The sequence below is a fragment of the Iodobacter sp. CM08 genome, assembly GCF_033446605.1.
Taxonomy (GTDB): domain Bacteria; phylum Pseudomonadota; class Gammaproteobacteria; order Burkholderiales; family Chitinibacteraceae; genus Iodobacter.
Window position 1 is genome coordinate 1 of sequence record NZ_JAWQUO010000001.1, and the last position, 202,568, is coordinate 202,568.

Below are 202,568 nucleotides of genomic sequence, written 5' to 3' on the forward strand. Positions count from 1 at the left end.
AAGTCGGCGCTTGGTGCTTGCATGCGCAAATTGGTTCACCTGTGCTTCGGCGTCCTGAAAACACAAAAAAAATATCAAGCTGAGTATCAAAATGCTTGACCGGCAAGACGGTATCTACAAATTCATTGCGACTTGCGGCCTTGCAAACACACCAAATAAGCCGGCATGAGGGATTTTGTGTGCTGTTGTACCTTGCTGACTAGGCGGCTCGGGGTGAGCAATGAGGTCTGCTTAACCCACTCCCAGCCTCTCTACCACCAGCCCCACAAAAAACACCAGCAGCAGTCCAAGCGAGCCGTAGAGTATCCATTTGATGCGGCGTAGCCAGGCTAGATTTTTGTCGCGTTGATATTTGAATGCGCAAAAGGCGATGCCAAGTACGGCCAGCACAAAGATCAGGCGTAGGACAATAAACATCAGATTCCTAAGGCCGGTAGATCGTGAAAGGAGCAGGGGACTTTGTCGCGCTCGTTAAAGCTAACAATTTCATAATTGCTATCGTCTTCTAACAGGGCGCGTAGTAGTTTGTTATTCATGGCGTGGCCGGATTTATAGCCTTCAAAGGCGGCGATCAGCGGGCGGCCTAGGATGTATAAATCACCGATTAAATCTAAGACTTTGTGGCGCACAAATTCGTCTTCAAAGCGCAGGCCGCCGTCGTTCAGTACGCGGTATTCGTCAATCACAATTGCGTTATCCATGCTGCCGCCACGGGCTAGGCCGTTCATGCGCAGGTATTCTACTTCGTGGATAAAGCCAAAGGTGCGGGCGCGGGCGATTTCGCTGACGTAATTGGTGTTAGCAAAATCAATCTTGATGGTTTGGGCGGATTTTTTAAAGGCGGGGTGAGCAAAGTCGATGGTCAGTGCCACTTTATAGCCTTCGTGGGGCAGTAGCCTTACCCATTTATCGCCTTCAATCACTTCAATCGCTTTCAGCACGCGCACAAATTGTTTGGCCGCGTGTTGATCCACGATGCCTGCTGATTGAAGTAGATAGATAAAAGGCGCTGCCGATCCATCCATGATCGGCATTTCCGGGGCGTCAACTTCAACAATTACGTTGTCGATGCCTAGCCCCGCAAATGCCGACATGATGTGCTCAATTGTTCCAACACGTACACCGTCTTTGACAAGCGTGGAGGAGAGCCGCGTGTCATTAACCAGCGCGGGCGTTACTCTGAATGGCGTCGACTCGGGCAAATCGACGCGTTGAAAGACGATCCCGCTATTGATCGGGGCCGGTTTTAAGACGAGGGTGACACGCTCGCCAGAGTGCAGGCCCACGCCAACGGCGCGGATTGTCGTTTTCAGAGTGCGTTGTTGGAACATATTGGTCTCGTTAATCGGCAGGCCGCAATCTTACCAGCACTGGGTTTGCGCTGGTTTTGATCTTTTCAATCGTGCCGATAGGCCTTTCCTTAAAATCCTTTGCCGTAGCTCACGGTATGACGAAAAAAACCATAGTCCACGAAAAACACGAAAGGCACAAAAATGGCTTTGGGGCTATTTATCCATTCTGGGCGATACAGCATGGCTTGCGTGCTTGTGTATTTCGTGGAAGATGCTTTATGAGCCGCTCCCATGCGCCATTAATCTGCTTGACGACGTAAAAACGCTGGAATATCCATATCAACATTTGATGTGCTGTTACGGCTAGTTGTAGCCACATCAGCATTGCCGCGTGCGCTGCGTGCGCTAGGGCGAAAGCCGGGTGGCAAATCGTATTCGCTCCAGTTTGGCTCGCCGCTTGAGTGGTTATCGGTGCCAGTTTTTAACTGCGGTGTTGGCACTACAGAAAGCTGTGGCTTGCTGGTGTTACCCATGCCGGTGGCGATAATCGTTACGCGAATTTGCTCGCCTAAGCTTTCGTCATAAACCACACCGTGTTTCACCATGGCGTCTTCTGCCACGTGTGATTGGATAATTTCACGGGCGCGGGTGATTTCACTTTTCTTCAGGCTGGCACGGCTGGCGCTGATGTTCAGCAGCACGCCACGCGCACCTTTAAAGTTGATGTTGTCCAGCAATGGGCAGCTGATGGCTTCTTCGGTGGCGCGGATAGAGCGGTTTTCGCCAGCAGCGAATGCCGAGCCCATCATCGCCATGCCTTTTTCTTGCATTACGGTTTTTACGTCGGCGAAGTCAACGTTGATTAGGCCTGGGTATTGAATGATTTCTACGATAGAGGCGACGGCATTGCGCAGCACATCGTCGGCAGCACGGAAGGCTTCGTCTACGGTTACGTCTTCGCCCAGCACTTCTTCTAACTTTTGGTTAGAAACAATAATCAGCGAATCCACATGACGGCTTAGCTCGTCGATGCCCGCTTGGGCCACTTTCTGGCGCGAGCCTTCGTCAAGACCAGGCTTGGTGACTACGCCAACGGTAAAGATGCCTTTTTCGCGGGCAATTTGTGCAATCACTGGGGACGCACCCGTACCTGTGCCACCACCCATACCTGCGGTGATAAACAGCAGATTGGCACCGCTGATGAGTTCGCCAATGCGCTCACGATCAATTTCAGCAGCTTCGCGGGCCACTTCAGGATCGCAGCCTGCACCAAAGCCAGTGGTGCCCAATTGCACGACATCGGTGGCTTTAGATAATTTAAGCACCTGTGCATCGGTGTTGGCAGCAATAAACTGCACCCCACTTAATGCGTGCTCAATCATATTGTTGATTGCGTTGCAGCCTGCGCCGCCTACACCAATCACTTTAATATTGACGTGATGTGCAACTTCTTGCACTTCGAAAGTTAAAGCCATGTTGCTCTCCTTGCGTTGCCCGATTTAAGCGGCTGTGGTGTTGACCAACAACCGCTGATACTTACCCGAATAGATCAGAATGTGTTTTGAAACCAAGACTTCATACGGCCAAAAATATCCCCCATGGAGCCATCTTTGCCCCGATGTACGGGGTTCTTTTGTAGTTGTTCGCGTGCGATCAGTAATAAACCCACCGCGGTGGAATAACGTGGGTTTTTCACCACTTCGGCTAGGCCGCCCACATACTTTGGCGTACCCATCCGTAGCGGCATATGGAAAATCTCTTCGCCTAGCTCCACCATGCCAGGCATCATGGCTGCCCCACCGGTAATGACGATGCCGCTGGATAGGCGGCCTTCAAAACCAGAGCGGCGTAGTTCTTGTTGAACCAAGCCATACAGCTCTTCAATTCGTGGCTCAATCACTTCAGCCAAGGTATGACGGCTCATTTGCCGCGCACCGCGCTCACCTACGCCCGGTACTTCTATCATTTGCGCTGGATCGCTCATATGGCGCAGCGCTACGCCATGTTGCAACTTGATGGTCTCGGCTTCAGACGTTGGGGTACGCAGCGCCATGGCGATATCGTTGGTGACTTGATCGCCAGCAATAGGGATGACGGCGGTATGGCGGATTGCACCACCAATAAAGATCGCCAAATCGGTGGTGCCGCCGCCAATATCAACCAAGCAAACGCCGAGGTCTTTTTCGTCCTCGGTGAGCACCGAGTAAGCGGAGGCCAAAGGCTGTAACACCACTTCTTCGATCTCTAAACCGCAGCGACGCACGCATTTGGTGATGTTTTGCACCGCACTAACCGCACCGCTGACGATATGCACGTTCACATGTAAGCGCACACCCGACATGCCTAGTGGTTCTTTAACGCCTTCTTGGCCGTCAATCATGTATTCCTGCGCCAAGATATGCAGCACTTGGTGATCGGTTGGGATATTCACCGCGCTAGCGGTTTCAATCACGCGGTCTACATCGGCACTGGTCACTTCTTTATCTTTAATCGCCACCATGCCATCAGAGTTAATACTCTTGATATGGCTGCCCGCGATGCCAGTAATCACCTCGCGGATCTTGCAATCGGCCATTAATTCGGCCTCACCCAGCGCGGATTGGATGGCGGCAACGGTTTTTTCAATGTCAACCACCACACCACGCTTAAGACCGCGTGAGGCAGCAGAGCCTAGGCCAACTACATTGAGTGCGCCGTCTTCCTTGATCTCGGCAACCACGGCCACCACTTTGGATGTGCCGATATCTAGCCCGACGATGAGGTTTTTGCTATCCCTGGTCATCTGACAACCTTTTTACGAATGCTTATTTCTTAAAAAACGGCGCTTTTAATAAGCTAATACCGCTGAATGTTTGGGGTGTTACTTAACAGCTTTGGTCGCTGTTCTGGCCTAGCTGCGTATCTCTTTGCATGTGCGCTGGTAAAGCCCGACGATGAGGTTTTTGCTATCCCTGGTCATCTGACAACCTTTTTACAAATGCTTATTTCTTAAAAAACGGCGCTTTTAATAAGCTGATGCCGCTGAATGTTTGGGGTGTTACTTTTCAACTGAATGCATTTTTTGTAGGGCGGGTGTAACCCGCCGTTTTGCCTTCATTGCTTCAATCCGGCGGGTTACACCCGCCCTACATAACAAGCTAATGCGCTAAAGCCGCATCTTTGGCATTTTCCGGCTTTGCTGCTGCTGGTTTGAAATCTGGTAAACGCACTGCAAAGCCATTTGGATAGCGTAAATCTACATATTCAAAAGGCTGTTTTAATCTGCCCAAGGAGTAAGGGTAAGCAGTTACAAAACGTGCAGTCCTTGCTACTGGCTCATCTCTGCCTACTTCAATGGTGAGCTGATGATCTAGCTCAAATCGCCATGCCCGCCTTGCCGATAGCCAAACATGAGTGGCTTTTTTACCCAGCGGCAACAGCGTTTTATGTAATTCTACAAAGCCATCAATCATGATTTTTTCTGTGCCATCTGGCCCTTCTAAAATCGGTAATTGATCATTTGAAGCTGCATCAAAGCGTTCGCCATAGCTATTTAGCAATCCAACTGAGCCCCAACGCGCCATCGCTTTGTGCTCTTCTATATTTACTTCTACTCGATCTGGCCAATGGCGGCGTACCGTTACTTGCCTTACCCAAGGCAGCTTTTCAAAAGCTACGCGGGTTTTATCTAGATCCAGAGTAAAAAATGTTCCTTTTAGCTCGTGTTTAATCACGTATTGCAATTGCTCACGGGTTACGTGAACTAAATCACCATCAACTTTGATTCGCTTAATCGGAAACAAAGGCGAATGCACAGTCAAAAACAGCAAAGCATAAAATAAAAGCAATAGAGCCAGAGCCGTCAGCAAATTGGCAAACCACATTAATAGCTGAGGTTTATCCCACATGGGCTAGCCTCATCGTAATGGCGTTTATTAATTGGCTGAAATGGTTAAATAAAATCAAGTTTCTTATTCCAGCGTGCTGTCTAATACTTGCAAAACTAAATCCTCATAGCTCAAACCCGCGTCTTTAGCCGCCATAGGAAATAAGCTATGGCTGGTCATACCCGGCGCGGTATTGGCTTCTAATAAATAGGGATTTCCTGCTTCGTCCATTAAAAAATCAATACGCGCCCAGCCGCTGCCGCCAAGTGCCCAAAAGGCTTTCTTGACGTAGCCAGCGATTTTTTCATTGAGTTCAGAGGACAAACCGGCAGGACAGCGATAAACCGTATCATTGCGGATATATTTGGCTTCGTAATCGTAGAATTCAGTAGCAGGCTCAATTTTTACAAACGACAGTACTTGGTCTCCCAGCACAGCTGCGGTGTATTCTCCCCCACCTATGAACTGTTCTGCAATCACAATCTTGTCATATTTGTAAGCTTCTGCAAACGCAGCGGCAAGATCTCCGGCATTTTTTACTTTACTCACGCCAATACTAGAGCCTTCGCAAGCAGGCTTTACAAATAATGGCAGACCTAGCTTGCGTTCAACCGCAGCAAAATCGCTTGCTGGAGTAAGAATTTCAAAGGCAGGAATAGGCAACCCTAGTGCTTGCCAAATCAGCTTGCTGCGCAGCTTATCCATACCCAGCGCTGAGGCCAATACACCACAGCCAGTATATGGCATGCCTATTACATCTAATGCACCTTGCAATGTGCCATCTTCACCAAATGGGCCGTGCAAAATTAGAAAAGCACGGTCAAATTTTTCTGTCGTTAAAGCGGTCAGCGGTTTTTCGGCTGGATCGAAAGCATACGCATCCACGCCGCGCGCCAGCAGAGCACCTAAAACACCTGCACCGCTCATTAAAGACACTTCACGCTCTGCTGAAGTGCCCCCCATTACCACGGCTACTTTTCCGTATTTATTCATTTTGCTTACTCAATCCAGCTGTTGTTTTTCGCATGGGCACAATGCCCACCCTACAAATTTCAAACCTAAATCTTGAACCACGGAGTTTCACGGAGAAAACCTGATAAAAATGAAGATGAAGCATTTTTTGCTTTTCTCCGTGGCCCTCCGTGTTCTCCTTTTTCTCCGTGGTTAAAGATCTGGTTTTTGTTATTTAAATTGCAGCCACCTTGCCTGGTACACCGCCTATCGTGCCTGCGCCCATGGTGATGATCACATCGCCGTCTTTGGCTGCGGCCATCATGGCTGCGGGCATTTCACTGATGTCTGCTACAAATTGGGGTTCTACTTTGCCAACAACACGGACGGCGCGGGCTAGGCTGCGGCTGTCTGCAGCTACAATCGGCGCTTCACCTGCGGCATACACTTCGGCCAGCAATAAGCCATCTACCGTGGATAACACTTGTACGAAATCTTCAAAGCAATCGCGGGTGCGGCTATAGCGGTGCGGCTGGAAAGCCAGCACTAAGCGCCGACCTGGAAACGCGCCTCGCGCAGCAGCAATGGTGGCTGCCATTTCAACTGGGTGGTGGCCGTAATCGTCTACTAAGGTAAAGCTGCCACCTGCTGCTAAGGCGATATCACCGTAACGCTGGAAGCGGCGACCAACACCTTCAAAGCCTGCCAGCGCCGATTGAATAGCGGTTTCATCTGCGCCCACTTCAATGCTGACTGCAATCGCGGCCAGTGCATTGAGCACATTGTGCATGCCGGGCATATTTAGTGTGATGGCAAGGCGGCGTGACTCGCCGTTTTCCCATACCGCATCAAACTGCATCTTGCCATCAAGGGCGACGATATTCTCGGCGCGCAGCATGGCATCTGAGCTAACGCCATAGCTGGTAATTGGGCTGGTGACCTGCGGCAAAATCTCGCGCACATAGGGGTCATCAATGCACAGTACGGCGCGGCCATAGAAGGGCAGGTGCTGCAAGAAGGTGATAAAGGCCTTCTTTAGATTATTAAAGTCATGGCCATAGGTATCCATATGGTCTTGGTCGATATTGGTGACCACCGAGATCACAGGGGTGAGCAGCAGGAAAGACGCATCGCTTTCATCGGCCTCGGCCACTAAAAAGTCGCCATGGCCTAAACGTGCATTGCTGCCTGCGGCGTGTAATTTACCGCCAATTACAAAAGTAGGATCTAACCCGGCGGCTTCTAAAATAGAGGCCGTTAGGCTGGTGGTGGTGGTTTTACCGTGGGTGCCTGCGATGGCGATGCCTTGTTTTAGGCGCATCAGCTCGGCCAGCATTTGCGCTCGTGGCACAACGGGGATCTTGCGGCTACGCGCTTCGATCACTTCAGGGTTATCGTCTTTTACCGCGCTAGAAATCACCACAACGTCGCTATTGGCAACGTATTCTGCGGAGTGGCCTAAATGGACTTGTGCGCCAGCAGCGGCCAAGCGTTGAGTGGTGGCATTGCTGCCAAGATCGCTACCACTGATCTCAAAACCAAGATTAAGCAGCACCTCAGCGATGCCGCTCATGCCGACTCCGCCTATGCCTACAAAATGGATACGTTTAACTTTATGTTTCATCATGATGTCACTTAGCTAATTCTTCTATTACAGCCACAACACTTAAGGTGGCATCCGGTTTGGCTAGTGTTCTAGCCTGTGTCGCAATGTTTAAGCAGCCTTCGCGGCTGGTCTGGCTAAGTAGTGCTGCAAAAGCGGCTGCATTAAATTGGGTTTGAGGCAATAAATGGCCCGCACCGTTTTCGCTTAAATAACGTGCATTGCCGGTTTGGTGATCGTCTACCGCATGTGGAAAAGGCACCAGTACCGAGGCTACGCCCATACAAGCCAGCTCGGCCACGGTGAGTGCTCCGGCACGGCACAAGACCAAATCGGCATCGCCATAGGCGTTGGCCATATCGCTAATAAAAGCCACACAATCGGCGCTAACGCCTGCTTTGGCATAATTGGCGCGCAACGCTTCAATATGCTTTTCGCCTGCTTGGTGAATCACCTGTGGGCGGCTGGCTTCGGGCAAGAGCGCCAATGCTTTGGGTACTTCTTCGTTAAACACTTGCGCGCCTAAGCTGCCACCAACCACGAGTAGCTTGAGCGGGCCAGTGCGACCAGCAAATCGTGCCGCTGGGGCGGGCATGGCTTGGATCTCATCCCTAACTGGGTTGCCAATGCAGCCATCAATGCTAGGAAAAGCGCTTGGAAAAGCAAACAGCACGCGGTTGGCTATTTTTGAAAGCACTTTATTGGTGAGCCCCGCCACGGAGTTTTGTTCATGTATGACCAGTGGCAGCCACAGTAGGCGCATGGCAATTCCACCAGCAAAGCCTGTAAAGCCACCAAATCCAATGGCGACATCGGGCCTGTGTTCAAAAATCGCTTTAAACGCGCCACATAGGGCTTTAAGCTGCACCCACGGTAGGCTTAGTTTTTTTAAGAGGCCTTTGCCGCGTACGCCATCAATTTTGAGCGTGATTAACTCAATGCCGTGTTCCGGCACGATGCGTGTTTCCATACGCCCAGCCGCGCCCAGCCAGATGATCTTCCAGCCGCGCTCTTTTAGCTCATTGGCTACCGCTAGGGCGGGGAAAATATGTCCGCCAGTGCCGCCTGCCATCACCATAAGGGTTCGTTTGCTCATGATCGATAGCCTCTAATCAGCTGACGGCTTTCATAATCAATGCGCATTAATACACCCAGTGCGATTAAATTAGCCACAATGCCCGAGCCACCGAAAGACAGCAGTGGCAGGGTGAGGCCCTTAGTGGGCATCAGTCCCATATTTACGCCAATATTGATAAATGCCTGTACACCCATCCAAATCCCTACGCCTTGCGCGGCTAGCGCTTGCCAGTGGCGCTCTAATTTGGCGGCTTGTACGCCGATCATAAAGGCGCGGAAAATCAAAAATGAAAACAGTAAAATCACCACGGCAACGCCCATAAAGCCAAACTCTTCGGCAATAATCGCCATCAAAAAGTCGGTATGTGCCTCGGGTAAGTAAGAGAGTTTTTCTACGCTGGCACCTAGCCCCACGCCGCTCCATTCGCCACGGCCAAACGCAATCAAGGAGTGACTCAGCTGATAGCCCTTGCCGTACGGGTCTTTCCACGGGTCTAAAAAGCCTAAAACACGCTGCATGCGGTAAGGCGAGCTTACTACCAAGCCCACAAAGGCCACGCCCAAAAAGATAAATAGGCCAGCAAATAGCTTCCAGTTAAAGCCACCTAAAAACAGTGCGCCCATGGCGATGGCGGTAATCACGGTAAACGCGCCAAAGTCTGGCTCTAGCAGTAATAAAGCCCCTACCACCACCATCACCATAAACATCGGTAACAGCACTTTGGTGACGCTTTCTAAAAATGAGCCATTCATATTGATGGCTTTACGCACGGTGTAATCGGCGGCGTAGAGCACAACAAATAGCTTCATCAGCTCGGATGGCTGCAAATTAATCACCACTAAAGAGAGCCAGCGGCGGCTACCGTTGACTTCTTTACCAATATGCGGAACCAGTACCAAAATCAGTAAGATGATGCCAAACATAAACAGCATCGGTGAGTATTGCTGCCAAGTTTTAGTTGAGATAGAAAACGAAATAAACGCCGCAGCAATGCCTATTGCCAAGAAAACCATATGGCGAATCAGGAAGTAATTCGAGCGAAAGCCCGTGTCTTTATCTACCTCGGCCATCGCAATCGATGAGGAATACACCATCACTAAACCAATGGTCAGCAGCAGGGTAATGCACCAGAACAGCGCCTGATCGTAGGCGCTCATACTGGGGCGTAGCCGCTTAATGGCTTGTGAGAATAACTGGCGCATCAGTCCCCCAAACCTTTAAAGAGGTAAAGAGGATTAGCAGGGATTTGATCCCTAAGAAGCATCGTTGGGCGTACCCGAATAGCGGTTTGTGAGAATAGTTGACGCATTAGCTTTCTAATCCTTTCACTGCAGCAATAAATACTTCCGCACGGTGATGATAGTTGCGGTACATATCTAAGCTGGCGCAAGCAGGGGATAGCAGGATTACGTCGCCATTTTCGGCAAAATTGCTGGCAAACTGCACCGCCATTTCCATGGTGGGTAATTGCAAGATGGGCAGTAGGTGTTCGTTATCGAAATCCACAAACTGCGATTGGGCTTCATTTAAGGCTTCGGCTAAAATGGACGCGTCACGGCCAATCAAAATGACGGCACGGCAGATGCGCTCGCAAGCGGCTTTCAGTGGGCGGAAATCTTGCCCCTTACCATCGCCACCGGCAATCAATACCACGGGGCGAGTCATGCCTTTAAGCGCTGCTTCTGTAGCGCCCACATTGGTGCCTTTGGAATCGTCGTAGTAGCTCACGCCGTTTATGGTGGCAACAAACTCCACGCGGTGGGCAAGGCCAGAAAATGATTTTAGTGCTACCAGCATCGGGGCCGTTGCTACGCCAATGGCACGGCATAGTGCGATGGCTGATAAGGCATTCACCGCGTTATGCAAGCCTGCCACGGGTAAATCAGCGGCCTTCATGAGTGCTTCATCGCCGTAGCTTAGAGTAAAGTCATCACCGCTTAAGCCATACTCGGCGGCTTTGGGTGCATCAGCGCCAAACCACACCACTTGGCGATCAGGAAGGCTCATATCACGGCAGAAGGCGTCTTCTCGGTTGAGTACCATTACACCTGTGCCCGCAAAAATACCGGCTTTGGTGGCGGCGTAATGCGCCAGATTTTTATAACGGTCTAAATGATCTTCGCTGATATTAAGCACCGCTGCAGCGTGTGCATTGAGCGAGCTGGTGGTTTCTAGCTGAAAACTGGAAAGCTCTAAAACAAATACATCGGCATTAGGATGCAGGCTTAGCGCATCCAGTACCGGTAGGCCAATATTGCCCGCCATCACGGTGTTTAAGCCCGCTGCGCTGCACATCGCACCCACCATGCTGGTGACGGTGGATTTACCATTTGAGCCGGTAATTGCAATGACTTTGGCTTTGGAGCTAGCAACGGCCTGAGCAAATAATTCCACATCGCCAATCGCTGGCACACCACGCGCTACAGCGGCTGCAATCGCGGGGGTTGCCAGCGGCACACCAGGGCTAACAATCAGAGTATCGGCATCGACAAAAGTAGCATCGCTGAACGCGCCAAGGCGTAGTTCGATCTGGCTATGGGCAGAATGCAATTGCTCTAGATTAGGCGGGGTGCTGCGGGTATCGCAGACGGTGACGCGCGCGCCTTGAGCTGCCAGCCACTTAGCAGCAGAAAACCCCGATTCGCCTAAACCTACAACGATGCAATGTTTGCCTTGGTAATTCATTTTTTTCTCAGTGAAATACTTAAAAACATTCGTAGGGTGGGCACGCTTTTGTGCCCACGCGGTAATGTTTGTACATCAAACGCGTGGGCATAAAGGCATGCCCACCCTACGCACCTCAACGCAGCTTCAGCGTGGCTAAACCTGCTAATACCAGCAGCATGGTGATAATCCAGAAGCGCACGACGACTTGCGTTTCTTTCCAGCCTTTTAATTCGTAATGGTGGTGGATCGGGGCCATTCTAAATACCCGTTTGCCGCGCAGCTTAAAGCTGGCCACTTGAATCATCACGGACAGCGCTTCCATTACAAATACGCCCCCCATAATCAGCAAAACGATTTCTTGGCGCACAATCACCGCCACAATACCAAGGCCAGCGCCCAAGGCTAGTGCGCCAACGTCACCCATAAATACTTCGGCTGGGTAGGCGTTAAACCATAAAAATCCTAAGCCCGCTCCAGCCATAGAGGCACAGAAAATGACCAGCTCACCCGCGCCGGGTACAAAGGGCACGCCTAGGTATTTGGAAAAAACCACATTGCCCGCTACATAGGCAAAGATGCAAAAGGCAAATGAGATCAGCACGGTTGGCATAATGGCTAAGCCATCTAAACCATCGGTTAAGTTCACCGCATTACTTGTGCCAACAATCACAAAGTAAGTCAAAATACAAAAGCCAACTGCGCCAAATGGGTAGAGGATTTGCTTGAAAAACGGCACAACAAACCCCGTATTGGCAGGCAGGCTACCACCGGCATGCACCAGAAACACTCCCGCACCAATGGCGATCAAGGATTGCCAAAATAATTTAGCTTTGGCTGACATCCCCTTAGGGTCTTTTAGGGCAATTTTGCGATAGTCATCTACAAAGCCAATGACGCCGGTGGCTAGCGTAACAATCAGTGCGAGCCAAACGTATTTATTGCGCAGATCACCCCACAGTAGGGTGGTAAGGCCAATCGCCAGTAAAATCAGCGTGCCGCCCATGGTGGGGGTGCCCGCTTTAATGAGATGGCTTTGTACGCCGTCAGTACGTACGACTTGGCCGACTTTTAAATCGGTGAGCTTTTGAATGACCCAAGGGCCCATCGTCCAAGAGATGCCAAGCGCCGTCATGGTCGCCAGCACCGCTCTTAGGGTGATGTAGTTAAAAACGTGAAAGGCGCGAACTGATTCGCCTAGCCATTGAGCTAACAGCAACAACATTTACATCTTCTCCAGATTATTTATTACCACGCCATCCACGACGCGTTCCATACGCATAAAGCGCGAGCCTTTCACCAAAATGGTGGTGCTGGGGGATAAATCTGCGCGAACAAAGCTGATTAATTCGGCAATATCGTTAAAGTGCTGGCCGTGAGTGCCAAAAGCTTGGCTAGCAAGCTGCATCAGTGTGCCGTGGGTATAGAGGCGGGCAATGCCTTTTTGCCGTGCATAAGCGCCTATCTCTTGATGGCGTTCGGCAATATCGCTGCCTAGCTCGCCCATATCGCCCAAAATCAGTAGGGTATCGCTGCCAAAACTGGCCAGCACATCAATCGCGGCGTGCATGGATTCTGGGTTGGCGTTGTAAGTATCGTCGAATACTTTTGCGCCATTAAAGGCGGTTTTTCTTTGTAAACGCCCCTTGGTGCCTTCGTAGCTGGCTAAGCCGCTGGCGATATCTTCAGCGCCTATGGCTAAAGCATGGCCGACGGCCGCCGCGCCTAAGGCGTTGAGCACATTGTGTAAGCCGGGTACTTGTAAATCGACTTGGGCCGAGTCATTGGGCGTGCAAAGGGTAAATTGTGCGCCGGTATGGTGGGCGCACAAATTACGCGCGTAGACATCGGCATTGGTGAGGCTAAAGCTAACTTGTGGATGCTCGGCGGCCAGCTCGCGCCATAGCGGAGCGTAATCGTCGTCGGCATTAATAATGGCGTAGCCACCGGCAACTAGGCCAGCAAAAATCTCGCCCTTGGCCTGAGCCACCCCCGCCACGCTGCCGAGCGCTTCTAAATGGCAACGGCCTGCATTGGTGATAATGGCGATGTCGGGCTTGGCGATATGGGTGAGGTAGCTGATTTCATCAAAATGATTCATGCCCATTTCGGCAACCACATAGCGATGGTTTGCTCGTGCCGCTAATAGAGTGAGCGGTAGGCCAATATGATTGTTTAGATTGCCACGTGTGGCGTGTACGGCGTCTTTGCCGCTGTGGTGGCCCAGCACGGCAGAGATCATTTCTTTGACCGTGGTTTTACCATTGCTGCCGGTTACGCCGATCACAATTTGACCTGTGCTCGCCTTTAAATGCGCTCGCCAGAAAGCGGCCAGTTGCCCAAGGGCTGCCAGTGTGTCTTCTACTAAAATATGTGGGCCAGCGATGGGCGTATCGACCAAGGCACAGACGGCCCCCGCCGCGATGGCCGTGGTTGCAAAGGCATTGCCATCAAAGCTTTCGCCGCGTAAGGCCACAAATAAATCACCCGCGCGAATATCACGGCTGTCGGTAGTGACGCGCGTAAACTGCGTGCCACTTTCAGCGTGTAAAGTGGCCTTAAGGGCCTGCGCGGTTTCTTGCAAAGACAACATTATTTTTTCTTCCTTGATAGGGCGCGGTTGGCAATCGCTACATCATCAAAGGGATGACGAATTCCTGCGATTTCTTGATAAGTTTCATGGCCCTTGCCTGCGATCAAAATCACGTCTTTAGCGGTGGCTACATCGATGGTATCCACGATGGCCGAAGAGCGATCCGAATCAATGATGTAATTGGCGTGGCCCGTGCCCGGTACGCCAGAAACGCCACGTACGATGTCTTGAATAATCGCTTGCGCAGTTTCGGTGCGCGGATTATCCGAAGTGATAATCACTGAATCAGCAAGGTGGCAAGCAATCTCGCCCATTAATGGGCGCTTGCCTTTATCTCTATCGCCGCCGCAACCAAAGATGCAATACAGGCGGCCATCTTCCTTCATGGATTCGCGTAGGGTGGAGAGGGCTTTTTCGAGTGCATCAGGGGTGTGGGCATAATCAACCACTACCAGTGGGCGCTCATCACCACCTAGCTTTTGCATGCGGCCAGCAGCGGGCTGAATTTGGCCAAGGATATTGGCTGCTTTAGCCAGTGGCACGTCAGCAGCTAGCAGTACCGATAGGCAGGCGAGTAAATTGCTGGCGTTAAAGCGGCCAAGCATTGGCGAGCTGATATTGCATAGGCCATAGGGCGTTGCAACTTCTAGCTCTAAGCCGCTTAGGCTTAAATTGATTTTGGTCGCGCGAATGCCGCCGTTTTCTAAGCCGTAAGTCAGCACGCGCGGCGCTTTGCAGGTGGAGGCTAATTCACGGCCAAACGCGTCATCGGTATTGATAACGGCTGTTTTTAAGCCTTCCCACTCAAATAACTTGGCTTTGGCCGCACCATAGCTGGCCATATCACCGTGGTAATCCAGATGATCGCGGGTTAGGTTGGTAAACACTGCAACATCAAAAGCAGTGCCATGCACGCGTGCCTGCACCAAGCCATGTGAAGAGACTTCCATAGCAATATGGCTAGCACCCTCATCTTGCAAACGGGCTAGCCAGCCTTGCAGGGTAACGGGGTCGAGCGTGGTGTGGCTGGAGCTGGTCAATTTATCAATAAAGCCATTGCCCAGCGTGCCGAGCATGGCCGCTTTATTGCCAAGCAGGTTAAAGGCTTGGGTCAGCCAGTGGGCAATCGAGGTTTTGCCATTCGTGCCGGTAATGCCAGTTACAAACATGGCTTGAGATGGATTACCCAGTAGGTGTGCAGCCACAATGCCTGCTTGCGCACGTAGATTTGCAATACCTAGGTTGGCTACTTTCCAATCGGAATTCCATTCAAAGCCATCGCTTTCCCATAATACGGCGGCGGCACCTGCGGCAATGGCGGCTTCGATAAAGCTGCGTCCATCGGCCTCTTCACCTTGGAAGGCTAAGAAAACATCGCCACTTTGCACCCTACGGCTATCTACCACGAGGCGTGCACCTGCTGCGATTGCATCAATCGCTGGAAGGTCGAGAGAAGGGAGGTTCCAACTCACAGCTTTCATGTTTCTTCCTTTAAATTAATGTAGGGGCACGGCACGCCGTGCCTATTTTTGTGCCCATCTGCCCGTTTATGTTTCTTCTCTTAGCTCTGGAGCATCCAGGCCAGGTAGTAAAATATTATTCATTGGTGCATCAGGTGGTACGCCCAAGATACGCAGGCTGCCTGCCATAATTTCTTGGAAAATGGGCGCTGAAACCCAGCCGCCGTAATATCGATTACCCACTGTGGATGGCTCATCTACCAAAACCGCCACAATCAGCCTCGGGTTGGATACCGGTGCAAAGCCAATAAACGATACTTCGTACTTTTCTCTTGAATACTGGCCATTCACAATCTTGCGTGCCGTACCCGTTTTACCGCCCACTCTAAAACCAACAATCTGTGCCTTGGTGGCCGTACCACCAGGCTGAGTCACGGCTTCCAACATGTTTTTAACTAAATCAGCGGTTTTGCTAGAAATCACCTGCTTACCTGGGCTAGGCGCGATCATCTTAGTAAAGGTGATCGGCTTCATCTCGCCGCTATTGGTAAATACGGTGTATCCCCGCGCCATTTGCATCAGGCTCACCGAAAGACCGTGCCCAAAAGACATCGTGGCTTGCTCAATTGGCCGCCATGTTTTCCAAGGCCTGACGCGCCCAAATGCTTCTCCTGGAAAACCACTATGGGTTGATGCACCAAAACCGTAGTTATTAAAGTAGGTCCATAAATCTTCACGCCCCATCATCAGGCCTACCTTGGCGGCTCCTACATTACTGGAGTGCTTTAAAATGCCTTCAGGATTGAGTGCCCCATAGTTGCGAGTGTCTTTAAATGTGTTAGGCCCAATAGTCATAGAGCCGGTTGTCATTACCACGCTATTTGGCTTAATCACACCCTGCTCTAAGCCCGCTGCAATAATAAAAGGCTTCATGGTTGAGCCAGGCTCGTAAGTATCGGTAACCACGCGATTGCGCTTCTTGCCTAAATCAACCCGTTCACGGCTATTGGGGTTGTAAGAGGGCAGATTAGCCAGCGCCAATACTTCCCCAGTTTTTGCATCCAGTACCACCGCTGCACCTGCAACTGCACTGGCGGCTTCAATGCCTTTTTTAAGCTCCCGATACGCCAGATATTGAATCTTGCGATCGATGGATAATTGCAATGTTTCGCCGTCTTTGGCGGGAACAATGGTTGATACGTCTTCGACGATATAACCACGCCGATCACGAATCACGGTGCGGCTGCCTGATTTACCTGCCAGCATCGCCTCACGGGTGAGCTCAAAACCTTCTTGCCCTTTGCCATCGATATCGGTGGTGCCCACAATTTGTGCCATCACATCGCCAGCTGGGTAGTAGCGGCGGTATTCGGTTTGCGTATAGACGCCTGGTACATTCAGTGCCATCACCGTTTTGGCGTCATTGGGTGACATATGCCGGATTAGCCACAGAAAATCAGGCTTAACGCTTTCACCTTTGGCATTTTTACGTGAATAACTTAGCTTTTTAGTAATGTCTTCAACGGGCAGTTGTAATGCGGCGGCCAGTTTTTTAATTTCACTTTTTGAAACAGGAACAGGGTCTTTCTCAGATTTAGGCTCCCAATCAGCCGCTCGCTCTTGGCCATCTGGCAAGAGTGTCATGCTGCGTGGGCTGGCCCAAATCGATTGCACTGGCGTAGAGATTGCGAGTGGCTCGCCATTTCTATCGGTAATCATTCCACGATTGGCTGCTTGCCTTAGGTTGCGCATATAACGTGCGTCACCTTGCTCTTGCAAAAAGCCTTCGTTCCAAGCTTGCAAATACAGGCCACGGCCTAGCAAAATTGCAAATAAGCTGAGCAAAAAGCCCACTACAAACCACACCCGCCAGCGTTCTAGTTTTGGCGGCTGCGCAAATCGTTGTTGGCGTGGCTGCGATGCCACACGTTTAGGTCGGGCTAATTTCATTCCGACACCGGTTTAGCAACGTGCTCGCCGTGCGGTAAAATCACTTGCGTGCGGTTAGGGCCTGGAACTTGCATATTTAATTTTTGTGTCGCTTCAGTTTCAATACGTGAATGCATGGCCCAAGTGCTTTGTTCAAGCTGCAATTGCCCCCATTCCACGTCTAATTTACGGCTTAATACCGCTTCTTTTTGTAGCTCGCCATAAAAGCGGCGGGCCTTGTGTTGGCTGGTAATGAGAGCCAAAGCGCACACAATTAAAATTGCGAGCAAAAAAAGGTTTAAACGGGTCACAGCGCAATATCCGTCCGCTCAGCCGTACGCAAAATAGCGCTGCGCGCGCGCGGGTTATCGCTGACTTCTTTGTCGCTGGCACGGATCGGCTTACCTATGATTTTGACCGGTGGCTCGGCAATATCGGCGGCACGCACGGGTAGGCGCGATGGCAGCTTGTCGCCTTGTGCTGCGTCTTGCAAAAAGCGTTTAACGATGCGGTCTTCCAATGAATGAAAAGCAATCACTGAGAAACGTCCGCCAGTATTGAGCAGCTGCAAGGCTTGCGGCAGGGTTAGCGCAAGCTCCTCAAGTTCGCGATTGATGTAAATCCGTATAGCTTGGAAGGTACGTGTCGCCGGGTTCTGACCCGGCTCGCGACTCTTGACGGCTGTTGCAACAATCTCGGAAAGTTGCCCAGTGGTGAGAATCTGTTTTCCCGCTCGACTTGCAACAATCGCTGCTGCAACCTGTTTAGCAAACCGCTCTTCGCCATAGTCTTTTACTACCTCTGCAATTTCTTTCTCATCGGCTAAGTTCAGCCATTCGGCCGCCGTAGTGCCACGCGTAGTGTCCATGCGCATATCGAGCGGTGCGTCAAAACGAAAACTAAAACCTCGGCTTGCATCATCTAACTGCGGTGATGACACGCCTAAATCCATCAGTACGCCGTCTACTGCATCAATCCCACGCAGGTTTAATTCTTTTTGTAGATTTACAAAGCCTTCGTGAACGATGGTAAAGCGCGGGTCTGTAATGGTTGCTGCCTCGGCAATCGCCATTAAATCTTTATCAAAAGCAATCAAACGGCCTTCAGGGCCCAGTTTGGATAAAATAAGGCGCGAATGGCCACCGCGACCAAAAGTGCAGTCAACGTAAGTGCCATTTGGCTTGATAGCCAGTGCGTGCACCGCTTCTTCTAATAAAACGGTGGTGTGGATAAGCGTCAAAGCACAAAGTCCTGCATAGGGGTGTTGAAAATCTGTTTGAGGCCATTTAAATAGCCATCTATCGCTATCTCATCAAAGAAGACCCTGATGTGAATAAGCGTCAAAACACAAAGTCCTGCATAGCGTTGCTGAGAGCCTTATGGCCTCTGATACATCTCTTTGTCAAAGCACAATGCCTTGCATTTGGTTCGCCAAATCGTCTGGATTGATCTCCATAACAGCCTGGATTTGGGCCGCCCAACGGGCTTCATCCCATAGCTCAAATTTATTACCCATGCCCACAAGGGCTACTTCCTTATCTAAGCCAGCCAATTGGCGTAAACGAGGGGGAATTAAAATGCGCCCAGCGCTATCCGGTTCAATCTCTTCGGCATGGCCAACGATAAAACGGCGAATAGGCATCTGAGCGCCAGAAAGACGATTAAGCTGGTCACGTACTGGTAACCAATCAGGTTCTGGGTAAAGCAGCAAGCAGCCGGATGGTTCGGCAGTAATCACCAAACGATTAGCGCAGTGTGTCCCGAGCACGTCACGATGCCTGGCAGGGATTGCCAATCGTCCTTTGCTATCGAGATTTACTGAGGCTACGCCGCCAAACATGTATATTTATCCGTTTTGTAAGGATTAAAACAACACTTTTACCCACTTTTACCCACTACTTCCCACTATAGAGTAAAAAAAAAGAGCGCACAAGCGCCCGTTTTTTAATTGTTCTTTTGATACAATCACTTAGCGATAAAATACCCGATGTGCATTTTTCACTTGTTTTATCTTTTATAAGCAAGAGTTAAAGTTAAATACTTAAAGTAAAGCTTTAACATTTATATGCAATAGTGTGTATTTTTCACGCAATAATAATCATTACGAGTTATGACAGAAAAATTATTAAATATCTGTTTGTTAGGCTTGCTGGTCTATGCGCTTTGGAAGCGGATTAGCCCGTCAATGCGCACAGAAATAGACCGCAGCATGCGAATTGCCGCCATTGTTTTACTACTTGGGGCTGCTATTGCCTTGTTTTTGCACATGTATTAAGCGGGCAATGCGGGGTGACTTTCGCTACATAGAGAGAGCATCGAGTATTATTTATGGGCATCACTGTCAGCCATGGTGCTTCTATCCGACTAAAAGATTTTAGGAGAACAGCATGCTCATTCGTCCTGCGGATCATATTTTAAGTTCTGAAATCACCCCTGAAGCGCTTTGGCTAAACCGCCGCCAACTGATGACCGGTGCGGCGGCCTTGGGCTTGGCGGCGGCTTTGCCAGCGCAAGCGGCGGGTGAGCTGGTTTATCGGGCTAGCCCTCTTTCGGTTAAAGACGATAAAAACAGCTTTGAGCAAATCACTCAATACAATAATTTCTATGAGTTTGGTACGGGTAAGGATGATCCCGCCCAAACTGCGGGCAAGCTAAAAACACGGCCATGGAATATCGTGATTGAAGGTGAGTGTGATAAGCCTCACACTTTTTCGATGGATGAGCTTTTAAAAGTAGCGCCGTTGGAAGAGCGAATTTACCGCTTGCGCTGTGTAGAGGGCTGGTCGATGGTGATTCCATGGGTGGGTTTCCCACTTTCGGAGTTACTTAAGAGGGTGAGCCCCACTTCTAAAGCTAAATATGTTGAGTTTATCTCGCTAGCGGATAAAGAGCAGATGCCAGGCGTGCAACGATCTGTGTTGGATTGGCCTTATACCGAAGGCTTGCGGATGGATGAAGCGATGCATCCATTAACCATTATGGCGGTGGGCTTATATGGCAAAGTATTGCCCAATCAAAATGGCGCGCCAATTCGCGTGGTGGTGCCGTGGAAATATGGCTTTAAAAGCGCTAAGTCCATTGTAAAAATCCGCTTGACTGAAAAACAACCACAAACCTCATGGAATAAAGCGGGGCCAAATGAATATGGCTTTTATTCCAATGTAAACCCAGAAGTAGACCACCCACGCTGGAGCCAAGCCACCGAGCGGCGAATTGGCGAATTCTTTAAACGCAAAACTTTAATGTTTAATGGCTACGGCGACCAAGTAGCGGGAATGTACAAGGGAATGGATTTGAAGAAGTTGTTTTGAAAGGTTAAAAATTTAAACCCAAATCTTGAACCACGGAGGAAAAGGAGAACACGGAGAGCCACGGAGAAGAACTGAAATGCAGTACAACCTCCTTTTCTGGTTTTCCTCCGTGTAACTCCGTGTCCTCTGTGATCTCTGTGGTTCAATATCTGGGTTTTATGTTTTATTCCAACATATGAAGGCATAAAAAAACGGAGCCGTTGGCTCCGTTTTTTTATGCTGGCAACAATGCCTGCTTCATTTTGCTGAGGGCTTTGGCCTCGATCTGGCGGATGCGCTCTGCTGAGACATTAAATTCTGCAGCTAAGTCATGCAGTGTTAAGGACGAGCCTTCGTCGGCCAGCCAGCGTGTTTCTACAATCCGGCGGCTGCGCTCGTCTAAGCTGGCCAGTGCCATTTGCAGGCCGCTTGTATGCAGCTTATCGGTAGCGCGGCGGGCGAGAGTGGCGTCTGGTGCGCTGTCGTGATCGGCAAGCCAATCAATGGGCGCGTAGCCTTCGTCATCGTTATCGTCCGAGATCAGCGAGATATCTTGGCCGCTCATCCGCGTTTCCATTTCTAGCACTTCTTCGCGTTTTACCCCTAAATCATCAGCGATTTTTTGCGCTTCTGAGGTAGTGAGTGCGGCAAAGCCTGGCTTCATGGAGCGCAGATTAAAGAATAATTTGCGTTGAGCCTTGGTGGTGGCAACCCGCACCAAGCGCCAGTTACGCAGCACATATTCGTGGATTTCAGCTTTAATCCAATGCACGGCAAAGGAAAACAAGCGTACGCCACGGCCTGGTTCAAAACGTTTTACGGCTTTCATTAAGCCGATATTGCCTTCCTGGATAAGATCTGCCTGTGGCAGGCCATAGCCAGAATAGCCGCGCGCAATCGATACTACGACCCGCAGGTGGGACATTACCAACTGCTTGGCTGCCTCCAGATCATTCTCCTGGCGAAAGCGCTCAGCAAGGCTAATTTCCTCTTCCTGTGAGAGCATAGGCACCGTATTTACACGCTGGATATAACTCTCGATGCTGTCGCCGCCAGATAGAACGGGAAGTGTAAGTGCAGCTGCCATGTTTAAATCTCTCCTTGCAAAAACACTCGTTGATTCTAGCACTCGTATCGTGAGAGTGCCAAAATATGACGAAGTTCATTTATTCAGTCAGTTGATTCAATCACATTATGGGGCGGTGAGGCACGGCAATTTTTCCTATCTGGACCATAGCGTAAATTAATAGCCCAGTGCTGTGCCTTGTATTTTTTTAGGTAAATTGCCGCAAATGTCGCCATACCGCAAGCCATGCTCCGATAAAAGTAAGCAGGGTGCATAGGCCACATACTATGACGACTGTACTAAAGTCTGGTGACAATAAGCTAAATTTTTGCCCATACGCGTTGGCTAAATCAAGCACGGCAGGGTTGAGGTGCGACAAAATACCCGCCACGATGGCGCAAGCAAACAAGCCGCCGAGTAAACCTTGCACCATGGCAAAGTAGATAAATGGTCGACGGATAAAGGCATCCGTTGCACCAATCAGCCGCGCAACCTCAATTTCTTCCTTGCGCGTCAAGATTTGCATACGAATGGCGTTGCCGGTAATCAGCGTCAGGGCCGTGGCCAGCAAAACCGCAATCACTTCAAATAGCGTTTGGCCTAAGGCGAGTAGCCTTTCTAAACGATGCGCCCACGCCGAATCAAGCTGAACTTCGTCCACGCCAGGCCGGCTTAGTAAGTCTTTTTGCAAGGCTTCTAGGTTAGCGGCTTGGCCCTCTTTGCTGCTTAAAATAAAAGCATCGGGGAGTGGGTTTTCGCTTAAGCCCGCTAATAAATTGGCGGCACCAGAGGATGCCTGCATTTCTTTGAGTGCTTCGTCCTTGGCGATAAACCGGCTGCTGGCGATGCGCGGGTCTTTTTTTAGCTGCTCGGCGAGCGTGCTCAGGTCTTCTTTAGTGGCGGAATCGCGCATAAAGATCGAAATTTGCGGCTCAATATGAATTTGGCTCACTACGCTAGAAACGCTGTTAATAAGCAGCCAAAGCGCTAAAGGCAACGCGGCGGTGATACCAATCACCAGCAGATTAAGCGCGCTTGAAAAAGGATGGCGAACTAATGCGCCTAAGGTGCGGGCCAGTGATTGGCCATGAAGTCTTAACCAGTGTTTCATATCGCCTCAGGCAGAAAATTGACCGTTTTTCAAACGTAAAATCCGGCGGCCATAATCTGCCATCAGGGTTTCATCGTGTGCGGAGATCACAATGGTGACACCCACTTGGTGAAAGGATTTAAACAGCTCCAAAATATCATGGGCGTAATCTCTATCCAAATTAGCGGTTGGCTCATCGGCCAGTAAAATGGCGGGGCGATGCACCACGGCACGGGCGATGCATAATCGCTGCTGCTCGCCGCCCGATAGCGAAACGGGATTGAGCTTTTCCTTGCCGGTGAGGCCTACTTTATCGAGCGCGGCCAAAACGCGGCGGCGGCCTTCTTTATGATTAAAGCCAATAATGTCGAGCGGCAGGCTGACGTTATCTAATACTGTGCGATCAAACAGGATTTTATGGTCTTGAAAAATCAGCCCTAAATGGCGGCGGATATAGGGCAGGGAGCTGCGGTTCATCTTCGCCATATTTTGGCCATTGACGTTCACCACGCCACCACTGGGCTTTTCTATTCCTGCAATCAGCTTTAATAGCGTCGATTTACCTGCACCGGAATGGCCAGCTAAAAACACCAGCTCGCCGCTTGGAATCTCAAAGCTTAAATTCTTTACGGCATCAAAGCCGCCAGGATAGCGTTTACTGACTTGCTGGAACTGGATCATAAGAGGCCCTATTTCTCTGTAACGGCACGGCATGCCTTTACATATGTTTGATATCTACCGCTTTTAGATGCTTCACCAGCACCTTGTTTTGGTACTGATTACCGCCAAACTCGAAATATGTTACACCATGCTGAACAAAACCTTGGTGTGCATAAAAGGTAATGGCGCGGGTATTGTTGCTATTTACGCTGAGCCAATAGGCCTGCTGATTGAGATTACGTTCTACATAGGCCAAGAGCTGCTTGCCTATGCCTTGGCCGGTAAAGGCTTCTTGGACATAAAAAGTTTTCAGCTCGGCGCTGGGCAAATCTGTATTGCTAGCGGCCAAATCAAGCATGGCGTAGGCGATAAGGTGGCCCTTATTCTCCGCAATCAGCAGGCGATACTGTGGATTGTTGATCCGTGCGGCGAATTTTTCGGTGGTAAATTCACTCAGCACATAGGCTGAAATATCATGCCGAACTCCATCCGTGGCATAGGTATGTAGCCAAACTTGGATCGCCAGCGCGGCTAAGTTTTGTGCATCAGCAAGGCTGGCGGTGCGAAAGGAGATGTGTTGATGCATCAAAACCGCCATTTGTAGGGGGCACGGCATGCCGTGCCCTATATCTGGGAGCCTCGAAAAACCCATCTGGTCTCATAATATTGCGTTGCGCTTTAAAAAAATCTCCTTACATATCAAACATATGCAGCGTCGGTTTTTTTAAAACGCGCCTTGTCTTATTTAGAAATATAGGTTTTTCGAGGCCCCCATCTATCTAATCAAACAGTGCGTCTACATAGTCTTTGGCAATAAATGGGCGTAGATCGTCAATGCTTTCGCCAACGCCAACAAAGCGCAGTGGAATAGGGCGTTGTTTGGCAATGGCGGCGATAATGCCGCCCTTGGCCGTGCCGTCTAGCTTGGTGAGGATTAAGCCAGTGAGGCCCAGCGCATCGTCAAAGGATTTCACTTGGCTAAGCGCGTTCTGGCCGTTATTAGCATCTAGTACCAGCATGATTTCATGCGGGCCAGTAGGATCGGCTTTTTGTACCACGCGTTTTACTTTTTTGATTTCTTCCATCAAATGCAGCTGTGTTGGCAGGCGGCCTGCGGTATCCACAATCACCACATCAATGCCGCGCGCCTTGGCGGCATTTACCGCATCAAAAGCCACCGCAGCAGAATCACCGCCATCTTGGGCAATCACCTGCACGCCATTACGCTCGCCCCAGACCACCAGCTGCTCACGCGCGGCAGCGCGGAAAGTATCGCCAGCGGCCAGTAATACGCTCAGGCCTTGGCCTTGGAAATACTTGGCTAACTTGCCGATGCTGGTGGTTTTACCTGCACCATTTACACCCGCTACCATCAAAATAAAGGGCTTATGGGTGCTAATATCCAGCGGCTTTTGTAGTGGGCTGATTAAATCGGTGAGGGAGCTTTGTAATGCGCCTTTCAGCTCACTACCATTTTTAAGCCCAGCAAGGCTTACACGGTTTCGTACATCATCTAATAAATGTTGTGTTGCATCGACACCCATATCGGCGGTGAGCAGCACTGATTCCAGCTCTTCATACAGATCTTCATCAATCTGGCCGCCACCAAATAGGCCCGCCAAGCTTTTGCCCAGACGATCACGGGTTTTAGCTAGGCCCGCTTTTAGGCGCTCAGACCAAGAAAGTTTGGCTTGTGGCTGAGCAGCCTCAATAATGGCCGCAGGAGCAGGAGCAGGAGCAGGAGCAGGAGCAGGAGCAGGAGCAGGAGCAGGAGCAGGAGCAGGAGCAGCAACAGCAACAGCAACAGCAACGGCTTCAGGCTCTACGCTCTGAAGGGGGGCTGTGGCGGGCTCTGCTATCGCTGTTTCAATGGCGATGGTTTCATGCTGCTGAATAGGGGCTGCAATGGGGGCGGGAAGCGAGTCAGTTACAACTTCCGCCGTTTGATTGATAGGTGCCGTGTCGATTTGAACAGGCTCTGCCACCAGTGGTGTTTCTGGTGTAACCGGTGCAACCGGCTTTTTTTTGCGAAAAAAACTGAACATGAGTTTGCGGGGATTCCGAAAGATGGCGGAAAATGCGGGCAGCCTGCCGAAAAAAGTCTGTTTTCTGCGAAAAACCACTCAGTGGCTTAGCGTATTAACAGGCTGCTGGGCTATTTAATTACAGATTGCTAGGATTTTAACATGGCCGCACAGTTCAAAAACCAGGTTCGTATTATTGGCGGTGACTATAAACGCCGTTTATTGAAGTTTCCTGACGCAGAAGGCCTACGCCCTACGCCGGATCGGGTGCGTGAAACGTTATTTAATTGGCTAGGCCAAGAGTGTACCAATCTGACTTGCTTAGATTTATTCTCTGGTAGCGGCGCACTGGGTTTTGAGGCCGCATCAAGGAATGCCAAGCGTGTAGTGATGGTAGAGCGGGATAAAAACGTGGCTGCTAGCCTAAAAGATAATCAAAATTTGCTTGGGGCTAGCAATATTGAGGTGATTTGGGGCGATGCGCTGCGCTTTTTAGATAGTACGGCGGAGCGGTTTGACGTGGTGTTTTTAGACCCACCCTTTGCATCAGATTTTTTAGCGCAAGTATTACCAAAACTCCCCCGAGTGCTCAATGCTGGCGCAGTGATCTACGCAGAAACTGCTAACTGGCCGGATAGAGAAGGCTGGGAGATCGTTAAAGAGGGCAAAGCTGGGCAGGTGAAATACGCCTTGTTGAAGCAAAGCTTAACGGTGTAAGCGGGTGAGATTCGTGGATTTTTTGCTAGCTAAATACTTAAATCTGCGGGTTTTACTCATGAGCAGCTTATAAGAAGCCATCCATAAAACAGCATCATTTAACGGCTGTTTTTCTCTGTGATCTAAGATCTGGCTTGCTTAATTTTAGCGAGCCAAGCTTAGGTGAGTTCTGATTTATTCAATTTCGTCATTCTTGTGTAGGCGGGAATCCAGTATTTACGCTGGATCGCCGATAAAACATTCGGGGATGACGATTTAATCAGCGTTCTCTTGGCTATTTTCACTTTGTTGTTTTATCAGCAGCTGAGTAAAAGCGTCGGCATTCATGGGGCGGTAGCAATAATAGCCTTGGATTAAATTGCAGCCTAATTTAGAAAGATATTCGGCTTGGGCTTGGGTTTCTACTCCCTCGGCAATAAGCTTTAATCCTAGATTACTAGCGATATCGATAATGGAGCGGACAATTGCTGCAGAATGCAAGTTGTCTGGTAGAGCCTGTACAAAAGATTGGTCTATTTTTAAATAATCAATGGGATAGTTTTGTAAATAAGCCAAATTGGAATAGCCGGTTCCAAAGTCGTCTAGGGCTAGGCTAAAGCCATTGCTATGCAATTGATTAAGTAAACCGGATTGCCCATTGCCCATTAATAAACTTTCTGTGAGTTCTAGCTCAACTAATTCGGCAGGTATTTTGTGATAAGTTAAAATGGCCGCAATTTCATCGGGTAACTGGGGTTTGAATTGTAAGGCGGATAAATTAACCGCCAGCCTGCCTAACGAAAGCCCCGCTTTTTTCCATTCAGCAATTTGGCTAATTGCCTCATTGAGTACCCAGCTCCCAATGGCAACAATCAAGCCTGTTTCTTCGGCAAAAGGGATAAAATTAGAAGGGGGAATCATACCTTTCTGTGGATGTTTCCAGCGAATTAAAGCCTCTGCGCCCATGATTTTTTTGCTAGGGAAGTCAACCTGTGGTTGAAAATAAAGCTCAAATTGATTTAAGTCTAGTGCGTGATGTAGCTCTGCTTCTAGTTTGATTTTATCTAAGGAGCTACGATTCATTTCTGTGGAATAAAATAAATAGTTTTGATTGTTTTGTTTGGCGCGATGCATGGCCACGGTGGCATTGTTGATCAGTGTTTCTGCATCATATCCATCATCTGGATAAATAGTAATGCCAATATGGCTAAGTAAAACAATTTCTTGATTCTTTAGATAAAATGGTGCGGCAGTAGATTGTAAAATTCTGCGGGCTACTAGAATAGCGTCTTCTCTTTGCTCTATTTCAAATAAGGCAATATAAAATTCATCGCCACTGAAGCGGGATACCACGTCCTCTTCACGCAGGGCAAGGCGGATGCGTTTTGCTAATTCAGCGAGTAAAACATCTGCTGAGGCGTGACCAAATGAATCATTAATATTTTTGAAGCCATTAATATTAAAGCATAATAATGAGCCATGTTTTTGTTTGCGTTTTGCCTCTGATAATGATTGGGCAAGTAAAGAAAATAGCATGGCACGGTTGGGTAGGCTGGTGAGCGTATCGTAATACGCCAGCTGATGGATTTTAGCTTCGGTTTGGCGTTTTTCTGTGTGGTCAGAAAACACCGCAAAGTAATGGCTGACGGTGCCATGATTTGTTTGTACTGCGCTAATGGTTAGCCATGCAGGGAAGGCTTCTCCATTGGCACGTTTATCCCATATTTCGCCTTCCCAATGCCCCATTGATTTAAGCGTGGATTCAATGGCTTTAGAGGTGTATTTATCTTTGCTATTTAAAAAGCTAGGCATTGTGCCTTGCACTTCTTGCATACTGCGGCCGGTAATTTTTAAATAAGCATTGTTTACACTCACAATAAGGCGATTATGATCGGTAATTACAATCGCTTCACGCGCATATTCAAAAATTCGGGTATAGAGCCGGCTGCGTTCTTCATTGGCCAGTTGGCTGCTGATATCACGTACATAAGCAATGAGCCGTGTGGGTAGGCCTACTTTATTGCGCACCAAGGTGAGGTGTAGATGCGCCCAGAAATTACTACCATCTTTTCGCCGCCGTTTGACATCCATTTCGGCATGACCATTGGCGATGACTTCATTAAAGCAGTCTTCTTCCCCTTGGCTTTCTACATCGGCATATAAAAGTAGAATATGTTTGCCTAAAACTTCATCTGCCAGATAGCCAAATAATAGCTCGGCACCACGATTCCAGCCGGTGATATAGCTTTCCAAATCCATGGTAATGATCGACGCTTCAAGCGCCGCATAGATGCCGGATTCGCTATCAAGCTCGTTATTCATGTGGCAGATGCCAATAGTTTTCTAACCCATTGGCAGGCGTTGATTTCAGATTGCATCCACGTACTTGATTGGGTATCGCTGAGCAAATTGCTGAGTGCTGCTTCATCACCGGCCTCCATTGCGGCAAGTGCTTTGATCGCATTACCAAGCGGCCCTTCCCCAGCCAGTAGGCCTGCACGCAGCTCGGGGCTGAGTGGGAGCGGGTCAAGAATCTCGTTTAAGGTTTGGCCAAATAGGCGATCGAGCAGGGAGAGCATGCCTGCCAGAAAGGCCACATCGGGTTTGATATTGGCTAGGGCGCTGCTACCCGCCCAGTTTTCTAGCCGTTTAGCACGCAGTGCGGCTAAAAGCAGCAGTGGGGGCGTGCCGCTGTCTGCGCCAAATTGCTCAGCGTAAAGTAAAAGCTGCAGCCAGCGCTGCAATTGCCGCCTACCTAAGATGGCGATGGCTTGGCGCAGGCTTTCTGCATGGGTGCTGCCGCCTACGGCTACAGAGTTAACCAATCTTAACAAGCTAAACACCAGCTGAGGTGCTTTGGCGATCACGGCCTCGATAGCGGGGGTATCGGCATCGCTGACAATTAATCCAAGTAGCTCTAATAAAACCGGCTTGCTGGGGTTTGGGCGACCATCGGGTTTTTGTGGCGCTAATAGCCAAGTGCCGGTTAACCAAACCTTAGGCGGGAGTTGGCTAGGCAGTGTTTGAATGCCTGCGATTAGCCCAGGGTCTTCGCTGGGGGCGGTGAGTAGCCTACGTGCTGTTTGGGGAAAAGGCAGAGCAAGCTCATTATTATTGAGCAATATCACAAAGGGATGCGGTTCGGCTAAATCAGCAGGAAACAAGCCATCGCAGCTTTCCCATAAGCAAGGTAGATTTGCTAGGATAGATTCAGCAAAAAGTGGGGCAAGGGTGGCCAGTTGGGCGGGCTCTGCATGCAGCCTTAGGGCAATCCACTCGCGATCAGTATTCCAAACGGGTTCAAGTAACATGATGAGCAGCGCAGCAAAATGACTCTTCACCCTAGCTCTGTCAGTAGCTATGGGCAAGGAGTCATTGCTTTGTCAGGCTATTAATGGGTTTGGGGGTAATTTAAGCCGCAGTTGGATAGACCTTTGCTTCTCTAGGAGTAAGAAAAACACTTTCCCCTGCCTGCCATTGTCCCTCTTGCTGACGCTCGCGGCTGATTTCTACTTCTACAATATCTGCATTAACGACGGCGACTTCCAGCCTTACCGTGGCCCCCAGTAAGCGCACATGGATGATTTTTCCTGTAATCGCGGATGGATTGGCCAGACGGGATAAATCAATTTCATGTGGGCGCACATAGACTGTCGCGGCGGAATGGGCGGCAGCGGGTGCTGCAAAACGTGCACCGCCTACTTCGGCCCAGCCCTCGTGAACGCGGCTATGGAATAAATTGACATCGCCTAAAAACTGGTAAACAAACGGTGATGCGGGGGTATCGTAGACCTGTTCTGGAGTGCCAATTTGCTCAATCTTGCCCTTGTTCATGACCACCACGCGATCGGCCACTTCCAGCGCTTCTTCCTGATCGTGCGTGACAAACACGCTGGTGATATGCATTTCATCGTGCAGGCGGCGTAACCAGCGGCGCAGCTCTTTTCTGACCTTGGTATCGAGCGCGCCAAAGGGCTCATCCAGCAGTAGCACTTTAGGCTCTACCGCCAGCGCACGGGCAAGGGCAATTCGCTGGCGTTGGCCACCGGATAATTGCGCCGGAAAGCGATCCGCTAGCCAATCCAGCTGCACCATATTAAGCAGAGCATGGACTTTTTCTTTGATCACCGCTTCAGTGGGGCGGGTCTTTTTGGGGCGAACCCGCAGGCCAAAGGCAACGTTTTCAAACACCGTCATATGCCGGAATAGCGCGTAGTGCTGGAAAACAAAGCCCACCTGCCGCTCCCTAACGTGGGTATCGGTGGCGTCGGTTCCATGAAACAAAATCTGTCCTTGGTCGGGCGTTTCTAAGCCGGCAATGACCCGCAGCAGCGTGGTTTTACCGCAACCCGAAGGCCCAAGCAGTGCCAGTAGCTCGCCCGATTGCACTTCTAAATTTAGATTATCCAGCGCAGTAAAAGCACCAAAGCGCTTGGCGATGTTTTTGACTTCGATACTCATATTGAATGCCTTTTGATATTGCGTAGCAAAACCCAAATCTTGAACCACAGAGGACGCGGAGTTCTACAGAGAAAAGCTAAGGGTCATCTGCATGACTTCCGACTTCCCGAGTTACTCCTCAACTGCATGTCGTCGATCCGCGGCGGCTTGTTGCTCACCTCGCCATTCCACATAGCTTTTAGCCGCAAGCGTGAGCAGAGCTAAGAGTGCCAAGATCGATGCGCAAGCGAATGCGCCGACGAAGTTGTATTCGTTGTAAAGAATTTCTACGTGCAGCGGCACGGTATTGGTCATGCCGCGAATATGGCCGGATACCACCGATACCGCACCAAACTCACCCATGGCACGGGCGTTGGCTAAAATCACACCGTAGAGCAATGCCCATTTGATCTTGGGTAGGGTGATGCGCCAAAACATTTGCCAGCTGGATGCGCCCAGCACAATGGCGGCTTGTTCTTCATCTGAGCCTTGAGCTTCCATCAGTGGGATCAGCTCACGGGCGACAAAGGGGAAGGTAACAAAAATGGTGGCCAACACAATGCCGGGTACGGCAAAAATAATGGTGTAATTATGCTCAATCAGCCACGGCCCCCACCAGCCCTGCGCCCCAAACATCAGCACATAAATCAGCCCCGCCACTACTGGGGAGACAGAAAACGGCAGATCAATTAGGGTGGTTAAAAAGCTTTTGCCTTTAAAATCAAATTTGGCAATTGCCCACGCCGCCGCCACGCCAAAGATCAGATTGGCGGGTAGCGAAATAGCCGCCACGATCAGGGTTAATTTAATGGCCGACACCGCATCTGGCTCAATTAGCGCGGCCAGATACAGCCGCCAGCCTTGCCGAAAAGCTTCAATAAATACCGATGCCAGCGGGATAAGTAAAAAAATCCCAATAAACAGCAGCGCAAGGCTAATCAGCACGCAGCGCACGGCACGGCTTTCTGTGGTGACGATAGAGCGTTGAATGGTTGAGGCCATTATTTAACTCTCCCTAAGCGCTTTGCCGTCCACCATTGCAGGCCATTAATCAGCAGTAGCATGGCAAAGGACACCACCAGCATCACTACGGCAATGGCGGTAGCGCCTAGATAATCGTATTGCTCTAGCTTGGAAATAATCATTAGCGGGGTGATTTCTGAAATAAAAGGCATATTGCCAGCGATAAAAATCACTGAACCGTATTCGCCAATTGCCCTAGCAAAGGCCAGTGCAAAGCCGGTTAATAGGGCCGGTAAGATGGTAGGGAAGATCACTTTGTAAAAAATCTGCCAGCGGCTTGCGCCTAAGCTACAGGCGGCTTCTTCTAGCTCGTGTTCTAAATCTTGCAGCACCGGCTGCACCGTGCGCACGACAAAGGGCAGGGTGACAAAGGTGAGCGCAATCACAATGCCGATGGGGGTGAAGGCAATCTTTAAGCCAAATGGCTCAAGGTACTGGCCGATCCAGCCATTGGGGGCATAAATGGTGGCCAGCGCAATCCCCGCCACGGCGGTAGGCAGAGCAAAGGGTAGATCGACCAAGGCATCCACAAAACGCTTACCAAAAAACTGGTAGCGAACCAACACCCATGCCACTAATAAGCCGGTGACAAGGTTAATCAGCGCCGCTAGAAAAGACGCGCCAAAAGTCAGCTTGTAGGAGGCAACAACGCGCGGCTCGCTGATAATCTGCCAGAAATGCGACCAGCTTAAGGCGCTGGTTTTGATCAAGAGGGCAGAGAGTGGCAATAGCACGATGATGGATAAATAAAACAGCGTGTAGCCAAGGCTTAAATTAAACCCTGGCAACACGCTTGGCTGTTTGAAGCGCATGGTGAATCCGATGGGGTGTTGTTAGTAGAGCTGTAGTAATGTTACCCAACATAAAACCTAAATCTCGAACCTCTTCGGTCCCAGAGAACACGGAGTTTCACGGAGAAAACCTTTTGTGTTTTTCTCCGTGGCCCTCCGTGTTCTCCTTTCCTCCGTGGTTAAAGGTTTGGGTTTTTGTGAGAGCGACAACTTCCACTGGCATGTACTTGATAGATAAGCGTCTACAGATCTTATTTTTGTCTGCTTGCTGTCAGCGCTTAGCGATGCTTGCTGCAATCTGGTCGTAAATTGCGCCGTCTTCAAAGTGGGTTTTTTGGGCTTTTTGCCAGCCGCCAAACTCTGCGATCGCAAACAATTTAATCGCAGGGAATTGCTTGGCGTATTTGGCGGCGATGGCTTTGTCTCTTGGGCGTAGATAGTTTTGCGCGGCAATTTCTTGGCCTGCTGGGCTCCACAGGTATTTCAGATATTCCTCGGCCTGCTTGCGGGTGCCTTTTTTATCCACCACTTTATCGACGATGGCGACCGGCGGCTCGGCTTCGATGGATACGCTGGGGTAAACCACTTCAAAATTGCCACGGCCAAATTCTTTGGCGATCATTTCGGCTTCGTTTTCAAAGGTGACTAGCACATCGCCAATCTGGCGCTGCATAAAGGTAGTCGTGGCCGCACGGCCGCCTGCATCTAGCACCGGCACATTTTTAAAGACACTGGCCACAAATTCACGCGCTTTTGCATCGTTGCCGCTAGGTAGCTTTGCCGCGTAGCCCCATGCCGCCAGATAGGTGTAGCGGCCATTGCCCGAGGTTTTAGGATTAGGCACGATCACGCCAACGCCCGCTTTAGTCAGGTCGTTCCAATCTTTAATGCCCTTAGGGTTGCCCTTACGAACGATCAATACCTGCAAGCTGGTAAAAGGGGCTGCATCGTCAGGCAGGCGTTTGGCCCAGTCGGCGGGGAGTAATTTAGCTTTGTCGGCGATGGCATCGATATCGTTATGCTGATTCATGGTGACCACATCGGCTTGTAAGCCATCGATCACTGAGCGCGCTTGCTTGCTAGAGCCGCCGTGCGACATCTGAATGGTGAGCTCTTCGCCTGATTTGGCTTTCCAGTATTTAGCAAAAGCGGGGTTGTAGTCCTTATAGAAATCACGCATTACATCGTAAGACACATTCAGTAAGGTGCTATCGGCAAAGGCTGGCAAGCTGGTACTGAGGGCAATGGCGGCGAGCAGAGACTTAAGACGCATGACGATTTCCTAGCGGTGTGTCAGATAGCGTCGATTTTTACCGGTTTTGTTAAGATGTACAAAGACTATTGAGTGTTATTTAAATAACTAAATGTGTTTGTTTAAATATCTGGGTTCCGCCAGAAAATAGCCTTGAAAGAAATCCGCACCGCTTTCTTTCGCGATGGCTAGTTGCGCGGCGCTTTCTATGCCTTCGATAACGACCTGACTATCCAGCCCATGCAGTATTTCAACGAGCTGGCTCAGTAATCGCTGCGCCTTACTATTGTTATCTGTGGCATGAATTAATACTTTATCCAGTTTTACAATATCTGGTGCTAAGGAAAGCAGGCGGCAGAGATTGGCATTTTTCTGGCCGTAATCATCAATCGCAATCCGGTAACCACGCTGGCGGTAGTTTTGTACCGCATGGGTCAGATCGGTTTCTTGCGCGTCAGGAATGGCGGATTCAAGGATTTCCAGAACTACATCGGCAGGTTTTAAGCCCTGATCCTGCAAAATGCGCTCAAACGCTTCGCCGTGTTGTTTTTCAACGGCAATCAGTAGTTCTGGATGAACGTTAAGAAACAGCGTTTTGTCTTTTTGCGGCCCAGCTAAGTGGTTCATTAAATGCAGGCTACGGCATAGGCGATCGAAAGCCACCAAGCATTCGCCTCGGGTGGCGCTTTTAAAAACATCGGCAGGCGGCATGGCTTTGCGGCGGATGCTGGCGCGCAGCAGGCCTTCTTCGCCAATGATGGTTTGAGCATCTGCTGCAAAAATGGGCTGAAACACGCTGGTCAGCTCCAGCCCCAGTGCCTTTACCACAATGCCGCGCTCCTGAGTGCAGGCAAACTGGGCACTGGGCCAATCGGCTAGGGTATCTTCGGGCACATGTAAAGTGCCGCTGGCATGGTGGATTGGGACTGGCATATGGGCTCTTTTAAGGGGACTGATGCGTGCTAGGTGTTTGTTAAAAAGTGACTCTTGCCAGTTTTGAATCATCGTAGGGCGGGTGCAACCCGCGTTTTTTCAGCATGACTCGCGGGTTGCACCCGCCCTACGAATGGCATATTGCTTAAGTTGATAGGATTGGGGTGAAACCCGCGTATTTGTTTAGCATTGCTCGTGGCTTGTGCCCCATATGCGCTAAGCAAATTTAAAAAGACCTTTTTAGTGCCTTCGGCACATTGATTTTGGAGCGGTTAGCCACCGCGGGGCCTTCCTTTCTTGCTTCGCCAAGAAACGAAGCCAAGCGACAACAGCAAAGCACGAAAGCACCTGCGCTGCGGACAATCGAGTCGGCGGCGGGCGGGATTGGCTCGCTGCCTCGCTTGTTCGGAGCTTGCGTGTTTCAAGGGGAGATTTAAGCCCCGTACCGTGAGCGTAGCCCTCCTTTTCTGTCTTTGTTTGCTACTAAAAACCAAACTGGTTAGCGCACATGGGGTGAATCCCGCCAGATCTATGTCTCAAAAGCTAATCTAATCAACTGAGGTTGATGCGACTTAAAACCTAATAAACGACTTAGTCCTAAATAGGTTTCCTCCGTGAAACTCCGCGTTCTCCGTGCCCTCCGTGTTTCAAGATGTGGGTTTTCTTGTGTTACATCTCTTACTTACTCGGCTGATAAATCTGGTCAAACGTACCGCCGTCGCTAAAGTGGGTTTTTTGCGCTTTGGCCCAGCCACCGAATACGTCATCGATATCAAACTGCGTGACTTTCGGGAACTGATGGGCGTATTTGGCCGCCGTGGCAGGGTCGATTGGGCGGTAGTAGTTTTGTGCGATGATTTCTTGGCCTTCTTTGGAATACAGATACTTCAGATATTCCTCGGCCACTTTGCGCGTGCCTTTTTTGTCGATCACTTTATCGACAACGGCGACTGGCGGCTCGGCCTTGATTGAGTAGCTTGGGGCGATGATTTCAAATTTATCTTTGCCGATTTCTTTAACCACTAGCTCGGCTTCGTTTTCCCATGCAATCAACACATCGCCAATGCCGCGCTGGGTAAAGGTGGTGGTGGCACCGCGTGCGCCGGTATCCAGTACGGGGACGTTTTTGAAGAGTTTTTGTACGTAATCGCGGGCTTTATCGTCTGAGCCGTAGGTTTTTTTGGCCCAGCCCCAAGCGGCTAGGTAGTTCCAACGCGCGCCGCCGCTGGTTTTTGGATTAGGAGTGATGACTTTAACGTCGGGCTTGATCAGATCGGCCCAGTCTTTAATCGCCTTGGGATTGCCTTTTTTAACCAAGAACACAATGGTCGAAGTGTAAGGCGAGGCATTGTCAGGTAGTTTTTTCTGCCAGTTGGCGTCAAGTAATTTGCCAGGCGTGGCCAGCTCGTCAATATCGTAAGCTAGAGCCAGCGTGACCACATCTGCTTGCAAGCCATCCAGCACTGAGCGGGCCTGCTTACCAGAGCCGCCGTGGGATTGGCGGATGGTGACATCATCGCCGGTTTTTTTCTTCCAATAGCTGCTAAAGGCTTTGTTGTAGTCTTGATAAAGCTCGCGGGTTGGATCGTAAGAAACATTAAGTAGCTCTACAGATGCCGCAAAGAGGCTGGTACTGGCAAGGCTAAGAATTAAGCTGGCGATAAGTTTCATATGTAAGCCCCTGTAATGAATGAGGCTAAGTTTAATCGCCAAGCGTATAGATTTAAAAAGAATTAATAATTGTTTTTATATTCCATATTTACGCATTTGCCAAGACGTGCACAAAGGCCTCACTACTCAGATAGCGTGGCTCACTTAAAAAATAACCCTGCATCATATCTGCGCCGCTGGCTTGGGCGAGGGCGAGTTGCTCGGCGCTATTGATGCCTTCAATCACCACCAAACTGCCGTTTTCATGTAGGCGCTCCACAAATTGGCAGAGCAGCTCTTGGGCCAGTGGCTCCTTGCTGATGGCGTTGATCACGATTCGATCCAGCTTAACAATCTCAGGGCTAAGCGTAAGTAGGCGGCTTAAATTGCTATTTAAAAAACCGTAATCATCGATTGCGATCCGGTAGCCACGCTCGCGATAGCTTTTAATTGCCTTGGCTAAACTAGCCGTTTGATCTGGCTGTACGGTGGATTCAAAGATCTCCAACACAATATCTGCAGGGCTTAGGCCTTGGTCTTGCAAAATTCGCTCGAAGGCATCGGCATGTTGCTCGCCTGTGGACATCAGTAATTCAGGATAAACATTTAGAAATAGCGTGCGTTTTGGGTAAGGGCCGGCAAGGTGATTCATTAAATGCAGACTACGGCAGAGGCGGTCAAATTCAACTAAGCAATCCCCGCCTTGCGCACTTTTAAATACTTCTGATGTGGCAAGCGCTTTACGGCGAACACTGGCGCGTAGCAATGCTTCTTCACCAATGATTTGTTGGCTTTGGGTGTCAAAAATGGAGAGAAAAGCGCTGGTTAATTCCAGCCCCAATGCTTTTACTACAATTCCCCTGTCCTTTGTATTGGCAAATTGTGCCATTGGCCAATCATTTAAGGTGTCTTGTGGGATATGCAAAATACCGTCACGGTGTTTTACTGAAATCAAAGGAGGCATTGTTTTCTCCATTTACAGCTGGTTAAAATAAGTTGAATCTAATATTGTAGGAATGTTTAATGTTTAATGTTTAATGTTTAATGTTTGTGTTTTATGGGGATTATGTAAGTAAATAAAATTTCTATTTTTTAATAAATAAATAACAATAATACTGTGTTGGTGCAGAGTAAATGTGGGCTCTTGCACGATTAGTGTGCTTTTAATATTTAAAGTTCAAAAGTAGTTAATGTTTTTTATGGTGTTGTTATGCTGTTTGATTGTTACCGGTAAAATAAATAGAGTGTTTTTTATTTAAAAATTAGTAATGTAAATTAAATAGTAAGCCGTAACTATTACGCTAAATTAATAGGTAATTATTTAATTGCGCATAAGCAATAATTGCTGGCGTAGTAAAGCAAAGGCATGACAAATAAATGCACGAGAGATGATTTAAAGAAGTGGCAGCGCTGCTCTCAGCCTGTCAACTTAAGCATTTGTAGTGTGGGTACATTTTTTGCCCACGCCGTGCCATCCGTGTGGGCAAAGTAAACTGCCTTGCCCCCTCTCTGCTATTGATTTCCATCCTTAAATTGTAAGGACTAGCAGGGAGAGGGCGGTATGGCAAATTATGCTAGGGTCTGTTGACGTTTCATTCACAATTGCGCTGAGCCGGAAAACGGCCAGGCACAAGGCATGCGACGAAGGCAATAACGGGTTATTGTCGAGGAGCATAACGCAGTGAATGGCCATTTTCCGGCTCAGCCCTTCGGGTTTAGCCCATTTTTGGGGCTGCACTGCGTTAAAAATCGCTCATGGTACTCGTACCATGTCGCAATTTTCTCCTTGTTCAGCCCCAAAACTGGGCCAAACGCAGCCGTGAATGAAACGTCAACAGACCCTAGGAGCTTAGTAAGCGCCCATAAAGTCGCGTTTACCAATTTCTACGCCGTTGTGGCGTAGTAGTGCGTAAGTGGTGGTGACATGGAAGAAAAACTGCGGCAAGCCATACGAGAGCAGATAGGTTTGGCCGTCGAGTTTTTTTTCTTTTGGCGTGCCAGGGCGCAGCACGATTTCAAGTGCTTCGCTACCGTCGATTTGAGCGGCGGTTAGGCCATCTAAGATCGCCAGTGTTTTGGCAATACGGGCTTGCAGCTCGGCAAAGCTTTGCTCGTTGTCATCATAAGCAGGAACTTCTACCCCTGCTAAGCGGGCAGGCACGCTTTTGGCAAAATCGCAGGCGATTTGTACTTGGCGCACCAGTGGAAACATATCAGGGAATAGGCGGGTCTGTAGCAAAACGGCAGGGTCGATTTTGCGAGCTGTCGCGTGGGCTTCAGCCTTGGCTAAAACATCGGATAGAGCGGTAAGTAATTGTTTAAAAACGGGGATGCTGGCGGTATACATGGAAATAGACATAATGTTCCTTGAGCAGTTTGGGCGGCAGGTCCGCAAGCCATGAGATGGGGGCTAACAGTGAATAGTCAATAGCCGTTTTACTCAGAGCACGCTGTGTTGCTGGCCGTGTACTTATTTTTAGCGTTTAAATTTCCTGATTATGTTTCTTGCTCAAGCAGCTCTGTGTAGATGGATTTCTTGAGTGCTTGGTTTTGAAATGTGAAGGGCGGGTGAAGCCCGTGAGCAATGCTGAATAAACACGCGGGTTTTACTCGCCCTACGATATTTATAATGAGATTGAGCAAGCGCTATAGTCAGGTTTGCCTAAGCCGCATGAGGCAAAAAAAGCGGCGTCACTGACGCCGCTGGGCTGGATTTGATAACTTTAAGAGGCTAGTTCAGTTCGGTTTCTAAACTCTTCTAGGGCCTGAGGATTAGCGAGTGCATCGGTGTTTTTGACTGGTCTGCCGTGCACCACATTTCTGACCGCCAGCTCTACAATCTTGCCGCTGATGGTGCGGGGAATATCGTTTACCTGCACAATTTTAGCGGGCACATGGCGCGGGGTGGTGTTGCTGCGGATGATTTGGCGGATGCTGTTTTGCAGTGCATCGCTAAGCTCAACGCCTTCACGCAGGCGCACAAACAGCACCACCCGCACATCGTTGTCCCAGTCTTGGCCGATGGCGATAGATTCTAGAATCTCTGGCAGTTTTTCTACCTGACGATAAATCTCTGCCGTGCCAATGCGTACGCCGCCGGGGTTAAGCACTGCATCCGAGCGGCCATGAATAATAATCCCGCCGTGGATTGTTTCTTCGGCGTAATCGCCCTGCGCCCACACGCCGAGGTATTGGCTAAAGTAAGCGGCTTTTAGCTTTTCACCATCGGGATCATTCCAGAAGCTGACTGGCATGGCAGTAAAGTGGCGGGTGCATACCAGCTCGCCCTTTTCGCCAATCACGGGCTGGCCTGCGTCATTCCATACCTCAACCGCCATGCCTAAGCCCTTGCATTGCAACTCGCCTATCCATACCGGTAGCACTGGGTTGCCAAGGGCAAAGCAAGAAATAATGTCGGTGCCACCTGAAATGGAAGATAAGCAGAGGTTTTGTTTTACATCACGGTAAACATATTCAAAGCTTTCGTGCGATAGCGGTGAGCCGGTAGAAAGAAGCGCTTTTAAGTGCTCTAAACGGTGCGTCTGTTTGGGCTTAGAGCCGGCTTTTTCTAGGGCCGCAAGGTATTTGGCGCTGGTGCCAAAGATGCTGATGTTTTCTTGATCGATTAAATTAATCAGCCGGTCGGCATTGGGGTGAAATGGTGAGCCATCAAACAGTACAATGCTTGCGCCAAGGGCTAGACCAGACATCATCCAGTTCCACATCATCCAGCCGCAGGTGGTGTAGTAGCACAGCGTATCTTTGTCGGTTAGGTCGGTATGTAGGCCTAGTTCTTTAAGGTGTTGTAGCAGCGTGCCACCCGTGCCGTGAACGATGCATTTGGGTACGCCGGTCGTGCCGCTGGAATACATGATGTAGAGCGGATGGGCAAAGGGCACTGGGGTGAATATTGGCTCGCCACCCGCTTGGTAAAAATCATCCCATAGTGTGATCTTGGCATGGCCTGCTTTAAAGTCTTTGGCCTCTGCATCAGGATTAGCGTAGGGAACAATAATCAACTGCTCGATAGAGGGTAGGCGAGCAATGATTTCTTTGATTTTGTCAGCAAGGCCGATGGTTTTACCCGCATAGCGATAAGCCGCACAGGCAATCAGCACTTTGGGTTCTATCTGACCAAAACGATCGCTTACGCCTTGCGTGCCAAAGTCTGGCGAGCAAGAAGACCAAGTTGCGCCAAGACTGGCCGCTGCGAGTGCGCCCACAATGGTTTGCCAAGTATTGGGCATAAAGGCGGCGATACGATCGCCAAAGCCAATACCGGCCTCGGCTAATGATTTTTGTAAGCCAGCCACATGTGCGGCTAGCTCGGCAAAGCTTAGCGCCTCGCGTGAGCCATCTTCAGCAATGGCAATCAGCGCTGGGTGATCATCTCTGCGGCGCAACAGATGTTCGGCAAAGTTAAGCTCGGTTTCTTTATACCAACTGGCGCTTGGCATGACGGAGTCTTCGCTAAGGACCTCGCTAGCTGTTTGGCTAAAATGCACTGCAAAGAAATCGACAACGCCTTGCCAAAAGGCTACCCGATGCGCCACGCTCCAAGCGTGCAGCTGGGCATAATCAGTCAAGTCTAAGTGGTGTGCTTGATTGATATGGTGGCGAAACGCATCCATCTGGGTAGCAGCAACCTGCTCAGGGGAGGGCGTCCAAAGCGCTTCTTGCATGTCGATTCCTTTAAATAAAACTGCGCCAAAGGCGCTACTTTTCCCCCTCTCCCATTTTGGGAGAGGGCTAGGGTGAGGGCTTTAACACACCACGCCAAAGGTGCTACTTTTCTAAAGTCTAAAGCTTGCACCACAGAGAACACCGCTTAGGGTGGGCACCTGCTAGAAATATGTACTGCTACACGTGGGCGCAAAATCGTGCTCTGCCTAAAGGGTTTTTAATAGGTATTTTGTGCGCTCGTTTTTGCCTTGCTGTTCTCTGCGTTTACAGACTTTAGGATTGAGGTGTTTCTGGGCAATCCACTTGGTTTTTTGGGTGAGCGTCGATAAATGCACCGTGTTGTTCGGCCAGCGCTTCTACCCGTAATATTTTAGGGTAGGCATCCAGCGGCACATTAAAGCGGCGGGCGGCGTAGAGCTGGGGGATAAGATAAGCATCCGCCACGCTGACTTGGCCAAAGCAATAGCCTACATCACCAATGAGCTGCTCCACCGCGGCCAAGCCTTGGCCTATCCATTCGCTAATCCAGGCATTAATGGCATCGTCGCTGCACTGATAATGCTGGCGCAAATAATTGAGTACGCTGACGTTATGCAAAGGATGAACATCACAAGCAATCAGCGCCGCCACGCTACGAATTTTGGCGCGAGTCAATAAACCATCTGTTTGCAAGGTGCTTGGCAGCAGTGGGGTTTCTGGGTAGCGCTCTTCTAAGTATTCGATAATCGCCGGTGATTGGATAATGGCTTCATTACCTTGATCCAGTAGCGCAGGCACACGGGCCTGTGGATTGATGGCTAGATAGTCGTGTTCTTTATGCGCGGCTTTAAGCAAATTTACCGGAATGGACGTGTAGGCAAGGCCCTTGAGCGCCAGCACAATCCGCACGCGATAGCTAGAGGTGGAGCGGTAATAGCCGTAGAGTTCCATGCTTAAGCCTTAATGTGATTTATTGTGGGCAACGGCGCTTTATCTTGCCCACGCTGCGATGGTGTTGTTGCAGTAAACCCAAACCTTGAACCACGGAGGAAAAGGAGAGCTTGGAGGATCACGGAGAAACCCTAGGGCTCAACAAAGTGAGTTCTTCTAGAATGGTTTTTCTGCCGTGAAACTTCGTGCTCTCTGCGTCCTCCGTGGTTCAAGACGTGGGTTTACTTGGCTTAGCTCTTCGCCGCTAAAATTACCCCACGGCATTCGCCGAAGCCGATGCTTGGGTGGCCGTCTTTTTTGCAGCGGGCAAGCATGATGATTTCGTCGCCATCGGCTAAAAAGCAGCGCTCTTCCCCTGAATCCAATTTGATGGCTTCTTTACCACCTTTGCTCATTTCCAGCAGGCTACCCAAGGCGTCGGAGCTTGGGCCGGAGAGCGTGCCGGTGCCGAGTAAATCACCAGCACGCAAGCTGCAGCCGTTGACGGTGTGGTGAGTAATCAGCTGCGCCACTGTCCAGTACATATTAAGCGTGTTGGATAGGCCTAGGCGATGCGGTGGTAGGCCTTGGGCTTTTTGCGCGCTAGTATGCAGTAGCACTTCTAGCTCGATATCAAAAGCGCCACTGGCCTGATCGGCAGCAGCATAAAGATAAGGTAGCGGCTGCGGGTCACCCTCTGGGCGGGCGGGCTGCGCTACGCGATAAGGCGCTAGCGCTTCAGTGGTGATGACCCAAGGCGACACGGTAGTGGCAAAGTTTTTAGCTAAGAATGGGCCTAGCGGTTGGTATTCCCAGGCTTGTAAATCGCGTGCCGACCAGTCGTTTAATAGGCAGAAACCGGCAATATGTTCTGGCGCGTTTTCAATGGCAATGGCCTCGCCTTGCGGGTTGCTACCTGCAATCCAAATACCCAACTCTAGCTCGTAATCTAGCCTTGCCGATGGCGTGAGCGCGGGCACGTCCTGCCCAGGTTTTAGCGTTTGCCCAAGTGGGCGGCGCACGGCGTAGCCACTTGGGTAGATGGTGGACGAGCGGCCGTGGTAGCCAATCGGCACATATTTGTAATTAGGCAGCAGGGGATTATCTGGGCGAAACAGTTTGCCCACGTTTACGGCATGGTGAATGCCGGTGTAAAAATCGGTGTAGTCGCCAATTTTGGCGGGCAGGTGCATGGTGCAATCTGCGGCTGGGCGTAGTAATGCTTCGCCTTGGGCTTGCAGGTTTTTGAGCTGTGGATAATCAGCATCCAGCAATTCTAATAAACGCTCACGCAGTGCCAGCCGTGCTGTGCTTGGCAAGGCAAAGAAGGCATTGAGCGATTTACCACTGGCGGCTTGGGCGGCGGTTTGGGCGGCACCAGTAAAGAGGCTGTTTTCTAATGCGGTTTGCAAATCAAAAATAACATCACCGATCGCAACGCCACCGCGTGGCGGCAGGCCTTGTGGACTAAAAATCCCGAACGGTAAGTTTTGTAGCGGAAAATCACGGTGCTCGTTGGCGGAAGTAACCCAGCTGCGGCGATATGTAGTGGATGTCATTGCGGGCTCCGTTGGGTTTAAAAGTGTGTCATAGAGCGCTAAACCTTGAACCACAGAGAGCACAGAGGCCACAGAGTTTCACACAGGAAAAACAAAGTTCAATTGTTTTAGACCCGTAGTTTGGGTCGCAAACTGCATGTGAGGGTGTACCTCGATAGCTACCCATTTCCCTCTGTGGTGCTCTGTGCTCTCTGTGTCCTCTGTGGTTTAGGACTTAGCGCTCGTCGCTTTATGCGCTTATTAAATCTGGTTTTTATTAAATGTTTTCGGCATGTCTGCCCAGCAATCGTCGTAGTTTGCTTGCAATTGGCTGCATTCCATTGCGTATTGGCTAGGGCGGATCACCGCATGGGTTTCAATCATAAAGGCCATCGTGCGCTCAATTTTTTGCGGTATTAATGTCGCTGTGCTGGCATTGATAAATGTTCTGGCATCCGGCCCATGCGCGCTCATCACATTGTGTAAAGAAGCGCCGCCCGGCACAAAGCCACCCGCTTTGGCGTCGTACTCGCCACGGATCAGCCCCATAAATTCATTCATAAGATTACGATGAAACCAAGGTGGACGGAAGGTGTTTTCAGCAACCATCCACCGTGGCGGGAAAATAACGAAGTCGGCATTGGCCTGGCCGGTAATGGCAGAGGGTGAGGTGAGCACGGTAAAGATCGATGGATCAGGGTGGTCGTAACTCACGGTGCCTATAGTGTTGAAGCGGCGTAGGTCATATTTATACGGCACGCTATTACCGTGCCAAGCCACTACATTTAGCGGTGAATGGCTGAGCTGGCAGGCCCAGAATTCACCTAAAAATTTTTGTACCAAAGTTGTAGGCTGATCGATATCTTCATAGGCGGCAACCGGCGCAAGAAAATCACGCGGATTGGCTAAGCCATTGCTACCAATCGGGCCAAGATCTGGAATACGCAGCGGCGAGCCGTGGTTTTCGCATAAATAACCGCTGGCGCTGCTGTCTAATAGCTCGACACGAAACTTCATGCCGCGTGGGATTACGGCAATTTCTTCGGGCTCTATTTCTAAGATGCCCAGCTCGGTTACTAATCGAATGCGGCCTTGTTGCGGCAGAAATAAAAATTCGCCATCGGCGCTAAAAAATACCCGCTGCATCGAAATATTGGCTTGATAAAGATGGATGGATACGCCTTCGGGCGAATCACTATTTGCCGCCATCGTGACTAGGCCATCAATAAAATCAGTGGGCGCATCTGGCCGTGGCAGCGGATCCCAACGGAGGCGATTGGGGGTAATGGCTGCCAATTTACTATTGGGGCGCTGGCGCTCTAGACGTTCAAATTTGCTATGCGCTGCGGATGGCAGAATGCGATACATCCAAGTGCGGCGCAGCTCTGCTCTTGGCATGGTGAATGCGCTGGTGGAAAACTGCTCTGGATATAAGCCATAAGGGGCTTTTTGCGGCGAGTTTTGGCCACTAGGTAAGGCGCCTGCTAATGCCTCGCTAGCAAATTCATTCCCAAACCCAGAAAGGTAAGACAAAGTACTTGTATCGTTTGGCATGGCGCTTCCTTTTTACGTAATGCGTAATTTATTTACGCAAAACATAATTTGATTTTAAATAGTCGTCAAGTTATAAACGCGTTTTATGACGTTTTTAAGTGACAAACAGCATGGCAATGGCAGATCGTAGGCAGAGCGTGGGTTCCGCCGAAGTGGCGGCACAGGTTTTAAAAGCGCTGGCTGATTTGGCCCCCAGCACCTCGCTCTCTCGCTTGGCTGAATATTTGGCTATGCCAGCCAGCAAAGTGCATCGCTACTTACAGGCTTTGATCGCCACTGGCTTTGCCGAACAGGATGCGGCCAGCAATCATTACGCGCTGGGGCATGAGGCGCTGCGGGTGGGTTTGATTGCGCTGGGCAAAATGGACGTGCTTAAAGTTGCCACGCCTTATCTACTGCAGCTGCGTGATCAGCTGAATGAAACGGTGTTTTTTGCGGTATGGGGAAATAAAGGCGCGACGGTGGTGCAGGTGGAGCAGGCGCTTAGATCCATCAGCCTGATTACCCAAGTAGGATCGGTATTGCCGCCGTTTAAATCAGCCACGGGGCTAGTGTTTAGTAGCCATCTGCCAGAGCAAGAGGTGCAGCTATTGCAGCAGGAGGCGGGCTTGGATAAAGCTGCGCTGCAGACGCTTAATTTGCAATTGGCAGAGATCCGCGCTCAGGGCTGGCATAGTATTCAAGGTTTATTGATTTCTGGCGTAGATGCCATCTCTGCCCCAGTATTTAATGCCCGTCAGCAGATTATTGCGGTAGTGACCGTGGTGGGCTCTGCATCGTCCGCCCTGCAGCCCGCAGCAGATAGCGATTTGGTACAAAGGCTGCTTCAAGCCACCCAAGCCATTAGCCGCAGAATGGGGGCTGTTTAAAAGTTAAACCTTAAACCTTAAACCTTAAACCCAGATTTTGAACTACGGAGAACACAGAGGACACGGAGTTTCACGGAGAAAAACATAGCTAAGTAAATGCATAGATTAGTTTTTATCTGAATTTAAGGTTTCCTTCGTGGTTCAAGATATGGGTTTTAAAGATTTTTTTAATAAATTTCAAACATAAATCGTTAAATCGCTTTTGATCTGGATATGGCAGGCTAGGCGGATGAGGGCAGGGGTGTCGGGGATAGTGAGTGGCGAGTCAGCTGCGAGCCCTGCGTGGCGGGCCATGACATTTCTTTCTTTGGCTCCTAGCGTCACCATCCCACCACTGCCTGCATGTTCTAAGCGTACCTTGCATGCCCCGCAAGTGCCTTGGCCGCAGCGCCAAGCTAACTGTAATTTTCCATCGCTTACCAATTCTCTGACAGAAGTGATCAGCATGCTATCAAGCTCGGTAGTCACTTCCAGACGGGTGGAATCCTGCGAATTGATAAAAGTTAGTTTGTACATGAGCGAGGAGCGAGCCTTAGTCCTAAGATGAAGTAATAACCTTCATTGTATCTGCAAGCCGCCATGATTAAAAAAATCCCTGTATCGGTATTAAAAATTGGCATGTATATCCATGACCTGAATGTGGACTGGATGGATCATCCTTTTTTGCGTAAGCAATTTGTAGTAAAAACAGATGAAGACTTACAAAAAATCATCATATCGGGGGCGCATGAAGTTTATATCGATACTGATCGTGGCCTAGATTACGCCCATGCGCCAACGGTGGATGAAGTGAATGCCAGCATTGAGGCGGAAATGGTTTTGGTGGCTACGGCACCCGCACCGGTGATTCAAGTTTCTAGTGCAGAAGAAATGTCCCGCGCTAAAAAAATCCATAAGCAGGCGCATTTATTGGTGCGCTCGGTTATGCAAGACGCAAGAATGGGTAAAGCCATTCAAATGGATGATGTAGAAGAAGTGGTTGAGGGGATTACTGATTCTATTTTAAGAAATAGCAGTGCTTTATTAGGTTTGTCGGGAATTAAAGATAAAGACGAATATACTTTTCTACATTCGGTCAGCGTATGTACGCTCATGGTGACGTTTACAAAAAGTATGAATTTTCCAGCTGAATTAATTCGGCAGGCGGGGATTGGCGGCTTATTGCACGATACAGGCAAAACCATGGTGCCCAATGAAATTTTAAATAAACCGGGGCGTTTAACAGAAGAAGAGTTTGAGGTGATGCGCTCGCACCCAATGGAAGGTTTTAAGATTTTGTCACAGGTGGATTCAATTGGGGATATTCCATTAGAAATTACCTTGCATCACCATGAGCGTATGGATGGAAGCGGTTATCCGCATAAATTGCCAGGGGAAAACATTACGCAATTAACGCAAATGGCATCGGTAGTGGATGTATATGATGCAATTACTTCAGATCGTTGTTATCACAAAGGCATGCCCGCCTCGGAAGGATTAAAAAAACTGTGGGAATGGAGTAAATTTCATTTTAACCCAACCTTAGTACAAGCCTTTATGCGTACGGTGGGGATTTATCCAGTAGGGTCTTTAGTTAAATTAGAATCAGGCCGCTTGGCCGTGGTGCTGGAGCAAAACGAAGGCAATTTGCTCATGCCAAGGGTAAAGGCCATCTTTAGTACTAAGGCGAATGCCTATATCACACCCGTAGAAATTAATTTGGCTAAGCCCATGGGATTAGGTGGGGCCGATAAAATTACTGGGCATGAATCGGCAGAAAAATGGAATATCGACGTGGCGAGATTTTTAATTCCACCAAGCTGATATTTATCATCCGTTGTTCTACAGGTTTTTTTGCAGCTTAGCCTTATCAAAGCGCCTTGCAAATGGCGTGCGCATTAAAAATAAAATCGCCAATATCCCTGCATAAATCAATGGCGTTGTTAAATCTTTTTTTACCAACCATAAATAATGTAATACGCCTAAGCTGGCAATTAAATAAACCAGCTTATGTAGCTTTTGCCATTGCCGTTTTAGTTTTTTAATCGCCGCTTGATTTGATGTTGCGGCGAGCGGAATTAATAGCACAAAAGCCAGAAAGCCAACGGTTACAAAAGGACGTTTAATTACATCGTGCCAAATGGCGGCAGGGTCTAAGCCATGGTCAAACACAAAGAAAGTGAATGCGTGGATAAAGGCATAAAAAAATACATAGAGGCCTAGCATGCGGCGGTAGAGCAGCAGCTTGCCATAGCCAGTTAGGCGGCGTAGTGGCGTCACGCTTAGGGTAATCATGAGGAAATTTAACGCCCAAGTACCGGTTTGGCGAGTTAAAAATTCAATCGGATTAACCGCTTGCCCAGTAGCGATGGCTATCCAAAGTAGGGGCAGCAGACAGGCAATAAAGAGAATGGGTTTGCTAAAGCGCATTGCGGCAAGCTCGATTTAAAAAGTGGATTAGCAGTTTAGTCGGTTGATTGTGCTTGATCTGACAAGAGTAGAGGGGATTAGTGCCTTTTTAAAGCGTTTGAAGGTGGTTTTTTGTATCAAAACAAAGCAGTTTGTGATCGTTTCTAGGATAATGCGAAGCCTTGCTCAAGGAAATGGCTATGTCGCAAAGCATTATTCACGCCGCTCACCGTATTGTGGTGAAAGTGGGCTCTAGCTTAGTTACCAATGAAGGCCGTGGTTTAGATCACGCTGCTCTTTTGCGCTGGGCGCAGGAAATTGCCGAAGTTTCAAAAATGGGCAAGCAAGTGGTGTTGGTCTCCTCTGGCGCAATTGCCGAAGGCGTGGCGCGTTTGGGTTGGACGCAAAAGCCGACGTCAGTACACGAAAAGCAAGCCGCTGCGGCGGTTGGGCAGATGGGATTGTGCCAAGCGTATGAAAGCGCTTTTCGCCAGCATGGTTTAAAAACCGCACAAATTTTACTCACGCATGAAGATTTAGCCGATCGCACCCGCTATTTAAATGCCCGCTCTACCTTGATGACGCTGCTGAATTTAGGCGTGATTCCCATCATTAATGAAAACGATAGCGTAGTAACCGCTGAAATTAAATTTGGTGATAACGATAGTTTGGGCGCTTTGGTGACCAATCTGATTGAAGGCGATGCGCTGATTATTCTGACTGATCAAAGCGGCCTATTTACAGCCGATCCACGTAAAGACCCAGATGCCCGCTTGGTGGAAGAAGCTGAGGCGGGCGATGTGAGCTTAGAAGAAATGGCGGGTGGTGCGGGCTCTAGCGTGGGTACAGGTGGGATGTATACCAAGATTATTGCCGCTAAACGCGCTGCGCGTAGTGGGGCTTCAACGGTGATTGCTTGCGGGCGCGAGCCTAGCGTCTTAACCCGTTTGGCTTTGGGTGAGCGCATTGGTACTCAGCTAACGGCTCAATCCACGCCACTGGCCGCTAAAAAACAATGGATTGCCGATCACTTGCAGCTTAAAGGCAGTGTGGTGCTGGATACTGGCGCGGTACGTGCCCTGCGTTTGCATGGCTCTAGCCTGCTGCCAATCGGCGTGAAAGAAGCGCTGGGTGATTTCTTGCGTGGGGATGTGGTGAGCTGTGTGGATAGCGCTGGGCTAGAAATCGCGCGGGGCATGGCAAACTATAGCGCCGCTGAAACCCGCCGCATTATGCGTTTGCCAACTGGGCAGATCGAAGCCACGCTTGGCTATATCGATGAAGCGGAGCTGATTCATCGCGATAATATGGTTTTAATGGGCTAAATGGGTAAGGTGGGCGGGCTTTGCCCTTGCCCCCTCTGTGATTTATCGCTTGTTCTGGCATGTTGTGGCTATGGCGCATATTGCATCCATAACCGCCCTGATTCTGGCCGTTTTGTACAGATCTGGATGGGCAACTAACCACACTGGGTAGTGGCGGCGGTGTTCTGTCCAGATTGCTTGTAATTCGGGATATTCATGGGCAACGAAGTCGGGTAATTCGGTGATGCCCAGTCCCGCGCGGGTAGCCGCACATAAGCTCCATAGCGTATTACAGCGCATTCTGATTTTCCCCTCATCGATCGCTTCCCCAGCAAGCTGCTCCGGCTCTGACCAGCCTGTGGCTTGTAAGGGCAGCAGCAGGGAATGCCCCGCAAAGTGCTCTCCACGAACGGGCATAGCATGGGTACGCCAGTAGTGGGCTGAGCCATAGAGCGAGACGGTGAGCTCCATCAGTTTTCGGGCAATTAATAAGGGAGATTCGGGACGAATAGTGCGCAGGGCGATATCCGCTTCCCGACGGCTTAAATTTAGTAATTCTGCCCCTGTCAGTAATACCAGCTCAATATCGGGGTGTTGTTCTTGTAAGGACTGTATCGCAGGAATAACAAAGCTCTGTGCCAAGGTATCGGTGGTGGCAATGCGCACCAGCCCAGCTAATCCCATATCAGAATCTTGAACGGTCTTTTGCATGGCCAGTGCGGCGTCTTCTAGTTGTAGCGCATGGGGTAGTAGCTGATCTGCAAAGGGGGTGGGAAGCATGCCAATGGTGGTGCGTAAAAATAGCCGAGTATTTAATTGCCGCTCCAGTGCACTGAGACGTCTGCCTACGGTTGCCTGATCTACGCTCAGTAGTTGTGCCGCTGCAGCCAGTGTTCTTGTCTTGTAAATCGCTAAGAAGTAGCGAACATTATTCCAGTCCATTTGCCGCCATATTAAGGATCACGCCTTTTGTTTACTTGTAAGTGACTGGTATGGGGTGTTTGATGTAAGGGGTAATTATGCCATTGTATTCGATAAAAATTTAATAAAATTCTTATTTTGCTATTTTATTGATATAAAAATGCAATGCGGCCATGCATATTTGTCTATTCCAAGCGCTTTTTCCTTCGTCCTATAATTCTCAGCGCATCGCATACCGTGATGTAAATGGCATGCTAAAGAGCAAATTATTATTATCGGGGAAAGATTTAAGTGATTGATTTTAAAAAAATACTGGCAGGTGCGTGGGTGCTTGAGTCCTATTTTAAGCGCGCAGATGACGGCAGCGTGGCATTTCCAATGGGGGAGCAGCCAAAGGGAATGATTATGTATACCCATGAGGGATATATGTCAGTACAAATCATGGCAAGTGAACGTGCATTCTTTGCTTCAGATAATTTGCATGAAAAGACAGCCGATGAGTTAAGCCAAGCGGCGGCAAGTTACTTTGCATATTCTGGCTTGTACGAGGTGGAAACAGAGCCCACAGACGATGGGCTGGAGGGGGCGTCCTTTAGTGGTTTGATTACTCATCATATGCAGAGCAGTCTCTTCCCTAATTGGGTGGGTTGCTCCCTTGCTCGGCTCCTCAAGCTACAGGGGGATAGGCTTGAATTAAGCACTTGCCAGTCTTCACCTTATCAAGGTAAATCGATGAGCACACACTTAGTTTGGCGTAAGCGCACTGCGATTAAGCAATCTGCTGAAGCGGTAAATAAACATTTTCGCTTGATTGCTGCATAAGGAGCACCCATGCAAAAGTACGCTCCAAATAATCCAAACCTTGTTATGTGGCTCATTATTTTGTTAGCGCCAATTGGGCAAATGGCAATTGATATTTATGTGACGGCCTTACCCACCATGCGGCATGATTTTGGGGTAAGCCAGCAGCAAATTCAATTTAGCGTCACCGCTTACTTGCTTAGCTTTGCTATTGGGCAGCTATTCTATGGCCCATTGGCGGATGCATGGGGAAGGCGGGCCTCATTATTATTAGGGCTGGGCATCTATTTATTGGGGAGCGTATTACTCCTTTTAACGCATAGCTTTCCCTTGTTTATTGCCGCAAGAATTGTGCAGGGATTAGGTATTGCTTGTGGCTCAGTGGTAATGAAAGCGCTTGCACCAGATCATTTTGCAGGTAAGCAGCTGGCTCATGTGATGACCTATATGGTGATTGGCTGGGGAATGGGGCCAATTGTTGCGCCAGTGATTGGTGCGCAGCTGCAAAGCTATTGGGGCTGGCAATCTTGTCTGTATTTCTTACTTGGCTATGGGGTGCTTTTAACTTTTATTGTTTTGTTTGGATTACGTGAGTCTTTGCAAAAACCAGTGCCCATGAAATTGAAATTGATTTATGCAAATTCACGCATGATTTACGCTAATCGTGAATTTCAGCTGTGCTTTCTGACGATGGGGCTTTGCTATGGTATTTTGCTGAGCTTTAATTTATGCGCTCCATTTATGGTTCAAGATGTTTTACATCGCTCACCGGTGTTCTTTGGGAATATCGCCTTGCTAATGGGGGCCGCATATTTTTCTGGGGTCTTTAGTAACCGGCTAATTGCGGGCCGTATTGCTGCGGCACGTTTATGCCGTACTGCGGTGGCGATTAATATTTGCACGGCGATTGTTATGACGCTGCTTGCATTTCAATTGGGCTTAAGTCTGCAGCTACTAATTGTTCCTACTTTGATTATTACTTTTTTTGCGGGGGTTATTTTTCCCAATATGATGGCACGCAGTGTGTCGATGTACCCTACACTTGCCGGTTTAGCCAGCTCTTTGCTTGGCTTTGCGCTGACGCTGTGTGCAGGAGCCGTGATGTATGTTTCCAGCTTATTGCCTGTTGATCGTTTATTACCTCTCTCCTTTTTGTATCTGCTGATTGCTGTTTTTTCTGGGGTGATGGTGTATCGCATTTATCCGGCAGAAACTAGGTTGATTGCAGATTTATGTTGATGTAGGGCGGGTGAAAAAGCCGCAGCGATTAACGCGCTTGCGGCTTTTTGGTGAATGACATCAGCATGGGGTGTTGAGTTTTTTACCTGACGATTTTCAATGGTGTGTCGCTTGTCATTCCATCGACTATTTTTTCTACCGATGCAGGTGCGCCGCCCCAGCAAAACTCTTTGGCCAGCTTGGCTTGGTAGCCATTACGTTTATCTTTAACGATGAGCTCCCACGGGCGGTTTAGATTCTGCCATTGATCACCGCTTAAATAGGCGTAGCTGCGATATTGATTGGTTTTGCAATCAATCCCTTCAAAGCTGACATTTCTTACCTTGCTGCCCTTGCTGGTCACGGCCGCTGCATAGCGAATGATGTCATCTGTACCAATCACAATCCCATCCAGTGCTACTTCAAATTTATTCATTCTGGAATCGTAATTGGCGATAAATTCGTGCCATTTCTCGAGCTTTTTTGGGTCTGGCTTGGTGAATTCTTTTTCGTCAGGTGCAGGTAGTGGTGTGTCTTTCAGTAGGCGAGAAAAAGTAGTTCCACCGGTATGTTCTATCCCTGGTGGGGTGCTATTGCTATATTCGGAGGCGTTGGCAAGGCAAGGCAAGGCAAGCAGGGCGGCAAAAAGAAAACGTTGCATATTAATCCTTAAACAAAGATGTACAGCAGGCCTGTCAGTGTGGAATGCGGCGGATAGGAATACTACGCGCGGGGCGAATACTAAACCATGTGGCTTGCAAGGTAATATGTTGGATGCCGTAGCGCTCGCCTAGCATATGGTTGATATGTTTAAGCTGCAAGGGCCACGTTTCTGGCTTCTCGATCACAATATGCGCGGAGAGCGCTACTTTGTCGCCAGATATATTCCAAACATGTAGATCATTCACCTGCACCACGCCTTTTTCTGTGGCGAGGGCGTTGCCGATTTCTTCTAGATTTAACTGCTGTGGCACGCCTTCCATTAAAACATGGGTGGTCTGGCGAAGTAGATTCCACGTTGAGCGTAAAATCAGCATCGACACAAAAACCGATAAAATTGGGTCAATGGCTTTCCAGCCGGTAAAGTAAATGACTGCACCAGCGCTAATGGCCGCAACAGATCCTAGTAAATCTCCCAACACATGGATCATCGCCGCACGGCTGTTTAGATTGTCGTGATCGTGCGATAGCTGCCAAGCAGACACAATATTCACCAGCAGGCCAATCACCGCAATGATCATCACTCCCATGCCGTTCACGGCTTGAGGATGGATTAAGCGGCTGACCGCTTCCACCACAATCCATACCACCAGTGCAATCATCACCAAGCTATTGATCAGCGCGCCGATGACTTCGGCCCGCGCATAGCCATAGGAATTTTCTGCATTGGCGGGGCGCTGTCCAATCAGATTGGCAATCAGCGCTAAAAGTAGCGCGGCGCTATCGGTAAACATATGACCGGCATCTGAAATCAGCGCCAGCGAGCCTGTCATCACCCCACCTACCAGCTCAACAACGCCAAAACCACCGGTAATAATCAACGCCAGCAACAGCCTTTTTTGCGAGCTAGGCTTGCCATGATTATGGTGGTGATGGGCATGATCAAAGGCGTGATCGTGGTGCTCGTTATGCCCACCTGGCTGATCGTGCGGGTGCGGGTGTTGATGCGGCATCTTACTTTTCCTGACTTATAGTGATTTGAAAGCCATTTTCGCTACTCATGATGACGCTAGCTTGATGTAGCTCGGCAATTCTATGCACAATCGATAAACCCAGCCCGGCCCCCGTTTGACTTTGGCCTACGGGTCTGAAAAAACGCTCGCCAAGCCGGGCGATGACATCGGGGGACACGCCAGGGCCATTGTCGCTAATGCAGATGGAGTTTTGCTTGATGCTGATCGTTATTTCAGCGTTTTCTCCCGCATAACGCTTTGCGTTATCGAGTACATTGCGCAGCAATAAAGCCAGCAACCCTGCGTGCCCATGCCAAGTTGAAGCGTTTTCTGCTTGCAGGCAGGTTTGTGCCAATCCTGCGTCTAGCAGTGCTTGTTTGGCCAACTGCACCATATCAATGCTTAGCTCGGTTTTAATGCTGGCATAGTCTAGGCGGGCCAGCTCCAATAGTTGCGCCACCAAATGGGTGCCACGGTCTACACCAAGCAGGGCTTGTTTGAGTGCTTTTTTGCGGGTTTCTGGCCTTGGGCTGCCTTGGGCCAGCTCGATTTGCACGCGTAAACCAGCCAGTGGCGTGCGCAGCTCGTGCGCGGCATCGGCAGTAAACCGCCGCTCTTTGTCTAGGGTGCTGCTCACTTGGGCAAACAGCGTGTTGAGCCGATCGCGCAGCGGGGCGATTTCTGCAGGAACGGGTAAATCGAGCGGCTGCAGATTATCTGGTGCACGGCGGGCTAGCTCAGCGTCCACCACCTTGAGTGGCATTAAGCCATGGCGAATAGCAAAAAATAGCAGAGGTAAGAGCACCGCCAACGCAAATAGGGCCGTCATACCGGTATAGCTGACGATTTCATCGATTAATTTATCGCGTTTTTCATGTGGCTCACCCACGACCAACTGCCGGTCTTGGCTCTGGCGTATCGCAATTTCCCAGTGCTTATCATCCAGTATAATGGTGCGAGTTTTGCGTTTGGGCGTGTTCTGGAAAGGCAGCACATATTCGCTACTGGAAACCAGCAGCTTGCCTTGACGGTTATAAAGACTGAAGGCAACGCGTGGCAGGTGGTCGGGCTTGTCGTGGCTGACAAAGTGGATATCGTCGTCATCCCCCAAGCTTTGCCAGAGTAGATCGGTATAAACGTAGAGCTGTTTATCGAGTAGCTCGCTGACTTCATCATGGGTTTCATAGAGCAAAACGGCGCTAAATACGGCCCAAGTTAGCGAAGTAAGTAGCAGCACCAGCAGAGTAAGTCTTGTGGCGAGCGAGGCGCTTTGCAGCCAGCTCTTCATGCTTCCAGCCGCCAGCCAAGATTACGCGCATTGCGTATCACCACATTGAGTAGTTTTTTGCGTAAGTGCGAAAGATGAACATCCAGCGTATTGCTTTCAATATCCTGCTGCCATCCATAGAGTTTTTCTTCAAGTTGAGGGCGGGATAAATAATGCGGATGGTTAGCCATCAGTAAATGCAACAGGCGGTATTCCATCGCGGTGAGATTCAGTGTTTGCCCCGCTTGCTGCACCGATTGGTGCACGGGGTCGAGGATTAAATCCTGCCAGCACAGCTCGCCATCGTGCCGGCCCTTGCCTCGGCGCACCAAGGCACGCACCCGTGCGCATAGCTCGCCCAGTGCAAAAGGCTTGATGAGATAATCATCGGCCCCAGCATCCAGCCCTTTGATTCGGTCTTCAATGCTGTCTCTGGCGGTGAGTAGCAGCACCGGCAAATGGCTGCGCTCACGGCGTATCCACGCTAATAGCTGTAAGCCATCTAGGCGGGGCAGGCCAATATCGAGCACCACGCCATCAAAGCTGGTTTCTGTCATCAGCGCCAGCCTTGCCGATTCGCCATCTTGTAGCCAGTCGGTAACAAAGCCCGCGTCAGTGAGGCCTTCCTGAATCCCATCCCCTAGCAGAGCATCGTCTTCAACCAGTAGTAAGCGCATATTTATCCTTGATGGCCTTCTACTGGCTTTAGCAGATGAGGGCGATTAATTGTCTAATTTGGATTTAACTAAGTCTAAGGTTTTGGGATCGAAATAAACGTCTACTTTTTGGCCTTCCTTATTCCAACCTTCAATTTTGTAACAATTGCCCGATTCTTTAAATTCTTTCACCTTGTAACCCATCTCTACAATCTTGGTATGGGCTACGCTGCCAGCCAGCCATTCGGCTTTGGGGTGGGTGGTGCAGTAGTAGTTGTCGGCCATACTAAAAGAAGAGGCAGCAAGTGTAACGATGGCAAGTAGCATGGTGATTTTCATGGTGTTTCCCTTGTGAAAGATGAATGAGTGATGTCATTTCACCATGCCATCATTAAGCGAAACTTAAGCTTGCATAAATCTGTGCATCTTTTTACTTTTATCTATCGCGTTAGATTTTATGGGGCCTTAAGCACCGGCTGATGATCAAGATCGGGTCGTTTAGATGGATCAATATGCGTCATTAGGTTTAATACCCTGTGCCGCTGTAACACGCGCTTTCTGGCCTCTACGGCGATATCATGCCCCGCCTCTACGGTGATTTGCGCGGCAACTTCGATATGCGCATCCACCATAATCATGTCGCCCATTTTGCGTGTGCGTAAATCATGCACCCCCAGCACGCCTGGCGTTTCTATCAGTGTTTGGGTGATGGCGGCCACTTCGTCATTGTCGGCGGCCCTATCCATTAAATCGTGCAGGGCATCCCAGCTAAAGCTCCAGCCCATTTTGCTAATCATAAAGCCCACAATTAAGGCCGCAATCGGGTCCAGAATTGGGTAGCCCATGAGATTACCAATAATGCCTAAGCCCACCACCAAAGACGATGCAGCATCCGAGCGGGCATGCCAAGCATTGGCCACCAACATGCTGGACTTCACTCGCTTGGCGACGCTTAACATGTATCTAAATAGTAACTCTTTAGTCATCAAGGCCGTGCCCGCTACCCACAGGGCAATGGCGTGGACTTGTGGGATGGTTTCAGGGGCTTCCAGTTTGCGAAACGCCGCCCACAGCATACCAATGCCAACGGCCAGTAAAATCACGCCGATAATGAAAGAGGCGGCGGTTTCAAAGCGCTGATGCCCGTAGGGGTGATCTTCATCGGCATCTTTTTGGCTGTGATGGCTGGCAAAAAGCACCACAGCATCGGCCACTAGATCAGATAGCGAGTGAATCCCATCGGCAATCAGGGCTTGCGAGCGGGCAAACAGGCCTATCGTAATTTGCGCACTGGCCAAAATGATATTTACCACCACACTCACCCAAGTGCTGCGGGATGCGGCAGCACTGGCGCTTTGGGGGTTTTCATTCAGCTCGCTAATACTCATTTTTGTGTCCTTTGATCAAGCGGCAGTAAAACGCTGCCTAAATGTGGCGCGCGTATTGCAGCATATAATTATTAAGCAAAACTTAAGCTATCTTTAAATTTGCAAAAGTATTTGTCAGCTCTGCCTGAGTATAATTAGGTGGTGCTTGTCAGGCTTTGTGCTTACTCACAAGAGTACGGCAGGGCTTGACAGGCTTGTTACAATGGATCTTTTTGCTCGGGAATCGCCATGAACAGCCGCCCAGAACATCAGCAAGCTGCCGATTTAAGTGGGCTCAATTGCCCGCTGCCTATCTTGCGGACTAAAAAAGCCCTTGCCACGATGCAAAGTGGTGAAGTGCTGCATGTGATTTGCACCGATCCAGCCACGCCGGTAGATTTCACGGCCTTTTGCCGCCAAACGGGTCATGAGTTGATCGAAACTTGGCCGCAAGACGATAAATTTCTTTTTCTGATTCGCAAACGCTGAGACGCCCATAATGAGCAAAACGATTACGATTATTAGACCAGATGACTGGCATCTTCATTTACGTGATGGCGATTTAATGGCCGCGGTATTGCCACACACGGCAACAGAATTTGCCCGTGCGATTGTGATGCCTAATCTAAAACCACCGGTTGCAACGGTAGACGCGGCATTTGCATATCGTCAGCGGATTCTGGAAGCCCTGCCTGCGGGAGTGCTGTTTGACCCGATGATGGTGCTGTACTTGACTGACCATCTCACCGCCGATGAAGTGGTTAAAGCTAAAAAAAGCGGCTTTGTTAAAGCAGTGAAGCTTTATCCGGCAGGAGCCACCACGAATTCAGACTCTGGAGTCACTAGCTTTGATAAGGTGATGCCAGCCTTAGAGAAAATGTCTGAGCTGGGTTTACCGTTTTTACTACACGGCGAAGTGACTGATCCGCAGGTGGATGTGTTTGATCGCGAAGCAGCATTTATTGATAGCGTACTAATGGTGCTGCAGCAGCGTCTGCCTAAATTAAAAATTGTGTTCGAACATATCACCACCAAGCAGGCGGCTGAATATGTCTTAAAAGCTGGGCCAAATATCGCAGCTACGGTAACACCACAGCATTTATTGATGAATCGTAATGCTTTATTTACTGGCGGAATTCGTCCGCATCATTACTGCCTGCCGGTACTGAAGCGTGAAGAGCATCGCCGCGCGCTGCTGGCGGCAGTCACATCGGGTAGCAAAAAATTCTTCCTTGGTACCGATAGCGCACCGCACGCTAAGCATACTAAAGAAGCGGCTTGTGGTTGCGCGGGGATTTACTCTGCCCATGCTGCGCTGGCTTTATACGCCGAGGCATTTGAATCGGTAGGGGCGTTAGATTTGCTAGAAGGTTTTGCCTCTAAAAATGGCCCTGCTTTTTATGGTTTGCCAGAAAACACTGATACGGTGACGCTGCTTAAAGAAAGCTGGACCGTGCCTGCCAGCTATCCATTTGGCGAGCACAATGTGGTGCCTTTACGTGCAGGGGAAGAAATCCATTGGAAGCTAGTTTGAATCAGCCATTGAAAACAAGCCTAACTCATCGTGGCATCAGTAAATTAAGCTGGTGGTTGTTTGGCGCGGCGATGATTGCAGCCGCGTGGTGGGGGCAGCCGCTGGTCGATTCAGTGCATTTTGAAAATCATTTTTTTGGCGTGTTTTGGTATTCCATGATCGCGCTAGGGCTGATTTTCTGGAGCCTGCCTAGCGAGCAATTTACCGATGGCAAGCTGCTGGAGCGTCGCACCATGTTGCTAGGCATGCTGCCGCTTTGGCGCAAGAGTGAGCCAGTCAGTAGCTTTGAGCGGGTAGAGCTAACACAGGAACCCAATATTTTTGGTAAGGATAGCGTTTGGTTAAGCTTGATTACGGTGGAGGATGGGGAGACGAAGCGTCGCTTTGTGTTCGCGTATTTTCCTGCGAGCCAACGTGGAATCGCCAAAGCACAGCAAATGGCGGGTGATTTATCACAAATAAGCGGATTGCCATTTGCACAAGCGGCCTCAGAGGTGTGATAATCCGCCGCTGCGGAGCAGGCTAGACAGTCGCTGCCATACTTTTAGGGTATGGGGGAGGAAAGTCCGGGCTCCATAGGGCAGGATGCCGGTTAACGACCGGGCGTTGCAAGGCGACGGAAAGTGCAACAGAGAGCTGAACCGCCAATGGCCCAAGTTGAAAGCCTTTATTGATACAAGGCTGGATTGGGATCAGGTAAGGGTGAAAAGGTGTTCCCGTCAGGGATGCAGGCCGCAAGGTTTGTCGGTAAGAGCGCACCGCGGACGTGGTAACACGGACGGCAGGGTAAACCCCATCCGGAGCAAGACCAAGCAGTAGACGTTGAGGTGGCCCGCCGAGTCTACGGGTAGGTTGCACGAGCCCAGTAGCAATGCTGGGCCTAGAGGAATGACTGTCACCTTGGGGTAACTCAAGGCTACAAAACCCGGCTTATCGGCCGGCTCCGCAACCTAAAAAAGTAAAAAAGCCGATCTATCATCTAGATCGGCTTTTTTGCGTTTGAATTATTTACTTAAGATCAGGTTCAAATTTATTTCCCGTTTTCGAAACGTCGTCATTACCGCATGCCTTTGGCGGGAATCTAGCGGTGTTACTGGATCACCGATTAAAACATTCGAGGATGACGATTTTGCGTTTACGGACTACCTTTTACTGAGTAAAAAACGCGGCAAAGCGCTTATTGATTTCCTCTGGAGAAACATCTTCAATATGTGTGGCAAGGCTCCAGATATGGCCAAATGGGTCTTTTAGTGTGCCAATTCTATCGCCATAAAACTGATCGCTCACGGCTCGTAGCTCAACCGCACCGCGGTTGAGTGCATGATCAAAAGCAGCATCGACATTTTCTACGTATAGCATGATGCTAACTGGTGAATTACCCAAAGCGGCAGGGCTTACATAACCCATGTCTGGATGCTCGTCGGCCAGCATAATGGATGAATCACCGATTTTAACTTCGGCGTGAGCGATTTTGCCGCTAGGGTCGGCTAAGCGCATGACTTCCGTGGCATTAAAGGCGCTTTTATAAAACTCAATTGCGCTAGCCGCATCGTTGACTATCAAGTAAGGCGTTGCGGTATGGTATCCATGAGGTATGGCATTCATTGCTGCATCCTTGTTCAAATTAGCCCAACATAGCGCGCTTGGGATTAAGTCGCGCTTTAATGGCCCGCTTAAGCAGGCTGATCTTCACCGCCAATAAAGCGGTAAACCACGGCGCCTAAAATGGCACCAATAATTGGCGCAAGCCAGAATAACCAAAGCTGGCTAGTGGCAAAGTTACCTGCAAATAGCGCTACTGCGGTACTACGAGCAGGATTTACCGATGTGTTGGTCACGGGAATACTGATCAAATGGATCAGCGTGAGGCCCAGACCAATGGCAATCGGTGCAAAGCCCTGTGGAGCGCGTTTATCTGTAGCACCCAAGATGATGATCAGAAACATCATAGTCATTACAACTTCAGTAATCAATGCCGCACTCATGGAAAACTTACCAGGTGAGTAATCACCGTAGCCATTTGAAGCAAAGCCACCTAGAGTCGTGAAATCTGCCTTACCGGTCACAATAAAATACAGCACGGTTGCGGCAACAATTCCGCCTAAAACTTGGGCAACGATATAAGGGATAAGTTGGTTGGCTGGGAAGCGCTTGGCAGCCCATAAACCAATCGAAACAGCAGGGTTTAGATGGCAGCCAGAAATATGGCCTATCGCGTAGGCCATGGTTAGAACGGTAAGACCAAAAGCTAAGGAAACACCTACAAAGCCAATTCCAAGGCTGGGGAAGGCTGCTGCTAATACAGCACTGCCGCAACCACCAAGTACTAACCAAAATGTGCCAATGAACTCTGCTGCATATTTATTCATTATTATATTTCCTTTCGATAAACTTTCAGGTCTAAAAGTGGCGAATGGTACAGGCTGCGATATAGCTTGGTATAGTGTGTAAGGTCACTTTGGGAGGTTGGTGTCTAGGTGGTCAATCGCTTTGCTCATAGCGAGGCTATTTTTATACGCTTACTTGGCAATGGGCCGGATTAATCAATGAATTTAAAACATGATCTTGCCATTGCCCTGCAATTTTTAAGTAAGAGCGTGCGTAGCCTTCTTTTTCAAAACCCAAGCGCAGTAATAGCTGAGCGCTACGCAGGTTACTCGGGATATGGTTGGCCATAATGCGGTGTAAATCCCGAGTGCTAAATAGATGCTCGATGGCGGTGCTGAGTGCTTCAAACATCAGCCCTTTGCCTTCAGCGCTGGCCGCGAGTGAGTAGCCCAGATGGCAGGCCATAAAAGGGCCTTGCACAATATTACTGAAGCTACATTGCCCTAACATTTCACCGCTGCTTTTATCTAATAAGGCCCAGTGAATTGCTGAGCCTTGCTGATATTGCAGCCGCGCATTTTCTAATCTGAGCTGCCAAGCGAATGCCGTAAAAAACTCCTCATCACGCAGCGGATCCCATGGGGCCAAGTGGGTGCGGTTTTGCTGCTGAAACCCCGCCCATAACTTGGCTTGCTTAGGGTCTGCTTGAACCAAGCTTAAACGCTCGGTTTGCAATGATTCGGGGGCTTTACGGCTAAAAATCATAGTGCGTCTTGTGGATTATTGGCGTGTAGTTTGGTTTCTAGCTCATTAATTCTGGCTTCTAACTCGTGCAATTTCTCACGGGTGCGTAGTAGTACTTCTTGTTGAATTTCGAACTCTTCACGTGTTACCAAATCCATTTTAGTAAAGGCCGATGCCATCATGGCGCGGGCGTTTTTTTCCATGTCTTTAGCGGGGCTGGAGGCAATCGCTTCAGAGATTTTGCTGGCGATTTCGTCAAAAAATTTGTCTTTTAACATGGTGTGGTGCTCCTTGTTTGATTGGGTTTTAGTTTAGCAGAAGCGGCTGTAATTAGGCTGGGTTGAGGTTTGTTTTACGTTTGCACAGCGTTGGGTGGTGCGCACTACTCTGGTGCAAAATTTAGTTGCAGTGCACCATAGAACGTCTATTGTTGGTGCATGGTTTTGCTAAGCCTCTGAAGTTTGGTTGATTTATTGCTTGGCATGCTTTGTGCTGATATGTGAGTACACCACCCTTTTAAAAGGAGCACCCCATGAAATTCGTGTCTGCGATTATTAAGCCGTTCAAGCTCGATGAAGTTCGCGAAGCCTTGTCTGAAATTGGCGTACAGGGTTTAACCGTTACCGAGGTGAAAGGTTTTGGCCGCCAAAAAGGGCATACCGAGTTGTATCGTGGCGCTGAATACGTGGTGGATTTTCTGCCTAAGGTGAAAGTAGAAGTGGCGATTGGTGATGATCAGCTAGAGCAAACGCTAGAAGTCATCGAAAAAGCCGCTAACACCGGCAAAATTGGCGATGGCAAAATTTTTGTATTTGATCTGCAGCACGTGGTGCGGATTAGAACGGGTGAAATTGGCGAAGCAGCCATCTAATAAAAACCGCAGGAGAGAGACGATGAAAAAAATATTTGCGGCACTCGCCCTCAGTGCGACAGCAGCTCAAGGCTTTGCTGCTGAAGTGGCGGCTTCTGTCCCCGTTGCTATCGTAGATACCATTAATAAAGGCGATAACGCGTGGATGTTTATCTCCACAGCGTTGGTTATTTTGATGTCTATACCTGGCCTTGCCCTATTTTATGGTGGCTTGGTTCGCTCTAAAAATATGTTATCGGTGCTGATGCAGGTGTTTTCTGTGTTTGCAATGATCTCCGTGCTGTGGGTGGTGTATGGCTACTCACTGGCGTTTACCGAGGGCAATGCTTTCTTTGGCTCCTTTAGCAAAGTCATGCTCAAAGGCGTGACTCCTGATTCGATTGCGGCCACCTTTAGCAAGGGCGTGGGGATTTCTGAGCTGATTTACATCGTGTTTCAAGGCGCATTTGCGGCGATTACCTGCTGCCTGATTGTGGGCGCGTTTGCTGAACGGGTGAAATTTGCGGCGGTGATGGCATTTTGCGCGATCTGGTTTACCTTCTCCTATCTGCCAATGGCCCATATGGTTTGGTATTGGACAGGGCCTGATGCTTATCTAACCCAAGCCGCTGCCGACACGGCCACGGCCACAGCGGGTTTTCTTTTTCAAAAAGGTGCACTTGATTTTGCTGGCGGCACGGTGGTGCATATCAATGCCGCCGTTGCAGGTTTGATTGGTGCAATTATGGTTGGTAAACGGATTGGTTTTGGCCGTGAAGCCATGACGCCACACAGCTTAACCATGACCATGATTGGTGCTTCATTGCTGTGGTTTGGTTGGTTTGGCTTTAATGCGGGCTCTGCTTTAGAAGCCAATGGCGTGGCGGCGCTGGCCTTTATTAATACTTGGTTGGCCACTGCTGCGGCGACGATGTCTTGGTTATTGGCCGAATGGATGCTCAAAGGCAAGCCTTCGCTGCTAGGCGCGGCATCAGGAGCGGTTGCTGGTTTGGTAGCCATTACACCTGCTTGCGGCTTTGTGGGTGTAGGCGGTGCTTTGGTGATCGGCTTGCTGGCTGGTGTGGTTTGCCTGTGGGGTGTGCATGGTTTGAAACGCATGATGGGTGCGGATGATGCCTTGGATGTGTTTGGTGTGCATGGCGTAGGTGGAATCTTGGGTGCCTTGCTCACTGCGGTGTTTGCATCGCCAGCGTTGGGTGGGGTGGGTATTTGGGATTATGTAGCGAATAAAATTGCTGCTGATTATTCTATTTTGGCCCAGCTTAAAATTCAGGCGATTGGTGTGGGTACAACGCTGATTTGGTCTGCAGTGGTGTCTATTATTGCTTTTAAACTGGTTGATTTGTTAATTGGCCTGCGCGTTCCAGAAGAAGAAGAGCGCGAAGGTTTAGATTTAACTAGCCATGGTGAAAAAGCATACAACTTTTAACAATAATTAAAACTATTCCGGGGAATTAATATCGTGTTATTCTCCGGATTGTAGTGCCAGTATGCTTATTTGTATTAAGGGTTTTATCAAACTACTAATTATCTCTCCTAAGGGTGATTCTGTTTGTTTAATACAAAGCATTCTGTGAAAAGCCCGCCGAGTAATTGGCGGGCTTTTCTACGTGCATTCATTATTGATACTAAGGTGTTTTGCTTAAGGGTAATGACTAGGGTGATTTAATTATTGGTGGGCTAAATAAAAATTTAGTGCTGCGTATAAAATTGTTTAATATCAGTTACTTATATTTATTGTATTGTTTTTTGCTCTGTGGCCATTTGTTTTTGGTATTTATACATTGCTTATTTTTTGTGGGTGAAAATTGCACCTATTTGATGCGCGCCTCTCAGTGTTGTTTTAGCCATAAGCGTATTCTTGCTATCGCCTAAATGGTGGCGTGTACAATTTGTTTTTTATGCAAAATATTGATTGCTCTGTTGATATGCATATTTGGTTTTATATTTGACTGAGCCATCATTAATCCAATGCCGTTCAGGCTGTTTTCCTTACAAAAATGCTGCTGATTATGTCTATTGCTCTAATAAACTAGTTAAATCATTTTTTAGAACCATACAACGTGCAGAATGGCTGAAACCCAATACTATTAACTTAAGCAATATGCCATTCGTAGGGCGGGTGCAAGCCCATATGCGCTAACTAAATTACATAGAGCCTGAACTGAGCATGAAATGGTGCTAAACCTTGAACCACAGAGGAAAAGCAGAGCACAGAGGACACAGAGAAAAGCACAAAACAGGGCTTTATTTTCTCTGTGAAACGCTGTGGGTCTCTGTGTTCTCTGTGGTTTAAGATTTAACCAGCTGATTCATATCATTATTTTTTTGCTTAGCGCACATGGGGTTGCACTCGCCTTACGATATTGATAATGAGTTTAAGTAAGAAACGGGGTATTTAATGCTCTGCTATTTTTCTTTTAATTGCCGCAACTCTGGCTTGTTTGATTTTTTCAGGAATCTGAGCTTTATCAGTACAGCTGAGGGCAATTTCACCGCTGTTTACCGTGTTGGCTGCAGCCAGTAGCTTGAGTAAGTGATCAGCCTGTGGGTAGTCGCAGTTTTCAAAACGGGTACGCCCACGTGCATCGGCAAGGCAGGCATTAAGCATCTCTTTAAAGCGCTCTGGCTTTCTGAAGGCATCGCAGCGCTGAAATACTTCTAGCACCGTAGCAGGGCGCAGCTGCAATGCTGTGTGGACATGAGTGTGCTCACGGCAAACTATTCTCGCTAAATCTCGGCAATCGCTGGTTACGCGTAGTCTTTCGCATAGGGCTTCAACCAGTGCCACACCGCGTGCTTCGTGGCCGATATGCCTTGGCAAAATATCGGCTGGCGTAATCGCCTTACCCAAATCATGGCAAAGTGCGGCAAAGCGAGTGGTGAGCGGCCAGTTTTGTGCGGCGGTGTAATCCAGCACCATCATGACATGCACGCCAGTATCTACTTCAGGATGATAGTCGGCACGCTGCGGCACGCCCCAGAGTGCATCGATTTCTGGTGCAATACGTGCCAGTGCACCGCAGCGGCGCAGCATTGCAAACATCTTAGATGGCGTGTTTTCCATCAGCCCTTTGGCAAATTCCTGCCAAACTCTTTCTGCTACCAGATGATCTACTTCGCCACTGGCTACCATGCCTTGCATCAAGATGAGCGTTTCTGGCGCCACATCAAAGCCAAAACGTGCAGCAAAACGGGCGAGGCGCAAAATACGTACTGGGTCTTCACTAAAGGCGGGGGAGACGTGGCGTAATAGTTTAGCTTTAAGATCAGCTTGGCCGTTGAAGGGATCGGTGAGCAGGCCGTGTTCATCCTCGGCCATTGCATTGATGGTGAGGTCGCGCCGCAGCAAGTCTTCTTCTAAAGTAACATCTTCGCTTGCAAATACGGTAAAGCCTTTGTAACCATGGCCTGATTTGCGCTCGGTACGGGCTAGGGCATATTCTTGATGAGTTTTGGGGTGTAAAAAGACAGGGAAGTCTTTACCAACGGGCGTGTAGCCTTGTGCTTGCATGGCTTCTGCTGTGCTGCCTACTACCACCCAGTCGATATCTTTAACGGCAAGCCCTAGCAATCTGTCCCTTACAGCACCGCCTACGCGATAAACCTTCATTGATCTTTCCTTAGAATTTTTAAGCATTTTAATTGCTAATGATCCAGCCGTTACAATCAATCATCAATCTGATTTCAAGGAGGCTTATGAAAATCGCCAATAGCATTACCGATCTGATCGGCAATACGCCCTTAGTGAAGTTAAACCGCATTGCTGCAGCAAGTGGGGCAACGATCGTCGCTAAGCTGGAGTTTTTTAACCCATCGCATTCAGTAAAAGACCGCATCGCTGTGGCTATGATTGATGCCGCAGAACAAGCAGGCCTGATCGGCCCAGATACGGTGATTGTGGAGCCAACTTCGGGCAATACGGGGATTGGTTTGGCCATGGTTTGCGCTGCGCGTGGCTATAAGCTGGTACTCACTATGCCAGAAAGTATGTCTAAAGAGCGCCGTGCATTATTACGCGGCTACGGCGCCACGCTGGTATTAACCCCTGCTGCAGAAGGCATGGGGGGCGCGATTGCTACGGCAAAGGCTTTAGCCATTGAGCACAGCAATTATTTTTTACCACAGCAGTTTGAAAACCCAGCCAATCCAGAAATTCACCGCCGTACCACAGCAGAAGAGCTGTGGAATGATACCGATGGGCAAATTGATATCTTGGTGGCAGGCGTGGGTACTGGGGGCACCATCACTGGCATTTCAGAAGTATTAAAAGCGCGTAAGCCCTCATTTAAAGCGGTAGCCGTTGAGCCTGATGCCAGCCCGGTGCTGAGTGGCGGCCTAAAAGGTCCTCATCCTATTCAGGGCATTGGTGCTGGGTTTATCCCTAGCGTGCTGAATACGGAAAGCTATGACGAAGTGATCCGCGTAACAAGTAGCGATGCCTTTGCTACTGCCAGAGCGCTGGCTACGCAAGAAGGGATTCTGGCAGGGATTTCGGCAGGCGCTGCAACTTGGGCGGCGATTGAATTGGGTAAGCGCCCAGAAAACGCAGGCAAGCTGATTGCCGTGATTATTCCTTCCTTTGGCGAGCGTTACTTATCCACGCCGCTATTTGAAGGCTTGCTGGATTAATGGTGGGATAGATTGGGTAGGGTGGGCACAAGACTGTGCCCACGCGGATATTCCCCTTCCCAAGTCGTGGGCAAAAAAACCTGCCCACCCTAAACAAAAAATAGACGACCGGTCTATTTTGTGCGAAACTGCACTCATGGCTAAGAAAAAACACGAAGATACACGCGAACATTTACTAGCAGTGGGGGAATCCGTACTGCGCGGCAAGGGCTTTACTGCGGTTGGTTTGGCAGAGATTCTGGCTACGGCAGAAGTACCTAAGGGTTCGTTCTATCATTATTTCCCTTCAAAAGAACACTTTGGCTGCGCGGTGTTAGAGCGTTATTTCTCGCTTTATCAGCTGCAGATGCAGGCTTTAGAAGCAGAGTACGATTGCGGTAGCGAGCGGCTGATGCATTACTGGCAGGGCTGGTTAATGAGCCAAGGTGCTTGCCATTCTGCTAATCAGTGTATGGTGGTTAAGCTCTCCGCCGAAGTGGCTGATTTATCTGAGCCAATGCGGGAAGTCTTTAAGCAGGGCACAAGCGATGTGATCGATCGGCTAGCAAGCTGGCTGGATGAGCCGCGCTGCGATGGTGCTTTGTCCCCTGATATGGATGCTCAATCTATTGCATTGATGCTTTACCAAATGTGGCTGGGTGCAAGCTTATTAACCAAGATTCGCCAGGATAGCAGTGCGCTAGATACAGCAATGCAGACGACTTGCCATCTATTAGGCGTGAAGTAAAAGGAAATCATATGTTTCTTGGTTGGATTGCTTTATTAATTTCTTTTATTTCGATATTTTTTTATTTTACGGGTATTGTTTTATCTGTTAATTCTAGTGTGGGGAATTCTGACAATAGTGAATTTTTAATATTCTCACTAATATTTTTTATTACTTCTATATGTGCTTTCTTTTCTGATTATGAGAAAAATAAAAAAATAAAAATGGAGCTAGCTATTTCTTTTGCAATTGAGCAAGGAAATGTTGTGCATTTATTAAGAGCGCTGGATACCTATAAGTCTTCAAGGTTTTTTGATAAAACCATGCTGATTAAGTTTCGTTTTCAGGCTGAGGAAGCGGGTCAGGAGCGGCAAGTGAAAATATTTAGTGAATTGATTCAAAGTATTGGTCTGTAATTTCTATGCGCTAATAAGTAGTCAGACTTGTGTTCTGTTTTTCTGGCGCTTCATTTCAAGGTAGCATGATGTGTTAACTAATAAATCGGCAGCAATGCCGTTTTTTTGAACTATCAACTAGACGACTGGTCTATTTCTAACGATTCAAAAAGGATACTCAATGTTGCAATTCGAATTCTATAACCCCGTTAAAATCGTTTTTGGCGAAGGCCAGATTGCTAAGCTGGCGATGCTGGTGCCTGCAAATGCCCGCGTGCTGGTGCTCTACGGCGGCGGCAGTATTAAAAACAACGGCACTTACACCGAAGTGATGGATGCTTTAAAAAACCACAGTGTTGCAGAGTTCTCTGGCATTGAAGCCAACCCAACTTATGAAACCATGATGAAGGCCGTCGCACAGATTAAGGCGGAGAAAATCGACTTTCTGCTGGCTGTTGGTGGTGGTTCGGTGATTGACGGCACTAAATTTGCCGCCGCCGCTGCGCTGTATGAAGGCGAGCCTTGGGATATCTTTAGTACGGGTGGCCAACATATTAAAGCGGCCCTGCCTTTGGGCGCGGTGCTGACTTTGCCAGCGACCGGCTCAGAAATGAATAACGGCTCGGTGATTACCCGTAGCGAAACCAAAACCAAGCTGCCGTTTATGAATGGCCATGTGTTCCCACAGTTTGCCGTACTTGATCCAACTAAAACCTACAGCCTACCAGCGCGCCAAATTGCCAATGGTGCAGTGGATGCCTTTGTGCACGTGGTTGAGCAATATCTAACTTATCCAGTTAACGCCCCTGTGCAGGATCGCTTTGCTGAAAGCCTATTGCAAACCTTGATCGAAACCGGCCCGCAAGCGCTGGCAACGCCGACAGATTATGCCGTGCGGGCTAATTTAATGTGGGCCGCTACCATGGCGCTTAATGGCCTGATCGGTGCAGGTGTGCCGCAAGACTGGGCCACTCATTTACTTGGCCATGAGCTGACGGCTCTTTACCACATCGACCATGCGCAAACGTTGGCAATTATTCTGCCATCTATGCTGAATGTGCGCCGTGCTGCGAAGCGTGAAAAATTGCTGCAATACGCTGAGCGTGTATGGGGCATTAAAGAAGGCTCAGAAGACGCACGTATCGATGCTGCCATTGCTAAAACCCGTGATTTCTTTGAAGCAATGGGCGTTAAAACGCGGATGCGTGATTACGGCTTAGACGTCAGCGCTATTCATACCGTGCTGGAGCAGCTAAAAGCGCACGGCATGGTGGCGCTGGGCGAGCGTGGCGATGTGGATTTAGCCACCAGCAAGCTGGTATTAGAAGGCAGCTACTAAGATGCCAGCTGCGCTGATTTTGCATCACTACCAAGCGTCGCCGTACTCAGAAAAAGTGCGCGCTTATTTGGGCTACAAGCAGCTGGCATGGCAATCCGTCTTGATGCCGCCCGTTTTGCCTAAGCCCGATTTAATGGCGCTGACCGGAGGCTACCGGCGCGCGCCGGTGCTGCAAATCGGCGCAGATATTTACTGCGATTCGGCCCTCATTATTACCGAGCTAGAGCAACGCTACCCAGAGCGAGCGCTTGCCAGCGGCCCATTGGCAGCACAAGCCGCATTGCTGGGAAGGCTATTTGATGTGGATGTGTTTTGGCGCGCTGCCCGTTATCTGATGGCAGGCCGCTTGGAGCATATTCCACAAGCCTTGCTGGATGATCGCATCGCCATGCATCCGCAGCTGCCTTTGCAAAAAGCGCAATTACTGGCCGATCAGCCGCAACTAGCCATTCAGCTCAGCGCGCTGATTCAAAGCATCGATCAGGCACTGGCAGGAGCGGATTACCTCGGTGGCAGCAGCCCATGTGCAGGTGATTTTGCCGTTTACCACACGCTGTGGTTTTTGCAGGGCGCGGGTGCCTTGGCGGTACTTGCTGCGGATTGCTCTGCATTAAGTGCGTGGATGGCTAGAGTAGCGGCGTTTACGACGGTGGAAAGCAGCAGCATCAATGCAGAAGCCGCCCATGCCCTTGCCAAAAACACTAAACCACAGGCGCTACCCACTATGCAGGATGGCTTATTTAAACGTGGCCAGCCTGTGATGGTGCAGCCGGAAGGCTATCCGCAGGAATCTGTGGCGGGTGAGCTTATGTATCTGGATCAAGAAAAAATAGTATTAGCTCGTCAAAGCGCTGCGTGTGGTGTGCTGCACGTGCATTTCCCGCGCATGGATTATGAAATTCGCGCAGTTTAATTTTTGGAGCATTCTTAATGTCATCAACAAAAAACCGCCGTATTGTTTTAGCTAGCCGCCCACATGGGGCACCGCTGCCTGTTGATTTTCGCTTGGAAGAACAAGCGATTCCTAGCTTTGCTAGTGGTGAAGTTCTACTACGCACGCTGTATTTGTCGCTTGATCCCTATATGCGTGGCCGTATGAGCGATGCGCCTTCTTATGCTGCGCCAGTTGAAATCAATGGCGTCATGGTCGGCGGCACGGTGAGCCAAGTGGCCGCCTCGCAGCACGCTGATTATGCCGTGGGTGATTTGGTAGTGAACTTTGGTGGCTGGCAGGATTACAGCGTGTCAGATGGCACGGGCCTGCAAAAGCTAGGCGCAATGGCCTCGCCTTCACATGCGCTGGGTGTATTGGGTATGCCAGGCTTTACTGCCTATATGGGCTTGCTGGAAATTGGCCAACCTAAGGCAGGCGAAACCGTGGTGGTGGCCGCTGCAACGGGGGCTGTTGGTGCAATTGTTGGGCAAATCGCCAAAATCAAAGGCTGCCGCGTGGTTGGTATTGCCGGTGGTGCTGAAAAATGTGCTTATGCCGTGCAAGAGCTGGGCTTTGACGCGTGTATCGATCACCGCGCCCTCGATCTTGCCGAGCAACTGGCAAAGGCCTGCCCAAAAGGCATTGATGTGTATTACGAAAATGTCGGCGGGGCGGTATTTGATGCCGTGTTGCCGCTATTAAACACCGCCGCCCGCGTACCGCTCTGTGGCCTGATCTCGCAATACAACGCCACCAGCCTGCCTGCTGGGCCAGATCGCTTATCTATGCTGATGGGCACGCTGCTGAAAAAACGTATTCGCATGCAGGGCTTTATTATCTGGGACGATTTTGGCCATCGCTACGGCGAGTTTTTTGCCGCCATGAGCCAGTGGATTACCGAGGGCAAAATAAAATACCGTGAAGACATCGTGCAAGGGCTAGAAAACGCCCCACAGGCTTTTATGGGTTTGCTAGAAGGCAAAAATGCCGGGAAGTTGGTGGTGAAGGTGGCTGAGTAAGGGGCTTTTTTAGAATATTTTCCCGTTTTTGAAACATCGTCATTCCCGCATGCCTTTGGTGGGAATCCAGCTACGCTACTGGATCCCCGACTACAACACTCGGGGATGACGGTTTTGCGTTGATAAATCATTTCGGGAAGTTGTTTCGAGCCTTATCCTGTGTTTGATTTTTATAGCTAATAACTAAGGAAACCTTATGTCTGCAGATAAACTATTTACCCCGATAACCATCGGCAAAACCACACTGGCTAACCGTATGGTGATGGCCCCGCTGACCCGCTCACGGGCTAGCCAGCCTGGCGATGTACCCACTGAAATGAACGCTATTTATTACGCTCAGCGCGCCAGCGCGGGGCTGATTATCTCCGAAGCAACCAATATCACTAATCAAGGCAAGGGCTATTCCTTAACGCCTGGTATCTATACCGATGCGCAAGAAGCGGGCTGGAAAAACGTTGTGGCTGCGGTGCACGCCAAGGGTGGAAAAATGGCATTGCAGCTCTGGCATGTGGGGCGGATTTCTAACCGCGCCTTACAAGAAAACGGCGTAGCGCCGGTGGCTCCTTCTGCCATTCAGGCCGTAAAGTCGACTAGCTTTGTGATTTTGCCAGATGGCACGCCAACCCGCGCGCCTTGCGATGCACCACGTGCGCTAGAAACCGCCGAGTTGCCAGGCATTGTGGCCGATTATGTGGCAGCGGCAGAGCGTGCGATGCGAGCAGGTTTTGACTTTGTTGAAATCCACGCTGCCAATGGCTATTTATTGCAGCAATTTATGGCGACGGGCAGCAATAAGCGCAGCGATCAGTACGGCGGCAATATGGAAAACCGTGCCCGCTTAGTGCTAGAAGTGGTAGAAGCCGTGGTGGCAAAAGTGGGCGCAGATAAAGTGGGTATCCGCCTCTCGCCGAACTTTGTAGCGCACGATATTATTGACGACGAGGCAGAGGCCATGGCGATGTATCTGGCGGCAGAATTTAGCCGCATCGGCGTAGCCTATCTGCATATTGCTGAGCCAGATTGGGCTGGTGGCCAGCCATTAAGCGATACTTTCCGTGCGGATTTGCGCCAGCAATTTAAAGGCGTTTTGATGACTTGCGGTGGCTATAACGCAGAAACCGCCGAAGCACGACTCGCCTCAGGCACCGTCGACGCCATTGCCTTTGGCCGCCCCTTTATTGCCAACGCAGATTTAGTCGCTCGTTATCAGCAGGGCGCAGCATTGAATACCCCAGATCAAGCCACATTCTATGGTGGGGCAGAGGCGGGTTACACCGATTACCCAACTTTGGTGGCGTAACGGATAGTAAGTAAGACAACAGCCAAGCACGAAGGCCCCTGACTGCAGATCGTCGGCGGCAGGCGGGCTTGGCTCTATCCTTGCTCCGGCATGCTTCAAGGGGCGCTTTAAGCCCTGTGCCATGAGTGGCGGAAAAAAACGGCTCAATTTAACGCCTGTTTTTCTCCGCGTTCTCTGTGGTTCAAAATTTGGGTTTTTTAGCGCCAAGCCCCCTTATTTCATCGCCAAAATACCTTGGCTGTGTTGCTGATTCAGGGCGTTGAGTTTGAGGGTTGGGTCACCGCTGGCTAGCATGCTTTCTGGCGCGCCTATCATATTGCCGTTGGCATCGAATAGCTTCATCAGGGCGGCCATATTGCTGGCGGTGATTTGGGCTGATGCGGCTAGTGGTGCATCGGATGGCAGTTGCAATTGCATTGGCTCTATCGTATTGAATACACCGCGTTTTTCCGCCTCGGTAAAGGCTGACATGGTTTGCACTAGGTTGACCACGCTGCTGCGTAAATCAGGCAGGGTCGCTAGTGGGGTAGATTTATCGGTAGCAAACCACACATCGGCTGCGGCGCGGCTTATGCCATCATTGGTTTCATAGCTGGATTTCAGGCCAATAAAGTTGCCGTTGTCTTTCTCTGCGCTTTGGCTGGCCCTAACGCCTATCTTGCTGATATCCAGCGAGATCAGTGTTTTAAGTTCTTCGGCTTGGCTAAAGCCATCGGCATTTTCATCAATCCATACTTTTAGTTCATGGAAATCTGCATCAAATTGATCCAGCTGGCCGTTGTGATCGCTATCTAGTTCGGCCAGTGCGGCATAGCCATCGGCGGCCTTGTTGCCATTAGCCATAAGGGTGGATGTGCCAAATAATTCTTTACCATCATTGATGATGCCATCGTGGTTTCTATCCAGCACTAGCAAGCCATCGCCTTGGCCTACCCAGCCGGTTTTAATCTTATTGCCATCGCCCAGCAAATCAAATTGTGTGCCGTTTTCTAGGCTAAGCGTGCGAACGCCATTGCCATCCAAATCAAGAATGATAGGGCTAGATGCGGCTAAGAATGGCGTTTGTGCGGTGGTAAAGGCCGCTTGTTGAGCGGCAGTGAGCGCCATCACTTGGGCGGAGCTGATTGCCTGTACTTGGCTGGTGGTGAGGCTTTGAATTTGCGTGGTGGTAAAGCTTGGAATCTGCGATGTGCTTAAGGCCGTAATGCCGCTGCTTCTTATGACGGCTAAATCGCTGGTTTCTATCGCCGCTAGATTAGCGCCGGATAGCGCTTGTAGCTGGCTATTGGTCAGCACTGCAGCTTGGGCGGTGGTGAAGGCGACGACTTGATCGGAGGATAAGGCGGCAATCGCACTGGTATTGATTGCGGCAAAATCGGTGGTTTCGAAGGCGGCGATTTGGCTGGTGGAGAGCGCGGCCATTTGGCTGGCGTTAATCACCGCAGCTTGAGCGGAAGTTAAGGCAAGGATTTGTGTGGTGGTAAAGCCCGTAGCTAGGCTGGCAGAGTTAAGCACTGCCACTTGATTGGTATTTAAGCTAGCCACTTGATTATTGCTTAGGGCATTGAGCTGGCTGCTAGAAAACACCGCCACCGCCGTGGTATTTAAGGCGGCAAGATCGCTGGTTTCAAAGGCGGCGACTTGCCTTGTTGAAAGCCCTGCCACTTGGTTGGCGCTGAGCGATCCGGCTTGGGCCGAGGTCAGCGCAATAATTTGCTCGGTAGTAAAGCCGGTTGCCATGCTGGCGGCGGTTAACGATGAAATCTGGCTGGTGCTAAGGCTCGCAATTTGGGCCGTGCCCATCGCGTTGATTTGGGCCGAGCTAAGCGCTGCAATGCCGCTGGTTTTTAGGACGGCAATATCTGCTACCACCATGCCCGCTAGGCTGCTGGGTAGCAGCGCGGCAATTTGGCTCGCGCTTAGGCTGGCGGCTTGGTTTTCGGTCAGTGCGGCAACTTGGGTAGAGTTGAGCACGGCTATGCCCGCTGTTTTGATGGCGGCTAAATCTGCGGTTTCTAGGGCGGCCATATTGCTAGCAGAAAGCACCGATAGCTGTGCGGTGGTGAGTGCTGCAGCTTGCTTGGTGGTGAGGGCGATGACTTGCTCGGCACTCAGGGCATTGGCAATGGCGGCGGTGCTGAGTGCGGCAATTTGGCTGCTGCTCATGCTGGCAATGTGTTCAGCCGTTAATACCGCGACTTGTGCAGTGTTGAGTGCGGCAATTGTGTTGGTCTTAAAGGCAAGTAAATCGCTGGTTTCAAGCACGGCGATATTATCAGCGCTTAGCCCGCTAATTTGGCTACTACTCAGGCTGGCGGCTTGTGCTGTGGTCATTGCAATGGTTTGGTCGGCAGTCAGTACATTAATTTGAGCGGTGGATAAGCCAGCAAGCGCGCTGGTTTTAATGGCTGCAAAATCAATCGCCTCTAACGCGGCAATGCTGCTGGTACTGAGCGCGGCAATTTGGCTACTGAGCAAGGCGGCGGCTTGTGCTGTGGTGAGGGCAATGATTTGATCGGCGCTTAAGTTTGCCACGCCGCTGGTATTGAGTGCGCTGATTTGCTTGCTGCTTAGGCTGGCAATCTGATCTGGGCTAAGGGCGGCAAGCTGCTCGGTGGATAAGATGGCAATTGCGTTGGTTTTGATCGCGGCTAAATCACTGGTTTCTAGGGCTGCCATATTGCTGGCGGATAGTACCGCAATTTGCGCGGTACTGAGCGCGGCGGTTTGGGTGGATGTTAGCGCAATCACTTGCTCTGCGCTCAGGGCATTGGCAATGGCCGAGGTGCTTAATGCGGCAATCTGATAGCTCGTCAGGCTGGCGATTTGCACCGCGTTGAGCGCAGCCACTTGGGCGGTATTGAGTGCCGCAATGGCGCTGCTGGTGATGGCGATTAAATCGGTGGTTTCTATAACCGCCATATTTGTAGCCGTTAGCGCGGCAAGTTGGCTGCTGCTTAAAGTAGCGGCTTGCTGTGTGGTGAGGGCAATGGTTTGCGCTGCCGTGAGTGCTTTTATCTGGCTGGTGGATAAAACAGTAATAGAGCTGGTACTCAGTGCTGAAAAATCGCTGGCTTCTAGCGCGGCAATGCTGCTGGTAGAAAACGCGCTTATTTGATCTGTGCTGAGTGCGGCGACTTGTAGTGACGTTAGCGCGATAATCTGGCTAGCACTGAGGCCGCTGGCAATCACCGTGGTGCTTAAGGCTACAATCTGATTGCTACTCAGGCTGGCTATTTGCGCCGCCGTTAAGGCCACACTTTGAGTGCTGCTTAATGCGGCAATGGCGCTGCTGCTCAGTGCGAGCAGATCGCTGGTTTCTAGCGCGGTGATATTGCTGGCGCTAAGCGCGGCCAGCTGGCTGCTGCTTAAAGCTGCTGCTTGCTGTGTGGTCAGGGCGCTGGTTTGCTCTGCCGTTAGGGCATTGATTTGACTGGTGGATAAAATGGCAATTGCGCTGGTTTTTAGCGCAGCAAAATCCACCGCTTCAATGGCGGCAATGCTGGTGGTGGAAAGCGCGGCAATTTGATTGGTGCTGAGCGCGGCAATTTGCTTGCTGGTGAGTGCCACGATTTGATCGGGCGTTAAACCGTTGGCGATGGCCGAGGTGCTCAGGGCAATAATCTGCTGGGTGCTCAGGCTGGCGATTTGCTCTGCACTGAGCGCTGCAACTTGTGCGGTGTTTAAGGCCGCAATCGCGCTGGTTTTAATCACAATCAGATCACTGGTTTCTAGCGCGGCGATATTACTGGCGCTCAGCGCGGCAAGCTGGCTACTGCTTAAGCTGGCCGCTTGCAGCGTGGTCAAGGCAATGGTTTGCTCAGCAGTGAGTGCACCAATCTGCACGCTACTTAGCGCGGCAATGGCATAGGTTTTAAGCGCGGCAAAGTCTTCTATTTCTAGTGCGGCAACTGCGCTACTGCTTAAGGCGGCAACTTGCGTGCTGCTTAGCGATGCCGCTTGCGTGGTGGTGAGTGCCACCACCTGATCGGCGCTTAAATGGGCGAAGCTATTGCTGCTTAAGGCCGATAGTTGTTTGGTGCTGAGGCTGGCAATTTGCTCCTGAGTGAGCGCTGCCACTTGATTGCTACTCAATACGGCCATCGCCGTGGTTTTAAGCGTGGCTAAATCAGCGGTTTCCATGGCGGCAATGCCGGTTGTTGATAATGCGGCAATCTGGCTGGTGGTGAGTGCTGAAGCTTGGTTGGTGCTCAGCGCAATCACTTGAGCCGCGCTTAAATTGGCAACTGCGCTGCTGTTTAATGCTGCAATTTGCATACTGCTTAGTTTGGATATTTGGTTTGCCGTGAGCGAGCCCACCTGCGTGCTTGATAAGGCGGCAATGGCGCTCGTGCTGATAAATGCAAGCGTACTGGTTTCTAGCCCGCCGATGGTGTTTTCAGAAAGGGCGGCAATTTGGGCAATAGAAAACGCAGCGACTTGGCTGGATGTTAGCGCCATCACTTGATTAATGGTTAAGCCATTGGCCAGCGCATCCGTTGTAAGCGCCGCAATCTGCTTGGTGCTGAGCGCCGTAATTTGGCTAGTGGACATCGCGGCAAGGGTGCTGGTGCTGAGCGCCGCCAAGTCTGTGGTTTCTAGCGCGGCAATCTGGCTGCTGCTGAGAGCCACAATCTGCACGCCGGTAAGCGCGGCTGCTTGGCTGGTGGTAAGGGCGATCACCTTATCACTACCCAAACTGGCAAGGGCTTGGGTGTTTAGATTAGCAATTTGGCTAGTGCCTAAGCTAGCAAATTGCTCTGTGCTTAATGCGCTGACTTGGCTGCTAGAAAGCACCGCAATGGCGCTACTGCTTATTGCCGCTAAATCACTGGTTTCTAGCGCGGCCATTTGCTGGGTATTTAAGGCCTGAGCTTGGCTGGCGGTAAGCGCCGCAGTTTGGGCAGCGCTTAATGCCACAATTTGGCTGCTGCTTAAGCTGTTTATTTGGCTACTGAGTAAGGCGCTGATTTGGGCCGTGCTGAGCGCCGCAATTTGATTGCTAGATAGCACAACCAAGGTAGCCGTGTTTAGCGCGGCGATATCACGGGTTTCTAGCGCGGCAATCAGGCTGGTGGAAAGCGCCGTGATTTGCGTGGTGCTTAACAGCGCGGCCTGAGCGGTAGTCAGTGCAGCAATCTGCGCACTGCTGAAGCTGGCCATTCCTGTGCTGCTTAAAACCACAGTCTGCTTCGTTGTTAGATTGTTGATTTGATCTGTGCTTAGGGCTTGCAGCTGATTGCTGCTTAGGGTAGCAATCACGCTGGTTTTAAGCTCGGCCAGATCGCTGGTTTCAAAAGCAGCAATTTGACTGGTGGATAGTACGGCAACTTGAGCCGTGCTTAATGCCGCGGCTTGGTTTGAAGTCAGTGCGGCAATTTGCGTAGTGCTTAGCCCTGCGGCTAGGGCGCTGGTATTGAGCGCCGCAATTTGCTTGCTCGTTAAATTAGCAATCTGATCGGTACTGAGCGCGCTCAGCTGGCTGCTAGATATTGCGGCGCTGGCAGTGACCGATAGCGCGGCTAAATCTGCGGTTTCCATAGCCTGCAATTGCGTGCTGGATAAGGCGCTTATTTGCGTGCTGCTTAGCACCGCCGCCTGTGCCGAGGTTAGCGCCAGCATTTGTGCCGTGCTGAGTACCGCGGCTTGGCTCGTTGATAAGCTGGCAATGGCGGCATTACTAAGCGCCGCAATATCGGTGGTTTCTATGGCGCTAATTTGCAAGGTGGATAGCGCTGCAATCTGTGCGGTATTCAGTGCGCTGGCTTGGGCGGAGCTTAAGGCGCTGATTTTATCGCTACTGAGGCTGGCGATGGCATTGGTATTGAGCGCGGCAATTTGGCTGCTGCTTAGGCTAACTTGCTGTGTGGTAGATAGCGCATTGAGCTGAGTGCTAGACAGCACGGCCATTCCCGCCGCTTGAATGGCCGCTAAATCCGTGGTTTCCATCGCGGCCAGTTGGGCACTAGAAAGCGCCGCTACTTGGCGAGTATTGAGCGCTGCCGCTTGTACGGAGGTCAGCGCAATGATTTGGTTGCTAGAAAGAGCGGCTATTTGATTGCTAGATAAGCTGGCAATGGCCGCCGCCGTAAGTACGGCTAAATCGCGCGTTTCCATTGCCGCAATATTGCTGCTTGAAATCACCGCCAGCTGGGCGGCGCTCAAGGCCGCTACTTGGCTAGTGCTCAGTGCCACAATTTGATCGCTGCTTAAACCCGTAGCAAGGGCCGCAGTATTTAAGGCCGCAATTTGGCTGCTGGCTAGATTGCTGATCTGATCGGTATTGAGTGCACTAAGCTGGCTGGCAGATAAGGCCGCAATGCTGGCGGCTTTAAGCGCTGCCAAATCGATGGTTTCCATTGCGGCTAAATTGCTGCTGGATAATGCCGCCACTTGGGCGCTGCTTAAAGCCGCAGCTTGGCTACTCGTAAGGGCTACAACTTGGCTGCTGCTCAATCCATTGGCGATATTTGCGGTGGTGATGGCTGCAATTTGGCTGCTGCTTAGATTGGCTATTTGATCGGTGCTAAGTGCGGCTACTTGCGCGGTATTTAAGGCGGCAATGGCACTGGTTTTAAGTACGGCTAAATCGCGGGTTTCCATTACGGCTAAATGAGCGGCGCTAAGAGCTGCGATTTGGGCGCTGCTTAAAGTGGCCGCTTGGCTAGTTGTTAATGCCACAACTTGGTTGCTGTTTAGGCCATTGGCGATATTGGCGGTGCTTAAGGCTGCAATCTGGTTGGTGCTTAGGTTAGCAATTTGATTACTGCTCAGGGCCGCCACTTGGGCGGAGCTTAGAGCAGCAATAGCGCTGGTTTTTAACACGGCTAAGTCTGATGTTTCTAAAGCCGCAATACTACTGCTCGTCAGGGCTGCCACTTGGGTGGAGCTGAGCGCTGCGGCTTGCAGAGTAGTCAGTGCCACGGCTTGATCTGAGCTCAGTGCCCCTATTTGCTTAGTCGATAATCCGGCAATCGCGCTGGTTTTAAGTGCGGCAAAATCAGCGGTTTCCATTGCTGCTAGATTGCTGGTGGATAGCGCTGCCACTTGCGCAGTAGAAAGCGTAGCCGCTTGGGCTGTTGTAAGCGCCACCACTTGGCTACTGTTCAGCCCATTGGCGATATTTGCCGTACTTAGGGCGGTAATTTGGTTGCTACTTAAATTGGCGATTTGATCGGTGGTCAGCGCCGCAAATTGGGCCGTATTTAAAGCGGCAATGGCACTGGTTTTAAGCGCCACTAAATCGCCGGTTTCCATGGCGGCTAAATTAGCGGCGGTGAGCGCAGCGATTTGGGCACTACTCAAAGTAGCCGCTTGGGCTGTTGTGAGCGCCACAACTTGGCTACTGTTCAGCCCATTAGCGATATTTGCCGTACTTAGGGCGGCAATTTGGTTGCTACTTAAATTGGCGATTTGATCGGTGGTTAGCGCCGCAAATTGGGCCGTATTAAAAGCGGCAATGGCACTGGTTTTAAGCGCCACAAGATCGCGGGTTTCTAGCGCAGCGATATTACTAGAGGATAGCGCTGCCACTTGGGCGGTAGAAAGCGTTGCCGCTTGGGCGCTTGTAAGCGCCACAACTTGGCTACTATTTAACCCATTAGCAATATTTGCCGTGCTTAGGGCGGCAATTTGGTTGCTACTTAAATTGGCGATTTGATCGGTGGTCAGCGCCGCAAATTGGGCCGTATTTAAAGCAGCAATAGCACTGGTTTTAAGCGCGATTAAATCACGGGTTTCCAGTGCCGCAATATTTGCTGTGGAAAGTGCCGCAACTTGTGCGCTGCTTAAAGTAGCCGCTTGGATGGTGGTAAGCGCCACAACTTGGCTACTGCTTAAGCCATTGGCGATGGCCGAGGTATTTAATGCGGCAATCTGTTGGCTGCTTAGATTGGCGATCTGATTACTGCCCAAGGCCGCGATTTGTGCGCTGTTTAACACCGCAATGGCGCTGGTTTTTAATACGCTTAAATCGCTGGTTTCTAAAGTGGCCATCTGGCTGGTGGAGAGCGCTGTCACTTGCGTGGAAGACAGTGCCGCTGCCTGAGCCGTTGTCAGTGCAATGATTTGTTCCGTGGTGAGCGCTTGCATTTGGCTAGTGGAGAGCGCAGCCAGTGCATTGCTATTTAATGCCGCAAAATCAGCGGTTTCTAGCGCGGCCAAATTGCTAGTGGATAATGCGGCGAGCTGGGCGCTGCTTAACACGGCCACTTGGGCAGAGGTCAGCGCAACAACCTGGCTACTGTTTAGGCCGTAGGCGATATCGTTAGTGCTTAATGATGCAATTTGGCTGGTCGTTAGGCTGGCAATTTGGGCGGTGGTCAGCGCGCCAATTTGGCTGCTGCTTAAAGCTGCAATCACGCTGGTTTTCAGCGCCACTAAATCACGGGTTTCCATGGCTGCCAAGTTAGCCGTGGATAAAGCCGCTAGCCAAGTGCTGCTGAGTGCCGCAGCTTGGCTCGTTGTGAGCGCCACAATCTGATTGCTGTTTAGGGCGCTGCTGATACTTGCGGTGCTTAAAGCCAGAATCTGGTTGCTTGTTAGGCTGCTGATTTGGCTACTGCTGATGGCGGCCACTTGGGCCGAGTTTAAAGCCGCAATGGCGCTGGTTTTAAGCACGACTAAATCACTGCTTTCTAACGCTGCAATACTGCTCGTTGATAATGCGGCTACTTGGCTTGAGCTGAGTGCTGCCGCCTGCTGGGTGGTGAGTGCCACAACTTGGCTGGTGTTTAAGCTGGCGATGTTTTCTGTACCAATGCTGCTGATTTGGCTACTTGTTAGCGCGGCAATTTGGCTGCTGCTGATGGCGCTAAGCTGCGCTGTGCTTAATGCTGCAATGGCGCTGGTTTTTAGAGCGATTAAATCGGCGGTTTCTAGCGCGGCAATATTACTAGTGGATAGCGCCGCCACTTGGCTGGATGTGAGTGCGCTGGCTTGGCTGGTACTTAAAGCAACGGTTTGGGCGCTACTTAATGCTTGAATCTGGCTGCTGCTTAATGCCGCAATGGCGCTGGTTTTTAGTGCTGCAAAATCGGTGGTTTCTAGTGCGGCAATATTGCTCGTTGATAATGCGGCTACTTGGGTAGAACTGAGTGCCGCGGCTTGCTGGCTGCTGAGGGCCACAACTTGATTACTATTTAGCCCGCTGGCCAGGCTGGTGGTGCTGAGCGCCGCAATTTGTAAGGTGCTTAGGCTGGCGATTTGCTGGGTGCTGAGCGTATTGATTTGATCGCTCGCTAAGGCGGCAATTACGCTGGTTTTGAGCACAACTAAATCATCGGTTTCTAATGCCTGTAATTGGCTGCTAGATAGTGCTGCAACTTGGGATGAGGTAAGCGCTGCGGCTTGGCTCGTGCTAAGTGCAATGATTTGGCTGCTGCTTAGTGCATTGATTTGCTGGCTAGATAAGGCGGCAATCGCGCTGGTTTTTAAGGCAGCAAAATCTGTGCTGCTGAATGCGGCAAGCTGTGCCGTTGTCATTGCCGCCAGTTGCAAGCTTGTAAGGGCTGCGGCTTGGCTGCTGCTTAAGGCGGCAATTTGGCTGCTGCTTAACGCATTAATTTGCGTACTGGATAATGCCGCAATAACGCTGGTTTTGAGTACGGCAAAGTCGGTGGTTTCTAGAGTGGCCAGTTGGCTGCTGGATAGAGATTGCAGTTGAGCAATACTCAGCGCCGCAGCTTGATAGGAGGTCAGCGCAATCAATTGGCTGCTGTTTAAAGCGCTAAATTGTTTGGTATTTAGGCTGCTGATCGCTGCGGTGCTAAGCGCAGCTAAATCGCTGCTTTCTAGTGCGGCGATTTGTAGTGTTGTTAGTGAAGCTAATTGCGCCGTGCTTAATGCTGCGGCTTGAGTGCTACTTAGCGCCGCGATTTGATCAGTAGTAAAGCCTTGGCTAATTTGTGTGCTGTTTAATGCGGCAATTTGCCGGGTGCTTAATTGAGCTAATTGGATAGTTGTAAGAGTAGCAATCGCAGCCGTATTCACACTGGCCATTTGGGCCGTGGTTAATTCTGCGATTTGGCGGGTGGTCATGCCAGTAAATACGCTCATCATGCGATCCAATTGCTGGTTATCAGAATGTGGCTGAAATGACCTTTCAAAAACATCAGATCTATCTCTCTATGATACAGAGGAATTTAATCTCTGCTTGAGGTACAAGATACGTGGTCACTATAGAAGCTTAAATATAAATTTTAGCCATTTATCGGCTTTAAATTAAATAACTTAAATTATTATTCTTACACAATAGAGTGCAGGTTTTTGTAAGAATAAAGGCTTTTTAATTGATGCCGCAGCTTGATGTGCAGATGAAATATTCTTTATATGGAGCTATTGATAAAAATTAAATTATTATTGCTATATGCTTGGCTGGTATTTTTTATGATTAATTTTTCCTGATTATTCCTTTTTCTTAATGGGCCGGTGTAGATAGATTTCTTGAGTGTTGGGCTTGATTTTTAAATTTGTGTGGCGAATCTCAATCCAAGCCTATCAACTTAAGATTTAACCAACATGTAGGGTGGGCAAGGCGGTTTATCTTGCCCACGCGGATACGCGGCGTGGGCAAAAAATGCACCCACTCTACAATTTTTTAAATGCTTGCAATAGTGCAATCCAAGTTGAAGCCTGTGTAACAATTAAAACATTCCCCTTAAGTTGATAGGATTGGGGTGAAGCCCGCGAGTAATGCTGAAAAACGCAGGTTTTCAGCCGCTATATGATATTTATCATGCGCTTGAAGAAATGCATAATCAGACCGATTTTTTTGCTTTTTTCCCATTTTTTAATTAAATTGATTAATAGGATTTTTTAATATATTTATATAAAATAAAAATTCGTATTTGATAAATAAAAAAATACCAATCCTTTGTGAATAGGGTATTTTTTGCCTTATGGTTTGATGGATAGCTTTAGTGCCACAAAGAATCACCACGCAGCAGCTCCAAGCAAAACAGGTATTAATCGCCTACCCAAAGGATATTTCCCAAGTTTATGATTCAACGTATATTTTTCATAAAACGACTGGAGTGGGCATGAGTAAAAAACTATTAGGCACAATTTTTGCGCTGTCTCTACCTATGGCAGCACAAGCGGGTGATTTAACGGCTCGCGTCGGTGATGGCTTTTTTGGCGCCTCATATGAAGGCAGCATTCTATTATTAACAACGAGTGCAGATTGGTTGAGTAACGATGGCAAGGGCAATATCGGTTCATTAGGTTTAGGCGTTCAAGCGCCGCTGGGTATCGCTAAATTTAAAGCGGGTGGTAAGTTGGTTTATATGAATTTAAAGCATCAAGACAACCATTACGCTGCCGCTTTAGGTGCTGGGGTTGATATCCCTGTTGGCGCATTTACCGTTTATGGCCAAGGCTATTTCGCGCCATCTGCATTATCGAGTGATGTGGACTATTACAAAGAAGCCCGTGCCGGTGTGCGTTGGGATATGACAAAAATGCTCGCCTTGGATGTGGGCTATCAATACGCTTATGTGAATGGAAAAGACCGCAATCCATCGGTGACCATGGCCAATGGCGTTTATGCAGGCGCGCAGTTTAGTTTTTAATGCGCGCCTTGTCTTATTTAGTAGATGGGTTTTTCGAGGCCCCTTTAATCCAACTCTATCAACTGAAGGACACTGCTGATCGTTAAACCCTTAGCGATCAACTTTGATCTCTCTATTGCAAGTATTGAAACACCGTAGGGCGGGTGAAACCCGCGTTTTTTAGCATCGCTCGCGGGTTTCACCCGCCCTACAAAAATATTTCGCTTAAGTTGATAGAATTGCCCTTTAATCAACCTCCCGAATCACCCTCATTTTTAAAGTCATCAGCCCCATCATCGCGGCCAGCAGCAGGCCAAATACGGGCAGCACCCATTCAATGCCGATATGCATAGAAAATAGCCCAGTCACTAGTGCATAAGACAACGGTGCCAGCCCCATAGATGCCATAGAGTTCAGGCTCATAATCCGTCCCAGTTTTTGCCGCTCGGTATAGTGCTGAATCAAGGACATCATCGGTATATTATTGGCCGCCACCCCAAGGCCGATGAGGACTTGCAGGGCGAGTGCTAGCGGCAGCCAATTGGCCAGCGCTAATGTAGCCAGCAGCAGCCCTTCAATGGCAATCACCACGGTAATCATCAGCAGGCGTTTTTTGCTCGGCGGGTAAAGCGTAAGCAGCAGGCCACCCAAAACCATGCCTGCGGCAAAAGCGCTTTGCATAAAGGACAGCGTGCTGGCATTGCCCTGCAGTAAGTCGGTGACAATAATTGGGATTCCTAGCCCCAGCGGCCCCATAAATAGCAGATTGGCTGCGGCATAAACCAGCATCAGTGCGCGTAATACCGGCGTTTGAATAGCGTATTGCACGCCTTCTTTTAGCTCGGCCAGCATATTAAAACGGGCTCGCCCTGCGAGTAGGGCCGGTTCGTGAATCATTGCTATGGCGATCAGGCCCAGTGCCAGCATGATGCCGGTGAGGGCAAACACCACTTCATAGCTAAATAAGGCCAGCATCGCACCGCCCAGCACGGGGCCAAACACGAGGCCAATCTGATTGGTGGTCAGCATAATGGAGTTAGCGCGGGTTAAATCGTTGTCGGCCACAATATTGGGCACGAGTGCATCGCGGGCGGGCCAGAAAAACGCATCCAGCGCGCCATAAATCAGGGCAAATACAATCATAATGCCCATGCTAATTTTGCCTGCCGCCAAGAGGGGGATCATGGCAAACAGCAGGAGTACCCGTAAGCCAACCGAGGCCAAGATAATATGGCTGCGTTTGATTCGGTCGGCCAATACGCCGCCTACCGCCATTAGCAAAATGCGCGGCACTGAGCCCGCTATCATGACCAGTCCCAACTGCTCTTTAGCGCCCAGCGTGTTAATCACTAGCCAAGTTTCTGCCAGCATAGCCACGGCCAGCGCAAAGTTGCTGACAATGCTGGCGAGCCAGAGTAAGAGGAAATTGCGATTAGACAATAGTGCCGGTGCTTGCTTCATAGATCTCAGAATCGGTATGTTAGAATTGGTATTCTGATATTAAGTGTTGGCAAGCTTGGGGCGGTATGCTCTGCTTGCGTATTTACAATGATTCTTACTTATTCACCATTCTAAGGAAACCACCATGGCTTTTCGCAAGATGACCGAGCTTGAATTAACGGGCAAAAAAGTACTGATCCGTGCCGATTTGAATGTGCCGGTAAAAGACGGCGTGATTGGTGATGACACCCGTATTCGTGCTTCAATCCCAACGATCGAAGCCGCCTTGCAAGCCGGTGCTGGCGTGATCGTAATGAGCCATCTGGGCCGCCCTACAGAGGGTGAGTTCCAGCCAGCAGACGATCTGGCCCCTGTCGCAAAGCGCCTTGGCGAGTTGATGGGCCGCAACGTGGCCGTGGTGAATGATTTTAATGGTTTTGTGGTTAAGGCAGGCGAGCTGGTCTTGCTGCAAAATGTGCGCTGCAATAAAGGCGAAAAGAAAAACGCTGACGAGCTAGGCCAAGCCTACGCTGCGCTGTGCGATGTATTTGTAAACGATGCCTTTGGCACGGCTCATCGCGCCGAGGCCTCCACTCATGCCGTGGCTAAATTTGCCCCGATCGCCGCCGCTGGCTTATTAATGGCGGGTGAGTTAGATGCGCTGGGTAAAGCACTGAAAGCGCCAGCTTCACCACTGGTGGCGATTGTGGCGGGCTCTAAGGTATCGACAAAACTGACGATTCTTGAAACTTTGTCAGATAAAGTGGATTACCTGATCGTAGGCGGCGGTATTGCGAATACGTTTTTGCTGGCCGAAGGCCATGAAATTGGTAAATCTTTAGCCGAAGCCGATCTGGTTGAAAACGCCAAGCGCGTCATCGCCAAAATCCGCGCCCGTGGTGGCGATGTGCCATTGCCTAGCGATGTGGTGATCGGCAAGCAATTTTCACCGACTGAGCACGCTGTAATCAAGGCCATTGGCGATGTAGCAAGCGACGATATGATTTTTGATATCGGCCCAGATACTGCTGCAAGGCTTGCAACCGTATTAAAAACCGCAGGCACCATCGTTTGGAATGGCCCGGTAGGTGTGTTTGAATTTGATCAGTTTGGCAAAGGCACCGAAGTGATTGCCCGCGCGATTGCTGCATCGCCTGCGTTCTCTATTGCCGGTGGTGGCGACACGTTAGCCGCGGTGGCAAAGTACGATATTGCAAAGGATATCAGCTATATCTCAACCGGCGGCGGCGCATTTCTTGAGTTTTTAGAAGGCAAAGTATTGCCAGCGGTAGAAATTTTAGAGCAGCGCGGCGCTTAAGCTTTGGCGGGGTTTGTTTCGCTTAGGGCGGGTGAAGCCCGCGTATTTGTAGGGTGGCAGGTTTATGCCCACGTGGCTATAAAGCGTGGCACGACCGTTTGCCCACCCTACAAGTGGGGGCTTTTCAGAAGAAAATTGAGATTGCGTACGTCTTTTAATAGACGGCGCTTTAGCTCTCTCAGTAAGATTAACGCCAGCAACGATGCTGGCGTTTTTTTCGCCTGCTTAAATTTAGAGAAGAGGATAAGCAATGACCACTCGGCCCCCTTTTATCAAGCACTGGCAAGAAATTCAGGCAGAAGATAATGCCTGTTATGCCAATAGCCAAGAAAAACTATCCATAGGTTCGCCCTTTGGCCGCACTTTTGGCCTGACCCGCCTTGGCATCCATCACGAGTTATTACCGCCTGGCCGTCGCACCTCATGGCCGCATGCTGAAAAAACCGAAGAAGAGTTTATTTACGTGATTGAAGGCACCCCCGATTGCTGGGTAGATGGTGTCTTGCATCGCTTAGCTCCTGGCGATGGAGTGGGGTTTGTGCCAGGCACCGGCATCGCCCATACCTTTATTAACAATACCAAGACGGATGTTCGCCTGCTGGCGGTGGGCGACACCAACCGCGCCGATAATAAAGTGGATTACCCGCTGGACGCTAAGAAAAACCTCGCCAATGGCGATTTTCACTGGCACGACGCGCCTAAGCAGCCACTGGGGGATCATGATGGTTTGCCCGATCAGCTGCGTGAATCAAACGGGCCTTTTTAAACGAGGCATGGTAAGTGCAAAGCTGCGGTTTTTCACTGCAAGTGGTATTACTCACCGTACATGGAGCATGTCGAAGTCATGTTTTGGTTGGGTGGTTTTGCAGTGTAGTGGCTTTGCTAGCCACCGTAGCGTGGCAAATTCAGTGAGTTCTGCCACTTAAAGCTTGGCAGAGTGGTTTTAGCGTTTTCCCGAATGATGTAATTCCGAATGCCGTAATTCCGAATTGGGCTGAAGCGGATATAGATCTACTATGTGTTGCATCGCAGCAACCTTTTTCTGGATCTTCGCCATGTCCCTCGTATCCCTACGCCAAGTTCTTGATCACGCCGCCGAACACGGTTATGGCGTTCCCGCATTTAATGTAAATAATCTTGAACAAGTGCAGGCTATCTTACAAGCTGCCGACGCCACTTCTAGCCCAGTGATCCTGCAAGCCAGTGCCGGTGCGCGTAAATACGCGGGTGAGCAATTTCTAAAAACGCTGATTGAAGGTGCGGTTGCTAGTTACCCACACCTGCCTATCGTGATGCATCAGGATCACGGCGTTAGCCCTGCTGTTTGTCTAACCGCCATCAAAATGGGTTTTACCAGCGTGATGATGGATGGCTCTTTGATGCAGGATGGCAAAACGCCTGCTGATTACGCCTATAACGCAGCCGTGACGGCTGAAGTAGTGCGCATGGCGCATTCCTGCGGCGTATCGGTTGAGGGCGAGCTGGGCTGTTTGGGCAGCCTTGAAACTGGTATGGGCGAAGAAGAAGACGGCGTGGGTGCCAACCGCGTATTAAGCCACGCCGAAATGCTGACCGACCCACAAGAAGCGCTGGCTTTTGTAAAAGCCACCGGCGTAGATGCACTGGCAATTGCCATCGGTACCAGCCACGGCGCGTATAAATTTACTAAACCACCTTGCGGCGAAGTGCTGGCAATTGACCGTATTCGCCAAATTAACGCCGCCATTCCCGATGTGCATCTGGTGATGCACGGCTCATCCAGCGTGCCGCAAGAATTACTCGAAGAAATGCGTAAATACGGTGGCGAGCTCAAACCAACATGGGGCGTGCCGGTTGAAGAAATCCGCCGCGCCATTCAGTATGGCGTGCGCAAAATCAATATCGACACCGATCTGCGCCTAGCCATGACCGCCGCCATCCGCCGCCATCTGGCGATGCACCCAGCAGATTTCGACCCCCGCGCCTACCTAAAACCCGCCATCGTCGCCATGCGCGAAGTCTGCGAAGCCCGCTACGACGCCTTTGGCGCGGCAGGGATGGCAGAGAAAATGAAACCGGTCTCGCTAGAAAAAATGGCGTTGCGGTATAACAAGGCTTAAGTAGTATTAGCTGTGAATAAAAAGGGTGAATACAAGAAATCGTATTCACCCTTTTTATTGAAGGCCGTAAGCCGTATGGCTTTGTAAGCTGCTCAAGCAGCTCTGCGTGCAAGGTTTGCCTTGCACTAATTCCAACATCACAAATTGCTATCTACAGGACTTGAAGCCCTAAACCACCGCCGCTATGTCAACACCTTCCAAGATTACAAATTCATCCTGTTCAACCAAAAACGAATCGAAACCATTGCCGCCAACCAATACCACCAGCTCAGCCAACCGCAAGATCACTAGCACGTGTAAACAGCAGATAAGAAAAAGCCCGCAGGTACGGGCTTATCTTTACAAAGCAAATTCTCAAAAATTCAGCAAACAACAAGTTGAGTAACTATAAAGATTAACTCTTGAATCAGGTTTGATTTAAATTAAATAGCAATTACCATCTTAAACGTATCAGATAATTTTTCACGCTCATTTTTGAAATCACTTTCATATAGTGTTTTATTACTATTTGAGAAGTAATCCACATACCTAATCGACCATTTTTTTCTTGTTTCGCAAAATATTTCATCATGGTGGATAACACCATTTCTTAGCAAACGATGATAATGTAGATCATTTTTCAAAGTGGAGCTTATTAACCCATCACTAAAAGCTAGTTCAATAACATCTTCAAAATTCAAACGATTCACCTTACTACCTAGACGTGCTTTTAAATGATTATCCATTTGAGCTGTTTTTTGTGCAAATAACCCGCGTAAATTATTAATTTCTTCTCGCTTTGTTAATATATGGTCGATCAAATCAAGAATAGGCGTGTGCCATGCATCTCCTCCAGTACCTCGACTAACAAATGTAAACCGAGAAAATAAATTCGGGTCTTTTTTGTTAAGCAAGTCCGCAACAAGAAAATCAACAATTTTATTAACTGATGACCTAGTATATAAAACAAAATCACATATAAATTTTGACCTTATCGCTAGGTAATACTCAACACCTGCATTTTCAGAGTTTTCCACACCTGACACAGAGGCAGCCCCCAGATTATTATCACTCAGATAAAGATCTATTCTGCGATTTTTATTAGGAGAGGATAACGCTTTACTTGCTTGCTCAATACTATTATAAGTATCCACTTTAGCATCAAATCCCTTACTTGAAATTCGCGCCTCCAAAGCCGAAATCAACTTCTTCGCTGCATAATTATTCTCATCATCGTGAATTTCATCATCAACTAAAACCACATTAAAATCTAAACGCATTTAATTTTCACACCTAGAGATAGTAAACAATACCAAACCCGCCGAATTACTTGCCTTAACTTCAAAATTAATTCTAGTTAAAAAACTGCGCACTTGATTCAAACCAATCCCTGTGCCATTTTTCTTGCTTGAAAAACCAAGCTCGAAAATTTTATCAAGAATATCAGGATTAATTGCCTTGGAATCACTAGAAATTTTCAAGCAATCTTCATCGAACAAAAATTCAACAAATTTCGCATTATGATCTAATGCATTTTGATAAAAATTTTCAAACATCATTACAACTTCAACAGCATTACTTCGAACAAGCCATTTACTATAAAAATCTAGATCATTCATCACGCAAACAACATTAATTGCTCCATGATTATTCTGTAATTTATCATCTTTAAACCAAACAGCCAGATCAAACCAATTAATACCTTGGGGAGACCTGAGATCAATCTCCGTCCTCAACAATAACTCTTTAAAAGAACGTAGTTCTAATTCAGTTCGCCTAATCTTGCTCAGCGCTTTTAAATATAAATTACTTTGCGCTGTTGGAATGATAGAAGCTAGAGCATTTAAATCATCAACAGCGCCGCACAATCGGTCAGCCATACCAGGTAAATGATGACCCAACTGTTCAGCATATGAACTTTCTGCTCGTTTTACCGACAAATTTTTATTCTGCCGCAGCAGAGTTTCTATCACTTCTTGTTTTACATCTAACTCTTGTTCTTTGACAACATTTTCTTCTTCTAAACGAGCTACATTTTTTATTATTTTTTCCACCTGTTTCTTTTCTTTTGCAGGCAATTTTGATGCAATAATTTGCAGTACTTTTTTCTGACTCTTCTCTTCCAATTCAAAACTATCAGAAAAATATTTAATATAAAAATCACCATTAACTTTGCTCGTCAAGCTTTTTGCGAATCGCTCTACTTCATTTTTCTGAACAGACTCAAAAAAAACTTCCCTGCCAGTTTCTTTAATCTCACCCCACTCTATTACACCAATATACCGCTCAAGTAGTTTATGAGCATAGTCAAAATATAGATCTTTTAATGCTTCAAGGTATGCATTTTCAATAAAACCACTATTACGAGACGATGTTTCCATAAACCGTGAATTCAGATCTTTTATATCAATACATCCAAGTATTTCTCGTGTGCCAAGATGCCGATAATAACCTTGAGATTTCCTAACGTTCACACCAAACAAATCATAGTCAGCATCACCATACGGACTGACCCTAAAATTATTTTTATATATAAAAATATTTCCATAATTTACGGGTTCAACTCCCATGCGACGGGTAAATGTGGATTTAGCACTCGTAGTCAAGTAATTTATCGTGATGAATATTTCAATATCAACAAGACTAGTGTCATTATTTTTTTCTAAGGTGTATATATGCTGACCTCGATCAAAAAGGCTAACTTCTATCTTATTACCTACCTTAGTTTCGATCGTTATGCTTTTATTTTTCAATACTTCTGAAATATTACTTTTAACTAAACTTTCCTTAGGAAATTCAATACCAGCGACTACCTCATAAATTGAGATCAAATCCAGACCGCAGTAAATATCAAACCCATCAAAATCTAAGAATGGGTTCTTTAATCTTCTCAAACTTTCAACTGTTTTTGTAACCGCATCTTCATTCCAAATATGACGAAGATCAGCAATACATAGCTCGGTGTAATGGGTATCAATCTTATCAATACTAAGCTTATTAGATAGGTATTCAACCTCAACATCTTCAAATTTTATTTTTTTTGATTTTTCAAAATCTTCCCAATTAACTTTTAGCACATGCTCTTCTAATTCACCACTTTTTTTTGATTTTATTGTTAACGATTTACCTAAACTATCACAGGAAAAACGGCCAACACCTTTAGATCCAACAAAAGCTCTACTTTCATTAGAATGACCTTCTTCTTTTTCAGAGTATGCCAAATGCAACCATTTATCCTCTAAATCGCTTTTGGACATTCCTATACCGTTATCACGGACAATAATATTTGGTGCGCCCCCCAAAGACTCAAAAGACACAATTACTTTACTTGCACGAGCATCATATGAGTTTTTAACCAATTCAAATATTGCGACAAATCGATCAGTAATTAGATCTTTTCCAACAATATTTTTAATTCCAGAACTGGTAATAAAATGCATTTTCTCAACATCACTCATACTAACTCCAATTATTCAAGTTCTTTAGTATTTCAGTTGCTATCGCTTTTGCTAACAACGGTGGAACTGCATTGCCAACAAGCGTATATTGTGGTGTTTCAAACTTTCTTCGATCACCACCTGTTGTTCTCTTTCCCATGAACTCAAAACTATCATCAAACGACTGTAATCTTGCCATTTCACGCACGGTGAGAATTCGATCTTTTTGATAATGGATAAGGTCATCTGGCAATGTTAAAACTGTCGGTGATGGCTGGTTGGCAATAATGCGTCTGCAATTCTGCTTTTTAGTTTTTAATCGGTATGCATCCATCTCATTTAAGCGTAAAAGCATATTTTTAATGCTCTCCCCTTCTTTAACATGAGAAAAGCGCTCACTCACCAATGCAGAATGTCGACTTGTTCCGTGGTTTAACAAGGTGTCCGCTTTAATAGATCCACCATACGCGGAAGGTGTCCTCCCTTTTCTTGATCGATTTTGAAATTCAGAAAAAGCAGTTTCTTTATATTCTGTTTGAATTTCACCTGTCGCGATATTTGCTAAGTCATGAATTGCCGCTCGGGCACTTATCTTACTACCAATTAATGCATCAGGATGGTTTAGCTTACTCGATACATCTAGTCGAGTACCAAGAAATATGACACGCAGTCTTTTTTGGGGAACACCAAAATCACTGGCATCTAGCACTTTAATTTTGACGTCTGGATATCCAATCGCCGCAAACTCAGAACTAAGCACATCAATTACTTTTTCATTTTTATAAAGATGATTTATACCTTGATATTCAACAAAATGTGCTGACAATATTCCAATCACATTTTCCATCACAAAGTATTTCGGCTGAACTTGAGCCAAAATTTGGATGTAGCTTTGAACCAATTTGTTTCGTATATCCAGAGGATTTCTTTGGCCTGCCAAGCTAAACCCTTGGCATGGCGGCCCACCACAAATAACATCAATTTTTGATATGTTTGAGCCTAAAAATTCATTCAAAACAGCGGGTGTGCTCAGTTCTAAAACATCGCCGCAGTGATACTTATGCTTAAGCCCTAGCTGCTTATGACGGGTTTGATAAGTTAAAGCCGCTTGTTCGCTTCTGTCGCTGGCAAACGGAATTGCAAATCCTGCTTGCAAAAAGCCCTCGGCCATTCCACCTGCGCCAGAAAATAAATCCAGTACTTGATACATTTTGTTCACATATTCCCCAGATTTTTGCCTCGCGATTGTACCACTCAAGCTTGAAGCCTCTTAGCCTGAATTTTGCATGAACTCCTCCGCGGAGTCCTGAAATAATGTTGACCCTTTTGAGTGCGAGTTCAACGCCAACTGAACCGATCAAACCATTGACGTGGCAACCACAAATTATAAGCACGACACCCAAAGCAATCGGCTGCTCTTATCCACTGGGGCAAATCAAGCCACTTACACTTACGATGCTGCAGGTAATCGGGCTAACGATAATGGTTGGGTGCTCACTTACAACAACGCTGGCCGCTTAATCAAATCCACCAAGGGCACGGCTACGCTTAGCTACACCTACAATACCCTTGGGCAAAGGGTGAAGAAAGTTGCACCAAGTGGCACCAGCTTGTTTGTTTACGATCAGCAAGGCCATTTGATCGGTGAATATCAGGCGGATGGTAAGCCTGTGCAATAAACCATTTGGCTAGGCGATCTACCCGTTGCCGTCATCAGCCCATCAGGTGCTGGCAGCAGCATCAACTATATCTGGGCCGATCACCTTGGCACACCCCGCCAGATCTCAAATCCCGCCAATGGTAAAATCATCTGGCGCTGGGATGGCGAAGCCTTCGGTAACAGCCTAGCGGATGAAGACCCAAGCAATACAGGTAAGAAATTTAGCTACAACCTACGCTTCCCCGGCCAGTATTTCGATAAAGAAACCGGCAAGCATTACAACTACTTCCGAGATTACGACCCGGCAACAGGGCGGTATATTGAATCTGATCCGATTGGTTTGGCGGGCGGGATTAATACTTATGGGCATGTGGGGGGGAATCCGGTTTCAGCGATTGATCCATTTGGGTTAGTGAGGTGTCGTTGGGTTGTAAGTCCTTTGGGCATGGCTTATCAATGCAGTCCAGACCCAATGGATGTATTAATTCCATCAAGATCACTTCCTCAGCAATTCGCTGATTTTTGCAAAGGCGCAGTGGATGGTTTTGATAAATTCAAGAACATTATATTTAATACTGGGGATAGTGTTCCAGATCGCCCTTTGCCTCGCGATAAATATGGAAATCCAGCTCCAGAAGCTGATGCGGAAGGACCACATACGCAACTTGGCCAGAAAGATGGACGAAAAGGGAAATATGGTCAAGCGCGTGAGTTTGATGTAAATGGTAAGCCAGTCAGGGATGTTGACTTTACAGATCATGGTCGTCCTCAAAATCACTCAAACCCACATCAACATGATTGGTTGCCTAATCCTACTGGTGGTACGCCACAACATGGACCGGCAAGACCATTGGAGTAGCCTAAATGGATATGACAATCTCCCCTGCTTTTCGCGCAGATGGAACTATGGTTCAGTTGAGAGAGTTACTGACGGTAATTCCCGATAATGTATATGTATGGTCGGTCATTGATTTTTATGGGATCGGAGAAGCCCCAGAAAAATTTTCTATGGAAGAATTTGAAAAGCAAACAATGATTAGACACCGTGGTTTTATTATGAATTGGTTGGAATTAAAAAGGTTTGCAGAGAGTCTTATTCAGACTGTAGATTGTTTGATAGTTGGAGCAAATTATGAGGACAATATTTCAAGTATCAAGTTAATGCAGAATGATTATAGCTCGTGTGAAATAGTAATTCAGGCCTTTGATAGCACAGAATGGGCAGTTTGGGCTCGTGATTCTACATTGGCATCTAAACTGGCGATGGCTTTTTAAATGGTTTTTGTAACCCCGCGAGGGTGTCAAACAGGCTGTCTTTATTAATCACGATTCTGGCTGTAAAAAGCACGGTAGGTTGGGCTCCTGTAGGTTGGTGTTGAGCGAAGCCCGGTAGGTTGGGCTAAAGCTTTATCAGCCCAACATTTGCATCATGGAATTGTTGGGCTGATCAGTCACCAGCCCAACTTGCCGAGCTTTTAACTACTATTACGACTTTAACGGCAACCGAACCGACCAAACCGTTGGCACGGCGACCACAAATTATAAGCACGACACCCAAAGCAATCGGCTGCTCTCATCCACTGGGGCAAATCAAGCCACTTACACTTATGATGCTGCAGGTAATCGGGCTAACGATAATGGTTGGGTGCTTGCTTACAACAACGCTGGGCGCTTAATCAAATCCAGCAAGGGCATGGTGGCTGTCAGCTATAGTTAAAACGCCCTTGGGCAAAGGGTGAAGAAAGTTGCGCCAAGTGGCACTAGCTTGTTTGTTTACGATCTGCAAGGCCATTTGATCGGTGAATATCAGGCGGATGGTAAGCCACTGCAAAAAACCGTTTGGCTAGGCGATCTACCCGTCGCCGTAATCAGCCCATCGGCTGCTGGCAGCAGCATCAACTATATCTGGGCCGATCACCTAGGCACCCCCCGCCAGATCTCAGATCCTGCCAATGGTAAAATCATCTGGCGCTGGATGGTGCTTATTAAAGTTATATTCAACTAAAGTTGGCGGCTTTATTGCTTCGTAACGCAGCTAATGATTTTTATTTTATTGATTATTTGCTTAATAGTCTTACTATGCCGTTATTTCATATCGTGTGATTATTCTGTAGGGTGACAATTAACGAAGCATATTGCACTCTATATCAATTGTTTTTATGTTTGTGTCTGCCATGTCTGCCATGTTTGGCTTGTTAGGCATTTCATGAAACTGCAAAAAAACGTTGTGCTGCTATTGCTATAAAAACTTAAATTTATATTTTATTCTTTTAATTTTTTTGTATTTTGTAAAGAAACACCCGCACCACAGAGCCCACTTGCCTTTATGATGGTGTTTTTTATCGATTGATTACCATGCTGCATAAACTTGCTATTGCCAATTACCGTTCCTTGCGCGATTTAATTGTGCCTTTGGCTCAGCTCAATGTCATTAGTGGTGCAAATGGCTGTGGGAAATCGAGTTTATATCGTGCCTTACGCTTAATTGCGGAATCTGCGGTGGGGCGTTTGATTGGGCATTTGGCGCAGGAAGGGGGCTTTGCTTCAACTTTGTGGGCGGGGCCAGAGACTATTTCTAACGCGATGCGCCGTGGTGATGTGCCGATTCAGGCAACGGTAAGAAAAGCCGCTGTTTCTCTCAAGCTGGGCTTTGCTGGCGATGATTTTTCCTATGCAATTGATTTAGGTTTGCCTACACCCAGCTCATCGTTATTTGCGGCAGACCCCGAAATAAAGCGCGAGCAAATATGGGCGGGGAGTGCTCAGCGGGAGGTTACCTTGCTGATGGATAGGCGTAATGCAGTTGCCAAAACGCGATTAGGACGTAGCTGGCAAGTGATCAGCCAGCATGTGCCGGCTTACGATAGTATTTTTAGCCAATGTGCCGATCCGGTGAATGCGCCCGAGGTTTTGCAGCTACGCGAGGCAATGCGCCGCTGGCGTTTTTATGATCATTTACGCACCGATGCCAGTGCGCCCGCTAGACAGGCGCAGATTGGTACGTACACGTCTATTTTGGCGAATGATGGCGGCGATTTGGCCGCGGCGCTGCAAACTATTATTGAAATCGGCGATGCGGCGGCATTAATGGCGGCGGTTGACGATGCTTTCCCAGGCGCACAGATCGAGATTGCCGTGAACGATGGTCGCTTCAGCGTTTTGATGTGGCAGCGTGGTTTATTGCGCCCTTTGGCCGCGAGGGAGTTATCGGACGGCACGCTACGCTATTTATTGTTGATTGCCGCTTTGCTTAGCCCGCGTCCGCCGGAGCTTTTGGTCTTGAATGAGCCTGAAACCAGCTTGCACCCCGATTTATTGCCCGCTTTAGCACGGTTAATTTCCGCCGCTGCTGCGCATAGTCAAGTGATCGTTGTTAGCCACGCAAGCCGTCTTGTTGCGGCACTTGAGCGTGAAGCGGATTGCAATTCGATTATTTTGCAAAAAGACTGCGGAGAAACGTCGATTTTAGGGCTGCGTGATTTAGATAAACCGGCATGGTCATGGGCGAATAGGTAGGGCTTGCTCTCAGCCATCGGCTATTTTTTGTTATTTATAGATTTTGTGCACATTTTATTGCGTTGATTTAGAAGGTAGGGAATTTTTTTGCTTCTTCCTTAATGCCCTATGTCCGCTATTTTCCGAATTATCTTTTTTGTGTTTCACTTTTTAATTGGTCTTAAATGTTGAAGCTTCTGAGCTCTCCTGCTTATGTTTTTTTAATTTTGGCGATCGTGTGTGCGTGGTTACCTGCGGTGCATTGGGGTAGGTTTTCTATCCGGCCTTGGCTTGTTTGTTTTGCGCTGGCGCTTTGTGGCGCGCTGGCAACGGGCGTGTTGGGGCTTGTTGGCTTATTGCTTGTTCTTGTGCTGGCTTTAGCTTTATTGGGGGCGGGTTGTGATTGGCTGCCTAAGGTTTTTCGGCTGGCTTTGGGCGTGGTCGCGGCTTTGCTAGCGCTGGCTTTGGCGATGCATAAGCTGCCAGGGTTTAGCAACTTGCTGTTATTTAAAGACGTGCAATTAAGCGGTGATGCTTTGCCTTTTACCCTATATGCCAATTTTGATAAGGGGATAGCAGGCTTATTGCTGTTGGCTGTGTTTTGCCATAAGGCGCAAAACCTAGTCGAGCTGAAAATAGATTTTAGACGCTCGTGGTGGCTTGTTTTTATAACGATTCTGCTGTTGAGTATTGTGGGGCTGCTTAGCCAGTTTTTCCGCTTTGATTTTAAGTTTCCAACGGCTACGGCAGTATTTGTTGTCGTTAATTTATTGCTGACTTGCGTTGCCGAGGAGGCGTTTTTTCGAGGCTTTGTGCAAGAATCTTTGCACCGCCTGAGTAGTAAGCCTTTAGGATCAGTGCTGGCGGTGGGCGCTTCGGCGCTGTTATTCGGGCTGGCCCATTTGGCGGGTGGCGCGATGTATATGGCTTTAGCGAGTTTGGCAGGCTTGGGCTATGCCATGGTGTATCAGCAGAGCAGGCGTATTGAAATGGCGATTCTTCTGCACTTTGGATTTAATCTTATCCATTTTCTCTGCTTTACCTACCCCAAGTATGTAGGAGCATAGGGGCTAGGATGCCGGAATGCTGGCAGGTTGTGCCGCCTGAGCTACTTTCGGCGCTTGGCTGGATTTTACTTCAGCCACAGTAGGGCTGCTATTACAGGCATCCCCTGCATTATCTACCCAGCATTCGCACTGATTGATATTGCCCTTGCTATCAATTTGTACTTTAAGTGCTCCAATTTTGCACCAGCAATTATTCAGGCTGGAATACAGATGATCCACATCAAGTGTTTTTGGGCTAACACTGTGTGCAGGCAGGGTGTAAATACCGTGCTCACCATCCCATACAGCAACAGGTAGGTTGCTTTGATTCACTACTTTGCCATTTAAGGGCCAAGGCCAATACATGGCGGAAGAGTAGGAACTGAGGCAACTAATACTTAGAAAAAGCAGGGTATAGATGATTCGAGTAGTGCGAGTCATAGGCACAATGCGCAGAAAAGTCAGCTGGCTATCATGCCGCTATTCCCTAGCTTATGGTTGTGATCTATTGCCGCTTTAGAGCGTTAAAATTGAATACACGCTCGGCCGGCATCGAGCGCAAAGCAGGGGCAGCCTTCTAAATAACCATCTGCTTTGACGGTGACGGTATGCGGCCCTACTTTGCACCAGCGCCCAGATGCGCTTTCTTGCACATGGTCTACATCCAACTCATCCCCTGAGCGGGTGTGTGCGGCAATTTTGTAGTACAGGTGATCGTCGTCCCAGACTTGGGCTGGCTGAGCGGATTGGTTAATGAGTACGCCATTCAGTGGCCATGGCCAGTGCCCGTCCTGTTCCTTTTCTTGCATGATGGCAAAGTAGGCAACGGCACTGGCACTTGCGATTAGGCAAATACCTAGGGCAAAGAGGCGGGTGGATGTGAAAAATTTGCTCATAGTTTGGTCAGGTCACACTGCTGCCGCATCAAAGCGGCTAGCATTTAGTTTCGTTTAAATAAAGCCAAGGCGGCTAGGCGTTGCACCGCGTGATCTACGATGGGGGCAGGATAATCATAGCTGGGCTTGATGCCAAAAATAGCTTTGATTAGCCAAGGAGCATGAATTTCTTTATGGCTTAGCTCCGCCAGCTCTGGGCAATAGCGGCGGATAAATTTACCTTGTGGATCAAAACGCTCGGATTGGCTTACTGGGTTAAAAATCCTAAAATAAGGCTGGGCATCGCAGCCCGTTGATGCGGCCCATTGCCAGCCACCATTGTTGGCGGATAAGTCAAAATCATTGAGTTTTTCGGCAAAATATTGCTCGCCCCAGCGCCAGTCAATGAGTAGGTCTTTGACTAAAAAGCTGGCGGCAATCATGCGTAGGCGATTATGCATAAAGCCGGTTTGATTCAGCTGGCGCATGGCGGCATCCACAATAGGAAAGCCAGTGCGCCCCTCGCACCAAGCGGCAAAGTATTCTGGGTTATTGGGGAAGGGCAGGGTGTCGTATTCAGGCTTAAATGCGTGGTGGACGACTTCTGGCCGATGCCAAAGAATTTGCTGATAAAACTCGCGCCAGATCAGCTCAGATAGCCATGTTTCAGCGCCACGCCCACCCATTTGCCAAGCTCTTTTTGCTAGCTCACGAATCGATACCGTGCCAAAGCGTAAATGCACGGATAAATAAGAGACGCCTTTTACCGCTGGAAAATCACGGGCTTCTTGGTAGTCATCAATGCGCAGGCAAAAGTCATTAAACAGCGCCTCGCCGCCTGCCATGCCGGGCTGCAAAGTACTTACATCGACATCATTAAAGCCCAGCGCCGCTAGGCTTGGCATGGCTTGCAAAGGGAGTGCGGCCAGATGCTGTAGATAGGGCTTAATAGGGTAAGATTTTAAGTAAAAATCATTCAGTTTGGCGATCCAACTGCGTTTATACGGCGTAAACACGCTATACATGCCGCCCGTTTTAGTGAGCACTTCATCTTTTTCAAAGATCACTTGGTCTTTGTAGCTATGCAATTGGCGGCCCGCTGCGGCCAGTTGCTCTGCCACATGGGCATCACGGGCAATGGCGGCAGGCTCGTAATCGTGATTGGTGTAAACGGCGCTGGCGTTAAATTCTGCGGCTAAACGCGGGATTTCTAGCTCTGCCTTGCCGTGGCGAATGACTAAATCAGATCCTTCTGCCATTAAGCTGGCTTTTAGCTGCTGCAGGCTGTGCCAAATAAAAGCAATTCGCCGATCATCTTGCTTTAATCCATCTAAAATAGAGCGATCAAAGATAAATACCGCAATCACTTTTTGCGAGGATTTTAGCGCGTGATGTAAGGCTGCGTGGTCAAATAGACGTAAATCGCGGCGAAACCAAATCAATGATGTTGTGGGCATAGGGGGCTATGAATAGAATTAACGCCCTATTGTGCCACTTCTGCAGCATGGGTGACGCGCTGTAATCTGCGGCTTGTGCGATAATTGGAAGCATGGATAACGCAATGAACTTTTCTCGTCATTTTTTGATTGCGATGCCTAGCCTCGTTGATCCGATTTTCTCCCGCGCTTTAACCTTTGTGTGTGAACACAATGAACACGGTGCGATGGGGGTGATCGTGAATCGGCCGCTAGGTATGACGCTGGCTTCACTCTTTGAGCAGATCGATATCGAGCTGCATCGCCCCGCTATGGCCGAGCTATCGGTGCATTTTGGTGGGCCGGTACAAACCGATAGAGGCTTTGTATTGCACACCCCCTTGGGCAGTTGGCAATCTAGCTTAGCGGTGTCTGATGAAATGGGGCTTTCTACCTCCAGAGATGTCTTGCAGGCATTAGGAGATGGCGAGGGGCCAGATCAGGTGTTTTTAAGCTTGGGCTACGCCGGTTGGGATGCGGGCCAGTTAGAAAACGAAATCGCTCAAAACTCATGGCTCACCGTAGAAGCAGATCCTAAAATTATTTTTGATCTACCTCCCGAAGCGCGTTATGCCGCTGCCTTGGGATTGCTGGGCATTGATATCGCGATGTTGTCTAAAGAAGCGGGCCACGCGTAATCCACCCCTTAAAGAGCACTCAGGCTTGAACCAATTCGTGCATTTCTGTGTGATGGGTTCAGGGGGTGAGCCTCTAATGAGTGCGCCAGTTTATTAATTTCGCTAATATTTTGAAACCGCTCTGGTAATGCCTTTGGCATTGTCATTTGGAAAACAATGAGTACTCTTCTGGCTTTTGATTTTGGTGAAGTGCGGATCGGTGTGGCCGTTGGCTCGTCTGAGCTGGGTATTGCCCATCCGGTAGAAACCATCACGGCGGAAGAAAACGATCGCCGTTTTGCACGGGTTGAGCAATTGATTCACGAATGGCAACCCTCTTGTTTGATCGTTGGCTTACCTAGCCATTTAGATGGCACACCATCTGATATGACACGCTTATCTAAGAAATTTGCCAATCGCCTGCATGGGCGCTTTGGCTTACCCGTGTTTTTGGTAGATGAGCGGCTGTCTAGCGCTGCCGCCAGCATGGCCCTGAATGAGGCCGGTGTACGTGGCCGCCGCCAAAAGCCCGCCTTGGATCAAGTGGCTGCGATGCAGATTTTACAAACTTATCTGGATTCCCCAGCAACGGGCGAGGCCTTAAGCCACCGTTCCCCTGAGGCTCCAGTGATTCAATCCGGTGAGGATAGAGATGTATAACCCGCAGTTAAATGCTCAAGGCGAGCTGATTCATCTATTAAGTACCGAAGGTTTACCAAAGCGTATCCTGACGCAAATTCTTGACCAAGCCGCGCTCTATGTAAAAAACGGCGAGCTGCTTAATCAAAAATGGCCAGATCTTGCTGGCACGTCTGTTTTTAATTTGTTTTTTGAAAACTCAACGCGCACCCGTACCACCTTTGAGCTGGCTGCCAAGCGCTTAAGCGGTGATGTATCCAGCCTGAATATCCAAGCCTCCAGCACTGCTAAAGGCGAAACGCTGCTCGATACCATTCACAACCTAGAAGCAATGGGCGCAAATCTATTTGTGGTGCGCCATTCAGAATCGGGCGCGGCCCATTTGATTGCTAAGCACGTTAAAAAAGGCATTGCCGTGGTGAATGCTGGGGACGGCCGCCATGCGCACCCTACGCAAGCTATGTTGGATATGTTTACCATTCGCCACTTTAAAGGCGATTTTACTAAGCTGCGCGTCGCCATTGTGGGCGATGTGCTGCATTCACGCGTGGCGCGCTCGCAAATTCATGCGCTAAGCACTTTGGGCTGCCCAGACATTCGCGTGATTGCGCCTAAAACGCTGTTGCCGACCGGCATCGAGCAACTGGGCGTACACGTTTATCACGATATGGCCGAAGGCCTGAAAGACGTGGATGTGATCGCTATGCTGCGTTTACAAAACGAGCGTATGGCGGGGGCTTTTTTGCCCTCCACGCAAGAATTCTTTAAATACTATGGGCTAACCCCAGAAAAGCTGGCACTGGCCAAGCCGGATGCCATCGTGATGCACCCAGGCCCGATGAATCGTGGTGTTGAGATTGATTCTGCCGTGGCTGATGGCCCGCAGGCGGTGATTTTGCCGCAAGTGACTTTTGGTATTGCTGTGCGCATGGCTGTATTAGCGATTGTTGCCCGTAACCAGAAATCCCTTGGCACGCCTACTGCGCTCGGTGATCCGTCGTTAAAAACCGGCTAAAAATGCTCATTTACTACAGGGAGCTTCGAAAAACCTATATTTCTAAATAAGACAAGGCGCGTATTAAAAAAATTGACGCTGCATATGCGTTGATATGTAAGGAGATTTTTTTAATTCGCAACGCAGTATTATGACGAAAGATGGGTTTTTCTAGGTTCCCTACAATGTAAACTGCGCTTTTTAGCCGTTTTTGCCTAGTCTGCCCTTCGCTCGCTACGGCGTGCTAAGGGATTTTAACGAGCGAAATAATTTATGAAAAACATAGCAATTCTGGGTGGTCGTCTGATTGATCCACTGCATAACACGGACCAAATTGCCGATTTATACCTTGCTGATGGCAAAATTGTTGGCGTGGGCGCGGCCCCCGCTGGCTATGTCAGCGATGAAACCATCGATGCCCAGGGCTTATTAGTCAGCCCTGGTTTGGTCGATTTAGCTGCTCGCCTGCGCGAGCCAGGCTTTGAATATAAAGCCACCTTGGCATCAGAAATGGCTGCTGCCGTGGCCGGTGGTGTGACGAGCATTATGTGCCCACCGGATACCGATCCGCCGCTGGATGAGCCAAGCCTTGTTACCATGTTGCGTCAGCGGGCAAAAAACCTCGACCTAGCGCGTCTTTATCCTGTCGGTGCTTTAAGTCGCCAGCTTAAAGGCCGTGAGCTAACCGATATGGCCGAGCTGCGTGATGCAGGCTGCGTAGCGTTTTCTCAGGGCGATCAGGCGGTTGGCGATTTACAGATTTTGTATCGGGCCATGCAATACGCCGCCACGTTTAATGTGGCTTTGCGCTTGCTGCCGCAAGAAGCGGATTTAAACGCGGGTGTGGCGCATGACGGCGATTACGCAACACGTATGGGCTTGGTGGGTATTCCGGTGCTGGCCGAAACCGTGGCGATTTCTAATATTTTGCTACTGATGAAAGAAACCGGCGCACGCGTGCATTTGTGTCGTCTTTCATCGATGGCAGGGCTAGATTTGGTGCGCACGGCTAAAAAGCAGGGCCTGCCAGTAACGTGCGATGTCAGCATCAACCATATTCATCTGGCTGATGTGGATATTGGCTTTTTTGACAGCAATTACCGCTTTGATCCGCCGCTACGCTCGGTACGTGATCGCGATGCGATTGTGGCGGCTTTGGCGGATGGCACGATCGATGCGATTTGCTCTGATCATAGCCCTATCGATGATGATGGCAAGCTACTGCCTTTTGCTGAGGCAGAGCCGGGTGCCACCGGCCTAGAGCTGCTGTTGCCGCTGACCCTTGCATGGGCTGCGCGTCAGCATATCTCTCTGTCACAAGCCTTGGCTAAAATCAGCGCTGTACCGGCCAAAATGTTGGGTTTTGATGCTGGGCTGGCCGTGGGAAACCGCGCAGATTTAGTTGTTTTTGATCCAGAGGCCCATTGGCAAGTCACGCCAGCGGCTTTAAAAAGCCAAGGCAAGAACACGCCGTTTGTGGGAATGGAGATGAAAGGGCGCGTGATGCATACCTTGGTGAAGGGCAAGCGGGTGTACCAATTTAGCGCGTAGGGGATATCAACAGGCCTGAGCCGCTTGGTTTATCTTGGCGCTCAGGCTATACTTTTGCTTATTAAAACGATCGTTTAATTCTTGCTTTGGAGAACAACAATGTCTGATCTCGATTCCCTGTTTCAAATTGCGCAAGATGATGTGGTTAAACTGAACGATGCGCCCGATGTGGCAACTAAGCTCAAGCTATATTCTTTGTTTAAACAAGCTGCAGAAGGCGATGCGAGCGGTGATCGTCCATCGGCCATTCAATTTGTAGCTCGTGCTAAATTTGATGCTTGGTCAGAGCTCAAAGGCATGACGGCTGATGCAGCTAAGCAAGCCTATATTGATTTAGTCACTGAATTAAAAGCCAACGACGAATAAAAATAGGCTTGGCGTGATTTGCGCTGAGTAAAACCAAGCCCAACATTTTTTATAGAATTGTTGGGCTTTGTTTTGCTTAGCGGCATGTTATTTATTTATTCAAATGATAATTTGTGATTGTTTCTAAGTAATTCTTCAAATTCATTCGCAGCAATTGGCCGGCTAAATAAATAACCTTGTATGGATGCAATGGGGGTTTGTTTTAAGAAAGCCAGCTGTTCTCGGGTTTCAACTCCTTCTGCCAATACCTCCATTCCCAATGTTTGCCCTAAGCCAATAATCGCTAAAACAATCGCCGCATCATTTGAGTTTTGACAAGCATCCTGCACGAAACTTTGATCAATTTTTAATTTGCTAAAAGCAAAGCGTTTTAGATAGCTAAGGTTGGAATAGCCGGTGCCAAAATCATCGAGTGAAAGCCTAACGCCTATTGCTTTAATACCACGCAAGGTATTCATCACTAGCTCCAGCTCTTGCATAATAACCGATTCAGTGACTTCTAATTCCAAGTACGCCGCATCAAGCTTTGCATCGCTTAAAGTGTTTTTAACTAACTCAAGAAAGTTAGCTTGATGCAGCTGATGGGGGGATAAATTAACCGCCATATTAATGGCAGGCAACCCTGCTTTTTGCCATGCTGCAGCTTGTTGGCAGGCGGTCTGTAATACCCAATTACCAATTGGAATAATTAAACGGCTTTCTTCTGCAATAGGGATAAATTTGCTAGGCTGAATAAGCCCATGCTTAGGGTGATTCCAGCGAATTAATGCCTCTGCGCCAATAATATGGCCATCTTCCAAGCTGACTTGCGGTTGGTAGTACAAAATAAATTCATTATTAAGTAAGCCGGTGCGCATACTGGTTTCTAATTCTAGCCTTTCAGAAGCACGAGCATTCATTTCTGGGGTGAAATATTGAAAATTATTACGCCCCTGTGCTTTGGCTTGATACATGGCCACATCGGCATTACGAATTAAAATATCCGCCGTTGTGCCATCTTCTGGGTAAATGCTAATGCCAATTGAACTGGAGGTCGAGAAACTACCTGCTTCTAATTCAAAAGCGTGGGTAAAGGAGGCTAAAACAGCTTCTGCAACAGAGCCAGCCATTAAGGCATGCGATATATTGGTTAACACTATGACAAACTCATCACCGCCTAAACGCGCCAAAATGTCGCCAGGGCCAATTAGTTTTTTAAATCGTTCGGCTACTTGTGCTAAAACTGAATCACCGGCGGCGTGGCCTAGTGAATCATTAATGGTTTTAAACCGATCTAAATCTAAAAAGAATACGGCTAAGTTTTTTTGATCGCGTTGGGCAGACGCTAGCGCAAGGCGCAACTCATCTCTCAGTAAATTGCGATTAGCTAGCCCAGTTACAGAATCAAAATTGGCGAGTTCAATAATGCGCTCTTGTGCTTCTTTGCGCTCGGTAATGTCGGTCATGGTGCCAATGAGCCGAGTTGGCTTGCCATTAGGATCAAACAATACAAATTTGCCGCGTGATTGAAACCATCGATATTCGCCACTGGCTGTTTTACGCCGATATTCAGTAATAAATTGGCTGCTTTCACCACTTAAATATTGTTGAAACTGGGTAGTGGCTAATTTTTTATCTGCGGGATGAACTTGCTCTTGCCATTTATTAAAGCTTTCTTCGCCAGGAGTAAAGCCTAATAATCGATCGTACTCTGGGCTAGTAATGGCGGGCAGTTGCCCTACAATCGGCATATCAAATAGGCCGGTATTTGATGCTTCTAGTGCAAGACGTAGCTGCTGCTCACTTTTGATAATGGCGAGCTCTGCAAGGCGGCGCTCAGAGATATCCCGCACTACCGCGCAGTTATATTCTAAGTTTTTAAATACAATAAAATTTGAATTCACTTCGGTGGGGATGTTTTCGCCACTTTTGGTGGTGAGTGATATTTCATCTCTTAGGTGTTGTTGCTCTTTTAATTTTTGCCAAAATTTGGGCCAATGATGAGTGTTGAATTTTGGATTAATGTCTTGTAATCGCATAGTTAGCAATTCAACTTCGCTATAGCCTAGGCGAGTACATGCCGTGGTATTGGCGTAGCGTATCCTTCCGCTGGAATCTAGCCAAACGGCCATATCCGCACCGTGCTCTACGGCTACTCTGGTGAGGTAAAGATCTGCTTCTGTTTTTTCTATACGCGCTAATTGGCGAAATACAAAAATTAATAATAGCGCGCCACTACAAAGCATTAATAGAGTGATGCCCACATTTAGCAGGCTTTCATTACGCCAGTGTTGTAGCACCTCATCACGATCAATTCCAACTGAAATACCCAATTGCCATTGGCTTAAATAGCGCCAGCCAAAGAGGCGGCTTAAATGATCGATATGGCTGTATTCGGTAAAGATGCCGCTCTTTTTTTTTGCAAAGGCTTGGCTAAAAAAAGGCTTATTAGAAATATCTCGGCCAATATCGTGGTCATCTTTTGGAAAGCGAGCGAGGGAGATGCCATCTTGGCGAAATAAACGAATAATGAAGCCTTTTCTTTGGCTGAGAGAGGAATAAAATTTCTCGAAATAATCCGGTTTAATCCCTGCTATTAAAACACCATCAAATTGCCCATCGGGCAAGGTTAGCGCTTTAACTAGGGGAATAATATCAAGGTTTCCGCTGGGATCCAGTTGCTGTTCGGCAATATAAAACTTGGCCTGTGGCTGGGATTTGGGAATGCTAAATGCCAAGGTTTGATCAATATCATGGGCAGGTGCTGGGTGCTGCAAGTTAGACGCAGCAAGCTCGCCATTAGCATAGGCGCTGGCAAAAGTGCTGAGTTGTGGGTGATGATTTAGTTGGCGGTTAAATAGGGCGTAAAGACAAGGCTCATTTTTGGCCGCAAAGCAGGCTTGGAAAACTTCATTTTGTTGCAGAGCGCTAAGGGCATTTAGGCTGCTTTCCATGGTACGGCTTAAATGCTCATCAATTGCGAGGGCAATGGTGAGCATTTCTTTTTCGGCGCTGCTTAGGGTTTCTTGATAATCGCGATAAATAGAGCTACTTATCGCTGCGAGGGTAAAAATAAATATGCAGGTGGAAAGCACAATTAACAGTTTACGAATCTGCACAAAGGAGTGTTGGCTGTCATGCGATGTAGCGGGCTGATGAAGCACACGATCTCCTTTTTAAAGTGATTTAATCGCAAATAATCTGCGTACCGGCGCGGATTATCCCATTGAGCCAATCTGCTTCAATGTAATGTGATCTACTTAATATAGTGAATCGATGGCTGATTAGGGATTAACTTTTTTGGGGGGGCTGAGTACGCCCCCACTGGGAATGGGGGCTAAATATGAGGTGTGTATTTAATGGCTTAGCATGCTAGGGAGCTGATGCTCGCCACTGATTCTGCTTGCGGCAAGCTGGGCACTTTGCCGATCTGGATAAGGCCCAAGCCGAACACGATGCAAAGAGCCTATGCTTTGAATCAGTAATTTATTTGCATCACTATCGAGCTGGCTGGATAGATGATCACGAAAACTCTCTGCATTGGCTAAGGAGCCAAATGCGCCGAGCTGCAAATAAACTGAGCCATTGCCGCTGTCTGCCAAGGGGATCGCTTTGGCTGGGCTGATTTGGGCGCTGGTCACGGGTTTTACGGCCGCTGCAACGGCGCTCGGGGTGTCGGTAGCGAGCAGGCTTTCTACCGTTACCTCGGCGCTACCATCCATGGTGTAGCCTAGGCGGCAGGCGGCTAGAAAAGATAAATCCATCACTCTGCCATGCAAAAATGGGCCTCTATCATTGACGCGCACAATAATGCTGCGGCCATTTTTTACATTGGTGACGCGGGCATAAGATGGGATAGGTAGGGTGGGATGCGCTGCGGTGATGGCGAACATATCGTAAATTTCGCCGGTCGAGGTTTTTTGCCCGTGAAATTTTCTGCCATACCAAGAGGCGGTGCCTTGTTGTTTTAACTCGCCTGGGCGAGGCAGAGGCGTGAAGTTTTGCCCGAGCACAGTATAGGGATTATTGGCCCAGCGATGCAGTGGCTCCCAGCGAGGAAGAGGCTCAGGTATCTGATCAATTCCTGAGGGGAATGAATCCATCGGGCCATCGTCTTTATAAAAAGCCCCACTGCCTTTAGCTGTGTAATTACAGCTGTATTGCGCGGGTGTGGTTGCGCCAGGAGTTGTGGGCTTGCTCGGCAATGGTTTACTTGGCGGCTGTGGTGTGGTGGAACACGCCGCGAGCAGTAAGGCCGCAATCAGCGCGGAATAATTTGTATGCTTCATGATTTCATCAACTTACGATCACCTTGAACACTCATTAAAAGGCCAAAGCCAGTGAGAAGCGATACCATCGATGTGCCACCATAAGACATCAGCGGGAGGGGCACACCAACCACCGGCAAGATGCCAGAAACCATACCCATATTGACAAAAGCATAGGTAAAGAAGGTAAGAGTAATCGCCCCTGCAAGCAGTCTGCCAAATAAAGTGGAGGCATTGTTGGCAATCACCAAGCCTCGGCCAATGAGTAGTAAATATAAAACTAATAAAATGGCATTGCCTAAGAGGCCAAATTCCTCGCCAAATACGGCAAAGATAAAGTCGGTTGTGCGCTCAGGAATAAAATCTAAATGCGTTTGTGTGCCGTTCAGCCAGCCTTTGCCAAAAATACCGCCTGAGCCAATCGCGATGGTTCCCTGAATAATGTGATAACCCGCACCCAGCGGATCTTGCATTGGATCGAGCATGGTGGCAACACGGCGGCATTGGTATTCGTGCAGTATCTGCACACAAGAGTTCCAGTGCATAACCACATAAGCCAAGCCACCACCCGCCGCACCCATCAGCCCAATAAACTTCCAAGAAAGGCCTGCAAAAAATAGTACATAAAAGCCCGATGAGGCAATCAAGAGACTGGTGCCAAGGTCGGGCTGTTTCATAATCAACCCAACCGGCACAATCATTAGTAATGCGGCAAACAGATAGTGTTTCCAGCGGATGCTGGTTTCAAAATGATGGAAATACCAAGCCAGCATCATCGGTAAGGCAAGCTTCATTAGCTCTGATGGTTGGATTTTTGTGACGCCAATATGCAGCCATCGCCGCGCGCCGTGGCTGATATCACCAAACAGAGCCACAGCAATTAGCAGCAGCAAGCCGACGATGTAGGCAGGAACGGCAAGCCGGATCAGCGTTTGTTGCGAGGTGTTCGCTACTAGCCACATCACCGTTAGAGCAATGCCCATAAAGGTGACTTTATTGATGATCATGTCCATATCACGGTTGGATGCTGAAAATAGCAGCACCGTGGAGAGCAGCAACACCAAACAGGTAAAAAGCAGCAGCCAAGGATCAATAGGCCGAATAAAGCGAGTCCATAGATGTTTAATCACCCACGATCTCCTCAGTCATGGCGTTACTTGCGCTTGAAGCGACACCGCTAGTTTTAGGGGCGGTAGGCAGCTTACCGTTTAAGTAGTAATCGAGTGCTTGCCTTGCTATGGGGGCTGCTGCTTGCGCGCCAAAGCCACCGTTTTCTACGATCACGGCGAGTGCAATGGTGGGATTATCTGCGGGGGCAAACACAATAAACCAAGAGTGATCGCGTAGGCGCTCGCTAATGTTTTTATTATATTTGCTGCCTTTTAAGCTATAAACCTGCGCCGTACCGGTTTTGCCTGCTGCAATATAATTTGCGCCAGCAAAGGTGCGTGCGCCCGTGCCTTCCCTAATTACCCCTGCCATGCCGCGAATAACGCGTTCGGTGTTTTCTTTTTTCCATGTCATGGTGCGCACCGGCTGCGGCTCGACCATTTTAACGATGCCAGTAATTGGATCAATAATTTTGCTTACGGCATGCGGGCGAAACATCACGCCACGATTCGCCAAGGTGGCGGTAGCGTGTGCCATTTGCATCGGGGTATAGCTGTTATAGCCTTGGCCAATACCGATAGAAACGGTTTCGCCTGAATACCATTTCTGCGTAGCAGGCGTTTTAAAGCGTTTTTTCTTCCACTCGGGGCTAGGCAAAATGCCCGCGCGCTCACCATTTAAATCAACCCCTGTTTGGCTGCCAAAATCGAGTGTTTTCATAAACTTGGCGATATTGTCGATGCCCATTTGCACGGCGAGTTGATAAAAATAAGTATCACTCGAAACAATAATAGAGCGATCAAAATTCATTGAGCCATAGCCGCCCGCATGCGAATCGCGAAACTTATTATTGCCATACATAAAGTAACCTGGGTCACTGATTGTTTGCCGTGTTAATGGAAAATCGCCTTCCAGCGCAGCCATAGCCATAAAGGGCTTAAAGGTTGAGCCTGGTGGGTATTCGCCACGAATCGCCCGGTTAAGTAAGGGCTTATCTAACGAGGTATTGAGCTCATTCCAGCTTAAGGGATCAATCCCATCCACAAATAAATTTGGATCAAAGCCTGGTTTGGAAACCATGGCTAGCAGGCCACCGGTTCTAGGATCGATGGCCACGAGCGAGCCACGGCGTTTGTCGAATAGATCTTCGACAACTTGCTGTAGCTTAATATCCACCGATAGGGTGAGATCACTGCCTGGAATAGGCGGGGTGCGGCGCAAAGTGCGCACGGCGCGGCCACCAGAATCAATTTCTACTTCTTCAAACCCCGTTTTGCCATGTAATTGCTGCTCATAGCTTTGCTCAATACCAATCTTGCCCAAATGATCGGTGCCACGATAATTAGCCAGCACTCCATCTTCATCAAGTTGCTCTAAGTCTTTGGTATTGATTCGGCCGATATAGCCAATTAAATGGCTGGCAATTTCGCCTAGTGGATAATGCCTAAATAAGCGGGCCTTTATTTCTACACCGGGAAAGCGGTAGCTATTGGCGGCAAAACGGGCCACTTCTTCATCACTTAAACGAGTGCGAATCGGCAGCGTTTCAAAATCTTTGGTTTCTTCGCGTAGTTTTTTAAAGCGGCGTTTATCTTTCGCTGTGATTTCAACAATGCTAGAAAGCCGCTCAATTGTTTCGTCTAAATTAGCTTGTTTAGATGGCGTAATTTCTAAGGTATAGGCAGAAAAATTATGCGCCAAAATAACGCCATTTTTATCTCTAATAATGCCGCGTGATGGGGGGATAGGCACGAGCGAAATACGATTCTGCTCGGCCAGAGTCATATATTTATCGTGCTGAACCGCTTGTAGCCAAAAAAAACGGCAAAATAACAGGGTAAATAAAGATAAAACAAAAAGGGCTGCCGCGATGATGCGCAGCTGGAAAGCATAGCGCTCTCGGTGCTGGTTTTTAATTTCACCCTGGCTCATAGTTCGTCAGTCGTCGGTCTGCGTTGATGGGAGAGCAGAATATTAGAAAGGGGCGGCCAGATAAAGGCCGCAACAAAGCAGCCTGCAAAATAAGCCCAGCCTGGGAAAGGTGCGCCCATCAGCATGCGTAAGCTCAGCATTAAAACTTGTCCTGCCAGCATTAAGGCTAAGGCGACAAAGGCTTGCTGCCAAAAGGGGAATACGGCTAATTGGCGCTGGCGAGCTAGGGTTAAATAAGCGATGACGGTATAGGCAAACGCGTGTTGCCCAAGAACATTGCCATCGGCCACATCCATGAGCAACCCTAAGCAAAAAGCCCAGCCCACACCAATACGGCGCGGTTGATTGAGGGTCCAATAGATAATAAATAGCGCTACAAAATCAGGCGCAAAGCCGATTAAGCCCGCTTGCCATGGCAAGAGATTAACGCTTAAAGAAAGGACAAAAGTAAGCAGAATAAAGCTGCTACTAACGGGGCGCAGCAATTGGCGTGAAATAGGCATTAGCGACCTTTCTTTTTCTTAGAAGTGGCAACTTCTGAGCCGTTGCTTGGATAGGGTGCTGTGGCCTGATGTGCTTCTAATATCAATAAGAAACGATGCTGATCAATCCCTGCCAGTGGGGTGCAATAGATTCGTGCAAAGGCATTGCCAGTATTGCGTTCAATTTTAAGCACTTTGGCAACGGGCAATCCTGCTGGATATAAACCATCAATGCCAGAGGTAATCAGTGTATCGCCTTCTTTGATCTCTGAATTAGATGACATATTGCGGATTTCTAGTGGTAAACCTCGGCCCATGCCATAAATGACCGTGCGTAATTGATTGCGCTCAATTTGCACCGGCACCATATGGTTGCGATCAGAAATAAGTCTGATCTCACTGGTCATGGGTTGGACGCGTACCACTTGGCCAACCACGCCGCTAGCGTCGACGGCAATTTGCCCTTCGCTAATCTTAGCGCGCTCGCCACGATCAACAATGAGCTTTGCACTAAATGGGTCGCGCCCGTTATAGAGGATTTCTGCCAATTGACTTGGCTGGCTAGCTTGAAAAGCATTGAGCTGTTTTAGCCGAGCATTTTCAGCTTCTAATGCTTTTAACTTCATTGCGTTTACGCTGGCCACTAATTGCGCATCGTGCAGCTTACGATTTTCACCAAGTAATTCCGCTTGCCTTGATAAAAAGGTACTGGTGTCTTTGACAAACTCAAAAGGCGCGGTCACTAACCATTGCAGAGGATAGAGTAAGACGGAAAGTTGTTGGCGTACTGGTCCAAGCATTTGATAGTTGGCATCCCCTACGATCAAACAAATCGACAGGGTAGAAAACAGGAAAAACCGCGTCAGCGGTTTTGGTCCCTGCTTAAAAAAGGCGGGCTGAGAGGCTTGCATGAAAGAAGGCCAGTGATTCTTAAAGTGAAGTTTCTATAGGGTGGGTTACGCCCAGAATAAACTGGGCACAACCCACCCTAAGACTTTCATACCAATAAAGGGGGCGATACTTCCGTTGTGTGTGCTTATCACTTAATCGTAAGTGAAAATGCTACCTGCTTTATCCAGTTTTTCTAGTGCCTTACCAGAGCCACGCACTACGCAAGTCAGTGGATCTTCTGCAACAAATACCGGCAAGCCAGTTTCTTCCATCAAGAGGCGGTCTAGATCGCGTAGCAGTGCGCCACCGCCGGTCAGTACCATGCCTTTTTCGGCAATGTCGGCACCCAGCTCTGGTGGGGTTTGTTCTAGCGCTTGTTTTACCGCAGAAACGATCTGGTTGAGTGGCTCGGTGAGTGCTTCTAAGATTTCATTAGAAGAAATAGTGAATGAACGCGGAATTCCTTCTGCTAAGTTGCGGCCTTTGACTTCCATCTCGCGCACTTCGGCACCTGGGAAGGCACTGCCGATGCGTTTTTTGATTTCTTCTGCGGTGGCTTCACCAATCAGCATGCCGTAGTTGCGACGAATATAGTTAATGATGGCTTCATCAAACTTATCGCCGCCTACGCGTACGCTAGACGCGTAAACAATACCGCCCAAGGAAATAACGCCCACTTCGGTGGTACCACCACCGATATCCACCACCATCGAGCCGGTTGCTTCTTCAACCGGCATACCTGCGCCGATGGCTGCAGCCATAGGCTCTTCGATCAGCTCAACTTTACGTGCGCCTGCACCCAAAGCCGATTCACGAATCGCACGGCGCTCAACTTGAGTGGAGCCACATGGCACGCAAATGACGATGCGCGGTGGGGAGGAGAACATGCGGCTTGGGTTCACTTTTTTAATGAACTGCTTCAGCATTTGTTCGGTAATGGTGAAATCAGCGATCACGCCGTCTTTCATTGGGCGAATTGCATTAATGCTGCCAGGGGTGCGGCCAAGCATTTTTTTGGCTTCTGCACCTACTGCTAAAATTGTTTTTTTGCCAGACGGGCCGCCTTCTTGCTGGATAGCAACTACAGAAGGCTCATCAAGCACAATGCCCTTGCCTTGCATATAAATCAGCGTGTTGGCAGTACCAAGGTCAATGGCGATGTCGTTGGCAAAGTAGCCGGAAAGAAGTCCAAACATTCGGGTCTCGCACTTTAAAATTACATGATTAAAGGTAGGTCGTGGAATCGCCACGGGCTTTAAGGGGTCTGGCTAGATCGTTCAGTCTTTAGTAAGACAATTATTTGGGGCTTGCCAACAAGTAAGGCTAGGCAAAGGCCCTAGTACTCAGGTCTTACTTTAAAATTTGGTGTTCGAGCTAAGCGATGGCATGCTCGGTTATGTTGTTCTTGGCCGTTCTGCTCCTGCTTTAAAGCAAGATTGTTGTTATTTATTTACCCTGTACTCACAGGTTTTTTAATAGCGTACCCGCAAAAACAGGCTCACCCTACATAACTAATATTGCAGGCCACCGGTATTTCTGCCTGCGATAGTAAAAAGGTTCGCTATTTTAAGCATAATTGCAGCATTTGGCGGCAATGCGGGCAGAAAAGTTCCGTGGCACTATGTACCTATAGCCCCGCCACTCTAGCGCATTGACGGGTGGTAGTAATCAAACCCTATATGATACCCTATCGAGTTGACGTTAATAAATGTTTACGGGGTAAATCCGACATGTCCCTGTCTATTGAAGATGTAGCGCGCATCGCCCGCTTGTCCCGCATCGCGGTGACTGGTGATGAATTAGCCGCCACGCAAGGCCAATTAAATCAAATTTTGACTCTGATTGAAGAGATGCGGGCCGTTGATACCAGCGGTATCGAGCCAATGGCCCATGCGCAAGATGTGATGCTGCGTTTGCGCGATGATGTGGCGTGCGAGCCTGATCGCCGCGAGGCATGGCAGGCTGTGGCACCGGCTGTTGAGGCTGGTTTATATCTTGTTCCGCAAGTTATTGAATGAGGCTAGGGTTAACCCCCTCTAAAAAATAATGATAGAAAAATCAGTTAAGCAACTGTCAGCCATGCTGGCAGCAAAAGAAATTTCTGCGGTCGAAATGGCCAGCGAATATCTGGCTCGTGCTAAAGCAATGGCAGATCTCAATGCCTTTATTACTTTGGATGAAGGCAAAACCTTGAGCGATGCTCAAGCCGCAGACGCCATGCTGGCGAATGGCTCGGCAGGGGTATTAACCGGCGTGCCTATTGCGCAAAAAGATATTTTTTGCCAGCAAGGCTGGAAGACCACCTGTGGCTCCAAAATGCTGGATAATTTTGTCTCGCCTTATGACGCCAATGTGATTGAGCTGTGCCGCAAAGCAGGGCTGGTTACCTTGGGTCGCAGCAATATGGATGAGTTTGCGATGGGCTCTTCCAATGAAAATAGTTTTTATGGCGCGGTAAAAAATCCTTGGGATAAAACCGCCGTGCCTGGTGGCTCATCGGGAGGATCGGCTGCGGCAGTTGCTGCGCGTTTGGCTCCGCTTGCTACGGCAACCGATACTGGTGGATCTATTCGCCAGCCTGCGGCATTTTGCGGCGTAACGGGGATTAAGCCTACTTACGGGATTGTGAGCCGTTTTGGCATGATTGCTTTTGCTAGCTCGCTAGATCAGGGCGGCCCGATCGGTAAAAGTGCTGAAGATTGTGCGCTGCTATTGAATGTGATGGCGGGCTATGACGAGCGCGACTCTACATCGCTGGAGCGTGCTAAAGAAGATTACAGCCGTGATTTAAACGCGCCTTTGGCGGGCTTAAGAATTGGCGTGCCTAAGGAATACTTTGCCGAAGGCTTAGATAGCGATGTGGCTGCAGCTGTACTTGCGGCTATCGACGAATACAAAAAACTGGGCGCTAGTGTGGTTGAAGTCAGCCTACCTAATACCAAGTTGTCGATTCCTGCCTATTACGTGATTGCCCCTGCCGAAGCGTCGAGTAATCTAAGCCGCTTTGATGGCGTACGTTACGGTCACCGTGCTGCGGATTATTCTGGCTTAACAGAAATGTACGAAAAAAGCCGTAGTGAAGGTTTTGGCGCTGAAGTAAAACGCCGCATCCTGACCGGTACTTATGTACTGAGCCATGGTTATTACGATGCTTACTATCTGCAAGCGCAAAAAATCCGCCGCATTATTGCGAATGATTTTCAAGCGGCATTTGAGCGTTGCGATTTGATCGCAGGCCCCGTTGCGCCAACGGCCGCTTGGAATTTAGGTGAGAAAAACGCCGATCCAACCGCCATGTATTTAGAAGATATCTACACCTTGGCAGTCAATCTGGCGGGGTTGCCAGGTATGAGCTTACCTGCAGGTTTTGCTGCAAATGGCCGTCCGATTGGCTTGCAGCTGATTGGTAATTATTTCTCTGAAGCCAAAATGCTGAATGCTGCGCATCAACTGCAGCAAGTTACTGACTGGCACACCCGTGCCCCTAGCCTATAAACCAGCCTAAGGATTCACAACATGAAATGGGAAGTAGTGATCGGGCTGGAAGTGCATACCCAGCTCTCGACGCAGTCGAAAATTTTCTCCAGAGCCAGCACCGCCTACGGTGCAGCGGCTAATACGCAAACCTCCGTGGTTGACGTGGCCATGCCTGGCGCTTTACCGGTAATGAACCGTGGCGCGGTTGAGCGCGCGATTCAACTGGGCTTAGCAATTGGTGGCAAGATTAATCGTAAGTCGATTTTTGCGCGTAAAAACTATTTTTACCCTGATTTACCTAAGGGCTATCAGATTAGTCAGTTTGAGCTGCCAGTGGTTGAAGGTGGGGTGATCGAGATTCAAGTTGGGGATGTCACTAAAAAAATTAATGTGACGCGTGCCCACTTGGAAGAAGATGCAGGCAAATCGGTACATGAAGACTGCAATGGCATGACTGGCATCGATCTAAACCGCGCCGGTACACCCCTGCTAGAAATCGTTTCCGAGCCAGAAATGCGCTCGGCGGCAGAGGCGGTGGCTTATGCTAAAGCCTTGCATAGTCTGGTGACTTGGATCGGCATTTGCGACGGCAACATGCAGGAAGGCAGCTTCCGTTGTGACGTAAACGTATCGGTACGCCCCGAAGGCCAAATCGAATTTGGCACGCGCCGCGAAATTAAAAACTTGAATAGCTTTAAGTTTATGGAACAAGCGATCAAGTTTGAAACGCAGTGGCAAATCGATCAGATCGAAGACGGGCATAAGATTCAGCAAGCCACCATTTTGTTTGATCCAGATAGCGGCGAAACACGCATGATGCGCAGCAAGGAAGACGCGCATGATTATCGCTATTTCCCTGACCCAGATTTGCCGCCATTGTGCATCTCGGAAGAATGGATTGAGCGCGTTAAGAGTGAAATGACCGAGCTGCCACAGCTAATGCGTGAGCGTTTTAGCACGCAGTATGGTTTATCTAGCTACGACGCCAGCACGCTGACCAGCTCTAAAGATATGGCGCTGTACTTTGAAGCCATGGTGGCCGCAGGTGCTGACGCCAAGCTTGCCGCTAACTGGATCATGGGCGATGTATCGGCTACGCTCAATCGTGAAGAAAAAACGATCAGCGATAGCCCAGTTTCTGCCGCGGCTTTAGCGGGCTTAGTGAAGCGGGTGATGGATAACACCATCAACAATAAAACGGCTAAAGACGTGCTGAAAAAGATGTGGGAATCAGGCGATGCAGCAGACGTTATTATTGAGCGCGATGGCCTGAAGCAAACCACCGATACTGGCGCAATCGAAGCCATCATCGATGAAGTGCTGGCGGCTAATCCTAAAGCGGTTGAAGAGTATAAGAGCGGCAAACTGGCCGCGATTAACTCCTTGATGGGCCAGTGCATGAAAGCCAGCAAGGGCAAAGCTAATCCAGCGATGGTGACTGAGATTCTGACCAAAAAGCTAAGTTGATCGTAGGGTGGGCACCTGTGCCCACGCGAGCAGAATTTACCTAAGCGCACACACATCGCTATGCGTGTGTGTTTAAAAAGGCTGCGGAGCGTATTTGAAACGTTGCTTTAGCATATACAGCTGCCGCGTGGGCACGGGTACCCACCCTACATTTTATGTGTTTAAGTTTTAGCTTTTTTCACAAAAATCCGCCTGAAGGTTGTTGCTTAAAAATTAGGCAGGCGTTAGAATGCGCGGCCTTTTACTGCGCCAGCAGACTATGCATATCGGCCCCTATCCCCTTGTAAATAATCTGATTGTCGCTCCCATGGCGGGTGTGACCGATCGGCCTTTTCGCATGCTTTGTAAGCGATTTGGCGCGGGGCATGCGGTGAGCGAGATGATTACTGCTGATAGCAGCATGCGCTCGCACAAAAAGACCTTGAACCGCGCTAATTTTGAAGGCGAACTTGCGCCGGTTTCTGCGCAAATTGCTGGATCAGACCCACAATTGCTGGCAGAAGCAGCTCGGCATAATGTGGCGCACGGCGCGCAGATCATTGATATCAATATGGGTTGCCCAGTTAAAAAGGTTTGCAATAAATTGGCAGGCTCCGCCTTGTTGCAAAATGAAGACTTAGTTGCCGATATTCTGCACGCCGTAGTGCGCGCGGTAGACGTGCCAGTTACACTGAAAACCCGCCTAGGCTTTGCCAATGGCGAAGAAAATATTATGCGCGTGGCCAAAATAGCCGAAGAAGCAGGGATAGCCGCGCTGGCTATTCATGGCCGAACGCGTGAAGATATGTACCTTGGCAATGCGCGCTACGCTTTGATTGCTCAGGTGAAACAATCCATTCAGATTCCTGTGATCGCCAATGGCGATATTGATAGCCCGCAAAAAGCCGCGCTGGTGCTTAAAGAAACCGGCGCAGACGCAATTATGATTGGGCGGGCCGCGCAGGGCAGGCCGTGGATTTTCCGCGAAATTGCCCATTATCTGGCCAGCGGTGAGTTGTTGCCCGCGCCAGAGGTTGTGGAGGTTCGCGATGTATTGCTCGGCCATCTTGATGATTTATACGCCTTCTATGGCGAGTACTCTGGTTGCCGTATAGCTCGTAAACATATTGCTTGGTATACCAAGGGATTGCGCGGCAGTAATGAGTTTCGCCAAGCGATGTATGCACAAGAATCAACCGCAGGGCAAGCAAATGCAACGCGCAGTTATTTTGATGGCTTGCTGATCTTGGGCGAGCGCTTGCAGTATGAAGATGTGCCAAAACAAAAAGAAAATCACAATGAATCGGGAGATTTATGAGTACTCAATCCGATCTAATTGCCGAGGCAATTTATGCTTCTCTCGACCAGTATTTCCAAGATCTAGACGGTGAACCGCCGTGCGCTATGTACGATATGGTCTTGGCTCGGGTTGAAAAGCCACTGTTAGAGTTAGTATTGGAGCGCGTAGAGGGCAATCAAACCCGAGCGGCCGATATGCTTGGAATTAACCGTAATACATTGCGTAAAAAGCTGCAGATTTACGATTTGCTGTAAGCAAATTTAAAACGTAATCGCGTGGCAAATAAAAAATTTAAACCCAAATCTTGAACCATGGAGAACACAGAGAGCACGGAGTTACACGGAAAAAACCATTTTTATGTTTTTAGGTTTTCTCTGTGTAACTCCGCGTCCTTCTTTGTGGTTCAAGGTTTGGGTTCGGTTTCAAATATTTAGTTGTTTATATATATACAGGGAAAAAACGATGAGCAAAATTACCCGCGCGCTGATCAGCGTATCCGATAAAACCGGTGTGCTTGATTTTGCCAAAGCCTTGGCGGCGCAAGGTGTCGAAATTTTGTCGACCGGTGGTACCGCCAAATTATTTAGCGACAACGGCGTGCCGGTGATCGAAGTGGCAGATTACACTGGCTTCCCTGAAATGCTGGATGGCCGTGTGAAAACACTGCATCCAAAAATTCATGGCGGCATTTTGGGCCGTCGCGATTTACCTGAACACCTTGCCACCATGCAAGAGCACGGCATCGGCAATATCGATCTGGTTTGTGTAAATCTCTACCCTTTTGAAGCGACCATTGCCAAGCCTGACTGCAGCTATGAAGATGCGATTGAAAATATCGATATCGGCGGCCCAGCCATGGTGCGCTCTGCCGCCAAAAACCACGCCCATGTAGCGATTGTGACTGATGCCAGCGATTACGCTGATCTAATCAAAGAAATGCAAGCCAACGATGGCGCTTTATTACTGGCCACACGTAAAGTATTGGCGAAAAAAGCCTTTAGCCATACCGCTGCTTACGATGGTGCAATTTCTAACTACCTGACTGCGCTGACGGTTGATGGCGAGAAAAAATCTTATCCAGATCGCCTAAATATGCAGTTCGTTAAAGTGCAAGATATGCGCTATGGCGAAAACCCACATCAAAGCGCTGCTTTTTACCGTGATATCGATCCCGCCGCAGGCAGCCTCGCTGCATACAAGCAATTGCAGGGTAAGGAATTAAGCTACAACAATGTGGCCGATTCGGATGCGGCATGGGAATGCGTGAAGCAGTTTGTAGAGCCTGCTTGTGTGATTGTGAAGCATGCCAATCCTTGCGGCGTGGCGGTGGGTGTGGATAGCTATTCAGCGTATCGCTTAGCGTTTGCAACCGATACCACTAGCGCGTTTGGCGGCATTATTGCGTTTAACCAGACGGTAGATGTGGATACTGCCGAGGCGGTATCTAAGCAATTTATGGAGGTGCTGATTGCTCCGGCCTATACCGCAGAAGCCTTAACACTGCTGGCTAAAAAGCAAAATGTTCGCGTGCTAGAAGTCCCCGTAGAGCAGGGCGCTAATCGCTTTGATGTGAAGCGTGTGGGTGGTGGCTTGTTGGTGCAAACTCCCGATACCCACATTTTGACGCTGAAAGATGTGAAGGTTGTGACTAAGCTACAGCCTACCGAGGCACAGCTTAAAGATCTGTTGTTTGCATGGAATGTCGCCAAATTTGTTAAATCAAACGCAATTGTATTCTGCGGCAAGGGCCAGACATTAGGTGTGGGCGCTGGCCAGATGAGCCGTGTGGATTCAACTAAAATTGCGGCCATTAAGGCCAAGAGCGCGGGTCTAGATTTACGTGGCTCGGTCGCCGCGTCTGATGCCTTTTTCCCTTTCCGCGATGGCGTGGATGTGATTGCTGAAAACGGCGTATCAGCGATTATCCAGCCGGGCGGCTCGGTGCGTGATGATGAAGTGATTGCGGCTGCAAATGAGCATGGTATTGCAATGGTGGTGACAGGTGTTCGTCATTTCCGCCATTAAGATTGGCCAGTAGATGACCTGAAAGCGGGGAAGAGACTCCCCGCTTATTGTGTTTATAGTATTTGATAGATTGTGCATTTTACTCAGTGGCTGGCCTTGGGGGCAGTGGTTTTCGCTTTGAAATATTTTGGTTGAAATGATGAAAAAACTGTTTGCCTGCCTTTGTCTGCTGATTGTCTTGCCTGCATCTGCGATGGATTGCTCCAATATGTGGGATTGGGCGACTGCTGCTTGCCAACGTGTGGATAAAATAAACCGAGAAGGCAAAAATGACTTGCTAGTCTCTGGTTACTCTTGGCATCAACGCTCAACTTACGACGAGGAGCTGCTCAGCTCATTTAATGAGTTTGCCTACGGCGGAGGGATTGGTAAGCGTATTGAAGATGAAAATGGCAACCAAGAATTTATCTACGGCATGATTATGGCCGATTCGCATGAGGACCCACAGTTGCAAGTAGGGTACATGAGGCTTTGGTTTTGGCCTGTTGCGGGCAAATTATCTGTGGGAGCGGGCATGTCGCTGTCTCTGATTTCACGTCAGGATGTAATTGGTGGGATTCCTTTTCCTGCACCATTACCTTTTCTGGCGGTGCGTTATGGCAAAGCTTCGGTCATGGGTACCTTTATCCCCCGCTTGAATGGTCAGCTTAATAACGGGAACGTTGGCTACTTGTTTGGCCGTTATGAATTCGATTAATTTTTATTGATGCTGGGATTGGCAAAGTGCCTGCTGGCAATTTGCTCTGTATATCGGGCTGTTACGAATTCGATTAATTGGAAATCTGCAAATGAATATTTTAGTGATTGGCTCGGGTGGCCGTGAGCACGCTCTGGCTTGGAAGATTGCCCAATCAGAACGTGTAGGCAAAGTGTTTGTCGCCCCAGGTAATGCGGGCACCGCACTAGAAAAAGATTTAATAAATGTTGATATCACTACAACAGCAGAACTGATTGCCTTTGCCAAGGCAGAAAACATCGCCATTACCGTGGTTGGCCCAGAAGCGCCGCTATCCAATGGCGTGGTCGATGCTTTCCGTGAAGAAGGCTTAAAAATCTTTGGCCCAACTCGCGCAGCGGCGCAGTTGGAATGGTCTAAAGACTTTGCCAAGGCCTTTATGCAACGCCACGGTATTCCCACTGCGGCATACCAAACCTTTGCAAGTAGCGATGAAGCGCACGCTTATATCAAAGCGCAGGGCGCACCTATTGTAATCAAGGCTGATGGCCTAGCCGCAGGTAAGGGCGTGGTGGTGGCGATGACGCTGGATGAAGCGCACGCTGCGGTTGATTCCATGCTTTCAGACAATAAATTTGGCGACGCGGGCGCGCGCGTAGTGATTGAAGAGTGCCTAGTTGGTGAAGAAGCCAGCTTTATTGTGATGGTGGATGGCAAAAATGTACTGGCTATGGCCTCCAGCCAAGATCACAAACGTCTACTAGACGGTGATGAAGGTCCGAACACCGGCGGTATGGGTGCGTATAGCCCCGCACCTGTGGTGACACCCGATGTACACGCCAAAGTCATGCGTGAAGTGATTATGCCTACCGTGCAGGGCATGGCGAAAGACGGCACAGTATTCACGGGCTTTTTATACGCGGGCTTGATGATAGATGCGCAGGGCAATCCTAAAGTGATCGAATACAACTGCCGCTTTGGCGATCCTGAAACCCAGCCAATTATGCTGCGTTTAAAGAGTGATTTTGTCACCTTGCTGGAGCATGGTGTGAATGGCACGCTGGATCAGATCGAAGCCGAGTGGGACCGCCGCGTGGCAATGGGCGTGGTAATGGCTGCGGCCAACTACCCAGAAACCCCGCGTAAAGGCGATTTAATCTCTGGCCTGCCAACCACTGCTTTAGAAGACGGCCATGTATTTCATGCGGGCACTACGCTCAATGAACAAGGTGAAGCCATCACCGCCGGTGGCCGTGTGCTCTGTGTAACCGCCTTTGGCGACAGCTTTAAAATGGCGCAAAAACGCGCTTATCAAATCTTGGCAGGCGTGTCATTTGCAGGCGCACAATACCGCAGTGATATCGGCTGGCGAGCGATTAGCCGTAAGTGATATTTAAATCGTTAGAGAAAAAAGCCATGCTCTTGCATGGCTTTTTTCTTGCCCTAGGATTCTGATACAGATCAATAAATGGTTGGGCTTGGATTGACGCATTATTTTGTAAGGGTGAAGATGTTGTAACAAAAACCGTTCTCATTGCCAAAACCATGACACTTGCTGATCTCCCTCTGAATACCCTTGCCAGAATTCTCTCCACCCAACTTTCCCCAGATTTAACTCAGCGGCTTGCGGCTTTGGGCCTGCATGCAGAGCGCGATATCGAGGTGATTCGCCGTGGTTTTCTTGGCGGGCCTTTGCAGCTGCGTGTGGCCAGTACCGAGTTTATGCTGAGGTGGGATGATGCCCGCAAAATTATGGTTTCGGTTTTACCACAGGCAGCAGCTGATCTGATTGCGGTGGCGGTATGAAGCGCGTTGCCTTAGTGGGAATGCCGAACACCGGTAAATCAACTTTATTTAACCGCATTACCGGTGGCACGGCCCGCACGGCCAATTGGCCAGGGCTGACGGTGGAGCTGGCTTCTAGCCGGATTTTGCTGGGCGGCGCTATGGTGCAGATGATTGATCTGCCTGGGATTTACGATTTAACGGGGGGAGCTGAGGATGAGCGGATTACTCAGACTTTCCTCAACCAAACGCCTTTAGATGCCATTTTATTGGTGCTGAATGCCACTCAGCTAGATAGACAATTGGTGTTGGCCTTGCAGCTTAAAGCCCTTGGTGCGCCGCTGATTATTGCGCTGAATATGAGCGATGAAGCCAAGCAGGCAGGGGTACAGATTAATCTGGCAGGGCTGGCTGAAGCGCTGGGCTGCCCCGTGTTAAAAATTAGCGCTAAACATGGCAATGGTGTGGCGGAGCTAAAAGACGCGCTTAACCGGCTGATCAGTAGTCATACCCCGCAGCAAATTCAACTTAGCCATGCGCCAGAATCGCACACCCTGCACCGAGCCGAGGCGCAGCTCTACACGCGTTTTATTCAGCGCCCCGCTATTTTACCGGCAGGCCCAACGGCGCTGCTGGATCGCTGGGTGTTGCATCCCTTGCTGGGCTTGCCGCTGTTTGTACTGATGATGTTTTTCCTTTTTCAGCTGACTTACGCCATTGGCGTGCCCTTACAAGATTTGATGAAAGGCGGTTTGGAGTGGTTTAAAACCGATATTTTACAAACAGCCACCGCTTCTTGGCCGCCTTTCTGGTCGGGCTTTTTGGTGGATGGGGTGTTTGATGGCCTCAGTACGGTACTGACTTTTATTCCGATTATTTTCCTGTTTTTTTGTCTGATGGCGATTATCGAAGACTCAGGCTATTTCTCGCGTGCGGCTTTTATGATGGATGGCCTGATGGCGCGTCTGGGCATGGATGGCCGTGGCTTTGTGATGCTGATGATGGGCTTTGGCTGCAATGTGCCTGCGCTAATGGGCACGCGGGTGATTCGGGATAAAAAGGCGCGTTTACTGACTATGCTGGCGATTCCTTTCTCGCTGTGTTCGGCACGTTTGCAGATTTTTCTATTTTTAAGCGGCGCATTGTTTAGCCCGCTGCAAGCGCCGTGGGTGCTGTTGTCACTGTATTTTGCGAGCATTTTTATCTCTATGGGCACGGCACTCTTGCTGCGGGGGCGCTTTAAATCAACCGAGCCATTTACGCTAGAATTACCGCCTTATCGCTTCCCTGTGCTGCGGCAGATCTTCTTGCGTGGCTGGGGCGAGGCGGCGGGCTTTGTACGGCTGGCCTCAACCATGATTGTGATTGGGGTGGTCTTGGTTTGGCTGTTGAGTAATTATCCAAACCCACAGCACAGTTATTCCGCCATGATTGCTGGATTCTTTCAGCCCGTGTTGTCCCCAATTGGCATTCAGGCCGAGCTATCGATCGCGCTGATGTTTGGTTTTGTAGCAAAAGAAGTGGTGTTGGGGGCGTTGGCGGTGATTGCTGGGCAGGATGGGCCAGCCTTGGCGCATCATTTGGCGCAAGTGCTAGACCCAGTGTCGGCATATAGCTTTATGCTATTTTCATTGACCTACGTGCCCTGTGTTTCTACTATTGCCGCCATGCGCAAGGAATCTAACAGCGTGGCGCTGACTACTTTTTCTGTGGTCTATTCTCTAGTACTGGCTTGGGTGCTGTCGTTTATCTTCTATCAGGGGGCGAGGGCGCTGGGGTTTTAAACATTCAGCAAGGGATTTTAATGAGCGATTTATTATTTCCAGACATCCAACCTCACCGCAGTGGTCGTCTTGCTGTGGATGATGTACACACCCTTTATTGGGAAGAATGTGGCAATCCCGATGGCGTACCAGTGCTGTTTTTGCACGGCGGCCCCGGCGGTGGGACTTCACCGATGCACCGGCGTTTTTTTGATCCAGCGCATTATCGTATCGTGTTATTTGATCAGCGCGGCGCTGGGCAATCCACGCCTTTGGGGGAGTATCGCAATAACACCACCGCTCATTTAATCGCCGATATTGAAGTTTTGCGCCAGATGCTGGATGTGCAGCAGTGGCTGGTGTTTGGCGGTTCTTGGGGATCAACCCTTGCGTTGGCCTATGGTGAGGCGCATCCCGAGGCGTGTTTGGGCTTTATCTTGCGTGGGATATTTCTCTGCACCAAGGCCGAGGTGGATTGGTTTGTGAATGGCATTGGCCATTTTTACCCAGAAGTCCACGCTGAATTTGTTGCACAGGTGCCAGAAGCTGGGCGGGGAAATCTACTGGAAGCCTATAGTCAGCAGCTCTTTAATGACGACCCCGCCGTTTATTTACCCGCTGCCCGTGCGTGGAGCCGCTATGAAGGCAGCTGCCTATTTTTAGAGCCGCAAAGCAGCACCATTGCTCAGTTTGAAACCGATGCCGTTTGTACCAGCTTAGGCCGCCTTGAGGCGCACTATATGCGCTATGGCGCGTTTATGGATGAAGACCAGTTGGTGCAGCAGGTAGGCAAGATTCGCCATCTGCCAGCGGTGATTATCCAAGGGCGTTACGATGTAATTTGCCCGCCCAAATCGGCTTATCGCCTGCATCAAGCTTGGCCTGAGTCCACTTTGCATATCATCCCCGATGCGGGTCATGCCGCAATGGAGCCAGGGACTGCTACGGCATTAATGAAAGCGACTGAGGAATTTAAATTGCAGGGGAAGTTTTCTTAAAAGGGATGGTGCTCTGGGGTGAGTTTTTTGTTCGTAGCAGTGAATCAAAGGCAAAAAGAGCTTAAGACCTTTTTAGTGCCTTCGGCACGTTGATTTTGGTGCGGACGTCCCGCTGGACCTTCCTTTCTTGCGCGGCCAAGAAAGGAAGCGAAAGAAGGCCGCCCCTAAAACACGAAGGCCCCTCGCTGCGGACAGCGGCGTTGTGTCAACTCGCTTCGCTCAAACACGAATTGACGACTACCCCGCCCCGCTTGTTCCTCGCTCGGCGTGTTTTCAGGGGACTTTTAAAAGCCCCGCGCAACGAGTCGCGATGTAAATCCAGTCGCCTAAATTTGAAAATGCTCAAACCTCAACCTCAACCTCAACCTCAACCTCAACCTCAACCTCAAACCTCAAACCTCAAACCTCAAACCTCAAAGCAAACAGTTTGTTTTCCCTTTGTTTTTCTCCGTGAAACTCCGCGTTCTCCGTGCACTCCGTGTTTCAAGATTTGGGTTTGGGTTTACCCAACAACAAAACTACTTCTCTTCTTTATCCTCAGGCTTTTTAGCTCTTGGGTGAGTTCGGTCGTATTCTTGTGATAGATGTTGGTAATCAAGGTGGGTATAGACTTGGGTGGTGGCGATGCTGGCGTGGCCGAGCAGCTCTTGCACGGCGCGTAAATCGTGTGAGCTTTGTAGTAAATGGCTGGCGCAGCTATGGCGCAGTTTGTGGGGGTAGAGTGGCTCCTTGATATTGAGTTTGGTTTCCCAATATTTAATCCGCAGTTGCACCGCGCGGGTGCTGAGCGTGCCGCCATTTTTGCCCACAAAAACCGTATTATCTTTGGGGCTTAGCTTGGGGCGCTCGAGCAGCCAGCGGCGGATTGCTTCGCAAGCCACGCTGCCTACCGGTACTTGCCGAGTCTTGCCGCCTTTCCCCGTGACCACCGCCATGCCGTGGTTTAAATCTAAATCAAGTAAGTTAATCGATACCAATTCAGCCACCCGCAGGCCAGAAGAGTAAGCCAGCTCAAAGATGGCTTTATCGCGGCAAGCTAGGATTTCCTCATCGGGCATGTTTTCTAAAAAGCCCGATGTATCGTCAATGGTCATCGCGGCAGGGAGTTTCTTTGCGGTTTTGGGCGGCTTTACGCCATCAGCGGGGTTCATGGGCCAGTGAAAATCTCGGCACATGAGGCGATAAAATGTGCGCCATGTAGAAAGGGTGCGGGCAATGGTTCTGGCCGATAAGCTGCGGCTGGTAAGCTTACGCACATAACCACGAATTTCCTTAGGCGTGAGCGCTGCTAAATCATGGCCAACGGCACATTCCAATAAGGTGGCCATATCGCGCTGGTAGGCGGCCCGTGTATGCTCGCCCGCGCCTTTTTCCCCTTCTAAATATTGGACAAAGTGCAGGAGCATGGCTTGTTTGACGCGGAGTTGTTCTGCGTTTTCATCCGCTAGTATGCTAGTGGTGTCTTCCCTGCTTAGCGGAATAAGACGCTCCGTGGTGGCTTGCATCACACTTCTTCAGTTAGCAGCATGGGCTCGTCATTTGGCTCAAACTGAGGCACGGCACGGCGAATAGATGCGGAGACTAAATCAGATAGGCGCTGCAAATACAGCGTGCCCATATCAGGGTAAAAGCGTTCAATATCTTCGCTGGCCATCACCAGTATGCCAAATGGCTCGCCGCTACCAATGCGCAGCGCAAACTGAGCGAAGGATTTTAACGTGTTGGCTTCGCATTCAAACCATGCTTGTACTTCATCGGTTACATAGGGGCCGCAGTAAGGCGACACCAAGTTCTGCGCCAGTTTTTGTACCGCCTCGCCAACGGGGGCAAATTCGCGCAGATTACAATCGCTATCTAGCCACAGCCGCAGCGCAATATGCGGCACGCCAAAGCGGTGCTGCAGATGGTATTCCAGTGTGCCTATCATGCTGGCCAGATCGTCGGCTTGCATCAAACTAACGCTAAGTTGGTGCAGTTTTTCAGATATATGATCGTTTTCTTCACCAAACTGCAGCAGATCGCCTAGGCGCAGCTCAAGCGAGCGATTTTTTTCACGTAAGGTGAGTAGCTGCCGTTCCGCCAGCGAAATCGCTTGGCCACGGTGGCTGTGAGGCACGTAAATTTGCGCCAGCTCGTCGGCGTATTGATCAAAAAATGCGGGGTTGTCTTTAAGCCAAGCGACAATTTCATTGGGCTGCATATTGTTCTCCAAGGTTGCCAAGGCTGATCTCACCATTAAATACCGTTACCGCAGGGCCGCTCATCCAAACTGCTTCGCCTGTTTGCCAGCTAATAGTCAGCTCACCGCCATGGGTGATCACACGAACACTGGGGTTGAGTAAGCCACGGCGAATACCTGCCACGACAGCCGCGCAAGCGCCTGTGCCACATGCTAGGGTTTCGCCTGCTGCGCGTTCAAATACCCGTAGTTTAATTTGGTCTCGATTCACGATTTGCATAAAGCCGACGTTAACCTTGGCTGGGAAGCGCGCATGCGTTTCAATTTTGGGGCCAAGGCTGGCAACAGGGGCGGTTTCTACATCGCTGACTACTTGTACGGCATGCGGGTTGCCCATCGATACCACGCTGATATCAATACTCTGCCCATCTACATCTAGCGGATGAATGATTAGATCTGCATCGCTGATAAAGGGGATTGCTGCTGGGGCAAATTGCGGCACGCCCATATTCACCGTAACATTGCCATTGTCCTCTAGACGCGGGTAAATCACCCCTCGCGCGGTGCTGACGGCAATTTCACGTTTATGGCTTAGGCCTTTATCAAACACAAAACGGGCAAAACAGCGTGCGCCATTGCCGCATTGCTCTACTTCACTGCCATCATTATTAAAAATGCGGTAGCTAAAGTCGATATCGGGCAGATTGGAGGCTTCTACTAATAAAAGCTGATCAAAACCAATGCCAAAATGCCGATCGCCTAATTGCTGGATGGTGGTGCTATCTAGCTGGATGTCTTGATTGACCCCATCAATCACCATAAAGTCATTACCCAGACCTTGCATTTTAGTGAACTGAATTTTCATATTACTGGCGCGCCGCTGAATGATTTTACTAAAGGTAAACGGTGCAGAAGTTTATGGCAATCCATTACTCACATTCCTTAATGCATTTAGATCTAAATCGTTAAAGATTTAGGATTTTCTGCGCAATATCAGCGTTAAGGTATTTTCCTACGCGCCTTAAACGCAAATAGCCAGTACTCGTCTGGGTGAGGGCAAAGCTCGATCAGGTCTTGCTCGGCAAGGCCACGTAAGCGCCACATGGCGAGCACATCGCTGCGAAAAAAATCGCTGCTGGTGGATATCCAGCGGCTAGCAATCTCGCTGCAAGGTAGATAGTTTTCTTCGATAAGTGCCAGCATTTCTGCATCAAGTGCGGTTTGGGTGTGGTGGTGAAAGCTGCTGCCGTTCCAGCCGCGAAAGGCGCTGGGCTGCTGGCGGATGGCTTGCCATTCGCTGGCTAATTCTTGCAGCAAGGCAGGTGATAGCGTTTGGCTGTTGGTGGCTTGAATAATGGGCAGTGGCATTAGGCTGAGTGGCACTTGCCCTGCAATATAGCTGTTTAGCCCCGTGCTATCAGGCGAGAGGAGTTTAAAAGTTTGTTGGGTTTTATAGCGCCACCACGCCAATCTGCGCAGTAAAAGTGCCTCACCGCATGAGTTCCCTATCCATAGAGTGAGATCTGCGGGCAGAGAGGCAAGCTGGGCGTTGCCAGCGGGCAGCACATCGTTAAAATCAAAGCTGGATTGCGGGAATACTGCGTCCCAAAAATGCACTCTGGCCGCTGGGTAGGCGTCATCAATATCGATCAGCGGCCCAACGGCTAGATCATCGCGGTGGATGCGGATATCGGCATAGGGGCCTAGGCTGATTCGTAGTAGGTCTGCAGCGCAATCGCCTAAGACCAGATGGCAGCTCACAGGCATAGCTGTAGATATTCAATCTTGATACAGCGATTCATCACCACAAACAAGCCCGCCGCCTTGGCGCGTAATGCTGCGGCTTCATTAATAATGCCGAGTTGAATCCAGATTGCGGGGATTTGCAACTGGATGGCCTCATCCACAATGGCATCAATTTGATCGCTGGCCCGAAACACATTCACTAAGTCTACTTTCCCTGGGATATCGCTAAGGCTGGCGTAGGCGGTTTCGCCCAATACGCTTTCGGTATAAGGGCGCACGGGAATAATATGAAAGCCGGCTTTTTGCATGATGGTAGACACGCCAAAGCTAGGCCGATCAGGCTTGGGTGATAGGCCGACTACAGCGATGTGGTGAATGTTTAGTAGAAACTCACGAATTTCGTCATCACTAGGGTTTTGGAAGGACATGAGAGAATCCTCTGTAGATTGGGTTCTTATTTTTTAAAAATATGTGACCACAGAGCGCACCGAGTTAAAAACATGAGGCGGATTGTTTTATCTGAGCTTGCCGATTTGTTTGGGCTTTGCCGCGTGGGCACAGGTGCCCACCCTACGATTTCTTTTGTCTTTTATAAACTGTCCAAAACCATAATCCCATCGGCTTCAACCAGCGCGCCCTTGGGTAAGGCTGCGGCTTGGACTGCGGCTCGGGCGGGGTAGGGCTCGGTAAAATACTGGCCCATGATGTCATTTAGGGCGGCAAAGTTGCTGAGGTCGGTAACAAATACCCCTAGCTTAGCAATATTTTGCAGATCCCCACCTGCTGCCTGACATACTGCACGCAAATTTTGAAAGACTTGATGGGTCTGTGCAGTAAAGCCTTCAGCCAAAATGCCACTGCTTGGGTCAAGGCCAATCTGGCCAGATAAATACACGGTATTGCCGATTTTTACGGCTTGCGAATAAGTGCCAACGGCTTTTGGGGCTTGCTCGCTTTGGATAATCGATTTTTTCATATCAAGACTCATTTTGGCCTCTGAATAACAAAACGCTCGCCTACTACCGCATAGTCTGGCCCGCCAAGGCGCGATAAAGGATCGAGTGGCCCAGGATGGATACGGCCATCAACCAGTAAATCATCGGCCACGCCAAGGTGCACTACTTCTAGTAGGATTAAGTCTGCCACAACGGGGTCGCCCACTTCGATGTGCATATGTAGGCGGCACTCTAGCGCCACGCCACAATCGGCAAGGCGGGGTGGTTTTACTGCAATAGATGGCGTAAGCGCTAAGCCTAGGGCGGTGGCTTCACTTTCATTGGGGCCAAAAGCGGCGGCGCTGGCGTTGACTTGCGGGGCGTGGCCACGGGATGGCAGATGCACAACACATTCACCCGTTTGCAAAATATTGCGCGCGGTGTCTTTAAGCATGGCATTGTCGTGGCGGCGATTAATGCTGACCGATACAATCATCGGCTCGTTAGAAACAATATTAAAGTAGGAAAACGGCGCAACATTCACGATACCAGCGGTATTTTGGCTGTTTATCCACGCAATAGGGCGAGGCACAACGCAATCGCTGATTAAAGCGTACTTTTCATCGGGTGATAACGCCGATATGGTTAGTTCCATGCTTGTTGCCCTAAGTGTATTAAGCATAAATGGGGGCATAAGTGATTAACTCAAGCCACATAGATTTCTAGTATTGTTATAGCTTGCGGCAATATGCTGGTCTACATGATGATCGTATAAGCTGATGCTTGTTGTTGCCGCATATTAGAGTAAGCCCTGCATTCCACATAAGGCTTTGATTTATCTTAAATACCGCAAACGCGCGGGTAAACCTGCATTAATCGAGCCTATATGATTCAAAATTGTTTTTATCAGCAATGCTATGTAGAATCACGCCCCCTTTTGCCGTTCGGATCAGGCCTGTGACTTCTCCTTCTTTTGCTCGTGCCTGCGGCATCGATTTTGGTACTTCTAATTCCACGGTGGGCTGGGTACGCCCAGGGGCTAACACCTTGATTTCTTTGGAAGATGGTAAGGCCACATTGCCATCCATGGTGTTTTTTAATGCCGAAGAAGATTCCGTTTGCTATGGCCGAGCCGCCATGGGCGAATATTTAGAGGGCTATGAAGGGCGCTTGATGCGCTCTTTAAAAAGCCTCTTGGGCAGCAGCTTGATTGATGCGCAAACCGAGGTGAATGGCCGAGCCTTGCCGCTGCGTGGCTTACTGGCAAAATATATTGGTGAACTTAAGCTGCGGGCGGAAACAGCGGCAGGCAGGCCGTTTGAGCAGGCTGTCTTTGGCCGCCCAGTACATTTTGTAGATGACGACGCGGCAGCCGATGCGCAAGCCGAAAAAACCCTCGCCGAGATTGCCTATCAGGTGGGGTTTAAAGAAATTAGTTTTCAGTTTGAGCCGATTGCGGCGGCTTTTCATTACGAGTGCAGCATTCAAAAAGAAGAGCTGGTGCTGATTGTGGATATTGGCGGCGGTACTTCAGATTTTTCTTTGGTGAGATTATCGCCAGAGCGGGCGCAGTTGCTGGATCGCCGCGAAGATTTGCTGGCCAGTGCTGGCGTGCATATTGGCGGTACAGATTTTGATAAGGCGCTGAGCTTAGCGGGTGTAATGCCTTTGCTTGGCTATAAAACGCGGCTTAAAAATAACTCAGAAGTCCCCTCTGGCACTTTCTTTAATCTGGCGACCTGGCACACCATCAATTTTGCCTACACCCGCCGTTCTTGGACTGATTTAGTCGATGTTTACCGCGATGCACTAGAGCGGGATAAATTAGATCGATTAATGAGCCTGATCGAGCAGCGTGCTGGTCATTGGTTAGCAATGCAGGTAGAAGACGCAAAAATTGCCTTATCAGCAAACGAGCGCACCATCCTAACGCTGGATCGCTTGGAAGACGGCTTGACGCATGAGCTAAGCCGCGCAGAGTTTGATACTTCGATTGAGCGTTTGGTTGATAGCGTAGAAAAAACCGTTACCGGCTTGCTCTCCACAGCAGGGGTACGTGTAGAGCAGGTCGATACCGTGTTCTTTACCGGTGGCTCCAGCGGCGTGCCGCTATTACGCAGCCAAGTTGCCGCGCTCCTGCCCAATGCGCGTCATGTAGAAGGTGATTTATTTGGCAGTATCGGTACGGGCTTGGCGGTGGAAGCGGCAAGGCGGTTTGGCTGATTGGCCGTTGCTTTGTAGAGCGGGCACAGCTTGATCGTGCCCACGCGGTGTGCATGGACGCGTGGGCATAAAAGCATGCCCACCCTACATTATTCTCGCTTTTAAGGTTTTCTCCGTGTTCTCTGTGTCTACAGATCTTAGGTTTTTCCTTATTTCACCGCTTTGCTTTGATAATCAAAAACTTAGCGTTCTGAGCGATCTGCTCGATTTGCCTGAAGTTTTTCTTTAACCCCACCTGATAGTCTAAATGCCGGTTTGCCACTATCCATAATTCGCTATTGGCGCTCATGCACTCTTTGGCCTGTGTAAACATGCTCAGCGCAATATCCGTGGTAACGGTGTTTTGCTGATGAAATGGCGGGTTAATCAGAATCAGCTCAAAAACCTGCTGATTTGCCACGGCACTGGCAAGGCCATCGCCGTGTTGAATCTGGTAGGTGGCGTTTGGAAAGTTAGCAGTAAAGCTGAGCCTTGCCGATGTCACTGCCGCAAGAGATTCATCAAATAAGTGCAGCCCTGCCACGGGGTGGAGGCGGTGGTAGGCAAGGGATAGCAGGCCATTGCCACAACCTACGTCGGCCACCGAATCTACCTTGGGCAAACGATCAAAATGCTCAATAAAAAAGCGCGAGCCAATATCTACTTTTTGCTCGGCAAAAACACCTGGCGCATTGTGGAATGTTAGGTTTAGCTCGGGCATGGTTTGTAGATATGGGCTAGTTACAGCTTGGCTTGGCCGCAGGCGGGCTTGGTACATACGCGCTTTACGCTGCGTGGGCAGGTATTCCACCTCGTCGCAATAATCCTTAATTATCGCCAGATGCCCATTGCTCACGTGCTTTTGCATGCCGGAGAAATACAGTGTTAAAGGCTCGCTGATGTGGTTTGCTGCCTGCTGTAGCTGTGCGGCAAATAAAGAAAGCGATTTTGGCAGTTTAACCAGCGCGTAGCTAATAGCTTGCCCCGTGTAAGCCTCAAAGCTTTGCTGGCTATTGATTTCAATGGCGTGGCGTGAGCACCATGAATCGTTGATATGCGTAATCAGCGCAGCGGAGCGTAGGCTCGCGGCAGAGTGCAGCGCACCAAAGCTATCATTAATCAGCAAAATGGGGGCATCGGCACGGATAAATTCAGCCAGGTATTCATCACTGGCATCCCATGCACGTAAGTCTTTGGCGTGTTTAGCTGGGTAGCGCTGCAGGCTGAGCGCGGCAAAATCGATAGTGCTGGCGGACATTTTTATTCTTTATCAATGATGCCAGGCTCAAGGCTCTGGCTAAAATAGCGATTCTACCAGCTGCGGGTAGCGGATCGGCAGCCAGTAGGTTTATTGCCGCTGCAAAATGGCAAGTTGCCACTGGCTGCTAATTGCTATTAGAAAAATTTTAATTAGTCATCCCCGAATTTTTTATCGGGGGATCCAGCGTAAACACTGGATTTCCGCTCGCGCGGGGATGACGAAATTGAATAAACCAGAGTTTACTTAGGAAAACCATTCTAACCCTCGCTTTTACGCGAGGGTTTTTTTACGGCTTTAGCCCGCCGAGGCTAGTGGTTTTAGGTTTAAATCTTACAATATTGGATTTGCTGGCGCTGGTTTTGTTTGCCATTGTTTTATGGTTAAGTGTTTGTATTTAAATGAAATATTTAAAATTAATAGAGCGCTTTTATTTACTTCGCGCCCGATACGCCGGTTTTTTGCCGCAGGCAAGGCACTATTTGCTTACAGATTATTGATCTCCATCAAATGGCTTATTTGTCGAAAATATAAAATATTTCGAAATTATTGAAATATTCGACAAAGAGGCCGAGCATGTCTAGTACTGAAGCTAGCCCCAAAATTGGGGTGTCAACCTTTGTCATGATCACCGCTGCCGTTGTAGTAAGCGTTCGTACGCTGCCTATGACTGCGCAGCCAGGGATGATGACGATTTTCCTAACCTTGGCTGCGGCCTTGTTGTTCTTGGTTCCTACGGCCTTAGTGGCCGCAGAGCTGGCAACAGCTTGGCCACAAGATGGTGGGATCTTTATTTGGGTGCGTGAGGCCTTTGGCGAGCGCCTAGGTTTTGTGGCTGTTTGGATGCAGTGGATTCAAATGGTGTTCGGGATGACATCAATCATCATGATCATCGCCGCCACCATCGCCTATGTAGTTGATCCGGCTTTGGCTAGCAATAAATACTTTATGTTGGGAATGATTCTGCTGGTGTGGTGGGGCTGCACGCTGGTGAATCTGCAAGGGGTTAAAACCCTAGGCTGGGTTTCTACCATTTGTGTGAGCTTGGGTGTGTTCTTGCCAGGGATTGTGCTGATTATTGCCGGTATTGCCTATGTACTAGGCGGTAATCCCATCATGACCGATGTGTCTTTTAGCATGTCGAATATGATCCCACACTTTAGCGATGCCGGTACTTTAGGTCTGTTTATCGGCTTTATCTTCGTGGTGATGGGGATGGAAGTCTCCGCCTCGAATGTGTCTTCTATTAAAGACGCGAAACGTAATTATCCGATTGCCATCATTTTGGTGTCGATCATCATGGTTTTCCTCTCGGTTGTTGGCTCTGCTGCGATTTTTGTAGCGATTCCTAAAGAGCAAATCTCGATGACTGCCGGTTTGATGCAGGCGTTCGAGCTCTACTTCACTAAATGGGGCATGCCTTGGTTAGCTCCGGTGATGGGTTTATCCATTGCGCTGGGTCTGATTGGTCAGGTTAATTCTTGGGTGCTTGGCCCGGTACGTGGCCTACAAGCCACGGCTAATTCAGGTGCATTACCTGCCTTCTTGCAAAAATCAAACAAGCACGGCGTGCCCGTTACCTTGGTCATCATCCAAGCGGTTGCCATTAGCTTGGTCGGCGTGTTGATCACTGTGATCCCTGATGTAGATAACTTCTACTTTATGTTGATGGGGCTGACGGGGCTGGTTTATCTGGTGGCCTATCTGATTATGTTTGCCGCAGCCATCTGGCTTCGCTACAAACGCCCAGATATTGAACGCAGCTTCAAAGTACCTGGTGGCAATTTAGGCATGTGGATCGTTTCCGGCATGGGTTTTGTGATGTCGCTGCTCGCTGCTTACCTTGCGTTTATTCCACCTGGCAGCTTTAAAGGCTCCGCATCGGGTTACTTCATGTTTCAGCTGATCGGGCTGATCGTGATGCTGGTGATTCCCTTCCTTGTCTATGCCTACGGCCAAAAAGACAAATTACATCAAGCGAAAAAACTGCAAGTTGTGGCTGCAAATAAGGCCGCCAAGCAAGAAGCACTTGATGAGCAACACGCTGCTGCGCACTAAGCGCCGGCTCAAAATTAATTAATCAGGAGTTCAAAATGTTTAAAACCTCAATGAACGTTGATGCGCTGTTTCTTGGCCCAAAATCAGAAAATCGTGAATTCTTTAAAGAAATGGTCGATTACGCAGTGGATGAGCATATTCACTGGCGTGCAGATTTTCACCCAGAAGATGCGCCATTATTGTCTCCAATGGACCAGCATCAGCCAGATTTCCGTAACACGCTGTACCGCACCGAAGGCATTTTGCGTCAGTTGTCTTCCAAGCTAAAAACCACTTCAGTGCCTTGGTTCTCACCGCGTTATTTGGGCCATATGAATGCCGATACGCTGATGGTTTCCAATATCGCTTATGTGATGACCATGCTTTACAACCCAAACAATTGTGCGCATGAAGCGTCGCCTACGACTACTGAGCTTGAGTTGGAAGCGGGCCGTGATCTGTGTGCGATGTTTGGTTACGACGTACAAAAATCATGGGGCCATATTACTTCTGGCGGTACGGTGGCTAATTACGAAGGCGTTTGGGTTGCCCGCAATCTAAAATCCCTGCCTTTAGCTATTGCTCAGCATGCAAAAGCCAAAGATTTAGTGGCTGGCATGAGCGAAAAGCAATTGTTGAATATGTCACCCACAGCGATTCTAGATTTATCTGATGAGCTAAAAAAACGTGGTCTGTTTGAAGAAGTGCGTGCGCTGACGGTACGTGGCGTGGGTGTGCAACAAGGCCAATTGGGTAAATTCCTAGTGCCGATGTCTAAGCATTATTCATGGATGAAAGCCATGGATGTGCTGGGTATTGGTCAGGAGCATATTGTTCCGCTGCCAGTGGATGAAAACTACCGCACTGACGTTGAAACAATGCGCGCCATTACCTTTAAATTGATCGAAGCAGGTACGCCTATCCTCGGTATGGTGGCCGTAGTAGGTACCACCGAAGAAGGCTCGATCGATCATGTGGATGAAGTGATCAAGCTGCGCCGCGAATGTGAAGAAAAATACGGCGTGTCTTTTTATGTGCACGTAGATGCAGCCTACGGTGGTTATGTTCGCTCGATGTTCCTTGATGAAAACAGCAAATTCATGGAATACGATGCACTGATTGCCCGTTATCGCGCCGAAGATATTATCCCTGAAGGCGTAACTTGGCCTAAGCGTGCGGTGTATGAAGGCTTTAAAGCCATGTCTGAAGCCGATTCAATTACGGTTGATCCGCACAAAGCTGGCTTTATTCAATACGCTGCCGGTGCGGTATGTATGAAAGACAAGCGCATTGTTGATCTGATCTCCTACCACGCGGCCTATGTATTTGAAGAAGCCGACGATGCGGGTGAAGAACAAAATGTGGTGCTGGGCTCATCCATTATGGAAGGCTCTAAAGCCGGTGCAACTGCAGCAGCAGTATGGGCAGCGCATCGCTTAGTGCCACTGAATATTTCAGGTTATGGCAAGGTGATTGGCCGCGGGATTGTGACTGCAGATTGGTTTGCACAAAAGCTAGCTATGACAAAACCCATTGTGGTGGGCAATCGTCGCTTTGAATTGCGTCCGCTGATGCACCCAGATTTCCATATGGTGAACTTCACCTTTAAAGAAATCGGCAATCCAAGCTTAGAAGACCATAACCGTCTGAATCAACGTATGTATGAAGTGTGCTCTTACTCATCGGGCCGCACTTATAGCAATGATTTCCTGACTTCATCCACCTCGCTGGCTTTTGATGAATACGGCGATACACCGTGGATTTACGCAGAAAGCCGTGGCTTTAGCCGTAAAGAGTGGGATAAAACACGTAGCGTGTACATCTTGCGCTCTGCCGTGATGACTCACTTCTTGCGTGATCCGCAAGGCTTTGAAGATTACTGGGCTAATCTGCGTGAAATCTTCGCAGAAAAACTAGGTCATATCATCGATATGGAAGCCAAAGAAGCAAACCAACTTAAGGCAGCTTAAGTAAATCCCGCAAAAACCCGCCTCAGCCGAGGTGGGTTTCGTTGCCATCGAAGAGATCAATGTTTCTATTCAAATTAATTATCAGATCAATCCGCCTATTTGTGCGCGATGATTGAAAGGCCTTGCTATGTTCGCGATTAATTTCAAAGCGGTGGGCGCTACTTTGCTGATTTCCGGCACCATGCTGGGAGCAGGAATGCTGGCATTGCCACTGGTATCATCAGGAATGGGCTACACCTATGCCAGTTTGGCCTTGGTTTGTATCTGGCTACTGATGACTTATACCGCATTAATGTTGTTGGAAGTCTCGCTGGCCTTTCCTGAGGGCAGTGGTTTTGATGTAATGGCCCAAAGTTTGTTCGGCAACAAAGGTTTGTGGATTATCAATGCCTCTTTGTTACTGCTTTTATATGCGCTTTCTGGTGCGTATATCTCTGGTGCGGCCTCGTCTTATACCTCAAATATTAAGCAATATTTGGGAATCAATATCCCTTCCGCTGTGGTTGCAGCCATCTTTACCCTGCTGATCGGCTCAATTGTTTATATGAGTACCGGCGCAGTAGACCGCGTTAATCGCGTACTGTTTAGCTTGAATGTCTTTATCTTCTTTGCCATGGCAATCACTATTCAGCCCTATGTAAATCAAGGCAATTTAAATAATACCCAGGATTCCAGTCGCTATATTTATGCGGCTTTTCCGGTGTTTATAACTGCCTTTGGCTTTCACGGCAGTATTCCTAGCATGGTGAAATATATTGGCCGCGATAAACCACAAACGCTGCGCAATATTTTTATCCTTGGTGGGCTAATTCCACTCTTGGTCTACGGTATTTGGGAATATTGCAGCCTCGGCCTTGTGCCTAGAATGGGGGAGAATAGCTTTTTGACGCTGGCAGAAAATCAAGGCTCGGTGGGAATGTTCCTTGATTTCATCCATGCCAGTACTAGTAATCGTTGGATACCTAGCTTAATTAGTTTGTTTTCATCCATTGCCTTGTTTACCTCTTATCTTTGCGTCTCTTTAGGCCTGTTTGATTCAGTGGCGAGCAGCGTAGGTTGGAAAGACTCTAAGCATGATCGCTTGATTACCGCATTGGCCACTTATCTTCCACCGTTTGTATTTGCATGGATTTACCCAGAAGGCTTTGTATTAGCGCTGGGAGCTGCCGCGATTTTTTTATCCATACTGGCAATTTTATTCCCCGCACTGGCGCTGTATAAATTGCGCAGCCAAGCCACATACCGCACGGATTGGCGCGTCCCCGGCAATACCTGCTCATTTTGTACCGTGACGACGATGGGGCTGTGCATCATTGTTTTTCAAATTATGAAAATGCAGAATTTATTACCGATTTGCTGATCCCCGCTTACTTATTGTTTAGATGGAGCATGCTATGAAAGAGTCAAATTTAATCAGCCAGCTACAAGAGCGTGGCTTGATCGCTCAGGTGACCGACGCCGAGGCCTTGGATGCTTTGCTCGCTCAAAAATCAATCACGCTGTACTGTGGTTTTGACCCAACGGCCGATAGCTTGCACCTTGGTCATTTGGTGCCTTTGCTGGCTTTAAAACGCTTTCAGATGGCGGGCCATCGCCCGCTGGCGCTGGTGGGCGGTGCCACCGGTATGATTGGCGATCCTAGCTTTAAAGCCACTGAGCGCTCGTTAAACACCCCTGATGTGGTGGCGGGCTGGGTAGATAAAATTCGCAAGCAAGTCTCGCCCTTTCTAGATTTTGACTGTGGTGCCAATAGTGCCGCCATGGTGAATAATAATGACTGGTTTGCAGGTATGGATGTGCTGAGCTTCTTGCGTGATATTGGTAAGCACTTTTCGGTGAATGCCATGATTAATAAAGAATCGGTAAAGCAAAGGCTGAATCGTGACGAAGTGGGTATCTCATTTACCGAGTTTGCCTACAGCTTGCTGCAAAGCTATGACTTTGCCGTGCTGAATAAAAGCCACGATTGCCAGCTGCAATTAGGTGGCTCGGATCAGTGGGGAAATATCACGGCGGGAATTGATCTGACGCGCCGCATGAATCAGCAGCAGGTGTTTGGTATTACCATGCCGCTGATTACCAAATCGGATGGTACTAAATTTGGTAAGAGCGAAGGCAATGCCATCTGGCTTGATCCTAGCAAATGCTCGCCATACAAGTTTTACCAGTTCTGGTTGAGTACCACCGACGACGACGTATACCGCTTTATGAAATACTTTACCTTTATGTCTTTGGCTGAGATTGATGCGATTGAGGCGGCAGACCGCGCCAGTGGCAGCGCGCCACAGGCACAGCGTATTTTGGCGGAGCATGCCACCGAGCTGGTGCATGGTAAGGCGGCTTTGGAGGCGGCTAAGCGGATTAGCCAGAATCTATTTGCAGAAGATCAAAGTGCTTTAACCGAAGAAGATTTTCAGCAATTAGCACTAGATGGCGTTCATCATATCGAACTGGGTTACACAGAAACTAGCTTGGCTGATGCTTTGGTTGCCGCAGAGCTTGCTAGCTCAAAAACCCAAGCGCGTAGTTTTATTGAAAGCGATGCAGTGAGTATTAATGGCCAAAAGGTAAGCGATGTTGCTTACCATATGGGGGCGATCAACCATTGCTTTGGTAGTTATACCCTGCTGAGGCGTGGCAAAAAGAACCATTGCTTGATTGTTTGGAAGTAATTGTTTTACTGATCAATAGTCAGTAAATTGAATCACCATTCTGTATGGCTTTGCCTTGCTAGGATGGTGATTTTTTTATGTGTTTTTATGCCGCAACTTTTACGTGCATTGCACTATTTTTGGATCTCTTATGAATATTCTTTCTATTCAATCGCATGTGGTGTTTGGCCATGCTGGCAATAGTGCGGCAGTGTTTCCAATGCAATGTATGGGGGCAAATGTTTGGCCGCTCCATACAGTACAGTTTTCTAACCATACCCAATATGGTCACTGGGCAGGAATGGTGATGCCAGAGGCGCAGATTAGCGAATTAGTGGCAGGTATTGCTAAGACTGGGCAGTTGGCAGAATGCAATGCGCTGTTGTCTGGATATATTGGTAGTGCGGGGCAGGGCGATCATATTCTTAAAGCATTACAACTTGTTAGAGAAGCTAATCCTTTAGCGATTTATCATTGTGATCCCGTGATGGGCCACCCGCTAAAAGGCTGCATTGTAGCGCCTGGTGTGGCCGAGTTTTTAATTGAACGGGCTATTCCGCAAGCCAATATTGTATCGCCCAATCAATTAGAATTAGAAATGATCGTTGGCAGAAAGCTGTACAGTTTGGTGGAAATTGTTGCGGCTTGTCATGAGCTGCTGGCAAAAGGGCCGCAAACAATTCTGATCAAACATCTGCATTACCAAGACAAAAAACCAAGCGATTTTGAAATGCTGGCACTCACCGCTGATGAGGCCTGGCTGATTCGCCGGCCTATTCTAGAATTTGATAAAGAGCCAGTTGGAGTGGGGGATATGACTTCGGCGATATTCTTGGCCAGCCTACTCACGGGTAAGCCTATTGTGGAGGCGCTGGAGCACACCACCGCCGCGGTGTACGGCGCTTTACTTGAGACGGCAAGGCAATTACGTTATGAGCTGGCTGTGGTGGCGGCTAAGCAGGAATATACCTGCCCATCGCAACTGCTATCTGCCTTTAGGCTTTAAGTGTTCGGTGGAGTTTTACTCTTTCGGAAAAGTTTTCTGGGCTTAACGATTCGGCCAGATCAATCACGTGCTGGTAATGCTCTTCAATTCGTTGTAGTGATAATTGAAGATCTCTTGCCAGCACGGCATCCATAATAACTTTGTGTTCACCATGGTCGTGATAGCGGGTCACTTGATCTAAGTCACCATTAAGCCAAATATGCCGATAGCGCTCTAATTGGTTATAAATACTCTCTAGGGTGGAAAGCATCATTGGCGAGTTGCAGGCCTGAATCAGCGCAATATGAAAAGCAATATGGCGCTCGCCCCATTCTTCGTAATCTACATCCGGCTGATCGAGTTGAATACGCTCCATGCGATGAAACGCTGTAATAATACTTAGCTCCCACTCCTCATCGCCGCGCTGCATGGCTTTTTCTAAAGCAATGCCTGCAATGGCTCGTCTGGTTGTCAGAATATCGCGTAATTCATCTAAAGAAATAGGCGCAACCCTAAAGCCTTTTTGTGGCTCCATAACCACAAAATGTTGCCAAACCAATTGCACTAAAGCTTCGCGAATTGGCGTGCCGCCTACTTGATAGTACTGCTTTAATTCATTCATTTGCAGTTTATCACCGGGCAAAAAACGGCCTAGTAAAATGTCACGGCGAATCGCCTTAACCATTTGATCAGAAAGAGTAGTGCTGCTTGGGATTGTTTTTATTTTATTCACGGAGCCGCTCTAATTCGCTGTGCAATTAAATAATTATTGCAAGAAGCAAACATCATAGCGCAATCATGGGGGAGGCCACATGCAATAACCACAAAAAAATCAGGGGAACTATTGATTCGTGGTTTGGCACAAATGAAAAACGGCCCCATTTTATTGGAGCCGTTCTTTTTATACTGGTGGCCCGTCTCGGAATCGAACCAAGGACACGCGGATTTTCAATCCGCTGCTCTACCAACTGAGCTAACGGGCCGCATAAAGCGGTTTAAAGCCAGTCAGATTAACAACATCTAACCTTATAAAAACTTGGTGGCCTGTCTCGGAATCGAACCAAGGACACGCGGATTTTCAATCCGCTGCTCTACCAACTGAGCTAACAGGCCGCTGAGAGGTCGCTATTAAAGCCCATTTGCTTCGACCCGTCAACCCTTATTCTGATTTTTAGTGAAAAAAGCGGATATTTTTATATTTCGCTATATAGGATTAGTGGGACAATAAATACACATTAAAAAGGGCTGCAGTAGCGGTTTTATGGGGGCGCCATTCAAAATGTCTCAATAAAACGTAGGCTATGAAGTGCTCTTGTTTCTTCGTGCTGAATCGCTGAGCATGCTTTTACGCGGCTTATGCGTGTAGCGATGTGCTTAGCAAGGAAATACGCTTAAATTGATTTTTTTTTTAAACATTGTGAGAATACGCTTAGCTTATGTTTATTAATGAATTAATAAATAGCTGCAAGCATTTTTAAGGATGAATGACGTACATTATGCAAAATAATCGCCGGATCCTGCTTGACGTAGGCCAGATCCTTATCTAGAATGCGCTTCTCTTGTAGAGGGGGGGTTACCCCAGCGGTCAACGGGTCCGGACTGTAAATCCGGCGGCTTAGCCTTCGAAGGTTCGAATCCTTCCCCCCCCACCAAATAAAGTAATGCGTAGTGAAGAGTCTGCGTAACTGGTTGTATAGCTGTAATTAAAATGCGGGTGTAGCTCAATGGTAGAGCAGAAGCCTTCCAAGCTTACGACGAGGGTTCGATTCCCTTCACCCGCTCCAAAAAAGATTAGCGTGCCGTTGTAGCTCAGGGGTAGAGCACTCCCTTGGTAAGGGAGAGGTCGCGGGTTCAATTCCCGCCAACGGCTCCAATCGCTTGGTATATTTTCAAGTTCTCGAGATAGGAAATATCATGGCAAAAGAAAAATTTACGCGCACGAAGCCACACGTAAACGTCGGTACAATTGGTCACGTTGATCATGGTAAGACTACGCTGACTGCTGCGATTTCGACTATTTTGTCGAAAAAATTTGGTGGTGAGGCGAAAGACTATTCGCAGATCGATAGTGCGCCTGAAGAAAAGGCTCGCGGTATTACCATTAATACCTCGCACGTTGAATACGAAACAGAAACTCGCCACTACGCACACGTTGATTGTCCAGGTCACGCGGATTACATCAAAAACATGATTACCGGTGCTGCGCAAATGGATGGCGCGATTCTGGTTTGTTCTGCTGCTGATGGTCCAATGCCGCAAACGCGTGAGCATATCTTGTTGGCTCGTCAGGTTGGTGTTCCATACATCATTGTTTACCTGAATAAAGCTGACTTGGTTGATGATGCAGAATTGCTTGAATTAGTAGACATGGAAGTTCGTGAGCTACTAAGTAAATATGATTTCCCGGGTGACGATACGCCGATTATTGTTGGCTCTGCTCGTATGGCGCTGGAAGGTGATCAGTCTGAGCACGGCGAGCCTTCAATTTTCCGTCTTGCAGATGCTTTAGATTCGTATATTCCGTTGCCAGAGCGTGCTGTTGATGGTGCTTTCTTGATGCCGGTTGAAGACGTGTTCTCGATATCGGGTCGTGGTACTGTAGTAACTGGTCGTGTAGAGCGCGGTGTTGTTAAGGTTGGTGAAGAGATTGAGATTGTTGGTATTGTGCCAACAGTTAAGACGACTTGTACTGGTGTTGAAATGTTCCGTAAGTTGCTTGATCAAGGTCAAGCTGGCGATAATATCGGTGCATTGCTGCGTGGTACTAAGCGTGAAGATGTTCAGCGTGGTCAGGTTCTGGCTAAGCCAGGTTCGATCACTCCGCACACGAAGTTTGAAGGTTCGGTGTACGTATTGTCGAAAGATGAGGGTGGTCGTCACACTCCATTCTTTAATGGCTACCGTCCGCAGTTCTTTTTCCGTACTACAGACGTAACGGGTTCAGTTGATTTGCCAGAAGGTACAGAAATGGTAATGCCTGGTGATAATGTTGAAGTTACCGTTAGTCTGATTGCTCCAGTTGCCATGGAGCAGGGTCTGCGCTTTGCGATTCGTGAGGGTGGCCGTACGGTTGGTGCTGGTGTTGTTGCAAAAGTTATTGAATAAAAGAGGTTTACAAAAGAGGGTTGAATTGTTATAGTTCTGCCCTCCCGTAGGCGAGTAGCTCAATTGGTAGAGCACCGGTCTCCAAAACCGGGGGTTGGGGGTTCGACACCCTCCTCGCCTGCCACGGTTTAGACATCAGAGCCGTTTCCATAGGGAACGGCTCTGTTTTATCCAAGTTTCCGAATCGGACAAATGGTTAGCATCGATAAAATCAAGATCGCAGCAGCATTGCTGTTGGTTGCATTGGGCGTTACTGGGTTCTACCTGGTTCCGACTGATCAAGGGGTTGTCCGTTCACTGCCTGTGGTGCTTAGTTTGGCACTTGCAGGTTTTGTGCTATGGTTTTCAGGTCCGGGTCGTGCGTTTGTGGATTACGCGCGTGACTCAATTAAAGAGGCACAGAAAGTTGTGTTTCCGACTCGAAAAGAAACCTGGCAGATGACGGGCGTTGTATTCCTGTTCGTAGGGGTGCTGTCTCTCTTTATGTGGGCAGTCGACTCTGGTCTGACATGGGTATTCTATGATCTGATTTTGGGTCGTGGCTAAGTAAACGGGAAAGCGGAGTATCTGAATGTCTATGCGTTGGTATGTGGTACACGCCTATTCCGGCTTTGAGAAAAGTGTGCAAAAGGCGCTGATTGAGCGGATCGAACGTGCAGATATGTTGCACTTATTCGGTCAGATCTTAGTGCCGGTTGAAGAAGTGATGGAAGTGAAGGCTGGCACTCGTAAGCTGACCGAACGGAAGCTCTTCCCGGGTTATGTATTTGTTGAGATGGAAATGGGTGATGAAACCTGGCACTTGGTAAAGAGTACTGCCAAGGTTAGCGGTTTCATTGGTGGTGTGGGTAATCGTCCTACACCTTTGCCTGAGCGTGAAGTTAAATCTATGCTTCAGCAAGTGCAGGAAGGGGTTGAGAAGCCGCGTCCTAAAATCTTGTTTGAAGTGGGCGAAGAGCTTCGTGTTACAGAAGGCCCGTTTGCAGACTTTAATGCAACTGTTGTGGATGTAGATTACGATAAGAGTCGGATTAAAGTTTCTGTACTTATCTTTGGTCGTGCAACACCAGTTGAAGTGGATTTTGCACAGGTTGAAAAGATCTGATCTGTGTAGTGTGGTGCCAATTAGGTGCCGATAGGGGAGCGAGTTTTTTTGCTCGCGTTTGACCCAAATTTAGGAGTTTTAAATGGCTAAGAAAATTATTGGCTATATCAAGCTGCAAGTGCCAGCTGGTAAAGCAAATCCATCGCCACCGATTGGTCCAGCTCTGGGTCAACGTGGTCTGAATATTATGAATTTCTGCAAGGAATTCAATGCGGCTACTCAAGGTATCGAGCCAGGTCTGCCAATTCCTGTAGTTATTACTGCTTTTGCAGACAAATCATTTACCTTCGTGATGAAGAGCCCACCAGCAACGATCTTGCTGAAAAAAGCTGCTGGTATCACTAAGGGTAGCGCTAAGCCACATACTGACAAAGTTGGTTCTGTGTCACGCGCTCAGCTTGAAGAAATCGTTAAGACCAAGAATGCTGACTTGACCGGTGCAGATATGGACGCAGCTGTGCGTACTATCGCTGGTTCAGCTCGTTCGATGGGTCTGACCGTGGAGGGTGTGTAAATGGCTAAGCTATCTAAACGCCTGAAGGCACTGAATGCAACTGTTGATTCAAACAAGTTGTACGCTGTTGATGAAGCGATTGCGCTGGTTAAAGCCGCTGCAACTGCTAAATTTGTTGAATCAATCGACGTTTCTGTTAATTTAGGTATTGACGCACGTAAGTCGGACCAAGTGGTTCGCGGTGCTGTTGTATTGCCTAAAGGTACTGGTAAGTCAGTTCGCGTAGCCGTGTTCGCACAAGGTGCAAATGCTGAAGCTGCTCGTGCTGCTGGTGCAGAAATCGTTGGTTTCGATGATTTAGCTGAATCGATCAAAGCCGGTAATATGGACTTCGACGTTGTTATTGCTTCTCCAGATGCAATGCGCGTTGTTGGTCAATTAGGTCAGATCTTGGGCCCACGTGGCCTGATGCCTAACCCGAAAGTTGGTACTGTAACTCCGAACGTTGCTGAAGCAGTTAAAAATGCTAAAGCCGGTCAAGTTCAATACCGTACTGACAAGGGTGGTATCGTGCACGCTACTTTAGGTCGCGCTACTTTTGAAGTGGCTGATCTGAAAGAAAACTTGTTAGCGCTGGTTGATGCGCTGCAAAAAGCTAAACCAGCTTCATCTAAAGGTGTATACCTGAAGAAGATCGCTGTATCGAGCACTATGGGTGTAGGCGTTCGCGTCGAAACCGCTTCGGTAGTAGCTTAAGTATTATTAGGGTCAGTCAAGCGACTGACCCTGTCGACTTTGGGCTTGGCAAAATATCGCCAAGGTTGTCAAAGACCGTAGGTGCCATAAGATCTCTTGTGGCTTAATCCGGCTCCCAAAAGCCAGCCTACGCAGACGGTGCGCCCGAATCTATAGGTTCTAAATGCATTGCCCTTGTGGCATTGTTGTTAGCTCTCCTGAATTAAAGGTCGCCGTTTGATTGGGTGGTGCGATTTATTCGCGCTGAACTACTAACCAATGGAGGTAGACCTTGAGTCTCAATCTTGAAGACAAAAAGGCGGTAGTCGCTGAGATCGCAGCAGAAGTTGCTACAGCTCAGACGATTATTATCGCTGAATACCGAGGTATCGGCGTTGCAAGCATGACTACACTGCGCAAACAAGCGCGTGAGTCAGGTGTGTTCCTGCGTGTTCTGAAAAACACGCTGGCACGCCGTGCGGTTGCAGGAACTCCGTTCGCTGAGTTGGCAGACCAAATGGTTGGCCCACTGGTGTACGGTATTTCCGAAGACCCAGTAGCTGCAGCAAAAGTTTTGGACACATTCGCAAAGAAAGACGCGAAAATTGTGATCAAGGCTGGTTCTTATGATGGTAAGGTAATGAATGCAGAAGAAGTATCTGTTCTTGCATCTATTCCAAGCCGTGAAGAACTGCTGTCCAAGCTGCTGTACGTTATGCAAGCACCGATGGCTGGTTTCGCACGTGGCCTTGCCGCGCTGGCAGAGAAGAAGTCCGAAGGCGTTGCCGCTCCGGTGGAGGCTACAGAAGCCCCAGCCGAAGAAGCAACTGCATAAAAGACTACTTAAACACGATTGTTGTATTAAAACAGACAAGATTTTCAGGAGTATTAATAAATGGCTCTGACTAAAGACGATATCCTCGAAGCAGTATCTGCTTTAACCGTAATGGAATTGAATGAGCTGGTTAAGGCATTCGAAGAAAAGTTTGGCGTTTCTGCTGCTGCTGTTGCAGTTGCTGGCCCAGCTGCAGCTGGTGCTGCTGTTGAAGAAAAGACAGAATTCGATGTAATTCTGCTTGGCGCTGGCGCTAACAAAGTAGGTACCATCAAGATCGTTCGTGAACTGACAGGTCTTGGCCTGAAAGAAGCGAAAGACCTAGTTGACGGCGCTCCTAAGTCTGTGAAAGAAGGCATTTCTAAGGCTGATGCAGAAGCTATGGTTAAGAAACTCATCGAAGCTGGTGCAACAGCTGAGATGAAGTAAGCATTATTTAGTATGTAGTGAAGGCAGGCGGAGGAATCCGCCTGCCCTTTTGCGTTTGTGTCTATTGCTTAGCTTACAGCTGATCCCGATATATGTCGGTTAGCGGAATCCAGCTTGTGTACTTTGCAAGCAGTTGTCAAACCGGAAACCGCTCACAAACACGTTGGCGGGCGTTTGCGGTTTGTCCTTTGCGCCCCACTCCATGGAGAGTTTATGAGTATCAAGTACTCGTTCACTGAGAAAAAACGCATTCGTAAAAGTTTTGCGAAACGGAAGAGCGTCCTTGAGGTGCCGTTCCTGCTCGCAACACAGATCGATTCTTATAGCGAATACCTGCAGCTAGGGGTTCCGGCAGATTCTCGCCGGATGATCGGTCTACAAGCAGCGTTTAATTCGATTTTCCCTATCGTCTCTCATAACGAAAACGCTCGATTGGAGTTTGTGCATTACTCCCTCGGCGATCCTGCTTTTGATGTGCTTGAGTGCCAGCAGCGAGGTATTACCTTCGCCGCTCCACTGCGCGCGCGCGTACGTCTCGTGATCATGGATCGCGAAGCGTCTAAGCCAACCATCAAAGAAGTTAAAGAACAAGACGTTTACTTTGGCGAAGTGCCATTGATGACGCGCACTGGTTCTTTTGTGATCAACGGTACAGAGCGGGTTATTGTTAGCCAGCTGCATCGTTCTCCTGGCGTGTTCTTTGAACACGACAAGGGCAAGACTCACTCTTCTGGCAAGCTGCTGTTCTCGGCACGGATTATTCCGTACCGTGGCTCTTGGTTAGATTTTGAGTTTGATCCAAAAGATTTACTGTTCTTCCGTATCGACCGTCGTCGCAAGATGCCGGTAACCACTTTGCTGAAAGCTTTGGGTTACAACCCAGAACAAATTTTGGCTGGTTTCTTTGATACTGATACTTTCCTGATGGACGAAGATGGCCTGTGCTTAGAGCTCGTGGCTGAACGTCTGAAAGGCGAAGTTGCGAAATTCGATATCGTTGCTGATGACGGTAAAGTACTCGTACAAAAAGATAAACGTATTACAGCTAAAACGATTCGCGATATCAACGCGTCTGGTTTGCAGAAGATTCCAGTACCTTTGGACTTCTTCTATGGCCGTATCTTGGCTCACAATGTTGTTGATCCAATTACCGGCGAAGTGCTGGCAAAGGCCAACGAAGAAGTGACCGAAGATCTGGCTGTTAAGCTGGATATGGCCGATGTGAAGTCGGTGAAGGTGCTGTTTGTTAATGATCTGGATCAAGGTGCATTCCTGTCCCAGACATTGCGTTCAGATGATGTAGCTGACCAGTACGGTGCTCGCGTAGCGATCTACCGCATGATGCGCCCTGGTGAGCCGCCGACCGAAGATTCGGTTGAAGCGCTATTTAAGGGCCTGTTCTTCGCGCCTGAGCGTTACGATTTGTCTGCGGTAGGCCGTATGAAGTTTAACCGCCGTGCTTACCCTGATCGCTTAGAAGAAAAAGCGCCAGGCTGGCAACGTCGTTTCTACGAAGAAACAGGCCCACGTGGTGTTGAAGGCGCAGGTATTCTGTGCACTGCAGACATCATTGCTGTGATCGGTATCCTCTTGGAATTACGTAACGGCCGTGGCGATATTGATGATATCGATCACTTAGGCAATCGTCGTGTGCGCTCGGTAGGTGAGTTGGCGGAAAACCAATTCCGCGCTGGTTTGGTTCGTGTAGAGCGCGCTGTTAAAGAGCGTCTATCACAAGCAGAATCAGACAACCTGATGCCGCATGATTTGATTAATGCCAAGCCTGTTTCGGCTGCCATTAAAGAATTCTTCGGTTCTTCACAGTTATCGCAATTTATGGATCAAACCAATCCATTGTCAGAAATCACGCACAAGCGTCGTGTTTCTGCTTTGGGACCAGGCGGTTTGACTCGTGAGCGTGCGGGCTTTGAGGTTCGTGACGTGCATCCGACGCATTACGGTCGTGTTTGCCCGATCGAAACACCGGAAGGTCCAAACATTGGTCTGATCAACTCGCTTTCTTGCTTTGCGCGTACCAATAGCTACGGCTTCTTGGAAACACCGTATCGCAAAGTGATCGATTGTAAAGTAACCGACCAAATCGAATACCTGTCTGCTATTGAAGAAGGCAAGTACGTTGTTGCTCAGGCGAATGCCGAGTTCGACGAAGAAGGTCGTTTAACTGATGAGTTTGTAACTTGCCGCTCTAACGGCGACACCATCGTGGCTGCGCCAGATCGCGTGCAGTACATGGATGTGGCACCTAGCCAGATCGTATCGGTAGCTGCTTCATTGATTCCATTCTTGGAACACGATGATGCCAACCGTGCGTTGATGGGCGCCAACATGCAGCGTCAAGCGGTACCTTGCTTACGCGCTCAAGCGCCGTTTGTAGGTACGGGTATTGAACGTACATGTGCCACTGACTCAGGTACAGCAGTAACCGCATTGCGCGGTGGTGTGGTTGATTATGTAGATGCAGCTCGTGTGGTTATTCGTGTAAACGATGACGAAGCGATTGCTGGTGAAACAGGGGTAGATATTTACAACCTGATTAAATTCACCCGTTCTAACCAGAACACCAATACCAACCAAAAACCAGTGGTTATCCGTGGCAGCATTATTGCTAAGGGTGATGTCATTGCGGATGGCGCTTCAACTGACTTGGGCGAAATGGCTCTGGGTCAGAATATGACTATCGCGTTTATGCCATGGAACGGTTTCAACTTCGAAGATTCGATTTTGATCTCGGAAGATGTGGTTGCTAACGATCGTTATACTTCGATTCACATCGAAGAATTGAACGTTATGGCGCGTGACACCAAGCTGGGTGCTGAAGAAATTACCCGTGATATCTCCAATCTGTCCGAGCGCATGCTGGGCCGTCTGGATGAATCTGGTGTGGTTTACATCGGTGCTGAAGTTGAAGCGGGCGATGTATTGTGCGGTAAGGTGACACCTAAGGGTGAAACTCAGCTGACTCCTGAAGAAAAGCTCTTACGGGCGATCTTCGGTGAAAAAGCCTCCGACGTTAAAGATACTTCGCTGCGCGTGCCGTCTGGCATGGTGGGTACGGTTATTGACGTGCAAGTGTTTACTCGTGAAGGCGTGGAGCGCGATCGTCGTGCCCAATCCATCATCGATGATCAACTACGTCGCTATCGTCAAGATTTGAACGATCAATTACGTATTGTGCAAAGCGATTTGTTCGAGCGTATTGAGCGGATGATCGTGGGTAAAGTTGCCAACGGCGGCCCAATGAAGTTGGCTAAGGGCGTAGAAATCACCAAAGAATATTTGCTTGGCTTGCCAGCAAAAATTGATTGGTTCGATATTCGCCTGAGCGACGAAGAAGCTGCTCGTCAACTAGAAGCCATGAAAGATCTGATTGGTCAGATGCGTACTGAGTTCGACCTACGTTTTGAAGATAAAAAACGTAAGCTAACTCAAGGTGACGAATTGCCACCTGGCGTGATCAAGATGGTGAAAGTGTATGTGGCGGTTAAACGTCGCTTACAGCCGGGCGATAAGATGGCCGGCCGTCACGGTAACAAGGGTGTGGTTTCCAAGATTCTGCCGATTGAAGATCTGCCATACATGGCAGATGGTACAACGGTAGACATCGTTCTGAACCCATTGGGCGTTCCTTCGCGGATGAACATTGGTCAGATTCTGGAGATGCACTTAGGTTGGGCGGCTAAGGGTATTGGTCAGCGTATTGATGCGATGCTGCGTGAGCAACGTGCTGGTATGTTGCTTGATATGCGTGCGTACTTAAACAAGATCTATAACACCAGTGGTAAGACTGAAGACATCGACGGTCTGACTGATGAAGAATTGATCGAGTTGGCACGTGGCCTGCGTAACGGTATGACTTTTGCAAGCCCGGTATTTGACGGTGCGAAAGAGTCGGAAATCTATCAGATGTTGGACTTAGCTTACCCAAGCGAAGATCCACACACCCAGTTACTGGATTTCAACAGCAGCAAGACACAAATGCAGCTGTTTGATGGCCGTAACGGTGAACCATTTGAGCGCAAGGTTACAGTTGGTGTGATGCACTACCTGAAACTGCATCACTTGGTTGACGATAAGATGCACGCTCGCTCCACTGGTCCTTACTCTCTCGTAACGCAACAACCACTGGGCGGTAAAGCTCAGTTTGGTGGTCAGCGCTTCGGTGAGATGGAAGTTTGGGCGTTGGAAGCATACGGTGCGGCTTACACCTTGCAAGAAATGTTGACCGTGAAGTCAGATGATGTGAACGGTCGTACTAAGGTGTATGAAAACATCGTGAAGGGCGATCACCGGATTGATGCGGGCATGCCGGAATCCTTCAATGTGCTTGTGAAGGAAATCCGCTCACTCGGTATCGATATCGATCTGGAAACGTATTGATTCGTGGGGTAGTTAGTTGGCGGGCAAAGTGCCCGCCACACCCCGAACGCCTCACTGGAGTCAAAGAATGAAAGGCTTACTCGAACTCTTCAAGCAAGTTGCTGCAAATGAAGAATTTGATGCGATTAAGATCGGTCTGGCATCGCCAGAAAAAATCCGCTCTTGGTCGTTCGGCGAAGTTAAAAAGCCGGAAACCATTAATTACCGTACCTTTAAGCCAGAACGTGATGGCTTATTTTGTGCGCGTATTTTTGGCCCAATCAAAGATTACGAATGCCTGTGCGGTAAGTACAAACGCCTGAAGCATCGTGGCGTGATCTGCGAGAAGTGCGGTGTGGAAGTGACCCTGTCTAAGGTTCGTCGCGACCGCATGGGACACATCGAACTGGCTAGCCCAGTTGCACACATTTGGTTCTTGAAATCCCTGCCTTCGCGTTTAGGTATGGTGCTTGATATCCCATTGCGTGATATCGAACGCGTACTGTATTTCGAAGGTTTTGTGGTGATCGAGCCAGGCATGACGCCGCTAACACGTGGCCAATTGCTGACTGAAGAAGATTACTTCAATAAAGTTGAAGAGTACGGTGACGAATTCGTAGCCCTGATGGGTGCGGAAGCGGTGCGTGAACTATTGAAGAGCATGGATGTAGAAGATCAAATCACCACCTTGCGTGCTGAATTGTCCTCCACAGGCTCTGAAACCAAAATCAAGAAGATTTCCAAGCGCCTGAAAGTGCTGGAAGCCTTCCAGCGTTCTGGCATCAAGCCAGAATGGATGGTTTTGGAAGTTCTGCCGGTCTTGCCGCCAGAATTACGTCCTTTAGTTCCATTGGATGGTGGTCGTTTCGCTACCTCAGATCTGAACGATCTGTATCGTCGCGTGATTAACCGTAATAACCGTCTGAAGCGTCTTTTAGAATTGCGCGCACCTGAAATTATCGTGCGTAATGAAAAGCGTATGTTGCAAGAAGCGGTTGATTCCTTGCTCGATAACGGTCGTCGCGGTAAAGCGATGACCGGTGCGAACAAGCGTCCTCTTAAATCCTTGGCTGACATGATCAAGGGTAAGGGCGGTCGTTTCCGTCAAAACTTGTTGGGTAAGCGCGTAGATTATTCTGGTCGTTCGGTGATTACCGTAGGCCCGACACTGCGTCTGCATCAGTGCGGCTTGCCAAAACTGATGGGTCTGGAGCTGTTCAAGCCATTTATTTTCCACAAGCTAGAAGTGCTTGGTCTTGCGACCACCATCAAAGCGGCGAAGAAAATGGTTGAAGCCCAAGATCCAGTGGTTTGGGACATCTTGGAAGACGTGATTCGTGAACATCCGATTCTCTTGAACCGTGCGCCAACACTGCACCGCTTAGGTATTCAAGCGTTTGAGCCAGTGTTGATCGAAGGTAAAGCGATTCAACTGCACCCACTCGTCTGCGCGGCATTCAATGCCGACTTCGACGGTGACCAGATGGCCGTTCACGTTCCACTGAGCCTTGAGGCGCAGATGGAAGCACGCACGCTGATGCTGGCTTCAAACAACGTATTGTCGCCAGCTAACGGCGAGCCAATTATCGTTCCTTCGCAGGATATCGTGCTGGGTCTGTACTACATGACTCGTGAGCGTACTAATGCAAAGGGCGAAGGCATGCACTTGATCGACGTAAGCGAAGCAATGCGCGCTTATGCCAGCAAGGAAGTGACTTTGCAGACCCGTGTTGATATCCGTTTGAAAGAATGGGTAAGAGACGAAGACGGCGAATGGCAAGCTCAGATGGTGCGTCGTAGCACAACGGTTGGCCGTGCGATTCTGTCTGAAATCCTGCCTAAGGGCCTGGACTTCAGCCATATCGACAAAGCACTGAAAAAGAAAGAAATTGGTAAGCTGATTAACGCGTCATTCCGCCGCTGTGGTTTGAAAGACACCGTTGTTTTTGCTGATCAGCTTATGTATACCGGTTTTGCTTACTCCACACGTGGCGGTATCTCGATTTGCGTCGATGATATGGTTGTGCCGGATAAGAAGGCTCAGCTCTTGGCTGAATCCTACGCTGAAGTACGCGAGATCGAGCATCAGTACAGCTCGGGTCTAGTGACTCAGGGTGAGCGTTATAACAAGGTTGTGGATATCTGGGGCCGTGCCGGTGATCAGATTGCCAAAGCGATGATGGATCAGCTCGGTAAAGAGAAGGTCATCAACCGCGAAGGCGTTGAAGTCGATCAAGACTCGTTCAACTCAGTATTTATGATGGCCGATTCCGGTGCCCGCGGTTCTGCAGCGCAGATTCGTCAGTTGGCCGGTATGCGGGGTTTGATGGCTAAACCGGATGGCTCGATTATTGAGACACCGATTACCACTAACTTCCGTGAAGGCTTGACCGTTCTTCAGTACTTTATCTCCACCCACGGTGCACGTAAGGGTCTGGCAGATACGGCGCTGAAAACAGCCAACTCGGGTTACCTGACACGTCGTCTGGTTGACGTAACGCAAGACTTGGTTGTGATCGAAGACGATTGCGGCACCAAGAACGGCGTAGTCATGAAGGCGGTTGTACAGGGTGGTGACGTAATCGAGGCATTGCGTGATCGTATCTTGGGCCGTGTAGTGGTACTGGATGTGATTGACCCTGTGACGCACGAAACCGTGTATCCAGTGGGCACCTTGCTCGGTGAGGACGAAGTAGAAGCGATCGAAGTCCTTGGGGTTGATGAGGTTAAGGTTCGCACTCCATTGTCTTGCGAAACACGCTATGGCCTATGTGCTGCGTGTTATGGCCGTGATCTTGGTCGTGGTCACTTGGTTAATACCGGTGAAGCTGTTGGTGTGATTGCTGCGCAGTCGATTGGTGAGCCTGGTACACAGCTGACCATGCGTACCTTCCACATCGGGGGCGCGGCGTCGCGAGCGGCTGCTGCAACGCAAGTAGAGTCGAAGTCCAGCGGTAATATCGCGTACAGCCCGAACATGCGCTACGTGACCAATGCCAAGGGCGATCCAGTTGTGATTGCGCGTTCTGCTGAAGTGATCGTTGTTGATGACAATGGTCGTGAGCGTGAGCGTCACAAAGTACCTTACGGTGCAACACTGACCGTTAAAGATGGCGACAGCATTAAAGCCGGTGGTGTACTGGGTACGTGGGATCCGCACACTCGTCCAATTATTTCGGAATACGCCGGTCAGGTGAAGTTCGATAATGTGGAAGAGGGTATTACCGTAATGAAGCAGGTCGATGACGTGACCGGTCTTTCGACCCTCGTTGTTATTGATCCTAAGCGCAAAGCCGGTAAGGCAACTGGCGTACGTCCAATGGTTAAGTTGTTGGATGAGCGCGGTGGCGAAGTGAAAATGGCGGGTACAGACACTACCGTTATGATCGGTTTCCAGGTGGGTTGTATTATCACGGTGAAAGACGGTCAGGTTGTGGGTGTGGGTGATGTATTGGCGCGTATTCCACAAGAATCCGCTAAGACTCGCGATATTACTGGGGGTCTGCCACGCGTTGCTGAGTTGTTTGAAGCACGTGTGCCGAAAGATCCAGGTATGTTGGCTGAAATTACCGGTACAGTTTCATTCGGTAAAGAAACCAAGGGTAAACAGCGTTTAGTCTTAACAGATCTGGAAGGTGCTCCGCACGAATACCTGATCTTGAAAGAAAAACACGTACTGGTTCACGATGGTCAAGTAGTTAACCGTGGTGAAAGCATTGTCGACGGCGCGATTGATCCGCACGATATTCTAAGGTTGCAAGGTATCGAAGCGTTATCACGTTATGTGGTACAAGAAGTGCAAGAAGTGTACCGTCTGCAGGGTGTAAAGATTAACGATAAGCATATTGAAGTGATTCTGCGTCAAATGTTGCGTCGTGTAATCATTACTGATTCAGCCGATTCTGCCTTCATCCAAGGTGAGCAAGTTGAGCGTGCCGAAGTCCTTACCGTGAACGATAAGTTGATTGCTGAGGGTAAGTTACCAGCAAGCTACGATAATGTTCTGTTAGGTATTACCAAGGCATCTCTGTCTACTGATTCGTTTATTTCAGCGGCTTCCTTCCAGGAAACCACGCGGGTACTGACTGAAGCAGCCATCATGGGTAAAATCGATGACTTGCGCGGTCTGAAAGAAAACGTGATCGTAGGACGCTTGATTCCTGCAGGTACTGGTTTAGCTTACCACCGTAATCGTAAGCGTCAGGCTCCTGTAGTTGATCAATTGTCTGATATTTTTGCTCCAAATGCAGAGGCAGAAACCGCTGCAAGTGCAGAATAAAGCTTTGACGATCATCAGCTTGTCTTGACGACAAGCACTTGATTTCAATAGAATCCTGTACTTTTACACAACGCTCAGCATTTGCTGGGCGTTGTGTACTTCTTTTTTGGCTATGGTTTTGCCTTTTAAAAGCAATAAATGTGGATAAGAAGTGAGCCGGTGGTGGTTAGCGTAAGCAGGACTGATAATCGACTTAATGCTTTGATTTTATTGCAGATAAGATGAAAATCTTGCTTGAAAAAGAAGGGCTGTGAGTAGTAGCAAGTAGTAAAACAAAGAAACAAAGGCATGGTGGTCGGTGTAAGCTGACTGATAATGCGTTTAATGCTTTGTGTTGTTAAAAAGAAGCAGTAGCAAGTTCCCTACGGGGATTTTTAACCTAAGGAAGTAATCAATGCCAACGATTAACCAGCTCGTCCGCAAGGGTCGTGAGCAGGAAAAAGCAAAGAGCAAAGTACCTGCTCTTGAGTCCTGCCCACAAAAACGTGGCGTATGCACTCGTGTATACACAACCACTCCTAAGAAGCCTAACTCCGCGCTTCGTAAAGTTTGTAAAGTTCGCTTAACCAACGGTTTCGAAGTTATTTCGTACATCGGTGGTGAAGGCCATAACCTGCAGGAACACAGCGTTGTGCTGATCCGCGGTGGTCGTGTTAAGGATTTGCCGGGTGTGCGTTACCACACAGTACGCGGCTCCTTGGATACAGCCGGCGTTAAAGGTCGTAAGCAGTCACGCTCCAAGTACGGTACTAAGCGTCCTAAGGCTTAATTGCCACTGGACGGTCGGCGAGTCCCGTATTGGGCCGTCGAGTAAGTGGTCGTCTTGATGGGCGACCGAGGGGTTAAGCCCCGACTGAATGAAATATTAAGGATAGAGAATTATGCCTAGACGCAGAGAAGTACCGAAACGTGACGTTTTACCGGATCCAAAATTCGGTAGCCAAGAACTAACCAAATTCATGAACGTTGTCATGATGGATGGTAAAAAAGCTGTTGCTGAGCGCATCGTTTACGGTGCATTGGTGCAGATCGAGAAAAAAACCGGCAAATCACCGCTGGAAGTATTCTCCGCAGCAATCGGTAACGCTAAACCAATGGTTGAAGTAAAAAGCCGTCGTGTTGGTGGTGCAAACTATCAAGTACCAGTCGAAGTCCGTCCTAGCCGTCGTTTGGCATTGGCGATGCGTTGGGTTCGTGATGCGGCTCGTAAACGTGGTGAAAAATCGATGGATCTGCGTCTGGCAGGCGAACTCCTCGATGCGGCTGAAGGCCGTGGTGGCGCTATGAAGAAGCGCGACGAAGTACACCGTATGGCAGAAGCGAATAAAGCATTCGCCCACTACCGCTTCTAATCGCGTAACCCGGAAAGGAATCTCCCGTGGCACGTAAGACTTCTATTGAGCATTACCGTAATATTGGTATTTCTGCTCACATCGACGCCGGTAAAACGACGACGACTGAACGCGTTCTGTTCTACACCGGTGTAAACCACAAGATCGGTGAAGTGCATGACGGCGCAGCAACAATGGACTGGATGGAGCAAGAGCAGGAGCGTGGTATCACGATTACTTCTGCTGCTACAACCACGTTCTGGAAAGGCATGGCGCAACAGTACCCAGAGCACCGCATTAACATCATCGACACCCCAGGCCACGTTGACTTCACTATTGAAGTTGAGCGCTCTATGCGCGTTCTGGACGGTGCTTGCATGGTTTATTGCGCTGTGGGTGGTGTTCAGCCACAGTCTGAAACCGTATGGCGTCAGGCTAATAAATACAAAGTTCCACGTCTTGCTTTTGTAAACAAGATGGACCGTCAAGGTGCTAACTTCTTCCGCGTTGTTGAGCAGATGAAGCTTCGCCTGAAAGCAAATCCAGTGCCAGTTGTTATTCCGGTTGGCGCTGAAGATGGTTTTACCGGTGTAGTAGATCTGATCAAGATGAAGTCAATCTTGTGGGATGAAGCATCGCAAGGTATGAAGTTTGAGTACGGTGATATTCCTGCCGAACTGCTTGAACTAGCGCAAACATGGCGTGAAAACATGGTGGAAGCCGCTGCTGAGTCATCTGAAGAGATGATGAACAAATACCTTGAAGAAGGTGATTTGAGCGAAGCTGATATCGTAGCTGGCCTGCGTATTCGTACCTTGGCATGCGAAATCCAGCCTATGTTGTGCGGTAGTGCGTTCAAGAACAAGGGTGTGCAACGCATGCTCGACGCAGTAATCGACTTCATGCCGTCTCCGATTGAAGTGGCTGCAATTACTGGTGTGAACCATAAAGAAGAGCCTATCACTCGTGAAGCGTCTGATACTGCTCCATTCTCAGCACTTGCATTTAAGTTGATGAGCGATCCTTATGTTGGTCAGCTGACCTTCTTCCGTGTTTACTCTGGTATGGTCAAGTCTGGCGATACCGTATTGAACTCGGTTAAAGATAAGAAAGAGCGTATCGGCCGTATCGTGCAAATGCATGCAAACGATCGTCAAGAAATTGATGAAGTTTTCGCTGGTGATATCGCTGCTGCAATTGGCTTGAAAGAAGTAACAACGGGTGAGACTTTATGTGCACCTAGCGACTTCATTATCTTGGAACGCATGGTGTTCCCGGAGCCAGTAATTCACGTTGCTGTTGAGCCAAAAACTAAGCCAGACCAAGAGAAGATGGGTATTGCCCTGAATCGCTTGGCGAAAGAAGATCCTTCTTTCCGTGTGCGTACTGACGAAGAAACCGGTCAGACAATTATGTCCGGCATGGGTGAGTTGCACTTAGAAATTCTGGTTGATCGCATGCGCCGTGAGTTTGGTGTTGAGGCTAACGTGGGTGCTCCGCAAGTTGCATACCGCGAAACCATTACACGTATCGCTGCCGATGTTGAAGGTAAGCACGCGAAACAGTCTGGCGGTAAAGGTCAGTACGGCCATTGCGTTATTACTGTTGAGCCGGCTGGTGAAGGCAATGGTTACTCTTTCTCTGATGAAGTTAAGGGTGGCTCAATTCCTCGCGAATTTATCCCTTCAGTGGATAAGGGTATCCAAAACACATTGAAAGCGGGTGTGTTGGCTGGTTTCCCGGTGGTTGACGTTAAGGTTCGCCTGACGTTTGGTTCGTACCACGATGTTGATTCTTCACAACTTGCGTTTGAACTTGCTGGTTCTATCGCGTTTAAAGAAGCAATGCGTCGTGCTGGTGCCGTTATTCTTGAGCCAATGATGGCTGTAGAAGTAGAGACACCGGAAGAGTACATGGGCGACATCATGGGCGATATCTCGTCCCGTCGTGGTATCTTGCAAGGTATGGATGATAATCCTGCTGGCGGCAAGATGGTTAAGGCTGAGTTGCCTCTTTCAGAGATGTTCGGTTACTCGACACGCTTGCGCTCAATGTCGCAAGGTCGTGCAACTTACTCAATGGAATTCAAGCACTACTCCGAAGCGCCGAAGCATGTGGCTGACGCGATTATTGCGAACAAGAAATAATCAAATAATTTAAAGGATATTAGCAATGGCAAAAGAAAAGTTTGTACGCGCAAAGCCACACGTTAACGTTGGTACAATTGGCCACGTTGATCATGGTAAGACAACACTGACAGCTGCGATTTCGACTATTTTGTCGAAAAAATTCGGTGGCGAAGCTAAAGATTACTCACAAATCGATAGCGCTCCTGAAGAAAAAGCACGTGGTATTACGATTAATACTTCGCACGTTGAGTATGAGACAGAAACACGTCACTACGCTCACGTTGACTGCCCAGGTCACGCGGATTACATCAAGAACATGATTACTGGTGCTGCGCAGATGGATGGCGCAATCTTGGTATGTTCGGCTGCTGATGGTCCTATGCCACAAACTCGCGAGCACATCTTGTTGGCTCGCCAAGTTGGCGTTCCGTACATCATCGTTTACCTGAACAAAGCTGATTTAGTTGATGATGCTGAGTTGCTTGAGCTGGTTGACATGGAAGTTCGTGAACTGCTGAGCAAGTACGATTTCCCTGGTGATGACACTCCAATCATCGTGGGTTCTGCTCGTATGGCGCTGGAAGGCGACCAATCTGAGCACGGCGAGCCATCGATTTTCCGTCTTGCAGATGCTTTAGATTCATACATTCCGTTGCCAGAGCGTGCTGTTGATGGCGCGTTCCTGATGCCAGTTGAAGACGTATTCTCGATCTCAGGTCGCGGTACTGTTGTAACTGGTCGTGTAGAGCGCGGTATTGTTAAGGTTGGTGAAGAAATCGAAATCGTTGGTATTACTACAACGGTTAAGACTACATGTACCGGTGTTGAAATGTTCCGTAAGCTGTTGGACCAAGGTCAAGCTGGCGATAACATCGGTGCGTTGCTACGTGGTACTAAGCGTGAAGACGTTCAGCGTGGTCAAGTATTGGCTAAGCCAGGTTCGATCACTCCACACACTAAGTTTGAAGGTTCTGTGTACGTTCTGTCGAAAGATGAGGGTGGTCGTCATACTCCATTCTTTAACGGCTACCGTCCACAGTTCTTCTTCCGCACAACTGACGTAACAGGTTCGGTTGATTTGCCAGAAGGTACTGAAATGGTAATGCCAGGTGATAACGTTGAAGTTACCGTTACCCTGATTGCTCCAGTTGCTATGGAACAAGGTCTGCGCTTCGCTATTCGCGAAGGCGGCCGTACTGTTGGCGCTGGTGTTGTTGCCAAAGTCCTCGTTTAAAGGCTTGTGAAAATGCAAAACCAAAAAATCCGTATTCGCCTGAAAGCTTTTGACTACGCTCTGATTGATCGTTCGGCGCAGGAAATTGTTGATACGGCTAAGCGTACTGGTGCTGTTGTTAAAGGTCCGGTTCCGCTTCCTACTAAAATTGAGCGTTTTGACATTCTGAGCTCTCCACACGTTAATAAAATGGCGCGTGATCAGATGGAAATTCGTACGCACCTGCGCTTAATGGACATTGTCAATCCAACAGACAAAACCGTTGATGCGTTGATGAAGCTGGATTTACCAGCTGGCGTTGATGTAGAAATCAAACTGCAGTAATCGGCAATCAAGATTTTTTTTGCTGTGATGTGCGCTAAGTACTTGCGGTAAAAGAAAAATCTTGTTAAAGTCGCGGGCTTGCTACCTAAGGGTAGTAAGCCTTTTTTACTTTGGGTTTAGCCGGTCAATCGTAATCGGCCCTGAAAAGGATATAACTATGAGCTTAGGACTTGTCGGACGTAAAGTCGGCATGACCCGCGTATTTGCTGAGGATGGCGCGTCCATTCCGGTAACTGTGCTGGACATGTCAGCTAATCGCGTTACGCAAATCAAGACGCCGGAAACTGATGGCTATTCAGCTGTTCAGGTTACTTTCGGTGCAAAGAAAGCTAGTCGTGTTAACAAGGCTCAAGCTGGCCACTTTGCGAAAGCAGGCGTGGAAGCAGGTTTGGGTTTGGTTGAATTTAACGTCACTGCTGAGAAATTGGCAGAATTGAAGGCTGGTGATCAGCTTTCAGTTGAGATGTTTGCGGCTGGTTCGTATGTTGATGTAACTGGTACAACGCTAGGTAAAGGTTTTGCTGGTGTAATTAAGCGTCACCACTTTTCATCTAATCGTGCCTCCCACGGTAACTCGCGCTCGCATAATACGCCGGGTTCTATTGGTCAAGCGCAAGATCCAGGTCGTGTATTCCCTGGTAAGCGCATGGCAGGTCAATTGGGTAACGTTCAGCGTACCACCCAGAACCTGGAAATCGTCCGTGTCGATGCCGAGCGTCAATTGTTGTTAGTTAAGGGTGCTGTCCCTGGCTGCAAGGGCAATGACGTCGTTGTTCGTCCGAGTGTGAAGGCAGGTGCGTAATGGATCTTAAAGTCATCAATGCTACCGGCGAGGCGCAAGCCGCTGTTGCTGGTTCCGATGCACTGTTCGCACGCGAGTTTAACGAAGCGCTGGTTCACCAAGTTGTGACCGCTTACTTCGCGAATGCTCGTAGCGGCAATCGTGCTCAAAAAGGTCGTGATAACGTAAGTCACTCGACCAAAAAGCCTTGGAAACAGAAGGGTACTGGTCGTGCTCGTGCTGGTATGAGCTCCTCCCCGCTATGGCGTGGTGGTGGTCGTGCTTTCCCGAATAGCCCAGACGAAAACTTCTCCCAAAAAGTTAACCGCAAGATGTTCCGTGCTGGTATTGCGACCATTCTGTCGCAACTGGTTCGTGAAGAGCGTCTGGTGGTGGTGGAAAGCTTTATCGCTGAAACACCTAAGACTAAGGCATTCGCGCTGAAACTGGCTGCTATGCAGTTGGATTCCGTGTTGATCATTACTAAAGAGTTGGATGAGAACTTGTACCTTGCGTCGCGCAATCTTGCGCACGTTCTGGTCCTTGAGCCATCGCAAGCTGATCCAGTGAGCCTCGTTCGTTATAAGAAAGTGGTTATCACTCGCGAAGCGTTGCAAGCTTTTGAGGAGTTGTACGCATGATGCAATTCTCTGAAAATCGTCTGCTTCAAGTTCTTTTGGCACCTATCGTGTCAGAAAAGACCACTTTTGTGGCTGAAAAGAATGACCAAGTTGTTTTCCGTGTTTCCACGGACGCTACTAAGGCAGAAATCAAGGCCGCTGTTGAGCTTCTCTTTAAAGTGAAGGTTGAAGGCGTGTCGACATTAAATGTCAAGGGCAAGGGCAAGAAATTTGGTCGTACCGTAGGTCGTCGCAAGGACTGGAAAAAGGCTTACATTAGCCTTGCTGCAGGCCAAGAGCTCGACCTCGCGGCAGCGCAGTAAAGGAGACTGAAAATGGCATTGGTAAAAGTAAAACCGACGTCCCCCGGTCGCCGCGCCGTCGTCAAGGTTGTGAACTCGGATCTGCACAAAGGTGCTCCGTACGCTCCTTTGCTCGAATCGCAAAGCAAGACTGCTGGTCGTAACAACCGTGGTGTGATCACAACCCGTCATATGGGTGGTGGTCATAAGCAGCATTATCGTCTTATCGACTTTAAGCGCAATGATAAGGACGGTATCGTAGGTCGCGTTGAGCGCCTTGAATACGATCCTAACCGTACCGCTAATATCGCGTTGCTTTGCTACGCTGATGGCGAGCGTCGTTACATCATTGCTCCTAAAGGCCTGAAGGCTGATATGACTGTGATTTCTGGCTCGGATGCGCCGATTAAGGTGGGTAATACCCTCCCTATCCGCAATATCCCAGTTGGTTCCACTATTCACTGCATCGAACTGCAGCCAGGTAAAGGCGCTCAGTTAGCGCGTTCTGCTGGTGCGGGTGTTCAATTGCTGGCTCGTGAAGGTGCTTACGCTCAATTGCGTCTGCGCTCAGGCGAAATCCGTAAGGTTCACGTTGATTGCCGTGCAACAATCGGTGAAGTAGGTAACGAAGAGCATAACCTTCGCTCCTACGGTAAAGCAGGTGCTAAGCGTTGGTTGGGTATTCGTCCAACTGTACGTGGTACTGCAATGAACCCGGTTGATCACCCTCACGGTGGTGGTGAAGGTCGTACTGGTGAAGGTCGTGTTCCAGTAAGTCCATGGGGCCAGCCTGCTAAGGGCTATCGCACTCGTCGCAATAAGCGCACAAGCAATATGATCGTGCGTCGTCGTCCCGCGAATAAGAGGTAATGTAAATGGCACGTTCTATTAAAAAAGGCCCATTCGTTGACCTACACCTGATCAAAAAGGTGGAAACTGCCCGCGCGGCGAACGACAAGCGTCCAGTGAAAACTTGGTCACGCCGTTCTACTGTGTTGCCAGACTTCGTTGGTCTGACAATTGCGGTTCACAATGGTAAGCAGCACGTTCCAGTATATGTGAACGAAAACATGGTTGGACACAAGCTGGGCGAGTTTGCACTCACCCGCACGTTCAAAGGCCATGCTGCGGACAAAAAAGCCAAGCGATAAGGTGAAGACATGCAAGTATCTGCTGTATTAAGCAACACTCGCCTCTCCGCCCAAAAAGCGCGGCTGGTCGCTGACCTAGTCCGTGGCAAGCCGGTAGAGCAGGCGTTGAACATCCTGGCCTTCTGCCCTAAAAAGGGCGCAGTTTTAATCAAGAAGGTTTTGGAATCCGCTATTGCCAATGCTGAGCACAATGAAGGCGCCGATATCGACGCACTCAAAGTGACCACAATTTTTGTGGATAAGGGACCTTCTCTTAAGCGTTTCAGCGCACGTGCCAAAGGCCGTGGCAATCGTATCGAGAAGCAAACTTGCCATATCACATTGATTGTTGGCGATTAAGGAGCGACTATGGGTCAGAAAGTTCATCCGACGGGTTTTCGTCTCGCCGTCACCAAGAACTGGGCTTCGCGTTGGTACGCCAACAGTAGCAATTTTGCCGGTATGCTCAATGAGGACATCGCTGTACGCGATTACCTGAAAAAGAAACTGGCCAGTGCTTCGGTGAGTCGTGTCGTAATCGAGCGTCCGGCTAAGAACGCTAAAATCACTATCTACACGGCTCGTCCGGGTGTGGTGATTGGTAAGAAGGGTGAGGATATTGAGCAGCTTAAGAAAGCGCTGCAAAAAATCCTAAATGTGCCTGTGCATGTAAACATCGAAGAAGTGCGTAAGCCTGAAATCGATGCACAAATTATTGCCGATAGCATTTCTGCGCAGCTTGAAAAGCGCGTAATGTTCCGTCGTGCGATGAAGCGTGCTATGCAAAATGCAATGCGCCTTGGTGCCCAAGGTATCAAAATCATGTCGTCTGGTCGTTTGAACGGCATCGAAATTGCGCGTTGCGAGTGGTATCGTGAAGGCCGTGTGCCTTTGCATACTCTGCGTGCTGATATTGATTACGCGACTTCTGAAGCCAAAACCACCTACGGTATCATTGGTATCAAGGTTTGGGTTTATAAAGGCGAAATGAAGCCGGGCGAAAAGGCTGCTGAACCAGCGCCTGAAGCTCAGAAGAAAAACGCACGGAAGGGGCCACGTAATGCTGCAGCCAACTAGACTTAAGTATCGCAAGGTCCAGAAGGGCCGTAACACGGGTATTGCTACTCGTGGTAATAGCGTTGCTTTTGGTGTGTTTGGGCTCAAGGCCACAAGTCGTGGTCGTCTGACTGCACGTCAGATCGAATCCGCACGTCGTGCAATCACGCGTTATATTAAGCGTGGTGGCCGTGTATGGATTCGTACGTTCCCAGATAAGCCAATCTCTACCAAGCCCGCTGAAGTGCGAATGGGTAATGGTAAGGGTAGCCCGGATTACTGGGTTGCTGAGATTCAACCAGGCAAAGTATTGTATGAGTTGGATGGTGTTGATGAAGCAGTTGCACGTGAGGCTTTCCGCCTTGCTTCTGCTAAGTTGCCATTCGCGACTACCTTTGTCACTCGTCAGGCGGGACAACGATGAAAGCTGCTGAACTACATCAGAAATCTGTTGAAGAGCTGAAGGCTGAGTTGACCGCATTGTTGAAGGCGCAATTTAGCTTGCGTATGCAGCATGCGACGGGTCAACTGGCAAAGCCAAGCGAACTCAACCGTGTGCGCAAAGATATTGCGCGCGTTCATACCATCATGGCTCAGAAGGCGGCTTAACGATGTCTGAAGCTAAACTGAAGCGCGAACTGACAGGCCGTATCGTCAGCGACAAAATGGATAAGACTGTTACCGTGTTGGTAGAGCGTCTGGTTAAACACCCGCTCTACGGCAAGATGATGCGTCGTTCCAAAAAATACCATGCGCACGACGAAAGCAATCAATATCACGAAGGTGATTTAGTTACAATCGTAGAAATTCGTCCACTGTCCAAAACCAAAAATTGGGCTGTGACGACGCTGGTAGAAAAAGCTCGTAATTAATATTTAATACGTGCTTGCGCGGGTATTGTGCTTTATGTACAATGCCCGCTTTCTTATCCATATATAACATCACGTTTTATATGGAGTTCTTCCCTACGGGATCCAAAACTAGCTGCTAATGCTCGGTTTTGCCGAGCGACTCGGTTTTGCCGAGATTATAGGCGGAAAAAGTTGGAGGTTTGTTTCAATGATTCAAATGCAAACTAGGCTTGAAGTTGCCGATAACACTGGTGCACGTTCAGTAATGTGCATTAAGGTTCTTGGTGGTTCCAAGCGTCGCTACGCTTCGGTGGGCGATATTATCAAGGTTGCCATTAAAGATGCTGCCCCTCGTGGCCGTGTTAAAAAAGGTGACGTATATAGCGCCGTAGTGGTTCGCACCGCTAAGGGCGTACGCCGTGCTGATGGTTCGCTTATCAAGTTTGATGGCAACGCTGCAGTTCTCCTTAACGCCAAGCTTGAGCCAATTGGTACCCGTATTTTTGGGCCAGTGACTCGTGAGCTGCGCAATGAACGATTTATGAAAATCGTTTCACTTGCGCCAGAAGTGTTGTAAGGGGACGGGCATGAACAAGATTCGCAAAGGCGATGAAATCATCGTTATCACAGGCAAGGACAACGGCAAGCGCGGTACAGTGCTGCGCGTAATCCCGGCTGAAGATCGTGTCGTGGTTGAAGGCGTTAATGTGGTGAAAAAACACCAAAAGCCTAATCCAATGCGCGGTGTACAGGGCGGTATCGTCGAAAAGACTATGCCGGTTCACATTTCTAATGTTGCCTTGTTTAACACTGCAACGGGCAAGGCTGATCGCGTTGGCTTCAAGACTTTAGAGGATGGCCATAAGGTTCGTTTCTTTAAGTCTAGTGGCGAAGTGGTTGGCGGCTAAGGGGTGATGAAAATGGCTCGTCTGCAAGAGTTTTATAAAGAACAAGTAATTCCGAAACTGGTTGAACAGTTCGGCTATAAGTCCATCATGCAAGTTCCACGCATCGACAAAATTACCATTAACATGGGTGTTGGCGAAGCGATTGCGGATAAGAAAGTGATGGACCATGCTGTTGGTGATTTGGTGAAAATTGCTGGTCAAAAGCCGGTTGTTACTGTTGCTAAAAAGTCGATTGCTGGTTTTAAGATTCGTGAAGGGTATCCGGTTGGCTGCAAAGTGACTTTGCGCCGCGAACGCATGTTCGAATTCCTGGATCGTCTGGTAACGGTTGCTCTGCCACGTGTACGCGATTTCCGCGGCGTGAGTGGTAAGTCGTTTGACGGTCGTGGTAATTTCAATATGGGCGTACGTGAGCAAATCATTTTCCCAGAAATCGAATACGACAAGATTGACGCTTTGCGTGGTATGAATATTACGATTACCACTACAGCTAAATCCGATGAAGAAGCGCGTGCTTTACTCGCTTGCTTCAAGTTCCCATTCAAGAGTTGAGGCAACCATGGCTAAAGTCGCAGTGATTAAGCGTGAGGAAAAGCGTCGTGCAACCGTCGCCAAGTACGCCGCCAAGCGTGAAAAGCTGATGGCGGTCATCAATGACCAGAATGCATCTGACGAAGAGCGTTTTGCTGCTCGTTTGCAATTCCAGCAGCTTCCGCGTAATGCAAGCCCAGTACGTCTAGTAAATCGTTGTTCGATTACTGGTCGTGGTCGTGGCGTGTATCGCAAATTCGGACTCGGCCGTATCAAGCTACGTGAACTCGCCTTCAAGGGTGAAGTTCCTGGCATGGTCAAGGCTAGCTGGTAATAGGAGAGATAAAACATGGCAATGCATGATCCTATCGCCGATATGCTAACCCGTATTCGCAACGCGCAACGCGCGGACAAGGCACAAGTTACAATGCCATCGTCCACGCTAAAGTTAGCAATTGCTGGCGTGTTGCAAGATGAAGGTTATATCGAATCGTTTGAAGTCGCAGGTGAAGTTAAGCCTGTTCTGACCATCGAACTCAAGTACTACGCTGGTCGTCCGGTTATCGAGCGTTTGGACCGTGTGTCCAAGCCGGGTCTGCGCATCTACAAAGGTGCTACAGAAATCCCAACGGTGATGAACGGTCTGGGTGTGGCTATTTTGTCCACCTCCAAAGGCGTAATGACAGATCGCAAAGCACGTGCCAATGGTATTGGTGGCGAGCTTCTGTGCGTCGTCGCTTAAAGAGGTGAATCGATGTCTCGCGTAGCAAAAAACCCAGTAGTTATCCCAGCAGGCGTTGAAGTTCAATTCGCAGCTGGTGAAATCGTTGTGAAGGGCCCGCACGGCACAATGACGCAAGCACTTTGTGTTGATGTTGACGTTAAGGTTGAGGACAATGCCGTTCAATTTGCCGCCAAGAGTGCATCTAAGCATGCTCGCTCTATGTCCGGTACATTGCGTGCGTTGGTAAACAACATGGTAGCAGGCGTTTCTAAAGGCTTTGAGCGTAAGCTCTTGCTGGTAGGCGTTGGTTACCGTGCTCAGGCTCAAGGCGATGTCTTGAACCTGACTCTCGGCTTTTCTCATCCAGTTGCGCATACAATGCCAGCGGGTGTGAAGGTGGAAACCCCGACACAAACCGAAATCGTCCTCAAGGGCGCCGACAAGCAACTAGTTGGTCAAGTTGCAGCCGAAATCCGTGAATACCGTAAACCAGAGCCATATAAAGGCAAGGGTGTACGTTATTCGGATGAGGTTGTCGTATTGAAAGAAACCAAGAAGAAGTAATCGAGGCTGAATCATGGACAAGAACCAAGCTCGACTCCGCCGCGCACGTAAAACCCGTGCAAAGATTGCGGAGCTCAAGATGTTGCGTCTGTCGGTGCACCGCACCAACAGTCACATCTACGCCCAGATCATCGACGAAACCGGTGGTAAAGTACTGGTTTCTGCTTCAACACTTGAAGCAGATGTTCGTAGCCAAATCAAGAACGGCGGCTCTGTTGATGCCGCAGTCGTGATTGGCAAGCGTATCGCTGAAAAAGCGAAAGCTGCGGGTGTCGAAACGGTTGCATTTGACCGTTCCGGCTTCAAATATCACGGCCGTGTTAAGGCCTTAGCTGATGCCGCTCGTGAGGGCGGCCTCGTCTTCTAATTGAGTTTGGAGTTGATATATGGCTAAGAACGATATGGAAGAACGCGGCGACGGCCTTCGTGAAAAGATGGTCGCTGTAAATCGCGTTACCAAAGTCGTCAAGGGTGGTCGTATCCTTGGTTTTGCCGCACTGACAGTAGTTGGTGATGGTGATGGCGGCGTTGGCATGGGCAAGGGCAAGTCGAAAGAAGTGCCTGTAGCCGTACAAAAAGCAATGGAAGAAGCTCGACGCAAATTGCAGAAGGTTTCTTTGAATGGCGGCACTATCCAACACACCGTTTACGGCAAGCATGGCGCGACTACCGTGTTTATGCAACCTGCTGCAAATGGTAAGGGTATTATTGCTGGCGGCCCAATGCGTGCTGTGTTCGAAGTTATGGGTATCCATAATATTTCGGCAAAGTGCCATGGTTCGACCAACCCGTACAACATTGTGCGTGCAACATTAAACGGTCTTTCTAAGCTGCATACACCAGCGGATATCGCTGCGAAACGTGGTAAGAGCGTTGAAGAGATTCTAGGGGCTGCTAAATGAGCGACTCTAAGAAATTCAAAGTAACTTTAGTTAAAAGTCTGATTGGTCGACTGGAAGCTCACAAGGCTTGCGCCCGTGGCTTAGGTCTCCGTCGTCTTAACAGTAGCTCTGAAGTGATCGATACCCCAGAAAATCGTGGTATGGCTAACAAGATTAGCTACCTACTGAAGGTGGAAGGCTAAATGGAACTTAATAACCTGAAACCAGCTGCTGGTTCTACTCACGCTAAGCGTCGTGTAGGCCGCGGTATTGGCTCTGGCTTAGGCAAAACGTCTGGTCGTGGTCACAAAGGTCAGAAGTCACGTACTGGTGGTTTCCATAAAGTCGGTTTTGAGGGCGGTCAAATGCCTTTACAACGCCGTCTACCAAAACGTGGTTTTGTTTCTCTTACACGTGGTGATACCGCTGAAGTTCGCTTGTCGGACATCAATGATTTGCCATTGAGCGAAATTACCTTTGAAGCGCTGCTTCAAGCTGGTGTGGTATCTCAGCGTGCTCTGCGCGGGAAAGTTGTACTTTCCGGCACTATCGAGCGTGCAGTTGTACTCAAGGGCTTGGCTGTAACTAAGGGTGCCCGTGCTGCTATTGAAGCAGCTGGTGGCAGCATCACCGAGTAATTCGGTAAACTGAGGATAAGGCAGTAATGGCAAATCCCGCTCTGGCTGGTTCTGCAAATAAGTTTGCAGATCTAAAAAGTCGGATTTGGTTTCTCATCGGGGCGCTGATCGTATATCGAATTGGTGCACACATCCCGGTACCAGGAATCAATCCGGCTGAACTGGCAAAATTGTTTGAGTCGTCGCAAACCGGTTTATTGAACATGTTCAATATGTTTTCCGGTGGTGCTCTCTCTCGCTTTACCGTGTTCGCTATCGGGATCATGCCTTACATCTCGGCATCGATTATTTTACAGCTCGCTGCCGAGGTGCTGCCATCTCTGAAGCAGATGAAAAAAGAGGGAGAGGCAGGCCGTCGTAAAATTACGCAATATACGCGTTATGCGACGCTGCTTCTTGCTACTGCACAGAGCTTTGGTATTGCAATGATGCTATTTAAGCAGCCGAATCTGGTGGTTGTAGCACAAGCTCAGTTTGTGTTTACAACGATCGTGACGCTGGTTACAGGCACCATGTTTCTGATGTGGTTGGGTGAGCAGATCACCGAACGAGGTATCGGTAACGGTATCTCTATTTTGATCTGTTCGGGTATTGCTTCCGGCTTGCCTTCGGCAATCGGTAAGACACTATCACTGGCCAATCAGGGCGCACTACCTATTCTGCTTGTGCTGTTCCTCTTTGTTGGTGTTGTGCTATTAACTGCTGCGGTTGTATTTGTTGAACGCGGCCAGCGCAAAGTACCTGTTCACTATGCGAAACGCCAAGTTGGCAATCGTATGATGCAGGCGCAAAGCACTCACCTTCCACTGAAACTGAATATGGCGGGCGTGATCCCTCCGATTTTTGCTTCATCAATTATCTTGTTCCCTGCGACTTTACTGTCGTGGACTGGTAACAGCGATAAATTGTCATGGTTAAAGTCGATCGGTGACATGCTGCATCCTGGTCAGCCTCTCTACGTATTGTTGTATGCGACTGCGATCATTTTCTTCTGCTATTTCTATACTGCTTTAGTCTTCAATCCGAAGGAAACTGCAGATAATTTGAAGAAAAGCGGAGCAATGATTCCGGGCTACCGCCCGGGTGACCACACTGCGAAATATATCGAAAAGTTGATTTTAAAGCTCACACTTATCGGTGCTGTCTATATCACGGTAATTTGCTTGATACCAGAGTTTTTGATCCTGAAGTGGAATGTTCCATTCTATTTTGGCGGTACTTCTCTGCTAATTCTAGTAGTTGTGACAATGGACTTTATGTCGCAGATGCAGTCATACGTGCTCTCACATCAGTACGAGAGTCTGCTCAAGAAAGCTAACTTCAAGGGCTAGGCGTAACAGGCTATGGCGAAAGACGAAGTCATTCAGATGCAGGGCGAAGTCTTGGAAACGTTGCCAAATGCAACTTTCAAGGTCAAGCTCGAAAACGGACATGTGGTTCTTGGTCATATTTCTGGTAAGATGCGTATGCACTACATCCGCATTTTGCCTGGAGATAAGGTTACAGTGGAGTTAACTCCCTACGACCTGACCAAGGCTCGCATCGTATTCCGAGCTAAGTAATAGCTCGGATTTAATTTTGATCGAAAGGAAAGACGATGAGAGTTCAAGCGTCGGTCAAGAAAATTTGCCGCAATTGTAAAATCGTACGCCGCAACCGTGTTGTGCGTGTGATTTGCACCGACCCGCGGCACAAGCAGCGTCAAGGCTGATTGTTGCGACAATCAGTTCCTGATGTTAACATGCAAAGCTTTTTGAACCTGGGGTAAGAAAAGTATGGCCCGTATTGCTGGGGTTAATATCCCGAATCATCAGCATACTGTGATCGGCCTTCAGGCTATTTTCGGTATTGGTCGCACCCGCGCCTATGCCGTCTGCGCAGCTACAAGCGTTGAGCCTACAAAAAAGGTTAAAGATCTCAGTGATGCTGAACTAGATCTGCTGCGTGAAGAACTTGGCAAGTATGTTGTCGAGGGTGATTTGCGCCGCGAAGTGACCATGAGTATCAAGCGTCTTATGGACCTTGGTTGTTACCGTGGTTTCCGTCACCGCAGGGGACTTCCGTGCCGCGGTCAGCGTACTCGTACCAATGCGCGTACTCGCAAGGGTCCGCGTAAGTCCATCGCTGGCAAGAAGTAATAGCAAGGAATTGAAGAATGGCTAAAGCAAACACAGTACGTGTACGTAAGAAAGTCAAAAAGAGCGTGTCTGAAGGTGTTGTGCACGTGCACGCATCTTTCAATAACACGATCATTACCATCACTGATCGCCAAGGGAATGCACTGTCTTGGGCTACCTCGGGCGGTGCTGGTTTCAAAGGCTCTCGGAAAAGTACACCTTTTGCAGCTCAGGTAGCTGCAGAAGCTGCTGGTAAAGTTGCCCAAGAATACGGTGTAAAGAACCTCGAAGTTCGCATCAAGGGTCCGGGTCCGGGTCGTGAATCCGCTGTGCGTGCATTAAACGCACTCGGCTTCAAGATCACGAGTATTTCGGATGTTACGCCGATTCCGCATAACGGTTGTCGTCCGCCGAAGAAGCGTCGTATCTAATCCCGGAGTAAGTTATGGCTCGTTATATTGGACCCAAGTGCAAACTTGCACGTCGTGAGGGTACGGATCTTTTCCTGAAGAGCGCTCGTCGTTCTTTGGATAGTAAGTGCAAACTAGAACAAGCTCCTGGTCAGCATGGTGTGAGCGGCGGTAAAAAGCCATCACGTCTGTCCGACTACGGTGTTCATTTGCGCGAAAAGCAAAAGATTCGTCGTATTTACGGTGTATTGGAACGTCAGTTCCGTCGTTATTTTGAAGAAGCTAGCCGTCGTAAAGGCTCGACTGGTGAAAATCTGTTAAAGATTCTCGAATGTCGTCTCGATAACGTGGTTTATCGTATGGGTTTTGGCTCTACACGTGCCGAATCTCGTCAGCTTGTTTCCCACAAGGCAATTGTGGTGAACGGCAATGTTGTAAATATTCCATCGTACTTGGTTAAGGCTGGCGACGTTGTTTCAGTTCGCGATAAGTCGAAGACTCAGGCTCGCATCCAGGAAGCTGTTTCCTTGGCTGAGGGTATCGGTTTTCCGAGCTGGGTTCAGGTAGATTCTAAGAAACTTGAAGGTATGTTTAAAAACATGCCAGAGCGTTCTGATCTGTCTAGCGACATCAATGAAGCGCTGGTTGTAGAATTCTACTCCAAGTAACATTCTGACCCGGCTAGCCAAGGGATACTGACTTATGCAAATCAACGCGAATGAGTTGCTCAAGCCGCGCATCATTGATGTGCAGGCTTTAAACGCTGCCCAGGCGAAGGTCGTGATGGAGCCGTTCGAGCGCGGTTACGGCCATACGCTCGGTAATGCTCTGCGCCGCATTCTTCTTTCTTCGATGTCTGGCTTCGCGCCGACTGAAGTGAAGATCGAAGGTGTGGTACATGAATATTCCGCACTGGATGGTGTACAGGAAGATGTAGTTGATATCTTGCTGAACCTCAAAGGCGTTGTGCTCAAGCTGCATGGTCGGGACTCGGTTGTTCTCACCCTCTCCAAAGAGGGTGAGGGCGTCGTTAAAGCGTCCGATATTCAGCTGTCACACGATGTTGAGGTGATCAATCCAGATCATGTGATTGCCCATCTGTCTGCTGGTGGCAAGCTCAATATGGAGATTACGGTTGAGAAGGGTCGTGGGTACCAACCTGCACCTAATCGCTTAGGCAAAGATGAAGGCCGTACTATCGGCAACATCATGCTTGATGCGTCTTTCAGCCCGATTCGCCGTGTTAGCTACCACGTAGAAAGCGCACGTGTAGAACAGCGCACTGATCTTGATCGTTTGATTATTGACATTGAAACCAATGGCGTAATCGAACCTGAAGAGGCAGTACGTCAAGCTGCACGTATGCTAATTGACCAGCTCGCCGTGTTCGCTGATCTTGAAGGCACTCCCGTAGAGGAAGAACAGCCACAAGCGCCACAAATCGATCCGATTCTGTTGCGCCCGGTTGATGACCTCGAACTGACTGTCCGTTCGGCTAACTGCCTGAAGGCAGAGAACATCTATTATATCGGCGACCTGATCCAGCGTACCGAGACTGAGCTTTTGAAGGCACCTAATCTTGGGCGTAAATCGCTTAACGAGATCAAGGAAGTTCTTGCCTCTAAAGGCCTCTCGCTGGGCATGCGCCTTGAAAACTGGCCGCCTGCTGGCTTAGAAAAGCCGTAATAGCGGGCAAAAGGAAATCGACAAATGCGTCACCGTCAATCTAATCGCAAATTAAATCGTACGACGAGTCATCGTCTGGCGATGTTGCGTAATCTTGCGAATTCGTTGCTCCGTCACGAAGTCATCAAGACCACTTTACCTAAAGCAAAAGAGCTGCGCCGTGTTGCAGAGCCTTTGATTACTTTGGGTAAAAAGCCTTCGCTTGCGAACCGCCGTCTGGCGTTCAATCGCACTCGCGATCGCGATATGGTGGTTAAGTTGTTCGACGTGCTCGGCCCGCGCTACGCTACCCGTAATGGTGGCTACCTTCGCATTCTGAAGTGCGGTTTCCGTCAAGGCGACAATGCTCCTATGGCATTCGTTGAGCTTGTAGACCGTCCTGAAGAAGCGGAAGCGGTTGAAGCAGGCGAGTAATCGTTTGTTTTACAGCTTTTCGTAGTAAAGTAAAAAGCCAACCGCAAGGTTGGCTTTTTTATTGTCTGGAGTTTTGTTAGTTAACGTGTGGTAATCCGGTTGCAACAGGGAGTACAGAAAACCATTCCCATTCATGTGCTGTTTTAAGGCAAACATTACGTACTAGGCTGTATGCTTGTTCGACATCAAAAGATAATAGGTTGGCGATGTTTATGTAGTCATCTGGCAGTGCAGGGTCTTGCCAGCTGTTTGCTAGGTGCCTTGCTGTAGATGTTGCAATAGTGACTGTCCTTACTCGCGGCTCACCTAAGTGCCGCTCATCCATGAGGTGAGACAGCAGGCTGGGTAAATGCCAGCGCTGCGCCAATTCTGTTTGTAATTCATTAAAAGTAAATCCAAGGATGTGTTTTTGCGCATCATGGCTGCGTGTACCAGGATTTTGCTGCAGATGCTGATTTATTTTTTTGGTTAATTCAGGGGCGTTCAAGCAAATTAAGATTTCGGCTAGATCATGCAGTAATGATGCCGTTGTTACTTCCTCAGGGTCTACATCATTTCTTTGCCCGCCTAAGCTCTCTGCTATTTTTGCGGCTAGATAGGCTCTGGAAATAAGCTGTCTTACTCGGTGCAATGCATCTGGAGTTGGATTTAATTTACTTTCAATGCTTTGCATCTTACCAAATTCACGAAAAAAGCCTCCCATTCCTATCATTAGCAGTACGCGGTTAATAGTATTAACGTCAGTTAATTGGGTTGTGCTACGGTGTTCTTGCTGAAAACGTATTAATCGTAGCGTAAGTAGTGGATCGTGACGGATAAGTTGAGAGATTTCTCTAATACTAATATCGTCAATTCTTGACTGTAAATTATGCATTTGATCAAGCGTATACTGAAGGGCAGGTAGCTCAATTTGACTTAATTTAATCAGCCAATCGTTAAGATCTAGTCGTTTATCTGCGATCATGGTCTTTATTCTGCTGGCTTAAGAGTAGTTTTCATTTTAGCTGTTAAATGGATGAGTTATGGCACGATATGCAATTGGTGATATTCAAGGGTGTTATACCGAGTTAATGTCCTTGCTTAATAGTATGGCTTTTAATCCACTGAATGATCAAATTTACCTTGTTGGTGATTTGGTAAATCGTGGGCCATCTTCGCTTGAAACATTGCGTTGGGCATCTCAGAGTCTGGGGGTTGCCACTGTTTTGGGAAATCATGATTTACATCTGCTGGCAATGTATGCGGGTTTATCTCAGGCAAAACCAGGCGATACGGTGCAAGAAATTTTAGATGCGCCAGATGTAGATATTTTGATGGGCTGGCTAAGACAGCAGCCTCTATTAATTGACCTAGGGGATATCTTGTTAGTACACGCAGGCGTGAGTCCTAACTGGTCACTTGAGGTGGCAAAACATGCGGCTAGTGAGGTGGAAAGCGTATTGCGTGGAGATGATTGGAAGGCATTTTTATCTATCATGTACGGTAACCAGCCTGCAAGCTGGGATGCAGAAATGAAGCTAGAAGATAGATTGCGATTTACTGTCAATTGCTTCACACGAATGCGTTTTGTTACTACTGATGGTTCTTTACAGCTGAAATATAAAGGGGAGCGAGATCATGCCCCTGCGGAAATTCATCCTTGGTTTGAGGCTAAAGATAGGTTGCCTTTACCACGCCGTGTGGTCTGTGGCCATTGGTCCGCGCTTGGTTTAATGCTTAGAGAGCATGTGTGGGCCTTGGACACCGGCTGCGTATGGGGAGGTGCGTTAACTGGGATTGATTTAGACAGCGGGCAGCTTTATCAGGTTGCTGCCCGCTATGAGTATCAGGCGTTGCTGGATTGAGCATTTAATGCTTGATGTGCCGTACAAATGCGTGCTTCTACAAACTGTGTAAGAGTGCGGCGGTTTTCGTGCTCAGTTGGGAAGGGAGCTAAAAAGTTGATTTCTGCATGCAAAGATCGAGTGCCTAAGATTCGCCATGCAGATTGAGCAATAGACATATCGCCAATGTAAGTTGCGGCATCTGAGTATTTTCCTTCTGCATCGGTATAGCGCAGATAGACTGGCTGGATGGTTGCTTTTCCATCAATCGCTGCCTGCAATAGCGAGGATCTAAAAGGTAGTAGCTGACGTCCGCAGCCCGTTGTGCCTTCAGGGAAAACAGTTACACAATGCCCTTCGTTTAGTGCGGCAACAATCGCTTCGTTCACTCGGGCGGTATCTCGCTTACGATCACGTTCAATAAATAAAGTGCCGGAGCCAATGCAGAGCCTGCCGATAATTGGCCATGCCCTGAGCTCTGCTTTGGCAACAAAACGTGAAACGGTGACTGCATCTAATACAAAAATATCCAGCCAAGAAATATGGTTGGCTAGCAGCATGTGCTGGCTTGGGTATTGCCCAGGTTCAATGCCCTGTACGCGTAGCCTTACTCCCAAGATTTGAGTAAATTGCTTTGACCATTTTTGGATGTAGTTCACCCTATCTTCAAGCGCCATGTTTGGGAACCGAAAGGTAACTTTGGACAATCCTTTAGCAAAATGGCTAATTAAGCGGCATAAGCGACTAAGACGTAGGCATAACAATGGAGTGCGCATGCAGCTAAATTTCTGTATGAAAATTCGTAATGCTCTGAGTTTAGCTGTTTCTTGGCTCTTCGGCCAATTACTGTCTATGTGAAGATCACCGCATGAAATGTCGGGCATAGCGCATATCCAAATTTTGCATTGGCAAAAGGATAAATAAGTCTGCAGTATTAAAATCAGGATCCCATGCCGGCTCTCCGCAGATGAGTGCTCCAGCACGTAAATATCCTTTAATGAGTGGCGGGATTTCTGTGTCTAAACGCTGATTGAGTGTCGAGATAGGTAAAGGGCAGCGAGGGAAAACGCGCCATTCAACAGGGGCTAGTTTGTCTTTGGCTAGCTTGCGATACAGGCTGGCAGCAACATGTCCACCGTCGGCAATAGAGACGCTGGCGCAGCCAATAAGGTAGTTGTAGTTGTTCTTGCTCATGTATTCGGCAAGACCTGCCCAGAGCAGGGTAATGGTGGCACCAGAGCGATAATCTGGATGAACGCAGGAGCGGCCAATTTCTACCAGCTGCTCACGTAGATGGCCAAGGCGGGTTAGGTCAAATTCTGTATCTGAGTAGTAGCTACCCAGCTTGCGGGCTTGATGAGGGGGGAGGATACGATAGGTGCCAACAACTTCACCTGTTTCATCGTCTTGCACGAGCAGATGGTCACAGTAAGCATCGAACAGATCTCGATCAATGCCGGGCTCGCGACATACAATGCGCGCACCCATTTCTTCCACAAATACACGATAGCGCAGGGCTTGAGCCGCGCGTATAAGTTCTTCACTGTGCGCGATAGAGACAGAGAGTTTGCGTTTACGGCTAGGGGTGATCTGAGTTTGAAGCATTAGTTTCCTCCTGAGTAAGAGGAAACTTAATGCTTGTAGATGACGCTGCTATGACGGTGAGATGAAGCTGAAATGACAGACTAAAATTGCTTTAGTTTGGTAAAGAATCTACATCGTCAGGGAGGCTGATTGGAGCGGGAATGCTGTATTCTTCATTTGCCCAACGGCCCAAATCAATCAGTTTGCAGCGTTCTGAGCAAAAAGGACGGTTAGGATTGGTTGTGGAATATGTATGTTGTTTACCACAACTTGGGCATTTTATTTGAAATGTAGGAGTCGTCATAAGTTGCAATAGCCAAGTTGGAAGTCGATATCTGAATCAACAACCTTTGCGCGCTCTCCACTGGTTGATGGGATAACAAAGCGAATATTGATCGCGTAGCGGTTAGCAGATAGCTCTGGAACTGCGGCTAAATGAGCGGGCAGGCTCACTCTTAATAGCTGAACTGTTTTTCCTCCTGACATTTGCTGGAAGTTACCATTTTTTGCGGTGTAGCTATTCTCACGCATACTATCTCGTAGTAAGCGCAAGATGATGTCTAAGCCTTGCTTGATGGGTAGCAGCGGGTTAAACCATGCATCAATGTCTACCCTACGATAATCTGCTGTTTGCTGCTGCCAATAATGGTAGGAGGGGAGGTCGAATGCACAGGCTCCACCTGGTATCGTTACTCGCTGTTTAATGGCCATTAACCATTCATTTTCACGCAGTGCCTGCCCAAATTTCCCCGTCATATTTAACATCTTGCTGTGTGTTTCTTCAATGTCGATCAAAACACGCTCGAGCGCGTCTTCGGATATTTGGGGGTTGTTACGCAGCGCGGATAATGCCTGCCGCTGGCGTTCTAACTCTTGCAGCAAATCTGACTTCATATCCGCACGACTAGCGACTTCCATAATCTCGAAAATGCCGAGTAAGGCCGCATGATGGTCGGTGGCAGAGTCACGCCTCACATACTCAATGGTGCGGTTGTATAAATACTCGAGCCGCAAAAGGGTGCGAATGCGCTCGTTAATTGGGAATTCGTAGCTAATCACGATGCGTCTAACCGGCGAAGATATTCGATTTTGCAGCAAGAAATGGTTTATGAAAATGAATTACGTAAACCGACATGTTTAATCCTGATATCGCTGATGGAGAGTGCTAACTGTAGATTGTAAATGAGCGAGCGTCGTTTCATTTAAAATAATATCATCTGCGAGTTCTATTCGTGTTTTTCTTGGGCACTGGCTTGCAATAATGGCCTCTATTTCATGCTTACTTAGGCCATTGCGAGCTTGAACACGGGCAATTTGCTGCTCAATTGAGCAATCCACTACTAAACTGAGATCAATAATGTGGCTATAGCTCCCTGTTTCAAACAGCAGGGGGGCCGCTAAAATGGCGTAGGGCGTGTGATCTGGCAAATCATTAAGCATCTGTATTGCTACATCTTTGATACGTGGATGGAAAATCGCTTCAAGTTTTTTTTTTGCCGCAGGCTCTGCATAAATATGCTGGCGCATCCGTGCTCGATCTAAAGATCCATTATCGCTTAAGTATTCTGGACCAAATACTTGGGCAATTTGATCTAAAACTGGTGATGGGGGGATGCTGAGAGCGTGGGCAATATCATCGGTATCAATAATAGGCACGCCTTGCGCGGCAAAAAGATGGGCAACTGTTGATTTACCGCTGCCTATCCCTCCAGTTAGCCCAATAACCCGCATGCCATCGGCTCTCACTAAACGGCTCCACCATTAAAGATGAGTTGTTGCAATGTGGTGCCAAAAATTAATGTAAGCCAGCCAGCTATACCTAAATAAGGACCAAAAGGCATCGGTTTACCCATGCCTCGTTTGGCGAGGATGGCTAGTGCAATGCCGATCACTGCTCCGCTAATTGACGAAAGTAAAATAACACTAGGTAGCGCTTGCCAGCCAAACCATGCGCCAAGGGCTGCAAGTAGCTTAAAGTCACCATAGCCCATTCCTTCCTTGCCGGTGATTAATTTAAATATCCAATACACGCTCCATAGCACTAAGTAGCCAGCAGCGGCACCAATCACCGCCTGATCCAATGGAACAAAGACATTATTTAAATTGAACAGGAGCCCCAGCCAGAGTAAGGGCAGCGTGATGCTGTCTGGCAGTAAATAGGTATCGGCATCAATAAATACTAAGGCAATCAAAAACCACGTTAGCAAAATAGCCGCGATGGCTGCAATGGTTACACCAAAGTGAAGCCCTGCAACAGCAGTCAGCGTTGCACAAAGTAGCTCGACCATTGGATAGCGCGGGCTGATACGAATCTTGCAGCCACGGCAGCGGCCTCGCAATAGCAGGTAGCTAATCACGGGAATGTTTTCTAGAGCACTAATGGCATGGCCACAGCTGGGGCAGGCTGAGCGAGGAACAACTAAGTTGTAGCTAGCGGCTTGTGGCATTGGCGCGTCGATGGGGGCATCAATCATCTGGCATTCTTGCCTGAATTGCTGCTCCATCATTTTGGGAATGCGATGGATCACTACATTTAAAAAACTACCAACTAATAAACCTAGTGCGAATAAAAACCCGCCATATATGGCGGGGGTATCTAAAAACAACGCAATCATTAACCGACAACCTCGCCCATTTTGAAAATTGGTAAGTACATAGCAACCACCAAGCCGCCAATCAGCGTACCTAAGACCACCATAATAACGGGTTCCATTAAGCTGGAGAGTGCTTCAACTGCGTTATCTACTTCTTCTTCATAATAATCAGCAACCTTGCCAAGCATTGAATCTAATGCGCCAGACTCTTCACCAATTGCCACCATCTGCATCACCATATTGGGAAACATATTGGTGCTTTGCATAGACAAAGTGAGGCTAGTACCTGTGCTTACCTCGGTTTGAATCTTTTTGGTGGCTATTTTATACAGGTAATTACCTGCCGCACCGCCAACAGAATCAAGGGATTCAACCAATGGAACCCCTGCCGCAAACATAGTCGCCAAGGTGCGGCACCAGCGTGCAATCGTTGCATTAAGCATAATTTGCCCAATGATAGGGATTTTTAGTAGTAAGCGATCCATGACGATTTGAATCGCTTCAGATTTTTTCCACGCTTTTAAGAAGCCCCAAATCCCGCCAAAAATTCCCCCAAATATAAGCCACCAATAGGTCACAAAAATATCTGAAATAGCCATCACAATCAGAGTTGGTGTAGGCAGATTTGCACCAAAACTAGAAAATAACTCTTTAAACGCGGGAATAACAAAAATCATAATGACGGCTGTAATCACAAATGCCGCCACAATCACGGCGGTGGGATAAAATAGAGCCGATTTAATTTTCTTTTTAACCCCCAGTGTTTTCTCTTTATACGTGGCTAGCCGCGCGAGTAATGCATCCAAAATACCTGCTTGCTCACCTGCTTGAATCAAGTTGCAGTACAGTGCATCAAACTCATTAGGATGCTTTCTAAATGCCTGAGTAAGGGACGAGCCTGTTTCAATATCATTTTTGATATCTAATAGCAGCTTGGTTACGGATGGATTGCTATGGCCTTTGGCGACGATATCAAATGACGTAAGTAAAGGAACGCCTGCTTTGAGCATAGTGGCAAGCTGGCGTGTAAACATGGTGATATCTTCATCAGTAATTTTCTTACTGGAACCCATGCGTTGTTTCTTGACTTTAAGGACATTGACACCCTGACGACGCAAGGTGTTTTTAACCACATGCTCGCCACTGGCCCGCATTTCGCCCTTAACTATTTTGCCGCCACGATCTTTACCTTCCCATACAAAAGTAAACTCTTTTACTTTTAGGGCTTTAGATGCTATTGCCATGATGGCCCTCTGTGTGTTTTATTCATTAGTTACCGCCATAATTTCTTCTAATGAAGTGAGTCCTTGCTTCACTTTTCGTAAGCCTGATCCGCGTAAATCACGTACACCATCTCGCTTAGCTTGATCCGCGATGTCAATGGCGTTGCCGTTGGTCATAATGATTCGATTCATCGCATCGGTAATAGGCATGACTTGGTAAATGCCCACTCGGCCTTTGTAACCTGATCCCTTACAAATATCACAACCAACCGGCTTGTAGGGGCTCCAAGTGCCATCCAAATCTTCCTCTGCAAAACCAGCATCGAGTAAGGCTTGATGTGGAATGTCAATAGGTGTTTTGCAACTACAGAGCTTACGAGCTAAGCGCTGGGCGGTGATCAAAATGACGGATGAAGCAATATTAAACGGGGCAATCCCCATGTTTAACATACGGGTTAGCGTGGTAGGGGCATCGTTGGTGTGCAAAGTGGAAAACACCATGTGACCTGTTTGGGCCGCTTTAATCGAAATATCGGCGGTACCTAAATCACGAATTTCCCCGACCATGATGATGTCAGGATCTTGGCGCAGAAAGGCTTTTAGCGCCACGGCAAAGGTGAGCCCTGATTTTTCATTGACGTTAACTTGGTTAACGCCAGGCAAGTTAATTTCGCATGGGTCTTCTGCCGTAGAGATATTGATCCCCGGCTGATTCAAAATATTTAAACAGGTATACAGCGAAACGGTTTTGCCTGAGCCGGTTGGACCTGTAACCAAGATCATTCCATACGGGCGTTGGATGGCCTCAAGTAGGATTTCTTTTTGGTCAGGATCGTAGCCTAAGGCATCAATGCCCAGCGTGGCAGAGGAAGGATCTAAAATCCGCATACAAATTTTCTCGCCATGCATGGTTGGCATGGTGGACACCCGAAAATCGATTGCACGGCTTTTAGACAGCACAAGCTTCATGCGGCCATCTTGAGGAACGCGTTTTTCTGAGATGTCGAGCTTAGAAATAACTTTAATGCGAGATGCCAGCTTGTCTTTAATTGCCAGTGGAGGTTGTGCTACTTCGCGCAATACCCCATCTAGTCGATAGCGAATTCGAAAGTACTTTTCGTAAGGCTCAAAGTGGATGTCTGAAACACCGGCGTTAATGGCATCGAGTAAGATTTTTTGCAAGTATTTAACAATCGGCGCGTCATCAACTTCCATCGCTGCCGCGTCATTTTGGCTGGTATCTTCTTCATCGCCCGCCATTTCTAGATCGACTTCATCTAGTGACATTTTGCTTAGATTGGCACCTGAGGCCTCGATAAGCTTATCGAGTAATGACACTAGCTTGCTGTCCTCAACTACCAGCGGCTGAACTTGCAGGCCAGTTTGAAAGCGCACCTCTTCTAGTGCTTGCAAGTTGGTGATGTCAGATAGGCCAATAAATAGCTTTGTGCCCCGCTTAAAGAGCGGCACGATTCGCTGGATCTGCATCACTTTGTGATCCAAGACCCCTTGAGGGATATAGCTTGAATCTAGGTGATCAAGATCGAGTAGCGGATAGCCAAATGCTTGCGACGAAAACTCAGCCACATCCCTCGCAGTCATTTTGTGACTGCGAATGAGTTGCTCGATAAACGGCGTTTTGCTGCTGTTGGCCGTAGTTTGCAAAGCCTCTGCGTCTGCTTCAATCAATCTTCCGTGTTGAACAAGCAGGCGGGCAAGACCAGATACAGGAGTGTTGGGAGCTGACATGGCCTTCAATGTGTAATCAAAAAGAGGGAAAAACAATCTAATGATGTTACATCTTTAGTTTAGCAAATACCTTTTAATCTTGCGTTGCTATTCCAAACTAAAGAAAAATAAATTAATGCTGCAAATCAAATATTAGATGCATAAAGGCGGACAACGCGAATGCTGCGGTCCTGTGTTTGAACAATTTCAATCCGCTGGCCGGCTAAAACAAGGCAAGTACCTGCATCTGGGATATCTTGAAAGTGCTCAAGGATTAAACCATTTAATGTTTTTGGGCCATCAACAGGAAACGATAATCGAAGCTTTCTATTTAACTCACGTAGGCTTGATGCGCCATCCAGTAAAATACTGCCATCAGGTTGGCGTAGAACCTTTGCGCCTTGCGTTGGGGCATTTGTGGTGAATTCTCCGACTACCTGTTCCAAAATATCTTCAAGTGTAACCAGTCCTTGCATTTCACCATATTCATCAACAACGACAGCTATTCTACGTTTATTTTCTTGGAAGTTTTGTAATTGTGTAAATAAGGGGGTGCTAGATGGAATAAAGTAGGGGGGACGCATCATTTCACGCAAGCTAGTTTGATCTACTTCATCCTCTTTTAAAGATAAAACTTTCCGAATATGCAAAATGCCAATGATATTGTCAGGATTACAAGAATAAACGGGGAGGCGAGTGTGATGACAAGTAAATATTTGTTTGCGAATTTCATCTGTTGGGGCATCTAAATCAATACTTTCCATTTGATGGCGTGGTGTCATTACATCATCTACCGTAATACTTGCCAGTTCAAATAGGTTTAATAGCATCGTATGATGCTTTTTCTCCATGTGCCGCCCAGATTCTAAAACCAATAAACGCAGCTCTTCAGGAGAAAGCGTTTGTTGGTTATCATTATTTTTTTTGAGACGTAATGCTTTAATTAATGCGCTAACAAATAAATTAACTAGCCAAACAGCAGGGTACAACACTCTTAGAAGAATCAGTAAGGGGGAGGATGCCGCGTAGGCTAAAGGTTCTGCATAAGTTGCTGCGAGTACTTTAGGGGTCGCCTCGGAAAAAATAAGAATAGCAATTGCCACCAATAATGTAGCGATACCTAAGGCGAAATCATTACCCGAAAATAAGCGATCCGCAATAAGAGCGGATAATGTTGCCGAGGCGGTGTTTATGACGGTATTGCCAATCAAAATGACGGAAAGAAGTTTGTCTGTTTGGCTAAGTAACTTTTGGGTACGGACTGCGGCGCGATGACCTTGGCGCGCTTTGCTGGCTACTTTATAACGATTAACTGCCATCATGGCGGTTTCTGCGCCAGAAAAAAAAGCAGATGTAAATAAGCAAGCAGCAAGCGCAGTATAGAGAAATGCTAGGGGGAGTTGTTCCAAAATATTACAAGGCCCGTGGTTGAGAGAGGCGTGTTGATTATATACGGTGCAAGAGCGCCTCAAAAACAAAACGGCTACCTATATACCCTAGGAAGAGTAGTGCAAAGCCAGCAAGAGTCCAGTTGGCCGCGAAGCGCCCACGCCAACCATATTTAAATCTACCCCAAAGTAGAATGCCAAATACGAGCCATGCGGCTATGGATAGGATGACTTTATGTGAGAAAACAAGCCCATGGCCCCAAACTAGCTCAGAAAAAAATATTCCTGAAAGTAGGGCAAAGGTCAGTAAAATAAAGCCTAGGCGTACGCAGGCAAACATGAGTTTTTCTAAAGTCATCAAAGGAGGAAGTGTGCGAATTAACGACCCTGCTTTGGCTTGATGCAGTGTTTGATCTGCAAAACGCATTAGAATGGCAACCCCTGCAGCATTAAGTAGCATGCCGTGTGCAAACATGGCTAATAAAAAGTGGCCACGAGACAATGGGCTTAATGGGTACGTAATTGGATGCCCATTAGGTAATAATATCGATAGCAGTAAAAATATCGCGGCGATGCCTAGCATTGGGGGTTGTAAACCATCCATTTTCCAGAAAAATTGCCCACACATATAGATGCACAAGGTAGAAAATGCGCTGAGCGATAGTGCCTCTGCCGCACCAAAGTGCAAGGTGCTTGCCCAAAGCAAGGGAGGAAAGAGGGCGAAAGCATGCAGCAACAAGCCACTGATTAAAAGTAGTTGTTCCAGAGTGGGCGTAAGCAGGCTTTTGGAGTGAGAAGAAGCAAGCCGGCTGCGGCAAAAATGCCAGCCAAGCAACAGGTATATGGTTAAGGCCGGCAGCGCTAAATAAGTCGCTGGGCTAACTTCAGGTAAAATGCTCATTATATAAGTCTATCAGAGCGAGGTCCCTCTTGGGGCAGTCGCCAAGCAAAGGATCAAGCATGTTCGAAAATCTTTCCAGTCGTCTATCTGGCGTAGTTAAAAATTTACGTGGCCAGTCTCGCCTTACGGAAGACAATATTCAAGACGCAATGCGTGAAGTACGCATGGCCCTGCTTGAGGCTGACGTGGCTTTACCTGTCGTTAAACAGTTTATTAACGACGTTAAAGTTCGTGCTCAAGGTCAAGAAGTTATTGGTAGTCTTACACCGGGTCAAGCGGTAATTGGTGTTGTCTATGAAGAACTGACCAAGTTAATGGGGGTGCAAAATGACGCTCTCAACTTGGCTGCCGTGCCTCCAGCTGTCATTTTAATGGCGGGTTTGCAAGGCGCAGGGAAAACAACCACATCGGGTAAATTAGCAAAATTACTTAAAGAAACGCAAAAAAAGAAAGTTTTACTGGTGTCGACCGACGTTTATCGCCCAGCAGCGATTGAACAGTTAAAAACATTGGCTGGGCAATTAGAAGTGGAGTGGTTCCCTTCTGATATTGCGCAAAAGCCAGTGGATATCGCGCTTGCTGCACATGATTATGCGAAAAAACATTTCCATGATGTGTTAATTGTTGATACGGCTGGTCGGTTGGCTATTGATGAAGCCTTGATGGCAGAAATTAAGGCTCTACACGAGGCAGTGAATCCAGTTGAAACCCTGTTTGTGGTGGATGCCATGCAGGGGCAAGATGCGGTGAATACGGCCAAAGCTTTTAACGAAGCACTGCCTCTAACCGGTATTGTGCTTACTAAAATGGACGGTGATTCGCGCGGCGGTGCGGCCTTATCAGTAAGAAATATTACGGGAAAACCGATTAAATTTCTGGGCACGGGTGAAAAACTTACCGGCCTAGAACCATTCCATCCAGATCGTATGGCTGGCCGTATTTTGGGAATGGGCGATGTGCTGTCCTTGATTGAAGACGTACAAAATAGCGTTGATCAAGAAGAAGCACTTAAAATGATGAAAAAAGTTAAATCCGGTAAGGGATTTGACTTGGAAGATTTTAAAACACAAATCCAGCAAATGAAAAAAATGGGTGGCATGAGTGCCCTGATGGACAAATTGCCTGGCCAAGTGAGCCAGATGGCTAATAGCCAAGTGACTGACAAATCTGTGGCGCGGATTGAGGGCATTATTAATTCGATGACACCAGAAGAGCGTCGTAAACCTGAACTACTCAAGGCCAGCCGCAAACGCCGTATTGCAGCAGGGGCAGGGGTGCAAGTTCAAGAGGTTAATCGCTTGCTTAAGCAGTTTGAAGAAACACAAAAAATGATGAAACAGTTCTCTAAAGGCGGTATGGCGAAGCTGATGCGTGGAATGAGTGGTATGAAGGGAATGTTGCCAGGTTTATAACAAATTGCAGCCCTTTGCCCTGATCGTTGCTTAGTTTATAGAGGGGTAATTCCCTTCTAAGTACCCCAGATTTATAAAAATTCGCACCTGACCGGCTGCCGAATATCACGTTAAGCTTTACAACGTGATTGTTTTTACTGTACTTTTGCCGGTTATTCTTGCGGGGTTTGAGTTTTTGTCTCATAATCGAACCCCTTTAAATTAATCTCCATTATTGGGTTTAATGCCATGGTTGTTATTCGTCTTTCCCGCGGCGGTGCTAAAAACCGTCCGTTTTACAATGTTGTTGTAACTGACTCCCGTAATCGTCGTGACGGTCGCTTTGTTGAGCGTCTTGGCTTTTACAACCCACTCGCCAAAGATGGCGAAGAAGGCGTGCGTCTAGCTATGGACCGCGTAAGCTACTGGGTAGGCGTTGGTGCGCAAGCTTCTGACTCCGTTGCCAAGTTGCTGAAGAGCTACAAACCAGCTGCTGTTGCTGCTTGATTCAAGCCGTGACTACGCAAAAGCGGGCTTCATCGTCAGTACCTGATGATCTTTTGATCATGGGTTACGTGAGTGGAGCTTTTGGTATTCATGGCTGGATCAATTTGGTGGGTGACACTGAAGATGCCGATAGTCTTTTTGACTACGACACTTGGTGGATCGGTCAAGAAGGTCAATGGCAAGCGTATACGCTTGTTGAAGGTCAAGTTCATACCAAGAAACTTGCTGCTCAACTTGAAGGTGTAAATGATCGCGATGCGGCGTTTGCGTTAAAGAGTTGTAAAATTGCAGTTTCACGCAGCCTGTTGCCAGCACCTGCTACTGATGAATATTACTGGATCGATTTAATCGGGCTAGATGTCATCAATGTGCAAGGTGAGAAGCTGGGTATTGTGGATAACTTGTTTGAAACCGGTGCTAACGATGTGATCGTTGTGAAAGATGGCCAGACTGAGCGTCTGCTACCTTTTGTGGCCCATGTTGTGCTCAAGGTTGATCTTGCTGCTAAAACAATCTCTGTGGATTGGGGCCTTGATTACTAAGGCTGAAGTAAATCACTTTGATGTGATTACTTTGTTTCCAGAGATGTTTGAGGCGATCACTCGTCATGGTATTACTCGGCGAGCGGTTGAATTAGGTTTGTTTGAACTAATCAGTTGGAATCCACGCGATTTCACTATAGACAAACACCGCACTGTGGACGATCGGCCTTATGGTGGTGGTCCAGGTATGGTGATGCTGCCAGAGCCGCTAGAAAGCGCGCTTGAAGCGGCTAAAAATAGGCAGCGTAAGGCTGGTGTTGCTATAACGCATACCATCTATTTATCTCCCCAAGGGGCGACATTAACGCATGATAAAGTGCTAGAGCTAGCAAAAAAGCCGGGTCTGGTTTTGTTATGTGGTCGTTATGAGGGTGTAGATGAGCGTTTGCTGGATCGCCAGATCGACGAGGAAATCTCGGTTGGCGATTATGTGCTTTCAGGTGGAGAGCTGCCTGCAATGGTGTTGATGGATGCCATCATTCGCCAATTGCCCGGCGTGCTTAACACCGCAGCGAGTGCAGAAGAAGATTCATTTGTGGATGGGTTGCTGGATTGCCCGCATTACACCCGTCCCGAAAATTATCTAGGTATGAATGTACCGGAAGTCTTACTTTCAGGGAATCATGCACTGATACGGCGCTGGCGCTTAAAACAGTCTTTGGGTCGAACGCTTTTGCGTAGGCCTGACTTGTTAAAAGAGCGACAGCTATCAAAAGAGGAAGCTCGTCTTCTGGCCGAATTTAAGGCGGATCTGGCGACAAGCCAGGATCAGGTGGTTTGACCACCTTTGAAGGAACAAGCTTCACATTGGAGTAATACCCCATGGATTTGATTCAAATACTTGAGCAAGAAGAAATCGCTCGCTTAGCTAAGACTATTCCTGTTTTCGCCCCAGGCGACACCGTGATCGTTCAGGTCAAGGTTAAGGAAGGTACACGTGAGCGTCTGCAGGCTTATGAAGGCGTTGTGATTGCTAAGCGTAATCGCGGCCTGAATAGCTCCTTTATCGTGCGTAAAATTTCCGCCGGTATGGGTGTTGAGCGTACATTCCAAACTTACTCACCACTGGTAGCTGGTATTGAAGTTAAGCGTCGCGGCGATGTACGTCGTGCTAAGCTTTACTACCTCCGTGATCGTTCAGGTAAATCTGCACGTATTAAGGAAAAATTGCCAGCACGTAAGATTGTTGCTAAAGCTGCTGCTTAATTTTTTAAGCAACTCAGTATTTAAACGCGGGCCGAGTGCCCGCGTTTTCGTTTCCATAACAAAGATCGTTTGAGGTTGTTATGCGCATCGAAAACATGTCTTATCATGCGGTTATTGCAAGCCCCGTTGGGCCTCTTGGGCTAGCCGAACATGACGCTCAGTTAGTTTTGCTTGAATTTCTTCCTCCTTCTGCTCCTTTATTGGCGGCAACAAGTCCTCTGCTCGTAGAGGCGACACGTCAGTTAGCCTGTTATTTTCAAAATCCCTTGTTTGTCTTTGATCTGCCTTGGGCTTTGTCGGTTAGTGCGCATCAACATAAGGTTTTGGCAGCGATTGCTGCGATTCCAGTTGGAAATGTGCAAACCTATGCCGAAATTTCCAAGTGTGTTCAGTCTAGTCCTCGAGCGGTAGGCGGTGCTTGCGGTAAAAATCCTTTGCCTCTGTTTATTCCTTGTCATCGAGTCGTGGCGGCCAAAGGCTTGGGTGGTTTTAATGCTGGACGAAGTGGTGTGGATTGGTTGCCTATTAAGCGCTGGTTGCTAAATCATGAGCAAGCAAGCTATGGATGAGCAATTACTGTTAATTGATGAATTTTTAGATGCCGTTTGGCTGAGTGATCAGTTGTCTAAAAATACCATTGATAGTTATCGGCGCGATTTGCTGATTTGGGCTCAATGGCTGTTGGCGGAGCGGCAGTGTGATCTGCTGAGCGCTGATCGAGAGTGCGTGCAAGCTTTTTTAGCGAGACAGGCTCGTGATATGAAAGCCGCCACTTTGGCGCGGCGTATGGCCAGCTTACGCAAATTTTATCGGCACTGGATTTTATCAGGGCAGGCTAGTTTTGATCCTACCGCTGAATTAACCGCTCCAAAACGGATTCGCCCCCTGCCTAAGGCCTTGGATGAGGATCGAATTGAGGCGCTTTTATTGGCTCCAGAGCTTGATCAGGCCGGTGGATTAAGAGATCGGGCCATGTTAGAGCTGATGTACGCTACCGGTTTACGCGTAAGCGAGCTAGTTACTCTGCCATTAGGGCAAATAAAATTACGTGAGCGCTATGTGCAGATTTTGGCAGGCAAGGGCGGTAAGCAGCGTTTGGTGCCAATGGGGGAAGTGGCTGCTGATTGGGTTGAGCAATATTTGGCTTATTCTCGGCCGCTGCTAGTTGGGGTGCATCAGGTGGCGGAGGCCTTTGTTAATCAGCGTGGTCACCCCCTTACTCGGCAGGGGTTTTGGTACATTATTAAGCAATATGCTGGCACAGCGGGTATTGATGCGAGTCATTTAAGCCCACACGTTTTAAGGCATGCTTTTGCCACACACTTGTTGAATCATGGCGCTGATTTGCGCGTGGTGCAGATGTTGCTTGGGCACGCTGATATCACGACTACTCAGATTTATACTCATGTTGCATCGGCTCGTTTGAAATCGTTGCATAAAGAACACCATCCGCGTGGTTCTCGTTCATAAGAATAATCCCCATATGCTAATCTCATAACTAATCCGTCGTTTGGCGGCTCGGGGAGAAATGGAATGGATGCAACTTGGGCGCAGAAGTATCAAGAACTTGCTATGGGTTATATCGCAGAGTTCGGGGTAAAAATCATTGCCGCGATTGCTTTTTGGGTAATAGGCCGCTGGCTAATCGGTTTTGCCGTTCGTTTGGTGCAAAGCTCTTTAAGTAAGCAAAAGGTTGATCCTACCGTATTGCGTTATGTTGGCTCAGTTATTACGGTTACTTTGAATATCTTGCTCGTGATTGGCATCTTGGGCTACTGCGGGATTCAAACCACAACATTCGCGGCGTTAATTGCCGCTGGTGGTATTGCAATTGGCATGGCTTGGTCCGGTTTATTGGCTAATTTTGCTGCAGGTGCTTTTATTATTGTGTTACGCCCGTTTAAGGTGGGTGATTTTGTTGCGGTTGCAGGGATCGTGGGGACAGTGAGCGAAATTGGCTTATTTTCTACCATGATTAATACGCCAGATAATGTGATGACTTTGGTTGGAAACAATAAGATTTTTTCTGACAATATTCAGAATTTCACTTTGAATCCATTTCGCCGAGTTGATTTAAAGGCTCAATTAGCAGGGAGTGCAGATCATGTTGCCGCGATGCAGGTATTGCGCGATAAGATCGCGGCTATTCCAAATGTATTGGCTGAGCCTAAGGTTGATGTAGAAATCCTTGAGTTTAATTTGGTTGGGCCGGTCTTGGTGGTACGACCGTATTGTCATAATGATCATTATTGGCAAGTCTATTTTGATACTAATCGCACTATTAAAGAAAGCTTGGCTGCGGCTGGATTTCCAGTGCCAATGCCTGCACAAACTGTTGTGGTACAGCAACAGGCGTAATCAGTTTATTGATGGTGATGGGATGTTTGGCATAAAAAAATCCCCATCCAGTGTTGGATGGGGATTTTTTGCTTTAGCACTTAAGCGGGAATGGCTTCTTTATTAGTGATATCTAGGCTAACTTTGCCATCATCATCAATATCGATCGTTACCTCGCCGCCATGTATTAAGCGACCAAACAGCAGCTCATCGGCAAGTGCTTTCCTAATGGTATCTTGAATCAGCCTTGCCATAGGCCTAGCCCCCATCATTGGGTCAAAGCCTTCAGCGGCAAGGTGCGTTTTCAAAGCAGGGGTAAAGTGTGCTTCTACTTTCTTTTCTTGCAGCTGAACTTCAAGTTGAATGAGGAATTTATCTACAACTTGCATAATGATTTCGTGCGAAAGCGGTGCAAATGGAATGATTGCATCCAAGCGGTTGCGGAATTCAGGCGTAAACATCCGCTTAATTTCTTGCATTTCGTCGCCGGTTTGCTTGCTAGTTGTAAAGCCAATCACCGATTTTGTCAGCGTTTCCGCACCGGTATTGGTGGTCATAACAATAACGACATTTCTAAAGTCTGCTTTACGCCCGTTGTTATCAGTGAGCGTGCCGTGATCCATAACTTGTAACAGCACGTTAAAGATGTCTGGATGTGCTTTTTCAATTTCATCCAGCAGCAGTACAGCGTATGGGTGCTTGGTAATCGCTTCGGTGAGCAAACCGCCTTGCTCAAAGCCAACATAGCCTGGAGGTGCACCAATTAAACGGCTAACCGCGTGGCGTTCCATATATTCGGACATATCAAAACGTAGCAATTCAATACCCATGGTATAGGCTAGCTGGCGGGCCACCTCGGTTTTTCCTACGCCAGTTGGGCCGCTAAATAAGAAGGCACCAATTGGTTTTTGTGGATTGCCTAGACCTGCCCTTGCCATTTTGATTGAAGTTGCTACCGATTCAATTGCTTTTTCTTGGCCAAATACCACGCGTTTAAGATCGCTTTCTAGCGTTTTAAGGGTATTGCGATCGTTAGTTGATACGCTCTTTGGCGGAATGCGCGCAATCTTAGCCACGATTTCTTCGATTTCGTGTTTGTTAATGGTTTTCTTTTGCTTGGATTTAGGCAAAATCTTTTGTGCGGCACCCGCTTCATCAATGACATCAATCGCTTTATCGGGTAAGTGACGATCATTAATATACTTGGCGGAAAGCTCGGCAGCCGTTGTGAGCGCCGCCAAGGTGTATTTCACGCCATGGTGTTGCTCAAATTTATCTTTCAAGCCTTTCAGGATCTCAATCGTCTGTTCGACGGTTGGTTCGGGCACATCAATCTTTTGGAAGCGACGTGATAAGGCGTTGTCTTTTTCAAAAATGCCACGGTATTCGGTATAAGTAGTGGCGCCAATGCATTTTAATGTGCCATTTGAGAGTGCTGGCTTCAATAAATTAGAGGCATCTAAGGTGCCACCAGAAGCTGCACCTGCACCAACTAAAGTATGAATTTCATCAATAAACAGCACCGCATTGCGTTCTTCTTGTAGCTGTTTGATTACGGCTTTTAAACGCTGCTCAAAGTCGCCGCGATACTTGGTTCCTGCAAGGAGTGCACCCATATCAAGGCCGTAAACTGTGGCGTCTTTAAGAATGTCAGGTACGTTTCCTTCAACAATACGCCGTGCTAACCCTTCGGCGATCGCAGTTTTACCAACACCTGCTTCTCCTACTAGCAGAGGGTTGTTTTTGCGACGACGGCATAGTGTTTGAATGACGCGCTCTAATTCATGCTCACGCCCAATGAGAGGATCTATCCGCCCGGCAATGGCTTGCTGATTTAGGTTTTCAGTGAAACTGCTGAGTGCCCCGCCTGCGGTAGTTTCTTCTTCGTGTTCTTCGTTTTGCTCTGTGCGTGGAATAGGCTGCTGTGCGCTAGCCGATTTTGCAATGCCATGAGCAATAAAATTTACCACGTCCAGACGTGTAATCGCTTGTTGGTGCAGGTAATAAACCGCGTGGCTGTCTTTCTCGCCAAATATGGCAACGAGCACATTGGCACCCGTTACTTCTTTTTTGCCAGAAGATTGCACGTGTAAAATAGCGCGTTGTATGACGCGTTGAAAACCAATGGTAGGTTGGGTTTCAACTTCACCATCGCCAGAAACGACTGGAGTGTGCTCTTTTACAAAGTCGCCAAGTTGGCGACGCAGCTCATCCATGTGCGCGCCGCATGCACGTAATACTTCTGCTGCAGATGGGTTGTCTAGCAGCGCAAGTAAGAGGTGCTCCACGGTAATGTACTCGTGGCGTTTTTGCCTCGCATCCGTAAAGGCCATGTGGAGGCTGACTTCAAGTTCTTGGGCAATCATTCGTTCACCTCCATTGTGCATTGCAGTGGCTGCTGATGTTGCCTGGAATACTGGCTGACTTCTGCGACCTTGGTGGACGCAATGTCCTTAGGAAAAATCCCACACATCCCGCGCCCTTCTGTGTGAACTTTAAGCATAACCTGCGTTGCTCGTTCACGGTTCATTCCAAAAAATTTTTCTAATACATTGATGACAAAATCCATCGGTGTAAAGTCATCGTTTAACAGCAGTACACGCCACAAAGCGGGTGGTGGTGAGAGTATCGATTGCTGATTAAGTTCGGCATCGGTTTGATGCTGTGCAGGCATTTTGCTACCAATTTGTGTGGTTTGTAATCATTTTGGTCCTCCCACGCTCTTTTTCAAGCTCTGATCTTCATCAACGTGGGTGGATGGTGTATTTGCTTGTTTTTGACTGTGGTTTTTTATTTAATGCGCGCCGCCATTTTTAGAATTTTACTTGACCTTCGGTGTAAAAGTCGCGTAAAAAGGTGGCTCGAGTTTGATGTACAAGTTTCTGCAGTACCGGTTTGGCCGTTTTGCTGGTCTTGGACCTCAAACCTCATGGTGCCTCTTTAAGAGGCGGTTCATGTTTTACAAGTTGATAGGAAAGACCCCAAATGGCTCTGGGCACTGTTAAGTGGTTCAATGATTCTAAAGGCTTCGGCTTTGTTACTCCAGACGAAGGCGGCGAAGACATTTTCGCTCACTTCTCAGCGATCAACATGCCAGGCTTCAAAACCTTGAAAGAAGGCCAACGTGTCTCTTTCGAGATCACCAACGGTGCTAAAGGCAAACAAGCCTCTAACATCCAAGCTGCTTAATCGCAGCTAGGTGATGGGTATCCCGCTTAGGCGGGTATTTTCGGACTATCCCTTAGTTGGGGCTCCATACTGGAGTAGTCCATGTTTCACTGTTTAGATAGGAAGTGCCAAAATGGCTCTAGGTACCGTAAAGTGGTTCAATGATTCTAAAGGTTTCGGCTTTGTGACTCCAGACGAAGGCGGCGAAGATATCTTCGCTCACTTCTCAGCGATCAACATGCCAGGCTTTAAAACACTGAAAGAAGGCCAGCGCGTCTCTTTCGACATCACCAATGGTGCTAAAGGCAAACAAGCCTCTAACATCCAAGCTGCTTAATTAGCTGCTGGTGATCAAAAAACCCCGCCAAGGCGGGGTTTTTTTACGTCTGAATTTTTTGGTTTGTATACTGCGCCCAATAAAAACCCCGCCGAAGCGGGGTTGGACCAGCTTAGAGCTGAATCATTGATTACATGCGTTCAATGATTGCCTTACCAAATCCTGAGCAACTCACTTCTGTTGGATTATCCATTAGGCGGGCAAAATCGTAAGTAACGATCTTATCCGCGATGGTTTTTTCCATGGCAGTAATAATCAAGTCAGCAGCTTCTTTCCAGCCCATATGACGCAACATCATTTCTGCAGACAGCAGCAATGAGCCAGGATTTACCTTGTCTTGACCAGAATACTTCGGTGCGGTGCCGTGTGTTGCTTCAAACATGGCAACGCTATCCGACAAGTTTGCACCAGGAGCAATACCGATACCGCCTACCTGTGCAGCGAGTGCATCGGAGATGTAGTCGCCATTCAGATTTAGTGTGGCAATAACATCGTATTCAGCAGGACGTAACAAGATTTGCTGTAAGAATGCATCCGCAATCACATCTTTAATCACGATGCCATTTGGTAGCTCAAGGTATGGGCCACCATCAATCTCTACACCACCAAATTCTTTCTTGGCTAATTCATAGCCCCAGGTGCGGAACATGCCTTCGGTGTATTTCATGATGTTGCCCTTGTGAACCAAGGTAACACTCTTACGGTTGTTGTCGATTGCGTATTGAATCGCACGACGTACAAGGCGCTCAGTACCATCTTTGCTTACAGGCTTGATGCCAATGCTCGATGTTTCTGGGAAGCGAATTTTCTTCACGCCCATTTCATTTTGCAAAAAGTTGATGACTTTTTTCGCGCCTTCAGATTGAGCATCCCACTCGATACCGGCGTAGATATCTTCGGTATTTTCACGGAAAATGACCATTTCGATCAATTCTGGATGCTTAACTGGCGATGGAACACCTTGGAAATAGCGTACTGGGCGCAGACAAACGTAGAGGTCAAGTTGCTGACGCAGTGCTACGTTTAGTGAGCGAATGCCGCCGCCAACTGGTGTTGCTAGTGGGCCTTTGATCGATACTACGTATTCTTGCAGTGCAGCTAAGGTTTCTTCTGGCAGGTAAGTGCCATCTGGATACAATTTAGATGCTTTTTCACCGCAATAGATTTCCATCCAGTGAATCTTACGGCCGCCGCCGTAGCATTTCTTTACCGCTGCGTCGACAACGTCGATCATCACCGGGGTGATATCTACGCCAATGCCATCACCTTCGATAAATGGGATAATTGGATTATCTGGGGTCGCAAGGTTTTGGACGATTTTCGCGCCATCCTGCGGAACTTTGATCAGGCTCATCTGTGCATTCCTGTTGTGTCGAGTGGTTTGTCGCGTTTCGTTGGCTGGTATTGTGAATTTCTTGTGGAGCGCCAACGAAAAAACAGCCTATTATCGCTGTTTTGTAGCAATACTGCCAAGCCGCTATGCCAAAGCTTATTCTTTTAAATAAACCTTACGGGGTGATTTGCCAGTTTTCACCCTCGCCGCCGCACGCTTCGCTGGCTGATTTTGTTCCTATTAAGGACGTTTATCCAGCGGGACGTTTAGATACTGATTCTGAAGGCCTGTTGCTTTTAACAGATTCAGGGCCTTTGCAGGCTAAAATTGCTGATCCCAAGCACAAGCTGGCAAAAACTTATTGGGTGCAGGTAGAGGGTAGCCCGACATTGCTAGATTTGCAGCCTTTATTGACGGGCGTTAATCTGGGGGATTTTACGACTCAGCCCGCACAAGTCAGAATTATCGAAGAGCCTGCGCAATTATGGCCACGCATACCGCCGGTACGGTTTCGTGCTAGCGTACCAACGACTTGGCTTGAAATTATTATCCGCGAGGGTAAAAATCGTCAGGTGCGGCGCATGACTGCCAAAGTGGGCTTTCCTACTTTGCGATTGGTACGCTATGCAATTGGTGATTGGACTTTGGATCATTTGCCTTTAGGTACTTGGCGTGAAGAGTTTGTTGCGGCTCCTCGGCAACAAACCCCAGTCGAGTCTATGGCAAGGCCTAAGCAGCGCGGCCGTCGCGGCCCAAACAAGACGCGTTAATGAAGGAAGGAGCTGCAATGTGGAAGCCTAACGCCACCGTCGCCGCCGTTATTGAGAAAGACGGGCGTTTTTTATTGGTTGAAGAGATTGTTCACGGCGAGTTAAAACTTAATCAGCCTGCAGGTCATATTGAATATGGTGAAAGCATTGTTGATGCTGCTATTAGGGAAACACTAGAAGAAACGGCGCATTATTTCGAGCCACAAGCCTTATTAGGTATTTATCAATGGTCGCCTCCTGAGCAGCCAGAGTTAACATACCTTCGCTTCTCCTTCAGTGGCGTAGTCATGGGGATTGATGAAGGGCGTGCTTTAGATACTGATATTGAGCGAGCTGTTTGGCTGACGCGTGATGAAATTGTGGCGCGTGTTAGCCAACATCGCAGTCCCTTATTGCTAGAGTGCATTGATGATTATTTGGCGGGCTGCTGTTATCCGCTAGAGATTTTGCGTAATTTTGATTACATGGGCGGCAGAGCCGCCGAGGTTTAGAGGATGTCAGACAAGATAGTAGTAGGGCTTTCGGGCGGGGTTGATTCCTCGGTAACGGCTTGGTTGCTTAAAGAGCAAGGTTTCGAAGTGGTTGGCGTCTTTATGCAAAACTGGGAAGACGATAATACCGATGAGTATTGCTCAATCAAGCAAGATAGCTTGGATGCGATCTCGGTAGCGGATAAGGTCGGTGTCGATATCGAGTTAGTTAACTTTGCCCAAGAATACAAAGACCGAGTCTTTAGTTATTTCTTGGCCGAGTATTCGGCGGGCAGAACGCCAAATCCAGACATCTTATGTAATAGCGAAATCAAGTTTAAATGTTTCCTCGATTACGCCATTAAATTAGGGGGTAGCAAGTTGGCGACGGGGCATTATGCATCTAACCGCCTTCGCCCTGATGGTCGTACCGAGCTACTTCGAGCAAAAGATGGTAGTAAAGACCAGAGCTACTTCCTTTATAAGCTGAGCCAAGAGCAAGTTGCCCACGCCGTTTTCCCCTTGGGCAATATGTTAAAAACAGATGTCCGTGACTTAGCCGAGAAAATTGGCCTGCATAATGCCAATAAGAAAGACAGTACAGGGATTTGCTTTATTGGTGAACGGCCGTTTCGTGAGTTCTTAAATCGTTACCTACCCAAAGTCCCTGGCCCAATGGTTACGCCAGAAGGCAAGGTGATGGGTGAGCATATGGGCTTGATGTATCACACTATTGGGCAGCGCCAAGGTTTGGGGATCGGTGGCGAAGGAGCCCCTTGGTTTGTTGCTGGCAAAGATATGGCTAAAAATGAGTTGATTGTGGTGCAGGGGCACGACCATCCTCTACTACTCAAAAATACTTTGCAGGCACAAGATCTTTCTTGGATATTGGGTGAAGCGCCTGCCTTAGGGCGATACACTGCAAAAACACGCTACCGTCAGCAAGATGCCGCATGTGAGTTGCTTTGGATTGAAGATGGGCGTTGCGAATTACACTTTGATGAAGCGCAATGGGCCGTTACCCCAGGGCAATCAGTGGTTTTATATGATGGAGAAGTCTGTTTGGGGGGCGGCATCATCGTGTAGATTGTTTGTTTGAGACAAATGATTACGTTGTTTTAAACAAGCCGCTCCGTGAAGCGGCTTGTTTGTTTTGTAATCAGTGTTTCTGCTTACAAATACAGCTTATTTAAATCAACTACTTAGCGTATTGCTACGGTTTTGTTGCATGCGAGTGCTTGACCTAAGCGGCCTAGGTCCGTATATTTCGGCCTCTCGCTGCAGCACACACAGCCACACAGTGATGTCACAGCGAGACGATCTTTAACAAAATACAGTCGATGAGTGTGAGTGCTTGGTTCGGAAGCGAAACAAGTGCTT

196 protein-coding genes, 6 tRNA genes, 1 other RNA gene and 1 pseudogene are annotated in these 202,568 nt (G+C 48.6%); 114 read left to right on the forward strand and 90 right to left on the reverse strand.

The window, feature by feature from the left end; all coding sequences use genetic code 11:
* Nucleotides 1-231: 231 nt before the first annotated feature.
* The 17 genes from R6242_RS00005 to mraZ all read right to left on the reverse strand — a co-directional run bounded on the left by R6242_RS00005 (nt 232) and on the right by mraZ (nt 19,276).
* Nucleotides 232-417 (reverse strand): hypothetical protein, encoded by a 186-nt coding sequence (locus R6242_RS00005; protein WP_318422403.1) that lies wholly within the window; start codon nt 415-417, stop codon nt 232-234.
* Nucleotides 417-1,331, reverse strand: coding sequence for a UDP-3-O-acyl-N-acetylglucosamine deacetylase (gene lpxC, locus R6242_RS00010; protein ID WP_318422405.1), 915 nt, complete (start codon nt 1,329-1,331; stop codon nt 417-419). The genes R6242_RS00005 and lpxC overlap by 1 nt, the downstream gene beginning before the upstream one ends.
* Nucleotides 1,332-1,591: 260 nt before the next feature.
* Nucleotides 1,592-2,767: a cell division protein FtsZ gene (gene ftsZ, locus R6242_RS00015; RefSeq protein WP_318422408.1), complete on the reverse strand. Its 1,176-nt coding sequence runs from the start codon at nt 2,765-2,767 to the stop codon at nt 1,592-1,594.
* A gap of 74 nt (nt 2,768-2,841) precedes the next feature.
* Nucleotides 2,842-4,074 (reverse strand): cell division protein FtsA, encoded by a 1,233-nt coding sequence (gene ftsA / locus R6242_RS00020; RefSeq protein WP_318422411.1) that lies wholly within the window; start codon nt 4,072-4,074, stop codon nt 2,842-2,844.
* A 355-nt stretch (nt 4,075-4,429) separates the two neighbouring features.
* Nucleotides 4,430-5,179, reverse strand: a complete 750-nt coding sequence (locus R6242_RS00025; protein WP_318422413.1) for a cell division protein FtsQ/DivIB — start codon at nt 5,177-5,179, stop codon at nt 4,430-4,432.
* Nucleotides 5,180-5,242: 63 nt separating this feature from the next.
* Nucleotides 5,243-6,151, reverse strand: a complete 909-nt coding sequence (locus R6242_RS00030) for a D-alanine--D-alanine ligase (RefSeq protein WP_318422416.1) — start codon at nt 6,149-6,151, stop codon at nt 5,243-5,245.
* Nucleotides 6,152-6,344: 193 nt separating this feature from the next.
* Complete coding sequence (gene murC, locus R6242_RS00035; RefSeq protein WP_318422798.1) at nt 6,345-7,733, reverse strand: UDP-N-acetylmuramate--L-alanine ligase; 1,389 nt, start codon at nt 7,731-7,733, stop codon at nt 6,345-6,347.
* Nucleotides 7,734-7,740: 7 nt separating this feature from the next.
* Nucleotides 7,741-8,808 carry an undecaprenyldiphospho-muramoylpentapeptide beta-N-acetylglucosaminyltransferase gene (gene murG, locus R6242_RS00040; RefSeq protein ID WP_318422418.1) on the reverse strand — a complete coding sequence of 356 codons (1,068 nt, stop codon included), beginning with the start codon at nt 8,806-8,808 and terminating at the stop codon, nt 7,741-7,743.
* A complete protein-coding gene (gene ftsW, locus R6242_RS00045; RefSeq protein WP_293936537.1) occupies nt 8,805-9,992 on the reverse strand; it encodes a putative lipid II flippase FtsW in 1,188 nt (395 codons plus the stop codon). Before ftsW ends, murG begins: the two co-directional genes overlap by 4 nt.
* A gap of 106 nt (nt 9,993-10,098) precedes the next feature.
* On the reverse strand, nt 10,099-11,475 hold the full coding sequence (murD, locus tag R6242_RS00050; protein WP_318422426.1) for a UDP-N-acetylmuramoyl-L-alanine--D-glutamate ligase: 1,377 nt from the start codon (nt 11,473-11,475) through the stop codon (nt 10,099-10,101).
* A 115-nt stretch (nt 11,476-11,590) separates the two neighbouring features.
* Nucleotides 11,591-12,679, reverse strand: a complete 1,089-nt coding sequence (gene mraY, locus R6242_RS00055; RefSeq protein WP_318422428.1) for a phospho-N-acetylmuramoyl-pentapeptide-transferase — start codon at nt 12,677-12,679, stop codon at nt 11,591-11,593.
* Nucleotides 12,680-14,047 carry a UDP-N-acetylmuramoyl-tripeptide--D-alanyl-D-alanine ligase gene (locus R6242_RS00060; RefSeq protein WP_318422431.1) on the reverse strand — a complete coding sequence of 456 codons (1,368 nt, stop codon included), beginning with the start codon at nt 14,045-14,047 and terminating at the stop codon, nt 12,680-12,682.
* Nucleotides 14,047-15,528, reverse strand: coding sequence for a UDP-N-acetylmuramoyl-L-alanyl-D-glutamate--2,6-diaminopimelate ligase (locus tag R6242_RS00065; protein WP_318422435.1), 1,482 nt, complete (start codon nt 15,526-15,528; stop codon nt 14,047-14,049). Before R6242_RS00065 ends, R6242_RS00060 begins: the two co-directional genes overlap by 1 nt.
* 66 nt (nt 15,529-15,594) lie before the next feature.
* A complete protein-coding gene (locus R6242_RS00070) occupies nt 15,595-17,457 on the reverse strand; it encodes a penicillin-binding protein 2 (protein ID WP_318422438.1) in 1,863 nt (620 codons plus the stop codon).
* Nucleotides 17,454-17,747 carry a cell division protein FtsL gene (ftsL, locus tag R6242_RS00075; protein ID WP_293936519.1) on the reverse strand — a complete coding sequence of 98 codons (294 nt, stop codon included), beginning with the start codon at nt 17,745-17,747 and terminating at the stop codon, nt 17,454-17,456. The genes R6242_RS00070 and ftsL overlap by 4 nt, the downstream gene beginning before the upstream one ends.
* Nucleotides 17,744-18,676: a 16S rRNA (cytosine(1402)-N(4))-methyltransferase RsmH gene (rsmH, locus tag R6242_RS00080; protein WP_293936517.1), complete on the reverse strand. Its 933-nt coding sequence runs from the start codon at nt 18,674-18,676 to the stop codon at nt 17,744-17,746. Before rsmH ends, ftsL begins: the two co-directional genes overlap by 4 nt.
* A 162-nt stretch (nt 18,677-18,838) precedes the next feature.
* Nucleotides 18,839-19,276: a division/cell wall cluster transcriptional repressor MraZ gene (gene mraZ, locus R6242_RS00085; protein WP_293936515.1), complete on the reverse strand. Its 438-nt coding sequence runs from the start codon at nt 19,274-19,276 to the stop codon at nt 18,839-18,841.
* 270 nt (nt 19,277-19,546) lie between these two features.
* Between mraZ and R6242_RS00090 the strand changes: the two genes are divergently transcribed.
* The gene (locus R6242_RS00090) at nt 19,547-19,711 is read left to right on the forward strand and encodes a protein MIGRI (protein ID WP_318422443.1); all 165 of its coding nucleotides are present in this window, start codon (nt 19,547-19,549) and stop codon (nt 19,709-19,711) included.
* A gap of 112 nt (nt 19,712-19,823) precedes the next feature.
* Complete coding sequence (gene msrP / locus R6242_RS00095; protein WP_318422447.1) at nt 19,824-20,747, forward strand: protein-methionine-sulfoxide reductase catalytic subunit MsrP; 924 nt, start codon at nt 19,824-19,826, stop codon at nt 20,745-20,747.
* A gap of 214 nt (nt 20,748-20,961) precedes the next feature.
* Here msrP and rpoH read toward each other — a convergent pair whose 3' ends face one another.
* The 5 genes from rpoH to ftsY all read right to left on the reverse strand — a co-directional run bounded on the left by rpoH (nt 20,962) and on the right by ftsY (nt 25,587).
* Nucleotides 20,962-21,813 (reverse strand): RNA polymerase sigma factor RpoH, encoded by an 852-nt coding sequence (gene rpoH, locus R6242_RS00100; protein WP_293936510.1) that lies wholly within the window; start codon nt 21,811-21,813, stop codon nt 20,962-20,964.
* 187 nt (nt 21,814-22,000) lie between these two features.
* Complete coding sequence (gene ftsX / locus R6242_RS00105; protein ID WP_318422450.1) at nt 22,001-22,903, reverse strand: permease-like cell division protein FtsX; 903 nt, start codon at nt 22,901-22,903, stop codon at nt 22,001-22,003.
* A 6-nt stretch (nt 22,904-22,909) separates the two neighbouring features.
* Complete coding sequence (gene ftsE / locus R6242_RS00110) at nt 22,910-23,563, reverse strand: cell division ATP-binding protein FtsE (RefSeq protein WP_318422453.1); 654 nt, start codon at nt 23,561-23,563, stop codon at nt 22,910-22,912.
* Nucleotides 23,564-23,600: 37 nt separating this feature from the next.
* Nucleotides 23,601-24,128: a GNAT family N-acetyltransferase gene (locus R6242_RS00115; RefSeq protein ID WP_318422455.1), complete on the reverse strand. Its 528-nt coding sequence runs from the start codon at nt 24,126-24,128 to the stop codon at nt 23,601-23,603.
* A gap of 193 nt (nt 24,129-24,321) precedes the next feature.
* Complete coding sequence (ftsY, locus tag R6242_RS00120) at nt 24,322-25,587, reverse strand: signal recognition particle-docking protein FtsY (protein WP_318422457.1); 1,266 nt, start codon at nt 25,585-25,587, stop codon at nt 24,322-24,324.
* Nucleotides 25,588-25,728: 141 nt separating this feature from the next.
* On the opposite strand from ftsY, the gene rsmD reads away from it, so the two are divergent.
* Nucleotides 25,729-26,283: a 16S rRNA (guanine(966)-N(2))-methyltransferase RsmD gene (rsmD, locus tag R6242_RS00125; protein ID WP_318422460.1), complete on the forward strand. Its 555-nt coding sequence runs from the start codon at nt 25,729-25,731 to the stop codon at nt 26,281-26,283.
* A 255-nt stretch (nt 26,284-26,538) separates the two neighbouring features.
* Here rsmD and R6242_RS00130 read toward each other — a convergent pair whose 3' ends face one another.
* From R6242_RS00130 to hmgA, 14 genes are all read right to left on the reverse strand, one after another.
* The gene (locus R6242_RS00130) at nt 26,539-28,584 is read right to left on the reverse strand and encodes a putative bifunctional diguanylate cyclase/phosphodiesterase (RefSeq protein WP_318422462.1); all 2,046 of its coding nucleotides are present in this window, start codon (nt 28,582-28,584) and stop codon (nt 26,539-26,541) included.
* Complete coding sequence (locus R6242_RS00135; RefSeq protein WP_318422465.1) at nt 28,581-29,603, reverse strand: HDOD domain-containing protein; 1,023 nt, start codon at nt 29,601-29,603, stop codon at nt 28,581-28,583. Before R6242_RS00135 ends, R6242_RS00130 begins: the two co-directional genes overlap by 4 nt.
* A 70-nt stretch (nt 29,604-29,673) precedes the next feature.
* A complete protein-coding gene (locus R6242_RS00140; protein WP_318422467.1) occupies nt 29,674-30,723 on the reverse strand; it encodes a sulfate ABC transporter ATP-binding protein in 1,050 nt (349 codons plus the stop codon).
* 111 nt (nt 30,724-30,834) lie between these two features.
* Nucleotides 30,835-31,704, reverse strand: a complete 870-nt coding sequence (gene cysW / locus R6242_RS00145; RefSeq protein ID WP_318422470.1) for a sulfate ABC transporter permease subunit CysW — start codon at nt 31,702-31,704, stop codon at nt 30,835-30,837.
* Complete coding sequence (cysT, locus tag R6242_RS00150) at nt 31,704-32,537, reverse strand: sulfate ABC transporter permease subunit CysT (protein ID WP_318422472.1); 834 nt, start codon at nt 32,535-32,537, stop codon at nt 31,704-31,706. The genes cysW and cysT overlap by 1 nt, the downstream gene beginning before the upstream one ends.
* 250 nt (nt 32,538-32,787) lie before the next feature.
* On the reverse strand, nt 32,788-33,789 hold the full coding sequence (locus R6242_RS00155; RefSeq protein WP_318422475.1) for a sulfate ABC transporter substrate-binding protein: 1,002 nt from the start codon (nt 33,787-33,789) through the stop codon (nt 32,788-32,790).
* A gap of 87 nt (nt 33,790-33,876) precedes the next feature.
* Nucleotides 33,877-34,701, reverse strand: coding sequence for an EAL domain-containing protein (locus R6242_RS00160; protein ID WP_318422478.1), 825 nt, complete (start codon nt 34,699-34,701; stop codon nt 33,877-33,879).
* Between the two features lie 678 nt (nt 34,702-35,379).
* Complete coding sequence (locus R6242_RS00165; RefSeq protein WP_318422481.1) at nt 35,380-36,372, reverse strand: sulfate ABC transporter substrate-binding protein; 993 nt, start codon at nt 36,370-36,372, stop codon at nt 35,380-35,382.
* Between the two features lie 88 nt (nt 36,373-36,460).
* Nucleotides 36,461-37,315, reverse strand: coding sequence for an EAL domain-containing protein (locus R6242_RS00170; protein ID WP_318422484.1), 855 nt, complete (start codon nt 37,313-37,315; stop codon nt 36,461-36,463).
* Nucleotides 37,316-38,200: 885 nt separating this feature from the next.
* A complete protein-coding gene (locus tag R6242_RS00175; RefSeq protein ID WP_293935804.1) occupies nt 38,201-38,710 on the reverse strand; it encodes a DUF1993 family protein in 510 nt (169 codons plus the stop codon).
* Between the two features lie 364 nt (nt 38,711-39,074).
* On the reverse strand, nt 39,075-41,033 hold the full coding sequence (locus R6242_RS00180; protein WP_318422488.1) for an acetoacetate--CoA ligase: 1,959 nt from the start codon (nt 41,031-41,033) through the stop codon (nt 39,075-39,077).
* A gap of 274 nt (nt 41,034-41,307) precedes the next feature.
* A complete protein-coding gene (gene maiA, locus R6242_RS00185) occupies nt 41,308-41,964 on the reverse strand; it encodes a maleylacetoacetate isomerase (protein ID WP_318422490.1) in 657 nt (218 codons plus the stop codon).
* Between the two features lie 230 nt (nt 41,965-42,194).
* Complete coding sequence (gene fahA / locus R6242_RS00190) at nt 42,195-43,502, reverse strand: fumarylacetoacetase (RefSeq protein ID WP_318422493.1); 1,308 nt, start codon at nt 43,500-43,502, stop codon at nt 42,195-42,197.
* Between the two features lie 240 nt (nt 43,503-43,742).
* A complete protein-coding gene (gene hmgA / locus R6242_RS00195) occupies nt 43,743-45,035 on the reverse strand; it encodes a homogentisate 1,2-dioxygenase (protein WP_318422496.1) in 1,293 nt (430 codons plus the stop codon).
* 116 nt (nt 45,036-45,151) lie between these two features.
* Between hmgA and R6242_RS00200 the strand changes: the two genes are divergently transcribed.
* Nucleotides 45,152-45,904, forward strand: coding sequence for an IclR family transcriptional regulator (locus R6242_RS00200; protein ID WP_318422499.1), 753 nt, complete (start codon nt 45,152-45,154; stop codon nt 45,902-45,904).
* A gap of 177 nt (nt 45,905-46,081) precedes the next feature.
* Here R6242_RS00200 and R6242_RS00205 read toward each other — a convergent pair whose 3' ends face one another.
* Entirely contained in the window at nt 46,082-46,420 is a 339-nt protein-coding gene (locus R6242_RS00205; RefSeq protein WP_318422503.1) for a 2Fe-2S iron-sulfur cluster-binding protein, read from the reverse strand.
* Nucleotides 46,421-46,483: 63 nt separating this feature from the next.
* Here R6242_RS00205 and R6242_RS00210 point away from each other — a divergent pair, with 63 nt between their 5' ends.
* On the forward strand, nt 46,484-47,707 hold the full coding sequence (locus R6242_RS00210; RefSeq protein ID WP_318422506.1) for an HD-GYP domain-containing protein: 1,224 nt from the start codon (nt 46,484-46,486) through the stop codon (nt 47,705-47,707).
* Between the two features lie 18 nt (nt 47,708-47,725).
* Here R6242_RS00210 and R6242_RS00215 read toward each other — a convergent pair whose 3' ends face one another.
* A complete protein-coding gene (locus tag R6242_RS00215) occupies nt 47,726-48,313 on the reverse strand; it encodes a protein-methionine-sulfoxide reductase heme-binding subunit MsrQ (RefSeq protein WP_318422509.1) in 588 nt (195 codons plus the stop codon).
* Nucleotides 48,314-48,492: 179 nt separating this feature from the next.
* On the opposite strand from R6242_RS00215, the gene proB reads away from it, so the two are divergent.
* Nucleotides 48,493-49,617: a glutamate 5-kinase gene (gene proB, locus R6242_RS00220; protein WP_318422511.1), complete on the forward strand. Its 1,125-nt coding sequence runs from the start codon at nt 48,493-48,495 to the stop codon at nt 49,615-49,617.
* 42 nt (nt 49,618-49,659) lie between these two features.
* Here the strand turns inward: proB and R6242_RS00225 are convergent, their stop codons facing one another.
* Nucleotides 49,660-50,538 (reverse strand): LysR family transcriptional regulator, encoded by an 879-nt coding sequence (locus R6242_RS00225; protein WP_318422514.1) that lies wholly within the window; start codon nt 50,536-50,538, stop codon nt 49,660-49,662.
* 270 nt (nt 50,539-50,808) lie between these two features.
* Between R6242_RS00225 and R6242_RS00230 the strand changes: the two genes are divergently transcribed.
* Complete coding sequence (locus R6242_RS00230) at nt 50,809-51,339, forward strand: lipocalin-like domain-containing protein (RefSeq protein ID WP_318422516.1); 531 nt, start codon at nt 50,809-50,811, stop codon at nt 51,337-51,339.
* Between the two features lie 9 nt (nt 51,340-51,348).
* Nucleotides 51,349-52,557, forward strand: a complete 1,209-nt coding sequence (locus R6242_RS00235) for a multidrug effflux MFS transporter (RefSeq protein WP_318422518.1) — start codon at nt 51,349-51,351, stop codon at nt 52,555-52,557.
* Between the two features lie 82 nt (nt 52,558-52,639).
* Here R6242_RS00235 and R6242_RS00240 read toward each other — a convergent pair whose 3' ends face one another.
* From R6242_RS00240 to R6242_RS00265, 6 genes are all read right to left on the reverse strand, one after another.
* A complete protein-coding gene (locus tag R6242_RS00240) occupies nt 52,640-53,197 on the reverse strand; it encodes a CNP1-like family protein (RefSeq protein ID WP_318422521.1) in 558 nt (185 codons plus the stop codon).
* A gap of 34 nt (nt 53,198-53,231) precedes the next feature.
* A complete protein-coding gene (locus R6242_RS00245) occupies nt 53,232-54,209 on the reverse strand; it encodes a cation diffusion facilitator family transporter (RefSeq protein ID WP_318422523.1) in 978 nt (325 codons plus the stop codon).
* 1 nt (nt 54,210) lies between these two features.
* On the reverse strand, nt 54,211-55,497 hold the full coding sequence (locus R6242_RS00250) for an ATP-binding protein (RefSeq protein ID WP_318422526.1): 1,287 nt from the start codon (nt 55,495-55,497) through the stop codon (nt 54,211-54,213).
* A complete protein-coding gene (locus tag R6242_RS00255) occupies nt 55,494-56,153 on the reverse strand; it encodes a response regulator transcription factor (protein WP_318422529.1) in 660 nt (219 codons plus the stop codon). Before R6242_RS00255 ends, R6242_RS00250 begins: the two co-directional genes overlap by 4 nt.
* 45 nt (nt 56,154-56,198) lie before the next feature.
* Nucleotides 56,199-56,471, reverse strand: coding sequence for a PepSY domain-containing protein (locus tag R6242_RS00260; RefSeq protein ID WP_293935821.1), 273 nt, complete (start codon nt 56,469-56,471; stop codon nt 56,199-56,201).
* A gap of 116 nt (nt 56,472-56,587) precedes the next feature.
* A complete protein-coding gene (locus R6242_RS00265; protein WP_318422532.1) occupies nt 56,588-57,520 on the reverse strand; it encodes a cation diffusion facilitator family transporter in 933 nt (310 codons plus the stop codon).
* Nucleotides 57,521-57,748: 228 nt separating this feature from the next.
* Here R6242_RS00265 and R6242_RS00270 point away from each other — a divergent pair, with 228 nt between their 5' ends.
* The 4 genes from R6242_RS00270 (at nt 57,749) to rnpB (ending at nt 59,982) form a co-directional block, all read left to right on the forward strand.
* Nucleotides 57,749-57,988: a sulfurtransferase TusA family protein gene (locus R6242_RS00270; protein WP_318422535.1), complete on the forward strand. Its 240-nt coding sequence runs from the start codon at nt 57,749-57,751 to the stop codon at nt 57,986-57,988.
* Between the two features lie 10 nt (nt 57,989-57,998).
* Nucleotides 57,999-59,033, forward strand: coding sequence for a dihydroorotase (pyrC, locus tag R6242_RS00275; protein ID WP_318422538.1), 1,035 nt, complete (start codon nt 57,999-58,001; stop codon nt 59,031-59,033).
* On the forward strand, nt 59,030-59,533 hold the full coding sequence (locus R6242_RS00280; RefSeq protein WP_318422541.1) for a hypothetical protein: 504 nt from the start codon (nt 59,030-59,032) through the stop codon (nt 59,531-59,533). Before pyrC ends, R6242_RS00280 begins: the two co-directional genes overlap by 4 nt.
* 14 nt (nt 59,534-59,547) lie before the next feature.
* Nucleotides 59,548-59,982, forward strand: an RNA gene (rnpB, locus tag R6242_RS00285) — RNase P RNA component class A.
* A 200-nt stretch (nt 59,983-60,182) separates the two neighbouring features.
* On the opposite strand, the gene R6242_RS00290 is transcribed toward rnpB, so the two are convergent.
* The 4 genes from R6242_RS00290 to R6242_RS00305 all read right to left on the reverse strand — a co-directional run bounded on the left by R6242_RS00290 (nt 60,183) and on the right by R6242_RS00305 (nt 62,383).
* Complete coding sequence (locus R6242_RS00290) at nt 60,183-60,638, reverse strand: VOC family protein (RefSeq protein WP_318422544.1); 456 nt, start codon at nt 60,636-60,638, stop codon at nt 60,183-60,185.
* Nucleotides 60,639-60,706: 68 nt separating this feature from the next.
* Nucleotides 60,707-61,402 (reverse strand): aquaporin Z, encoded by a 696-nt coding sequence (aqpZ, locus tag R6242_RS00295; RefSeq protein WP_293935147.1) that lies wholly within the window; start codon nt 61,400-61,402, stop codon nt 60,707-60,709.
* A 142-nt stretch (nt 61,403-61,544) separates the two neighbouring features.
* Nucleotides 61,545-62,126 carry a ribosomal protein S5-alanine N-acetyltransferase gene (gene rimJ, locus R6242_RS00300; RefSeq protein WP_318422548.1) on the reverse strand — a complete coding sequence of 194 codons (582 nt, stop codon included), beginning with the start codon at nt 62,124-62,126 and terminating at the stop codon, nt 61,545-61,547.
* On the reverse strand, nt 62,123-62,383 hold the full coding sequence (locus tag R6242_RS00305; RefSeq protein WP_318422552.1) for an accessory factor UbiK family protein: 261 nt from the start codon (nt 62,381-62,383) through the stop codon (nt 62,123-62,125). Before R6242_RS00305 ends, rimJ begins: the two co-directional genes overlap by 4 nt.
* Before the next feature lie 254 nt (nt 62,384-62,637).
* Here R6242_RS00305 and glnK point away from each other — a divergent pair, with 254 nt between their 5' ends.
* Together glnK and R6242_RS00315 are read left to right on the forward strand one after the other, a co-directional pair.
* Nucleotides 62,638-62,976 (forward strand): P-II family nitrogen regulator, encoded by a 339-nt coding sequence (gene glnK, locus R6242_RS00310; protein ID WP_293935155.1) that lies wholly within the window; start codon nt 62,638-62,640, stop codon nt 62,974-62,976.
* 22 nt (nt 62,977-62,998) lie between these two features.
* On the forward strand, nt 62,999-64,405 hold the full coding sequence (locus R6242_RS00315) for an ammonium transporter (protein ID WP_318422555.1): 1,407 nt from the start codon (nt 62,999-63,001) through the stop codon (nt 64,403-64,405).
* 969 nt (nt 64,406-65,374) lie between these two features.
* Here the strand turns inward: R6242_RS00315 and R6242_RS00320 are convergent.
* Entirely contained in the window at nt 65,375-66,589 is a 1,215-nt protein-coding gene (locus R6242_RS00320; RefSeq protein WP_318422558.1) for a multifunctional CCA addition/repair protein, read from the reverse strand.
* Between the two features lie 86 nt (nt 66,590-66,675).
* Here R6242_RS00320 and cysK point away from each other — a divergent pair, with 86 nt between their 5' ends.
* From cysK to R6242_RS00355, 7 genes are all read left to right on the forward strand, one after another.
* On the forward strand, nt 66,676-67,608 hold the full coding sequence (gene cysK / locus R6242_RS00325) for a cysteine synthase A (RefSeq protein ID WP_318422562.1): 933 nt from the start codon (nt 66,676-66,678) through the stop codon (nt 67,606-67,608).
* Nucleotides 67,609-67,744: 136 nt separating this feature from the next.
* Entirely contained in the window at nt 67,745-68,335 is a 591-nt protein-coding gene (locus tag R6242_RS00330) for a TetR/AcrR family transcriptional regulator (protein WP_318422566.1), read from the forward strand.
* A gap of 11 nt (nt 68,336-68,346) precedes the next feature.
* Nucleotides 68,347-68,730 carry a hypothetical protein gene (locus R6242_RS00335; RefSeq protein WP_318422569.1) on the forward strand — a complete coding sequence of 128 codons (384 nt, stop codon included), beginning with the start codon at nt 68,347-68,349 and terminating at the stop codon, nt 68,728-68,730.
* 160 nt (nt 68,731-68,890) lie between these two features.
* A complete protein-coding gene (locus R6242_RS00340; protein WP_318422572.1) occupies nt 68,891-70,048 on the forward strand; it encodes an iron-containing alcohol dehydrogenase in 1,158 nt (385 codons plus the stop codon).
* A gap of 1 nt (nt 70,049) precedes the next feature.
* Nucleotides 70,050-70,961, forward strand: a complete 912-nt coding sequence (locus tag R6242_RS00345) for a glutathione S-transferase (protein ID WP_318422574.1) — start codon at nt 70,050-70,052, stop codon at nt 70,959-70,961.
* Nucleotides 70,962-70,978: 17 nt separating this feature from the next.
* A complete protein-coding gene (locus R6242_RS00350; RefSeq protein ID WP_318422577.1) occupies nt 70,979-72,001 on the forward strand; it encodes an NADP-dependent oxidoreductase in 1,023 nt (340 codons plus the stop codon).
* A gap of 196 nt (nt 72,002-72,197) precedes the next feature.
* Nucleotides 72,198-73,301 carry an alkene reductase gene (locus tag R6242_RS00355; RefSeq protein ID WP_318422580.1) on the forward strand — a complete coding sequence of 368 codons (1,104 nt, stop codon included), beginning with the start codon at nt 72,198-72,200 and terminating at the stop codon, nt 73,299-73,301.
* A 213-nt stretch (nt 73,302-73,514) separates the two neighbouring features.
* On the opposite strand, the gene R6242_RS00360 is transcribed toward R6242_RS00355, so the two are convergent.
* Complete coding sequence (locus R6242_RS00360) at nt 73,515-83,360, reverse strand: heme utilization protein (RefSeq protein WP_318422583.1); 9,846 nt, start codon at nt 83,358-83,360, stop codon at nt 73,515-73,517.
* Nucleotides 83,361-84,340: 980 nt separating this feature from the next.
* Between R6242_RS00360 and R6242_RS00365 the strand changes: the two genes are divergently transcribed.
* Nucleotides 84,341-84,871: a YfaZ family outer membrane protein gene (locus tag R6242_RS00365; protein ID WP_293936292.1), complete on the forward strand. Its 531-nt coding sequence runs from the start codon at nt 84,341-84,343 to the stop codon at nt 84,869-84,871.
* A 225-nt stretch (nt 84,872-85,096) separates the two neighbouring features.
* On the opposite strand, the gene R6242_RS00370 is transcribed toward R6242_RS00365, so the two are convergent.
* Nucleotides 85,097-86,311, reverse strand: coding sequence for an MFS transporter (locus tag R6242_RS00370; protein WP_318422589.1), 1,215 nt, complete (start codon nt 86,309-86,311; stop codon nt 85,097-85,099).
* A 124-nt stretch (nt 86,312-86,435) separates the two neighbouring features.
* Between R6242_RS00370 and R6242_RS00375 the strand changes: the two genes are divergently transcribed.
* The 3 genes from R6242_RS00375 to fba all read left to right on the forward strand — a co-directional run bounded on the left by R6242_RS00375 (nt 86,436) and on the right by fba (nt 89,707).
* Complete coding sequence (locus tag R6242_RS00375) at nt 86,436-87,608, forward strand: phosphoglycerate kinase (RefSeq protein WP_318422591.1); 1,173 nt, start codon at nt 86,436-86,438, stop codon at nt 87,606-87,608.
* A 250-nt stretch (nt 87,609-87,858) separates the two neighbouring features.
* Nucleotides 87,859-88,374, forward strand: coding sequence for a cupin domain-containing protein (locus R6242_RS00380; RefSeq protein ID WP_318422594.1), 516 nt, complete (start codon nt 87,859-87,861; stop codon nt 88,372-88,374).
* Nucleotides 88,375-88,663: 289 nt separating this feature from the next.
* On the forward strand, nt 88,664-89,707 hold the full coding sequence (gene fba, locus R6242_RS00385; protein WP_318422596.1) for a class II fructose-bisphosphate aldolase: 1,044 nt from the start codon (nt 88,664-88,666) through the stop codon (nt 89,705-89,707).
* A gap of 422 nt (nt 89,708-90,129) precedes the next feature.
* On the opposite strand, the gene R6242_RS00390 is transcribed toward fba, so the two are convergent.
* Genes R6242_RS00390 through R6242_RS00400 form a run of 3 tightly spaced genes read right to left on the reverse strand, consistent with a single transcriptional unit; the run spans nt 90,130 to nt 94,333 of the window.
* A complete protein-coding gene (locus tag R6242_RS00390) occupies nt 90,130-90,966 on the reverse strand; it encodes a hypothetical protein (protein ID WP_318422598.1) in 837 nt (278 codons plus the stop codon).
* Nucleotides 90,967-93,144 (reverse strand): ATP-binding protein, encoded by a 2,178-nt coding sequence (locus tag R6242_RS00395; RefSeq protein WP_318422601.1) that lies wholly within the window; start codon nt 93,142-93,144, stop codon nt 90,967-90,969.
* A 1-nt stretch (nt 93,145) separates the two neighbouring features.
* Nucleotides 93,146-94,333, reverse strand: coding sequence for a DNA cytosine methyltransferase (locus R6242_RS00400; RefSeq protein ID WP_318422800.1), 1,188 nt, complete (start codon nt 94,331-94,333; stop codon nt 93,146-93,148).
* A gap of 160 nt (nt 94,334-94,493) precedes the next feature.
* On the opposite strand from R6242_RS00400, the gene R6242_RS00405 reads away from it, so the two are divergent.
* From R6242_RS00405 to R6242_RS00435, 7 genes and pseudogenes are all read left to right on the forward strand, one after another.
* A complete protein-coding gene (locus R6242_RS00405; RefSeq protein ID WP_318422603.1) occupies nt 94,494-94,802 on the forward strand; it encodes a hypothetical protein in 309 nt (102 codons plus the stop codon).
* A gap of 129 nt (nt 94,803-94,931) precedes the next feature.
* Nucleotides 94,932-95,183: pseudogene (locus tag R6242_RS00410) on the forward strand (RHS repeat-associated core domain-containing protein); the annotation flags it as partial.
* Between the two features lie 72 nt (nt 95,184-95,255).
* On the forward strand, nt 95,256-95,642 hold the full coding sequence (locus R6242_RS00415) for a hypothetical protein (protein ID WP_318422606.1): 387 nt from the start codon (nt 95,256-95,258) through the stop codon (nt 95,640-95,642).
* Nucleotides 95,643-95,647: 5 nt separating this feature from the next.
* Nucleotides 95,648-96,058 (forward strand): hypothetical protein, encoded by a 411-nt coding sequence (locus R6242_RS00420; protein ID WP_318422609.1) that lies wholly within the window; start codon nt 95,648-95,650, stop codon nt 96,056-96,058.
* A gap of 460 nt (nt 96,059-96,518) precedes the next feature.
* Nucleotides 96,519-96,788 carry a hypothetical protein gene (locus R6242_RS00425; RefSeq protein ID WP_318422611.1) on the forward strand — a complete coding sequence of 90 codons (270 nt, stop codon included), beginning with the start codon at nt 96,519-96,521 and terminating at the stop codon, nt 96,786-96,788.
* Between the two features lie 350 nt (nt 96,789-97,138).
* Nucleotides 97,139-98,299 carry an AAA family ATPase gene (locus R6242_RS00430; RefSeq protein WP_318422614.1) on the forward strand — a complete coding sequence of 387 codons (1,161 nt, stop codon included), beginning with the start codon at nt 97,139-97,141 and terminating at the stop codon, nt 98,297-98,299.
* A gap of 164 nt (nt 98,300-98,463) precedes the next feature.
* Nucleotides 98,464-99,345 carry a CPBP family intramembrane glutamic endopeptidase gene (locus R6242_RS00435; protein ID WP_318422616.1) on the forward strand — a complete coding sequence of 294 codons (882 nt, stop codon included), beginning with the start codon at nt 98,464-98,466 and terminating at the stop codon, nt 99,343-99,345.
* 3 nt (nt 99,346-99,348) lie between these two features.
* On the opposite strand, the gene R6242_RS00440 is transcribed toward R6242_RS00435, so the two are convergent.
* From R6242_RS00440 to R6242_RS00450, 3 genes are all read right to left on the reverse strand, one after another.
* Nucleotides 99,349-99,765, reverse strand: coding sequence for a hypothetical protein (locus R6242_RS00440; protein ID WP_318422619.1), 417 nt, complete (start codon nt 99,763-99,765; stop codon nt 99,349-99,351).
* Nucleotides 99,766-99,848: 83 nt separating this feature from the next.
* Entirely contained in the window at nt 99,849-100,220 is a 372-nt protein-coding gene (locus tag R6242_RS00445; protein ID WP_318422622.1) for a hypothetical protein, read from the reverse strand.
* Between the two features lie 44 nt (nt 100,221-100,264).
* On the reverse strand, nt 100,265-101,656 hold the full coding sequence (locus tag R6242_RS00450; RefSeq protein WP_318422625.1) for a deoxyribodipyrimidine photo-lyase: 1,392 nt from the start codon (nt 101,654-101,656) through the stop codon (nt 100,265-100,267).
* 104 nt (nt 101,657-101,760) lie between these two features.
* On the opposite strand from R6242_RS00450, the gene R6242_RS00455 reads away from it, so the two are divergent.
* From R6242_RS00455 to R6242_RS00475, 5 genes are all read left to right on the forward strand, one after another.
* A complete protein-coding gene (locus tag R6242_RS00455) occupies nt 101,761-102,312 on the forward strand; it encodes a YqgE/AlgH family protein (protein ID WP_293935653.1) in 552 nt (183 codons plus the stop codon).
* 156 nt (nt 102,313-102,468) lie between these two features.
* Nucleotides 102,469-102,951 carry a Holliday junction resolvase RuvX gene (gene ruvX / locus R6242_RS00460; protein WP_318422632.1) on the forward strand — a complete coding sequence of 161 codons (483 nt, stop codon included), beginning with the start codon at nt 102,469-102,471 and terminating at the stop codon, nt 102,949-102,951.
* Nucleotides 102,944-103,945 carry an aspartate carbamoyltransferase catalytic subunit gene (locus R6242_RS00465; protein ID WP_318422635.1) on the forward strand — a complete coding sequence of 334 codons (1,002 nt, stop codon included), beginning with the start codon at nt 102,944-102,946 and terminating at the stop codon, nt 103,943-103,945. Before ruvX ends, R6242_RS00465 begins: the two co-directional genes overlap by 8 nt.
* A 252-nt stretch (nt 103,946-104,197) precedes the next feature.
* The gene (locus R6242_RS00470) at nt 104,198-105,475 is read left to right on the forward strand and encodes a dihydroorotase (RefSeq protein ID WP_318422637.1); all 1,278 of its coding nucleotides are present in this window, start codon (nt 104,198-104,200) and stop codon (nt 105,473-105,475) included.
* Nucleotides 105,476-105,574: 99 nt separating this feature from the next.
* Nucleotides 105,575-105,841: an acyl-CoA-binding protein gene (locus tag R6242_RS00475; RefSeq protein ID WP_293931313.1), complete on the forward strand. Its 267-nt coding sequence runs from the start codon at nt 105,575-105,577 to the stop codon at nt 105,839-105,841.
* Nucleotides 105,842-105,936: 95 nt separating this feature from the next.
* Here R6242_RS00475 and R6242_RS00480 read toward each other — a convergent pair whose 3' ends face one another.
* The 7 genes from R6242_RS00480 to R6242_RS00510 all read right to left on the reverse strand — a co-directional run bounded on the left by R6242_RS00480 (nt 105,937) and on the right by R6242_RS00510 (nt 115,699).
* Nucleotides 105,937-108,984: an EAL domain-containing protein gene (locus R6242_RS00480; RefSeq protein WP_318422643.1), complete on the reverse strand. Its 3,048-nt coding sequence runs from the start codon at nt 108,982-108,984 to the stop codon at nt 105,937-105,939.
* A 192-nt stretch (nt 108,985-109,176) separates the two neighbouring features.
* Entirely contained in the window at nt 109,177-110,109 is a 933-nt protein-coding gene (locus tag R6242_RS00485) for a septal ring lytic transglycosylase RlpA family protein (protein ID WP_318422646.1), read from the reverse strand.
* Nucleotides 110,106-111,218, reverse strand: a complete 1,113-nt coding sequence (gene rodA, locus R6242_RS00490) for a rod shape-determining protein RodA (RefSeq protein WP_293931322.1) — start codon at nt 111,216-111,218, stop codon at nt 110,106-110,108. Before rodA ends, R6242_RS00485 begins: the two co-directional genes overlap by 4 nt.
* A complete protein-coding gene (mrdA, locus tag R6242_RS00495; RefSeq protein ID WP_318422649.1) occupies nt 111,211-113,130 on the reverse strand; it encodes a penicillin-binding protein 2 in 1,920 nt (639 codons plus the stop codon). The genes rodA and mrdA overlap by 8 nt, the downstream gene beginning before the upstream one ends.
* Nucleotides 113,127-113,633: a rod shape-determining protein MreD gene (gene mreD, locus R6242_RS00500; protein WP_293931328.1), complete on the reverse strand. Its 507-nt coding sequence runs from the start codon at nt 113,631-113,633 to the stop codon at nt 113,127-113,129. The genes mrdA and mreD overlap by 4 nt, the downstream gene beginning before the upstream one ends.
* Nucleotides 113,633-114,523: a rod shape-determining protein MreC gene (mreC, locus tag R6242_RS00505; RefSeq protein ID WP_293931331.1), complete on the reverse strand. Its 891-nt coding sequence runs from the start codon at nt 114,521-114,523 to the stop codon at nt 113,633-113,635. The genes mreD and mreC overlap by 1 nt, the downstream gene beginning before the upstream one ends.
* A 132-nt stretch (nt 114,524-114,655) precedes the next feature.
* Entirely contained in the window at nt 114,656-115,699 is a 1,044-nt protein-coding gene (locus tag R6242_RS00510) for a rod shape-determining protein (protein WP_046351519.1), read from the reverse strand.
* Between the two features lie 534 nt (nt 115,700-116,233).
* Here R6242_RS00510 and gatC point away from each other — a divergent pair.
* From gatC to pip, 11 genes are all read left to right on the forward strand, one after another.
* Entirely contained in the window at nt 116,234-116,521 is a 288-nt protein-coding gene (gene gatC, locus R6242_RS00515) for an Asp-tRNA(Asn)/Glu-tRNA(Gln) amidotransferase subunit GatC (RefSeq protein ID WP_293931338.1), read from the forward strand.
* Nucleotides 116,522-116,549: 28 nt separating this feature from the next.
* The gene (gene gatA, locus R6242_RS00520; protein WP_318422661.1) at nt 116,550-117,998 is read left to right on the forward strand and encodes an Asp-tRNA(Asn)/Glu-tRNA(Gln) amidotransferase subunit GatA; all 1,449 of its coding nucleotides are present in this window, start codon (nt 116,550-116,552) and stop codon (nt 117,996-117,998) included.
* A 21-nt stretch (nt 117,999-118,019) separates the two neighbouring features.
* Nucleotides 118,020-119,447 (forward strand): Asp-tRNA(Asn)/Glu-tRNA(Gln) amidotransferase subunit GatB, encoded by a 1,428-nt coding sequence (gene gatB, locus R6242_RS00525; protein ID WP_318422664.1) that lies wholly within the window; start codon nt 118,020-118,022, stop codon nt 119,445-119,447.
* Nucleotides 119,448-119,706: 259 nt separating this feature from the next.
* A complete protein-coding gene (dusB, locus tag R6242_RS00530) occupies nt 119,707-120,744 on the forward strand; it encodes a tRNA dihydrouridine synthase DusB (RefSeq protein ID WP_318422802.1) in 1,038 nt (345 codons plus the stop codon).
* Nucleotides 120,741-120,980: a helix-turn-helix domain-containing protein gene (locus R6242_RS00535; protein ID WP_318422667.1), complete on the forward strand. Its 240-nt coding sequence runs from the start codon at nt 120,741-120,743 to the stop codon at nt 120,978-120,980. The genes dusB and R6242_RS00535 overlap by 4 nt, the downstream gene beginning before the upstream one ends.
* A 208-nt stretch (nt 120,981-121,188) precedes the next feature.
* Entirely contained in the window at nt 121,189-122,751 is a 1,563-nt protein-coding gene (gene purH / locus R6242_RS00540; RefSeq protein ID WP_318422668.1) for a bifunctional phosphoribosylaminoimidazolecarboxamide formyltransferase/IMP cyclohydrolase, read from the forward strand.
* A 136-nt stretch (nt 122,752-122,887) separates the two neighbouring features.
* A complete protein-coding gene (locus tag R6242_RS00545) occupies nt 122,888-123,448 on the forward strand; it encodes a hypothetical protein (protein ID WP_318422671.1) in 561 nt (186 codons plus the stop codon).
* 91 nt (nt 123,449-123,539) lie between these two features.
* Nucleotides 123,540-124,817, forward strand: a complete 1,278-nt coding sequence (gene purD, locus R6242_RS00550; protein ID WP_318422674.1) for a phosphoribosylamine--glycine ligase — start codon at nt 123,540-123,542, stop codon at nt 124,815-124,817.
* Nucleotides 124,818-124,972: 155 nt separating this feature from the next.
* The gene (locus R6242_RS00555; RefSeq protein ID WP_318422677.1) at nt 124,973-125,233 is read left to right on the forward strand and encodes a FeoA family protein; all 261 of its coding nucleotides are present in this window, start codon (nt 124,973-124,975) and stop codon (nt 125,231-125,233) included.
* Nucleotides 125,230-126,996 carry a ferrous iron transport protein B gene (gene feoB / locus R6242_RS00560; RefSeq protein WP_318422680.1) on the forward strand — a complete coding sequence of 589 codons (1,767 nt, stop codon included), beginning with the start codon at nt 125,230-125,232 and terminating at the stop codon, nt 126,994-126,996. The genes R6242_RS00555 and feoB overlap by 4 nt, the downstream gene beginning before the upstream one ends.
* 20 nt (nt 126,997-127,016) lie before the next feature.
* Nucleotides 127,017-127,973, forward strand: coding sequence for a prolyl aminopeptidase (pip, locus tag R6242_RS00565; RefSeq protein WP_318422682.1), 957 nt, complete (start codon nt 127,017-127,019; stop codon nt 127,971-127,973).
* Nucleotides 127,974-128,491: 518 nt separating this feature from the next.
* Here pip and R6242_RS00570 read toward each other — a convergent pair.
* The 7 genes from R6242_RS00570 to R6242_RS00600 all read right to left on the reverse strand — a co-directional run bounded on the left by R6242_RS00570 (nt 128,492) and on the right by R6242_RS00600 (nt 133,488).
* Nucleotides 128,492-129,478, reverse strand: coding sequence for a tyrosine recombinase XerC (locus R6242_RS00570; RefSeq protein ID WP_318422683.1), 987 nt, complete (start codon nt 129,476-129,478; stop codon nt 128,492-128,494).
* Nucleotides 129,478-130,173 carry a DUF484 family protein gene (locus R6242_RS00575; protein ID WP_318422685.1) on the reverse strand — a complete coding sequence of 232 codons (696 nt, stop codon included), beginning with the start codon at nt 130,171-130,173 and terminating at the stop codon, nt 129,478-129,480. Before R6242_RS00575 ends, R6242_RS00570 begins: the two co-directional genes overlap by 1 nt.
* Nucleotides 130,160-131,017 (reverse strand): diaminopimelate epimerase, encoded by an 858-nt coding sequence (gene dapF / locus R6242_RS00580; protein WP_318422688.1) that lies wholly within the window; start codon nt 131,015-131,017, stop codon nt 130,160-130,162. The genes R6242_RS00575 and dapF overlap by 14 nt, the downstream gene beginning before the upstream one ends.
* 134 nt (nt 131,018-131,151) lie before the next feature.
* A complete protein-coding gene (locus R6242_RS00585; protein WP_318422691.1) occupies nt 131,152-131,913 on the reverse strand; it encodes a DUF3658 domain-containing protein in 762 nt (253 codons plus the stop codon).
* The gene (locus R6242_RS00590; protein ID WP_318422694.1) at nt 131,910-132,326 is read right to left on the reverse strand and encodes a CoA-binding protein; all 417 of its coding nucleotides are present in this window, start codon (nt 132,324-132,326) and stop codon (nt 131,910-131,912) included. The genes R6242_RS00585 and R6242_RS00590 overlap by 4 nt, the downstream gene beginning before the upstream one ends.
* Nucleotides 132,327-132,487: 161 nt before the next feature.
* A complete protein-coding gene (locus R6242_RS00595; RefSeq protein ID WP_318422697.1) occupies nt 132,488-132,874 on the reverse strand; it encodes a Rid family detoxifying hydrolase in 387 nt (128 codons plus the stop codon).
* Nucleotides 132,875-132,882: 8 nt separating this feature from the next.
* Entirely contained in the window at nt 132,883-133,488 is a 606-nt protein-coding gene (locus tag R6242_RS00600; RefSeq protein ID WP_318422699.1) for a flavin reductase family protein, read from the reverse strand.
* A 302-nt stretch (nt 133,489-133,790) separates the two neighbouring features.
* Here R6242_RS00600 and R6242_RS00605 point away from each other — a divergent pair, with 302 nt between their 5' ends.
* Entirely contained in the window at nt 133,791-135,056 is a 1,266-nt protein-coding gene (locus R6242_RS00605) for an Hsp70 family protein (protein WP_318422702.1), read from the forward strand.
* Nucleotides 135,057-135,210: 154 nt separating this feature from the next.
* On the opposite strand, the gene R6242_RS00610 is transcribed toward R6242_RS00605, so the two are convergent.
* Nucleotides 135,211-136,293: a class I SAM-dependent methyltransferase gene (locus R6242_RS00610; protein ID WP_318422705.1), complete on the reverse strand. Its 1,083-nt coding sequence runs from the start codon at nt 136,291-136,293 to the stop codon at nt 135,211-135,213.
* 576 nt (nt 136,294-136,869) lie between these two features.
* Between R6242_RS00610 and R6242_RS00615 the strand changes: the two genes are divergently transcribed.
* From R6242_RS00615 to pdxY, 5 genes are all read left to right on the forward strand, one after another.
* Nucleotides 136,870-138,351 (forward strand): amino acid permease, encoded by a 1,482-nt coding sequence (locus tag R6242_RS00615; RefSeq protein ID WP_318422706.1) that lies wholly within the window; start codon nt 136,870-136,872, stop codon nt 138,349-138,351.
* A 35-nt stretch (nt 138,352-138,386) separates the two neighbouring features.
* Nucleotides 138,387-140,300 carry a pyridoxal phosphate-dependent decarboxylase family protein gene (locus R6242_RS00620; RefSeq protein WP_318422708.1) on the forward strand — a complete coding sequence of 638 codons (1,914 nt, stop codon included), beginning with the start codon at nt 138,387-138,389 and terminating at the stop codon, nt 140,298-140,300.
* 127 nt (nt 140,301-140,427) lie between these two features.
* Nucleotides 140,428-141,660 carry an amino acid permease gene (locus tag R6242_RS00625; protein WP_318422712.1) on the forward strand — a complete coding sequence of 411 codons (1,233 nt, stop codon included), beginning with the start codon at nt 140,428-140,430 and terminating at the stop codon, nt 141,658-141,660.
* A 34-nt stretch (nt 141,661-141,694) separates the two neighbouring features.
* Entirely contained in the window at nt 141,695-142,972 is a 1,278-nt protein-coding gene (tyrS, locus tag R6242_RS00630; RefSeq protein ID WP_318422715.1) for a tyrosine--tRNA ligase, read from the forward strand.
* 130 nt (nt 142,973-143,102) lie between these two features.
* The gene (pdxY, locus tag R6242_RS00635; RefSeq protein WP_293936205.1) at nt 143,103-143,957 is read left to right on the forward strand and encodes a pyridoxal kinase PdxY; all 855 of its coding nucleotides are present in this window, start codon (nt 143,103-143,105) and stop codon (nt 143,955-143,957) included.
* Here the strand turns inward: pdxY and R6242_RS00640 are convergent.
* The 3 genes from R6242_RS00640 to R6242_RS00650 all read right to left on the reverse strand — a co-directional run bounded on the left by R6242_RS00640 (nt 143,947) and on the right by R6242_RS00650 (nt 145,049).
* The gene (locus R6242_RS00640) at nt 143,947-144,669 is read right to left on the reverse strand and encodes a GntR family transcriptional regulator (protein ID WP_318422719.1); all 723 of its coding nucleotides are present in this window, start codon (nt 144,667-144,669) and stop codon (nt 143,947-143,949) included. The genes pdxY and R6242_RS00640 overlap by 11 nt on opposite strands.
* 174 nt (nt 144,670-144,843) lie before the next feature.
* Nucleotides 144,844-144,919 (reverse strand) — tRNA-Phe (locus R6242_RS00645).
* A 54-nt stretch (nt 144,920-144,973) separates the two neighbouring features.
* Nucleotides 144,974-145,049, reverse strand: a tRNA-Phe gene (locus R6242_RS00650).
* A 453-nt stretch (nt 145,050-145,502) separates the two neighbouring features.
* On the opposite strand from R6242_RS00650, the gene R6242_RS00655 reads away from it, so the two are divergent.
* From R6242_RS00655 to rplQ, 46 genes are all read left to right on the forward strand, one after another.
* A tRNA-Tyr gene (locus R6242_RS00655) sits at nt 145,503-145,588 on the forward strand.
* A gap of 58 nt (nt 145,589-145,646) precedes the next feature.
* A tRNA-Gly gene (locus R6242_RS00660) sits at nt 145,647-145,720 on the forward strand.
* A gap of 14 nt (nt 145,721-145,734) precedes the next feature.
* A tRNA-Thr gene (locus R6242_RS00665) sits at nt 145,735-145,809 on the forward strand.
* Between the two features lie 41 nt (nt 145,810-145,850).
* Complete coding sequence (gene tuf, locus R6242_RS00670; protein ID WP_318422722.1) at nt 145,851-147,041, forward strand: elongation factor Tu; 1,191 nt, start codon at nt 145,851-145,853, stop codon at nt 147,039-147,041.
* A 48-nt stretch (nt 147,042-147,089) separates the two neighbouring features.
* Nucleotides 147,090-147,165 (forward strand) — tRNA-Trp (locus R6242_RS00675).
* Between the two features lie 68 nt (nt 147,166-147,233).
* Nucleotides 147,234-147,587: a preprotein translocase subunit SecE gene (gene secE, locus R6242_RS00680; RefSeq protein ID WP_293936198.1), complete on the forward strand. Its 354-nt coding sequence runs from the start codon at nt 147,234-147,236 to the stop codon at nt 147,585-147,587.
* Nucleotides 147,588-147,612: 25 nt separating this feature from the next.
* Nucleotides 147,613-148,146: a transcription termination/antitermination protein NusG gene (gene nusG, locus R6242_RS00685; protein WP_130105854.1), complete on the forward strand. Its 534-nt coding sequence runs from the start codon at nt 147,613-147,615 to the stop codon at nt 148,144-148,146.
* Between the two features lie 82 nt (nt 148,147-148,228).
* Nucleotides 148,229-148,660 (forward strand): 50S ribosomal protein L11, encoded by a 432-nt coding sequence (gene rplK, locus R6242_RS00690; protein WP_130105853.1) that lies wholly within the window; start codon nt 148,229-148,231, stop codon nt 148,658-148,660.
* The gene (gene rplA / locus R6242_RS00695) at nt 148,661-149,356 is read left to right on the forward strand and encodes a 50S ribosomal protein L1 (RefSeq protein WP_293936194.1); all 696 of its coding nucleotides are present in this window, start codon (nt 148,661-148,663) and stop codon (nt 149,354-149,356) included. It begins immediately after the preceding gene.
* 271 nt (nt 149,357-149,627) lie between these two features.
* On the forward strand, nt 149,628-150,170 hold the full coding sequence (gene rplJ, locus R6242_RS00700; protein WP_293936192.1) for a 50S ribosomal protein L10: 543 nt from the start codon (nt 149,628-149,630) through the stop codon (nt 150,168-150,170).
* A gap of 60 nt (nt 150,171-150,230) precedes the next feature.
* Entirely contained in the window at nt 150,231-150,599 is a 369-nt protein-coding gene (gene rplL, locus R6242_RS00705) for a 50S ribosomal protein L7/L12 (protein WP_293936190.1), read from the forward strand.
* Nucleotides 150,600-150,818: 219 nt separating this feature from the next.
* A complete protein-coding gene (rpoB, locus tag R6242_RS00710; protein WP_318422805.1) occupies nt 150,819-154,997 on the forward strand; it encodes a DNA-directed RNA polymerase subunit beta in 4,179 nt (1,392 codons plus the stop codon).
* 67 nt (nt 154,998-155,064) lie between these two features.
* Nucleotides 155,065-159,255 carry a DNA-directed RNA polymerase subunit beta' gene (gene rpoC, locus R6242_RS00715; RefSeq protein WP_293936188.1) on the forward strand — a complete coding sequence of 1,397 codons (4,191 nt, stop codon included), beginning with the start codon at nt 155,065-155,067 and terminating at the stop codon, nt 159,253-159,255.
* Between the two features lie 394 nt (nt 159,256-159,649).
* Nucleotides 159,650-160,024, forward strand: a complete 375-nt coding sequence (gene rpsL, locus R6242_RS00720; RefSeq protein WP_130105848.1) for a 30S ribosomal protein S12 — start codon at nt 159,650-159,652, stop codon at nt 160,022-160,024.
* Between the two features lie 112 nt (nt 160,025-160,136).
* Entirely contained in the window at nt 160,137-160,607 is a 471-nt protein-coding gene (gene rpsG, locus R6242_RS00725) for a 30S ribosomal protein S7 (protein WP_046351551.1), read from the forward strand.
* Between the two features lie 26 nt (nt 160,608-160,633).
* Entirely contained in the window at nt 160,634-162,733 is a 2,100-nt protein-coding gene (fusA, locus tag R6242_RS00730; protein WP_293936185.1) for an elongation factor G, read from the forward strand.
* Between the two features lie 25 nt (nt 162,734-162,758).
* Nucleotides 162,759-163,949, forward strand: coding sequence for an elongation factor Tu (gene tuf, locus R6242_RS00735; protein ID WP_293936183.1), 1,191 nt, complete (start codon nt 162,759-162,761; stop codon nt 163,947-163,949).
* Nucleotides 163,950-163,961: 12 nt separating this feature from the next.
* Nucleotides 163,962-164,273, forward strand: coding sequence for a 30S ribosomal protein S10 (rpsJ, locus tag R6242_RS00740; protein WP_046351554.1), 312 nt, complete (start codon nt 163,962-163,964; stop codon nt 164,271-164,273).
* A gap of 157 nt (nt 164,274-164,430) precedes the next feature.
* A complete protein-coding gene (gene rplC / locus R6242_RS00745) occupies nt 164,431-165,075 on the forward strand; it encodes a 50S ribosomal protein L3 (RefSeq protein WP_130105846.1) in 645 nt (214 codons plus the stop codon).
* Entirely contained in the window at nt 165,075-165,695 is a 621-nt protein-coding gene (gene rplD / locus R6242_RS00750) for a 50S ribosomal protein L4 (RefSeq protein ID WP_293936177.1), read from the forward strand. Before rplC ends, rplD begins: the two co-directional genes overlap by 1 nt.
* Entirely contained in the window at nt 165,695-165,997 is a 303-nt protein-coding gene (gene rplW, locus R6242_RS00755) for a 50S ribosomal protein L23 (RefSeq protein WP_197433117.1), read from the forward strand. The genes rplD and rplW overlap by 1 nt, the downstream gene beginning before the upstream one ends.
* A gap of 12 nt (nt 165,998-166,009) precedes the next feature.
* Nucleotides 166,010-166,846 carry a 50S ribosomal protein L2 gene (gene rplB / locus R6242_RS00760; RefSeq protein WP_130105844.1) on the forward strand — a complete coding sequence of 279 codons (837 nt, stop codon included), beginning with the start codon at nt 166,010-166,012 and terminating at the stop codon, nt 166,844-166,846.
* Between the two features lie 5 nt (nt 166,847-166,851).
* Nucleotides 166,852-167,127 (forward strand): 30S ribosomal protein S19, encoded by a 276-nt coding sequence (gene rpsS / locus R6242_RS00765; protein ID WP_046351559.1) that lies wholly within the window; start codon nt 166,852-166,854, stop codon nt 167,125-167,127.
* Between the two features lie 9 nt (nt 167,128-167,136).
* On the forward strand, nt 167,137-167,466 hold the full coding sequence (rplV, locus tag R6242_RS00770) for a 50S ribosomal protein L22 (RefSeq protein ID WP_046351560.1): 330 nt from the start codon (nt 167,137-167,139) through the stop codon (nt 167,464-167,466).
* Between the two features lie 9 nt (nt 167,467-167,475).
* Nucleotides 167,476-168,183: a 30S ribosomal protein S3 gene (gene rpsC, locus R6242_RS00775; RefSeq protein ID WP_130105843.1), complete on the forward strand. Its 708-nt coding sequence runs from the start codon at nt 167,476-167,478 to the stop codon at nt 168,181-168,183.
* Nucleotides 168,167-168,586 carry a 50S ribosomal protein L16 gene (gene rplP, locus R6242_RS00780; RefSeq protein WP_046351562.1) on the forward strand — a complete coding sequence of 140 codons (420 nt, stop codon included), beginning with the start codon at nt 168,167-168,169 and terminating at the stop codon, nt 168,584-168,586. Before rpsC ends, rplP begins: the two co-directional genes overlap by 17 nt.
* Nucleotides 168,583-168,771 carry a 50S ribosomal protein L29 gene (rpmC, locus tag R6242_RS00785; RefSeq protein WP_046351563.1) on the forward strand — a complete coding sequence of 63 codons (189 nt, stop codon included), beginning with the start codon at nt 168,583-168,585 and terminating at the stop codon, nt 168,769-168,771. The genes rplP and rpmC overlap by 4 nt, the downstream gene beginning before the upstream one ends.
* A 2-nt stretch (nt 168,772-168,773) precedes the next feature.
* Complete coding sequence (gene rpsQ, locus R6242_RS00790; RefSeq protein ID WP_130105842.1) at nt 168,774-169,034, forward strand: 30S ribosomal protein S17; 261 nt, start codon at nt 168,774-168,776, stop codon at nt 169,032-169,034.
* Nucleotides 169,035-169,221: 187 nt separating this feature from the next.
* Nucleotides 169,222-169,590, forward strand: coding sequence for a 50S ribosomal protein L14 (rplN, locus tag R6242_RS00795; RefSeq protein ID WP_046351565.1), 369 nt, complete (start codon nt 169,222-169,224; stop codon nt 169,588-169,590).
* Between the two features lie 10 nt (nt 169,591-169,600).
* On the forward strand, nt 169,601-169,921 hold the full coding sequence (gene rplX, locus R6242_RS00800) for a 50S ribosomal protein L24 (RefSeq protein ID WP_318422741.1): 321 nt from the start codon (nt 169,601-169,603) through the stop codon (nt 169,919-169,921).
* 12 nt (nt 169,922-169,933) lie between these two features.
* A complete protein-coding gene (rplE, locus tag R6242_RS00805) occupies nt 169,934-170,473 on the forward strand; it encodes a 50S ribosomal protein L5 (protein ID WP_293936164.1) in 540 nt (179 codons plus the stop codon).
* Between the two features lie 7 nt (nt 170,474-170,480).
* On the forward strand, nt 170,481-170,786 hold the full coding sequence (gene rpsN, locus R6242_RS00810) for a 30S ribosomal protein S14 (RefSeq protein ID WP_046351568.1): 306 nt from the start codon (nt 170,481-170,483) through the stop codon (nt 170,784-170,786).
* A 15-nt stretch (nt 170,787-170,801) separates the two neighbouring features.
* Complete coding sequence (gene rpsH / locus R6242_RS00815) at nt 170,802-171,194, forward strand: 30S ribosomal protein S8 (protein WP_046351569.1); 393 nt, start codon at nt 170,802-170,804, stop codon at nt 171,192-171,194.
* Between the two features lie 12 nt (nt 171,195-171,206).
* Nucleotides 171,207-171,740 carry a 50S ribosomal protein L6 gene (gene rplF / locus R6242_RS00820; RefSeq protein WP_318422748.1) on the forward strand — a complete coding sequence of 178 codons (534 nt, stop codon included), beginning with the start codon at nt 171,207-171,209 and terminating at the stop codon, nt 171,738-171,740.
* A gap of 13 nt (nt 171,741-171,753) precedes the next feature.
* Nucleotides 171,754-172,107, forward strand: a complete 354-nt coding sequence (rplR, locus tag R6242_RS00825) for a 50S ribosomal protein L18 (protein ID WP_293936159.1) — start codon at nt 171,754-171,756, stop codon at nt 172,105-172,107.
* A 19-nt stretch (nt 172,108-172,126) separates the two neighbouring features.
* Nucleotides 172,127-172,642, forward strand: a complete 516-nt coding sequence (gene rpsE, locus R6242_RS00830) for a 30S ribosomal protein S5 (protein ID WP_293936157.1) — start codon at nt 172,127-172,129, stop codon at nt 172,640-172,642.
* A complete protein-coding gene (rpmD, locus tag R6242_RS00835) occupies nt 172,639-172,824 on the forward strand; it encodes a 50S ribosomal protein L30 (RefSeq protein ID WP_046351573.1) in 186 nt (61 codons plus the stop codon). The genes rpsE and rpmD overlap by 4 nt, the downstream gene beginning before the upstream one ends.
* Nucleotides 172,825-173,259, forward strand: a complete 435-nt coding sequence (rplO, locus tag R6242_RS00840) for a 50S ribosomal protein L15 (RefSeq protein WP_130105837.1) — start codon at nt 172,825-172,827, stop codon at nt 173,257-173,259. It begins immediately after the preceding gene.
* Between the two features lie 26 nt (nt 173,260-173,285).
* Nucleotides 173,286-174,590, forward strand: a complete 1,305-nt coding sequence (secY, locus tag R6242_RS00845; protein ID WP_293936154.1) for a preprotein translocase subunit SecY — start codon at nt 173,286-173,288, stop codon at nt 174,588-174,590.
* A 12-nt stretch (nt 174,591-174,602) separates the two neighbouring features.
* Nucleotides 174,603-174,821: a translation initiation factor IF-1 gene (gene infA / locus R6242_RS00850; protein ID WP_046351576.1), complete on the forward strand. Its 219-nt coding sequence runs from the start codon at nt 174,603-174,605 to the stop codon at nt 174,819-174,821.
* 35 nt (nt 174,822-174,856) lie between these two features.
* Nucleotides 174,857-174,970, forward strand: coding sequence for a 50S ribosomal protein L36 (rpmJ, locus tag R6242_RS00855; protein ID WP_046351577.1), 114 nt, complete (start codon nt 174,857-174,859; stop codon nt 174,968-174,970).
* A 64-nt stretch (nt 174,971-175,034) separates the two neighbouring features.
* Complete coding sequence (gene rpsM, locus R6242_RS00860; RefSeq protein WP_046351578.1) at nt 175,035-175,397, forward strand: 30S ribosomal protein S13; 363 nt, start codon at nt 175,035-175,037, stop codon at nt 175,395-175,397.
* A 17-nt stretch (nt 175,398-175,414) separates the two neighbouring features.
* Nucleotides 175,415-175,807 (forward strand): 30S ribosomal protein S11, encoded by a 393-nt coding sequence (gene rpsK, locus R6242_RS00865; RefSeq protein ID WP_046351579.1) that lies wholly within the window; start codon nt 175,415-175,417, stop codon nt 175,805-175,807.
* A gap of 14 nt (nt 175,808-175,821) precedes the next feature.
* Nucleotides 175,822-176,454, forward strand: coding sequence for a 30S ribosomal protein S4 (rpsD, locus tag R6242_RS00870; RefSeq protein WP_293936146.1), 633 nt, complete (start codon nt 175,822-175,824; stop codon nt 176,452-176,454).
* A gap of 34 nt (nt 176,455-176,488) precedes the next feature.
* Complete coding sequence (locus R6242_RS00875; RefSeq protein ID WP_130105833.1) at nt 176,489-177,472, forward strand: DNA-directed RNA polymerase subunit alpha; 984 nt, start codon at nt 176,489-176,491, stop codon at nt 177,470-177,472.
* Between the two features lie 24 nt (nt 177,473-177,496).
* Nucleotides 177,497-177,886 carry a 50S ribosomal protein L17 gene (gene rplQ, locus R6242_RS00880; RefSeq protein ID WP_130105832.1) on the forward strand — a complete coding sequence of 130 codons (390 nt, stop codon included), beginning with the start codon at nt 177,497-177,499 and terminating at the stop codon, nt 177,884-177,886.
* A 76-nt stretch (nt 177,887-177,962) separates the two neighbouring features.
* Here rplQ and R6242_RS00885 read toward each other — a convergent pair whose 3' ends face one another.
* Nucleotides 177,963-178,850 carry an HDOD domain-containing protein gene (locus tag R6242_RS00885; RefSeq protein ID WP_318422759.1) on the reverse strand — a complete coding sequence of 296 codons (888 nt, stop codon included), beginning with the start codon at nt 178,848-178,850 and terminating at the stop codon, nt 177,963-177,965.
* A 58-nt stretch (nt 178,851-178,908) separates the two neighbouring features.
* Between R6242_RS00885 and R6242_RS00890 the strand changes: the two genes are divergently transcribed.
* Entirely contained in the window at nt 178,909-179,730 is an 822-nt protein-coding gene (locus R6242_RS00890) for a symmetrical bis(5'-nucleosyl)-tetraphosphatase (protein ID WP_318422762.1), read from the forward strand.
* Here R6242_RS00890 and R6242_RS00895 read toward each other — a convergent pair.
* The 10 genes from R6242_RS00895 to R6242_RS00940 form a co-directional block, all read right to left on the reverse strand.
* Entirely contained in the window at nt 179,712-180,386 is a 675-nt protein-coding gene (locus R6242_RS00895) for a lysophospholipid acyltransferase family protein (protein WP_318422764.1), read from the reverse strand. The two genes, R6242_RS00890 and R6242_RS00895, sit on opposite strands and share 19 nt — an antisense overlap.
* Before the next feature lie 184 nt (nt 180,387-180,570).
* Nucleotides 180,571-181,314, reverse strand: a complete 744-nt coding sequence (locus tag R6242_RS00900) for a GNAT family N-acetyltransferase (protein WP_293933238.1) — start codon at nt 181,312-181,314, stop codon at nt 180,571-180,573.
* A gap of 91 nt (nt 181,315-181,405) precedes the next feature.
* Nucleotides 181,406-181,597 (reverse strand): DNA gyrase inhibitor YacG, encoded by a 192-nt coding sequence (locus tag R6242_RS00905; RefSeq protein ID WP_293933236.1) that lies wholly within the window; start codon nt 181,595-181,597, stop codon nt 181,406-181,408.
* A complete protein-coding gene (gene zapD / locus R6242_RS00910; protein ID WP_293933234.1) occupies nt 181,594-182,352 on the reverse strand; it encodes a cell division protein ZapD in 759 nt (252 codons plus the stop codon). Before zapD ends, R6242_RS00905 begins: the two co-directional genes overlap by 4 nt.
* Nucleotides 182,353-182,430: 78 nt before the next feature.
* Nucleotides 182,431-183,039: a dephospho-CoA kinase gene (gene coaE / locus R6242_RS00915; RefSeq protein WP_318422773.1), complete on the reverse strand. Its 609-nt coding sequence runs from the start codon at nt 183,037-183,039 to the stop codon at nt 182,431-182,433.
* Complete coding sequence (locus tag R6242_RS00920) at nt 183,039-183,908, reverse strand: A24 family peptidase (RefSeq protein WP_318422775.1); 870 nt, start codon at nt 183,906-183,908, stop codon at nt 183,039-183,041. Before R6242_RS00920 ends, coaE begins: the two co-directional genes overlap by 1 nt.
* On the reverse strand, nt 183,908-185,131 hold the full coding sequence (locus tag R6242_RS00925; RefSeq protein WP_318422777.1) for a type II secretion system F family protein: 1,224 nt from the start codon (nt 185,129-185,131) through the stop codon (nt 183,908-183,910). Before R6242_RS00925 ends, R6242_RS00920 begins: the two co-directional genes overlap by 1 nt.
* An 18-nt stretch (nt 185,132-185,149) precedes the next feature.
* A complete protein-coding gene (gene pilB, locus R6242_RS00930) occupies nt 185,150-186,859 on the reverse strand; it encodes a type IV-A pilus assembly ATPase PilB (protein WP_293933228.1) in 1,710 nt (569 codons plus the stop codon).
* A gap of 125 nt (nt 186,860-186,984) precedes the next feature.
* Nucleotides 186,985-188,247, reverse strand: coding sequence for an HlyC/CorC family transporter (locus R6242_RS00935; RefSeq protein WP_318422780.1), 1,263 nt, complete (start codon nt 188,245-188,247; stop codon nt 186,985-186,987).
* Nucleotides 188,248-188,284: 37 nt separating this feature from the next.
* Complete coding sequence (locus tag R6242_RS00940; protein WP_318422781.1) at nt 188,285-189,127, reverse strand: inner membrane protein YpjD; 843 nt, start codon at nt 189,125-189,127, stop codon at nt 188,285-188,287.
* 59 nt (nt 189,128-189,186) lie between these two features.
* Between R6242_RS00940 and ffh the strand changes: the two genes are divergently transcribed.
* The 8 genes from ffh (at nt 189,187) to R6242_RS00980 (ending at nt 195,131) form a co-directional block, all read left to right on the forward strand.
* Nucleotides 189,187-190,539, forward strand: a complete 1,353-nt coding sequence (gene ffh, locus R6242_RS00945; RefSeq protein ID WP_318422782.1) for a signal recognition particle protein — start codon at nt 189,187-189,189, stop codon at nt 190,537-190,539.
* A 228-nt stretch (nt 190,540-190,767) separates the two neighbouring features.
* Complete coding sequence (gene rpsP / locus R6242_RS00950) at nt 190,768-191,025, forward strand: 30S ribosomal protein S16 (RefSeq protein WP_130105818.1); 258 nt, start codon at nt 190,768-190,770, stop codon at nt 191,023-191,025.
* Nucleotides 191,022-191,567 (forward strand): ribosome maturation factor RimM, encoded by a 546-nt coding sequence (gene rimM / locus R6242_RS00955; RefSeq protein WP_318422784.1) that lies wholly within the window; start codon nt 191,022-191,024, stop codon nt 191,565-191,567. The genes rpsP and rimM overlap by 4 nt, the downstream gene beginning before the upstream one ends.
* Nucleotides 191,527-192,348, forward strand: coding sequence for a tRNA (guanosine(37)-N1)-methyltransferase TrmD (gene trmD, locus R6242_RS00960; protein ID WP_318422809.1), 822 nt, complete (start codon nt 191,527-191,529; stop codon nt 192,346-192,348). The genes rimM and trmD overlap by 41 nt, the downstream gene beginning before the upstream one ends.
* 41 nt (nt 192,349-192,389) lie before the next feature.
* The gene (gene rplS, locus R6242_RS00965) at nt 192,390-192,773 is read left to right on the forward strand and encodes a 50S ribosomal protein L19 (protein ID WP_293933218.1); all 384 of its coding nucleotides are present in this window, start codon (nt 192,390-192,392) and stop codon (nt 192,771-192,773) included.
* A gap of 80 nt (nt 192,774-192,853) precedes the next feature.
* Nucleotides 192,854-193,342, forward strand: a complete 489-nt coding sequence (locus tag R6242_RS00970; RefSeq protein ID WP_318422785.1) for a methylated-DNA--[protein]-cysteine S-methyltransferase — start codon at nt 192,854-192,856, stop codon at nt 193,340-193,342.
* On the forward strand, nt 193,320-194,243 hold the full coding sequence (gene xerD / locus R6242_RS00975; protein ID WP_318422787.1) for a site-specific tyrosine recombinase XerD: 924 nt from the start codon (nt 193,320-193,322) through the stop codon (nt 194,241-194,243). The genes R6242_RS00970 and xerD overlap by 23 nt, the downstream gene beginning before the upstream one ends.
* 63 nt (nt 194,244-194,306) lie before the next feature.
* A complete protein-coding gene (locus R6242_RS00980) occupies nt 194,307-195,131 on the forward strand; it encodes a mechanosensitive ion channel family protein (protein WP_293933213.1) in 825 nt (274 codons plus the stop codon).
* 80 nt (nt 195,132-195,211) lie between these two features.
* Here the strand turns inward: R6242_RS00980 and clpA are convergent, their stop codons facing one another.
* Together clpA and clpS are read right to left on the reverse strand one after the other, a co-directional pair.
* Entirely contained in the window at nt 195,212-197,476 is a 2,265-nt protein-coding gene (clpA, locus tag R6242_RS00985) for an ATP-dependent Clp protease ATP-binding subunit ClpA (RefSeq protein WP_318422789.1), read from the reverse strand.
* On the reverse strand, nt 197,473-197,784 hold the full coding sequence (gene clpS, locus R6242_RS00990; protein WP_130105811.1) for an ATP-dependent Clp protease adapter ClpS: 312 nt from the start codon (nt 197,782-197,784) through the stop codon (nt 197,473-197,475). Before clpS ends, clpA begins: the two co-directional genes overlap by 4 nt.
* A gap of 311 nt (nt 197,785-198,095) precedes the next feature.
* Here clpS and R6242_RS00995 point away from each other — a divergent pair, with 311 nt between their 5' ends.
* Both R6242_RS00995 and R6242_RS01000 read left to right on the forward strand, forming a co-directional pair.
* Entirely contained in the window at nt 198,096-198,299 is a 204-nt protein-coding gene (locus R6242_RS00995; protein ID WP_046351601.1) for a cold-shock protein, read from the forward strand.
* Nucleotides 198,300-198,411: 112 nt separating this feature from the next.
* The gene (locus R6242_RS01000) at nt 198,412-198,615 is read left to right on the forward strand and encodes a cold-shock protein (protein WP_046351602.1); all 204 of its coding nucleotides are present in this window, start codon (nt 198,412-198,414) and stop codon (nt 198,613-198,615) included.
* Between the two features lie 130 nt (nt 198,616-198,745).
* Here R6242_RS01000 and icd read toward each other — a convergent pair whose 3' ends face one another.
* Nucleotides 198,746-199,969 carry an NADP-dependent isocitrate dehydrogenase gene (gene icd / locus R6242_RS01005; protein ID WP_293933204.1) on the reverse strand — a complete coding sequence of 408 codons (1,224 nt, stop codon included), beginning with the start codon at nt 199,967-199,969 and terminating at the stop codon, nt 198,746-198,748.
* A gap of 125 nt (nt 199,970-200,094) precedes the next feature.
* On the opposite strand from icd, the gene R6242_RS01010 reads away from it, so the two are divergent.
* Genes R6242_RS01010 through mnmA form a run of 3 tightly spaced genes read left to right on the forward strand, consistent with a single transcriptional unit; the run spans nt 200,095 to nt 202,274 of the window.
* Nucleotides 200,095-200,718 carry a pseudouridine synthase gene (locus R6242_RS01010; protein WP_293933202.1) on the forward strand — a complete coding sequence of 208 codons (624 nt, stop codon included), beginning with the start codon at nt 200,095-200,097 and terminating at the stop codon, nt 200,716-200,718.
* Between the two features lie 17 nt (nt 200,719-200,735).
* Nucleotides 200,736-201,209, forward strand: coding sequence for an NUDIX hydrolase (locus R6242_RS01015; protein ID WP_318422793.1), 474 nt, complete (start codon nt 200,736-200,738; stop codon nt 201,207-201,209).
* A 3-nt stretch (nt 201,210-201,212) separates the two neighbouring features.
* Nucleotides 201,213-202,274 carry a tRNA 2-thiouridine(34) synthase MnmA gene (gene mnmA, locus R6242_RS01020; protein ID WP_318422796.1) on the forward strand — a complete coding sequence of 354 codons (1,062 nt, stop codon included), beginning with the start codon at nt 201,213-201,215 and terminating at the stop codon, nt 202,272-202,274.
* Nucleotides 202,275-202,568 lie beyond the last annotated feature (294 nt).

Excerpts from the sequence above, each read along its gene's own strand:
- R6242_RS00290 (WP_318422544.1), bottom strand. The coding sequence starts at position 60,638 with ATGAATGCCATACCTCATGGATACCATACCGCAACGCCTTACTTGATA.
- R6242_RS00445 (WP_318422622.1), bottom strand. The coding sequence starts at position 100,220 with ATGAGCAAATTTTTCACATCCACCCGCCTCTTTGCCCTAGGTATTTGC.
- tuf (WP_318422722.1), top strand. The coding sequence starts at position 145,851 with ATGGCAAAAGAAAAATTTACGCGCACGAAGCCACACGTAAACGTCGGT.
- rpsL (WP_130105848.1), top strand. The coding sequence starts at position 159,650 with ATGCCAACGATTAACCAGCTCGTCCGCAAGGGTCGTGAGCAGGAAAAA.
- R6242_RS00995 (WP_046351601.1), top strand. The coding sequence starts at position 198,096 with ATGGCTCTGGGCACTGTTAAGTGGTTCAATGATTCTAAAGGCTTCGGC.
- rpmD (WP_046351573.1), top strand. The coding sequence starts at position 172,639 with ATGAGCGACTCTAAGAAATTCAAAGTAACTTTAGTTAAAAGTCTGATT.
- R6242_RS00180 (WP_318422488.1), bottom strand. The coding sequence starts at position 41,033 with ATGCAAGAAGCGCTTTGGACGCCCTCCCCTGAGCAGGTTGCTGCTACC.
- rpsE (WP_293936157.1), top strand. The coding sequence starts at position 172,127 with ATGGCTAAGAACGATATGGAAGAACGCGGCGACGGCCTTCGTGAAAAG.
- gatA (WP_318422661.1), top strand. The coding sequence starts at position 116,550 with ATGATAGAAAAATCAGTTAAGCAACTGTCAGCCATGCTGGCAGCAAAA.
- rpoC (WP_293936188.1), top strand. The coding sequence starts at position 155,065 with ATGAAAGGCTTACTCGAACTCTTCAAGCAAGTTGCTGCAAATGAAGAA.
- R6242_RS00335 (WP_318422569.1), top strand. The coding sequence starts at position 68,347 with ATGTTTCTTGGTTGGATTGCTTTATTAATTTCTTTTATTTCGATATTT.
- hmgA (WP_318422496.1), bottom strand. The coding sequence starts at position 45,035 with ATGCCAAACGATACAAGTACTTTGTCTTACCTTTCTGGGTTTGGGAAT.
- maiA (WP_318422490.1), bottom strand. The coding sequence starts at position 41,964 with ATGGAACTCTACGGCTATTACCGCTCCACCTCTAGCTATCGCGTGCGG.
- R6242_RS00625 (WP_318422712.1), top strand. The coding sequence starts at position 140,428 with ATGTTCGCGATTAATTTCAAAGCGGTGGGCGCTACTTTGCTGATTTCC.
- murD (WP_318422426.1), bottom strand. The coding sequence starts at position 11,475 with ATGAATTACCAAGGCAAACATTGCATCGTTGTAGGTTTAGGCGAATCG.
- R6242_RS00140 (WP_318422467.1), bottom strand. The coding sequence starts at position 30,723 with ATGAGTATCGAAGTCAAAAACATCGCCAAGCGCTTTGGTGCTTTTACT.
- cysW (WP_318422470.1), bottom strand. The coding sequence starts at position 31,704 with ATGGCCTCAACCATTCAACGCTCTATCGTCACCACAGAAAGCCGTGCC.
- R6242_RS00555 (WP_318422677.1), top strand. The coding sequence starts at position 124,973 with ATGACACTTGCTGATCTCCCTCTGAATACCCTTGCCAGAATTCTCTCC.
- R6242_RS00360 (WP_318422583.1), bottom strand. The coding sequence starts at position 83,360 with ATGATGAGCGTATTTACTGGCATGACCACCCGCCAAATCGCAGAATTA.
- R6242_RS00375 (WP_318422591.1), top strand. The coding sequence starts at position 86,436 with ATGGCTTTTCGCAAGATGACCGAGCTTGAATTAACGGGCAAAAAAGTA.
- rpsD (WP_293936146.1), top strand. The coding sequence starts at position 175,822 with ATGGCTCGTTATATTGGACCCAAGTGCAAACTTGCACGTCGTGAGGGT.
- rpsS (WP_046351559.1), top strand. The coding sequence starts at position 166,852 with ATGGCACGTTCTATTAAAAAAGGCCCATTCGTTGACCTACACCTGATC.
- rimJ (WP_318422548.1), bottom strand. The coding sequence starts at position 62,126 with ATGATTTTTAGCCGTAAAGCCCCCGAATCATTGCAAACCGAGCGTTTA.
- rpsJ (WP_046351554.1), top strand. The coding sequence starts at position 163,962 with ATGCAAAACCAAAAAATCCGTATTCGCCTGAAAGCTTTTGACTACGCT.
- feoB (WP_318422680.1), top strand. The coding sequence starts at position 125,230 with ATGAAGCGCGTTGCCTTAGTGGGAATGCCGAACACCGGTAAATCAACT.
- mraY (WP_318422428.1), bottom strand. The coding sequence starts at position 12,679 with ATGTTGTTGCTGTTAGCTCAATGGCTAGGCGAATCAGTTCGCGCCTTT.
- ftsX (WP_318422450.1), bottom strand. The coding sequence starts at position 22,903 with ATGAAACACTGGTTAAGACTTCATGGCCAATCACTGGCCCGCACCTTA.
- R6242_RS00435 (WP_318422616.1), top strand. The coding sequence starts at position 98,464 with ATGTTGAAGCTTCTGAGCTCTCCTGCTTATGTTTTTTTAATTTTGGCG.
- R6242_RS00115 (WP_318422455.1), bottom strand. The coding sequence starts at position 24,128 with ATGCATCAACACATCTCCTTTCGCACCGCCAGCCTTGCTGATGCACAA.
- ffh (WP_318422782.1), top strand. The coding sequence starts at position 189,187 with ATGTTCGAAAATCTTTCCAGTCGTCTATCTGGCGTAGTTAAAAATTTA.
- ruvX (WP_318422632.1), top strand. The coding sequence starts at position 102,469 with ATGAGTACTCTTCTGGCTTTTGATTTTGGTGAAGTGCGGATCGGTGTG.
- mraZ (WP_293936515.1), bottom strand. The coding sequence starts at position 19,276 with ATGTTTGGCGGCGTAGCCTCAGTAAATCTCGATAGCAAAGGACGATTG.
- ftsY (WP_318422457.1), bottom strand. The coding sequence starts at position 25,587 with ATGTTCAGTTTTTTTCGCAAAAAAAAGCCGGTTGCACCGGTTACACCA.
- rpsK (WP_046351579.1), top strand. The coding sequence starts at position 175,415 with ATGGCTAAAGCAAACACAGTACGTGTACGTAAGAAAGTCAAAAAGAGC.
- R6242_RS00255 (WP_318422529.1), bottom strand. The coding sequence starts at position 56,153 with ATGCGCTTACTACTGGTTGAAGACGATGCTCTGCTAGGGGATGGGATT.
- R6242_RS00450 (WP_318422625.1), bottom strand. The coding sequence starts at position 101,656 with ATGCCCACAACATCATTGATTTGGTTTCGCCGCGATTTACGTCTATTT.
- R6242_RS00925 (WP_318422777.1), bottom strand. The coding sequence starts at position 185,131 with ATGGCAATAGCATCTAAAGCCCTAAAAGTAAAAGAGTTTACTTTTGTA.
- rplF (WP_318422748.1), top strand. The coding sequence starts at position 171,207 with ATGTCTCGCGTAGCAAAAAACCCAGTAGTTATCCCAGCAGGCGTTGAA.
- mrdA (WP_318422649.1), bottom strand. The coding sequence starts at position 113,130 with ATGAGCCAGGGTGAAATTAAAAACCAGCACCGAGAGCGCTATGCTTTC.
- R6242_RS00225 (WP_318422514.1), bottom strand. The coding sequence starts at position 50,538 with ATGGACTGGAATAATGTTCGCTACTTCTTAGCGATTTACAAGACAAGA.
- R6242_RS00025 (WP_318422413.1), bottom strand. The coding sequence starts at position 5,179 with ATGTGGGATAAACCTCAGCTATTAATGTGGTTTGCCAATTTGCTGACG.
- R6242_RS00920 (WP_318422775.1), bottom strand. The coding sequence starts at position 183,908 with ATGATTGCGTTGTTTTTAGATACCCCCGCCATATATGGCGGGTTTTTA.
- fba (WP_318422596.1), top strand. The coding sequence starts at position 88,664 with ATGTCCCTCGTATCCCTACGCCAAGTTCTTGATCACGCCGCCGAACAC.
- R6242_RS00905 (WP_293933236.1), bottom strand. The coding sequence starts at position 181,597 with ATGACGACTCCTACATTTCAAATAAAATGCCCAAGTTGTGGTAAACAA.
- proB (WP_318422511.1), top strand. The coding sequence starts at position 48,493 with ATGTCGCAAAGCATTATTCACGCCGCTCACCGTATTGTGGTGAAAGTG.
- R6242_RS00340 (WP_318422572.1), top strand. The coding sequence starts at position 68,891 with ATGTTGCAATTCGAATTCTATAACCCCGTTAAAATCGTTTTTGGCGAA.
- gatB (WP_318422664.1), top strand. The coding sequence starts at position 118,020 with ATGAAATGGGAAGTAGTGATCGGGCTGGAAGTGCATACCCAGCTCTCG.
- R6242_RS00440 (WP_318422619.1), bottom strand. The coding sequence starts at position 99,765 with ATGACTCGCACTACTCGAATCATCTATACCCTGCTTTTTCTAAGTATT.
- R6242_RS00270 (WP_318422535.1), top strand. The coding sequence starts at position 57,749 with ATGAACAGCCGCCCAGAACATCAGCAAGCTGCCGATTTAAGTGGGCTC.
- R6242_RS00330 (WP_318422566.1), top strand. The coding sequence starts at position 67,745 with ATGGCTAAGAAAAAACACGAAGATACACGCGAACATTTACTAGCAGTG.
- rpoH (WP_293936510.1), bottom strand. The coding sequence starts at position 21,813 with ATGGCAGCTGCACTTACACTTCCCGTTCTATCTGGCGGCGACAGCATC.
- R6242_RS00570 (WP_318422683.1), bottom strand. The coding sequence starts at position 129,478 with ATGCAAGCCACCACGGAGCGTCTTATTCCGCTAAGCAGGGAAGACACC.
- R6242_RS00485 (WP_318422646.1), bottom strand. The coding sequence starts at position 110,109 with ATGAAGCATACAAATTATTCCGCGCTGATTGCGGCCTTACTGCTCGCG.
- R6242_RS00475 (WP_293931313.1), top strand. The coding sequence starts at position 105,575 with ATGTCTGATCTCGATTCCCTGTTTCAAATTGCGCAAGATGATGTGGTT.
- R6242_RS01000 (WP_046351602.1), top strand. The coding sequence starts at position 198,412 with ATGGCTCTAGGTACCGTAAAGTGGTTCAATGATTCTAAAGGTTTCGGC.
- tuf (WP_293936183.1), top strand. The coding sequence starts at position 162,759 with ATGGCAAAAGAAAAGTTTGTACGCGCAAAGCCACACGTTAACGTTGGT.
- rplV (WP_046351560.1), top strand. The coding sequence starts at position 167,137 with ATGCAAGTATCTGCTGTATTAAGCAACACTCGCCTCTCCGCCCAAAAA.
- mreC (WP_293931331.1), bottom strand. The coding sequence starts at position 114,523 with ATGCAAGCCTCTCAGCCCGCCTTTTTTAAGCAGGGACCAAAACCGCTG.
- R6242_RS00455 (WP_293935653.1), top strand. The coding sequence starts at position 101,761 with ATGAACTTTTCTCGTCATTTTTTGATTGCGATGCCTAGCCTCGTTGAT.
- R6242_RS00355 (WP_318422580.1), top strand. The coding sequence starts at position 72,198 with ATGTCTGCAGATAAACTATTTACCCCGATAACCATCGGCAAAACCACA.
- pyrC (WP_318422538.1), top strand. The coding sequence starts at position 57,999 with ATGAGCAAAACGATTACGATTATTAGACCAGATGACTGGCATCTTCAT.
- R6242_RS00575 (WP_318422685.1), bottom strand. The coding sequence starts at position 130,173 with ATGCAGCCCAATGAAATTGTCGCTTGGCTTAAAGACAACCCCGCATTT.
- R6242_RS00245 (WP_318422523.1), bottom strand. The coding sequence starts at position 54,209 with ATGCCGCATCAACACCCGCACCCGCACGATCAGCCAGGTGGGCATAAC.
- rpsP (WP_130105818.1), top strand. The coding sequence starts at position 190,768 with ATGGTTGTTATTCGTCTTTCCCGCGGCGGTGCTAAAAACCGTCCGTTT.
- R6242_RS00400 (WP_318422800.1), bottom strand. The coding sequence starts at position 94,333 with ATGTATCAAGTACTGGATTTATTTTCTGGCGCAGGTGGAATGGCCGAG.
- tyrS (WP_318422715.1), top strand. The coding sequence starts at position 141,695 with ATGAAAGAGTCAAATTTAATCAGCCAGCTACAAGAGCGTGGCTTGATC.
- R6242_RS00465 (WP_318422635.1), top strand. The coding sequence starts at position 102,944 with ATGTATAACCCGCAGTTAAATGCTCAAGGCGAGCTGATTCATCTATTA.
- R6242_RS00610 (WP_318422705.1), bottom strand. The coding sequence starts at position 136,293 with ATGTCCGCCAGCACTATCGATTTTGCCGCGCTCAGCCTGCAGCGCTAC.
- R6242_RS00350 (WP_318422577.1), top strand. The coding sequence starts at position 70,979 with ATGTCATCAACAAAAAACCGCCGTATTGTTTTAGCTAGCCGCCCACAT.
- R6242_RS00240 (WP_318422521.1), bottom strand. The coding sequence starts at position 53,197 with ATGCAACGTTTTCTTTTTGCCGCCCTGCTTGCCTTGCCTTGCCTTGCC.
- ftsA (WP_318422411.1), bottom strand. The coding sequence starts at position 4,074 with ATGACCAGGGATAGCAAAAACCTCATCGTCGGGCTAGATATCGGCACA.
- R6242_RS00430 (WP_318422614.1), top strand. The coding sequence starts at position 97,139 with ATGCTGCATAAACTTGCTATTGCCAATTACCGTTCCTTGCGCGATTTA.
- ftsZ (WP_318422408.1), bottom strand. The coding sequence starts at position 2,767 with ATGGCTTTAACTTTCGAAGTGCAAGAAGTTGCACATCACGTCAATATT.
- rpsC (WP_130105843.1), top strand. The coding sequence starts at position 167,476 with ATGGGTCAGAAAGTTCATCCGACGGGTTTTCGTCTCGCCGTCACCAAG.
- R6242_RS00895 (WP_318422764.1), bottom strand. The coding sequence starts at position 180,386 with ATGGCGCTTGAAGATAGGGTGAACTACATCCAAAAATGGTCAAAGCAA.
- R6242_RS00030 (WP_318422416.1), bottom strand. The coding sequence starts at position 6,151 with ATGAATAAATACGGAAAAGTAGCCGTGGTAATGGGGGGCACTTCAGCA.
- R6242_RS00590 (WP_318422694.1), bottom strand. The coding sequence starts at position 132,326 with ATGTCCTTCCAAAACCCTAGTGATGACGAAATTCGTGAGTTTCTACTA.
- R6242_RS00390 (WP_318422598.1), bottom strand. The coding sequence starts at position 90,966 with ATGCGTTTAGATTTTAATGTGGTTTTAGTTGATGATGAAATTCACGAT.
- R6242_RS00370 (WP_318422589.1), bottom strand. The coding sequence starts at position 86,311 with ATGAAGCAAGCACCGGCACTATTGTCTAATCGCAATTTCCTCTTACTC.
- R6242_RS00060 (WP_318422431.1), bottom strand. The coding sequence starts at position 14,047 with ATGTTGTCTTTGCAAGAAACCGCGCAGGCCCTTAAGGCCACTTTACAC.
- rplB (WP_130105844.1), top strand. The coding sequence starts at position 166,010 with ATGGCATTGGTAAAAGTAAAACCGACGTCCCCCGGTCGCCGCGCCGTC.
- R6242_RS00320 (WP_318422558.1), bottom strand. The coding sequence starts at position 66,589 with ATGAAGGTTTATCGCGTAGGCGGTGCTGTAAGGGACAGATTGCTAGGG.
- R6242_RS00345 (WP_318422574.1), top strand. The coding sequence starts at position 70,050 with ATGCCAGCTGCGCTGATTTTGCATCACTACCAAGCGTCGCCGTACTCA.
- R6242_RS00545 (WP_318422671.1), top strand. The coding sequence starts at position 122,888 with ATGATGAAAAAACTGTTTGCCTGCCTTTGTCTGCTGATTGTCTTGCCT.
- R6242_RS00620 (WP_318422708.1), top strand. The coding sequence starts at position 138,387 with ATGTTTAAAACCTCAATGAACGTTGATGCGCTGTTTCTTGGCCCAAAA.
- gatC (WP_293931338.1), top strand. The coding sequence starts at position 116,234 with ATGTCCCTGTCTATTGAAGATGTAGCGCGCATCGCCCGCTTGTCCCGC.
- R6242_RS00170 (WP_318422484.1), bottom strand. The coding sequence starts at position 37,315 with ATGCCTCCTTTGATTTCAGTAAAACACCGTGACGGTATTTTGCATATC.
- R6242_RS00900 (WP_293933238.1), bottom strand. The coding sequence starts at position 181,314 with ATGCTTCAAACTCAGATCACCCCTAGCCGTAAACGCAAACTCTCTGTC.
- R6242_RS00970 (WP_318422785.1), top strand. The coding sequence starts at position 192,854 with ATGCGCATCGAAAACATGTCTTATCATGCGGTTATTGCAAGCCCCGTT.
- R6242_RS00250 (WP_318422526.1), bottom strand. The coding sequence starts at position 55,497 with ATGAAGAGCTGGCTGCAAAGCGCCTCGCTCGCCACAAGACTTACTCTG.
- R6242_RS00070 (WP_318422438.1), bottom strand. The coding sequence starts at position 17,457 with ATGAAATTAGCCCGACCTAAACGTGTGGCATCGCAGCCACGCCAACAA.
- R6242_RS00315 (WP_318422555.1), top strand. The coding sequence starts at position 62,999 with ATGAAAAAAATATTTGCGGCACTCGCCCTCAGTGCGACAGCAGCTCAA.
- rplC (WP_130105846.1), top strand. The coding sequence starts at position 164,431 with ATGAGCTTAGGACTTGTCGGACGTAAAGTCGGCATGACCCGCGTATTT.
- ftsE (WP_318422453.1), bottom strand. The coding sequence starts at position 23,563 with ATGATCCAGTTCCAGCAAGTCAGTAAACGCTATCCTGGCGGCTTTGAT.
- infA (WP_046351576.1), top strand. The coding sequence starts at position 174,603 with ATGGCGAAAGACGAAGTCATTCAGATGCAGGGCGAAGTCTTGGAAACG.
- rplE (WP_293936164.1), top strand. The coding sequence starts at position 169,934 with ATGGCTCGTCTGCAAGAGTTTTATAAAGAACAAGTAATTCCGAAACTG.
- ftsW (WP_293936537.1), bottom strand. The coding sequence starts at position 9,992 with ATGCGCCAGTTATTCTCACAAGCCATTAAGCGGCTACGCCCCAGTATG.
- rplQ (WP_130105832.1), top strand. The coding sequence starts at position 177,497 with ATGCGTCACCGTCAATCTAATCGCAAATTAAATCGTACGACGAGTCAT.
- rplO (WP_130105837.1), top strand. The coding sequence starts at position 172,825 with ATGGAACTTAATAACCTGAAACCAGCTGCTGGTTCTACTCACGCTAAG.
- murG (WP_318422418.1), bottom strand. The coding sequence starts at position 8,808 with ATGAGCAAACGAACCCTTATGGTGATGGCAGGCGGCACTGGCGGACAT.
- rplR (WP_293936159.1), top strand. The coding sequence starts at position 171,754 with ATGGACAAGAACCAAGCTCGACTCCGCCGCGCACGTAAAACCCGTGCA.
- R6242_RS00940 (WP_318422781.1), bottom strand. The coding sequence starts at position 189,127 with ATGAGCATTTTACCTGAAGTTAGCCCAGCGACTTATTTAGCGCTGCCG.
- R6242_RS00265 (WP_318422532.1), bottom strand. The coding sequence starts at position 57,520 with ATGAGTATTAGCGAGCTGAATGAAAACCCCCAAAGCGCCAGTGCTGCC.
- pilB (WP_293933228.1), bottom strand. The coding sequence starts at position 186,859 with ATGTCAGCTCCCAACACTCCTGTATCTGGTCTTGCCCGCCTGCTTGTT.
- rpsG (WP_046351551.1), top strand. The coding sequence starts at position 160,137 with ATGCCTAGACGCAGAGAAGTACCGAAACGTGACGTTTTACCGGATCCA.
- purH (WP_318422668.1), top strand. The coding sequence starts at position 121,189 with ATGAGCAAAATTACCCGCGCGCTGATCAGCGTATCCGATAAAACCGGT.
- secE (WP_293936198.1), top strand. The coding sequence starts at position 147,234 with ATGGTTAGCATCGATAAAATCAAGATCGCAGCAGCATTGCTGTTGGTT.
- rplP (WP_046351562.1), top strand. The coding sequence starts at position 168,167 with ATGCTGCAGCCAACTAGACTTAAGTATCGCAAGGTCCAGAAGGGCCGT.
- rpsH (WP_046351569.1), top strand. The coding sequence starts at position 170,802 with ATGGCAATGCATGATCCTATCGCCGATATGCTAACCCGTATTCGCAAC.
- rplD (WP_293936177.1), top strand. The coding sequence starts at position 165,075 with ATGGATCTTAAAGTCATCAATGCTACCGGCGAGGCGCAAGCCGCTGTT.
- R6242_RS00600 (WP_318422699.1), bottom strand. The coding sequence starts at position 133,488 with ATGGAACTAACCATATCGGCGTTATCACCCGATGAAAAGTACGCTTTA.
- R6242_RS00535 (WP_318422667.1), top strand. The coding sequence starts at position 120,741 with ATGAGTACTCAATCCGATCTAATTGCCGAGGCAATTTATGCTTCTCTC.
- rplN (WP_046351565.1), top strand. The coding sequence starts at position 169,222 with ATGATTCAAATGCAAACTAGGCTTGAAGTTGCCGATAACACTGGTGCA.
- cysK (WP_318422562.1), top strand. The coding sequence starts at position 66,676 with ATGAAAATCGCCAATAGCATTACCGATCTGATCGGCAATACGCCCTTA.
- R6242_RS00305 (WP_318422552.1), bottom strand. The coding sequence starts at position 62,383 with ATGTTAAAAGACAAATTTTTTGACGAAATCGCCAGCAAAATCTCTGAA.
- lpxC (WP_318422405.1), bottom strand. The coding sequence starts at position 1,331 with ATGTTCCAACAACGCACTCTGAAAACGACAATCCGCGCCGTTGGCGTG.
- R6242_RS00235 (WP_318422518.1), top strand. The coding sequence starts at position 51,349 with ATGCAAAAGTACGCTCCAAATAATCCAAACCTTGTTATGTGGCTCATT.
- R6242_RS00175 (WP_293935804.1), bottom strand. The coding sequence starts at position 38,710 with ATGTCTATTTCCATGTATACCGCCAGCATCCCCGTTTTTAAACAATTA.
- R6242_RS01010 (WP_293933202.1), top strand. The coding sequence starts at position 200,095 with ATGCCAAAGCTTATTCTTTTAAATAAACCTTACGGGGTGATTTGCCAG.
- nusG (WP_130105854.1), top strand. The coding sequence starts at position 147,613 with ATGTCTATGCGTTGGTATGTGGTACACGCCTATTCCGGCTTTGAGAAA.
- cysT (WP_318422472.1), bottom strand. The coding sequence starts at position 32,537 with ATGCGCTTCAAACAGCCAAGCGTGTTGCCAGGGTTTAATTTAAGCCTT.
- mreD (WP_293931328.1), bottom strand. The coding sequence starts at position 113,633 with ATGCCTATTTCACGCCAATTGCTGCGCCCCGTTAGTAGCAGCTTTATT.
- aqpZ (WP_293935147.1), bottom strand. The coding sequence starts at position 61,402 with ATGAATAAATATGCAGCAGAGTTCATTGGCACATTTTGGTTAGTACTT.
- rpmJ (WP_046351577.1), top strand. The coding sequence starts at position 174,857 with ATGAGAGTTCAAGCGTCGGTCAAGAAAATTTGCCGCAATTGTAAAATC.
- purD (WP_318422674.1), top strand. The coding sequence starts at position 123,540 with ATGAATATTTTAGTGATTGGCTCGGGTGGCCGTGAGCACGCTCTGGCT.
- R6242_RS00380 (WP_318422594.1), top strand. The coding sequence starts at position 87,859 with ATGACCACTCGGCCCCCTTTTATCAAGCACTGGCAAGAAATTCAGGCA.
- R6242_RS00090 (WP_318422443.1), top strand. The coding sequence starts at position 19,547 with ATGACAGAAAAATTATTAAATATCTGTTTGTTAGGCTTGCTGGTCTAT.
- R6242_RS00165 (WP_318422481.1), bottom strand. The coding sequence starts at position 36,372 with ATGAAACTTATCGCCAGCTTAATTCTTAGCCTTGCCAGTACCAGCCTC.
- murC (WP_318422798.1), bottom strand. The coding sequence starts at position 7,733 with ATGAAACATAAAGTTAAACGTATCCATTTTGTAGGCATAGGCGGAGTC.
- R6242_RS00260 (WP_293935821.1), bottom strand. The coding sequence starts at position 56,471 with ATGAAAATCACCATGCTACTTGCCATCGTTACACTTGCTGCCTCTTCT.
- fahA (WP_318422493.1), bottom strand. The coding sequence starts at position 43,502 with ATGACATCCACTACATATCGCCGCAGCTGGGTTACTTCCGCCAACGAG.
- R6242_RS00215 (WP_318422509.1), bottom strand. The coding sequence starts at position 48,313 with ATGCGCTTTAGCAAACCCATTCTCTTTATTGCCTGTCTGCTGCCCCTA.
- rsmD (WP_318422460.1), top strand. The coding sequence starts at position 25,729 with ATGGCCGCACAGTTCAAAAACCAGGTTCGTATTATTGGCGGTGACTAT.
- clpA (WP_318422789.1), bottom strand. The coding sequence starts at position 197,476 with ATGATTGCCCAAGAACTTGAAGTCAGCCTCCACATGGCCTTTACGGAT.
- rpsN (WP_046351568.1), top strand. The coding sequence starts at position 170,481 with ATGGCTAAAGTCGCAGTGATTAAGCGTGAGGAAAAGCGTCGTGCAACC.
- rplW (WP_197433117.1), top strand. The coding sequence starts at position 165,695 with ATGCAATTCTCTGAAAATCGTCTGCTTCAAGTTCTTTTGGCACCTATC.
- R6242_RS00890 (WP_318422762.1), top strand. The coding sequence starts at position 178,909 with ATGGCACGATATGCAATTGGTGATATTCAAGGGTGTTATACCGAGTTA.
- xerD (WP_318422787.1), top strand. The coding sequence starts at position 193,320 with ATGAGCAAGCAAGCTATGGATGAGCAATTACTGTTAATTGATGAATTT.
- mnmA (WP_318422796.1), top strand. The coding sequence starts at position 201,213 with ATGTCAGACAAGATAGTAGTAGGGCTTTCGGGCGGGGTTGATTCCTCG.
- R6242_RS00130 (WP_318422462.1), bottom strand. The coding sequence starts at position 28,584 with ATGAATAACGAGCTTGATAGCGAATCCGGCATCTATGCGGCGCTTGAA.
- R6242_RS00885 (WP_318422759.1), bottom strand. The coding sequence starts at position 178,850 with ATGATCGCAGATAAACGACTAGATCTTAACGATTGGCTGATTAAATTA.
- R6242_RS00615 (WP_318422706.1), top strand. The coding sequence starts at position 136,870 with ATGTCTAGTACTGAAGCTAGCCCCAAAATTGGGGTGTCAACCTTTGTC.
- R6242_RS00205 (WP_318422503.1), bottom strand. The coding sequence starts at position 46,420 with ATGTACAAACTAACTTTTATCAATTCGCAGGATTCCACCCGTCTGGAA.
- R6242_RS00595 (WP_318422697.1), bottom strand. The coding sequence starts at position 132,874 with ATGAAAAAATCGATTATCCAAAGCGAGCAAGCCCCAAAAGCCGTTGGC.
- R6242_RS00210 (WP_318422506.1), top strand. The coding sequence starts at position 46,484 with ATGATTAAAAAAATCCCTGTATCGGTATTAAAAATTGGCATGTATATC.
- rplK (WP_130105853.1), top strand. The coding sequence starts at position 148,229 with ATGGCTAAGAAAATTATTGGCTATATCAAGCTGCAAGTGCCAGCTGGT.
- R6242_RS00395 (WP_318422601.1), bottom strand. The coding sequence starts at position 93,144 with ATGAGTGATGTTGAGAAAATGCATTTTATTACCAGTTCTGGAATTAAA.
- R6242_RS00005 (WP_318422403.1), bottom strand. The coding sequence starts at position 417 with ATGTTTATTGTCCTACGCCTGATCTTTGTGCTGGCCGTACTTGGCATC.
- glnK (WP_293935155.1), top strand. The coding sequence starts at position 62,638 with ATGAAATTCGTGTCTGCGATTATTAAGCCGTTCAAGCTCGATGAAGTT.
- R6242_RS00160 (WP_318422478.1), bottom strand. The coding sequence starts at position 34,701 with ATGCCAGTCCCAATCCACCATGCCAGCGGCACTTTACATGTGCCCGAA.
- clpS (WP_130105811.1), bottom strand. The coding sequence starts at position 197,784 with ATGCCTGCACAGCATCAAACCGATGCCGAACTTAATCAGCAATCGATA.
- msrP (WP_318422447.1), top strand. The coding sequence starts at position 19,824 with ATGCTCATTCGTCCTGCGGATCATATTTTAAGTTCTGAAATCACCCCT.
- R6242_RS00155 (WP_318422475.1), bottom strand. The coding sequence starts at position 33,789 with ATGCGTCTTAAGTCTCTGCTCGCCGCCATTGCCCTCAGTACCAGCTTG.
- dusB (WP_318422802.1), top strand. The coding sequence starts at position 119,707 with ATGCATATCGGCCCCTATCCCCTTGTAAATAATCTGATTGTCGCTCCC.
- R6242_RS00065 (WP_318422435.1), bottom strand. The coding sequence starts at position 15,528 with ATGAAAGCTGTGAGTTGGAACCTCCCTTCTCTCGACCTTCCAGCGATT.
- R6242_RS00980 (WP_293933213.1), top strand. The coding sequence starts at position 194,307 with ATGGATGCAACTTGGGCGCAGAAGTATCAAGAACTTGCTATGGGTTAT.
- rpmC (WP_046351563.1), top strand. The coding sequence starts at position 168,583 with ATGAAAGCTGCTGAACTACATCAGAAATCTGTTGAAGAGCTGAAGGCT.
- rplX (WP_318422741.1), top strand. The coding sequence starts at position 169,601 with ATGAACAAGATTCGCAAAGGCGATGAAATCATCGTTATCACAGGCAAG.
- icd (WP_293933204.1), bottom strand. The coding sequence starts at position 199,969 with ATGAGCCTGATCAAAGTTCCGCAGGATGGCGCGAAAATCGTCCAAAAC.
- R6242_RS00420 (WP_318422609.1), top strand. The coding sequence starts at position 95,648 with ATGGATATGACAATCTCCCCTGCTTTTCGCGCAGATGGAACTATGGTT.
- R6242_RS00415 (WP_318422606.1), top strand. The coding sequence starts at position 95,256 with ATGGATGTATTAATTCCATCAAGATCACTTCCTCAGCAATTCGCTGAT.
- rplL (WP_293936190.1), top strand. The coding sequence starts at position 150,231 with ATGGCTCTGACTAAAGACGATATCCTCGAAGCAGTATCTGCTTTAACC.
- rplS (WP_293933218.1), top strand. The coding sequence starts at position 192,390 with ATGGATTTGATTCAAATACTTGAGCAAGAAGAAATCGCTCGCTTAGCT.
- R6242_RS00365 (WP_293936292.1), top strand. The coding sequence starts at position 84,341 with ATGAGTAAAAAACTATTAGGCACAATTTTTGCGCTGTCTCTACCTATG.
- R6242_RS00875 (WP_130105833.1), top strand. The coding sequence starts at position 176,489 with ATGCAAATCAACGCGAATGAGTTGCTCAAGCCGCGCATCATTGATGTG.
- dapF (WP_318422688.1), bottom strand. The coding sequence starts at position 131,017 with ATGAAAATTCAGTTCACTAAAATGCAAGGTCTGGGTAATGACTTTATG.
- R6242_RS01015 (WP_318422793.1), top strand. The coding sequence starts at position 200,736 with ATGTGGAAGCCTAACGCCACCGTCGCCGCCGTTATTGAGAAAGACGGG.
- rpsM (WP_046351578.1), top strand. The coding sequence starts at position 175,035 with ATGGCCCGTATTGCTGGGGTTAATATCCCGAATCATCAGCATACTGTG.
- pdxY (WP_293936205.1), top strand. The coding sequence starts at position 143,103 with ATGAATATTCTTTCTATTCAATCGCATGTGGTGTTTGGCCATGCTGGC.
- rpsQ (WP_130105842.1), top strand. The coding sequence starts at position 168,774 with ATGTCTGAAGCTAAACTGAAGCGCGAACTGACAGGCCGTATCGTCAGC.
- R6242_RS00470 (WP_318422637.1), top strand. The coding sequence starts at position 104,198 with ATGAAAAACATAGCAATTCTGGGTGGTCGTCTGATTGATCCACTGCAT.
- secY (WP_293936154.1), top strand. The coding sequence starts at position 173,286 with ATGGCAAATCCCGCTCTGGCTGGTTCTGCAAATAAGTTTGCAGATCTA.
- pip (WP_318422682.1), top strand. The coding sequence starts at position 127,017 with ATGAGCGATTTATTATTTCCAGACATCCAACCTCACCGCAGTGGTCGT.
- R6242_RS00510 (WP_046351519.1), bottom strand. The coding sequence starts at position 115,699 with ATGTTTGGACTTCTTTCCGGCTACTTTGCCAACGACATCGCCATTGAC.
- R6242_RS00200 (WP_318422499.1), top strand. The coding sequence starts at position 45,152 with ATGGCAGATCGTAGGCAGAGCGTGGGTTCCGCCGAAGTGGCGGCACAG.
- rplA (WP_293936194.1), top strand. The coding sequence starts at position 148,661 with ATGGCTAAGCTATCTAAACGCCTGAAGGCACTGAATGCAACTGTTGAT.